General features: G+C 63.3%; 167 protein-coding genes and 7 pseudogenes (2 of these 174 only partly in view). 87 read left to right on the top strand and 87 right to left on the bottom strand.

Annotated features, from left to right (window positions below; translation table 11 throughout):
- From U5A82_RS02180 to U5A82_RS02150, 7 genes and pseudogenes are all read right to left on the bottom strand, one after another.
- Positions 1 to 1,448, bottom strand: a pseudogene (locus tag U5A82_RS02180) (response regulator) (it extends 1,986 nt beyond the left edge of the window).
- A 128-nt stretch (positions 1,449 to 1,576) separates the two neighbouring features.
- A complete protein-coding gene (locus U5A82_RS02175; RefSeq protein WP_326288290.1) occupies positions 1,577 to 3,316 on the bottom strand; it encodes an acyl-CoA dehydrogenase family protein in 1,740 nt (579 codons plus the stop codon).
- A gap of 85 nt (positions 3,317 to 3,401) precedes the next feature.
- Entirely contained in the window at positions 3,402 to 4,007 is a 606-nt protein-coding gene (locus tag U5A82_RS02170) for a TetR/AcrR family transcriptional regulator (protein WP_326288288.1), read from the bottom strand.
- A gap of 56 nt (positions 4,008 to 4,063) precedes the next feature.
- Positions 4,064 to 4,717, bottom strand: a complete 654-nt coding sequence (maiA, locus tag U5A82_RS02165; protein ID WP_326288286.1) for a maleylacetoacetate isomerase — start codon at positions 4,715 to 4,717, stop codon at positions 4,064 to 4,066.
- Positions 4,718 to 4,763: 46 nt separating this feature from the next.
- Positions 4,764 to 6,326, bottom strand: a complete 1,563-nt coding sequence (locus U5A82_RS02160; protein ID WP_326288285.1) for a right-handed parallel beta-helix repeat-containing protein — start codon at positions 6,324 to 6,326, stop codon at positions 4,764 to 4,766.
- 103 nt (positions 6,327 to 6,429) lie between these two features.
- Complete coding sequence (locus tag U5A82_RS02155; RefSeq protein ID WP_442802133.1) at positions 6,430 to 8,718, bottom strand: TonB-dependent receptor; 2,289 nt, start codon at positions 8,716 to 8,718, stop codon at positions 6,430 to 6,432.
- 187 nt (positions 8,719 to 8,905) lie between these two features.
- Entirely contained in the window at positions 8,906 to 11,221 is a 2,316-nt protein-coding gene (locus U5A82_RS02150) for a putative bifunctional diguanylate cyclase/phosphodiesterase (protein ID WP_326288283.1), read from the bottom strand.
- Between the two features lie 305 nt (positions 11,222 to 11,526).
- Between U5A82_RS02150 and U5A82_RS02145 the strand changes: the two genes are divergently transcribed.
- Genes U5A82_RS02145 through U5A82_RS02135 form a run of 3 tightly spaced genes read left to right on the top strand, consistent with a single transcriptional unit; the run spans position 11,527 to position 13,765 of the window.
- Positions 11,527 to 11,943, top strand: coding sequence for a hypothetical protein (locus tag U5A82_RS02145; RefSeq protein WP_326288281.1), 417 nt, complete (start codon positions 11,527 to 11,529; stop codon positions 11,941 to 11,943).
- Positions 11,940 to 13,448 carry a PepSY-associated TM helix domain-containing protein gene (locus tag U5A82_RS02140; protein WP_326288280.1) on the top strand — a complete coding sequence of 503 codons (1,509 nt, stop codon included), beginning with the start codon at positions 11,940 to 11,942 and terminating at the stop codon, positions 13,446 to 13,448. Before U5A82_RS02145 ends, U5A82_RS02140 begins: the two co-directional genes overlap by 4 nt.
- Entirely contained in the window at positions 13,445 to 13,765 is a 321-nt protein-coding gene (locus U5A82_RS02135) for a DUF3325 family protein (RefSeq protein WP_326288278.1), read from the top strand. The genes U5A82_RS02140 and U5A82_RS02135 overlap by 4 nt, the downstream gene beginning before the upstream one ends.
- Here U5A82_RS02135 and U5A82_RS02130 read toward each other — a convergent pair.
- Together U5A82_RS02130 and U5A82_RS02125 are read right to left on the bottom strand one after the other, a co-directional pair.
- A complete protein-coding gene (locus U5A82_RS02130) occupies positions 13,762 to 15,129 on the bottom strand; it encodes an ATP-binding protein (RefSeq protein ID WP_326288277.1) in 1,368 nt (455 codons plus the stop codon). The two genes, U5A82_RS02135 and U5A82_RS02130, sit on opposite strands and share 4 nt — an antisense overlap.
- Positions 15,126 to 15,857, bottom strand: a complete 732-nt coding sequence (locus U5A82_RS02125; RefSeq protein ID WP_326288276.1) for a response regulator transcription factor — start codon at positions 15,855 to 15,857, stop codon at positions 15,126 to 15,128. Before U5A82_RS02125 ends, U5A82_RS02130 begins: the two co-directional genes overlap by 4 nt.
- Positions 15,858 to 16,210: 353 nt before the next feature.
- On the opposite strand from U5A82_RS02125, the gene U5A82_RS02120 reads away from it, so the two are divergent.
- From U5A82_RS02120 to U5A82_RS02110, 3 genes are read left to right on the top strand one after another with little or no spacing between them, the layout of a single operon-like run.
- Positions 16,211 to 17,344 carry an efflux RND transporter periplasmic adaptor subunit gene (locus tag U5A82_RS02120; protein WP_326288275.1) on the top strand — a complete coding sequence of 378 codons (1,134 nt, stop codon included), beginning with the start codon at positions 16,211 to 16,213 and terminating at the stop codon, positions 17,342 to 17,344.
- 10 nt (positions 17,345 to 17,354) lie between these two features.
- Positions 17,355 to 20,513: an efflux RND transporter permease subunit gene (locus U5A82_RS02115; RefSeq protein ID WP_326288274.1), complete on the top strand. Its 3,159-nt coding sequence runs from the start codon at positions 17,355 to 17,357 to the stop codon at positions 20,511 to 20,513.
- Positions 20,510 to 21,877, top strand: coding sequence for an efflux transporter outer membrane subunit (locus tag U5A82_RS02110; RefSeq protein WP_326288272.1), 1,368 nt, complete (start codon positions 20,510 to 20,512; stop codon positions 21,875 to 21,877). The genes U5A82_RS02115 and U5A82_RS02110 overlap by 4 nt, the downstream gene beginning before the upstream one ends.
- Before the next feature lie 250 nt (positions 21,878 to 22,127).
- Here the strand turns inward: U5A82_RS02110 and U5A82_RS02105 are convergent, their stop codons facing one another.
- Positions 22,128 to 22,808 (bottom strand): CDP-alcohol phosphatidyltransferase family protein, encoded by a 681-nt coding sequence (locus U5A82_RS02105; RefSeq protein ID WP_326288271.1) that lies wholly within the window; start codon positions 22,806 to 22,808, stop codon positions 22,128 to 22,130.
- A 129-nt stretch (positions 22,809 to 22,937) separates the two neighbouring features.
- Here U5A82_RS02105 and U5A82_RS02100 point away from each other — a divergent pair, with 129 nt between their 5' ends.
- Positions 22,938 to 23,216, top strand: coding sequence for a hypothetical protein (locus U5A82_RS02100; protein ID WP_326288269.1), 279 nt, complete (start codon positions 22,938 to 22,940; stop codon positions 23,214 to 23,216).
- Positions 23,217 to 23,358: 142 nt separating this feature from the next.
- Positions 23,359 to 24,966 carry an alpha-amylase family glycosyl hydrolase gene (locus tag U5A82_RS02095; protein WP_326288776.1) on the top strand — a complete coding sequence of 536 codons (1,608 nt, stop codon included), beginning with the start codon at positions 23,359 to 23,361 and terminating at the stop codon, positions 24,964 to 24,966.
- Positions 24,967 to 24,984: 18 nt separating this feature from the next.
- On the opposite strand, the gene U5A82_RS02090 is transcribed toward U5A82_RS02095, so the two are convergent.
- From U5A82_RS02090 to U5A82_RS02080, 3 genes are read right to left on the bottom strand one after another with little or no spacing between them, the layout of a single operon-like run.
- Positions 24,985 to 25,746, bottom strand: coding sequence for an SDR family NAD(P)-dependent oxidoreductase (locus U5A82_RS02090; protein ID WP_326288268.1), 762 nt, complete (start codon positions 25,744 to 25,746; stop codon positions 24,985 to 24,987).
- 13 nt (positions 25,747 to 25,759) lie between these two features.
- Positions 25,760 to 26,944 carry an acetyl-CoA C-acyltransferase gene (locus U5A82_RS02085; protein ID WP_326288267.1) on the bottom strand — a complete coding sequence of 395 codons (1,185 nt, stop codon included), beginning with the start codon at positions 26,942 to 26,944 and terminating at the stop codon, positions 25,760 to 25,762.
- A gap of 14 nt (positions 26,945 to 26,958) precedes the next feature.
- Positions 26,959 to 28,083: an acyl-CoA dehydrogenase family protein gene (locus tag U5A82_RS02080; RefSeq protein ID WP_326288265.1), complete on the bottom strand. Its 1,125-nt coding sequence runs from the start codon at positions 28,081 to 28,083 to the stop codon at positions 26,959 to 26,961.
- Positions 28,084 to 28,169: 86 nt separating this feature from the next.
- Here U5A82_RS02080 and U5A82_RS02075 point away from each other — a divergent pair, with 86 nt between their 5' ends.
- Complete coding sequence (locus U5A82_RS02075) at positions 28,170 to 28,823, top strand: TetR/AcrR family transcriptional regulator (protein ID WP_326288264.1); 654 nt, start codon at positions 28,170 to 28,172, stop codon at positions 28,821 to 28,823.
- 4 nt (positions 28,824 to 28,827) lie between these two features.
- Here the strand turns inward: U5A82_RS02075 and ligD are convergent, their stop codons facing one another.
- Together ligD and ku are read right to left on the bottom strand one after the other, a co-directional pair.
- Positions 28,828 to 31,329 carry a DNA ligase D gene (gene ligD / locus U5A82_RS02070; protein ID WP_326288263.1) on the bottom strand — a complete coding sequence of 834 codons (2,502 nt, stop codon included), beginning with the start codon at positions 31,327 to 31,329 and terminating at the stop codon, positions 28,828 to 28,830.
- A gap of 3 nt (positions 31,330 to 31,332) precedes the next feature.
- On the bottom strand, positions 31,333 to 32,193 hold the full coding sequence (gene ku / locus U5A82_RS02065; RefSeq protein WP_326288261.1) for a non-homologous end joining protein Ku: 861 nt from the start codon (positions 32,191 to 32,193) through the stop codon (positions 31,333 to 31,335).
- A gap of 271 nt (positions 32,194 to 32,464) precedes the next feature.
- On the opposite strand from ku, the gene katG reads away from it, so the two are divergent.
- The gene (gene katG / locus U5A82_RS02060; RefSeq protein WP_326288259.1) at positions 32,465 to 34,672 is read left to right on the top strand and encodes a catalase/peroxidase HPI; all 2,208 of its coding nucleotides are present in this window, start codon (positions 32,465 to 32,467) and stop codon (positions 34,670 to 34,672) included.
- 173 nt (positions 34,673 to 34,845) lie between these two features.
- Complete coding sequence (locus tag U5A82_RS02055) at positions 34,846 to 35,544, top strand: pirin family protein (protein WP_326288258.1); 699 nt, start codon at positions 34,846 to 34,848, stop codon at positions 35,542 to 35,544.
- Between the two features lie 82 nt (positions 35,545 to 35,626).
- Here the strand turns inward: U5A82_RS02055 and U5A82_RS02050 are convergent, their stop codons facing one another.
- Both U5A82_RS02050 and U5A82_RS02045 read right to left on the bottom strand, forming a co-directional pair.
- Entirely contained in the window at positions 35,627 to 37,102 is a 1,476-nt protein-coding gene (locus tag U5A82_RS02050; protein ID WP_326288255.1) for a mannitol dehydrogenase family protein, read from the bottom strand.
- Positions 37,103 to 37,120: 18 nt separating this feature from the next.
- Entirely contained in the window at positions 37,121 to 38,659 is a 1,539-nt protein-coding gene (locus U5A82_RS02045) for a UxaA family hydrolase (protein ID WP_326288253.1), read from the bottom strand.
- A gap of 55 nt (positions 38,660 to 38,714) precedes the next feature.
- Between U5A82_RS02045 and uxaC the strand changes: the two genes are divergently transcribed.
- Positions 38,715 to 40,160, top strand: a complete 1,446-nt coding sequence (gene uxaC / locus U5A82_RS02040; protein ID WP_326288251.1) for a glucuronate isomerase — start codon at positions 38,715 to 38,717, stop codon at positions 40,158 to 40,160.
- 75 nt (positions 40,161 to 40,235) lie between these two features.
- Positions 40,236 to 41,267, top strand: coding sequence for a LacI family DNA-binding transcriptional regulator (locus U5A82_RS02035; RefSeq protein WP_326288250.1), 1,032 nt, complete (start codon positions 40,236 to 40,238; stop codon positions 41,265 to 41,267).
- 10 nt (positions 41,268 to 41,277) lie between these two features.
- On the opposite strand, the gene U5A82_RS02030 is transcribed toward U5A82_RS02035, so the two are convergent.
- The 7 genes and pseudogenes from U5A82_RS02030 to U5A82_RS02000 all read right to left on the bottom strand — a co-directional run bounded on the left by U5A82_RS02030 (position 41,278) and on the right by U5A82_RS02000 (position 50,473).
- On the bottom strand, positions 41,278 to 42,885 hold the full coding sequence (locus U5A82_RS02030; protein ID WP_326288248.1) for a DUF5597 domain-containing protein: 1,608 nt from the start codon (positions 42,883 to 42,885) through the stop codon (positions 41,278 to 41,280).
- A gap of 11 nt (positions 42,886 to 42,896) precedes the next feature.
- Positions 42,897 to 43,241 (bottom strand): L-rhamnose mutarotase, encoded by a 345-nt coding sequence (locus U5A82_RS02025; protein ID WP_326288247.1) that lies wholly within the window; start codon positions 43,239 to 43,241, stop codon positions 42,897 to 42,899.
- Positions 43,241 to 43,996 carry an SDR family oxidoreductase gene (locus U5A82_RS02020; protein ID WP_326288246.1) on the bottom strand — a complete coding sequence of 252 codons (756 nt, stop codon included), beginning with the start codon at positions 43,994 to 43,996 and terminating at the stop codon, positions 43,241 to 43,243. The genes U5A82_RS02025 and U5A82_RS02020 overlap by 1 nt, the downstream gene beginning before the upstream one ends.
- Positions 43,969 to 45,171, bottom strand: a complete 1,203-nt coding sequence (locus U5A82_RS02015) for a UxaA family hydrolase (protein ID WP_326288245.1) — start codon at positions 45,169 to 45,171, stop codon at positions 43,969 to 43,971. The genes U5A82_RS02020 and U5A82_RS02015 overlap by 28 nt, the downstream gene beginning before the upstream one ends.
- Positions 45,172 to 45,503: 332 nt before the next feature.
- Positions 45,504 to 46,439: pseudogene (locus U5A82_RS02010) on the bottom strand (aldo/keto reductase); the annotation flags it as partial.
- Positions 46,436 to 47,674, bottom strand: a complete 1,239-nt coding sequence (fucP, locus tag U5A82_RS02005) for an L-fucose:H+ symporter permease (RefSeq protein ID WP_326288241.1) — start codon at positions 47,672 to 47,674, stop codon at positions 46,436 to 46,438. The gene fucP and the pseudogene U5A82_RS02010, both read right to left, overlap by 4 nt.
- A 93-nt stretch (positions 47,675 to 47,767) precedes the next feature.
- A complete protein-coding gene (locus U5A82_RS02000) occupies positions 47,768 to 50,473 on the bottom strand; it encodes a TonB-dependent receptor (RefSeq protein WP_326288239.1) in 2,706 nt (901 codons plus the stop codon).
- A gap of 249 nt (positions 50,474 to 50,722) precedes the next feature.
- Between U5A82_RS02000 and U5A82_RS01995 the strand changes: the two genes are divergently transcribed.
- The 6 genes and pseudogenes from U5A82_RS01995 (at position 50,723) to U5A82_RS01970 (ending at position 58,800) form a co-directional block, all read left to right on the top strand.
- Positions 50,723 to 51,508 carry an IclR family transcriptional regulator gene (locus U5A82_RS01995; protein ID WP_326288237.1) on the top strand — a complete coding sequence of 262 codons (786 nt, stop codon included), beginning with the start codon at positions 50,723 to 50,725 and terminating at the stop codon, positions 51,506 to 51,508.
- Entirely contained in the window at positions 51,505 to 52,473 is a 969-nt protein-coding gene (locus U5A82_RS01990) for an alpha/beta hydrolase (protein WP_326288235.1), read from the top strand. Before U5A82_RS01995 ends, U5A82_RS01990 begins: the two co-directional genes overlap by 4 nt.
- A gap of 49 nt (positions 52,474 to 52,522) precedes the next feature.
- Positions 52,523 to 53,332: an SGNH/GDSL hydrolase family protein gene (locus U5A82_RS01985; RefSeq protein WP_326288233.1), complete on the top strand. Its 810-nt coding sequence runs from the start codon at positions 52,523 to 52,525 to the stop codon at positions 53,330 to 53,332.
- Complete coding sequence (locus U5A82_RS01980; protein WP_326288232.1) at positions 53,329 to 54,954, top strand: alpha-L-fucosidase; 1,626 nt, start codon at positions 53,329 to 53,331, stop codon at positions 54,952 to 54,954. The genes U5A82_RS01985 and U5A82_RS01980 overlap by 4 nt, the downstream gene beginning before the upstream one ends.
- Before the next feature lie 23 nt (positions 54,955 to 54,977).
- On the top strand, positions 54,978 to 57,314 hold the full coding sequence (locus tag U5A82_RS01975) for a glycoside hydrolase family 31 protein (RefSeq protein ID WP_326288231.1): 2,337 nt from the start codon (positions 54,978 to 54,980) through the stop codon (positions 57,312 to 57,314).
- A gap of 14 nt (positions 57,315 to 57,328) precedes the next feature.
- A pseudogene (locus U5A82_RS01970) lies at positions 57,329 to 58,800 on the top strand (GH1 family beta-glucosidase).
- A gap of 123 nt (positions 58,801 to 58,923) precedes the next feature.
- Here U5A82_RS01970 and galB read toward each other — a convergent pair.
- Positions 58,924 to 61,575, bottom strand: a complete 2,652-nt coding sequence (gene galB / locus U5A82_RS01965) for a beta-galactosidase GalB (protein ID WP_326288229.1) — start codon at positions 61,573 to 61,575, stop codon at positions 58,924 to 58,926.
- A 211-nt stretch (positions 61,576 to 61,786) separates the two neighbouring features.
- On the opposite strand from galB, the gene U5A82_RS01960 reads away from it, so the two are divergent.
- Positions 61,787 to 62,887 carry a ThuA domain-containing protein gene (locus U5A82_RS01960; RefSeq protein WP_326288227.1) on the top strand — a complete coding sequence of 367 codons (1,101 nt, stop codon included), beginning with the start codon at positions 61,787 to 61,789 and terminating at the stop codon, positions 62,885 to 62,887.
- Between the two features lie 24 nt (positions 62,888 to 62,911).
- On the opposite strand, the gene fahA is transcribed toward U5A82_RS01960, so the two are convergent.
- The 4 genes from fahA to phhA are packed head-to-tail and all read right to left on the bottom strand — an operon-like array spanning position 62,912 to position 67,428.
- On the bottom strand, positions 62,912 to 64,204 hold the full coding sequence (gene fahA / locus U5A82_RS01955) for a fumarylacetoacetase (protein WP_326288226.1): 1,293 nt from the start codon (positions 64,202 to 64,204) through the stop codon (positions 62,912 to 62,914).
- Positions 64,201 to 65,517 (bottom strand): homogentisate 1,2-dioxygenase, encoded by a 1,317-nt coding sequence (hmgA, locus tag U5A82_RS01950; RefSeq protein WP_326288224.1) that lies wholly within the window; start codon positions 65,515 to 65,517, stop codon positions 64,201 to 64,203. The genes fahA and hmgA overlap by 4 nt, the downstream gene beginning before the upstream one ends.
- Before the next feature lie 7 nt (positions 65,518 to 65,524).
- Positions 65,525 to 66,562: a 4-hydroxyphenylpyruvate dioxygenase gene (gene hppD / locus U5A82_RS01945; RefSeq protein WP_326288223.1), complete on the bottom strand. Its 1,038-nt coding sequence runs from the start codon at positions 66,560 to 66,562 to the stop codon at positions 65,525 to 65,527.
- Entirely contained in the window at positions 66,559 to 67,428 is an 870-nt protein-coding gene (phhA, locus tag U5A82_RS01940) for a phenylalanine 4-monooxygenase (protein ID WP_326288221.1), read from the bottom strand. Before phhA ends, hppD begins: the two co-directional genes overlap by 4 nt.
- A 94-nt stretch (positions 67,429 to 67,522) precedes the next feature.
- On the opposite strand from phhA, the gene U5A82_RS01935 reads away from it, so the two are divergent.
- Positions 67,523 to 67,993 (top strand): Lrp/AsnC family transcriptional regulator, encoded by a 471-nt coding sequence (locus U5A82_RS01935; protein WP_326288219.1) that lies wholly within the window; start codon positions 67,523 to 67,525, stop codon positions 67,991 to 67,993.
- A gap of 155 nt (positions 67,994 to 68,148) precedes the next feature.
- Here the strand turns inward: U5A82_RS01935 and U5A82_RS01930 are convergent, their stop codons facing one another.
- Together U5A82_RS01930 and U5A82_RS01925 are read right to left on the bottom strand one after the other, a co-directional pair.
- The gene (locus U5A82_RS01930) at positions 68,149 to 69,768 is read right to left on the bottom strand and encodes a family 43 glycosylhydrolase (protein ID WP_326288217.1); all 1,620 of its coding nucleotides are present in this window, start codon (positions 69,766 to 69,768) and stop codon (positions 68,149 to 68,151) included.
- 65 nt (positions 69,769 to 69,833) lie between these two features.
- Positions 69,834 to 72,713 carry a TonB-dependent receptor gene (locus U5A82_RS01925; RefSeq protein WP_326288215.1) on the bottom strand — a complete coding sequence of 960 codons (2,880 nt, stop codon included), beginning with the start codon at positions 72,711 to 72,713 and terminating at the stop codon, positions 69,834 to 69,836.
- Positions 72,714 to 73,210: 497 nt separating this feature from the next.
- Between U5A82_RS01925 and U5A82_RS01920 the strand changes: the two genes are divergently transcribed.
- Together U5A82_RS01920 and U5A82_RS01915 are read left to right on the top strand one after the other, a co-directional pair.
- The gene (locus tag U5A82_RS01920) at positions 73,211 to 74,623 is read left to right on the top strand and encodes a pectate lyase family protein (protein ID WP_326288213.1); all 1,413 of its coding nucleotides are present in this window, start codon (positions 73,211 to 73,213) and stop codon (positions 74,621 to 74,623) included.
- Positions 74,620 to 75,024 carry a cupin domain-containing protein gene (locus U5A82_RS01915; protein WP_326288211.1) on the top strand — a complete coding sequence of 135 codons (405 nt, stop codon included), beginning with the start codon at positions 74,620 to 74,622 and terminating at the stop codon, positions 75,022 to 75,024. Before U5A82_RS01920 ends, U5A82_RS01915 begins: the two co-directional genes overlap by 4 nt.
- Positions 75,025 to 75,441: 417 nt before the next feature.
- Here U5A82_RS01915 and U5A82_RS01910 read toward each other — a convergent pair.
- The 4 genes and pseudogenes from U5A82_RS01910 to U5A82_RS01895 all read right to left on the bottom strand — a co-directional run bounded on the left by U5A82_RS01910 (position 75,442) and on the right by U5A82_RS01895 (position 79,804).
- A pseudogene (locus U5A82_RS01910) lies at positions 75,442 to 76,991 on the bottom strand (carboxylesterase/lipase family protein).
- A gap of 87 nt (positions 76,992 to 77,078) precedes the next feature.
- Complete coding sequence (gene kduD, locus U5A82_RS01905; RefSeq protein WP_326288209.1) at positions 77,079 to 77,834, bottom strand: 2-dehydro-3-deoxy-D-gluconate 5-dehydrogenase KduD; 756 nt, start codon at positions 77,832 to 77,834, stop codon at positions 77,079 to 77,081.
- A 20-nt stretch (positions 77,835 to 77,854) separates the two neighbouring features.
- Positions 77,855 to 78,694 (bottom strand): 5-dehydro-4-deoxy-D-glucuronate isomerase, encoded by an 840-nt coding sequence (gene kduI, locus U5A82_RS01900; RefSeq protein ID WP_326288207.1) that lies wholly within the window; start codon positions 78,692 to 78,694, stop codon positions 77,855 to 77,857.
- 57 nt (positions 78,695 to 78,751) lie between these two features.
- Positions 78,752 to 79,804 (bottom strand): LacI family DNA-binding transcriptional regulator, encoded by a 1,053-nt coding sequence (locus U5A82_RS01895; RefSeq protein WP_326288205.1) that lies wholly within the window; start codon positions 79,802 to 79,804, stop codon positions 78,752 to 78,754.
- A gap of 100 nt (positions 79,805 to 79,904) precedes the next feature.
- Here U5A82_RS01895 and U5A82_RS01890 point away from each other — a divergent pair, with 100 nt between their 5' ends.
- Together U5A82_RS01890 and U5A82_RS01885 are read left to right on the top strand one after the other, a co-directional pair.
- Entirely contained in the window at positions 79,905 to 80,705 is an 801-nt protein-coding gene (locus U5A82_RS01890) for a 2-keto-4-pentenoate hydratase (RefSeq protein WP_326288203.1), read from the top strand.
- 39 nt (positions 80,706 to 80,744) lie between these two features.
- Entirely contained in the window at positions 80,745 to 82,022 is a 1,278-nt protein-coding gene (locus U5A82_RS01885) for an MFS transporter (protein WP_326288201.1), read from the top strand.
- Between the two features lie 375 nt (positions 82,023 to 82,397).
- Here the strand turns inward: U5A82_RS01885 and U5A82_RS01880 are convergent, their stop codons facing one another.
- Positions 82,398 to 83,234, bottom strand: coding sequence for an amidohydrolase family protein (locus tag U5A82_RS01880; protein WP_326288199.1), 837 nt, complete (start codon positions 83,232 to 83,234; stop codon positions 82,398 to 82,400).
- 463 nt (positions 83,235 to 83,697) lie between these two features.
- Between U5A82_RS01880 and U5A82_RS01875 the strand changes: the two genes are divergently transcribed.
- From U5A82_RS01875 to U5A82_RS01855, 5 genes are all read left to right on the top strand, one after another.
- Positions 83,698 to 84,567, top strand: coding sequence for a methylenetetrahydrofolate reductase (locus tag U5A82_RS01875; protein ID WP_326288775.1), 870 nt, complete (start codon positions 83,698 to 83,700; stop codon positions 84,565 to 84,567).
- Positions 84,568 to 84,609: 42 nt separating this feature from the next.
- Positions 84,610 to 85,467 (top strand): formyltetrahydrofolate deformylase, encoded by an 858-nt coding sequence (purU, locus tag U5A82_RS01870; RefSeq protein ID WP_326288197.1) that lies wholly within the window; start codon positions 84,610 to 84,612, stop codon positions 85,465 to 85,467.
- A 3-nt stretch (positions 85,468 to 85,470) separates the two neighbouring features.
- Entirely contained in the window at positions 85,471 to 86,328 is an 858-nt protein-coding gene (locus tag U5A82_RS01865; RefSeq protein ID WP_326288195.1) for a bifunctional 5,10-methylenetetrahydrofolate dehydrogenase/5,10-methenyltetrahydrofolate cyclohydrolase, read from the top strand.
- A 1-nt stretch (position 86,329) separates the two neighbouring features.
- Entirely contained in the window at positions 86,330 to 86,683 is a 354-nt protein-coding gene (locus U5A82_RS01860; RefSeq protein WP_326288193.1) for a dihydroneopterin aldolase, read from the top strand.
- Between the two features lie 665 nt (positions 86,684 to 87,348).
- Complete coding sequence (locus U5A82_RS01855) at positions 87,349 to 88,155, top strand: Ros/MucR family transcriptional regulator (RefSeq protein WP_326288191.1); 807 nt, start codon at positions 87,349 to 87,351, stop codon at positions 88,153 to 88,155.
- Between the two features lie 82 nt (positions 88,156 to 88,237).
- On the opposite strand, the gene U5A82_RS01850 is transcribed toward U5A82_RS01855, so the two are convergent.
- Genes U5A82_RS01850 through alr form a run of 4 tightly spaced genes read right to left on the bottom strand, consistent with a single transcriptional unit; the run spans position 88,238 to position 91,912 of the window.
- Positions 88,238 to 89,107: a Rossmann-like and DUF2520 domain-containing protein gene (locus U5A82_RS01850; protein WP_326288189.1), complete on the bottom strand. Its 870-nt coding sequence runs from the start codon at positions 89,105 to 89,107 to the stop codon at positions 88,238 to 88,240.
- Positions 89,108 to 89,167: 60 nt separating this feature from the next.
- The gene (locus U5A82_RS01845; RefSeq protein WP_326288188.1) at positions 89,168 to 89,515 is read right to left on the bottom strand and encodes a RidA family protein; all 348 of its coding nucleotides are present in this window, start codon (positions 89,513 to 89,515) and stop codon (positions 89,168 to 89,170) included.
- 19 nt (positions 89,516 to 89,534) lie between these two features.
- Positions 89,535 to 90,791, bottom strand: coding sequence for a D-amino acid dehydrogenase (locus U5A82_RS01840; protein WP_326288187.1), 1,257 nt, complete (start codon positions 90,789 to 90,791; stop codon positions 89,535 to 89,537).
- A complete protein-coding gene (gene alr / locus U5A82_RS01835; protein WP_326288186.1) occupies positions 90,788 to 91,912 on the bottom strand; it encodes an alanine racemase in 1,125 nt (374 codons plus the stop codon). Before alr ends, U5A82_RS01840 begins: the two co-directional genes overlap by 4 nt.
- A gap of 120 nt (positions 91,913 to 92,032) precedes the next feature.
- On the opposite strand from alr, the gene U5A82_RS21665 reads away from it, so the two are divergent.
- Both U5A82_RS21665 and U5A82_RS01830 read left to right on the top strand, forming a co-directional pair.
- Positions 92,033 to 92,200, top strand: coding sequence for an AsnC family transcriptional regulator (locus U5A82_RS21665; protein ID WP_442802132.1), 168 nt, complete (start codon positions 92,033 to 92,035; stop codon positions 92,198 to 92,200).
- Positions 92,164 to 92,496, top strand: coding sequence for an Lrp/AsnC family transcriptional regulator (locus U5A82_RS01830; protein ID WP_442802131.1), 333 nt, complete (start codon positions 92,164 to 92,166; stop codon positions 92,494 to 92,496). The genes U5A82_RS21665 and U5A82_RS01830 overlap by 37 nt, the downstream gene beginning before the upstream one ends.
- A 460-nt stretch (positions 92,497 to 92,956) precedes the next feature.
- On the opposite strand, the gene U5A82_RS01825 is transcribed toward U5A82_RS01830, so the two are convergent.
- Both U5A82_RS01825 and U5A82_RS01820 read right to left on the bottom strand, forming a co-directional pair.
- Positions 92,957 to 94,084 carry a CaiB/BaiF CoA transferase family protein gene (locus U5A82_RS01825; protein WP_326288185.1) on the bottom strand — a complete coding sequence of 376 codons (1,128 nt, stop codon included), beginning with the start codon at positions 94,082 to 94,084 and terminating at the stop codon, positions 92,957 to 92,959.
- A complete protein-coding gene (locus U5A82_RS01820; protein WP_326288183.1) occupies positions 94,081 to 95,196 on the bottom strand; it encodes an extracellular solute-binding protein in 1,116 nt (371 codons plus the stop codon). Before U5A82_RS01820 ends, U5A82_RS01825 begins: the two co-directional genes overlap by 4 nt.
- 105 nt (positions 95,197 to 95,301) lie before the next feature.
- On the opposite strand from U5A82_RS01820, the gene U5A82_RS01815 reads away from it, so the two are divergent.
- From U5A82_RS01815 to U5A82_RS01775, 9 genes and pseudogenes are all read left to right on the top strand, one after another.
- A complete protein-coding gene (locus U5A82_RS01815; RefSeq protein ID WP_326288181.1) occupies positions 95,302 to 96,477 on the top strand; it encodes a CaiB/BaiF CoA transferase family protein in 1,176 nt (391 codons plus the stop codon).
- Complete coding sequence (locus U5A82_RS01810; RefSeq protein WP_326288180.1) at positions 96,474 to 96,920, top strand: MaoC family dehydratase; 447 nt, start codon at positions 96,474 to 96,476, stop codon at positions 96,918 to 96,920. The genes U5A82_RS01815 and U5A82_RS01810 overlap by 4 nt, the downstream gene beginning before the upstream one ends.
- Positions 96,921 to 96,924: 4 nt before the next feature.
- Positions 96,925 to 97,800, top strand: a pseudogene (locus tag U5A82_RS01805) (sugar ABC transporter substrate-binding protein); the annotation flags it as partial.
- A gap of 139 nt (positions 97,801 to 97,939) precedes the next feature.
- Positions 97,940 to 99,124, top strand: a pseudogene (locus U5A82_RS01800) (sugar ABC transporter ATP-binding protein); the annotation flags it as partial.
- Between the two features lie 298 nt (positions 99,125 to 99,422).
- Entirely contained in the window at positions 99,423 to 100,544 is a 1,122-nt protein-coding gene (locus U5A82_RS01795) for an ABC transporter permease (RefSeq protein ID WP_326288179.1), read from the top strand.
- A complete protein-coding gene (locus U5A82_RS01790; protein ID WP_326288177.1) occupies positions 100,541 to 101,734 on the top strand; it encodes an ABC transporter substrate-binding protein in 1,194 nt (397 codons plus the stop codon). Before U5A82_RS01795 ends, U5A82_RS01790 begins: the two co-directional genes overlap by 4 nt.
- Positions 101,731 to 102,780, top strand: coding sequence for a Gfo/Idh/MocA family protein (locus U5A82_RS01785; RefSeq protein WP_326288176.1), 1,050 nt, complete (start codon positions 101,731 to 101,733; stop codon positions 102,778 to 102,780). Before U5A82_RS01790 ends, U5A82_RS01785 begins: the two co-directional genes overlap by 4 nt.
- Before the next feature lie 24 nt (positions 102,781 to 102,804).
- A complete protein-coding gene (locus U5A82_RS01780) occupies positions 102,805 to 103,533 on the top strand; it encodes an SDR family oxidoreductase (RefSeq protein ID WP_326288175.1) in 729 nt (242 codons plus the stop codon).
- A 61-nt stretch (positions 103,534 to 103,594) separates the two neighbouring features.
- Entirely contained in the window at positions 103,595 to 104,647 is a 1,053-nt protein-coding gene (locus U5A82_RS01775; RefSeq protein WP_326288173.1) for a hypothetical protein, read from the top strand.
- Between the two features lie 246 nt (positions 104,648 to 104,893).
- Here the strand turns inward: U5A82_RS01775 and U5A82_RS01770 are convergent, their stop codons facing one another.
- The gene (locus tag U5A82_RS01770; protein ID WP_326288171.1) at positions 104,894 to 106,963 is read right to left on the bottom strand and encodes a beta-galactosidase; all 2,070 of its coding nucleotides are present in this window, start codon (positions 106,961 to 106,963) and stop codon (positions 104,894 to 104,896) included.
- Between the two features lie 92 nt (positions 106,964 to 107,055).
- Between U5A82_RS01770 and U5A82_RS01765 the strand changes: the two genes are divergently transcribed.
- From U5A82_RS01765 to U5A82_RS01755, 3 genes are all read left to right on the top strand, one after another.
- The gene (locus tag U5A82_RS01765) at positions 107,056 to 108,933 is read left to right on the top strand and encodes a beta-L-arabinofuranosidase domain-containing protein (RefSeq protein WP_326288170.1); all 1,878 of its coding nucleotides are present in this window, start codon (positions 107,056 to 107,058) and stop codon (positions 108,931 to 108,933) included.
- Positions 108,930 to 110,198 carry a ribulose-bisphosphate carboxylase large subunit family protein gene (locus U5A82_RS01760; RefSeq protein ID WP_326288169.1) on the top strand — a complete coding sequence of 423 codons (1,269 nt, stop codon included), beginning with the start codon at positions 108,930 to 108,932 and terminating at the stop codon, positions 110,196 to 110,198. Before U5A82_RS01765 ends, U5A82_RS01760 begins: the two co-directional genes overlap by 4 nt.
- A gap of 116 nt (positions 110,199 to 110,314) precedes the next feature.
- Positions 110,315 to 111,613 carry a four-carbon acid sugar kinase family protein gene (locus tag U5A82_RS01755; RefSeq protein ID WP_326288167.1) on the top strand — a complete coding sequence of 433 codons (1,299 nt, stop codon included), beginning with the start codon at positions 110,315 to 110,317 and terminating at the stop codon, positions 111,611 to 111,613.
- Positions 111,614 to 111,692: 79 nt separating this feature from the next.
- Here U5A82_RS01755 and U5A82_RS01750 read toward each other — a convergent pair whose 3' ends face one another.
- The 4 genes from U5A82_RS01750 to U5A82_RS01735 are packed head-to-tail and all read right to left on the bottom strand — an operon-like array spanning position 111,693 to position 117,373.
- Positions 111,693 to 112,961, bottom strand: a complete 1,269-nt coding sequence (locus tag U5A82_RS01750; protein ID WP_326288165.1) for an MFS transporter — start codon at positions 112,959 to 112,961, stop codon at positions 111,693 to 111,695.
- A 15-nt stretch (positions 112,962 to 112,976) separates the two neighbouring features.
- Positions 112,977 to 113,654, bottom strand: a complete 678-nt coding sequence (locus tag U5A82_RS01745) for an aspartate/glutamate racemase family protein (protein WP_326288163.1) — start codon at positions 113,652 to 113,654, stop codon at positions 112,977 to 112,979.
- Positions 113,655 to 113,669: 15 nt separating this feature from the next.
- The gene (locus U5A82_RS01740; RefSeq protein WP_326288161.1) at positions 113,670 to 115,280 is read right to left on the bottom strand and encodes an alpha-L-fucosidase; all 1,611 of its coding nucleotides are present in this window, start codon (positions 115,278 to 115,280) and stop codon (positions 113,670 to 113,672) included.
- Positions 115,277 to 117,373, bottom strand: coding sequence for a beta-galactosidase (locus tag U5A82_RS01735; RefSeq protein WP_326288159.1), 2,097 nt, complete (start codon positions 117,371 to 117,373; stop codon positions 115,277 to 115,279). The genes U5A82_RS01740 and U5A82_RS01735 overlap by 4 nt, the downstream gene beginning before the upstream one ends.
- Before the next feature lie 172 nt (positions 117,374 to 117,545).
- Here U5A82_RS01735 and U5A82_RS01730 point away from each other — a divergent pair, with 172 nt between their 5' ends.
- Positions 117,546 to 121,592 (top strand): glycosyl hydrolase, encoded by a 4,047-nt coding sequence (locus U5A82_RS01730; protein WP_326288158.1) that lies wholly within the window; start codon positions 117,546 to 117,548, stop codon positions 121,590 to 121,592.
- A gap of 74 nt (positions 121,593 to 121,666) precedes the next feature.
- On the opposite strand, the gene U5A82_RS01725 is transcribed toward U5A82_RS01730, so the two are convergent.
- Both U5A82_RS01725 and U5A82_RS01720 read right to left on the bottom strand, forming a co-directional pair.
- Positions 121,667 to 122,560 carry a GDSL-type esterase/lipase family protein gene (locus U5A82_RS01725; RefSeq protein ID WP_326288157.1) on the bottom strand — a complete coding sequence of 298 codons (894 nt, stop codon included), beginning with the start codon at positions 122,558 to 122,560 and terminating at the stop codon, positions 121,667 to 121,669.
- 82 nt (positions 122,561 to 122,642) lie between these two features.
- The gene (locus tag U5A82_RS01720; RefSeq protein WP_326288155.1) at positions 122,643 to 125,231 is read right to left on the bottom strand and encodes a TonB-dependent receptor; all 2,589 of its coding nucleotides are present in this window, start codon (positions 125,229 to 125,231) and stop codon (positions 122,643 to 122,645) included.
- A 334-nt stretch (positions 125,232 to 125,565) separates the two neighbouring features.
- Here U5A82_RS01720 and dld point away from each other — a divergent pair, with 334 nt between their 5' ends.
- Positions 125,566 to 127,308, top strand: coding sequence for a D-lactate dehydrogenase (dld, locus tag U5A82_RS01715; protein ID WP_442802146.1), 1,743 nt, complete (start codon positions 125,566 to 125,568; stop codon positions 127,306 to 127,308).
- A gap of 78 nt (positions 127,309 to 127,386) precedes the next feature.
- Complete coding sequence (locus tag U5A82_RS01710) at positions 127,387 to 128,136, top strand: FadR/GntR family transcriptional regulator (RefSeq protein ID WP_326288153.1); 750 nt, start codon at positions 127,387 to 127,389, stop codon at positions 128,134 to 128,136.
- A 148-nt stretch (positions 128,137 to 128,284) separates the two neighbouring features.
- On the opposite strand, the gene U5A82_RS01705 is transcribed toward U5A82_RS01710, so the two are convergent.
- On the bottom strand, positions 128,285 to 129,829 hold the full coding sequence (locus U5A82_RS01705; protein WP_326288152.1) for a DUF5060 domain-containing protein: 1,545 nt from the start codon (positions 129,827 to 129,829) through the stop codon (positions 128,285 to 128,287).
- A gap of 180 nt (positions 129,830 to 130,009) precedes the next feature.
- Between U5A82_RS01705 and U5A82_RS01700 the strand changes: the two genes are divergently transcribed.
- A complete protein-coding gene (locus U5A82_RS01700; RefSeq protein ID WP_326288151.1) occupies positions 130,010 to 131,290 on the top strand; it encodes an MFS transporter in 1,281 nt (426 codons plus the stop codon).
- Between the two features lie 197 nt (positions 131,291 to 131,487).
- On the opposite strand, the gene U5A82_RS01695 is transcribed toward U5A82_RS01700, so the two are convergent.
- The 6 genes from U5A82_RS01695 to U5A82_RS01670 form a co-directional block, all read right to left on the bottom strand.
- Positions 131,488 to 132,495 carry an NAD(P)H-dependent flavin oxidoreductase gene (locus U5A82_RS01695; protein WP_326288149.1) on the bottom strand — a complete coding sequence of 336 codons (1,008 nt, stop codon included), beginning with the start codon at positions 132,493 to 132,495 and terminating at the stop codon, positions 131,488 to 131,490.
- A 34-nt stretch (positions 132,496 to 132,529) separates the two neighbouring features.
- Complete coding sequence (locus tag U5A82_RS01690; protein ID WP_326288148.1) at positions 132,530 to 133,297, bottom strand: enoyl-CoA hydratase; 768 nt, start codon at positions 133,295 to 133,297, stop codon at positions 132,530 to 132,532.
- A 20-nt stretch (positions 133,298 to 133,317) separates the two neighbouring features.
- Positions 133,318 to 134,508, bottom strand: a complete 1,191-nt coding sequence (locus tag U5A82_RS01685) for an acetyl-CoA C-acyltransferase (RefSeq protein ID WP_326288147.1) — start codon at positions 134,506 to 134,508, stop codon at positions 133,318 to 133,320.
- 28 nt (positions 134,509 to 134,536) lie between these two features.
- Complete coding sequence (locus U5A82_RS01680) at positions 134,537 to 136,213, bottom strand: long-chain fatty acid--CoA ligase (RefSeq protein WP_326288145.1); 1,677 nt, start codon at positions 136,211 to 136,213, stop codon at positions 134,537 to 134,539.
- 3 nt (positions 136,214 to 136,216) lie between these two features.
- Positions 136,217 to 137,998 (bottom strand): acyl-CoA dehydrogenase C-terminal domain-containing protein, encoded by a 1,782-nt coding sequence (locus U5A82_RS01675; protein ID WP_326288143.1) that lies wholly within the window; start codon positions 137,996 to 137,998, stop codon positions 136,217 to 136,219.
- 140 nt (positions 137,999 to 138,138) lie between these two features.
- Positions 138,139 to 138,678 carry a MarR family winged helix-turn-helix transcriptional regulator gene (locus U5A82_RS01670; protein WP_326288141.1) on the bottom strand — a complete coding sequence of 180 codons (540 nt, stop codon included), beginning with the start codon at positions 138,676 to 138,678 and terminating at the stop codon, positions 138,139 to 138,141.
- A 204-nt stretch (positions 138,679 to 138,882) separates the two neighbouring features.
- Between U5A82_RS01670 and U5A82_RS01665 the strand changes: the two genes are divergently transcribed.
- The 5 genes from U5A82_RS01665 to U5A82_RS01645 all read left to right on the top strand — a co-directional run bounded on the left by U5A82_RS01665 (position 138,883) and on the right by U5A82_RS01645 (position 142,957).
- On the top strand, positions 138,883 to 139,626 hold the full coding sequence (locus U5A82_RS01665) for an SDR family NAD(P)-dependent oxidoreductase (RefSeq protein WP_326288139.1): 744 nt from the start codon (positions 138,883 to 138,885) through the stop codon (positions 139,624 to 139,626).
- Positions 139,627 to 139,631: 5 nt separating this feature from the next.
- Positions 139,632 to 140,258, top strand: a complete 627-nt coding sequence (locus U5A82_RS01660) for a 2-hydroxychromene-2-carboxylate isomerase (RefSeq protein WP_326288773.1) — start codon at positions 139,632 to 139,634, stop codon at positions 140,256 to 140,258.
- Positions 140,258 to 141,442: an acetyl-CoA C-acyltransferase gene (locus U5A82_RS01655; RefSeq protein WP_326288137.1), complete on the top strand. Its 1,185-nt coding sequence runs from the start codon at positions 140,258 to 140,260 to the stop codon at positions 141,440 to 141,442. Before U5A82_RS01660 ends, U5A82_RS01655 begins: the two co-directional genes overlap by 1 nt.
- Positions 141,443 to 141,534: 92 nt before the next feature.
- Positions 141,535 to 141,792 carry a hypothetical protein gene (locus U5A82_RS01650; RefSeq protein WP_326288136.1) on the top strand — a complete coding sequence of 86 codons (258 nt, stop codon included), beginning with the start codon at positions 141,535 to 141,537 and terminating at the stop codon, positions 141,790 to 141,792.
- Positions 141,785 to 142,957: an iron-containing alcohol dehydrogenase gene (locus tag U5A82_RS01645; RefSeq protein ID WP_326288134.1), complete on the top strand. Its 1,173-nt coding sequence runs from the start codon at positions 141,785 to 141,787 to the stop codon at positions 142,955 to 142,957. The genes U5A82_RS01650 and U5A82_RS01645 overlap by 8 nt, the downstream gene beginning before the upstream one ends.
- Positions 142,958 to 143,068: 111 nt before the next feature.
- Here the strand turns inward: U5A82_RS01645 and U5A82_RS01640 are convergent, their stop codons facing one another.
- Positions 143,069 to 144,475: an MATE family efflux transporter gene (locus U5A82_RS01640; protein ID WP_326288132.1), complete on the bottom strand. Its 1,407-nt coding sequence runs from the start codon at positions 144,473 to 144,475 to the stop codon at positions 143,069 to 143,071.
- Between the two features lie 476 nt (positions 144,476 to 144,951).
- Here U5A82_RS01640 and budC point away from each other — a divergent pair, with 476 nt between their 5' ends.
- The 6 genes from budC (at position 144,952) to U5A82_RS01610 (ending at position 153,801) form a co-directional block, all read left to right on the top strand.
- Entirely contained in the window at positions 144,952 to 145,785 is an 834-nt protein-coding gene (budC, locus tag U5A82_RS01635; protein ID WP_326288131.1) for a meso-2,3-butanediol dehydrogenase, read from the top strand.
- A gap of 227 nt (positions 145,786 to 146,012) precedes the next feature.
- Positions 146,013 to 148,349: a TonB-dependent receptor gene (locus tag U5A82_RS01630; RefSeq protein WP_326288129.1), complete on the top strand. Its 2,337-nt coding sequence runs from the start codon at positions 146,013 to 146,015 to the stop codon at positions 148,347 to 148,349.
- A 25-nt stretch (positions 148,350 to 148,374) separates the two neighbouring features.
- Positions 148,375 to 149,808, top strand: a complete 1,434-nt coding sequence (locus U5A82_RS01625) for an aldehyde dehydrogenase family protein (protein WP_326288772.1) — start codon at positions 148,375 to 148,377, stop codon at positions 149,806 to 149,808.
- 68 nt (positions 149,809 to 149,876) lie between these two features.
- Positions 149,877 to 151,469 (top strand): long-chain-fatty-acid--CoA ligase, encoded by a 1,593-nt coding sequence (locus tag U5A82_RS01620; protein WP_326288128.1) that lies wholly within the window; start codon positions 149,877 to 149,879, stop codon positions 151,467 to 151,469.
- A 482-nt stretch (positions 151,470 to 151,951) separates the two neighbouring features.
- Positions 151,952 to 152,749 (top strand): Crp/Fnr family transcriptional regulator, encoded by a 798-nt coding sequence (locus U5A82_RS01615; protein WP_326288126.1) that lies wholly within the window; start codon positions 151,952 to 151,954, stop codon positions 152,747 to 152,749.
- Positions 152,750 to 153,033: 284 nt separating this feature from the next.
- Positions 153,034 to 153,801, top strand: coding sequence for a 3-keto-disaccharide hydrolase (locus U5A82_RS01610; RefSeq protein ID WP_326288124.1), 768 nt, complete (start codon positions 153,034 to 153,036; stop codon positions 153,799 to 153,801).
- A 36-nt stretch (positions 153,802 to 153,837) separates the two neighbouring features.
- Here the strand turns inward: U5A82_RS01610 and U5A82_RS01605 are convergent, their stop codons facing one another.
- From U5A82_RS01605 to U5A82_RS01595, 3 genes are all read right to left on the bottom strand, one after another.
- Complete coding sequence (locus U5A82_RS01605) at positions 153,838 to 154,548, bottom strand: SDR family NAD(P)-dependent oxidoreductase (protein WP_326288122.1); 711 nt, start codon at positions 154,546 to 154,548, stop codon at positions 153,838 to 153,840.
- On the bottom strand, positions 154,545 to 155,297 hold the full coding sequence (yaaA, locus tag U5A82_RS01600) for a peroxide stress protein YaaA (RefSeq protein WP_326288771.1): 753 nt from the start codon (positions 155,295 to 155,297) through the stop codon (positions 154,545 to 154,547). Before yaaA ends, U5A82_RS01605 begins: the two co-directional genes overlap by 4 nt.
- Positions 155,298 to 155,409: 112 nt before the next feature.
- A complete protein-coding gene (locus U5A82_RS01595; protein ID WP_442802145.1) occupies positions 155,410 to 156,534 on the bottom strand; it encodes a glycoside hydrolase family 43 protein in 1,125 nt (374 codons plus the stop codon).
- Between the two features lie 311 nt (positions 156,535 to 156,845).
- On the opposite strand from U5A82_RS01595, the gene U5A82_RS01590 reads away from it, so the two are divergent.
- The 4 genes from U5A82_RS01590 (at position 156,846) to U5A82_RS01575 (ending at position 159,612) form a co-directional block, all read left to right on the top strand.
- Positions 156,846 to 157,949, top strand: a complete 1,104-nt coding sequence (locus U5A82_RS01590) for a PAS domain-containing protein (protein WP_326288118.1) — start codon at positions 156,846 to 156,848, stop codon at positions 157,947 to 157,949.
- Positions 157,946 to 158,410, top strand: coding sequence for a response regulator (locus U5A82_RS01585; RefSeq protein WP_326288116.1), 465 nt, complete (start codon positions 157,946 to 157,948; stop codon positions 158,408 to 158,410). Before U5A82_RS01590 ends, U5A82_RS01585 begins: the two co-directional genes overlap by 4 nt.
- A 69-nt stretch (positions 158,411 to 158,479) precedes the next feature.
- Positions 158,480 to 158,893 carry an MbcA/ParS/Xre antitoxin family protein gene (locus U5A82_RS01580; protein WP_326288115.1) on the top strand — a complete coding sequence of 138 codons (414 nt, stop codon included), beginning with the start codon at positions 158,480 to 158,482 and terminating at the stop codon, positions 158,891 to 158,893.
- 47 nt (positions 158,894 to 158,940) lie between these two features.
- A complete protein-coding gene (locus tag U5A82_RS01575) occupies positions 158,941 to 159,612 on the top strand; it encodes an RES family NAD+ phosphorylase (protein WP_326288114.1) in 672 nt (223 codons plus the stop codon).
- A 53-nt stretch (positions 159,613 to 159,665) separates the two neighbouring features.
- On the opposite strand, the gene U5A82_RS01570 is transcribed toward U5A82_RS01575, so the two are convergent.
- A complete protein-coding gene (locus U5A82_RS01570) occupies positions 159,666 to 161,195 on the bottom strand; it encodes an ABC1 kinase family protein (RefSeq protein WP_326288769.1) in 1,530 nt (509 codons plus the stop codon).
- Between the two features lie 258 nt (positions 161,196 to 161,453).
- Between U5A82_RS01570 and U5A82_RS01565 the strand changes: the two genes are divergently transcribed.
- The 3 genes from U5A82_RS01565 to U5A82_RS01555 all read left to right on the top strand — a co-directional run bounded on the left by U5A82_RS01565 (position 161,454) and on the right by U5A82_RS01555 (position 166,138).
- The gene (locus tag U5A82_RS01565) at positions 161,454 to 162,377 is read left to right on the top strand and encodes an AraC family transcriptional regulator (protein ID WP_326288112.1); all 924 of its coding nucleotides are present in this window, start codon (positions 161,454 to 161,456) and stop codon (positions 162,375 to 162,377) included.
- Positions 162,378 to 162,476: 99 nt separating this feature from the next.
- A complete protein-coding gene (locus U5A82_RS01560) occupies positions 162,477 to 165,059 on the top strand; it encodes a TonB-dependent receptor (RefSeq protein WP_326288111.1) in 2,583 nt (860 codons plus the stop codon).
- 2 nt (positions 165,060 to 165,061) lie between these two features.
- Positions 165,062 to 166,138, top strand: a complete 1,077-nt coding sequence (locus tag U5A82_RS01555; RefSeq protein WP_326288109.1) for an NAD(P)-dependent alcohol dehydrogenase — start codon at positions 165,062 to 165,064, stop codon at positions 166,136 to 166,138.
- 150 nt (positions 166,139 to 166,288) lie between these two features.
- Here U5A82_RS01555 and U5A82_RS01550 read toward each other — a convergent pair whose 3' ends face one another.
- The 4 genes from U5A82_RS01550 to U5A82_RS01535 all read right to left on the bottom strand — a co-directional run bounded on the left by U5A82_RS01550 (position 166,289) and on the right by U5A82_RS01535 (position 172,973).
- On the bottom strand, positions 166,289 to 168,988 hold the full coding sequence (locus tag U5A82_RS01550; protein WP_326288108.1) for a glycoside hydrolase family 2 TIM barrel-domain containing protein: 2,700 nt from the start codon (positions 168,986 to 168,988) through the stop codon (positions 166,289 to 166,291).
- Between the two features lie 78 nt (positions 168,989 to 169,066).
- Positions 169,067 to 171,454, bottom strand: coding sequence for a TonB-dependent receptor (locus U5A82_RS01545; RefSeq protein ID WP_326288106.1), 2,388 nt, complete (start codon positions 171,452 to 171,454; stop codon positions 169,067 to 169,069).
- A gap of 397 nt (positions 171,455 to 171,851) precedes the next feature.
- Positions 171,852 to 172,052: a hypothetical protein gene (locus U5A82_RS01540; RefSeq protein ID WP_326288105.1), complete on the bottom strand. Its 201-nt coding sequence runs from the start codon at positions 172,050 to 172,052 to the stop codon at positions 171,852 to 171,854.
- 294 nt (positions 172,053 to 172,346) lie between these two features.
- Positions 172,347 to 172,973, bottom strand: a complete 627-nt coding sequence (locus tag U5A82_RS01535) for a carbonic anhydrase (RefSeq protein ID WP_326288104.1) — start codon at positions 172,971 to 172,973, stop codon at positions 172,347 to 172,349.
- A gap of 255 nt (positions 172,974 to 173,228) precedes the next feature.
- On the opposite strand from U5A82_RS01535, the gene U5A82_RS01530 reads away from it, so the two are divergent.
- The 10 genes from U5A82_RS01530 to U5A82_RS01485 all read left to right on the top strand — a co-directional run bounded on the left by U5A82_RS01530 (position 173,229) and on the right by U5A82_RS01485 (position 184,649).
- Positions 173,229 to 173,570, top strand: coding sequence for a DUF2934 domain-containing protein (locus tag U5A82_RS01530; RefSeq protein WP_326288102.1), 342 nt, complete (start codon positions 173,229 to 173,231; stop codon positions 173,568 to 173,570).
- Between the two features lie 46 nt (positions 173,571 to 173,616).
- Positions 173,617 to 175,722 carry a glycogen debranching protein GlgX gene (gene glgX, locus U5A82_RS01525; protein WP_326288100.1) on the top strand — a complete coding sequence of 702 codons (2,106 nt, stop codon included), beginning with the start codon at positions 173,617 to 173,619 and terminating at the stop codon, positions 175,720 to 175,722.
- The gene (gene treZ, locus U5A82_RS01520; protein ID WP_326288099.1) at positions 175,719 to 177,425 is read left to right on the top strand and encodes a malto-oligosyltrehalose trehalohydrolase; all 1,707 of its coding nucleotides are present in this window, start codon (positions 175,719 to 175,721) and stop codon (positions 177,423 to 177,425) included. Before glgX ends, treZ begins: the two co-directional genes overlap by 4 nt.
- The gene (gene malQ / locus U5A82_RS01515; RefSeq protein ID WP_326288097.1) at positions 177,422 to 179,152 is read left to right on the top strand and encodes a 4-alpha-glucanotransferase; all 1,731 of its coding nucleotides are present in this window, start codon (positions 177,422 to 177,424) and stop codon (positions 179,150 to 179,152) included. Before treZ ends, malQ begins: the two co-directional genes overlap by 4 nt.
- A complete protein-coding gene (gene treY / locus U5A82_RS01510) occupies positions 179,149 to 181,572 on the top strand; it encodes a malto-oligosyltrehalose synthase (protein ID WP_326288096.1) in 2,424 nt (807 codons plus the stop codon). The genes malQ and treY overlap by 4 nt, the downstream gene beginning before the upstream one ends.
- A gap of 87 nt (positions 181,573 to 181,659) precedes the next feature.
- Positions 181,660 to 181,968 (top strand): hypothetical protein, encoded by a 309-nt coding sequence (locus tag U5A82_RS01505; RefSeq protein ID WP_326288094.1) that lies wholly within the window; start codon positions 181,660 to 181,662, stop codon positions 181,966 to 181,968.
- A 165-nt stretch (positions 181,969 to 182,133) separates the two neighbouring features.
- Positions 182,134 to 182,808: a glutathione S-transferase gene (locus U5A82_RS01500; RefSeq protein WP_326288093.1), complete on the top strand. Its 675-nt coding sequence runs from the start codon at positions 182,134 to 182,136 to the stop codon at positions 182,806 to 182,808.
- A 230-nt stretch (positions 182,809 to 183,038) separates the two neighbouring features.
- Entirely contained in the window at positions 183,039 to 183,386 is a 348-nt protein-coding gene (locus U5A82_RS01495) for a polyhydroxyalkanoic acid system family protein (RefSeq protein WP_326288091.1), read from the top strand.
- A 70-nt stretch (positions 183,387 to 183,456) separates the two neighbouring features.
- On the top strand, positions 183,457 to 184,344 hold the full coding sequence (locus tag U5A82_RS01490; protein ID WP_442802130.1) for an oxygenase MpaB family protein: 888 nt from the start codon (positions 183,457 to 183,459) through the stop codon (positions 184,342 to 184,344).
- On the top strand, positions 184,341 to 184,649 hold the full coding sequence (locus U5A82_RS01485) for a UvrB/UvrC motif-containing protein (protein WP_326288090.1): 309 nt from the start codon (positions 184,341 to 184,343) through the stop codon (positions 184,647 to 184,649). The genes U5A82_RS01490 and U5A82_RS01485 overlap by 4 nt, the downstream gene beginning before the upstream one ends.
- Positions 184,650 to 184,840: 191 nt before the next feature.
- Here the strand turns inward: U5A82_RS01485 and U5A82_RS01480 are convergent, their stop codons facing one another.
- From U5A82_RS01480 to U5A82_RS01460, 5 genes are read right to left on the bottom strand one after another with little or no spacing between them, the layout of a single operon-like run.
- Positions 184,841 to 185,704 carry an NAD(P)-dependent oxidoreductase gene (locus U5A82_RS01480; protein ID WP_326288088.1) on the bottom strand — a complete coding sequence of 288 codons (864 nt, stop codon included), beginning with the start codon at positions 185,702 to 185,704 and terminating at the stop codon, positions 184,841 to 184,843.
- A gap of 5 nt (positions 185,705 to 185,709) precedes the next feature.
- Entirely contained in the window at positions 185,710 to 186,888 is a 1,179-nt protein-coding gene (locus U5A82_RS01475; RefSeq protein ID WP_326288087.1) for an L-rhamnonate dehydratase, read from the bottom strand.
- A complete protein-coding gene (locus U5A82_RS01470) occupies positions 186,885 to 188,159 on the bottom strand; it encodes an MFS transporter (RefSeq protein WP_326288085.1) in 1,275 nt (424 codons plus the stop codon). The genes U5A82_RS01475 and U5A82_RS01470 overlap by 4 nt, the downstream gene beginning before the upstream one ends.
- A 1-nt stretch (position 188,160) precedes the next feature.
- Positions 188,161 to 189,852 carry a GH39 family glycosyl hydrolase gene (locus U5A82_RS01465; RefSeq protein ID WP_326288083.1) on the bottom strand — a complete coding sequence of 564 codons (1,692 nt, stop codon included), beginning with the start codon at positions 189,850 to 189,852 and terminating at the stop codon, positions 188,161 to 188,163.
- A gap of 26 nt (positions 189,853 to 189,878) precedes the next feature.
- Positions 189,879 to 192,566 (bottom strand): TonB-dependent receptor, encoded by a 2,688-nt coding sequence (locus U5A82_RS01460; RefSeq protein ID WP_326288081.1) that lies wholly within the window; start codon positions 192,564 to 192,566, stop codon positions 189,879 to 189,881.
- A gap of 179 nt (positions 192,567 to 192,745) precedes the next feature.
- Here U5A82_RS01460 and U5A82_RS01455 point away from each other — a divergent pair, with 179 nt between their 5' ends.
- Positions 192,746 to 193,474, top strand: coding sequence for a FadR/GntR family transcriptional regulator (locus U5A82_RS01455; RefSeq protein WP_326288079.1), 729 nt, complete (start codon positions 192,746 to 192,748; stop codon positions 193,472 to 193,474).
- 287 nt (positions 193,475 to 193,761) lie between these two features.
- On the opposite strand, the gene cobA is transcribed toward U5A82_RS01455, so the two are convergent.
- From cobA to U5A82_RS01415, 8 genes are all read right to left on the bottom strand, one after another.
- On the bottom strand, positions 193,762 to 194,544 hold the full coding sequence (gene cobA, locus U5A82_RS01450) for a uroporphyrinogen-III C-methyltransferase (RefSeq protein ID WP_326288077.1): 783 nt from the start codon (positions 194,542 to 194,544) through the stop codon (positions 193,762 to 193,764).
- Positions 194,531 to 197,140, bottom strand: coding sequence for a molybdopterin-dependent oxidoreductase (locus U5A82_RS01445; protein ID WP_326288075.1), 2,610 nt, complete (start codon positions 197,138 to 197,140; stop codon positions 194,531 to 194,533). Before U5A82_RS01445 ends, cobA begins: the two co-directional genes overlap by 14 nt.
- Positions 197,140 to 197,475, bottom strand: a complete 336-nt coding sequence (gene nirD, locus U5A82_RS01440; protein WP_326288074.1) for a nitrite reductase small subunit NirD — start codon at positions 197,473 to 197,475, stop codon at positions 197,140 to 197,142. The genes U5A82_RS01445 and nirD overlap by 1 nt, the downstream gene beginning before the upstream one ends.
- 5 nt (positions 197,476 to 197,480) lie before the next feature.
- Positions 197,481 to 199,988 carry a nitrite reductase large subunit NirB gene (gene nirB, locus U5A82_RS01435; protein WP_326288073.1) on the bottom strand — a complete coding sequence of 836 codons (2,508 nt, stop codon included), beginning with the start codon at positions 199,986 to 199,988 and terminating at the stop codon, positions 197,481 to 197,483.
- Positions 199,989 to 200,194: 206 nt separating this feature from the next.
- Positions 200,195 to 201,400, bottom strand: coding sequence for a hypothetical protein (locus U5A82_RS01430; RefSeq protein ID WP_326288071.1), 1,206 nt, complete (start codon positions 201,398 to 201,400; stop codon positions 200,195 to 200,197).
- A gap of 87 nt (positions 201,401 to 201,487) precedes the next feature.
- Positions 201,488 to 202,732 (bottom strand): nitrate/nitrite transporter, encoded by a 1,245-nt coding sequence (locus tag U5A82_RS01425; RefSeq protein ID WP_326288070.1) that lies wholly within the window; start codon positions 202,730 to 202,732, stop codon positions 201,488 to 201,490.
- A gap of 217 nt (positions 202,733 to 202,949) precedes the next feature.
- On the bottom strand, positions 202,950 to 204,164 hold the full coding sequence (locus tag U5A82_RS01420) for a CmpA/NrtA family ABC transporter substrate-binding protein (protein WP_326288069.1): 1,215 nt from the start codon (positions 204,162 to 204,164) through the stop codon (positions 202,950 to 202,952).
- A complete protein-coding gene (locus U5A82_RS01415) occupies positions 204,161 to 204,742 on the bottom strand; it encodes an ANTAR domain-containing response regulator (protein WP_326288068.1) in 582 nt (193 codons plus the stop codon). The genes U5A82_RS01420 and U5A82_RS01415 overlap by 4 nt, the downstream gene beginning before the upstream one ends.
- 276 nt (positions 204,743 to 205,018) lie before the next feature.
- Here U5A82_RS01415 and htpG point away from each other — a divergent pair, with 276 nt between their 5' ends.
- Positions 205,019 to 206,905, top strand: a complete 1,887-nt coding sequence (htpG, locus tag U5A82_RS01410) for a molecular chaperone HtpG (protein ID WP_326288067.1) — start codon at positions 205,019 to 205,021, stop codon at positions 206,903 to 206,905.
- 229 nt (positions 206,906 to 207,134) lie between these two features.
- Positions 207,135 to 209,291, top strand: a complete 2,157-nt coding sequence (locus U5A82_RS01405; RefSeq protein ID WP_326288066.1) for a dipeptidyl-peptidase 5 — start codon at positions 207,135 to 207,137, stop codon at positions 209,289 to 209,291.
- A 236-nt stretch (positions 209,292 to 209,527) separates the two neighbouring features.
- On the opposite strand, the gene U5A82_RS21660 is transcribed toward U5A82_RS01405, so the two are convergent.
- The 5 genes and pseudogenes from U5A82_RS21660 to U5A82_RS01385 all read right to left on the bottom strand — a co-directional run bounded on the left by U5A82_RS21660 (position 209,528) and on the right by U5A82_RS01385 (position 215,836).
- Positions 209,528 to 210,079 (bottom strand): aminotransferase class V-fold PLP-dependent enzyme, encoded by a 552-nt coding sequence (locus tag U5A82_RS21660; RefSeq protein ID WP_442802144.1) that lies wholly within the window; start codon positions 210,077 to 210,079, stop codon positions 209,528 to 209,530.
- Positions 210,024 to 210,830: pseudogene (locus tag U5A82_RS01400) on the bottom strand (aminotransferase class V-fold PLP-dependent enzyme); the annotation flags it as partial. The pseudogene U5A82_RS01400 and the gene U5A82_RS21660, both read right to left, overlap by 56 nt.
- A 29-nt stretch (positions 210,831 to 210,859) precedes the next feature.
- A complete protein-coding gene (locus tag U5A82_RS01395; RefSeq protein WP_326288064.1) occupies positions 210,860 to 212,113 on the bottom strand; it encodes an MFS transporter in 1,254 nt (417 codons plus the stop codon).
- 31 nt (positions 212,114 to 212,144) lie between these two features.
- Positions 212,145 to 213,398: an aminotransferase class V-fold PLP-dependent enzyme gene (locus tag U5A82_RS01390; RefSeq protein ID WP_326288063.1), complete on the bottom strand. Its 1,254-nt coding sequence runs from the start codon at positions 213,396 to 213,398 to the stop codon at positions 212,145 to 212,147.
- 32 nt (positions 213,399 to 213,430) lie between these two features.
- Complete coding sequence (locus U5A82_RS01385; protein ID WP_326288062.1) at positions 213,431 to 215,836, bottom strand: TonB-dependent receptor plug domain-containing protein; 2,406 nt, start codon at positions 215,834 to 215,836, stop codon at positions 213,431 to 213,433.
- Positions 215,837 to 216,027: 191 nt separating this feature from the next.
- On the opposite strand from U5A82_RS01385, the gene U5A82_RS01380 reads away from it, so the two are divergent.
- The gene (locus tag U5A82_RS01380) at positions 216,028 to 216,750 is read left to right on the top strand and encodes a TetR/AcrR family transcriptional regulator (protein WP_326288061.1); all 723 of its coding nucleotides are present in this window, start codon (positions 216,028 to 216,030) and stop codon (positions 216,748 to 216,750) included.
- A 63-nt stretch (positions 216,751 to 216,813) separates the two neighbouring features.
- Here U5A82_RS01380 and U5A82_RS01375 read toward each other — a convergent pair whose 3' ends face one another.
- From U5A82_RS01375 to U5A82_RS01365, 3 genes are all read right to left on the bottom strand, one after another.
- Positions 216,814 to 218,112 (bottom strand): MATE family efflux transporter, encoded by a 1,299-nt coding sequence (locus U5A82_RS01375; protein WP_326288060.1) that lies wholly within the window; start codon positions 218,110 to 218,112, stop codon positions 216,814 to 216,816.
- A 242-nt stretch (positions 218,113 to 218,354) separates the two neighbouring features.
- Positions 218,355 to 219,239, bottom strand: coding sequence for an oxidoreductase (locus U5A82_RS01370; RefSeq protein WP_326288059.1), 885 nt, complete (start codon positions 219,237 to 219,239; stop codon positions 218,355 to 218,357).
- A gap of 45 nt (positions 219,240 to 219,284) precedes the next feature.
- Complete coding sequence (locus U5A82_RS01365; protein ID WP_326288058.1) at positions 219,285 to 220,736, bottom strand: efflux transporter outer membrane subunit; 1,452 nt, start codon at positions 220,734 to 220,736, stop codon at positions 219,285 to 219,287.
- 92 nt (positions 220,737 to 220,828) lie between these two features.
- Here U5A82_RS01365 and U5A82_RS01360 point away from each other — a divergent pair, with 92 nt between their 5' ends.
- The 4 genes from U5A82_RS01360 to U5A82_RS01345 all read left to right on the top strand — a co-directional run bounded on the left by U5A82_RS01360 (position 220,829) and on the right by U5A82_RS01345 (position 225,754).
- Positions 220,829 to 221,446 (top strand): TetR/AcrR family transcriptional regulator, encoded by a 618-nt coding sequence (locus U5A82_RS01360; RefSeq protein WP_326288057.1) that lies wholly within the window; start codon positions 220,829 to 220,831, stop codon positions 221,444 to 221,446.
- 86 nt (positions 221,447 to 221,532) lie between these two features.
- Entirely contained in the window at positions 221,533 to 222,351 is an 819-nt protein-coding gene (locus tag U5A82_RS01355) for an efflux RND transporter periplasmic adaptor subunit (protein WP_326288056.1), read from the top strand.
- Entirely contained in the window at positions 222,348 to 222,623 is a 276-nt protein-coding gene (locus U5A82_RS01350) for a permuted SH3 domain-containing protein (protein ID WP_326288055.1), read from the top strand. Before U5A82_RS01355 ends, U5A82_RS01350 begins: the two co-directional genes overlap by 4 nt.
- Complete coding sequence (locus U5A82_RS01345; RefSeq protein ID WP_326288054.1) at positions 222,620 to 225,754, top strand: efflux RND transporter permease subunit; 3,135 nt, start codon at positions 222,620 to 222,622, stop codon at positions 225,752 to 225,754. The genes U5A82_RS01350 and U5A82_RS01345 overlap by 4 nt, the downstream gene beginning before the upstream one ends.
- Here the strand turns inward: U5A82_RS01345 and U5A82_RS01340 are convergent.
- Entirely contained in the window at positions 225,742 to 225,963 is a 222-nt protein-coding gene (locus tag U5A82_RS01340; RefSeq protein WP_442802129.1) for a hypothetical protein, read from the bottom strand. The genes U5A82_RS01345 and U5A82_RS01340 overlap by 13 nt on opposite strands.
- A gap of 170 nt (positions 225,964 to 226,133) precedes the next feature.
- Between U5A82_RS01340 and U5A82_RS01335 the strand changes: the two genes are divergently transcribed.
- The 3 genes from U5A82_RS01335 to U5A82_RS01325 all read left to right on the top strand — a co-directional run.
- Positions 226,134 to 226,682: an RNA polymerase sigma factor gene (locus U5A82_RS01335; RefSeq protein ID WP_326288053.1), complete on the top strand. Its 549-nt coding sequence runs from the start codon at positions 226,134 to 226,136 to the stop codon at positions 226,680 to 226,682.
- Positions 226,683 to 226,752: 70 nt separating this feature from the next.
- Positions 226,753 to 227,703: a FecR family protein gene (locus tag U5A82_RS01330; protein WP_326288052.1), complete on the top strand. Its 951-nt coding sequence runs from the start codon at positions 226,753 to 226,755 to the stop codon at positions 227,701 to 227,703.
- Positions 227,704 to 227,834: 131 nt separating this feature from the next.
- Positions 227,835 to 230,686, top strand: partial view of a TonB-dependent receptor gene (locus tag U5A82_RS01325; protein WP_326288050.1) — the 5' portion only. 49 nt of this gene lie beyond the right edge of the window; the window shows 2,852 of its 2,901 coding nt (coding positions 1–2,852); the start codon lies at positions 227,835 to 227,837; the stop codon falls past the right edge of the window.

The raw sequence follows: 230,686 nt of genomic DNA, 5'->3' as shown, positions 1-230,686 counted from the left end.
CAATTCATGCGACATGTTGGCGAGGAAATCGGACTTATACTGGCTCGCCTGCTCCAGTTCACGCGCCTTCAATTGCAGCGTGCCGGTGGCGCGTTCCAGCTCGTCGCGCTGGTTTTCCAGCGTCTGGGCCTGTTCTTCCAACTGGCTGTTGGTCTGTTCCAGTTCGACCTGCTGCTGTTCCAGCCGGACCTGCGATTCCTTGAGCGCGCGGCCCTGCTCCTCCAGTTCCTCGTTGGAGACGCGCAGTTCTTCGCTCTGCGCCTGCAATTCGCCGGACTGGCGCTGGGTTTCCTCCAGCGCGTCCTGCAACCGCGCCCGGAAGCGGGCGGAACGCAGGGCGATGCCGATCGCAGGGGCGGCATGGTCCAGCAATTCCAGCGTCGCGGGGTCGACCGGCTGGAAAAAGCCCAGTTCCAGGACGGCGTTGACGATCTCGTCCGCCTTTGCAGGCATAATGACCAGATGGCGGGGGCGATCGCGGCCCAGCGCCGATCCGATCGTCAGATAGCCATCGGGAATGTCGTGCAGGACCAACGGCTCGGCCTGCGCCGCCACCTGTCCCAGCAGGCCTTCCTTGACCATGAAGCCGTCGGGAATGTCCGCGTCCGCCGGTATGCCGATCGTCGCGGCGCGCTGGAAGCGCCCCCCTTCCCCTTGAACAGCGCTGCGCCCTGAAAGCCGAGATAATTGGCAAGGAAAGCGAGGATCGACTCGCCCAGTTCCTCGACCGATTTTTCGCCGCGCATGGCGGCGGCAAGGCCGAGCTGACCGGCCTGGAGCCATTGTTGCCGCACGCGGGCGCGGTTGGCGATGCGCAGGAGCAGGAAGACGGCGATGGTCAGGCCCGCACCGATCAGGCTTGTGACGATGCCGGTGGTGATGGCGGTGCGCGACGCGATGGCCATATCCTCCAGCCGGATGGCGCGCAGGCGCAGTTCTTCCTGCGCCATTATGTTGAGTTGCGCGCGGATGGCGTCCATTTCCATCTTGCCGCGATCGGTCGTCACGACGTCCAGGGCGGCGGCGATGCCCCTGGTGCGGCGTAGTTCGACCGTCTCGCGCAATTCCGCCAGCTTGGCGTCGGCATGCCGTTTGAGGACGCCGACATTGGCCTGTTGGGCAGGATTGTCCTGCGTCAGCTGCGCGACCGCCTGCAGGCGCTGGCCAAAGCCCGCCACCGCGCTGTTATAGGGTTCGAGATAACCCTGGCTGCCGGTGAGCAGATAGCCGCGCTGCCCGGTTTCCGCGTCCTGCGCAGCCGACAGCAGGTCGTCCAACGCGATCAGGACGGCGTGGGTATGGCGGACCGCCTGGTCACTTTCGCGCAGGGTCTGGATATTGCGATAGGCTATCGTGCCGCTGGCCAGGAAGAAGGCCAGGCCAAGGAGCAAACCCAAAGCCGACCAGATGGAAGCACGCGACGCCGAAGCTGTTTTGCCAATTGCCATGCCCACCGCCTAAAGCGATGGCGATCATATCGCTAGCGATTGTTTTGCAAGGAAAGCAGGTTCCTGACGCAAGCTTGTGCGATCCTGATTTGCATCAATAAGTGCGAGCGCTAACCGTCGATTGCCGACTAGAAATCGTCAGCGGCCAGCGCCATGATCGCGCCTTCCCCTGCGGCGATGCTGGCCGACAGCCCCTGCGCCTGGGTCAGGACGCGCTGGGCGAAGAAGTCGGCGACGGACCGCTTGGCCGCATGCAACGGCGATCCATCGCGCGCCGCCGCCGCCGCCATGCGCGCCCACATCCAGCCCATCGCGACCAGCGCGAACAGGCGCAGATAGTCGACGGCCGCCGCGCCCGCCGCATCGCCATCTGCGCCCCGCAATGAGTTGGTCGCCTCCTTCAGCAGGGCAAGAGCATCGCGAGTCCGATCGACGATGATGAGGTCCAGCGTGGCGGCGGCGTCCAGGTCTGCGGCGATCAGGGCGAAAAATTCCTCCACCACCGCACCACCGCCCAGCGTCAGCTTGCGCCCTACCAGATCCATCGCCTGAACGCCGTTGGTGCCTTCGTAGATCTGGGCGATCCGCGCATCGCGGACATATTGTTCCATGCCCCATTCGCGGATGTAGCCATGGCCGCCGAACACTTGTTGCGCCTGTACCGCCCCTTCGAAACCTAGATCGGTGAAGGCCGCCTTGATGACCGGGGTCAGCAACGCCACCCGCGCATCCGACTTGGCCCGCTCGCCTGCATCGGGATGCGCGCGTGCGCGGTCGAACTGGAGCGCGGTCCATCCGGCCAGCGCGCGGCCCGCCTCCACGAAGGCACGGACGTTGAGCAACAGGCGGCGCACATCGGCATGGTCGATGATCGCCACCGGGCTGCGCGCACCATCGGCGCTGCGCCCCTGGAGCCGGTCGCGGGCATAGGCTGCGGCCTGCTGATAGGCGGCGCCTGCTATCCCCAGCCCCTGCACCCCGACCATCAGCCGTTCGGCGTTCATCATCGTGAACATCGCCGCCAGGCCGCGATGCGCTTCGCCCACCAGCCAGCCGGTCGCGCCGTCATAATGCATGACGCAGGTGGGCTGGGCATGAATACCCATCTTCTTTTCCAGCGCGCCGACCGACATGGCGTTGCGGACGGTGAAATCGCCGCCTGCGTCGGGCAGGAATTTGGGAACCAGAAACAGGCTGATGCCCTTCACCCCGGCGGGGGCGTCGGGCAGGCGGGCGAGGACGAGGTGGACGATATTGCCGCCAAAATCATGGTCGCCAGATGAAATGAAGATTTTCGTACCCGTGATGGCATAGCCGTCATCCTGCGGAACGGCCTTGGTCTTGAGCAGGGCGAGATCGGTGCCGGCGCCGCTTTCGGTCAGCGCCATCGCGCCGGTCCAGGCCCCGCTGACCATCGGCGGCAGCCAGATCGCTTTCAGTGCATCGTCGGCATGGGCGGCGATCGCTTCGCACGCCCCGCGGGTCAGGCCCGGGAACAGGCCGAAGGAGAGGTTGGCGGCCGACATCATTTCGTCCAGCCAGAGTTGCAGGATGAACGGCAGGCCCTGACCGCCATGCGCCGGATCGGCGGACAGCGACGCCCAGCCTGCATCGGCGAACGCGCGATAGGCGTCGGCGAAACCGGGCGGCGTACGCACCGCGCCATCGATCAACTGACTGCCATGTTCATCGCCCTCCCGATTGATCGGATAGAGCCGGTCGGCGCACAGGCGGCCCGCTTCTTCCAGCACCGTGGCGGCCAGGTCTGCGTCCACATCCTGACCCAGTTCGGCCATCGCCACGTCGAAGCCCAATACCTCGTTCAGGAGAAAACGATAATCGTCGATCGGGGGGGTGTAGCCTTGCATGAATCCGCTCCTGAAATCCGTTGCCGGGTTACTATACCAAACAGTTGTTACAGTCAAAATATTTCAGGGGCTTTGCCGATCGGCTTCATTCATGCCGAAAGATGGTGGCGATCTGCCGGGCGATGTCGCGCGGGGACAGGCGGCCTGGCCGATACCAGTCCGCTGCGCTATTCAGCTGGGATAGCAGCAGGTTGCGATAAAGGGACCGGTCGATATGCGGCGGTAGCGGAAGCGCGGCGACCAGGTCCCGGAACAGGGTTTCGAACCGGTCCCGCCGCGCGATGAGGTCAGCCCGCACCGCATCGGGCACTTCGCGAAAATCGTTCATCATCGGCAGGGTCAGCGAATGCGGATCGAGCTGGATTTCCAGCAGGGTTTCGCAGGCCTGCTCCAGCCGTGCCCAGGGGTCCTGCAATGGCGCAAGCGCGGCGTCGATCCGGGCGGCAGCGGCATCCAGCGCGGCGTCGTGCAACGCGACGAACAGCGCATCCTTCGACTTGATATGGTGGTAGAGCGATCCGCCCAGCACCCCCGCCGCCTCGCCGATGTCGCGCATGGATGTGCCGCGATACCCCTTGCGCGCGAAAAGCCGGGCGGCGATCGCCCATATCTCGCGGCGGCGATCGCCCGCACCGTCGTCGCGCGATTTGTGGACAATGGCTTGGGGGGCGTTGGTCGATCTGCTGCTCATGCCCGGACGGCTAGCATGATTGCCCGGCGGCTGCATCCGATTGATGGGGCGGACCGTCAGCCTGCGTCCGGCTGCCTGTCGGGATGCGCCGCCGCGACGGCCGGGTCTTCTCGCACACGCAATATGATGTCGGTCAGGCACGGATAGGGCGAAAGATCGACGGCGAATCGTTCGGCCGAATAATATTGCGGCACGATGTGGCAATCCGCCAGGGTGAGCCGGTCGCCGAAACAATAGCGGCCGCCATGGCGGGCCACCAACAGTTCCAGCGCGCCGAAGCCCTGCGCAATCCAGTGTGCGATCCACGCCCTCACCGCCTCCGGGTCCGCCCCCAGTTCGTCACGCAGTCGGTTGAGGACGCGCATATTGTTGAGCGGGTGGACATCGCAGGCGACGAGCATCGCCATGGCGCGCACCACGGCCCGGTCCATCACGCCTGCCGGCAGCAGCGGAGGATCAGGATAGCGTTCCTCCAGCCATTCGATGATCGCGCTGGATTGGGTGAGGACATGGCCGTCGGCCTCCAACGCGGGCACCAGGCCCTGCGGATTGAGCGTCAGATAGTCCGACATGCGCTGCGCCCCGGCACGCAGATCATGGCCCATCTGGTCGTAGGTCAGCCCCTTCGCGTTGAGCGCGATCCGCGTACGGTAGCTGGTGCCGGAGCGCCAATAGCCATGCAGGACCAATGCGGTGTGATCTGTCTCCATCCCGGCAGGATATCGGTCGGGCGGCCCGGCGCCAAGGGCCGATCGCTTATCGGCGCGTATCGAAGATGGATGTCCGTCGCGGCTGCTTGAGTGCTACCTTCGCTTGCAGTTCGCGTTCCAGCATCGTCACCATCCAGACCCGGTGCCGGATGATGAAGTCGGTAAAGCCATCGGGCTTGGCGGGATCGAACAGCGGCACCTGCCAATCGGCGGTTTGTTCGACATAGGGGATGTAGGGCTGGCCGACACCGTCCTGCGGCGGATCGACATGGCGGCCGATATAGCTGTTGCCTTTGAACCGGAGGGATTCGACCGCGTCGAAGCCCGGCTTGATCAGATAATTGGGACCGGACCGGCCCACTTCGCTGCCATAGCGCGCCGTGCCCGCGACCTTGAAGACATTATCGTTGAAGCGGACGTCGCGCGCCCACCCGTCCCATTGGGTGGCGACGATCATCTGCACATCCATCCCCTTGCCGACATGGACGACATTATGTTCGACCTGCGCGTCGGACACATTGCCCGACAGCTGGAAAATGCGCGTGCCGTCGTTGCGGCTGACGTTGAAACGGGCGACCGTGCCACGATTGCCCAGATTGTCCGCGCCGCCATATCTGGGGGAACAGATGAGCAGGAACACGCCCGCATTGTCGTGGCTGTAATTGTAGAGAAGGGTCGTGCGGCGCGAATTGAAATCGGAATCGAAACCCTGCCCGTCATAGCGGGTCTTCGTATAGGCCGCCTCGTTCAGCTGGATCAGGCTGTTGTCGGTGCTCCACTGCCAGATGCCGGCATTATAGCCGGGCGCGCGGCTGCCGGCGTAGCGCACGATATTATGTTCGATCAGCGCGCCGTCCGTGCCGCGCGGGACGATGCCGTCGCCGCCGACATCCTCCAGATAATTGTCGCGAATGACGACGTCGTCGCTGGGGAACCAGTTCAGCGCCGTCACCCGGTCGCTGATGCCCGCAATGCCCGACCGATCGACCCGCCAGACGATATTGCGTTCGATCCGCAGGTCGTGAAAGCGGGTGGCCAGGCGCTTGCCGATGGCTTGGAACACGATGCCGCCATTATCCTTGCGATCGTTGAGGCCGCGCACGTCGTGGATATACATGTCGGTAATACGGATGCCGCGCGTCACGCCCCGGTCCTGCGCCGACACCAAGACGCCGAAACGCTGGGATGGCGCGATGGCGTCGTTGGTCACTTCCAGACCGCTGATGCGCACATATTCGGCGTTCAGCACGCCCACGGCATGTGGCGATACGCCGCCCACGTCGATCCGCGGCCGTGGCCCGACGCCCGTGGCGGCGACGACGATCGGCGCATTCGCTTTCCCCGATCGCGTGATGGTCAGCGGCTCGCGCCATGTCGATCCGGCCGCCAGCAATATCTGGTCGCCGGGCTGGAGCGGCATGTCCCGGATGCGCGACAGCGACTTCCAGGCCTGCGTTTCGGTCGCACCGCTGAAACGATCGTCGCCCGTGATCGCGTTGAAATAATAGGTTGCGGCTTGTGCTGTGGCGGGAAGGGCGACAGCCAGAAAGCATGACAGTGAAAAGGCCGTTCGCGCAAATTTCAGCAAAATTCTGATGTCTCCGGACATGGGCGGGGTTCGCCTGCCTAGTTCCACGCACCTGAATATAAAGTGAAATCCGTAGATTGTCTGGTGATGCGGCGCGGTCCGGATGTAACCGCGCCGCGCCCCTTTACATCTTGCCGGAGACAGACACGCCGATAACTCGCGGTTCGTTGAAGACCGCTGCCATATAATTTTCGATCACGCCCTTCAGGTTCTTTTCGTTGGTGATGTTGCGCGCAAATGCCGCGATTTCATATCGCCCCTCGGGCGCGGTATAGCCGATCTTCAGACCGCCTTCGAAATCGCCCTTCGAATAGAACTCCTTCGTACGATAGAGAACGAAGTTGGTGTAGCCCTGAATATTCCAGTCGGTCGACGCGAACAGCTTGCCGCCGTTGCCCAGCGGCACGTCGTAACGCGCCGCGATATTCGCAGTATATTTGGGGGCGTTGGGCAGGCTGTTGCCATCGATCTGTGCGAAGGTGTTGGCGCCGACCCTGATCGTGGGATCCTGCACCGTGCAGACGACGACGCCATTCAGGATGCAGACCTGCGCATAGACGGCCTTGTCCTTGATCTCGCTGTGGAGCAGGCTGAGGCCCGCCGAGAAGGTGAGATTTTCGAACGGCCGCGCTTCCAGTTCCGCTTCCAGCCCATAGGCATCGGCCTTGTCGGCGTTGAACAATACGCCATTGCCGTTGACGTCGTTGCCGTTCAGCTGAATGTCCTTCACCCGATAGGTGAAGCCAGACAGGTTGAACCGCACCCGGTTGTCGAACAGGCTGGTCTTCACGCCCGCTTCCCAGGACAGGATCGTTTCGGAATCCGCCGTGGTGAAGTCGCTGTTGAAGACGGCCGAACGGCCCTGAATGGTCGGACCGCGGAAGCCGCGCGCGACGCGGGCGTAGAGGCTGACTTCCGGGCTGACTTCATAGAGGGCGCTGACGTCCCAGCTCGGCTCCTTGCCGGTCAGCTTCACATAGCGGCGACCGGCATAGGTAGCGACGCCGGCTGCATTGGCGGTGGTCTTGACCAGCCGGGTTTCCTTCATGTCCTTGGTATAGCGACCGCCGGCCGTGATGGTAAGGCCGGGCACGACTTCGTAGCTGGCCTGGCCGAACAGCCCCCAGCTTTCATTCCTGTTGCGCAGACGGACCCAGTTGTTCGGGTTGTTCGCCGCCCCGGTCAGGAAATAGGCGCGCTGGTAGAAATCGGTCGTGTCGCGGCTGTCGAAATACATGCCGCCGACCTGCCATTTGAACGCGCCGCTGTCGTTACTGGCGAGGCGCACTTCCTGGGTGAGTTGGTCGAGATCGCGAACATTGCCCTGGCTCTGGCCGAAGCCGTTGGGAATGCCGCCGACGGGATAATTGGCGCCCGCGCCACCATCCGTGTCGCCACGACTATAGCCCTTGGTCGTTTCGTAGGCGGTGATCGACGTCAGCGTCACCGGACCGAAATCGAGCGTGATATTTTCCGACGCCCCATATGTCTTGTAGGCCTGCGGGTTGTTATGCGCTTCGTCTAGGGCGATCGACTTGCGCGGTTCGGCAGCGACGCTGTTGGACCCCTTTCTCAGACCGGCGCGGTGGAAGATGGTCGACGTGCCATCATAATCGCGCGCGTGGAAGCTGGTCAGCATCGACAGCGTTTCATTGGGCGTCATCAGCAGCTGGACGCGGACATCCTTTTCGTTGAAGCCGCCCATCGCGTCCTTCTTCGGCGCAACGGTGCCATCGGCGCTGGGGCCGGAATAGACATTGTCGACCCAGTCGTCGCGATGCTGGTAGAGCGCGGATACGCGAACGGCCAGCTTGTCCGCAACGATCGGACCACCGACGCCGCCGTCGAAGGTGACGGTGTTATAGCTGCCATAGCTGGCCGAAGCACGGCCCTGCCAGTCCATGGTCGGGCGGATCGTGTCGAACTTGATGATGCCTGCCGTGGTGTTGCGGCCAAACAACGATCCCTGAGGACCGCGCAACACTTCCACCTGGTTGACGTCGAATACCGGATTGGATTTCAGCACGACATGTTCAAGCACGACGTCGTCCTGGATGATCGATACCGGCTGAGAGGCGCCGAGGTAGAAGTCGATATTGCCGAGCCCGCGGATATAGAAGCGCGGGAAGATGCGGCCGGTCGTGGTTTCGGCATAAAGGCCGGGCACGCGCGCCGCCATTTCCAATATGTCGCCGCCGCCCGACTGGAAGGCGCGCAACTGATCGCCCTGCACGACGCCGACCGAAACCGGCACCTTCTGCAGATTTTCCGAACGTCGCTCGGCCGTGACGACGATCTCGTCCAACTGGTCGGCGCTGGCGGCCTCCTGCGCATGGGCGGCATGGGCCGTCGTCAGGGCGCCGATGGCAGCGGTCAGCATCAGCGCCGACCGGGTGAAGATGGTCTTGGACAAGGTCGTTCCCCGTAATCATGTTGCAAGGCGCATGGCCTTCATGGATGGGGCGGCTAAGGAGCGATCATGTCTTTCTTGTGACAAATATTTCCTGATCGTAGCGACCCATCGCAAAGCGGGACAGTTGTGGCAATCGCGCCACAGGGTATGCCCGCCCCCCAACAAGCATATCCGACAAAGAGAACCCTCAGGTGGCGATCGCGACGGGATAGCTGAGGCCGGTTTCCGCTACACATGCAGGCACGGCTTCGGCCGGCATCGCCCGGGCGTAAAGAAAGCCCTGTCCGACATCGCAATGGATGTCGGACAGATAGGCCGCCTGGGCCGCCGTCTCTATGCCTTCCGCCACGATTTCCAGCCCCAGGCAATGGCCCAGATTGACGACGGTCGAGGTGATGGCTTCGGCGTCGGTGCTGGTCCCGATCCGCTGGATGAAGGACCGGTCGATTTTCAGCAGATCGACCGGGAACTGGGTCAGATGCGACAGCGAGGCATAGCCGGTGCCGAAATCGTCCAGCGCGATCCGGATACCGTGTCCGCTCAGCGCCCGCAATTCGCGTTCGACCTCGCCCGCGCCGTGGCCCAGGAACACGTTTTCGGTCACTTCGATCTGGATGCAGGATGGCGGGAGGCCGCGCGTCGCCAGACTGTGGATGATCTTGGCGGCAAAACCGCCCTGCCTGAAATCCGCGCCCGCGACATTGATGGCGACATGGCCGAATGGCACATCGGTCCGCCGCCAATGCTGGATATCGTCCAGAACCTTTTGCAGCATCCGTTCGCTCAGCAGTGATCCCAGCGCCGGATCGTCGAACGCTGCCTTTACCATGTCGGGCGTTCGCAGTTGGCCGTCATGGTCGCGCCAGCGCAGCAGCGCTTCAAAACCGTTAATCTGCGACGTGCGCAGCGTGATCTTGGGCTGATAATGGGGTACGATCCTGTCGTGGGTCAGCGCCTTGCGCGCCAGGGCGATCATCGTCTGATGCCGTTCGACCTCCACCATCATGCCCGGTTCGAAGATGCGCAATTGCGCCCTGCCGCCGGTTTTTGCGGCATAGAGCGCAATGTCGGCCGCCTTCATGATTTCCGACCTGGACCTGCCGTCGCGCGGGATCAGGCTGGCGCCGATACTGGCGCTGCATTCCAGCAGGCGGCCCCCATGATCGATCGGGGTGCGCAACTGGTCGTAGATGTTGCGGGCGACCTGCTCCACCGCCTCGCTCGACCGGGCGGCGATAACCAGCGCAAACTCGTCGCCCCCAGTCCTGGCGACCAGATCGCCGTCCGCCACCGCCGCACGCAAACGTTCGGCGAAGGCGCACAGCAGCGCGTCCCCGCCATCATGGCCCACGCTGTCGTTGATCGCCTTGAAATTATCGACGTCGATGATGAGCATCGCCGCCTCCATGTCACGCCCGCTATGGGTCAATATCGCATCGAGACGGTCTTGCAGCAGGGCGCGGTTGGGCAGGCCGGTCAGCGCGTCATGCTGCGCCATCCAGACAGCTTTCTCCTCCGATTTTTTCTGGTGCGTGATATCCCGGGCGACAATGATCAGCCTGCCCGACGCGTCGGTCGTCCTGTTGATGGCGATATCGAACCAGCGCTTCTTGCCGACGTCTCCGGTCGCGTCCGCTTCGGAGGCGAGACCCAGGATCAACGTGGCAGGCTGGTTGGCCTTGGCCTGCGCAAGCGCCATCTGCGCTGCGGGACGATCCTCCTCGGCAATTTCGGCCAGCCAGTTCTTTCCGACCAGACCGCCGGTAACAAGGCTGGTTTCCGGCCGGTTGTGAAAGACGATCCTGTAATCGTCGTCCAGGATCAGCATATGGTCGGGGCTGGAGCGCAGGATCGTCTCCGTCAGCAACTCGCTGCGTTCCAGATCGCTGAGCGCGGTCATCCACGACACCAGCATCTTGTGCAGCGCGAAGGACGCGGAAAAAATGGCGCCCATGAAAATGGGAAGCTGGACGCTGATGACCGACAGGACCGGTTCGGCGGTCAGGCTACCGACGACCGCGCACGGCCCCAGCGACAGGATGACCATGGTGGCGGCGAGGCGAGGCGTGCCGAAGTTGCGCAGACAGGTTCCGCAGACCATCGCGGCGGCGGACAGGCAGGCGATCGTCGCCATGATCCAGTCGCCCGACAGGATGCAGAGCGATGTGCCCACCCCGACCGATAGCGCCCACAGGCAGGAGAGCAGGGCGGACAGCGTTCTGGGCGGAGTCTGGCGCGCCGCCAGCAGCCTCTTGCCGTGGATGAGGACGGCCATCCTGACCAGGCTGAGGCCGATTTCGAACAATACCCATCCCAGAAAGGGCGCGGTGGGATGCCGCCAGGCCGCAATCGATGCGACGGCCGTCGCGTTCAGGACACCGCCCAGAAAGATCGGCAGCGACGAAAACAGGCCGTTCTTCAGCTGATCCGCGATGGTAGCCGGCACCTTGGTCTTCGTGTCGAGAAGCCAGTCGGTCAGACGTATGAAGGGTAACGACAGCACATGCACACTCGCTCGGTCGGCCGACCACCCCGCACCGACATGCAGCGTGACGGAAGAATATCATTCCCGACCGGAAGCGTGCGGCGTCCGGTCGATAAGCGTTCGTATAAGATATTGGTTTGCAATAACTTAACTGAGACTCCCCGACGGCTCCTAAAAGCGATGCGCAGGCCATCGGTGACGACGCCCGTTCCGTGCCATGGGCGCGCCCATTTCCGTGACATATCGCTTCGCTGGAAGATCAGACGCGCGGTTTAAACAAGATACACCAACCCGCGTCAGTTCGCTAATGCGATTGACTCGCATTGCGCCGCTCGTTTACCGGGACGTCGTGCCATGAAGGATTTCACGATGATTGCCGCTACACCGCCCGTCCTGCCTGCTGGTCTGGCGCGACCCGTCTGTTGAGCGCGCCGGTCGCCAAGGATCGGCGCGGCGCGCGTACCGGGTGGCGGTATCGCGCCAATGTCGGGCTGCGTGCGCTGGCTGGAACGGTGGGCGCTTATGGCGTTGCGTCGCTCGCAGCCGCAGCGCTGGCGCGCAGCCTGCCGGTGGCGCGGGTGGAAGCCGTGACGATCGCGACGATGATCGCCTATCTGGTCGCGCCCGGCGTCACCATCTGGGCCTTTCTGGCACGGGGACCATGGCGGGCGGTCGCGGGCGTCGTGATCGCAGCATGCGCGCTGGGCGGCCTTGCCTGGATGGCGGGACAGCCTGCATGAGCGCGGGAACGCAGATGGTGCGCGACGGCGCGCGGCAGGCGATGGCGTGGCTGCACGGCTGGACCGGGCTGTTGCTGGGGCACATCCTCTTCATCATCTGCCTGGCCGGGACGCTGAGCGTCTTCAAGCCGGAAATCGGTCGCTGGATGCGCCCGGAAGTCAGCGGGCAGGCCGATCCGGCCCGTGCCATCACTGCGGCGACCGACTGGTTGTCGGACAACACCACGGGATCGGCGGGCTGGTATCTGGCCGCCCCTGATGGGCGATCCAATGTGGTCGAAGCGACCTATGACAACGGCGGCGCCTATCTGCGCCAGGCGCTCGATCCGTTGAGCGGTGCGCCGGTCGCCCGCGACACGCTGGGCGGCGAATTTTTCTATCGTCTGCATTTCGAACTGGAATTGCCTTATCCCTGGGGGCGGCTGCTCGCCTCGCTGGCGGCGATGCTGATGCTGGTGGCGATCGTGACCGGGGTCATCGCGCACAAGCGCTTCTTCAAGGACATCTTCACTTTCCGCCCGGCCAAGGGCCAAAGGTCGTGGCTGGACGGGCATAATGCGCTGGGCGTCCTGTCCCTGCCCTTCCACATCATGATCACCTTCACCGGGCTGCTCACGCTGGCGTCGCTCAACATGCCATGGGGCATCGCGGCCGGTTATGGCAAGGACGTGACGACGCTCTACACCGACCTGACCCCCGGCGCGGTCAGCCGGGTAGCGAGCGGGACCAAGGCGCCCCTGGCGCCGATCGCGCCCATGCTGGCGCAGGCACAGCGCTATTTCGGTGGCGCGCCGATTGCCCGGGCCTATATCTTCAATCCCGGTGACAGCGCCGCCGTCGTGACAGTCTATCCTGTCGAAACGCGCGCGATCGGCTATTTGCCCGCCGAAATCAGCTTCGACGGCGCGACCGGCAAGGTGTTGAAAGCGTGGACCGAACAGCGCGCGGGCGTGCGCGCCTACCAGACCGTCTATGGCCTGCACATGGCCCATTTCGCACCCCTGCTGACACGCTGGCTCTATTTCCTGGGCGGCGCGATGCTGACTTTGGCGATCGCGAGCGGCATGGTGCTGTGGATCGTGAAGCGCCGGGAACGCGCGCCGCTGTCGATCGGAAACCGCCTGCTCGAACGCTTGAACGTCGGCGGTCTGGCGGGAGTCCCGATCGGCATGGTGGCGTTTCTGATCGCCAACCGCTTGCTCCCTATCGATCTTGCGGCGCGTGCGGAAAGCGAAGTCTCGGTCGCGCTATGGAGCGCGGGCGCGGCGTTACTGCTGGGTCTGGTCCTGCCGCCCGCACTGGGCTGGCCGTTGCTGCTGGGCCTGTTGGCAGTCCTGTGCGCCTTGGCGGCGATGCTGGGGCCGATCTGGGCAGGCGATGTCGTGGTGGCGACCGGTGATGCGATGTTGATCGCGACGGCCGTGGCGCTGGGCCTGCTGGTCTGGAAGCAGCTACGCCGCCGCAGCGCACCCGCCCCGGTACGTCGTCGGATGGCGGCGGCATGATGCTGACCACCGGCCTTCTTTATCTGGCGCTGTTCGCGCTGGCCGCGCGGATGCAGCGTCACCGGCCCCTGTTGTTGGACGCGTGGCAGCGTCATCCGTTCGTCGCGCATCTGGCGCTTGCCGGGTGGATGCTGCTGGGCCTCTCGCTCCTTAGCCTGTGGCTGTGGGCGGACGTCGACATGGCGCTGGTCGCGTGGATCGGCCTGATGCCGCTGCTGGGCGGCGCGATCATGCTGGGGATGACCTACCGCCCTGCCCTGCCGCGCATCGGCGTACCGGTCGCGGCGGCGATGATGGTCGCGGGGTTGCTGGCCTAACCCTTCATGTCGATGGTGGCGATCAGGCCGCCATCGTCCGCGTTGCGCAGCCGCACCGATGCTTCGAAACTCATCGCCAGCGACCGGCTGATCGTCAGGCCGATGCCGGTGCCATGCCGCCCGCCCGGCTGGCTGCTCGCGCCCCGGGTAAAGGGTTCGAACATCTGGTCGAGCTGGTCGGCGGGAATGCCGGGTCCGAAATCGCGCACATGGATCAGCATGCGCCCACCGCTGCGCGCGCAGCTGATTTCCGCGCTGCCGCCATATTTGACGGCATTGTCCACCAGATTGGCGATGCAGCGCGTCAGCGCATTCGGCTTGACCCGCACGGTGCCGCCGCAGCCCGTGACGAAGCGCACCGGCGCGCCCAGTTCCTCGGCATCTTCCGCCATGCTGGTGAGCAGGGAATCGATGTCCAGCGACGACCATGGCTCGCGCGCTTCGATGCTGCTGGCGAGGTCTAGCCCCTCGCGCACCAGCGTCTGCATCGCTTGGTGGTCCTGCAATAGCCGCGCGCGCAACTCCGCATTTTCGACCAGTTCGAGCCGCAGCCGCAGCCGGGTGAGCGGAGTCTGGAGATCATGGCTGATCGCCGCGAGCAATTGCGTGCGTTCGGCAAAGCCCGCGCGCGCGCGTCGCTGCATCAGGTTGAAGGTGGAAAGCGCCGCGCGCACTTCCTCCGGTCCGCGCTCGGGGATTTCCTCCGGGTCGAGCGAGAGCGAAAAGGCTTCGGCCGCCTGTTCCAGTCGCCGCAGGGGCGTCGATACGATCCGCGCGACGAAGATGGCAAGTCCCGCCGACGCGGCGATGATGACGATCAGGTAGAGCGGGTTGGATATCGTGCTGCGCGGCTTGGCGATGCGGGGAAAGCTGAGCGCCATGGACCGTCGCTGGCCATGCGCGTCGGTCAGCCGCACGATCCAGCAGTCCGGGCGCGGCGCGCCGATCAGGCCGGCGGCCTTCTGCTCGACATCCGAATGGCTGGGGAAACACAGGCCTATAGGCACCTGCCCGGCCTCCGGGTCGCTGGACGCGCCCAGCCGGTCGGCTAGCATGCCCTCCATGGCCGCATCCTGTTCGGTCAGCGCTATGCCCTCGGGTGCGACATAAGCGCCCATGATGCGCCGCGCCGCCAGCATGGGTTCGATCCGCGCGGGATCGTGCCGCAGCCTGTCCATGATGTCGGTCGCGCTCGCCACCACGCGCTGGCGCCGGGCGCGATCGAAATCATGCTGGCGCGTCTGTTCCGCCACCAGCAATGCGATGATCGCGGCGATCGACATGCCGAGCGTCAGGATCAGGAAAATCTGTCCCGCCATCGATCGAAAGAAGGCGCGGGCGCGCCCAGCCGCCCTGGCGATCATGAATGGTCAACCGTACAGGCTAGGACATAGCCTTCGCCGCGCACCGTCAGGATCAGGTCCTCGCCCCCCGGCAGTGCCGACAGCTTCTGCCGAAGCCGACTGATCTGGAGGTCGATCGAGCGGTCGAACGCGGCCGTCGCGCGCCGTTCGGGCAATAATGTCTCGCGATCCAGAACGATATTGGGTTCGTCTATGAACCGGTTGAGCAGGCGAAATTCGGCGGAGGACAGCATCACCAGCCGGTCGTCCGGGGCAACGAGACGCCGTTGCACCATGTCCACGCGCCAGGGACCGATATGGGCATAGCGCATCGTGGCGGCGGGTCGCGCCGGCGGGCCGCTGCGGGGACGGCGGAGCAGGTTGCGGATACGCACCAGCAGTTCGCGCGGTTCGAACGGCTTGGTCAGATAATCGTCCGCGCCCAGTTCCAGCCCCAGCACCCGGTCGATCGCGCTGCTGCGCGCGGTCACCATGATGATCTGTACGTCCGATCCTTCCGCCCGCAACTCACGGCATAGCATCAGGCCGTCGCCATCGGGCAGGTTGAGGTCGAGGACGATCAGGTCCACCACATCGTCGCGCAACGTCTGGCGCAATTGCGTGAGGCTGGCGGCGGCGAGCAGGCGATAATTTTCCTGCCGCAACTGGCCGACGATCAGGTCGCGAATATCGGCATCGTCATCGACCACCAGCACGGTGGCGGCACGGAAGGATGGGGCATCGGCCATCCCCCGTCCTAACGCGAGAGAGGCGAAAAGTCTGCGCTTCTTCGCGCGCGATACAGGCTGATACAAAGCGATACGCAGATGCGAGATCGCGTGACGCACCGTCGCAATCGGAAAAACAGTCGCTCTATCATGAGACGGGCAAAGCCGCGATGAGGGCGCGGTCGGCTCCCCCTGTCGACGCAACGGAGTCCTTGCGATGCCCTATGCCGCCATCATGGCTGGAAAACCGGCGCAGCGGGCCGAGCCGTTCGCGCGCATTCCCTCCCGCGCGCGCGCCCGGCCCGGTCGTCCCGCTGCATCGACGGGCATCGCAGGGACCAGTTCAGCACGCCGTTTAGGATAAGCGTCGCCCCATGCCCATTTCCATCCCTCTGCATCGCCTTCGGGTCGCACCGATCGCCCTCTGCATCGCACTGGCCGCATGCGCGCAGCAAAAGCCGCCGCAAAAGGGCCCGGTGGAAGTCGGCGTGGTGACGCTGAGCGCCAAGGACACCACCGTGTCGAGCGAACTGCCCGGCCGCACCGTGTCGACCATGATGTCCGAAGTCCGTCCGCAGGTGGCGGGCATCGTCCAGAAACGGCTGTTTACCGAAGGCGCCATGGTGACCGCCGGGCAGCCGCTCTACCAGATCGATCAACGGCTGTACCGCGCGTCGCGCGACGAGGCGCAGGCCAACCTCGCCAGCGCGCAGGCGACGGCCGTGGCGGCCCAGGCACGGGCACAGCGTTACCGCAGCCTGAGCGACACCGAAGCCGTCAGCGCGCAAGACCGGGATGATGTGATCGCCACCGCGCGGCAGGCCAGTGCCGCCGTGCAACAGGCGCGCGCCAGCCTCCAGACCAGCAACGTCAATCTGGAATTCACGCTGGTCCGCGCGCCGATCAGCGGTCGTATCGGACGCACCCTGTTCACGCCGGGCGCGCTCGTGACCGCGAGCCAGGCCGACCCGCTCACCACGATCCAGCAGCTCGACCCCATCTATGTCGACGTAACCCAGTCCAGTTCGCAGATATTGGCGCTGCGTCGGTCGCTGGCGGCGGGCAAGACGCTGGCGGCCAGCGCCACCATCCGCCTGAAGCTGGACGACGGCAGCGATTATCCGCAGGAAGGGCGGATCGAGTTCGCCGAACCGATCGTGGACGTCAACAGCGGCACGGTGACGCTGCGCGCCCGCTTCCCCAATCCCGACGGCCTTTTGATGCCCGGCATGTTCGTGCGCGTCGTGGCGCCGCAATCGGTGGTGCCCGGCGCCATCCTCGCCCCGCAACAGGGCATCAGCCGCGATCCCAAGGGCAACGCCACGGCGCTGGTGGTGAACAAGGCGAACAAGGTCGAGCGACGCACCGTGACGGCGGGGCAGGCGATCGGCGACAAATGGCTGATTACCGCGGGCCTCAAGGCGGGTGATCGCCTGATCGTCGAGGGCACGGACAAGGTCAAGCCCGACGATGTCGTAAAGCCCGTCGCCGTCAAGTCCGCGCAGTAGGAGCCGACCCTTGCTCAGCCGCTATTTCATCGAACGGCCGATTTTCGCCTGGGTCATCGCCATCGGCATCATGCTGGCGGGTCTGGGCGCGATGCTGACGCTGCCGATCGCGCAATATCCCGATATCGCGCCGCCTGGCGTTGGGATCAGCGCGACCTATCCCGGCGCGTCGGCCGAAACCGTGGAATCCAGCGTCACGCAGATATTGGAGCAGCAGCTGACCGGCCTCGACGGGCTGATGTATTTCTCCTCCTCGTCCTCCGCGACGGGGCGCGCGTCGATCACCGTGACCTTCCAGAAAGGCACCGATCCCGACACCGCACAGGTGCAGGTGCAGAACCGGGTGCAGCAGGCGCTCAGTCGCCTGCCCAACCAGGTGCAGCAGCAAGGCCTGTCCGTCACCAAACAGCAGACCGACTTCCTGATGCTGGTCGGCCTGTACGACGAAACCGACACGGCGACGCAGGCGGACATCGCCGACTATCTGGTCAATAACTTCCAGGACCCCATTGCGCGGATCGATGGCATCGGTGCGACCCAGATTTTCGGGTCGCAATATGCCATGCGCATCTGGCTGGACCCCTATAAGCTGGCGGCCGTCAAGCTGATGCCGTCAGACGTCCAGACCGCGATCGCCGCGCAGAATATCGAAATATCGGCGGGGCAGATCGGCGCTGACCCCGCGCCCGCAGGGCAGCAGATCAACGCGACCGTCACGTCGCGCGCGCGCCTGCAAACCCCCGAACAGTTTCGCAACATCATCGTCAAGACCCAGACGGACGGGTCGATCGTGCATCTGTCCGACGTCGCGCGCGTCGAACTGGGCAACGAAAGCTACACCACCGCAGCGCGGCTGAACGGGCATCCGGCGTCGGGCGTCGCGCTGCAACTGGCGCCGGGCGCCGACGCGCTCAAGACCGCGGAACTGGTGAAGGCCAAGGTCGCCGAATTATCGGCCAGCCTGCCGCATGGCTATAAGGTCGTCTATCCCCGCGACACCACCCCCTTCATCAAGCTGTCGGTGGAAGAAGTCGTCAAGACCCTGATCGAAGCGGTCGGCCTTGTCGTCGTCGTGATGTTCGTCTTCCTCCAGAGCTGGCGCGCGACGTTGATCCCCGCCATCGCCGTGCCGGTGGTGTTGCTGGGCACGTTCGGCATCCTTGCCCTGTTCGGCTATTCGATCAACACGCTGACCCTGTTCGGGATGGTGCTGTCCATCGGCCTGCTGGTGGACGATGCGATCGTCGTCGTGGAAAATGTCGAACGCATCATGGAGGAAGAGGGGCTGTCCCCACGCGAGGCGACGATCAAGTCGATGGCGGAGATCGGCAGCGCGCTGGTGGGCATCGCCTTGGTCCTGTCCGCGGTGCTGCTGCCCATGGCGTTCTTCGGCGGGTCTACCGGCGTCATCTACCGGCAATTTTCGATCACCATCGTGTCGTCGATGCTGCTGTCGGTGGTGGTCGCGCTGATCCTGTCCCCGGCGCTGTGCGCGACGCTCCTGAAACCCGTGAGCCATGAGCATCGCGACAAGGGATGGGCGGGCAAGTTCAATCTCTGGTTCGGGCGAATGACCGATGGCTATGTCCGCAAGACAGGGCGGATGCTGGAGCGGCGCAAACTATTCTGGGGCCTTTACGTCGTGGTTCTGGCGATCCTCATTCTGGTGTTCGTGCGGCTGCCCTCCAGCTTCCTGCCGGTCGAGGACCAGGGGCAGGTCATGGTGCAGGTGACGCTACCCGCCGGGGCCAAGTCCAGCCGGACCGGCGCGGTGATCGACCAGGTGCAGAATTATTTCCTGAACGATGAAAAGGACAATGTCGCCTTCGCCTTCATCATGACCGGCTTCAGTTTTCAGGGGCAGGGCGAAAATGTCGGGCAGGGCTTCATCAACTTGGCGCCGTGGGACGATCGCAAGGGCGCGGTGAACACATCGGTGGCCATCGCCGGACGCGCGACCAAAAAGCTCGCCGCCATCCGCGATGCGCGCGTGCTGGGCATGACGCCGCCTGCCATTCGCGGTCTGGGCCAATCGAACGGCTTCACCTTCGAGCTGCTCAACAATGGCGGCCTCAGCCGCGCACGCTTCCTGGAACTGCGCAACCAGTTGATCGACGCCGCATCCAAAGACCCGATGCTGGCGGGCGTGCGCGCCGCGTCCCTGGAAGATACGCCGCAGCTCAAGGTCGATATCGACAATGAAAAGCTGGCCGTACTGGGCCTGACCCAGCGCGATGTCGACAATGTGCTGAGTTCCGCCTGGGGTAGCACCTATATCAACGATTTCCTGGATCGTGGCCGCGTGAAGCGCGTGTTCATGCAGGCCGACGCGCCCTACCGCGCCCTGCCGACCGACATCGACAACTGGATGGTGCGGTCGAGCAGCACCGGGCAGATGGTGCCCTTTTCCGCCTTTGCAACGACGCACTGGACCGTTGGGCCCAGCACCGTGGCGCGCTTCAACGGCCTGTCGTCGTTCGAGCTTCAGGGACAGGCCGGCCCGGGCGCCAGTTCGGGCGACGCGATGGATCGGATGGTGGCATTGCAGAAGCAGCTTCCCGCAGGCACCGGCTATGCCTGGAGCGGCCTGTCCTATCAGGAGCAATTGTCGGGCGGACAGGCGCCTTTGCTTTATGGGCTGTCGGTGGTGGTCGTCTTCCTGTGCCTCGCCGCGCTCTACGAAAGCTGGTCGATCCCGCTGGCGGTGCTGCTGGTGATCCCGCTCGGCCTGATCGGCGCGGTGATCGCGGTGTGGGCGCGCGGGCTGGAGAATAACATCTTCTTCCAGGTCGGACTGCTCACCACCATGGGTCTGGCGGCGAAGAATGCGATCCTGATCGTGGAATTTGCCGAACTGGCGCACAAGCAGGGCAAGGATGCGCTGTCGGCCGCGCTGGAGGCGGCACGGTTGCGCTTCCGCCCGATCCTGATGACCTCGCTCGCCTTCATCGCCGGTGTCATTCCGCTGGCGATCGCGACCGGTGCAGGCGCGCAGAGCCGCGTCGCGATCGGCACGGCGGTGATCGGCGGCATGACGACGGCAACGGTGCTGGCGATATTCTACGTGCCCCTGTTCTTCGTCACCATCGCCAGCCTGTTCGGTAGCGACAGGGCCAAAGCCAAGGCGCCGCCGCCTGCGCAAACCCCCGACGCAGGAGTGCCGGCATGACCCGCATGATCCTGGCCGTCGGTGCGACGCTGGCGCTGGCCGGTTGCAACATGGCGCCGACCTATGTGCGCCCGGCCGCGCCCGTCCCTCTCGCGCTGCCCAGTGGCGAGGCCTATGCGCCGGTGCAGGTCGGGCGGAAGGCAGGGCTTGCCTGGACGCAGTTGGTCGGCGACGCGAAGCTGCGCACGGTCATCGAACGCGCGCTGGCGAACAATCGCGACCTGCGCGCCGCGATCGCGAATATCGAGGCCGCCCGTGCGCAATATCGCGTCCAACGCGCCGTCCAACTGCCGACCGTCACGGTGGACGGCGGGGCGAGTTTCAGCCGTCAGAATGACAATCGCCAGAACAGCTACAGCGCCGATGTCGGGTTCAGCGCGTTCGAGATCGACCTGTTCGGCCGCGTCCGCAATTTGACGCAATCCGCGCTGGAAACCTATCTGGCGACGCAGGAAGGCGCGCGATCGACGCGCATCACGCTCATCGCCGAAACCGCGACGGCCTATGCGACTTTGGCGGCGGACCAGGAATTGCTGGCCCTGTCCCGCCAGACCCAGGCGAACGCGCAGCGTACGCTGGACCTGACGCGATCGCTCAATGGCGCGGGCCTCAGCGGCAAGTTGGACGTGTATCAGGCGCAGACCGCCGTCGAGCAGGCGGCGTCCGACGTCGCCGCCAATGTCACGCAGGTGGCGCAGGACCGCAACGCCATCGACCTGCTGGTCGGCGCGCCGGTCGAACAGGCATTGCTGCCCCTGTCGCTCGACAGCCTGATCGCGGGCGTGGCGAAGGTGCCCGCTGGCCTGTCTTCGGATGTTCTGCTGGAACGACCCGATGTGCTCCAGGCCGAACATCAACTCAAGGCCGCCAATGCCGATATCGGCGCGGCGCGCGCGGCGATGTTCCCGCGGATCAGCCTGACGTCGGCGATCGGGGTTGCCAGTTCGGCGCTGTCGTCGCTGTTCACGGGCGACGGCTTCGCCTGGTCGGCCAGCCCGTCCGCCAGCCTGCCGATCTTCGGCGGTCCCAATCGCGGCAATCTGGATTTCAGCAAGGCGCAGAGCGACCTGTATGTCGCGCAATATGAGAAGGCGGTGCAGACCGCATTCCGCGAAGTCGCCGATGCGCTGGCGCGCGACGGCACGATCGACGCGCAGCAGGCGGCGCAGCGGCGGCTCGTGATCGCCAGCCAGCGCGCCTATGATCTGGCGGATCAGCGTTACCGGTCGGGCATCGACACGTTTCTCAACGCGTTGACCAGCCAGCGCTCGCTCTATGGTGCGCGCCAGTCGGCCATCGGCACCGACCTTGCGCTGGTCACCAACCGGGTTCGCCTCTACCGCGTGATCGGCGCGGATCAGTAGCATTGGCCGGGCAAATCTCCCTCTTCCCGGCCGCCGCGAATCTGATATGATCGGCGGATAATGAGGGAGAGAAACCATGCTGCTACTGGCACGGTGTCTGGATTGGCTTTGCCAACTCTGTGCGTCCGGCGCGCAGGACGAAGTGCGCCTCAACCAGCTGATATCGCGCTGCGGCGCGCGCGATCATCGTCGCCCGACTAGGCCCGCGCATCCTGAAAGCTGATACCACGCGCCGCAGGGTGGCGATGAGTCACCGTCGCTCGGACAATGCCAGCCGCTTGGCCGTCGTCAGCGTCTGCTTGATGAACAGCAGGACCAGGATCGCGCCTGCCACCCCAACGAACACATCGAAGCCTGACACCGCGCCGAACCATCCGGGCGCGTAGCCCAGCAGCATCATCGCGATCGTCAAGCCGATCAGCAGCAACCGCAATTCCGTGGGACCAGCCGCCAGATAGGAGAGTTTGAATTCGCCCAGCACCCGCGCCGACAGATAGGCGTGGATCGACAACAGCAGATAGCCGGCCAGCGCAATAAGCGCCACATCCATGCGGATATAGGGGCTGGCACCCATCCCGGCGAGGATCAGCAGCGTGGCCAGTCCGTCGCAGCTATGGTCGATGAAATAGCCATAGGATGGCCGCTCGATATGGCGATAGCGCGCCAGGCTGCCATCCATGGAATCGCCGAACCACTGGATGGCATAGCCTGCAATGGCGAGCCACAGCCACTCGACGCCCCAGTTGCTGGCGGCATAACCGGCAAAAATGGCGAATGCCCCGACCATCCCGAGTCCCGTCAACAGGTCGGGCGTGACCCAGGGCGGCATATGAGCGCACAGCCAGGTGAGCAGGCGACGTTCCGCTACGGCAAGAAGATTTTGCTGGATACGCGATATGGGTGGGGCCGACTGGCCGGAAGGCAATGACATGACGCTTTATGACGGATGGATGACGATTAGACAATGTTCGTTCCGTCGCAGGCGACAAAGCCATTGCCACATCCGCGACTTAAGGGCCAAAGGCGACGACGAGGACGCAGTGCCGCGCGGAGGATGAGTATGAGCAGCGACAAGCCCAAATATGTGCGCGATATCGTCGTGCGGATGGAGCAGCGGCCGTCCAATCCGGTCCGGCGCGCGCGGTTGATGGTGGAGCAGGAAGTCCCGCCCGCGCGGCGCGGCTCGGGATGGGACCGGCATTGGCGCGAACTGGAAGCCTATCTGGACGAGGGCGTCGAATGGCGCATGCCCAGGGCCTGGACAATTCGCCGCCCGAAGAAGACAAAAAAAGGGCCGATCCGAAGACCAGCCCGTAAAGTTTTAGGAGAGGATGCCTGAAAGGCCCGTTCCTTTTGATCTTTGCTCCGTTTTTCCGCAAGTGCGAACGGCTCTTTCGCGGTTGCAAAATTTGCATGCACGGGCGACACCATCGGCGATGCACATGTCGGCCAAGCCCTGCGCGACCGGAAGGAACATGATGATGGACCTTGCAGCGACTCCAGCCGACCTCCCCTGGTGGAAGGGGGCGGTGATCTATCAAATCTATCCGCGCAGTTTCCAGGACAGCAATGGCGATGGCATCGGTGATCTGAACGGCATCACCGCACGGCTCGACCATGTCGCGCGGCTCGGCGCGGACGCGATCTGGATTTCGCCCTTTTTCACCTCGCCCATGCGCGATTTCGGTTATGACATTGCCGATTATTGCGATGTCGATCCGATCTTCGGCACGCTAGCCGATTTCGACGCGCTGATTGCGCGCGCGCATGCGTTGGGCCTCAAGGTCACGATCGATCAGGTATTCGCGCATACGTCCGACCTGCATGACTGGTTCGCGCAAAGCCGCGCCAGCCGTACCGGGGACAAGGCCGACTGGTTCGTCTGGGTCGATCCGCGCGCCGATGGCACTCCACCCAACAACTGGCAGTCGGTGTTCGGTGGCCCGGCCTGGACCTGGGACGCGCGGCGCGGCCAATATTATATGCATCAGTTTCTGAGCAGCCAGCCGCAGCTCAATGCCCACAATCCCGCCGTGCAGGATGCGTTGCTCGACGCGATGCGTTTCTGGCTCGATCGGGGCGTGGACGGCTTCCGCTTGGACGCGCTCAACCATGCGATGCATGATCCTGCATTGCGCGACAATCCGCCCGCGCCCGACACGGGCAAGCCGCGCACCCGGTCCTTCGATTTTCAGACCAAGACCTACAGCCAGTCGCATGGCGGCGTCGTCGATTTCGTCAAACGCATCCGCGCCCTGTGCGACACCTATGGCGCGATCTTCACCGTGGCGGAAGTGGGCGGCGACCTCGCCGAAAGCGAGATGAAGGCCTATACGGCGGGCGACACCCATCTCAACAGCGCCTATGGCTTCACCTTCCTCTATGCCGACCGGCTGACCCCCGCGCTCGTGGCGGAGACAGTCGCGCGCTGGCCCGATGAACCGGGGCTTGGCTGGCCCAGTTGGGCGTTGGAAAATCACGATGCGCCGCGCGCCCTGTCCCGTTGGTGCGCAGCGCAGGATCGTCCGGCCTTCGCGCGGTTGAAGGCGATGCTGCTCGTCGCGCTGCGCGGCAACGCCATCCTCTATCAGGGGGAAGAGTTGGGCATCACCCAGGTCGATATCCCGTTCGAACGGCTGCAAGACCCCGAAGCGATCGCCAATTGGCCGCTCACCCTGTCGCGCGACGGCGCGCGCACGCCCCTGCCTTGGGCCGCCGATGCGGCGCAGGCGGGCTTTTCCAGCGTCGAACCCTGGCTTCCCGTCGGTGACGATAATATCACCCGCGCGGTGGACGTGCAGGATGCCGATCCCGCGTCGCTGCTCCACCATACGCGCGCGATGCTGGCGCTGCGCAAGGCGCATCCGGCGCTCCGCCATGGCAGCCTGGACATCATCATTGCGGACGATCAGCGTCTGGTCTTCCGCCGCAAGGCCGAGGGTCAATCTCTGCTCTGCCTCTTCAACCTGTCAGGCGAGCCCGCGGTCTGGCCTGAGGCGATCGCGCCGGGCACAAGACTGCTGTCCGGCGTGAACGGCGCCGTTCCCGGAACCCTGTCGCCGTTCGGCGCGCTGATCCTGGAGGAGTAAGCGCGCGCCGTCCGGTGATCAGCGCGGGGCCATGCGGATCGCGCCGTCCAGCCGGATAACCTCGCCGTTCAGCATCGGATTGCGGATGATGCTTTCGACCAGCTGCGCATATTCGGCCGGTTTGCCCAGGCGGCTGGGGTGCGGCACCTGCGCGCCGAGCGCGTCCTGCACCTGCTGCGGGAACGCTTCCAGCATCGGCGTTAGGAAGATGCCAGGCGCGATCGTCATCACGCGGATCTTGTGTTGAGCCAGATCGCGCGCGATCGGCAGGGTCATGCCGACGACGCCGCCCTTGGACGCGCTATAGGCCGCCTGCCCGATCTGCCCGTCATAGGCCGCGACAGAGGCCGTGTTGACGATCACGCCGCGTTCGCCGTCCACCTCGTCCGCTGCGGCGAGCCGGGCGGAAAATTTGGCGATCATGTTGAAGCTGCCGATCAGGTTGACCGTCACCGTCTTGACGAAGCTATCGAGCGGATGGGGCGCATTCTCCTTGCCCACCGTCTTGACCGCCGGGGCGATGCCCGCGCAATTGACCAGGATACGGGCAACGCCATGCGCCGCTTCCGCTGCATCCAGCCCCGTCGTGACGCTGGCTTCGTCGGCGACATTGACAGCGAAATAGACACCTCCCAGCGCTTGCGCGGTTGCTCGTCCGGCCTCCTCGTTCAGGTCGAAGATCGCGACCTTCGCACCCTGCGCCGCCAGCATCGTCGCGGTCGCGTTGCCCAGGCCCGAAGCGCCGCCGGTGACGATCGCCGCCATGTTCTTGATGTCCATTTTGCTGTCTCCTTCAGACCAATTCGATCGCCATCGCCGTCGCTTCACCCCCACCGATGCAGAGGCTGGCGACGCCGCGCTTCAGCCCGCGTGTTTCGAGCGCCGCGATCAGCGTCGCCAGGATGCGCGCGCCCGACGCGCCGATCGGATGGCCGAGCGCGGTCGCACCGCCATTGACGTTGATCCGCTCGTCCGGGATCCCCAGTTCCTTCGCCGCGATCATGGCGACGACGGCGAACGCCTCATTGACCTCGAACAGGTCGACATCCGCGACCGACCAACCCGCCTTGTCCAACGCCTTGCGGATAGCGGGGACGGGCGCAGTGGTGAATTTGGACGGTTCATGCGCATGTGCTGCCGTGGCGACCACCCGTGCCACCGTCTTGAGGCCGAGCTTGGCCGCCACGCTGGCGCGGGTCATGACCAACGCCGCCGCACCGTCGGAGATGGAGGAGGCGTTGGCCGCTGTGATCGTGCCGTCCTTGGCGAAGGCGGGCTTGAGCAAAGGAATCTTGTCCGGCTTGGACTTGCCTGGCTGCTCGTCGGTGTCGACGATCGTGTCGCCGCCGCGCCCCTTGACCGTGACCGGCGTGATCTCACGCACGAACGCCCCGCTGCCGATCGCCGCATTGGCCCGTTCGAGCGAGCGGATGGCATAGGCGTCCTGATCCTCGCGGGTGAACTGATAGTCGCGCACAACGTCTTCGGCGAACACACCCATCGCCTTGCCGGGTTCATAGGCGTCCTCCAGGCCGTCCATCATCATCGTGTCGACGATGCGGTCATGGCCGATGCGCGCGCCGGAGCGATGCTTGGGCAGGGCATAGGGCGCGTTGCTCATACTTTCCATGCCGCCCGCGATCACGATGTCCGCCGCGCCGCAGCTCAGCGCCTCATGCGCCATGATCGCTGCCTGCATGCCGGAACCGCACATCTTGTTCACCGTGGTCGCTTCGGTGTTGAGGCCAAGCCCCGCACCCAGCGCTGCCTGCCGCGCGGGCGCCTGCCCCAGTCCGGCAGGCAGGACGCAGCCCATATAGATGCGATCGACCGCATCGGCGGCCACGCCCGCGCGCTCCACAGCCGCCCTGACCGCCGCCGCGCCGAGATCGGTGGCCTTGACCGAGGACAGCGCGCCCTGAAACCCGCCCATGGGTGTGCGGGCATAGCTGGCGATGATAACGGGATCGTCCTGCATCTTGTGACTCCTGCTTAAAGGCTGCGCGCGATGACCATGCGCTGGATGTCCGACGTGCCTTCGTAAATCTGGCAGACGCGGACATCGCGGTAGATTTTGGCGACGCCATATTCCTCCAGATAGCCATAGCCGCCCAGCGTCTGTAGCGCGCCGGACACGATCGCTTCGGCCGCTTCGGAGGCGAACAATTTGGCCATGGAGGCTTCGGCGAGACAAGGGAGGCCCGTATCCTTGGTCCGTGCCGCGTGCAGGACCAGTTGCCGGGACGCCTCCAGCCGGGTGGCGAGGTCGGCGAGGCGGAAGCCCACCGCCTGATGATCGATGATCGCCTTGCCGAAACTCCTGCGGTCCTTGGCATAGGCGATCGCGATATCGAGCGCGGCCTGCGCCATACCGACGCATTGGGCGGCGATGCCGATGCGGCCCGTCTCCAGATTGGCGAGCGCTATGCGATAGCCCTGGCCGGGCTGGCCGATCAGCAGGTCGTCCTCCACGAACATATCATCGAAGCGCAGCGCACAGGTGTCCGACGCCCCCTGCCCCATCTTGTGCTCGACCTTGTCCACGCCATAGCCGGGCCGGTCGGTCGGCACGATGAAGGCGGACAGGCCCTTCTTGCCCGCGTCCGGATCGGTGACGGCGACGACTATCACCAGCCCGGCGATCTTGCCCGACGTGATGAACTGCTTGGCCCCGGTGATGCGCCAGCCGCCGTCGACTTTGACGGCGTGGGTGCGGACCGCCGAGGCGTCGGACCCTGCATCCGCTTCGGTCAGCGCAAAGGCGCCGATCGTATGTCCGCCGATCAGGTCGGGCAGGAAGCGCGCCTTCTGCGCGTCACTGCCATCCTTGAGCAGGCCGGACACGAGGATCGAGTTCTGGATCGACACGATGGTGGACAGCGCCCCGTCGGCGGCCGCGATCTCCATCAGCGCCAGCGCATAGGACACCGCGTCAGCTTCCGCCCCGCCAAAGGCTTCGGGCGCAGTCATGCCCCAGAGGCCAAGGCCCGCCATCTCGCGGAACAGTTCGGGCGGATAGCCACCTTCGGATTCGAAGCGGGCGCTATGCGGACGAATCTGTGCCTGTGCGAAATCGTGCACGGTGTCGCGGATGGCAGCCTGGGTCTCGGTGAGCATTTAACGCACTCGTATTTTCTATACTGATGGGTATATTGATTATCATCCGGTTTTTTGTCAATGCTGGCCCGAACAAGGAGATCGTATTGCCCCAGTCGGCCGCCGCCCCCGAGCCGCCCAGCGCCGCCGCGCCTTCGCCGTTCCGCAACAAGGCGGAACGGGCGCGCGAACGTGAGGAAAAGCGAGAGGCCGTGCTGCTGGCGGCGGTGCGCATGTTCAATGCGCGCGGCTATCATGCCACCTCGCTTGACGATGTCGCGGCCAGCCTGGGCGTCAGCAAGCCGACCATCTATCATTATCTGGGCCATAAGGAGCAGGTGCTGGTCGAATGCGTCAACCGGGGCCTGTCCATGTTGCGGGAGGCCGCAGACGCGGCAACCGCTGCGCCGGGCAGCGGCCACGACCGGCTGCGCGATTTTCTGATCCGCTATGCCTGCATCAACATGGACGATTTCGGTCGCTGCGTCATCCGCACCAATGACGAGGTACTGTCGATGGACAGCGCCATTCGTTTTCGCGCGCGCAAGCGGGAGATTGATGACGCCGTGCGCGGGTTGATCGCGGAAGGGATCGCCGACGGCTCGATCGCGCCGGTGGACGTGCGTTTCGCGTCTTTCGCCTTGGCGGGGGCGCTGAACTGGCCGGCGCGCTGGCATGATCCCGCCGGGCCGATGACGTCGCGACAGGTGGCGGAGAAGCTGGTCGATATCGCGCTGGGCGGCCTGACGCCGCGCGGTTGAGCGATCAGATATCGGGCAACGTCTGTGCGGCGAAGCCCCAGCCCTTGAGGTCGGCAGCGCGGTCCAGCAGCGTGTCGGCGTCGCGGATCGAAAAGGGATGCGCGTCCTGCATGCCGTCCAGTTCGTCCCAATCGATCGGCACCGCCACGGGCGCGTCGGCGCGGGCGCGGGCGGAATAGGGCAGGACGGCGGTGCTGCCGCGCTGGTTGCGCAGCCAGTCGATGAAGATCTTGTCCTTGCGCCTGGCCTTGCTCATGGTGGCGACGAAGCGGTCGGGTTCGGCGGCACTCAATGCCTGGGCGAAGCGAGACGCGAAATCCTTGTGTGCGTCCCAATCATGCCCCGGCGTCAGCGGCACGACGACATGCACGCCCTTCCCGCCCGAGAGCATGGCGAAGGACATGAGGCCGATATCGGACAGGCGCGCGCGAATGTCCTGCGCGGCGCTTTTCACCCGCGCGAAATCCATGCCCTCATCGGGATCGAGGTCGAAGATCATGCGGTCGGGTTGCTCCACCGCATCGGTGCGACTGGCCCAGCCGTGAAATTCGATCGTTCCCATCTGAACGCAGGCGATCAGGCCTTCGGCATCCTCGACATAAATATAATCCTCGCTGCCGCCGTCCTTTTCGCGGATCGGCACCTGGTGGACCGACTTGCCGAAGGCGCCGCTGTCATGCTTCTGGAAGAAGCATTTCTTCGCCCGTCCCTGCGGGCAGCGGACAAGGCTGATCGGGCGGCGCGCGGCGAAAGGCAGCATAAGCGGCGCGACCATGGCATAATAATCGGCCAGTTCGCCCTTGGTCTGGCCGCTTTCGGGGAAGATGACTCGGTCGCGATTGCTGACCTTGATCGCCGGGGTCGGCTTTGGCGCGGGGGCCGGTTTTTCGGGTGCGACGGCCCGGGCTTTTTTGTCGCTCCGCAGCCCCAGGAAGCTGGCGTGGCGGACGCGGCCGTCGGCGGTAAATTCGGCGAACGCGATCTCGGCGACCAGCTTGGGCGTGAGCCAGGTTGCGCCCCGGGCTTCGGCCTTGGGCACATCGGTGGCAGGCGTGGCGGTTTTGAGCGGCACCATCGCATCGTCCAGCGCCGCCATCATGTCTGCGTCGAAGCCCGTGCCGACCTTCCCCTTATAGACCAGTGCCTTGCCTTCATGCTGGGCCAGCAATAGCGAAGCGAAGGGCCGACCCTTCGCGCTACTCGCGCTGCGGCCGATGATGACGAACTCCTGCCGCCGTGTGCATTTGACCTTCACCCAGTTTTTGGTGCGGGACGATCGATAGGGCGCGTCGATCCGCTTGGAGATGATCCCTTCCTGCCCCGCCGCGCACAGCGAGCGATACAGCGCCTCGCCCGCGCCGATCACATGGTCGGCGACATGGATGGGCGGGGTCGCGTCTTTGAGCAGCGCTTCGAGCCGCTCCTTGCGCTCGATCTGCGGCAGGGCCTTCATGTCCTTGCCCGCCAGCGAGAGCAGGTCGAAGGCGAAGAAGTGGAAGGGCGTGTCTTCGCGTTGGGCACCATGGCCGCGCTTGAGGACGGATTGGAGCGCGGAGAAGCTGGGGTTGCCGTCCGGCCCGAAGGCGACGATTTCTCCATCGATCAGCGCCGGGGGCAGGTCCAGCGCGGCAATCGCCTCGGTCAACGGCTGGAACTTGTCGGTCCAGTCCAGACCGTTGCGGGTGGAAACGCGGACCTTCTCTCCGGCAACGGCGACCAGTGCGCGATAGCCGTCGAACTTGATTTCATGCAGCCAGTCATTGCCCACGGGCACGCTGTCCACCAGCGTCGCCAGTTGCGGCTTCGCGACGGCTGGCAGCTTGCCCGACGTTTTGCGGGGCCTTGCCGCGACCTTTTGATTATGGGCGCGCGCCGCCTGCATCTTCCCGGTAAAGGCCTTGCCCTTCACCCCGGCGAGCGATTGCGCGCCTGCCTTGTCGGCTGTTATCTCCGCCATCGACCGCCCGGTCAGCACGCTGGTGAGCGCACGTTCGACCAGCTGGTCGCCCTCGCCCGCGTCGGTATCCTCGATCTTGCGCAACAGCCAGTTTTCGCGCTTTTCGTTCGGCCGCCCCTTCATCCGCACCAGCAGCCATTCGCCCTTCATCCGTTCGCCATCCAGAATGAAGTGCAAATGGCCTTTTTCCAGATCCTTGGCGCTCTTGCCTTCTATCGGTTGCCAAGTGCCGCGGTCCCACAGCATAACCGTGCCGCCGCCATATTCGCCTTTGGGTATGAGTCCCTCGAAATCGCCATAGCTTAAGGGATGGTCCTCGGTCCGCACCGCCAGCCGCTTGTCGGCCGGGTCGATGCTCGGCCCCTTGGTCACCGCCCAGCTTTTGAGGATGCCATCGATTTCCAGGCGAAAGTCCCAGTGCAGCCGGGTCGCATCATGTTTCTGCACGACGAAGCTGTTGCCGCCGGTCTTGGCCACCTGCCCCTTGGGTTCGTTGGTCCGCGCAAAATCCCGCTTTGCATTATAGAGGGCGAGTGGATCGCGCGCCATGGGTCAGGCGCTCTTGCGCTTGGCCGGGGCGCGGCCCTTGGGTGAAGCGGCCTTCTTAGCAGGCGTCTTCTTGGCTCCGTCGCCGACCGATTTCTTGAGCGCGGCCATCAGGTCGATGACATTGCCACCCTTGCCGCCGGTCGGTTCCTCGACATCCTCGATGATCCGCTTGCCCTTGGCCTTCTTCTTTTTCTCGATCAGCCGCTGAAGCGCGTCGACATAGCGGTCGTGAAACTCCTCCGGCTTGAACGGACCGGTCTTCTTGTCGATGATCGTCGTCGCCAGGTCGAGCAGGTCGGGATCGGCCTTGTTGTCGGGGATATCGCGGAAATAGGTCTGGGCGCGCGTCACTTCGTCGGCATAGCGCAGCACTTCGAGCACTAGTCCACGCCCGCACGGTTTGAGGGACACAAGCTGCTCTCGCCCGCGCACCGACAATTGGCCCAAGCCCACCTTCTTCGTCTGGCGCAACGCGTCGCGCAGGACCGCATAGGCTTCTTCGGCCAAATCATCGGCCGGGACCACGAAATAGGGTTTTTCATAATAGAGGACGTCGATCGCATCGGACTCCACGAACTGCACCAGCTCCAGCGTCTTGCGGCTTTCGATCTTGACCGCCTCGATCTCCTCCTCTTCCAGCAGAACATAATTGCCCTTGGAGATTTCGAAGCCTTTGAGGATTTCCTCCCGATCGACCGGGCCGACGCCCTGCACCACCTTTTCATAATTGATCGGCTTGCCGGTCGGTTCATGGATCTGGCGGAAGGATATCGCCGCGCCGGACCGGGTAGCGGGGTAGATTTCCACCGGGATCGATACCAATGCCAGCCGTATCTGACCCTGCCAATATGCACGTGCTGCCATGTGACCACCTCCGGTCGCATTAGCGCCCGGCATCGGCGTATGTTCCTTGACACATGAGGAACGGGACCGGCTGCTCTGCATTGAACCGGAGGTGATGGCCGAAAAAACGCTCCGCCATGCCCGGTCATGCCGTGTGCGATCCCGGAGGGACGGTCGTCATCCCTTTGCCTTCGACCGATATTATCGATCAGACAGAGCGAGATTCCCGGCTTTGTTCCGGCTCCGACCAATTCTAAACAAAGTCGCAGGGAAGTAATCAGGAGAAATCGACATGGATGCCAAAACCTCTGACCCGCTGGGTTGTCCGATGAAGGACCCGGCCGCCGCGCGCACCTTGCTCGGCCGAACCAATCGCGACTGGTGGCCCAACCAGCTATCGCTGGAAATCCTCCAGCAGAACGGCCTGTCCGGCAACCCGCTGGACCCGGACTTCGATTATGCCGCCGCGTTCCAGTCGATCGACTATGCTGCGCTGAAGGCGGATCTGACCGCGCTGATGACCGACAGCCAGCCCTGGTGGCCAGCGGACTATGGGCATTATGGTCCCTTCTTTATCCGCATGGCCTGGCACAGCGCAGGCACCTACCGCACCGGCGACGGACGCGGCGGCGCGTCGTCCGGGTCGCAGCGCTTCGCGCCGCTCAACAGCTGGCCGGACAATGGCAATCTGGACAAGGCGCGCCGCCTGCTGTGGCCGATCAAACAGAAATATGGGCAGAGCCTGAGCTGGGCGGACCTCATGATCCTGGCGGGCAATGTCGCGATCGAATTGATGGGTGGTCCGGTCTTCGGCTTTGGCGGCGGACGCGAAGACGTTTTCGAGCCGGAGAAGGACATCTACTGGGGCACTGAGGAAAATTGGGTCGGCGACGAGGCCAATGAAACCCGCATCCAGCCGGACAAGGACATGGCGTTGGAAAGCCCGCTAGCCGCGATCCAGATGGGTCTGATCTACGTGAACCCAGAAGGCCCCGGCGGCAATCCCGATGCGCTCCAGTCGGCGCGCGACATTCGCGAGACCTTCGCGCGGATGGGCATGAACGATGAAGAGACGGTCGCACTGACGGCGGGCGGCCATACGTTTGGCAAGGCGCATGGCGCAGGTGATGCGTCGCTGGTCGGCGCGGAACCCGAAGGCGCGGACATCGCGCAGCAGGGGCTGGGCTGGCAGAGCGGCCATGAAAGCGGCATGGGCGACCATACCATCACCAGCGGGATCGAAGGCGCGTGGACGCCGACGCCTATCACATGGGACATGACCTATTTCGACATGCTGCTGGACCATGAGTATGAACTGGTGCGCAGCCCGGCGGGTGCGAAACAATGGCAGCCGGTCGGCAATCCGGAAGAGACGCTGGCGCCCAAGGCACATACGCCCGGCGTCAAGGTGCCCACGATGATGACAACCGCCGACATGGCAATGAAGGTCGACCCGGCCTATCGCGCAGTGATGGAGCGGTTCCGGGCCGATCCGGCCTATTTCGCCGATGCCTTCGCGCGCGCCTGGTTCAAGCTGTGCCATCGCGACATGGGTCCGAAGGTCCGTTACCTCGGTCCCGAAGTCCCGGCCGAAGACCTGATCTGGCAGGACCCCCTCCCCGCCGCCACCGGCCCGAGCCTGAGCGATGCGGATGTCGCGGCGTTCAAGGGCAAGATCGCGGCGTCGGGCCTGTCGGTGGCCGATCTGGTCAAGACCGCCTGGGCGTCGGCCGTCACCTATCGCGGGTCGGACCATCGTGGCGGCGCGAACGGTGCGCGGCTGCGGCTGGCTCCGCAAAAGGACTGGGATGTCAACGAACCGGCGCAGCTGGCGCGGGTGCTGTCCATCTATGAAGGCATCGCTGGTGAGAGCGGCGCGTCGATCGCCGACCTGATCGTGCTGGGCGGCAATGTCGGCATCGAACAGGCGGCCAGGGCGGCGGGTCATGACGTGACCGTGCCCTTCACGCCGGGTCGCACGGACGCGTCGCAGGCGCAGACCGACGCCGACAGCTTCGACGTGCTGGAGCCGAAGGCCGATGGCTTCCGCAACTATCTCCAGACGCGCTACAATGTGCCGACCGAGGAGTTGCTGGTCGACCGGGCGCAGCTGCTGGGCCTGTCCGCGCCGGAAATGACGGTGCTGGTCGGCGGGCTGCGCGTGCTGGGCGCGAACCATGGCGGATCGAAACATGGCGTGTTGACGGATCGCGTGGGGCAGTTGACCAACGACTATTTCGTCAACCTGCTCGACATGGGCACCGCCTGGAAACAGGTGGACGACCAAAGCGACGAGACGTTCGTCGGGACCGATCGGGCCAGCAACCAGCAGAAATGGACGGCGACCCGCACTGACCTGGCTTTCGGCTCCAATTCGCAGCTGCGGGCCTTGTCGGAAGTCTATGCCTCCGCCGATGCCGGGGACAAGTTCGTCCGCGACTTCGTGGCGGCCTGGGCGAAGGTCATGCATGCCGACCGGTTCGACCTGAAGGCGGCGTAAAAGAGACAGCGAGTTGGACAGTTCGCAGCGCTTTCACGGCTCTGCGAACTGTTCGATTTTATGGAACATTTTGATTGAATTTATCCGGATGAACAGGATGGTGCAGCGACGCTAGACAGGTCTTCAACAGGGCGACGCCATCCCGGCGACCTCCGCCCGCTAGGAGACTTAAGATGATCGAACTGCGCCCCTTCGACGCCCTTGGCGGTGACAATCATGGCTGGCTGGACGCCAAGCATCATTTTTCCTTCGCCGGCTATCATGATCCCGCCCGCATGCACTGGGGCAATCTGCGCGTGTGGAACGACGACACGATCGCGCCGCACACCGGCTTTCCGCCGCATCCCCATCGCGACATGGAAATCATCACCTATGTCCGCGAAGGCGCGATCACGCATGAGGACAGTCTGGGCAATAAAGGCCGCACGGAAGCGGGCGACGTCCAGGTGATGAGCGCAGGCACGGGCATCCGCCATTCGGAATATAATCATGAGGACGTGACCACCCGAATCTTCCAGATCTGGATCGTGCCGACCCGTCAGGGCGAAGCGCCCAGCTGGGGCGCCCGCCCCTTCCCCAAGGGCGAACGGTCGGGCCAGTTCATCACGCTGGCGTCGGGATATGAGAATGACAATGACGCGCTGCCAATCCGCACCGATGCGCGGGTGGTCGCCGCGACGTTGAAGGCGGGTGAGAGCGCCGACTATCCGATCGGCAGCGATCGCAAGGCCTATCTAGTGCCCGCCACCGGCGCGATCCGGATCGACGATGTCCAGGTCAACGCCCGTGACGGTGTCGCGATCAGCGATGTCGCCGTCATTCGGGTGACGGCGATCGAAGATAGCGAGATCGTTCTGGTCGACGCCGCCTGACGGGAGACAGGAAATGCCTTGGCCGCCGGTCCGTAAGCGGATCGGCGGCCATTTGCGTTAGCGGGATGCCTGGACGTTAAACTCAGGCCGGAAGACACGCCACTGCCTGAACCGTGGCCATGGCGCCCCTTTCCTCCAGGCTTGCCAGATGCGCGGTCAGCAGGTCGGCGAAGGGTGCGTCGTCACGCAAAATGGTCGGCACGATGGCGTCCTGCGCCAATATGGCGCGGACACGACCGGCGGCGTCGCTCTGCCCCGCCAGCAGCGCGGCCAGACGATCGGCCAGCGGATCGTCCACGACATGGGACGCACCAAAATCGTTCACGCCCGCCTGCCACCGAATCCAGGCGGCGACGCCCAGCGCCAACGAGGTGACATCCTGCCCCGCTGCCCGCCGATCGGCGATGGTCGCCAGCAGGCGCTGGGGCAGTTTCTGCGATCCGTCCATGGCGATCTGGTGGGTGCGGTGCATCAATGCGCCATTGTCGAACCGCGCCATCAGGTCGCGGCGATAGGCGGAGACATCCAGTTCGGCGGGCGGCGACAGGGTCGTTTCCGCTTCGTCCCAGAGTTGCTCTACGAAAGCGCGCATGGGCGCCTGTTCTAGCACTGCGTGCACATGAGCAATGCCCGCCAGGCCGCCCAGATAGGCGATGGCGCTGTGCGCGCCGTTGAGCAGCCGCAGCTTGGCCTCCTCCCATGGCGCGACCGCCGCCGTGATCTGAACGCCCGGACCGAAATCGGGGCGTGGGCCGCAAAATCTATCCTCGATCACCCATTGGGTGAAGGGCTCGGTCTTGACGAGCGCTTCGTCCAGCACACCGCTGTCGCGCGCGAAGGCGGCGATATCGTCCGCCGTCGTCGCAGGCACGATACGATCGACCATGGTTTCGGGGAAGGCCCCCTCCGCCGCGATCCAGTCCGCCAGCGCGGGATCGTGCCGCCGGGCCAGTGCGATCACCGCGCCGCGCAGCCTTTGCCCGTTGCGCGGCAGATTGTCGCAGGAAATAGCGGTGAAAGGCGGCAGTCCGCGCGCGCGGCGCTGCGCCAGCGCGGCGACCAGGAAACCGGGCGCAGTGACGGGGGCGTCGAGGCTGGCGATGTCCGCCGCCAGTTGCGGATCGTCGGCCAGCAGTGCGCCGCTCGCGGGATCGAGTTTGTAGCCCTTCTCCGTCACGGTGAGCGTCACGATATGGGTGGCCGGGTCCGCCAGCATCGCGACCACCGCCGCCGGGTCTTCGGGCGCAACCGTCACGTCCAGCACCGCGCCGATCAGGCGCGTGGCGACATCCGGGCCATCGCGCACCAGCAGATGATAAAGGCCGTCCTGCGGGGCCATCTGGTCGCGGACGCCCGGCGAACGCAGCGATACCGCGCGGATGCCCCAGCGCAGGTCGCCCGCCGCCAATGCATCATCGAACATCACCGCCTGATGCGCGCGGTGGAATGCGCCGATGCCCAGATGGACGACCCCGGCCTGCACCTGCGACCGGTCATAGCCGGGGCGCACGACCGTGGCGGGCAGCGCGGAAATCGTGGCGGACGACAATCGGGGCATGGACATTCCTGAACAGGATTAGAGGGTGACGCCGCGTTTCCAGATGGCGATGTCGCGTTCGTCGTTGATTTCGTTGCGCGCCGGCTCGCCCGAAGCGATGGCGCAGATGCGGGCCATCAGCGCGTCGGTGGCGGCGTCCAGCCCTTCGTCCAGGACCAGCGCCGCATCGAAATCGATCCAGCCGGGCTTGCGCCGGGCGAGGTCGTGGTTGGTGGCGAGTTTCAGTGTCGGGATCGGGCTGCCCAGCGGGGTGCCGCGCCCGGTCGAAAAGAGCGTCATCGTCGCGCCCGCGGCGGCGAGCGCGGTGGTCGACACTGCGTCGTTGCCGGGCGCTTCCAGCAGCGTCAGCCCCGGACGGCGCAATGTTTCGCCATAGGCCAGCACGTCGGTGACGGTCGCATGGCCGCCCTTCTGCACCGCACCGAGCGATTTTTCCTCCAGCGTGGTGATGCCGCCCGCGACATTGCCGGGGCTGGGATTTTCCGAAATCGGTTCGCCATGGTCGATGAAATAGCGTTTGAAGCGATTGACCAATGTGACCAGCGCATCGAACACCGGTTCGTCGGCGGCGCGCTGCATCAGCAACCGTTCCGCACCGAAAATTTCCGGTATCTCGGTCAGGATCGCCTGGCCGCCCGCCGCCGTCACGACATCGGCCGCGCGGCCGATCAGGGGGTTGGCGGTGATCCCGCTCAGCCCGTCCGAACCGCCGCATTTGAGGCCGAGGCGCAGCGCACCGATATCGACCGAGGTGCGCACGTCCTGCGCGGCGATCGCCACCAGTTCGTCGATCGCGGATGCGGCCGCTTCATATTCGTCGGCGCTGATCTGCGCGCCGACACTGCGGATACGATCGCGGCGTTCGGGCGGGATCCGGTCCAGCAGGGCGGCAAGCTGGTTCTCCTCGCAGCCCAGGCCGATGAGCAGCACGCCGCCTGCATTGGGATTGGCGGCCAGCGCGGCCAGCACGCGCGCGGTCCCGTCCAGATCGTCGCCCAGCTGCGAACAGCCCAGCGGATGGGGGAAGGCGAGCACGGCATCGACTCGCCCGGCGTGCCGATCGCCCGCCTGTTTCGCGATCCGCTCCGCCGTGCGGGCGACGCAGCCGACGGTCGGGATGACCCAGATTTCGTTGCGGGTGCCCACGCTGCCATCGGCACGGCGATAGCCTTCGAAGCGCCAGCGCGTGTCGGCCGCCATGGCGTCGGCGGATGCCAAAGGCACGAAGCTGTACGGCTCCTCGGCCTTCAAATTGGTGTGGATATTATGGCTGTGGACATGGGCGCCCGCAGCGATCGCCTGCGTCGCGGAGCCGATCGGCCAGCCGTAGCGGCGGACCGGTTCGCCCGCCGCAATGGCCCGCAGCGCCACCTTATGTCCGCGCCCGACAGGTTCGATCAGGGTGAGCGCCTGCCCGCCAATATCGATCGTTTCCCCCGCTTCCAGCGCGCGCAGCGCCACGGCGACATCGTCCTGCGGCGCGATCCGGACGGCGTCGGGCAATCTATCGACGGGCTGGTCCGCAGCGGACGCGAGGGGGGCTGTGATCGTCTCCATTGCGCCCTGATAGCATTTGTGCCAACGCTGGCACAAGTCCTAAGGAGATGATGTCATGACCCAGCTCTCGCTCGATCCCAACCGGCTTTTCCCGGCAGACCCGGGCACCCGTGCCATCGCGCGCGGCCTGTATGACAGCGTCGCCGCGCTGCCGATCGTCAGCCCGCACGGTCACACCGACCCCGCCTGGTTCGCGACCGACACCGCCTGGGACAATGCGACCGCCCTGCTGCTCGCGCCCGACCATTATCTCTACCGCATGCTCTACAGCCAGGGCATCAGCCTGAAGGATCTGGGGGTGCCTGCCCATGGCGTGCCGGGCGATGCCGATCCGCGCGCGGCCTGGCGCATCTTCGCCAGCAACCAGCATCTGTTTCGCGGAACGCCTTCAAGGATGTGGCTGGACCATGTCTTTGCCGCGCTGTTCGGGTTCGACGTCATCCTGTCCGAAAAGACGGCCGACCATTATTATGACCGGATCGGCGAACTGCTCGCCACCCCCGCCTTCCGCCCGCGCGCGCTGTTCGACCGGTTCAATATCGAACTGATCGCCACGACCGAGGGCGCGCATGAGCGGCTGGACCATCATGCCGCGATCCGCGCGTCGGACTGGTCGGGCCAGGTGGTGACGGCCTATCGCCCGGACGCCGTGATCGATCCGGAGCATGAGGATTTTCATGCCAGCATGGCCGCCTTCGCCGAACTGACGGGCGAGGATGTGATGACGTGGCGCGGCTATCTGCGCGCCCATGCCAGGCGGCGGCAGGATTTCATCGCCATGGGCGCGACGTCAACCGACCATGGGCACCCAAGCGCGCGGACGGCGAACCTGTCCGACGCGGAATCGGCTGCCCTGTTCGACAAGATCATCGGCAAGGACTGGACTGCCGCCGACGCTGAACTGTTCCGCGCGCAGATACTGACCGAAATGGCGCGGCTCAGCCTGGAGGACGGGCTGGTCATGCAGATCCATCCCGGTGCCTGCCGCAACCATAATAGCTGGCTGCATCAGCATTATGGCCGCGACAAGGGCGCGGATATCCCGGGGCGCACCGATTATGTCGGGGGATTGAAGCCGCTGCTCGACCGGTTCGGCAATGAAGCCAGGCTGTCGATCATCCTCTTCACGCTGGATGAAACCACCTATTCGCGCGAACTCGCCCCACTGGCGGGCCATTATCCCTGTTTGAAGCTGGGTCCGGCCTGGTGGTTCCACGACAGCCCCGAAGGCATGATGCGGTTCCGCGAGATGACGACGGAGACGGCGGGCTTCTATAATACGGTAGGGTTCAACGACGACACCCGCGCCTTCCTGTCGATCCCGGCCCGGCATGATGTCGCGCGGCGGGTGGATTGCGCGTTCCTGGCGCGGCTGGTCGCCGAAGGGCGGCTGCGCGATTGGGAAGCGCAGGAACTGGCGGAGGACCTGACCTATAATCTGGTGCGCAAGGCCTATCGCCTGCCCGATGCGCCGGTGCGGTCGCTCGCCAGCGCAGCCTGATCCCACCAAGGCGTTTGTCAGGGCGCACCCGCTGGCATAAAGCAGCCGCGTCCCGCCATCGTCCAGAAAGCCGTCATGCCCCAAACCGGACCCAGCCATGGCGGCAACGAGCCGACGATCGTCGATGTGGCCGCCATGGCGGGCGTGTCGATCCGCACGGTGTCGCGGGTGCTCAACCAGTCGCCCAAGGTGAACAGGGAGACGCGGGCCCGTATCCAGGTCGCGATCGACGCGCTGAATTTCCGGCCCAGCCTGCGCGCCCGCGCCCTGGCGAAGGGCCGCTCCTTCCTGATCGGCCTGGTGCATAATGATCGCAACGCGCTGGTACTGGACAGCGTGCAGCGCGGTGTCGGGCGGGAAGCGACGCGGCGCGGCTATGAGGTGATCTGCCATAGCGTGCCGGTCGGCGATCCCGGCGCGGCGGACGATGTGCTGGGCTTTGCCCGGCGCGCGCGCGTCGACGGGCTGGTGGTGATGCCGCCGGTGTCGGACATGGTCGGCCTGCCCGATGCGTTGAAGGGCGATCATGTTCCGGCGGTCGCGATTTCGGCCGTGCCGATACGGGGCTATGGGGCGGTGCTGCTGTCGCGGGAACGACAGGCGGCGGGCGATGTGGCGCGGCACCTGATCGGGCTGGGGCATAGGCGGATCGCGATGATCACCGGGCCGCAGGACATGATATCGGCGATCGAGCGCCGCGCCGGTTTCGTGGAGGCGCTGGCAGAGGTTGGGGCCGCACCGGCGGCGGAGATGGAGGGCGACTACAGCCTGGCGGCGGGGGTGGCGGCGGCGAACAGCCTGCTCGCGGCGTCCCCCGCGCCCACCGCCATCTTTGCGGCCAACGACATCATGGCGGCGGGCGTCTTGAAGGTTGCGGCAGAGCGCGGGATCGCCGTGCCCGCTGCGCTGTCGGTGGTCGGCTTCGACGGCAGCATTGTGGCGGAAATGCTGACCCCCGCCCTCACCACCGTCGCCCGCCCCTTTGGCGCCATGGCGGAAATGGCGACGCGCCACCTGATCGACCTGATCGAGGGCGCGCCCCTGTCCGAGCTGACCAGCCCGATGCTGTCGATCGTCCCGGCGCAATCGACCGCTGCGCCGGGATGACATTACGGCATCAGCGATAGCGGCCCATCGTCACCTTGATCCAGACGGGCTGGTCGATGATGTTGAGGCCGTAATCGGTCTGATCTCCGTTCCAGATGCGATCCATGACCCACGCGCCCTTGTCGAAATGGCCTTCTTCCACCTTGACGATCATGCCGCCCGGCGCGCTGCCGTCCTTCGCGGCGAAGTTCAGGCGGACATGGTCGCCGGTGAACAGAAACTCGTTGGCCGACAGTTGCGCCACCACCGTGCCGCCGGTCGGCTCGGTCGCCCAGGCGGGCAGGTCCGCCTTGGGGAACCATTCGCGCTGGCCGAACTGCCATTGGCCGAAGCTGGCGGTGATCGTCCAGTCGCCCATGGTGGTGCTGACGGGCGCGCCATCGTCGGGCTTGGCCGCGCCCCAGACGGGATGGTCGAACGCGAGTCTGGCCCAGGGCGCGGATGCGATCACGCGATATTTGGTGGCGAAGGCGTCCAGCGTGGCGTCGTCGAAGCGCTTGGCCCCCAGCGGATAGTTATAATAGCCGGTATCGTCCATGCCGAACGGCGCGAAGCCGATCGCCCCGCGCCCCAGCGTCGCCCAGAAATAGCGCGCATATTCGGCCGCATTGCCGATTTCGGGCACCATCAGCGCATTGTCCGGCCGGGTGTAGAGATCGAGATGCTTGAACACGTTGCGGCTCGCCCGGTCGTAGATGTCGGGCGCGGCGAAATCGATCGAAGGGGCCGCCGCCTTCCAGATGTCGATGACGTCGCCCTGCGGCCCGCCGCTCGACAGCGCCATCGGATCAGGCTTGGCGAAGGGATCGCCCAGCGATGCGTTCACATACATGGGCAGCGGCTTGATCGCCTTGCCCGCCGCCGCCAGCGCATCGATGTAACGGGCGGTATGCCATGTGTTGAAGGCGCGGTCGGCCTGATCGCCGAAGACGGCCGCCCAGTTGCCGCCGGGCTTCTTCAACGCCTTCGTCAGCGCCCCCGGCACCGGCCCGTCGAACAGCTTCTGCGCCGTCGCGCCGTAATCGCGCGGGTTCTTGTAGCTGCCGACCTCATTTTCCGGCTGCACCAGAATGACCGTATTCTGCGCGTCATTGTCGCGGATATAGGTCATGAGCTGGAGGAAGGCGCGCTTGTCGGCGGCCAGCGTCGCCGCGCCGTGAGGCGACAGGACGCCATGATCCTGGCCGTCCTTCGTCTTCATCCGTGGAAAGCGACGATTGTCGAGCTTCACCCAGTCGGGCGTGTAAGCCAGACCGGTATTCTTCCACGCGCCGAACCAGAGCAGGACGATGCGCTTGTCATGCTTGCGCGCTTCATCGAGCAATGTCTGGACGAAGGAGAAGTCATATTGGCCTTCCTTCGGCTCCAGCTGTTCCCAGGCGATCGGCGCTTCCACCGTGTTCGCGCCGATCCGGTCGAGCGTCGCCCACACCTTTTCCAGCGGAGCGGGATAATTGCTGCTGTTGTTGACCTGTCCGCCCAGGACCAGAAACGGCGCGCCGTCCACGATCAGGGCGTGGCGGCCCGCCTTGCTCTGGATATGGGGCACGTCGCCCTGCGCCAGGGCGGGGGTGGCGAGCACAAGCGTCGCGGCGATCAGGGTCCGGGTCAGGATCATGACAAGGCCTTTCAGGGCTGTTCGTCGAGGGAGAAGATGGGGACGGCCTGCGTCCATTTGGCGTCCGGATGGCCCCAAGGGAGCGGGCGCTGGACGGCGTCCATCTGCGTTTCCCATGCCTGCACCGCCGGATCGGCGGCGTCGGCCGCCGCCTTGGCCGCGGCATCGAAACCGGGGCCGGTTTCCATCACCATGACCAGGCGATGGCCGCTGCGGTAGATGTCCATCGCGGTCACGTCCGCCGCGCGGATGCTGGCGCCGATCGCGGGTGGCAATGCGCCCGACGCATGCCACGTCTCATATTGCGCGATGGCCTGTGCATCGTCGACCAGATCGATCAGAAGAACATGGCGCATCAGTTCACCCAGCCGCCGTCGATCACATGCACCGCGCCGGTGGTGAAGGCAGCGTCATCGCTGGCGAGATAGAGGACGAGGCCGGCGATCTCCTCCGCCCGACCCAGGCGGCCCATGGGCTGGCGCGCGATGAAGGCGGCCTGCGCGGCGGCATAGTCGCCGGTGTCGTGGAGCCGCTGTTGCAGCGAGGGCGTATCGATCGTGCCGGGGCAGATGCAGTTGCACCGCACCCCCTGCCCCACGAAATCGGCCGCCACTGCCTTGGTCAGGCCGATGACGCCCGCCTTGCTAGCGCCATAGGCGAAGCGGTTGGGGATGCCCTTCACCGAACTGGCGATGGAGGACATGTTGACGATCGATCCGGCGCCTTTGTCCAACATGCCAGGCAGGAAGGCGCGGATCGTGTGATACATGGCGGTCATGTTGAGCGAGAGGGCGAAGTCCCAATCCTCCTGGCTACATTCCAGGATATTGCCCGCATGGACGACGCCCGCGATGTTGGCGAGGATGTCGATCGGACCGACCTCCGCCGCCAATGCGCGCACCGCCGCGTCGTCGGTCGCGTCGAGCGCGCGCCATTCGCAACCGTCCAGCCCTTCGAGCGCCTGCGCGTCGCGATCGGTCGCGATGACGCGCGCGCCTTCCGCCACGAAGCGCTGCGCCGTAGCGCGGCCGATGCCCGCCGCCGCCGCCGTGATCAGCGCGACCTTGCCGTCCAGACGCCCGCTCATGCGCGTGCCCTCGTCGGCAGACATTCGGGGCCGATGGGATCGAAAGCCTTGTAGGTCAAAATAAACTCCTGATGGCCCAATTGTTCGGAGATGCTTCGTGCCCCCGACGCGACGGCCAGCACCATGTCGTAGATTTCCGTGCCGACCTGCTCCAGCGTCGCTTCGCCTTCCAGGATGCGCCCGGCATTGACGTCCATGTCGGCGGCCAGGCGGCGGCCGGTGTCGGGATTGGCGCAGATCTTGATGACCGGGGAAATGGCCGATCCGACCACCGATCCGCGCCCGGTGGTAAAGAGCGTGAGATGTGCGCCGCAGGCGATCAGTTCCACGATCTCCGCATTGTCGGATATGTTGGGAAAGCCAAAGCGCGGCTCGCCATCGGGCACCACGTCGAGCAGATAGAGGCCGCCCGTCGGCGGCACGTCACCCGGCTTCAATATGCCATCGATGGTGGAGGAACCGGACTTGCTATAGGCCCCCATCGACTTTTCCTCCTGCGTCGTCAGGCCCCCTTCGGCATTGCCCGGCGCGAAGCTGCCGAAGCCCATGATGGTGTAATAGCGTTCGGCCTTCTGCACGCATCGCTCGATCGCGACCGCCAGTTCAGGGGTGCGGGCGCGTGTCGCCATGATCGTTTCGCAGCCGACCAGTTCACCCGTCTCCTCGAAGATGCAGGCCGCCCCGTCCGCCACCAGCCGGTCGAAGGCGCGACCGACCGCCGGGTTGGCGGTGATGCCGCTGGTCCCGTCCGATCCGCCGCAGATGGTGCCGACGATCAGTTCCTCGACGCCCATCGCAACGCGGGGCGTATCAGCGATGGCGGCGCGCACCCGCTCCACCGCGTCCCGCCCCGCCGCGATCGTCGCCGCCGTGCCGCCCGTTTCCTGGATCACCAATAGTTCCGCCGGTCGCCCGCTCGCCCGCGCCATCGCCAGCAGCCGTTCGCGGTTGAAGCTTTCGCAGCCCAACGACACGATCACCAGCCCGCCGACATTGGGGTGCGTGGCGATCGCTTCCATCACCTTGGCCGCATAGGCGTTGGGATAGCAGCCGGGAAAGCCGATCAGCTGGACATCGGGATCGTCCGCCTTGTCCACGATCCGGCGCGCGACATGATGCGCGCATTCCACCAGATAGGCGACGGCGACGACGTTGCGGATGCCCTTGCGCCCATCCTGCCGGAGCCATGCCTGGATCATGGGTGCGGCTCCAGCGCGTCGCGGGTGTGGCTGCTGATATAATCGCTTTTCATATTGTGCATATGGACCCAATCGCCGGTCGCGACGTCGCCGGTCATCGACCCGATCGGCGCACCATATTTGATGACCTTGTCCCCGGCGTGCAGCGCGATGCGGGCGACCTTGTGGCCGATCGCGATACCTTCGCGCGCGGGAATGGTGCCGCCTGACGCGGGCAATATGTCGCCCGCCTCGATCGGGCGGACGCAGATCATGACATTGTCGTCGGGATGCAGCAGGATCAGCCGGGCGTCATCCTGCAACATGGCCGCACCTTTCTGGATATCGGGCAGCGCCGCGTCGAGCGCGGGCCAGAGCGGATCGGGCATCGGCGCGGCCAGCCGGGTGATTGTGTCGGCCACCTGGTCCACGCCGACCAGACCGGGGATCACGGCAACGACAGCGGGGTGGCGCAGCGGAAATTGCAGCGCGGCGGCGGGCAGCGATACACCGAAATCGGTGCAGGTCCGGCGCAGCCGCTGCGCCTTGGCGACGATGTCGTCGCTGGGGGTCGCGTAATCGAAATGCAGCGGGCCATCATCGTCGCGCGCCAATATGCCGCTATTATAGGGGCCGCCGACTATCACGCGCACGCCCAGTGCGGCGCAGCGATCGAGCAGGCGCTGCGCGCGCCGGTCCAGCAGCGTATAGCGCCCGGCAATCAGGATCATGTCCAGTTCGACATGGTCGAGCAGTTCGTCGCAGATCGCGACTTCGTTCACGCCGACGCCGATCGCACCGACAGCGCCAGTGTCGCGCAGGTCGCGCATCGCCCGGTATCCGCCGTCGAGGAAGGCGCGCAGATGGGCGGGATGCGCGTCGCCATGGGTCGCGCGGCCCAGATCATGGGCGAGCAGCAGGTCGATCCGGTCGCGGCCCAGGCGCGCGCGGCTGCCGTCGACAGATCGCATGATGGCGTCATGGCTATAATCGAAGACCGGCTCGAACGGGTCGGCATCGACGAAACCGTGCCGTTCGCCCCGTGCATCGGTCGGCACCAGCAACCGGCCGACCTTGGTCGACAGGATAGCCTGGCCGTCCACATCCCGATCCGCCAGCATCGCGCCCAGCCGCCGCTCGGCCAGGCCGAAGCCATAATGGGGGGCGGTGTCGTAATAGCGGATGCCCGCGTCCCAGGCGGCGTTCAGCGTCGCGCGCGCCTCCCTATCGTCCACCATGCGGTAGAGGTTGCCGATGGGCGCGGTGCCCATGCCAAGCCGGGGGATCATGCCACCGCCTCCCGCTGCGCCGCCGCGCGGGCGTACAGCGCGACGACGATAAAGCAGAACGCAGGCACCAGCATCGCCGCGCGGATCGTGCCGACCAGGTCGGACAGCAATCCCATCGCCATCGTCAGGATCGCCCCGCCGATGATGGCCATGACGATCATCGACGCCCCCGCCTTGGTCAGCGGCCCCAGATCGCGCAGCGACAGCGCGAAGATGGTGGGATACATGATCGACATGAAGAAGCTGGTCGCAACCAGCGCCGCCAGACCGGCGACGCCGCCTGCAACGGCGACCAGCGACAGCGCGATATTGAAGCCCGCGAACAAAGCCATCAGCCGTGCCCCGTCGAACCGCGCCAGCAGCGCCGCACCGGCGAAGCGGCCGATCATGAACAGCGCGAGCGACAGGGTGAGCAGCCACGCCGCATTCTGCGCGCCGATGCCGGGCACCGCATGTTGCGCATAGCGGATCAGATAGCTCCATATGCCGACCTGCGCACCGACATAGAAAAATTGCGCCACGACCCCCGCCACATAACGTGGCCGTCGTAGCAATGCGCCATAGCCAGCCAGCGCGGCGCCCTGGCCCCGTTCGGCTTGCGTCGCCATGGGCGGGAAGCGGGTGAAGGCCAGCGCCGCCGCCCAGGCGAGCACGACGATCGCGATACCCAGATAAGGCAGCAGCACCGCCGCCGCGCCTGCCGCGCCCCGTTCGGGGGCGTCGGACAGGATCAGGGTCGCGCCCAGCGCCACGCCGGTGATCGATCCGAGCGGGTTGAACGCCTGCGCCAGATTGAGCCGCTGCGCCGACCTGTCCGCCGGTCCCATGACCGCGACCATCGGATTGGCCGCCGTCTCCAGAAAGGCGAGACCACTGGCGATCACGAACAGGGCGAAGAGGAAGAAGCCGTAGCTCAGCTGGATCGAGGCAGGCAGGAAGAGCAATGCGCCGCCGCCGAACAGCAACAGGCCCATGATGACCGTCGCCTTGTAACCCAGCCGCTCGGCCGCCAGCGCGGCGGGAATGGCGAAGCAGAAATAGCCGAGGTAGAAGGCCGACTGGACCAGCCCCGACTGGAAATCGGACAGCGAAAAGACGTGCCGGAAATGCGCGATCAGGACGTCGTTCAGATTGTTGGCGACCCCCCACAGGAAGAACAGGCCGATGGTCAGCGTCATCGCCATCGCACTGCCGCGTTCGCCGCCTGTCTGCGGCGCTACACACTGTATCGGCATCAGCCCATCCTCTCTTTTTCGTAAAAGGGCAGACCGGCCCGCAACGGGTCCGGCCTGCTCAGGAGGGGACGCTATAAACGCCCGCATGGCGTATCAATAGGTGATGCGGGCGGTCAGGCTGATGCGGCGGTCGTTGACGACCACGTCGCGCGGACGGGTGTCGATGCCGAAATAGGTGGAACGGCGCGTGTTGGTCAGGTTCACGCCATCGACCGCCAGGGCGAATTGCGGCGTGACATTATAGCTGACCGACGCGTCGAGCTGACCGAAGGGTTTGTTGAAGATCGGCAGATTGCCGGTCCCGTTACCCGCCGTCGTCACGACATATTTGCTGCGCCAGTTATAAGCGACACGCGCCGACAGACCGCCCCGTTCGTAGATGCCGACAAGATTGTAATTATATTTGGATAGCAGTTCCAGCGGAACGTTCGTCACCGGCCCCGTCGTCGCGGGCGAAGGCGCCTCTGAATCCACATAGGTGAAGTTCGCCTGCATGCCGAGGCCACTCAGCGGGCCTGGCAGGAAGTCGAAGAACTGCTGATAGGCGACTTCGAAGCCCTTCACCTTGCCCTTGGCGACATTGTTGAAGGACGTGACCTCATACCTATAGGTGTTGCCATTGTCGAAGGTGACGTCGCGCGGCGTGACGGCCGTCTGGATGTAATTTTTGATATTCTTGTAGAAACCGGCTGCCGTCAGCGATCCGGTGCGCGAGAAATACCATTCCAGCGAAACGTCGAAATTGTCCGACTTCATGGGCTTCAGGAAAGGATTGCCGCCGCTCGTGGTGAGGGTCTGGTTTTGCTGCGCGGTTCCCGGTTCGTTGATAGTGAGGCTTGGGTTCAACTGGCCGAAGCTGGGCCGCGAAATATTCTTGGCGGCTGCAAATCGCAGTTGCAGGTCATCTGCCAGATGAACGCGCAGGTTCAGGCTGGGCAGAACCGACGTGTAGCTCTGTGAGGTAGCGATGGGATTGAACACTGTCGGACCACTGGTTTCGATGCCACCTGGATTTACCACGATCGTGGTTTGCTGGTAGAAGCCCGACACGTCGAGATCGGTACGGACCACGCGCACGCCGATATTGCCGTCCACCGGATCGGCCTTGAAGAAGGCGGTGGCATAGCCGGTATAGGTCTTCTGACGCTGCGCGTTGGTGCCGCTCCGGACATAGGGCGGCGGGCTGGCGATGCCCAGCGTATCGAGCGTCGTGTCATAACTGCGGATGATGCCGCGATTGAAGGCGATGATGTTGCCGAACAGGTCGGCATCGCCACGGAAGAAGTCGCTCAGGTCGACATTTTCCAGCTGGCTGGGGATGCTGGCAAGGCCGGTATAGCGATAGCCGGTGTCGATCGTGCGGTTCTTGCGATCGGCGAAGCGGACACCCGCCTTGATCGAGGACAATATGCCCGCATCGAAGCGATATTCGGCGTCCAGACGCGCCGTCTTGTTCGACGCCTTGGTTTCGTTGAGATTGTCCAGGTAGAAGGCGCTGTTATAGGTCGACACGTTGGTCAGGCCCGTCGCCGAACCGATATTCACGACCGGCACCGATCCCGAAATGTCCTGATACAGCGTGTCGGCCGTACCATTGAGGCCGAAGATCGAGCGCAAATTCTTGGTCGACGCGTCGATATATTGACCATCGGCGGTGACGGTCAGGTTGCCGGTCGGCTTCCATTTCAGGTTCAGCGAATAGTCGGTGGTCTTCGACCGGCGCGTTTCGGCGCTGGTGTTGTTGCCGATCGGCAGGTTGATGAAGGTGCCGCTTTCGAAATCGCCATTGTCGGCATAGGTGAAGGGCGCGCCGGGCTGGGGCTGGATCGCACTGTTCGACGTATAGGCGAAGAAGCTATAGTCGTCGTAGCGGAACTTATAGTCCGAGCGGAAGACTTCGGCGGTCAGCTCCAGCGTGTCGCTGGGCCGCCACTGGACCGACACGTCGGTGCCCAGGCGGCGACGATCGCCATAGACTTCGCCGATGCCGGTGCCGTGCGGCAGCGTGGTCGTGCGGCCGGTGCGGCCGAGCGTCGCCAGCACGGCGGCATCACCGGGGACGCTGGGGTTGAGCGTGTAGAACGGCTCGGTCGAGATGGTGTCCTGACGGAAGGCGGTCTTCTGGAAGGAAACGCTCGCCAGGATGCCGATTTCGCCGATGCCCGTTTCCCAGCGGTTGCTGAGCATGAGCGAGGCGGACGGCTTGTAGCGATCGACCAGATCGAAATGGCTTTGCGTGACCGATGCAGCCGCCTTGAAGCCATCGAAATCGAACGCCTTGCGGGTGCGGAAATTGATCGTGCCCGACAGCTGATCCTCGATCAGGTCGGCCGACGGATTTTTATAGACGTCAATGCCGGCCAGCAGTTCTGACGGAATATCCTCCAGATTGAGCTGGTTGGCGCCGCTGGCGGTGAAGATGTCGCGGCCGTTGAGTTCGGTGCGGACCTGCGTCAGGCCGCGAATGGCGATCGAGCTGCCTTCGCCATAGCGGCGCTGGATCTGGATGCCCGAAATACGCTGCAACGCTTCGGCGATGTTGCGGTCGGGCAGCTTTCCGATGTCTTCGGCGACGATGGAATCGACGATGACGTCGCTGTTGCGCTTGATCGCCTGCGCGCTGGAAAGGCTGGCGCGGACGCCGGTGACGACGATGTCGCCTTCTTCCGACGCGGCGGCCTGCGGCGAGGCACTATCCTGAGTCTGGGCCTGCGCATGGGCGGCGCCGCCGAGCGTGATGCTGGCGATCGAAATGCCTGCGAGCAACGCGGCGCGGCGCGGCGAAATAAAGTTCGTCATGAAACCCTTCCTCTCCCTGGCCCCTGATCGGAGCGCTAATCGATTCGCGCCCCGATTTTCGCGGACGCTCGTTCTCTTCCAATGTCCCGCCACTCTTTGGGAGCGGTAACAAGACGCGCCTCCATTACGCCCAGATTTACAATTATGAAATATAAAAATTGATTTCATATTTGGATATTGTGTAGAAGGGTTGCATCGGCGCAACATGGTCCACCAAATGGTAACGCGACCATATCCGGAGGCGGACACATGACCGGCAAGACGCGCTATCAAGCGCCGGCATTGACTAAAGGCCTGGAAATACTGGAGCTTCTGGCGGCGGCCAGCGACCCTCTCATCATGTCGGACATTTCGGCGGCGCTGGGGCGATCGGTCAGCGAAATCTTCCGCATGCTTCAGGTGCTGGAGGAGCATGGCTATATCGCGCGGGCGGAAGAAGGCTATCGCCTGACCAACCGCCTCTTCGCCTTGGGCATGAGCCAGCCGCCGATCCGCGACCTGGCGTCCACCGCCCTGCCGGTGATGCAGGATCTGGCGCGCAAGGCCGGGCAGAGCTGTCACCTGGCCGTCGCATCGGGCGCGGAAATGGTCGTCATCATCGCGATCGAGGCGCCTGGCCTGTCGGGCTTTGCCGTGCGCGTGGGCTATCGCCGGCCGCTGCATCGGTCCAATTCGGGGCGCATCCTGCTGGCGTTCCAGCCGCCCGAAGCGCGCGCGGCGATGCTGGCGGATATTCGCGCCACCGGCGACACGTGGGACGAAGCCGCCCTCATGAAGGGACTGGACGACGCCGTCGCCGCGGGCGGAGCGTTTTCGCCCAGCCCGATGCTGACCGGCATCACCGACCTGTCCGCGCCCATCCTGGCAGGCGGCGTCGCGCGCGCCGCGCTCACCATGCCCTTCGTCGACGGGGCCGCGAACCGGGCGACGATGGCGGCATGCAGCCAATTGGTCCGCGAAGCGGCGCGGGCGATCGGCAGCGCCATGTCTCCGACCATGGTGACGCCCGTCAACGATCTGGTGGATGAGCGATGAACGGCATCGATCGGCGCGCCGCGCTGCTGGCGGCGGCAGCTATGGCCGCCCTGCCCCCTCTGGCGCAGGCGCAGACCGCGCCGGGCGACGAGATCATCGATCTGTGGCCCGGCACGCCGCCCGGTGGCACCGGCGCGAAGATCGTCCGCAAGATCGCCGACCAATCCAAAGACCCCGCAACACCCGATCGCTGGGTGACGGGCATGGAGCGCCCGATACTGGTCGTGCGCCGGCCCGCCCGGCCCAATGGCGCGGGGATGTTGGTGCTGCCTGGCGGCGGTTATGGATTCCTGTCCTATGACAATGAGGGGACAAGCCAGGCCGCCTGGCTGAACGCGCGCGGCATCACCGCCTTCATCCTGCTCTACCGCCTGCCCGGTGAAGGCTGGGCGCGGCGGGAAGATGTGCCGTTGCAGGATGCGCAGCGGGCGATGCGCCTGATCCGCGCCAAAGCTGTCCAACTCGGTGTCGCACAGAATTGGATCGGCGTCCTGGGCTTCTCGGCCGGGGGCCATCTCGCCGGGTCGCTGGCGACGCGCCATGCGGAGACCGTCTATACCCCGGTCGATGCCGCCGATGCGCAGGATGCCCGGCCCGACATCGCTGCCCTGATCTATCCGGTCGTCAGCCTCGACGCGCCCTTCACCCATGGCGGTTCGCGCGACATGCTGTTGGGGAAGGATGCGCCCGTGGAGGCCCGGCGCGCCCGATCGGTGGAGCGTCGCGTCGACGGCGCGACCCCGCCCCTCCTCCTGGTCCATGCGACCGACGACGGCTTGGTGCCGCCGGCCAACAGCATCGCCCTGTTCAAGGCGATGGAGGCGGCGAAGCGGCCCGTCGCGCTGCATATCTTCGAAAATGGCGGCCATGGCTTCGGCGTACGGCTGCCCCCCACGATGCAGGCGTCGGCCTGGCCCGACCTGCTCACCCGCTTCGCCGCCGGACATGGGCTGATCGTGGCATGAAGACCCGCGCCACCCTGACGATGATGCCCCGGAAGATATGAGGAAGAGGATGCTGCGTCTGAACGCCCCCCTGGCCGCGATAGTCTGCGCCCTGGCGCTCATCGTCCCGGCCCTGGCCGAAACCAAGGTGCCCGGCGATCCCCATGCCGACGATCCGGTCGGCATCGTCGCCGATCCCTGCCCGCCCCATCCCAAGCCCGATGGGCAGGCGGCATGGCAGATGGAAAACCTCCACATGTTGACCCGCGATTTCGGCCAGATCTGCCGCTACGCCGCCGACAACCGGGCGATCGCAGGGCAGAAGGTTCGCGCCGTCTTCATGGGCGATTCCATCACGGACAACTGGATCAACCTCGACCCCGACATGTTCACCGGCGGCCTGGTCGATCGCGGCATCAGCGGCCAGACGACGGCGCAGATGCTGGTGCGGTTCCGCAGCGACGTCATCGCGCTGAAGCCGCAGGTGGTCCACATCATGGCGGGCACCAACGATATTGCGGGCAATACGGGCGCGGCGACGATGGAGACCGTGCTGGGCCACATCCAGACCATGGCGGAGCTGGCCCGCGCCCACGGGATCGCGGTCGTCATCGCCTCCGTGCCGCCCGCCGCCGCCTTCCCCTGGAGTCCCGGCATGAAGCCCGCGTCGCAGGTCGCGGCGATCAACCGGTGGCTGGCCGACTATGCCCGCGTGAACGGCTTCACCTATGTCGATTATCATGGCGCTATGGCGCAGGCGGACGGCGCGATGAAGCCCGGCCTGTCCACCGATGGCGTGCATCCGACTGCGGAGGGCTACGCTATCATGCGCCCGCTGGCGCGGCAGGCGATCGACAAGGCTTTGAGGGCAATCCAATGACCATGCTGGGACGCCGTTCCTTTCTGGCGGGCACCGCTGCTCTAGGCCTGGCCCGCGCCGCCCGTGCCGCCAGCCCCATGGGGGTCGCGAAAGGCCCTGTGCAGGCCAGCTGGTCTTCGCTGGTGTCCCATTACCGCTACCCCGACTGGTTCCGCGACGCAAAGCTCGGCCTCTGGTCGCATTGGGGTCCGCAATCGGTCCCGGCGCAGGGCGATTGGTATGGCCGCTTCCTATATATGCAAGGCCATCCGATGTACGAACATCACCTGAAAACCTACGGTCATCCGTCGGTTGCGGGGATGAAGGACATCCAGAATTTGTGGACCGGCGACCAGTGGGAGCCGGAGGCTCTGATCGCCCGCTACCAGAAGGCGGGGGCCAAATATTTCATGGCGCTGGCCTGCCATCACGACAATCTGGATTGCTACGACAGCCGCTATCATGCCTGGAACAGCCTGCGCGTCGGGCCGAAGAAGGATGTGGTCGGCATCTGGGAAAAGGCGGCGCGCGGCGCGGGCATGAAGTTCGGCGTGTCCAACCATGCCGCCCATGCCTGGCACTGGTATCAGCCGGCCTATGGCTATGATCCGGTGGGCGCGAGGAAGGGCGAGCGCTACGACGCCTATCGCCTGCGCAAGGCGGACGGCAAAGGACAATGGTGGGAGGGCCTGGACCCACAGGAACTATACACCGGCGGCCACGCCGTGCTGCCGGACGGCATCGACACGATCGAAGCGATGGACAAGTGGCATGACGCGAACAACGGCCAGTGGATCGAGACGGGGCCGAAGGACGACCCGGCCTATGTCACCCGCTGGCTGCTGCGCCAGACCGATCTGGTCGCCAAATATAAGCCCGACCTTGTCTATATGGACGATCATGAACTGCCCTTCGGCCCTGTCGGACTGGAGGCGGCGGCGGACTATTATAACCGCTCGATCGACTGGCACGGCCAGATCGACGTGGTGCTGACCGGCAAGAAGCTGCAACCCCATGCCCGGTTCGGCATGGTGGAGGATGTCGAGCGCGGCTTTACCGATCGATTGTGGGACGAGCCGTGGCAGACCGACACCTGCATCGGCGACTGGTTCTACAACGCAGCGCGGCTGCACGACAAAAGCTACAAGAGCGCCGAAGAGGTCATCCAGCGGCTGGCCGATGTCGTGTCGAAGAACGGCAACCTGCTGCTGTCGATCCCGCAGCCCGGCGATGGATCGATCGATAGCGAGACGGAAAAGGTGCTGGACGGCATGGCCGGATGGATGACCCATGGCGGCGAGGCGATCTTCGGATCGCGGCCCTGGCGCATCTATGGCGAAGGGCCGACGAAGCTGGTCGCGGGCATGCAGAATGAGGAGAAGGCCAAGCCCTTCACCGCGCAGGACATCCGTTTCACCACCAACAAGGGCGCGCTCTACGCGCTGTTCCTGGGTCGCGCGGCTGGACCTACGACTATCCGCGCACTGGCGCGGGGCCACCACGATGGCACAATCGAGCGGGTGACTCTGCTGGGCGGCGGTTCGCTTGCCTTCCGCCAGGATGGCGCGGGGCTGCATTTCGACATGCCGCACGGCAGCAATTTCGTCCCCGCCGTCCGCATCGACGGCCGGGGGCTGGTATGAAGCAAGAACAGGGACTGAATGACATGATCGCACGGCGCTTGAAAGCAAGATTTGCAGGAATCGCGGTCGGCGCCTCCTGCCTTGCGATGGCGATGCCCGCGCTGGCCGCACCGATGGCGCTGCTCGATCGCCATGGCAGCCGCGTCGCGATCGAGCCCTATGCGCCCAATATCGTGCGCGTGACGATCGCGCTCGATCCCGATCTGGCGTCGGCCGCGCCGGGCGAAGGGCCGAACGCGAAGGCCGACGCGACCGGCTGGACCCACCGCACCGACGCCAGCGGCGACATCTTCTCCTCCGCCGCGATCACCCTGACGGTCGACGCCAAGCCATGGCCGGGCGCGCCGACGCAGATGCAGCGTTATTTCGCGCCGTCGCTGCCGCCGGTCAGCCTGTCGGTGAGCGATGCGAACGGCACGTTGCTCACGAAGATGACGGGTTGGGAAATGGCCCCCGTCACGGTGAATGGCGAACAGACGTTCAAGGTCGGCGCCAGCTTCGATGCGCCCGCCGACGAACATTATTACGGCCTGGGCCAGAACCAGGAAGGCTATATGGATCTGCGCGGCAAGCAGATCGATTGTTCGCACAACTATGATGCGCCCGCCGGGGAGACGGTCTGCGTCCCCTTCATGGTCACGAACAAGGGCTATGGCATCGTCTGGGACAATCCAGCCCGCACGCTGATCCAGCCCGGCCTGCACAGCAGCACCCATTGGCAGAGCCAGGTGGGCGAGCGCGTGTCCTTCTTCGTCATCATCGGCAAGACCACCGACGAACTCTATGCCGGTTACGCCAAGCTGACCGGCGAAACGCCGCTGCCGCCCAAGGCGGGCTTTGGCCTCATCCAGAGCAAGGCGCGGTACGAGAGCCAGCAGGAACTGCTCGACATCGCCCATGGCTATCGCGAGCGCCATCTGCCGCTCGACGTGATGGTGCTGGACTGGTTCTACTGGACGCGCATGGGGCAACTCGACATCGACCGCAGCTATTTCCCCGATCCCAAGGGCATGAACGATACGCTGAAGTCGTTGGGCATGCGATCGATCATCAGCGTGTGGCCGCGGTTCGAACGGGAATCGCGCTATTTCGATATGCTGGCGACCAAAGGCTGGTTCCTGAAGGACAAGGACGGCAATCCCGTAGACGGCCTGCCCATGCGGTCCGATCGCGCGGGCGCGCTGATCGACAGCACCAATCCGGACGCGCGGACATGGTTCTGGGGCAAGCTGCGCGACAATATCGCGTCCCAGGGCTTCGACTGGTTCTGGCTGGACGAAACCGAGCCTGACCTCGTCCCGGACGGCTATTTCTATGCCAAGGGTTCGGGCGACCGCTATCACAATCTCTTCCCGCTGGTGCATACGACCGGCGTCGCCGAAGGGTCCGAGCGCGACCGTCCCGGCTTCCGCAACATGATCCTGGCGCGCGCCGCCTATTTGGGCGCGCAGCGCAATGGCGGACTGTTCTGGTCGTCGGACATCAAGTCGACCTGGGAAGCGCTCCAGCGCCAGATCCCTGCGGGCCTCAATTTCACCGCGTCGGGCATCGCCTATTGGGGCAGCGACATCGGCGGCTGGCAGTGGCCCAAGGGACCGAAGGCGGAAAACCCGATCCTTGTCGATCCCGCGGGCGCGACCGCGATGGGCGCGGATTATCCCGACTATCCCGAACTGTTCGTGCGCTGGTTCCAATATAGCGTCTTCACCCCCACGCTGCGCATCCATGGCCAGCGGCCCGGCACCTCGCTGTGGGAATATGGCAAGGCGGCCGAACCGATCCTGGCCGACTGGCTGCGCCTGCGGTACACATTGATGCCCTATATCTATGCGCTGGGCCGTCACACCTATGACAGCGGCGCGCCGTTCATGCGCGGTCTGTTCATGGACTTCCAAAACGATCCCAATGTCGCGAATATCGGTGACCAATATATGTTCGGCCCCGCCTTCCTGGTCGCGCCGGTGACGGTGCAGGGCCAGACCAAGCGCCCGGTCTATCTGCCTGCGGGCACCGCCTGGTATGACTATTGGACCAACCAGAAGTTCGAGGGCGGCCAGACGATCGAGGTCGACACCCCGATCAACCGCATCCCCCTGTTCGTGAAGGCCGGGTCGATCGTGCCGATGGGCGTGCAGGTAAAAAGCACGGCGGAGAAACAGGCGCTGGAAAGCATCCGCGTCTATCCCGGCGCGGACGCCCGCTTCACCCTCTACGACGATGACGGCACCACCAATGCCTATCGCAAGGGCGGCATGAAGGCGGAGCTGGTCTGGAACGACGCCGCCAAATCGCTGACGAGCAAGACGAAGCTGCCCACCGGCCAGGCGATCGCCGGGCTGGTGCAGGTCGTCGGTCAATAAGGGAGCATAAGCAAATGACCGGTATCAACCGCCGCGAACTGGGCATGGGATTGGGCGCGGCCGCATGGGGCGCGACGATCGCGGGCAGCAACGCCGCCGTCGCCCAGCCTGCCAGGACTGCGTCTGCCGCAGCCGCCGCGCCGCAGGGCGATCTAGCCTTCCCATCCGACTTCCTGTGGGGCTGCGCCACGGCCGCCTATCAGATCGAAGGCGGCGTCAAGGCGGATGGGCGCGGCCAGACCAATTGGGACGTCTTTTCCCACACGCCGGGCAAGGTCGCTAATGGCGATACCGGCGACGTCGCCTGTGACAGCTACAACCGCTATCAGGACGATATCGCGCTGCTCAAGGCGCTGGGCGTCAAGGCCTATCGCTTCTCGATCGCCTGGTCGCGCATCTTCCCTGATGGCCGGGGCAAGCCCAACCAGAAGGGCGTCGATTATTATAATCGTCTGGTCGACGGTCTGCTGGCGGCGGGCATCACGCCGCATGCGACGCTGTTCCACTGGGATCTGCCCGCTGCGCTGCCGGGCGGCTGGCAGAATCGCGACACCGCCTATGCCTTTGCCGACTATGCCGGTTACATGGCGGGGCGGCTGAGCGACCGCGTGCAGCATTTCATGACGGTCAACGAGCTGCGCTGCTTCACGGACCTGAGCTACATGGCCGGCGGCAAGGCCCCAGGGCTGAAGCTGCCGATGGGGCAGGTCAACCAGATCCGCCACCATGGCGTGCTGGCCCATGGTCTGGGGGTGCAGGCGGTGCGCGCCCATGCCAAGCCGGGCACGCTGGTGGGGCTGGCCGACAATCCCAACATCTATGTCCCCGCGATCGAGACGCCCGACCATATCGAGGCGGTGAAGAAGGCGGTGCGCGAAGAGAACGCCATGTTCCTCACCGCGATTCTGGAAGGCCGCTATATCGACAGCTATCTGACCGCGCAGGGCAAGGACGCGCCCCAGGTCAAGGAGGGCGACTTCAAGGCGATCGGCAGCACGCTCGATTTCCTGTCGGTCAATGTCTATACCGGCAACACGGTCCGCGCGGATGAAAGCGCGCCTTCGGGCTACAAGATCCTGCCCCATCCGGGACAGGCTCCGCGCATGCCTTCCCCTGGCTCTATGTCACGCCGGAGGTCATCTATTGGGGCATGCGGGCGATCAGCGAGAACTGGAACCCCAAGGCGATTTATATCTCCGAAAACGGCTGTTCGGCGGACGACACGGTGGCGGCGGACGGCAAGGTCTATGACACCGACCGCGTCATGTATCTGCGCAATTACCTGACGCATCTGCAACGGGCGACGCGGGAGGGGCTGCCGGTAAAGGGCTATTTCGTCTGGAGCCTGATGGATAATTTCGAGTGGGAGGATGGCTATACCAAGCTGTTCGGCATCCACCATGTCGACTTCAAGAACCAGAAACGCACGCCCAAGCTCTCCGCCCACTGGTATCGCGAACTGGTCCGGACCAACAGGCTGGTGTGACGAACAAGGGGCCGTACTTTTGTTGCCCATAGTTTGTCATTGCCAGCGAAGCTTGATCCGAACCTAGGGCTTCGCGTTCCCCGGCGCAGGCCGGGGAACCTTCTATGATCTATCGAAACAGATTCAGCGTTTCGCGCTGATCACCAGCTGCGTTTCGCCCAGGCCCTGGGCCTTGGCGCGCAGGATGATGCGGCCGGGGCGATCCGCCTTCACGATCGCCAGCGCCAGCCCGTTGAACGCCGCACGGCGCTTCGATGGAAAGGCGGTCAGGTCGGTCGGGTCGCCATTGTCGGTGGCGACGATCTGTCCCGGTCCCTCGATCGTGAAGTCGATTGTCTGCTTGGCGGCGGGGACGACGTTGCCGTCCTTGTCCAGCACCTTCAACGTCACGAAGCTGAGGTCGCGGCCATCGTCCGCGATCGATGCGCGGTCGGCGGTCAGCGACAGCTTGGCCGCTTCGCCCACGGTGCGGATGGTTTCGGTCGCCCAGGGCTGCCCCCGTTTCCAGGTCACGACCTTCACCTCGCCCGGTTCGTAGGTGACATAATCCCAGCGGAAGCGATATTCATAGTCGCGCTTCTTGATCTTGCCCTGCGATTTGCCGTTGACGAACAGTTCCGCTTCGTCCGCTGATGAAAAGACGTGGACCGGCGTTATCTGATCCACCCGGTCCGGCCAGGTCCAGTGCGGCAGGATGTGCGCGAATTTGAGGTCCGGCCGCCAGCGCGCCTGATAGAGCCAGAAGCGATCCTTGGGGAAACCGGCCAGATCGACGATGCCCGAATAGCTGCTGCGCGACGTATAATAGGGGGTGGGTTCACCCAGATAGTCGAAGCCCGTCCACACGAACTCCCCCGCCACATAGGGGTTCTGGTCGTCGGCCGCCCAGACGCGGTCGGGCGACGAGCCGAAATCGGCAGCGTGCAGTTCATAGGCCGACACCTGATGCGTGTCGGGATTGCCGCCCGACCAGGGGCGCACCGGCCCGCTGGTCGCGCCCGCGACCGGGAACATATATTCGCCCCGGCTGGAGAGCGCGGAGGCGCTTTCGGTGGAGAGGATCAGCTTGTCGGGGAATTTCGCGCGGAACGCGGGATATTGGCCGACGATGCCGCGAATCCCCGCCCCCTGATAGTTGAGGCTGATGACGTCCACGGTCGTGGGCAGCAGCATGTCCGCCTTGGCAAAGTTCATCGCGCTGGTCGCCGGGCGGGTGGGGTCTTCCTCATGCGCGATGGCGACCAGTTCGCGGCCGATCTTCGCGCCCGCTTCGCCATCATATTGTTCGCCCACCTCATTGCCGATGCTCCACATGATGATGGAGGGGTGGTTGCGGTCGCGGCGCAGCATGGCGCGGGCGTCCGCCTCATGCCAATCGGGAAAGATCAGGTGGAAGTCGTGCGGGGTCTTCTTCTTTTCCCAACTGTCGAATATTTCGTCCATGACGAGAAAGCCCATCTGGTCGGTCAGTTCGAGCAGTTCGGGCGCGGGGGGATTGTGGCTCATGCGCACGGCGTTGCTGCCCATGTCGCGCATGATTTCAAGCTGTCGCTGGGCCGCGCGACGGTTGAAGGCTGCGCCGATCGCGCCCAGGTCATGATGGTTGTTGACGCCGCGCAGCGGGATATGCTCGCCATTGACGAACACGCCCTTGTCGGGATCGAAGCGGATGTCGCGCACGCCGAAGCGGGTTTCATGGGTGTCGATGACCTTACCGCCCTGTGTCACTGTGGAGACGGCGACATAGCGGTTGGGCTGTTGCGTGGGCGGCGGTCCCCACAGGCGGGGATTGGTGAGGATCGTGCTGCCGTTCAGCACCGCCTTCGCTCCGGGCGCGATGCTGGTGGACTGGCGCGGAAAGCTGGCGACGGGGCGGCCTGTGCGCTTGCCGTTGGCGTCGAGCGCGTAGAGGGCGGTCGCCACCTCGACCTGAGCCGTCCTGTCGCCGTCATTGTCCAGCGTCAGGCTGAGATCGACGGTCGCCTGCGCCTTGCTCACCTGCGGCGTGCGGACGGTCCCGCCCCACTGGCCGACATGCACCTTGTTCGCGGTGGTGAGATAGATGTCGCGATAGAGGCCTCCGCCCGGATACCAGCGCGCCGACGCCGCCGGATTGTCGAGCCGGATCGCCAGCTGGTTCCTGCCCCCCGGCACCGCATAGGGGGTGAGGTCGAGGCGGAAGCTGTTATAGCCATAGGGCCAGCCGCCCACCAGTTTCCCATTGAGCCAGACCGTGGCGTAGGACATGGCCCCTTCGACATCGAGGAAGATCGATTTGCCCTTGTCGCGTGCGGGAATATCCAGCGTCTTACGATACCAGCCTATGCCCCAGCTGGGCAGGCGCCCCATGCCGCCATAGGGACCATCCTTGATGAAGGGCCCGGCGATCGCCCAGTCGTGCGGCAGGTCGACATGGGTCCAGCCGCTGTCGTCGAAGCCCGCCTGCACATAAGGCACGTCACCACCCGGATTGCCCGCCGGACGGACATGATGCTTGGCCGGATCCTTGATGAAGGGATTGGCGCTGGGGAGAATCCAGGGCTTCAAGACATGCGCGCCGCCATCGTCCACCTGCACCGCCGCATCGGGGCGGGCATCGGCCAGCTTGCCGTCGCCGCTATCGTCGATCGGGGGACGGACATCATAGCGCAGGTCGGTGGTGAGGCCCGCCGGATCGCCCTTGATGAAGCGCCAGTCGCGGCTGATCGATACGCTGTCGGCGGCGATCGCGGGCGACCCGATGGTCGCTGCCGCAATCGCGGAAAGACAAGTCATGGCAACAGCCCGTCCGCACTTTAATCGCAAATGCGACACCGAAATGGACAGTTGTACCAATTTTTCTCTCCCGTCTGTCCGCAATTTGGTAGCGTTATCATTACTCTGAGCGATAGCGGCGGATTTGGCAAGGCGTACGGTGGCGTCCAAACCAACTTTGCGACTGCCCCCTGGCAGGCTAGGACAGGCCAAACGATAACGGGAGAGGGACATGAAACATCTGTGGATGACGGGCGCGGGCCTGCTGATGGCGATGCTGCCCGCAAGCGTGATGGCACGGCCCGTGACCGACTGCGCGCTGCGCGACGCGCCCTTTTCGATCGAATCGCCCATGATCGACATCGTCCGCAGCGCCCCGGCAAAAGCCGCGGTGGAAGCAGGCGCGCCCGATGTGTTCACCGCCCTGCCGCCCCGCTTCTTTTCGCCTGACGCGCCGAGCTTCGCTGCGATCCTGACGTTGAAGGCGCTGGGCAAGATGAAGAATCTGCCCGCCGACAAGCTGGCGGCCCTCGACAAGAGGTTGCGCGCATTGCCGGTAACGGCGGCGGATCGCACGGCGCGCTGCGCCCGCTACGACAATGACCGGCCGACCATCGCCCTGCCCAGGGGCAAGCCGCGCCTGCTGATCTTCGAGAAGATCAACGGCTTTCGCGACGGCCCCTCGGTCGATGCCGCCCGCGCCGCGTTCCAGGCGATGGCGCAGCGCAAGGGCTGGGCCGTCGTCGTCAGCGACAAGGGCGGCGTGATGACGCCCGCCAATCTGCGTCGGTTCGATGCGGTGATATGGAATAATATCAGCGGCGACGTGCTGACCCTGTCGCAGCGGGCCGCGTTCAAATCCTACATCGAACAGGGCGGCGGCTATGTCGCGGTGCATGGATCGTCGGGCGACCCGTCGACCTTCTGGCCCTGGTATGTCGACACGCTGGTGGGCACCCAGTTTGCGGGGCATCCGATGAATCCGCAATTTCAGGACGCGCGGATCGTGGTCGAAGGGCGCGATCATCCGGTCGCGGCCGGATTGCCGCACGAATGGACCATGAACGACGAATGGTACAGCTTCACCGCCAATCCGCGCCCGGGCAGCACTGTCCTCGCCACGCTGGACGAGGGGAGTTACAAGCCCAGCGCGCTGGCGATGGGGGATCATCCGATCGCCTGGACCCGCTGCGTGGGAAAAGGTCGGGCCTTTTATTCGGGGATCGGCCATCGTCCGCAGACCTATGCCGATCCCCATTATGTGACCATGCTGGAAAATGCCGTTGTCTGGGCCGCGTCGCGCCGCGCCACATGCCCTGTGGCCAAACAATGATGAGACGCGGCGTGGCGGGCGGATTCAGTGCGCGGGTAGCACGATCGCCCGGCATGCGCCAAAGCCGATCGGGAAGAAGCCCGATGCCGACGCGGTCGCGCGCAGGATGATCTCGTCGCCATCCTCCAGGAAGGTGCGAGTTTCACCGCCGGGCAGCTCGACCGCTTCTTTGCCGCCCGCCGATAACTCCATCAGGCTGCCATAGCCCGAGCGATCGGGCGCGGAGATGGTGCCGGTGCCGAGCAGGTCGCCGGGATTGAGGTTGCAGCCGTTCGACGCATGGTGGGCGACGATCTGTTGCACCGTCCAATACATGTTGCTCGCCGGACCGCGGCTCAGCCGCACGGGCGCATCGCCGCGCGCGCGCATCGCTTCGGTCAGGATCAGCACCTCCAGCTCCAGCCCCAGCGCGCCATGCGCCTGATCGGCGGCGTCCGACAGATAGGGCAAGGGATCGGGATCACCGTCCGGCCGGGGCGGCTGCGCCAGGCGGAAGGGCGCCATCGCCTCCGCCGTCACGACCCAGGGCGATATGGTCGTATGAAAGTTTTTCGACAGGAAGGGGCCGAGCGGCTGATATTCCCAGCCCTGGATATCGCGCGCTGACCAGTCGTTGAGCAGGCAGAAGCCCGCGACATGCTCCGGCGCTCGGTGGATAGGTATGGGGCTGCCCAGATCGTTGCCGGTCCCGATCCAGATGCCCAGTTCCAGTTCATAGTCCAAACGCGTGCACGGCCCGAACAGCGGCGCGTCGGCCTCCGGCGGCTTGCGCTGGCCCATCGGTCGCCGCAGCGGGACACCCGAAGGCCGGATGGACGAGGCGCGGCCGTGGTAGCCGATCGGCACATATTTATAATTGGGCAGTAATGGATTGTCGGGCCGGAACTGTCGCCCGATATTGTTGGCGTGGTGAATGCCGACATAGAAATCGGTATAGTCCCCGATGCGCGCGGGCAGATGCATCGCGCAGTCCGCCGCGTCATGGAGGTGGGGGCGCAGCGCGTCCGCCATGGCAGGATCGCTCAGCATCCTGCTGATCGCGCCGCGCAGGCTACGGCGCTGGGCGGACGGCAGGGCGAACAGCGCATTGAGGCTCTGGTCCTGCAACGCTTCCGCCGTGTCGGGGAAGCGATCCGCCGTGCTAGTCAGGTCCCATATGCTCTCACCGATCGCAACGCCAATTCGCGCCTTTCCACCGGGCGGGGAAAAAACGCCGAAGGGCAGGTTCTGGATCGGGAAATCGGCATGGCCGTTGGCGCTGTCCACCCAACTGGTGAGGGCAGGATCATGCGTCGCGTCGGTCGTCCACCAGTTCATGCGTCATCCCCTTCCGAGGGTAGTTGCGCCTTGCGGAATCCTGTCCAACACGCGTCGTAATCGCCTTGCAACAAAGGCGTTTCCATCGCCCAGCGCGTCGGCGTGAAGGGCAGGCGGCTTTCGAACATGAAGGCCATCGTGTCGGCGATCTTCTGCGGTTGCAGGGTCGCCGCGACCGCCCGGTCATGGCTCGCGACGTCCGGCCCATGGGCGGACATCATTGTGTGCAGGCTTGCGCCGCCGGGCGCGAAGCCGCCCGACTTGGCGTCATAGTCGCCTACGATCAGCCCCATAAATTCGCTCATGACATTGCGATGGAACCAGGGCGGGCGGAACGTATCCTCCGCCACCATCCAGCGCGGCGGGAAGATGACGAAATCGACATTGGCCGTGCCCGCGCTATCGCTGGGCGAGGTCAGCACAGTGAAGATGGACGGGTCGGGATGGTCGTAGCTGACCGTGCCGATCGTGTTGAAGCGCGTCAAATCATAGCGATAGGGCGCGACATTGCCATGCCATGCGACGACGTCGAACGGGCTGTGGGCCAACGTCGTGGTCCATAGCTGTCCCTGATATTTCTGCACCAGTTCGCAGGGCCGCTCGACATCCTCGAACGCGGCGACCGGCGCCTCGAAATCGCGGACATTGGCGAGGCCATTGGACCCGATCGGTCCCAGGTCCGGCAGGCGAAACGGGGCCCCGTGATTTTCGCAGACATAGCCGCGCGCCCCGCCATCGGGCAATTCCACACGAAAGCGGACCCCGCGCGGGATCAGGGCGATCTGGAGCGGTGCGACGAGCAGGACGCCCATCTCCGTCACGATCCGCAGCCGCCCCTGCTGCGGCACGATCAGCCATTCGCCATCGGCGCTAAAGAAGGCGCGATCGACCATGGACAGGTTGGCGGCATAGAGATGGACGCTGCATCCCACCCCGGCCGCTGCGTCACCATTGACCGCATAGGTAACGAGGCCATCGATGAAATCCACCGCGCCGCCCGGTATGGCGATCGGGTTCCAGCGCAGCCGGTTTGGCGTCGCCACGGCGTCGCAGGGCGCGCTGCGGAGCAGGCTCGGTCCGGCATGGGGTGCGAAGAGCGGATGCATCGCGCTCGGCCGCATGCGATAGAGCCAGCTGCGCCGGTTTTCATGCCGGGGCGCCGTGAAGGCGGTCGCAGACAACTGCTCGGCATAGAGGCCGTAGGGGACGCGCTGCGGCGAATTGCGGCCGATCGGCAGCGCGCCCGCCATCGCCTCGCTCACATGATGGTTCCCAAAGCCGGTCAGCATCGGCGGATCGATGGGCTGTTTCATGCCCGCCTCATGCGTCGACACGCACGACGCCGCGCCGGATCTGATCCAGTTCGATGCTTTCGAACAGCGCTTGGAAATTGCCGTTGCCGAACCCTTCATTGCCCTTGCGCTGGATGATCTCGAAGAAGATCGGGCCGAACATATTTTCGGTGAAGATCTGCAACAATATGCCTTCGCTCTCCACGTCACCGTCGATCAGGATGCGGTTCGCCCGCAGGCGTTCCAGATCCTCGCCATGGCCTGGCACGCGCTTGTCGACCAGTTCATAATAGGTCTCGATCGTGTCCTGCAACCGCACGCCACGCCCGCGCAACTTCTCCACCGTCTCGTAAATATTGTCGGTGGTCAGCGCCAGATGCTGGATCCCTTCGCCATGATAGTCGCGGATGAACTCCTCGATCTGGCTCCTGTCGTCCTGGCTTTCGTTGAGCGGGATGCGGATCGCCCGGTCGGGCGCGATCATCGCCTGGCTGGTAAGACCGGTCGCTTTCCCCTTGATATCGAAGAATTTCTGCTCCTCGAACCCGAAGAGTGTGCGATAAAATGCGCTCCATACCCGCATCTGCCCGCGCCGGACATTGTGGGTCAGATGGTCGAGCAGGTCGAGGCCGACGCTGTTCGCGGCCGCCCTCTCCTGCCAGCCCGGATATTCGGCCCAGTCGGCATAGGGATCGCCCGTCGCCGGCATGAAATAGAGATAGGCACCGCCGATCCCCTCGATCACCATGTCGTCTTCCGCCGTGGCTTTCCCGCCATGGGCGAGCGCCCAGTCGAGCGCGGCCTTCGGGTCGGCGACGCGGAAGGCCATCGCGCTGGCGGATGGGCCATGCACGCCGCGAAACTCCGCCACGCGCCCCGCATCGTCGCGGTTCAGCATCAGGTTGATGCGCCCCTGGCGATAGCGGGTGATGTTCTTGCGGGGATGGCGGTGGCTGGCGACGAAACCCAACTGCTCGAACTGTTCCGCCATCGCCTCCGGATCGGGCGAGGTAAATTCGACAAATTCAAAGCCGTTGAGGCCCAGGGGATTATTATCGCTGGTCATAGGGCGTCCTCTTCCTTCTTATGGGCATAGGCCTGGGTGCCGCGATGGAAGACGCGGTCGGTCGGCAGGATGGTGTTGGTATCGAGATCGGGCAGACCGGCGAGTGCGGCATAGAGCGGCGCGAAGTCGGTCTCCGCGGTCATGCGCAACAGCTGTTCGAAACTGTCGATCACGAAATAGCTCTGCTGATAATCATCGATGCGATAGCGGGTGCGCATCAGCCGCTGGAGGTCGAACCCCAGGCGATGGGGCGACGGATCGTCCAGCGCGAAGACGGACTCGCCATGCGACGACACGATCCCCGCGCCATAGAGTTTGAGGTCGTCGCCCTGCCGGATCAAGCCGAACTCCACCGTGTACCAGTAGAGCCGCGCCAGCCGTTCGATCGACCCCAGCGCATCGGCGCGCAGGCCGCCCTGCCCATAGGCCTGCATATAATCGGCGAACACCGGGTTGGCGAGCAGCGGCACATGGCCGAACACGTCGTGAAAGACGTCCGGTTCCTGGAGATAGTCGATCTGGTCGGGCTGACGGATGAAGCGTCCGGCGACGAAGCGGCGGTTCGCCAGATGATCGAAAAACACGCTGTCCGGCACCAGGCCGGGCACCGCGATCACCTGCCACCCCGTGCGCTGCATCAGCCGGTCGGACAATTCGGCGAAGTCGGGAATGCCCGGCTTCGTCATCCGCAATATGTCCAGCCCTTCCAGAAATTCGGGCACGGCGCGGCCGGGCAGCATCTGCGCCTGACGCGCGAACAGTCGGTCCCACATCGCATGGTCCTGCGCGGTATAGGACGCCCAGTCCTGCGCTATGCTCCAGTCGTCGGCCGCGCCTGTCGGAGCGGTGATATCGGTTTGCGCCATGGCTGTATCATGCCATGCCCATGCGGAAATTTCGTTTCATTCTGGGCATGGTTCGGCCTATAATAGTTATGATATCATCACATCATGGCGATTTATGAAACAGGATGGTCAAATCGATGCAGTGGATCGCAAGATCCTCTTCGTGCTTCAGGCCGACGCCGCGATCAGTCATCAGGATCTGGCCGAACGGGTCGGCGCGTCTAGCGCGTCCTGCTGGCGACGGATCAAGGCGCTGGAGGCTGCGGGCGTCCTGACCCGCACCGTCCGGCTGGTGGACCCGGCGCAGGTCGGACGCGGGGTCAATGTGTTGTGCAACATCCGCATGCGCAGCCACGCCCGCGACGCGCGCGCCGCTTTCGAACATTTCGTCGATGGTCGGCCGGAGATCGTGGAATGTTTTTCGATGTCGGGGGAATGGGACTATCTGATCCGCGTCGTCGTCGCGGATGTGGAGGATTATAACCGCTTCCTCATGCAGATATTGCTCGGCCATGCGTCTGTCGCGGGCGCGGCGTCGCATTTCGCCCTGTCCATGACGAAATATACGACGGCGATCCCGTTATGATGGATGCTGAAACAGGTTCAGCAGGACGTGGTACGGGAACAGCCTTGGCTCACTAGAGCATAATCCGATCATAAAGGATCGGATTATGCTCTAGTTGTTCTTTGTTTTCCGCATTTTCCAAGCCAGCAGATGACGTCATCTGCTTCGAAAATGCTCTAGAGCGCCCGGAACCGGAAGTTGCGGAACCGCGCTTCCCCCGGCCCCGCTGCATAGAGGCCCGGTCGCAGCATCAGAAATCCGCCGCGGACATTATGATGATATCCCGAAACTTCCATGCCCCGGTCGAAGCGGCTCCATGTCGCCCCGCCATCGCCGGACAGATGATAGGAGACGATATGATGACGGTTGCTGACCTTCATCGTCAGTCGTCGGCCATGGGGATTGGCCGGTCGCCCCCGCTCCATCCCATATTGATGGGTGACGAAGCGCGTTTCATCAAACCCCAGACCGCAATAGAGCTTGTCGTCGTAAAAGAGGATCAATCCCGCCGTCCCGCCGGGGGCGATTTCTATGTCGCATTGAAATTCATAGGCAGGGTCGCCCGCAATCAGCAGCAGGGGCGATAAATCGACTGGCGCGGTGCCCCGCCCTTGCAGGATCAGCGCGCCCTTCTCTACCCGCGCCCGGCTTGCCTCGTCCGGTGCGGGGCGGAAGAAATTCCATTTCGCGCCGAGCCTGAGATCCCTGAAATCGTCCGACAGCGCCATGCCATGGGGCAGCGCCTGTCCGCCGCGCGGCTTGGGCAAGGGGCGTGACAGGTCGCCGCCGGTCATGCGGAACCAGCCGTCCGCCGTCCATTCCACCGGATCGAGCAATGTCTGCCGCCCCAGCGTCCACAGCCCGTTTTCATAGCCATGATAGAGCGCCCACCAGCTTTTGTCCGGCGCCTCGACCAGGCTGGCATGGCCGCGCGACCACCAGCGTTCGTCCGTGCTTTCGGTGCGGACCAGCGGGTTGCCGGGGTGCTGTTCCCATGGCCCGTGGATCGATTTGGCGCGCGCGGCGATCACCATATGGCCGGTCGGCGGTCCGGCGGTGCCGCCCACGGCGGTCAGCATATAGAACCAGTCGCCGTGCCGGTGGATCTTCGGGCCTTCGGGCGAAAACCCTTCCACATCCCATGTGTCGGGATAGCGCCAGGGGTCGTACACATGTTCGACCGCGCCCACCGTCGCCAGCCCGTCTTCGGACAAGCGGATGCGGTCGCCGCCCGACAGGAACAGCCAGCGGCTGCCATCCTCCCCCACCACATGGCACGGATCGATATGCGCGTGCAGTTTGAGGTCGATCGGATCGCTCCATGGGCCGTCGATATGGTCGGCATGGATGACGAAGATGCTGTTCGGGCTGGCCTTGACCGGGATGTAGAGGAAGTAGCGGCCCTTATATTTTTCCAGGCTGACGGCCCAGACCGACCCAATATTCTTGTTAAGCGCCGCCTTGCGCGGTTGCCAGTTGATGAGGTCGCGGCTGTGCCAGATGGTGATGCCGGGATAGCTGTCGAAGCTGGAAAAGGTCATGTAATAATCCGCGCCGTCCTTCAGAATGGCGGGATCGGGCCGGTCGCCCGACAAGAGCGGATTGAGAAAGCGTCCGTCGCCCAGATCGGCGATGCGTTGATTGTCAGGGCCGCGCTTCCAGTCGGTTGCCAAGGTCGAGGCGGACGGAGTCGAGCCGGGCGGGGGCAGCGCGGCCTGTACCATGTCGGAGCGGGCCAGCGCCACTGCGCTCCCCGCTACCAGCCCGGTCATAGCGTCGCGGCGGCTGATCGTCATGCTGTCTCCCACATAGATAAAGGGTCCGGGCCGCCCGTGCAGAGGCGGCCCGGACCCATGAGCCGTCACATCTTGAACCGCGCACCTATCTGGATGGTGCGGCCGAAATGCAGCTGCTCATAATTGCGATTGGTATCGACGTCGGTGTAGCGATCACGATAATCGTCGGTCAGGTTGATGCCTTCCAGCGACAGTTCCAGACCTTCGAACAATTTGTAGCGGATCGACGCATCGACGTTGATCGTGCTGTTATAGCCTTCGAACACGTTGCCGGTGCCGCTGGTGCCATCAATATAGGGACCACGATAGCTGACGGATGCGCGCGCACTGAATTTCGCATCCTCATAATAGAGCGTACCGTTGATCGCTTTCTTGGACAGGCCGAACAGCGTTTCCGTCCGTGTCACCGGCACGTTTGGCCCCAAGGCGCAGTTTGCACCGGAACATGGGTTCAAAATCGGCCCCGGTGTCGTGTAGGTCGCACTGGATTTGATGAAGGTCGCATTCACGATGCCGCCAAAATGGGACAGGAAACCGGGCAGGAAGGTGAATGGCGCCTGCAAGGCGATTTCCACGCCTTTCAGGCTGGCGCCGGACCCGTTGATGGGCCGGGTAATGTTCCACAAGCGCCCTTCGACATTACCCGCCGCAGGAGAACTTGGCGGGATGATCGACACCGGCAGACCCGTCGATGCATATGTACCGGTGGTCGTATCGCTGATCGGGAAACTCGACACATCCTTCTTGAAGAAGGCGACCGAGAACAGCGATTGCGGCGCGAAATAATATTCGAACGCCAGATCGTAGGACGTCGCGCGGAACGGTTCCAGCTGTGGATTGCCGAAGCTGATATTATAGTTGAAGCCGTCCACCGAGCCGCCCGGCGTCAAGCTGCCCAGGCTCGGCCGCGTGATGACATCGGCTACCGATGCGCGAACGATGAAGTCGCGGTGCGGGAAGATAGCGACGTTCAATGCCGGCAACCAATCTTCGTAGGACCGCCTGATCGTACGATTGACCCCCGCCAATAGCCCCTGTGCGCTTTGGCCGGTCCGTACATAACGCACGCCCGCATTGGCGGCATATTCCAGACCGAATATATCGCCCTTTGCGTCGAACTGGATATAGCCGCCCTTGACCGTTTCCACCACGCCGCGCGTATTGCCCGGGTCTACCGCCAGCGCCCGATCATAGAGCTTGGTGTAGGCGGTGCCGGTCTCCAGATTGGGCACCAGCCACTGGGTCGTCGTGCCAGCGGGCGCGTTCGCGCCCTTGAGCGTGAAGAGTTGCGACAGCGCCGCCGTCACCGGCAAGCCGTAAATGGCTGTCGGGCCGAAGGCGCTGGTGGGCGAACAATTGACCGTCCCCAGCACGCGATCCAAGCCGCCATTGCCGCACACGACCGTGTCGCGGGTGAAGCCTTCGGTGTCGAAGGAGAAACGGCGATAGACCCCGCCCGTCTTCACCGTGAAGCCTTCGGCCACGTCCCATTCGGTGCGCAGCTGCACGGTGCGGAACTTGTTGATGGTGGACGAGGGCCGGTCGCGGATTTCGGCGAGCTGGAAATTGGCCGGATCGGTGACACTGGTGCCGAAGGTCAGCACCGGACGACGCATGTCGCTATAGTCGTACTTATAGCCCTGCGCATCGCGATCGTCGAACACCAGCGTGGTTTCGACCGGGATCGACGCATCCGACTTGGAGAAGCCCCCGAGCAGGGTGAAGCGGAAGCTGTCGCCCAGATCCTGATCCCAGGTCGCGCCCAGCTGATAGAATTTGGTCTGCGACTTGCGCAGATAATGTTCGGTACGGACCCAGGCGTCGTTCAGCGTCGCCGACACCATATTGTTGTTGCTGTCATAGACCGGGTTCAGGACATCGATCGACCGTTCGTTCGACCGCAGCAGCACTTCGCCCCATTTCTCCTCGCGCGTTTCGCGGAAGCGGGAGAAGAGACCGTCGATCGAGACTTTGGTCGCTTCGGAGGGCGCCCACTGGATCGATCCGGTGATGCCCAGACGCTCGCGTTCCTGCGCGATTTCGCCATAGCGCGGAATGCGCGGGTGGAAGGCGAGCGCGGCCTGGTTGCAGGCCGCGCCAGGCAGATAGGTGCCGCCGCTGTTCGGCTGGGTGAAGCAGCGCGTGCCGTTGACGCTGTCCAGCCGCGCCTGCGACCAGCGCACTGTGTTGTTGCCCATCTGCTTGGTGTCGAGCTTGGAATAGGCGGCGGACAGCGCCACGCCCCATTGGCCGTCGTCCGACTTCCAGGACATCAGGCCCGCAAGGCGCGGCCCCCATTTCTTGCTGAGATCGTTGTAGGAGCCGGTCGCCGACCCCACGAAGGTGAAGCCGCCCTTTCCCGCCAGCGGGTTGCCGGTATTGAGGTCCACAACCGCGCCCAGCGATCCTTCGTCCAGTGACGCTTCGGCGGTTTTATGCACCACCAGCGAACTGAACAGTTCGGACGCGAACACGTTGAAATCGAACGCGCGATCGCGGTTGGAACTGGCGCCGTCTGTCGAGGTGGCGACGGTTTCCAGACCATTTACGCGCACGCGGGTGAATTGCGCGCCCAGGCCGCGGACGGTGATCGCACGGCCCTCGCCGCCATCGCGCTGGATCGAGATGCCGGGAATGCGTTGCAGCGATTCCGCCAGATTCTGGTCAGGGAATTTCGCGATATCTTCCGCGACGATCGCGTCGACCGATCCCACCGTCTGGCGTTTGAGGTTGATGGCCGCGCCCAGAGACTGGCGAAAGCCCGTCACGACGATGTCGGCGGCATCGCCATCGGCGGCGACTTGGGGCGCAGCCGCAGCCTGCGCCGGGTCGGCCTGTGCCGTATCCTGGGCCAGTGCGCCGCCCGGCATCGCCAGCAGCAGTGCGGCCAGCGATGCGCCCGCCAGCCAATGCCGGTTGCCACGATTAAAGCCATTCCCTTGCATCAGCTTTCCTCTCCTTCCTGTTGCCAGCACGTCCGATGCCCGAACCTGCTGCATATGCGGGTCCCGACAGGCGACATGCCCGTCCTGCGCCGTCGGCTCTTGCCGATCGAAACGCATGCTTGGAAACCGGTGTCATAGATGCGCCAGACGCTATCGCCTGTCAATATGCTCCGAACATCCAACGGATTTTACCGGCTATATCACTGATTAACGAGCATAATGTCTTTGCACTCACGCAGTGCCAACCAAACTGGCTGCAAGGCAAGCTTCTCATCAATTCCCGCGACCGCCATCGACCCATCGGTCACAGGCCGCTTTGCAGCCATTTCCGTATCCATATGCAGGGTCAGAACGGTGCATATCGCCAAAAGCACGCCCCCAGCTTCGCTTCCACCTCGCCCCATGTGGAACATGCACGATAAGCGGACACCGGTGTCAAATCATCTTGCGAACCCTAGGTGCCAATGGCAGGATGACCCCATAGGAGAGATGAAGCCATGACCCATGTTCCGGTGCTGCCACCCCTTGCCCTGCTGGCCGCGCTTGCTCTGCCCCCGATCGCTATCGCCGCGCCCGCGCCATCGCGATCGACCAGCCAGACCGCCGCCCTCGCCTTCCCCGGCGCCGTCGGCTGGGCCGCCACCACCCCGGGCGGCCGCGGCGGGCGCATCATCCGCGTCACCACCCTGGCGTCGGATGGCCCCGGCAGCTTCAAGGCCGCGCTGGAGGCGAAAGGCCCGCGCATCATCGTGTTCGAAGTCGGCGGCATCATCGACATGCAGCGGCAGGCGTTCAGGATCACCGAACCCTATGTCACGATTGCGGGCCAGACCGCGCCATCGCCCGGCATCACCCTGATAAAGACCGGCATCGACATCGCCACCCATGACGTCGTCATCCGCCACATCCGCGTCCGCACCGGCGTCGACGACCAACCCAAGATGAGCGGATGGGAAGCGGACGCCATGTCCACCGTGGGCGCGCATCATGTCATCGTCGATCATTGCAGCTTCACCTGGGCCATCGACGAGAATATGTCCGCGTCCGGCCCCCGCTTCGAGGGCAAGACGCCCGACGACTGGCGGCGCGGCACCAGCCACGCCATCACCTTCTCCTACAACATCGCGGCGGAGGGGCTGGCCGACGCCAGCCATCCCAAGGGCGAGCATAGCAAGGGCACGTTGATCCACGACAATGCCAGCCAGATCATGATCTGGCGCAATCTCTATGCCCATAACAAGGAACGCAACCCGTTGCTGAAAGGCGGCGCACAGGTCGAGCTGGTCAACAACATCCTCTATGATCCGGGTGAACGGGCGGTTCATTACAATCTGATGGCGCTGGAATGGGGCGACCATCCCTATCAGACCGGCAAGCTGTCCGCCGTCGGGAACGTGCTGCGCGGCGGCGTGTCCACTGCGCCCGGCATGCCCTTCCTCATGCTGGGCGGCGATGGCGACCTCGATTATCATGGCAAGGACAATATCGCCGTCGACCGGTTCGGCGTCGCCCTGCCGATGTTCGGCCGCTATGGCGAGACCCGCGCGAAACTGAACGATCTGCCCGCGCCGCCGGTCTGGTGGCCGGGCACGGCGGTGCTGCCGACCCGCGACGTCGAAACCCATGTCCTGGCGCGCGCGGGCGCACGCCCCTGGGACCGCGACGCCGACGACCTGCGCGTCCTCTTCTTCGTCGCCGAAGGACGCGGCGAAATCATCGATGATGAAAAGCAGGTGGGCGGCTATCCGAAGATGGCCCAGACCCGCGCGCCCTTTGTCGAGGGCGACTGGAATCTCGACACGATGGAGCCGAAATCTGGCCGCTATCCCGGCCAGACCGGCGAGATTGCGGAACATCTGTCCGACCGCGACAAGATGATGCGGCAGGGCGAACCGGGAGAAAAGAAATGAGCCTTCCCCTCCTTTTGCTCGCGGCGGCGGCCGCAGCGACATCCACCGCCGCGCCGCCCATGGCGGTGATCGATGAACGGTCGGTCGCCCGCGAGGAACCCAACCCCCATGGCAAGATCGGCATGAGCACCGCCTATCGCATCAGCGACGCCGTGCCCCAGCCCCGCCGCATGGAGTTTCGCAAGCGCATCCTGCATGTCGGCTCGGCCATCGGCCTGCACCCGATCGCGCATGACGAGGTCTATTATGTCCTGTCAGGCACCGGCGACGTCACATCGGACGGCGAGACGAAGCCCCTGACGCCGGGCATGGCCGCCTATCTCTACGACGGCGCGGTCGTCGGCATAAAGCAGACCGGGAAAGAGCCGCTGGCGCTGATCATCGCCTATCCGGTGAAGTAAGGAAGGTGTAGGCGTTTGGGTGGGCCGGCGGCGCGCCACGATAGGGCATGGCGCCAGGCGGTAGATCTACGGGATATGACCGACCTTATCCTCTGACCGCCTGGGACCCCAGCCTTCGCTGGGGTGACGGAAGGGGGATGCTCACTTCAGGGTGTATTGAACGCGCCTCATTGTCCCCAGATGGTCCTGACCAGCCAACGCACAGTGTCGGCAAGCGAAAATATTGAGATTATGCCAGCGCGTTCAGCGGCTGTCCTATCCTGCTATGCCACATTATCCTCGTGGTGCCCCCCGGACCGACATAAGGGCACGTCCGAAGCAGGACATCGCTAATCCATTCACAATATAATTTCCTACATGCGAAACTCTATTTCGAGATTAGCGGGAAATATGCGAAGTTAAGCTGTCGATCTCCTATCAGCTCCCCGGCTGGATATAAGGGACACGGGCGAAGAGCTGACGTTCCCAGCCGCGTGGATCATCCGCCACCGCGCTGTTCGTATCGAAGAGCATCGTTGCGCGCTGGTCCAGTCGATACTGTGGCCAATCGGCCATGCCTGCGTCATTGGGATCGCCTTTGCGGGCGAAGGCCAGGAAGCGTCCCATCACAGCCGCCGACGCCGCCCGCGCATCCGCGCCGACCCCGGTCAGCGACCCCGGCGCGTCCAGCGTGCCGAAGGCGAGCGCTATGTCCATGGTATGCGGCGCGCCGCGTTCCGGCTGGACCGGCGACTGGAAATCGACCTGATAGACCCATGTCGGCGCCTCGGCGCGCGCCCGCATCTCCGCTTCGATGACCTGTCCCGGCCAGCTCCGCCCCGCCGTCGTTGCCGCGTAGAAGATGCGCTCGGCCGACCAGTCGGGATAGTGCGCCCGATATTGCGCCACGATCCATTGGGGGGCAGGTCCATACGTAACTCCCCCGCCATGCGCTCCGGCAGGTTGGACCAGTCCAGCCCCCGGATCAGCGGCCCGGCAGGATCGATGAAGGCACGGGTTTCGTCGCGGGTGTTGCCCAGCATCATCGGGATCGCATTGCCCTGCGGCGCGGCGTCGGGCCAGAAGGGGTGGCGCTCCAGCCAGCGCATGTCCAGCACCGGCCCCATATAGACGCCGCCGCCCAACAGGGGATCGACAGCGTCCAGCCCGTCGATCAGCCGGGCGACAGGCATGGTCAGCAACGGGCTGAGGTCCGTGGGCGACACACCCAGTTTCGCCAGATAGGCGCGCGTCCGGCGCGCGGCGTTGATCGGCCCGCTGGCCGTCACCTGCTGCCCGCTCATCGTGATCGCGCGGTGGAACAGCCCCTTGGCGGCGGGCATCGCCATCATCGTCGCGATCTTCGCGCCGCCGCCCGACTGGCCGAAGACCAGGATATTGGCCGGGTCGCCGCCAAAGGCCGCGATATTGTCCCGCACCCAGCGTAGCGCGAGGATCAGGTCCAGCTGCCCGGCATTGCCGCTATCGGCAAAACGCAGGTCGAGGTTCGCGAGATACAGATAACCCAGCGCATTCAGCCGATGGTTGACCGTCACCACGACAACGTCGCGCGCGGCCAGATGACGTCCATCGTTCAGCGGATCCACTACGCTGCCGTTCGAATAGGCGCCGCCGTGGATATAGAGGAGAACCGGCCTTTTTGCGGTCGGCTCCAGCCCCGGCGTCCAGATATTGAGGGCCAGGCAATCCTCGCCGGTCGCGTCCTGCTTCGCCCGTTGCGGGCAGGATGGCGCGAACGCCACCGCAGGCTTGATCCCTTGCCAGGGTTCCGGCGCGATCGGCGCGCGAAAGCGGTAACGCGCGCTATCCTGTCCATAGCCTATGCCGCGAAATACGCGCAGCCCACCCTCTCTCGTCCCCCGGATGCGGCCGTGACGGGTCGTGACGACCGGGTCGCCGGTTGCGGCCCAGGCGGGCGACGCGGCCAGCGCCAGTCCCGCGCCGATGAAGCTGCGCCGATCGGTCATCGATCCTCCTCTTCCTGTGGGGTGGGGAGGGTTAGTCCCTCTCTGGATTGTCCGTCCGAACCGGGTCCGCGATCGCTTGGGCGTCGCCTAGCGCGCGAGCCACCCGCCATCGACGGCGAGGGTATGCCCGTGGATATAGCCTGCCGCGCTCGACGCCAGGAACACCGCCGCCCCGCCGATGTCGGACGCCTCGCCCCAGCGGCCCGCCGGAATGCGCTCCTGGATCTGGCGGTTGCGCGTCTCGTCGGCCTGGAGCGCGGCGGTGTTGTTCGTCGCGATATAACCCGGCGCGATCGCGTTGACGTTCACGCCCTTGGCCGCCCACTCGTTCGCCAGCAGCTTGGTCAGCCCCGCGACCCCGCTCTTGGACGCGGTGTAGCTGGGCACGCGAATGCCGCCCTGGAAGGACAGCAGGGACGCGATGTTGACGATCTTGCCCGATCCTTGCGCGATCATGTGCCGCCCCGCCGCCTGGCAGAGGAAGAACAGCACTTTGAGATTGGTGTCGATCACCGCGTCCCAGTCTTCTTCGGTGAAGTCCACGCTGTCGGCGCGGCGGATGATCCCGGCATTGTTGACCAGGATGTCGAGGCCGCCCAGCGCCGCCACCGTCTCGTCCACCACCCGCTGCACGGGTGCGATGCTGGACAGGTCGGCCGACACGATCACCGCCTGGCGGCCCAGCGCGCGGACCTTCTCCACCGTCTCCTGCGCCGGCGTGCGGCCCACCGCCGCGATATCCGCGCCCGCAGCGGCCAGCGACAGCGCGATCGCCTGACCGATGCCAGTATTGGCCCCGGTGACGATCGCCACCTTGCCCGTCAAATCGAAGACATTCATCATATCGTCACCTTCTGCCGCACTTACGCCAGCTGGCAGATATCCAGCACGTTCATGTCGGTATAATCCTGGTTCTCGCCCGCCATCGCCCAGATGAAGGCATAGGCCTTGGTCCCCGACCCCATATGGATCGACCAGGGCGGGGAGATCACCGCTTCCTCATTGGCCATGACGATGTGGCGCATCGCATCGCCCTCGCCCATATAGTGGAAGACGCGGTCGGCCGGGCCGTCCAGCTCGAAATAGAAATAGATCTCGCTGCGGCGCTCGTGGATGTGCGGGGGCATGGTGTTCCACACGCTGCCGGGCTTGAGCACGGTCAGGCCCATGACCAGCTGCGCGCTGTCGCAGATGCCGGGAATGACCAGCTGGAAGATGGTCCGCTCGTTCGATTCCTCCAGGCTTCCGCGCTCCAGCGCATTGGCGTCGGCGATGCCGAGCTTGCGGGTCGTGAACGCCTTGTGCGCCGGGCAGGAGGCAAGATAGTAGCGCGCACCGGCGCCCGCGAAGGTCACGTCCTTGGCACCCATGGTGACGTAGAGGCAATCCTTGTTGCCCAGCGTGAAGACCTCGCCATCGACGGTCACGGTGCCTTCGACGCCGCTCACATTGACGATCGCCAGTTCGCGCCGCTCCAGGAAGGGATGGCCCGCCGCCGACGCGGGTTCGCTCTGCGCGGGCAGCTTCACCGGCGCGTCGACCACCGACACGCCGCCGATCACGAAGCGTTCGGCATGGGTGTAGTTCAGCACGCATTCGCCATCGCGGAACAGCCCGCCGATCAGGTAGCGATCCCGCAATTCCTCGTTCGATACGCACTCCATCATGTCCGGATGCGTCGCGTAATAGGTCTTGTCGAACATAGGCATCTCCTTATCCCTTGCGTCCAATCGGACACCGGTGTCATAAAATAGGCGATATCAGCTTGTGGCGGGTGGCGCAACCGATCCGCGGCGGATCAATGTGGAACTGAACATCGAGGGTTCGTTGACCTCCGCCCCCTCGCCGATCGCGGTGCCGATCAGTTTGAGCGCGGCGGCGCGCCCCATGGCCACGATCGGCCAGCGCACTGTGGTCAGAGGTGGCCAGACGCGCGTGGTGACGGGCGTGTCGTCGAAGCCGATGATCGACAATTCCTCCGGCACGGCGATGCCGCGTAGCCGTGCCGCATAGAGGACGCCAGCCGCCATTTCGTCGTTGCTGGCAAAGATCGCGGTCGGGCGCGGCGACAGGTCGAGCAGGCTTTCGGAGGCCGACAGGCCGGTTTCGAACGTATATTGCCCGTCCGCCACCAGACTGCGCGGCAGGCTGATCCCTGCTTCGCTGAGCGCCAGTTCAAAGCCGTCGCGCCGTTCCTGCGCGGAGCGAAAACCATGCGGGCCGGCCACCAGGCCGATCCGCCGATGCCCCTGCGCGATCAGATAGCGCACTGCGTCGGCAACCGCTTCCCGGTCGTTGGACGCCACCATATGTTCGGCATCGTCCAGCACCGCCGATCCCATGCGGACATAGCGACAACCTTCCTCATCCAGCATCCGCGCCAGCGCATCATTTTCCGACATGGGCGGCAGGATGACCACGCCGAACAGCCGCTGCCGCGTCACGAAGCTGCGGATATCGTCCATCACCAGATTGGAGCCGCGATCGACGGGCCGAATCACCAGTTCGAACTCGGTGCCATGCAGCGCCTCCAATATCCCCTTCTGCATGCTCAGGATCATCTGGACGTTGGGATTGTCGTAGATCAGGCCGATCAGGAAATTGCGGCCCAGCGCCAGCGCGCGTGCCTGCGGATTGGGAACATAGCCGGTTTCCCGGATGATCGCCTCCACCTTGTCGCGCGTCTCCTGATTGAGCAGCGGCGACCGGTTGATGACCCGACTGACGGTCTTTTTCGACACACCAGCCATGCTGGCAATGTCGTTGATCGTCAGTTTGGGCGCCTGTCCCTCATCCTGTTTCTGTTTTGCCATCCCGCCTTATACCCTAGAATCGGGATGACGCCAGACGCACCCGCTTGCCAATGACACCGGTTTCCATTACCAGCCCCTCATCGATAGAAAAGGACGTTCAATGCGCGCTGACAATGGAGCAGGGATGATCGCGGATCGCTTTGTGGCCGCGCGCCGGGCCGCAACCGGCCTGGCCGCCTATCCCGGAACTCCGCCTGAAACATTGGACGACGCCTATGTCATCCAGGCTGCGGCGCTGGAACAGGTGACGGACCCTATCGCGGGATGGAAGGTCGGGCGTATCCTGCCGCCGCTGGACGATCGCTATGGATGCGACCGTCTGGCCGGTCCGATCTTCGCGTCCACCGTCGTACAGGCCAGCGCCGATACGGTCGGCCTCGTCTTCGCAGACGGTTTTGGCGCGGTGGAGGCAGAGTTCCTGTTCCGGATCGGCAAGGCGCCGTCCCCCGACCAGCATCAGTTCACGCTAGAGGAAGCCGCTGCCCATATCGACGCCGTCCATATCGGCATAGAGATTGCCAGTTCGCCGTTCCAAGGGATTAACCGCCTGGGACCGGCGGTGACGGTGTCCGACTTCGGCAACAATAATGGCCTGTTGATCGGGCCGGCGGTCACGGACTGGCGCAGCGGCGCCTATGCCAATCAGACCATCGTCACGCGCATCGACGGGGAAGAGATCGGGTCGGGCATCGCCGCCGCCTTCAACGATGGCGCGATCGGATCGGTACGCTTCCTGTTGGAAAATCTGATTGCGCGCGGCATAACCATCGAACCGGGCTGGTGGATTTCGACCGGGGCCGTTACCGGTGTCCATCCGGTTCGACCGGGGCAGACGGTGGAAACCGACTTCGGATCGCTCGGCACCCTGGGTTGCCGGATCGAAGCGCAGCCACCGCGATAAGCAAGGGACGCCAGAAGCCGTCGAAACAGGAGCAGGATGATGAACGACATGCCCATCGCGGATCGCCCGCCCACCCGCTATCGCTGGGTCGTGGTCGGGTTGTTGTTTGCGGCGACCGCGATCAACTATGTCGATCGCCAGATGATCGGGGTGTTGAAGCCTACCCTGTCGGCGGAAATGGGCTGGTCGGAAACCGACTATGCCAATATCGTCTTCTGGTTCCAGGCCGCCTATGCCGTGGGCTATCTGGGCTTCGGCCGGATCGTCGATCTGGTCGGCGCGCGCTTTGGCTATGCCATCGCCGTCGTCATCTGGACCATCGCCCATATGGCGCATGGCGGGGTGCATAGTGTCACCCAGTTCGCCATGGCGCGCTTTGGCCTGGGGGTGGGCGAATCGGGCAATTTCCCGGCGGGTATCAAGGCCGTGACGGAGTGGTTCCCGCAAAAGGAACGCGCTTTCGCCATCGGCCTGTTCAACGCGGGCGCCAATATCGGCGCGATCGTGACGCCGTTGCTGGTCCCGTGGTTGACGGTCGCCTATGGCTGGCGGGTCGCCTTCTACGCCACGGGCATTTTCGGCGTCCTGTGGCTGATCGCCTGGCTGGTCTTCTACCGCAGGCCCGAAGAGCATAAAAAGATTTCGGCCGAAGAATTAGCCTATATCCGCCAGGACCCGGCCGACCCGGTCGAGCCGATCGGCTGGGGCCGTCTGATCACCGTGCGTGAGACATGGGCCTATGCGATCGGGAAGTTCTGCATCGATCCCATCTGGTGGTTCTTTCTGTTCTGGCTGCCGGGCTATCTGGGCACGCGCTATGGGCTGGACCTGCTGAGCTTCGGGCCGCCGCTGGTCGCCATCTATCTGCTGTCGGACCTGGGCAGCGTGGCGGGCGGATGGATGTCGAGCCGGTTGATGAAGGCGGGCAGGACCGTCAATGCCGCGCGCAAATTGACGATGCTGCTCTGCGCCTGCGCGGTTCTGCCGGTCTTCTTCGCGCAGTCGATCGACAATCTGTGGCTCGCCGTGCTGGTGATCGGCATCGCGACTGCGGCGCACCAGGCCTTTTCCGCCAATCTCTACACGCTGCCGTCCGACCTGTTCCCGCGCGGCGCGGTGGGTTCGGTCGTGGGCATCGGCGGTACGGTGGGCGCGATCGGCGGCATGGTGATGGCGAAATATGCCGGCTATGTGCTGGACGGGATCGGCAGCTACACGCCGCTCTTCGCCGTCGCGGGCAGCGCCTATTTCGTGGCGCTGGCGGCCGTGCATCTGCTCTCGCCCCGCCTGGCGCGGGTGACCGTAACCGCCGGCTGACGGGGCAGCGTACCCGACCTTTCGATCTGCCAGTGACAAAGCCCGCTGCTCCCGTTGCAGCGGGCTTTTTTTGCGCCATGCAATAGGAGACGGTCGGCTTAACTTCGCACATTTCCCGCCGATCGCGACATTTTGATGCGGGAATAGGAATTTAAGTTACAAGTGAAGGCCTGCGCGGACAGGACAGCTTATAGCGGCAATCGGGCCATGTAGGACAGCCGCCTGCCGATAGCACAGCCCGGCGGCCCAGGCCTGGTCGATCACGGTGCGGGCTTCGGCGTTAGGGGATGGCGCGATAGAGATTGCCTATGGCCGCCGCGCCGAGACCCAGACGACCTAATCCAGACGGGCCAAATCCAGGGCCACCTGATCCTGCTAAAGGCCATAGAAGGCGCGTGCCGCTCCTTCGAACAGGCGCGCGCGGGCGTCGTCATCCTGTTCGCCGACGAGGCGCAGCGTATCATCGACCCAGTCGCCATAGCTATCGCCCCCATGCAGCAGCACCGGCCAGTCGCTGCCCCACATCGTGCGCTCCCCGAAGCTGTCGAGAATATGCGCGACATAAGGTTTGAGCGCATCGGCCGCCTGCCCCCGCGCCTGTTCGGTGCGCAGGCCGGACAATTTGCACCAGATATTGGGATGGCGGGCGAGCGCGGCCAAATCGTCGCGCCATGGGTCGAGCAGGCCCTGAGCGGCAGGCGGCTTTGCACCATGATCGATCACGATCGGGAGGTCCGGCCAGCGTTCCGCGAACCGGGCGATGACCGGCAGGTGACGCGGCTGGATCAACGCGTCGAAGCACAGGCCATGGGCCAGCATCGCCCGTATCGCGGGGGCAAGGTCGTCGCGCAAGATCCAGGCGCTGTCCGTGATACCCTGCAACATCGGTCGCACGCCGACACATTTGGGATGGGCGGCCAGTTGTGCGATCCGCGCGGGCGCGTCGGCGCTGTACAGCGCGACCCAACCGACCACGCCCAGGATCAGCGGATCGTCCGCCACCAGCGCCAGCATCCAGTCGGTGTCGCGGTCGTCGGGTTGGGACTGCACCAGCACGGTCCCGATCACATTCAGGCCTTGCGTCGCCGCGCGCAGATCGTCGGGCAGGAAATCATGGTGGATCGTCGGCCAGTCGGCGTCGGGCCACATCTGCCCCGGTCCGCCGATCCGCCAGAAATGCTGATGCGAATCCACAATAGGCGGACGGGTCATGGATGGATGGCCCATAATCATTCCCTCTCTTGCCATGTCGACCCGACGTGCGTCGGCTTGAACCATCCAACATCATAAAATAGCAGGCTGGGCTATCCATGCCGCTTTGCCATTATATCTTGGCAAGGACGTTCGGATGAAAACCCCGATCCGGAACGCCCTGCACTGGTGGAGGACGACGGTGCGCTTTGCAAGCTGTCCGCCCCTATTTCCGGTTTGGATGGGCTGGCGTCTATATCAGGCGCGACACGCGTAGCGACGAGTTCATAATCGGCGCAGGCCATGTGCGGTGATCGAGCGCGCCAACGGCGTCGATGGCGCACACACACGCCCCGGCGTCCCGCTCTGATGAGGCACTCGGCAGCGGCGGCATCTTGGCAATTAAATTCATATCCATGAATATTTCATCTATGCGAATTTGATGAAATGTTCTAGGAGACGGGTGAGAGGCAAGGCTGGAGGAATAATAATGCCGGTCATTCACCCCAATTGGGAGCGGCCACCCGTCAATATGGTCGACGGCTACTCGCTGGAAATGACAGCGAAGGACGTGGATTCGCTGCGCGAAGCGGCGCCGGGCATAGCGCCCGCAACGCCGGTCGCGGTCACATTTCTGCCGGGCGAGGATTTTGGCGCACGCATCGCGGCGACCAAATTGGTGCGCAGCCTGGGATTTGAGCCCATGCCGCATTTTTCGGCACGGCGGATCAGTTCTACGACGGAGTTCGAGGATTATCTGGCCGCCGCCGTGGCGGAAGCCGATGTCCGTCGTTGCTTCGTCATCGCGGGCGATCCGTCCGAACCCGAAGGCCCCTATGCCGACAGCAGCGCGTTGCTAGCCAGCGGCGCCTTCGAACGGAACGGCATCAGCGCGATCGGCATCGGTGGCCATCCCGAAGGACATCCGAACATGACGCCCGACCAATGCTGGTCGGTCCTGCTGAACAAATGCGTGGAAATAGAGGGGCGCGGGATGGCGCCGTTGATCGTGACGCAGTTCGTCTTCGATGCGGACGTGGTTCTGACATGGCTCAGCGAATTGCGGGCCAGGGGCATCACCGCGCCGGTGCGGATCGGCGTGCCGGGACCGGCCGGCATCAAGACGCTGATGCGCTTTGCCGCGCGATGCGGCGTGGGCGCGTCGACGTCGGTGCTGGCAAAATACGGCATTTCCATCACCAAGCTTATCGGGTCGGCCGGTCCCGACAAGCTGGTCGACAGTTTCGAACGGCGGCTGGGTGAAGAACATGGCCGGGTGCGATTGCATTTCTACCCGTTTGGCGGTTTGGGGAAGACCGTCGCATGGATCAACGATTATGCCCGCGCGCATTGACGTAGACGGGCTGCTGGGACGGGTTGCTGGGAGGGTGCTGAAGTGACGACTATCTATACGCTGCGGTTGCAGTGCGACGACAAGCCGGGTCTGGTCGCGAAGGTCGCGGGCTATCTGGCCGCGCATGGCTGCAACATCGTCGATGCGCAGCAGTTCGACGACGCGATGAACAATACGTTCTTCATGCGGGTCGCGTTCAAGCCGGGTGCGGAAGATTCGCTGGACGCGCTGCGCGAGGGCTTCGCGCCGATTGCGCAGGACGCCGGGATGGACTGGTCCATGGCGGATCAGGCCACGCCCAAGAAGGTCGTGCTGATGGTGTCCAAATGGGACCATTGCCTGGGCGACCTGCTCTATCGTCAGCGTATCGGCGAATTGCCGATGGATGTGGTGGCGATCATTTCCAACCATCCGCGTGAAAAGCTGCACACGTCGCTGATCGGCGATAAGCCCTATCATTATTTCCCGGTGACCAAGGACACCAAGGCGGCGCAGGAAGCGCAGATCAAGCAGGTCGTGACCGAGACGGGCGCCGACCTGATCGTGCTGGCGCGTTACATGCAGATTTTGAGCGACGATCTGGCCGCTTTCCTGTCCGGCCGCTGCATCAACATCCATCACAGCTTCCTGCCCGGCTTCAAGGGCGCGAAGCCCTATCACCAGGCCTATGAGCGGGGCGTGAAGATGATCGGCGCGACCGCCCATTATGTGACCGCCGACCTGGATGAGGGGCCGATCATCCATCAGGATGTCGAGATGATCGGCCATGCCGATGTGCCCGACGAACTGGTCCGTCGCGGCCGCGACATCGAACGGCGGGTGCTGGCCGAAGCGGTGCGGCTGCATGTGCAGGACCGGGTTTTCCTGAACCAGTCGCGTACCGTCGTCTTTCGGGGCTGATCCATGCGCGCGATCATCGACGGCCGCGCGATGGCGCGCGCGCTGGGCGTGCAGACGGCGGCGGCAGTCGAACGGCTGAAGGCCGACGGCGTCGATCCGGCGCTGGCCGTGGTGCTGGTGGGACATGATCCCGCCAGCGAAATCTACGTCCGGCGCAAGATCAGCGAATGTCGCAAGGCGGGTATCGGATCGGTCGAAAAGCGCCTGCCCGCCGATTGCGGGGCGCAGGCGCTGCTGGACCTGATCGACCAGCTGAACGCCGATCCGGCCATCCATGGCATATTGGTTCAGTTGCCGCTGCCGCCGGGGATCGACGCCGCGCCGATCCTGGACCGCATCGCCCCGTCCAAGGATGTGGACGGTTTTCACCCCGTCAATGTCGGGCGGCTTTCGACCGGATCGCAGGGGCTGGTGCCCTGTACGCCGCTGGGCATCATGCAGCTGCTCGACAGCGTGATCGATGACTATCGCGGGTTGAACGTGGTGGTCATCGGTAAATCGAACATCGTGGGGAAGCCGGTGGCGATGCTGCTGCTGGAGCGCGAGGCGACGGTGACGGTCACGCATATCGAGACGCGCGACTTGCCCGATATCGCTCGCGCCGCCGACATCATCGTGGCGGCAGCGGGCGTGCCGCACCTGGTGCGCGGCTATTGGGTGAAGCCGGGCGCGGTCGTGATCGATGTCGGCATCAACCGGGTCGTGGACGATGCGGGCGCCAGCCGCATCGTCGGCGATTGCGCGACCCATGAACTGGATCATGCCAAAGCGGTGACACCGGTGCCGGGCGGGGTCGGCCCGATGACCATCGCCTGCCTGCTGAGCAATACGGTCGCCGCCGCGCAAAGGAACATAGACTGACATGCCATCGTCCATCACGACCAAGGTCCGCGTCAAGGAATTGCCGTTGCTGGCCGATATCGGGATCAATCCCGACGAAATCGGCCGTCGACAGCCCCTGGTCATCACGGTCCAACTGCTGCTGGACGGCGGCGCGGTCGAGGGGATCGGCGAGACGGTGGATTATCGCCGGATCGTGCGGGCGGCCGAAGCGCTGTCGGAGCTGCATATTCCGCTGATCGAGACATTTGCCTGTCGGCTGGGCCAGGAATGCATCACATGGCCCGGCGTCGTGGAAGCCTGTGTCAATGTCGACAAGCCTTTCGCCCTGACGCGCGGGCTGGCCGGGGTGGAGGTCGTCGTCCGATCGGCATGACATCGCCCAGCTGGTCGGCTATCTGCCGTTCGTCACGAGCGATACCATAGATGTGGTCATCCATCCGCTTGCGCTGGGCGATCAGGCCAGAGCGCCAGGCGCAATCGCGCTGGCGATGGATGCGCTGGACGAGGCAGGGCTTCGGTGAGACAGCGAGTCAGACAGTTGTGGTGAAAATATCGGCGTTCGATGGATTGATATATTATCTTGTAATTTCAATATTTTGACTCTTATGTTCGACCGATTTTACATGCGGTTACCGTGCGGCGGTGCCTGTGCGATGGCGCGACCTACCAGCCGCCGCAGGTCGCCGCGTCTGCGATCTACAAGGAAATGGATGGCTGGACGCAAGCTACCCCGATAGACGCGACCATAGGCGGGCCGACATCGTGCTGATCAGGGCAATGGGGAGACAGGCAAGCACAGGCGGGTCCGTTCTGGCCGTACGAACAGGTCGATCGACCGATGCTTTTCACGGCGGTAAGATAGCAATATCCGATGGCATCGCAGTCATCGAAACGGGCGTCCTCAATCTTCGCGATGATAATCTGCCAACAGATGGCCGCTGGTTTTGACAATGATGTCGAATGACTGCAAAAGGCAGATCCGGACGGTCCACTGGCGATCATATGTTCGGGGTCTGAATTTTCTGGATAGGATATGACATGGCGGAAACCGAACAGCCCGATTATACCATTTTGACTGTTCAATTGTTGAGCGCCTATGTTGCCAATAATAGTGTCCCCAGCGAAGATCTGGCTGGTCTGATCCAGACGACGCGGGCCGCGCTGGTGGCGGATATTGTTGCGGCTCCTGTCGAAGTGGTCGAGCATGTGCCGGCCGTCAGTGTTCGCAAGAGCATCGCATCGCGCGACCATATTCTCAGCCTGATCGATGGCCGCCCCTATAAGACGCTCAAGCGCCATCTTGCCTCCCATGGTCTGACGCCCGCCGACTATCGGCTGCGTTATGGTCTTCCCGAAACCTATCCGATGGTGGCGCAGGCCTATTCCGACCAGCGGCGCGCGGTCGCGCAAAAGCTGGGCCTGGGGCAGCGCGGCACGCAGGCGCGGGCGGCGACTGCCGCAGCGGCGGCGGCAGTCTCGACGACGCCCGGCGATAGCGCAACCCCTGTGCCCAAGAGGCGTCGCCGCAAGAGCGTACAGCCCGATGCCGCCACCCCGGACAGCACGGGCAAGGCGCCTGGGAAGGGTGCGGCGCGTGCGAGCGATGCGCCCGTATCGAGCGATATTGTGGCGGCCAAGCCCGCCGCAGGTAAAGCGGTCCCCGCCCCCACCAAGGCAGGCCGCAAGCCTAAAGCGCAGGCCGTGGCGCAAGACGCGCCCGTCCTCGACACGCCTGCCGCCCCTGAACCGGTGAAGGCGAAAGGCGCGAGCAAGGCTCCTGCCCGCGCCAAGGCTCCGCGCAAGAAGCTGGGCATCAAGGCAGGCGGCACGGATGCGGCATCCTGACCGACAAGGGCCGCGCCTTCGCTGACGAAGGCGCGGCCCTTGTCGGAAGACGGAGCGATGCGACCGGATGCCGTCAGGACGGTCAGGTCAATATGCGGCGGATCGATAGCGACGCGGGCGCGCCACATTGTTCGAGCGCGTCCAGCGTCGCGGTCGCCATCGCGCGATAGGCGGGCAGCAGGCGCGGGCTGTGGGCGGAAATAGCGGCCAGATGATCGCGGATCGTGTCTGCGTCGCCGCGCAGCAACGGGCCGGACAGGCCTCCGATACCTCGGTCGAGGCTATTGTCCAACGCCGCGCGGACCAGCGGCGCGAGCAGCGCGGCGGGATCGGCGATACCAGCCGTCGCGAGCGCGTCGCATGATCCGGCCATCAGCGTCACGAGATGATTGGCCGCATGGCAGAGCGCGGCATGATAAAGCGCGCGCTGTGCCTCGGCCACATGTTCCACCACGCCGCCGATCAGGGCGACGAGCCTTTCGGCCGCGCCGGTCGCCGGGCGGGTGCTGCCTGTGACGACGAAACGCGCGCCGATCATGCGGGCGACTTCCCGGTCTGGGTCGCCGGTGAAGGTCATGGCCGGATGGACGGCCGCCGTCAGGGCGCCGCGCTGCGCCAGGGGCGTCAGGATCGCCGCGCCGCTTCGCCCGCTCAGGTGAAGGATCAGTGGCGCGCCGGTAGGGCGTTGCTCTGCCAACGCCGCCACGATGGGCGCGATGGCGTCATCCGATACGGCGATCAGGATGAGGTCGCAGGCGGACGCGATCTGCGCCAGGTCCTGCGCCGGGGCGGAATGGCCGATGCGGGCTGTGATCGCGTCGCGGCGGGTCGGGGTGCGGCCCCAGACCAGCATCGGATCGACCGAATGCGCGTGCAGGGCCAATGCCATCGCCTGCGCGACGCGGCCGGTGCCGATGATGCCGATCCGGCGATAGGGTGGAGTGTCGTGCATCCCCGGTGCTTAACCGGCCGATCGTCGTTCCGCCAGAATGATGCCGCCGTCGATGCGCAATCAGGCGCGCGCGGCGGTGATGATGATTTCCACCTTATAGTCCGGGGTCGCCAGTTTGGCTTCGCCGGTGGCGCGGGTCGGCGCGGGTACGCTCGCGATCCAGGCGTCCCAGACCAGGTTCATTTCGGCAAAATCCGCCATGTCCGCCAGCCAGATGGTGGCCCGCAGGATATGCGCCTTGCTGCTGCCCGCCAGGCCCAGCAGGCGGTCGATTTCTTCCAGCGCCGCCTGGGTCTGCACCGTCACGCTTTCGCCGGGTGCGCCGATCTGGCCAGCGAGATAGACGGTGTCGCCGTGGATGACGGCTTCGCTCATGCGCGGGCCGGTTTCGATGCGGGTGATGGTCATGGCTTGTCTCCTTGGAAGATCAGCGCCGATAGCGCGACAGCGCCAGGTCGGCGGTTTCGATGGCGGGCGGGCGGTCGCTGATGATGTCGGCGATGACATGGCCCGAACCGCAGGCCATGGTCCAGCCCAGCGTGCCATGGCCGGTGTTGAGGAACAGATTGTCGATGGCGGTCGCGCCCACGACCGGCGTCGAATCCGGCGTCATCGGCCGCAGTCCGCTCCAGAAGGTCGCGCGGGACAGATCGCCAGCGCCCGGGAACAAGGTGCCTACGCTATGGTCCAGCGTGTCGCGACGCGCCTGCGGCAGGTCGTTGGTGTAGCCCGACAGTTCGGCCATGCCGCCCACCCGGATGCGATCGCCCAGCCGTGTGATCGCGACCTTGTAGCTTTCGTCCAGCAGGGTCGATACGGGCGCGCCTTCCTCCCGCACGATCGGCACGGTGATCGAATAGCCCTTCACCGGATAGACCGGCAGGCGCAGGCCAAGCGGCGCGACGATCAGGGGAGAGAAGCTGCCCATGGCGACGAGATAGGCGTCGCCGCTGACCGGTCCCTGATCCGTGACGACATGGCTGATGCGTCCGGCTTCGCGCGCAAGGCCGGTGATCTGACGCCCCATCAGGAACTGGACGCCGCGCGCCCGGGCCATGTCCGCCAGCGCGTTGGTAAATTTGAAACAGTCGCCCGTTTCGTCCTGGGGCAGGCGCAGGCCGCCCACGATTGTCGCGGCGCTGGCGGCAAGGCCCGGTTCGGCGGCCAGGCAGCCTGCGCGGTCGAGGACTTCGAAAGGGACATGGTCGGCGCGCAGCACCTCAATATCCTTGGCGATGCCGTCGAGCTGCTTTTGTTCGCGGAACAGCTGGAGCGTGCCCTGGCTGCGCTCGTCATAGGCTATGCCCGTCTCGGCGCGCAGCGCGATCAGGCGGTCGCGGCTATGTTCCGCCAGCCGGACCATGCGCCCCTTGTTGATGCGATAGTCGGCCGCGTTGCAATTGCCCAGCATCGCCACCAGCCAGCGCAACATGGCCATGTCGACCTTTGGCCGCAGGATCAACGGCGCATGCTGCATGAACAGCCAGCGCAGCGCCTTGGCCGGGATGCCGGGCGCGGCCCAGGGCGAGGCATAGCCGGGCGAAATCTCGCCCGCATTGGCGAAGCTGGTTTCCTGCGCCACGCGGGTCTGGCGGTCGACCACGACCACCTCGTGCCCCGCCTGCGACAGATACCAGGCGGACGTGACGCCGATCACGCCGCCGCCCAGAATGACGATCTTCATGACCTGCCGCTTTCCTTGTCTGCGACCGGCGCGGCCAGATAGTCCCGCGCGTAGCGGTGGCCGAGGCGGGTCAATATTTCGTAGCTGATGGTGTCCGCCTGCGCGGCGACATCATCGATCGTCTGGTGCGGGCCGATCAGTTCGACCGGCGCGCCGGGCTGGAGCAGGTCGTCGGGCAGATCGGTGACGTCGAGCGCCATGCTGTCCATCGACACTCGGCCGACGACGGGCACGCGGATGCCGCCGATATAGGCGCTGCCGCGATTGCTGAGATGGCGCGGCCAGCCATCGGCGTAACCGACGGAGATGGTGGCGATATGCGATGGGCGCGTGCAGCGATGGGTGAGGCCATAGCCCACCCCTGCCCCCGCAGGCACCCGGCGCGACTGCACGATATAGGCGTCGAGCGCGACGACGGCGCGCATCGGATTGGGATCGCCATGCGGCGCGCCGCCATAGAGCGCGATGCCCGCGCGTACGATGTCGCCATGCTGCACGTCGGGCGCGAGGGCACCGCCCGAATTGTCGATCGATCGCGGAACGCCGGGAAACTGGCGGGCGATGGCATCGAACAGTGCGCGCTGGTCCCGGTTGGCCTCGTCTTCGGGGTGGTCGGCACAGGCGAGATGGCTCATAACCAGTCGGACATCGATTCCGGTCAGCCGATCCGGTCGATCGCGCAGTGCCGACAATTCCTCCATGCTCAGGCCCAGGCGCGACATGCCGGTATCGACCTGGATGACGCCCGGCAGATCGCGCCCCGATGCGCGCGCTATGGCGGACCATGCATCGATCTGCGCCAGCGCGTTCAGGATCGGCACGGCGCCGACCGCCACGCAATCCGCCTCCGCGCCCGGACGCAATCCATTGAGGATGTAGAGGGTCGCGTCAGGCGGCAGGTGAGGTTTCAATGCCGCCGCTTCGCACAAATGCGCCACGAAGAAATGGCGGCAACCGGCATCCAGCAGGGCGCGCGACACGGCGATCGCGCCAAGGCCATAGGCGTCGGCCTTCACTACGCCTGCCACTTTCGCCGGGGACACGTGGCGCGCTATATGCTGGTAATTGGCGACCAGCGCCGCCAGATCGATGCGCAATGTCGCCGCCGTCCCGAAATGCATGCCGATCCCCTTCCGATAGAACCAAGATATCCAACGCTTCTTCGAATAGGCGTGCAAAATTCGGGCGATTTTTGCTACTTATGGCATAGATGTGAAGAATCATCCTAAGGATTGGCAGGAATGACCAATGGACTCGACGATCCCGATCGCGCTATCCTGCGCCTGCTGAAACTCAATGCGCGTCGGTCCAACGCCGACATAGCAGTGGAGGTCGGCCTGTCCCCTCCGCCTGCCACCGGCGCATCAGGCAGTTGGAAGCGCGGGGCTATATTCGCGGCTACACCCTGATCGCAGGCGGGCGCGACGACAGCGCGATGGTCAATGTTCTGGTGCAGGTGACGCTGGATCGCCAGACGGAGGATTATCTCGCGCGTTTCGAGCATGCGGTGCGGCAATGTCCCGAGATACGCGAATGCTTCCTGATGACCGGCGCGGTCGATTATTGGCTGCGCGTGGAGGCGGACAGCGTCGACGCCTATGAGCGGCTGCATAGCGAGATTTTGTCGCGCCTGCCCGGGGTAACGCGGATCAATTCCAATATCGCGATGCGCGATGGGCTGCGTCCGCGGCGCGGCAAGGCTTAGTGGGAGGAGAGGAACGGGCGGTCAGAGACTGACCGCCCGTCCGTTCAGGCCGTCCGTTCAGGCCGGTGCGCCCAGCATTTTTTCCAGCGCGGTGACATGCGCCGGAACCGGCCTGGCCTGGAAGAAATCGCGCAGGTCGATATAGCCGAGATCGCGGATTTTTCCGCCACGGCGTAGCGCAGGTCATCGTTCAATATTGCGGAAAGACGCGATTTAAGCGTCTGCAATCTGGTTTCGATGGTCATGAACTGGCCTCCATGATGATCGTTTGTGGAGCGGCGATAGTCCACCGTATGCGGCGCTTTGCCAAGGGCGCACGGTGCGTTACCGGTCGGGCCGCCCTGTATTTCCGACCGGTCACACCCAAGATCGCTATCGATTTCCGGACGCGTGTCGAGCAACGGTGGAGGGTCTTTTAGCCGACGGCGCGCGCGTGCGCTTTCAGCCTGCGCGCCGGTCGTCAGGCAAATTCCGCCCTGATCGCGCTGCCCTGCTGATCGACGTGCGGCGCGCCGGCGGGGCGGTCTGACCGGCGACCGTCGATCCGGATCGCGCTTCTGGTCGTCACCACCGGCCTGTCGCGCGAGGGAATGGTTTGCAGCAGGTCGAGGCGGCGGAATGCCTCCGACGCCAGGAGGTCGGGCCAGTGCAATATCTCCGCGCACCAGATGTCCTGCGCGCGTAGAAGGACGAGCCAGCTGGCCGTATCCTGCTGCGCGATCCGGTGCGCGATCACGGACTGGAGCCGATCCCGGTCGATGAAGGCGTCGCCATCCAGGGCGACGTCGAGCAAGGGCGCCAGCTTGGGCAGCGGCGTCATGGCTAATGCCAGCCAGCCGTCCGCCGTGCGATAGACGCCATAGGGCGCGGCAAGATAGGCATGAGCGTTGCGGACCTGTGCCCGGCGCGGCAGGCGGCCGCCGTCGTTGAGATGGGTGGTGAGCACTTCGAACTGGAGGTCGACCATCGCTTCGAGCAGGCTGGTTTCGACATGGGCGCCCACCCCCTTGATCCCGCGACGGACCAAGGCGGCCAATATCCCTTCGGTCAGCAAATGGCCCGACAACATGTCGGCGATGGACAGGCCGAAGGGGACCGGGCCGTCTTCGGCGCTGCCGCTGAGCCACATCGCGCCGGAAAGCGCCTGCGCCAGCAGATCCTGTCCCGGCCAACCGGCCCATGGGCCATCGTCGCCATAGCCCGAAATGGTGCCGACGATCAACCGGGGGTTGCGGGCGCGCAACTGGTCCGGGCCGACGCCCAGGCGATCGGCGACGCCGGGGCGGAAATTCTGGATCACCACGTCGGCGCGATCGGCGAGGCGGTAGAGCATGTCTCGATCGGCTTCGTCCCTGTAGTCGAGCGCGATGCTTTCCTTGTTCCGGTTGATGGCGTGGAACAGGGTGGAATCGCCGCCTATGTCGGTGTCCGTCAGATAGAGGCTGCGACAGATATCGCCTGCCCCGGGCCGTTCGACCTTGATCACCCGCGCGCCAAGGTCGCCCAGGCGCAGCGCGGCGGAGGGGCCGGAGAGGAATTGCGCCATGTCCAGCACAAGCAGGCCGCCGAGGGGGCGATCGTCGGTCATCCGAAACTCCGGGCGAACAGCGTGTTGAGGGCGACGATCGCGGACGCCGCATCCTCGCGCGTGCGCAACGCCTGGTTCAGGCGATCGGATGCCTGCTGCTGGAAGGCCATATAGCCGGTATGGCGGGGACGGAGCCACGCGCGATCCAGCGTGGCCCGGGTGGCCCGGTAGAAGTCGGCGGTCAGGCCGTTGATGCCGTCATCTTCCCAGGCCTGGGCATGCCCCGGCTGGCCGCCCGAGGGCGCAAAAAGGTTGGTCTGGACCGGACCGCTGGCGACCCATTGGGCGAAGGCGGCGGCGTCCGCCAGGCAGGCGCTGCTGGCGGAAATGGCGAGGCCGGTGCCGCCCAGCGCCGAACCGGCGGGACCGGCCGCGCCGGTGACGGGCAGATCGTGGAAGGCGATGCGCGTCGGGCGGAACCCATCCTGCGCATAGCTGACATAGCCGTAGATGAAGGGCGATGCGGCAAGGGCAGAATGCGCGCTGCCCATCACCTCCAGCACGGCGATGGGATCTTGATCATAGGCGATCGGGTCGATCAGGTCGGCCAATTGCGCCAGACGGTCATAGGCGGTCGCGGCCTGCGCCGGGAAGAGGTGCGGACCATCGACATTGAGGGGCACAGCGTCCAGGCCGCACAGCGAGAAAAGCGTCATCAGGCTGTGCGGCGCGCGCAGCGGCAGCGCCAGCGCACCGGCACGCGCGAGCGCGACGACATCGTCCCAGTTTCGCAGCGGCGCGGCCAGACGACCGGGCACCCACGCCTGCACCTGCGTCGCGGCGTCGATCGGCAGCGCCCATTGACGCCCTTTCCATCGGTAGCTGGGATAGGAGAGGCCGACGCTGCCCGCCTCGATCTCCGCCAAAGCCGTAGCAGTGCAGAGCGTATCGAGCGGCGCGAGGCATCCCGCGTCGGCCACTTGTCCGACATGGGGATGGTCGATGACGATCAGGTCATATTGGCGCGCCAGTTCCTCGACCGGATAGGTTTCGAAATCCTGGAGCGAGCGGCGGTCCCAGACGATTTCCTGCCCCGTGCGGTTGTACCAGGCGCGCGAGGCGGCCAGCAGCGGATCGACGCCACGCGGATGGTCCCATGTCATGCCTCGCATCGCGCGCCCCCAGTTAGTCGGACAATTAGGTTGACTCATTCTATGCATCTCCATAGCCTGAGAAAATATCATATTAAATGATAATTATCACGGAGAGGGTGTCCGTTGCCGTTTGATGCCAGGGATCGAAAGCCGCTGCTGCCCCTGACCGGGCTGACGGTGCTGGATTTCAGCCAGTTCCTGGCCGGTCCTTCGGCCGCCCTGCGGCTGGGCGACCTGGGCGCGCGGGTCATCAAGGTGGAACGGCCCGATGGTGGTGACGCAAGCCGGAGCCTGTATCTGGCCGACCTGCCGTTCGACCAGGACAGCGCCCTGTTCCACGCGATCAATCGCGGCAAGCAAAGCCTGACTGCCGATTTGAAGCACGCCGACGATCTGGCGCTGGTTAAGCAACTGATCGCGCGGGCGGATGTGCTGATCCACAATTTCCGACCCGGCATCATGGACCGGCTGGGCTTGGGGTGGGATGACGTGCGGGCGATCCATCCGCGCATCGTCTATGCCGGGGTGAGCGGCTATGGGCCGACAGGTCCGTGGCGCGACAAGCCGGGGCAGGATCTGCTGGTGCAATCGCTGTCGGGCATCGCCTGGCTGTCGGGCGATGGCGACGGGCCGCCGGTGCCCGCCGGGCTGTCCATCACCGACATGATGGCCGGTGCGCAACTGGTGCAGGGCATATTGGCGCTGCTGGTGCGGCGGGGCGTGACCGGCGAAGGCGGGCGCGTCGACGTCAGCCTGATCGAAACGGCGATCGATTTGCAGTTCGAGCATCTGGCGGTCTATCTCAATCGACGCGGCACCATGCCGGAGCGGAGCGATATCGCCAACGCCAATCTCTATCTGGCCGCGCCCTATGGCATTTATGGAACGGCGGACGGTTATATCGCGATCGCCATGGCTCCTGTGGATCGCCTGGGCGCGCTGATCGACTGTGCGGCATTGGCAGCTTTCCCGGCGGAACAGTGGTTCAGCCGCCGCGACGCGATCAAGGCCGTGCTGCGCGATCATCTGCGCGCGGACACCACCGCGCATTGGCTGTCGCTGCTGGAACCGGCGGGCATATGGGCCGCGCCGGTGCAGGACTGGCCGACGCTGACCAACGATCCGGGCTTCGGCGCGCTGGACGCGGTGCAGCAGGTGCGATCGCCCGACGGCGAAACGCTGGCTCTGACCCGCTGCCCGATCCGGATCGACGGGCAAATCATCAAGAATGACAGGGCCGCCCCCCGTCTGGGCGCGGACAGATCCGCCATCCAATCCGAACTGACAGGTGCCCCATGATCGTCGAGCAGTATTTTGAGGACTATGTCATCGGGTCGGAACGGCAGAGTTTCGGCCGGACCATCACGGAAACCGACTTCGTGGTCCATGCCGGGCATACCGGCGACTTTTTCCCCCATCATATGGACGCGCACTGGTGCGCGACGCAGGATTTCGGGCAGCGTATCGCCCATGGCACGTTGATATTCAGCATCGGCATCGGCCTGACCGCGACGACCATCAATCCGCACGCCATGTCGTACGGCTATGACCGGCTGCGCTTCATCCGGCCGGTGCATATCGGCGACACGATCCGCACCATCACCCGCATCGCCGACATGCGCGATCATCCCAAACGCGCCGGCCATGGCATCGTCACCGAAGCGGTCGACATCCGCAACCAGCGCGACGAAACCGTGCTGGCGTGCGAGCATCTCTATCTGGTGACGCGGCGGCACGCCTGAACCCATGATCCTGCGCAGCCGCCATATCTTGACCGGATTGTCGATCGTGACCGTGCTGGTTGCGGCGGCTTCCCTGCTGAGTGTGCGGCAGGCGGTCATGGCGGGACGGTCGCCCGCCCCTGCCCTGCCTGTGGGCGGCGATCGCTATGGGTTGTCGACCGTGGGGCTGAGCTATCCCTTCGCGGCGGCCATCGCCAAGGGATTCAGCGACGCGGCGGCGCAAGCGGGCGCCGTCGCGGTGGTGCTGGACGCGAAGGGCGGCGTGCAGAAACAGGCCAATGATATCGACGATCTGGTCGCGCAACAGGTCAAGGGCATCGCGATCATGCCGATCGACAGCATGGTGGCGCAGGGCTGGGTCGACCGGATCGGGCGGCGTGGCATAGCGGTAGCGTCGGTGGCGGCGCTGATCGGCGATCCGCGCACGCGCGACGTGCGCGACGTCTATCCCGGGCTGACCGCGCTGGTATCGCAGGATGAGGTGACGGCGGGCGAAGCGGCCGGGCGACTGGCGGCGACCTTGTTGCCCAAGGCGCGCGCGGCGCGGATCGCCGTGATCGAGGGCGCAGCGGGCTATCCCGAAGTCGAACAGCGCGCGCGGGGCTTTATGCGGGCATTGGACGCGGCGGGCGTGCGCTATCGGATCGTGGCGTCGCAGCCGGGCAACTGGTCGGCCGAAGGAGGTGAGGCGGCGTGCCAGAATATTTTGAGCGCGCAGCCGCAGGTCGACCTGTTCTTCAACGAAGCCGACGACATGGTGGTCGGCTGCGCGCGGGCGGTGCGGGCAGCGGGATCAAAAGCGCGGCTGATCGGCGTGGGCGGATCGCGGCTGGCCATCGCGTCGATCAAGGCGGGGGCGGTGGACGGCACGGTCTGTTTCAAGCCCGAGGCGCTCGGCGCGCTGGCGTTCGCGGCGCTGCATCGCGCGGCGCAAGGGGGAAAGCAGGCGCGCGCTTCCAGACCTATCCCATTCCTGCCGTTACGCGGACCAATGTCGATGCGTGCGTGGGGCAGTGGTGATGCCTGTCCTGGCACTAGAGGGGATTGCGAAGACCTTTCCCAACGGCACCACGGCGCTGAAGGGCGTGGATCTGTCGATCGAGGCCGGGACGGTGCATGGCCTGCTGGGCGCGAACGGCGCAGGCAAATCGACACTGATCAAGATATTGGCAGGCGCGTTGCAGCCCAGTGGCGGGGCGATCGCATGGCGGGGCGAGCCGCGCGCCTGGACCGGTCCGGCCGCGCCGAGAGCGGCGGGAATCGCGACCCTCTATCAGCATGTCCCGCTGGTGCCGACGCTGTCGGCGATGGAGAATATCCTGCTGGATGCTGGCGGACTATGGCGCAACGACCGGGCGGTGCGGGCGAAGGTGCAGGCGATCGTCGCCGATCTGGGCGATCCCTTCCCGCTGGATGCGCTGGTCGAGGATCTGCCCATCGGCAAGCGGCAGATGATCGCCATCGTGGCCGCGCTGACGGCGGACGCGCAACTGATCATCATGGACGAACCGACCGCATCGCTGGCCGGGCATGAGCGGGACACTGTTTATGCGACGATCCGGCGACTGAAGGCGGAGGGGCGGACGGTGCTGTTCATTTCGCATTTCATCGACGAGATCGTGGCGCTGACCGACAGCGTGACTGTGCTGCGCGATGGACGGGCGGTGCTGGACGCGCGCACGGCGGACCTTACCGAAACGGATATCGCCGACGCCATTGCCGGACGATCGGTCGCGGCGCTGCATCGCGATGGGCGGGACCGGCACTTTGGCGAGGCCGTGCTGGAGGTGCGGGGATTGGCGTCTGCCGGATTGGCGCCGACCGACCTGACGGTGCGGACGGGCGAGATCGTCGGGATCGCCGGGCTGCTGGGGTCGGGGCGCAGTGCATTGTTGCATGCGATTTTCGGCGCGGACCGGCAGGCGCGTGGGGTGGTCCTGCTGAATGGACAGCCGGTGGCGCGGCGGACCGACGAGGCGGTGATGGCCGGGTTGGCGCTGGTGCCGGAGGATCGGGCGAAACAGGGCTATGCGCCGTTGTTGTCGATCAGCGACAATATCGCGCTGGGCGACGATCTGGGGCTGTTGCGGGCCCAGGATCGGGAGCGCGCGGAAGCGCAGGCGGCGATCGAACGCCTGTCGATCAAGACGCCGGGCGTCGATGCGCTGCCATCGGAACTGTCGGGCGGCAATGCGCAGAAGGTGGTGATCGCCAAATGGCTGAAAGCCCGGACCCGTGTGCTGATGCTGGACGAGCCGACCGCAGGCATCGACATCGGCGCGCGGACCGACATCCTGCGGCTGGTGCGCGCGCTGGCCGACGACGGATTGCCGGTCCTGCTGGTGTCGTCCGAGTTCGAGGAACTGATCGCCATTTGCGATCGCATCCTGGTGATGCGCGACGGGCGCGTGGTGACGCAGGTCGATCCGGCGCAGATCAGCAAGACCGACCTCATTCTGGCCGCCGGGGAAGCCGGGCGGATGTTTCCCAAGGAGTATCCGCATGAACGCGCAGACTATGCGGCGCATTTTCGGCCTGCGCGAGGCGGGCGTCTATTATGCGCTGGCGCTGCTGGTCGCGGTGCTGGCGGGGATCGCGGCCAGCCGGGGCCTGCCGCCCTATATTTCGGGGCAGAATCTGGGGAACATCGCCTATCAGGCGTCGCTGGTCGGCATCATGGGGGTCGCCATGACGGTGATGCTGATCACCGGCGCGTTCGACCTGTCGGTGGCGTCGGTGGCCGCCCTTGCCGCGGCCGTGCTGATCGCGCTGGCCGGGCAGATCGGCTTTCCGGCGGCGGCGGTTGCGGCGCTATGTACGGCGGGCGCAATCGGGCTGCTCAATGGCGCGATCGTGCAGTTTGTCGGGATCAACGCGTTCATCGTGACGCTGGGGACGCTGACGGCGGTGCGCGGGCTGGTGCTGATCCTGACGGACGGCCGATCGCTGATGGTGGACCGGCCCGATGTGCTGGCGCAGATGCTGGCGTTCGAAAGCGGGCGGATGCCGCTGTTCTGGCCGATGCTGGTCGTGGGGCTGGGCTTGCTGGGACTGGCGGCGACATGGCGGCGGACGCCGTCTGCGATCGGCGGCGTTGCCCTGGTCGTCGGCGCGCTGCTGGCGGGGCGTGAGGTGAGCGTCGCCGCGCCGGTTGTCTATCTGGCGATCTTTGCGGGCGTCATCGGGTTCGTGCTGCGCTTCACCGTGGTCGGGCGGCGGGTCTATGCAGTCGGCGGCAATGCGGAGGCGGCGCGGCTGTCGGGCATCAACGTCAACGCCTATCGGATCGGCGCGTTCGTCCTGTCGAGCGTGGCAGCGGGCTTTGCCGGTATCCTCTTCGCCTGCCGACTGGGCGCGATCAATCCGACCGCCTTGCAGGGGGCGGAACTGACGGTGATCGCCGCAGCGATATTGGGCGGCACATCGCTGTTCGGCGGGGCCGGGAGCGTGGTGAAGACGGTGGTCGGCGCGCTGCTGCTGTTCACGCTGACCAATGGATTCAACATCCTCAATCTGGGCGCCAATTATCAGGGGCTGATCGAGGGCGTGGTCGTGATCGCGGCGGCGGCCATCTATACGGTGGGCGCAGGACGGGCGCGGCGGCCCAAGGGAGGCGCGGCATGAGCAGGCCCACCCTGCGCATTGCGGTACGGCGGTTCGGGCCGTTCGAGAGCGCCATCGTCAAGCAGTTCGCGGATTTCCGCGCGACCGCCGGGATAGAGGCCGATATCGAGCCGGTCGCGATGGACCTCAATCCGCTGCATGACGCGATCATCGCGCGGCGGGGACTGGCGACCGGCGAATGGGACATCGCCTTCATGGCGACCGACTGGCTGGCGCAGGCGCAAGGCGAAGGGCTGCTGGAGGATCTGACGCCACTCATGGCGCGCGCGCCGATCGCCGATTTTCCCAACGCCTGGTCGCCGTCGTTGACGACGATGCAGCACTTTGCCGGGGGCTATTGGGGGATGCCCTACCATGACGGGCCGGAATGCCTGGTCTATCGCAAGGATCTGCTGGCCGAGGCGGGATTGGCCGTGCCGCAGACATGGGCGGATTTTCATACCGCCGCCCGTGTGCTGCATCGGCCGGAAGAGGAACGCTACGGCACGGTGCTGGCGCAGTTTCCCGATGGGCATAACGGATTCTACGATTTCTGCATCCATATCTGGTCGCGCGGCGGCGAGCCGTTCGATGCAGGGGGACGGCCGGATTTCCTGTCAACGCAGGCCCATGCGGCGCTGGACTATCTGCGGGCGCTGGCGGGGGATGCGCGCGCGGTCGCCCCGGGTGCGCGCGAGACGGACAGCGTGGCGTCGGGCATGTTGTTCGCGCAGGGCAAGGTCGCGATGATGGCGAACTGGTTCGGCTTTGCCGCCTATGCCGATACGGCGGAGGACAGCAAGGTTCGCGGCCTGGTCGACGTTGCCCCCCTGCCCGCCGGCCCCGGCGGGACGAGCGTGTCGCTGAACGTCTTCTGGGTGCTGGGGATCGGGTCGGGATCGCGCAACAAGGCGCTGGCCTGGAATTTCCTGCGCCATCTGGCGAGCGCGCCGATGGACAAGCTGACCACGACGGAGGGCGCTATCGGGGTGCGGCGGTCGAGCTGGAACGATCCGGACATCAATGCGACGATCCCCTATTATCACAAGCTCGACTGGCTGCATGCGCATGCCCGCACGATGCCGCCGACGCCGCATCTGGCCGCGATCAGTCATGTGGTGGACGATATGCTGGGCAAGGCGATGACCAGCGACGTGCCGACCGGCGCATTGCTGGCGCAGGCGCAAACTGCGGCGGAGGCGATCCTGTGAGGGCGCTGCGGCAAAGCTGGGCGATGCCGTCCGCTCCCCGGCCCATCGTCATCATCGGCGCGGGCGGGATCGTGAAGGACGCGCATCTGCCCGCCTATCGCAAGGCGGGTTTTGCCGTGGCCGGGCTGTTCGACACCGATGCAGGGCGGGCGAAGGCGTTGGCGGAGGCGTGGGACATTCCGCGCGTGTTCAGGTCGTTGGACGAGGCCGCCGCGCAGGACGCCGTGTTCGATGTCGCCGCGCCGCCGGTCGCGCATCGGGCGATATTGGCGGCCTTGCCCGAAGGAGCAAGCGTGCTGCTGCAAAAGCCGATGGGGCTGAATTTGGAGGAGGCGAGCGCGATCCGGGCGATGTGCCGGGCACGTGGCCTGATCGCGGCGGTCAATTTCCAATTACGTTATGCGCCGATGATGCTGGCGGTGGCGGACGCCGTGGCGCGCGGCGATCTGGGCGAACTGGTGGAAATCGAGGTGCATCTCAATCTGGTGACGCCCTGGCATCTCTTTCCGCATCTCAACGACAATGCGCGGGTGGAGATCGTGTCCCATTCGATCCATTATCTGGACATGATCCGGGCGCTGGTCGGCGATCCCAAGGGGGTGTTCGCGCGCAGTTATGGGCATCCATCCAGTGTCCTGGCGGATACGCGGACCAGCGCGATACTGGATTATGGGTCGACGTTGCGGGTGACGCTGTCGATCAACCATCATCATGATTTCGGACGGCAGTTTCAGGATGCGTCGTTCCGCGTCGAAGGAACGAAGGGCGCGGCGATGGTGAAGCTGGGCCTGCTGCTCGACTATCCGACCGGCGAGCCGGATGCATTGTGGATCGCGAAGAGCGGGGGTCCGTGGGAACAGGTGCCGCTGACCGGTGCGTGGTTCCCCGACGCGTTCATCGGGCCGATGGCGAATGTGCAGCGCTTCGCGGCGGGGGAGGATGCGCAGCTTGCCACCCATGTCGAGGACGCATGGCGCACCATGGCGCTGGTCGAGGCCTGTTACCAGTCCAACATGCAGCCCGGCACGGCGCTGCCAGGGGTTTAAGGCCAAGGGTTTAAGGAGAAACATATGATCGACCTGTCGGGCAAGACCGCCCTCGTGACCGCCGCCGCCCATGGCATCGGGCGCGCGTCCGTGCTGGCGCTGATGGAGGCCGGGGCGCATGTCATCGCGACGGACATCGATGAAGGCGCGCTGGCCGACCTGGCGGGCGAGCGGGTCGAGACGGCGCGGCTGGACGTGTTGAGCAAGGACGCCATAGATGCGGCGGCCGCCCTGACCGGGCGGGCCGATATCCTCTTCAACTGTGCGGGGGTGGTGCATGGCGGCACGGTGCTGGAGGCGTCGGACGAGGATCTGGACTTCGCCTATGCGCTGAACGTCAAGGCGATGACGCGGATGGTCCGCGCCGTTCTGCCCGGCATGATCGCGCGCGGCGACGGGGCGATCATCAACATGGCGTCGGTCGCATCCAGCGTGAAGGGCGTGCCGAACCGCTTCGTCTATGGCGTGACCAAGGCGGCGGTCATCGGCCTGACCAAGGCGGTGGCGGCGGATCATGTGGCGCAGGGCGTGCGGTGCAACGCCATCTGCCCCGGCACGGTGGATACGCCCTCGCTCAACGCCCGGCTGGCGGCGCAGGGAGATTATGCGGCGACGCGGTCCGCCTTCGTCGCGCGGCAGCCGATCGGGCGGCTGGGGCGCGCCGAGGAGATCGCCGACCTGGTCGTCTATCTGGCGGGCGCGACCTACACGACCGGGCAGATCCACAATATCGACGGCGGCTGGACGATCTGACGATGGCGACTTTTCTGAGCGGGCTGGCGCAACGGGCGTCCGGCCAATGAAGGATGGGGCTGTGAATCGACGGCATTTTATCGGCGCGGCGACGGTGGGACTGGGTGGCCTGGCGACCAAGCGCGCGTTGGCGAAGGGTGTGGGGGAAGACCCGATCGCGCCCTATCGCACACCCTATAAATATCCCCGGCTGGTGCTGGCGGGATCGGGCGTCAAAGGGACGTTCGACGAGAAGCTGGTCGATTGCCCGTTCGTCTTTTTCCACGAGGGCCGGTTCTGCATGACCTATGTCGGCTGGGACGGGACCGGCTATCAGACGGGGCTGGCCGAGTCCGACGATCTGGTCCACTGGCGGCGCAAGGGGATCATCCTGGCGCGCGATCCCGACGATCCGATCACCCGCTACAATATCGCGACGGCGTCGATCCTGCGCGAGAATGACCTGATGTCGCCGGGACGGCTGATCAAGGTGGACGGCCATTATGTGTGCGCCTGGCACGCCTATCCCGGCACCGGGTATGAGGCGGGGCCGGCGGTGATCGGGCTGGCCTATAGCAAGGACTTGATGCACTGGGAAAAGACGCCGCCGATCCTGTTTCCCGATGGCGGCGCGCCGTGGGAGGAAGGGGGGCTTTACAAGCCCTATCTGATGAAGGTCGGACGTACCTATTACCTGTTCTACAACGCCAAGACCAAGGGCGAGCCATGGCATGAGCAGACGGGCCTGGCGACATCCAGCGACTTAAAGACATGGACGCGGCATCCGGCCAGCCCGTTGCTGCGCAATGGAGCGAAGGGGGCGTGGGACGATCGCTTCGCCAGCGATCCGGTGGTGCTGCGGCATGGCGGACAATGGGCGATGTTCTATTTCGGCCTGTCGACCGATGGGAAAGCGCGGGATCTGCTGGCGGTCGGGGACAGCCTGACCGATTTCCGCAAGGTGGACGCCATATTGGTCGACGCCGGGCCGCCGGGATCGGTGGACGAGAAATTCGCGCACAAGCCGTCGATCGTCTATGCCAAGGGCGCGCTGTACCATCATTATTGCGCGGTGAGCGGCACATGGCCCCATGATGTGCGCGGGATCAGCGTGGCGCGGTCGATGCCCTGGTAAGAGAAGCCGCGCTTAACTTCGCACATTTCCCGCTGGTTTTGACATGAACTTGCGGGGGTAGGATATTTTCTGTCTTCGAGAATGGGGGTTGCCGGAAAGAGTGGAAGCGATTGTAGCGGCTGGATGAGGGGTAGGACAGATTGAGCCGGACCCCCACGGCTCCAACGTCGACGCCGGGATCGTGGTGGGTCTGGCGCGTTATGGCCCAAGATCCCAGCCTTCGCTGGGATGACGGATTGAGGCTGTTCAGCGAAGTTCAAACAGCGCCACGCCGTGCGGGGGGATCTGGCCGTTCGCCCATTGCCCTTGCGCCAATGTCGCGCCGGTCGGTGGGGTGAGCGGGCGGGCCTCGCTCCCGTGGTTGATGACGATCATCAGGCGCTTGCCCTTCCCTGCCCGCTCGCTGATTTCGAGGTCGGGATGGGCACCGGGCACCAAGGGCGCGACCTTCGCCTCACCCAGCAGGCGGTCGGCCAGTTGCTGCATCGCGGCGGGATCGAGCCATGCGCCGAGATAGGTGATGCGACCCTTCCCGACTTTGCGCGTCACCAGCGCAGGCTTGCCGTCGAGCCAGCCGTTCGGATTGTCGTAGGTGGCCAGCACGTCGACATCGCGCGCGATCGGCTTGATCTCCTCCGCCCAGACGGAGGCGGTGCCGGTGACGGCGCCCTTCACCCCGACCGCTTCGTCCAGCGCATAATATTGGTCGACCTGTGCGCCCAGCAGGTCGGCCAGCGGTCCCGGCTGGCGTTGGGGCCAGAGCGCGTTGGCGTCGTCCTTCATGCCCGATCGCGCGCCGAGCAGAAGCTGGCCGCCGCCGCGGACATAGGCGGCGAGGCGGTCGGCCTGCTTCTGGGTGATGACATTGAGGTTGGGCGCGACGATGAGCGGATAGGCGGACAGGTCATCGTCCGCCGACAGGATATGCACGCCCTGCGACCCGGTGCGCAGCGGACGATAGGTGTCGGTGAACGCCTTGATCGGGTCGAAATTCCTGTTGTGCCGTTGCAGGTCGATAGCCCAGCGGCTGTCGTAGGAAAAGAGCATGCCGACCTTGCCCACCGGCTGGGTGTCGGCCAGCAGCGGTACGGCGGTGGTCAGTTCCCCGGCGGTCCGGGCGATTTCGTCGCGGATCGGGTTGGGTTGGCCGTCCTGCCCGAGCACCGCGCCATGATAGACTTCCTGCCCGTTGGCAGGCGAGCGCCATTGCCAGTAGAGGACCGCGTCCGCGCCGTGCGACACCGCCTGCCACGCCATTTCGCGCGTCTGCCCCGGATCGAGCGAGCGGTTGACCGACGCCCAGTCGACGCGGCCGGGCTGCGTTTCCATCAGCCAGAAATTGCGCCGCTTGTAGCCGCGCACCAGATCGTGGTTCGCGCCGTTGGCGATCCAGTCGGGCCGCCCTTCCTGAATATAATTGTCCCAGGCGGCGATATCGAGATCGCGATGCATCTGGAAATGGTCGAAGCCTGCGTTCCAGAACATGGTGTTGGTGGTGATGAAGGCGCGGCTGTCGATCAGCGGGCGGATCGCCCGCGCCTGATTCTGGACATAGTCGGTCCAGGTGGCGCTGGTGAAATGTTTGAAATCGAGCAGCAGGCCGGGATTTTGCTGCCCGGTGGCGTGCAGGGGAATCTGGGCGAAATCGTTATAATGCTGGCTCCAATATTGGGTGGTCCAGCGTTGGTTGAGCTTGTCGATCGTGCCGTAGCGCGCTTTCAGGAATATGTGCCAGGCGGCGATAGATTCGGGGTCGAAGGACGGCGGGCCGACTTCATTGTCGATCTGCCAGCCGACGACGGCCGGGTCCTTGCCATAGCGTTTCGCCATTTCGACGGCGATGCGGCGGGACAGGTCGCGATAGCGCGCGCTGGCGAAGGAGAAATGGCGGCGGCCGCCATGGCCCGCGCGTGTGCCATTTTCATCGACGCGCAGCGTGTCGGGGTATTTTTGCGTGAGCCAAGCGGGCGGCGCGGCGCTGGGCGTGCCGATGACGATCATGAAGCCATGGCGCTTGGCGGCGGCGATGGCGCGGTCCATCCAGCTAAAGTCGAACTGGCCCTCGGTCGGCTCCATCGCGCTCCAGGCGAATTCGCCGATACGCACGGTGTTGAAGCCGGTCGCCTTCATGAGCGTCAGGTCGGTGTCCCAACGCGCTTCGGGCCATTGTTCGGGATACCAGGAGACGCCAACGGCGACGGCCGGTTTGTCCGCAAATTGGGTGGCGCGGGATTGATAGGTCTGCGTTTTTGCAGGAAGAGCGGGGGTCGCGACGGCCAGACAGATCAGCGACGCCGCCCAAAAACCCTTCACCATCATTCCCTCCTCTTGCAATTAGTCATATGATATTGTTAAATCGATCCATAGCGCAAGACAGCGTAGTTTAGCAAAGCAGAATCGGGGACAGGATGAGCCAGGCGCATCAGGATGGGCACGATCATGGGATCATGGACGCAACCACGGACGGTCCGGGCCTGTCGCGGCGCGGCTTCATGCATTGCGCCACCTGCGCGACCACTGCGGCCGGCGCGTTGGGTGCGCTGGGTGCGTCCGGCATGGCCTTTGCCGCCGCGACGAACGGACGGGGCAAGGAAGTGCTCAAGGAATTTCCCTATGGCGCGGTTCAGCTGACCGGCGGCATCGTCAAACAGCATTATGACCATATTCATGCCCATTATCTGGCGTTGGACAATGATCGGGCGCTCAAGGTCTTTCGCCAGCAGGCGGGCCTGCCCGCGCCCGGCCCGGACATGGGTGGATGGTATGACCGCGACGGCTTCGTCCCCGGCCTGGCGTTCGGCCAATATATGTCGGGCCTGGCGCGCATCGCCGCCACGACCGGCGACAAGGCGATCCATGCCAAGGTCGCCGCATTGGTGCAGGGTTTCGGCGAGTTCATCACCAAGACCAAGAACCCCTATGCCGGTCCCAAGGCGCAGGACCAATGGGCCGCCTATACGATGGACAAATATGTCGTCGGCCTGATCGACGCCTATCGCCTGTCGGGGGTCGAGCAGGCCAAGACGTTGCTGCCGATCACGATCGAGAAATGCCGCCCCTATATCTCGCCCGTGTCGCGTGATCGGGTAGGCAAGGTCGATCCGCCCTATGACGAAACCTATGTGCTGCCCGAAAATCTGTTCCACGTCGCCGAGATCACGGGCGACGAGAAATATCGCAAGATGGCGATCCATTATCTGCTGAACAAGGAATGGTTCGATCCGCTGGCGGCGGGGCAGGACGTGCTGCCGACCAAGCACGCCTATAGCCACACGATCGCGCTGAGTTCGGGCGCGCAGGCCTATCTGCACATGGGCGACGAGAAATATCGCAAGGCATTGGTCAATGCCTGGACCTATATGGAGCCGCAGCGCTTCGCATCGGGCGGCTGGGGACCGGAGGAGCAGTTCGTGGAACTGCACCAGGGCAAGCTCGCCGCGAGCCTGACATCGTCCAAGGCGCATTTCGAAACGCCGTGCGGCAGTTTCGCCGACATGAAGCTCGCCCGCTATCTGGTGCGCTTCACCGGCGAGCCGGTCTATGGCGACGGGCTGGAGCGGACGCTCTACAACACGATGCTGGCGACCCGCCTGCCCGACAGCGACGGCGGATATCCCTATTATTCCAACTATGGTCCCGCAGCCGAGAAACTCTATTATCACCAGAAATGGCCCTGCTGTTCGGGCACGCTGGTGCAGGGCGTGGCGGATTATGTGCTGAACCTCTATTTCCACGACGACGATGCGCTGGTCGTCAACATGTTCGCGCCGTCCACGGTCCTATGGGATCGCCCCGGTGGTGCGGTGCAGGTGGAACAGCAGACCAGCTATCCGGCGGAGGACACCACCCGCCTTGTCGTTACCGCGCCGGGCAATGGGCGCTTCGCGATGAAGCTGCGCATTCCCGCCTGGGCGAAGGGCGCGCAATTACGCGTCAACGGCGCGGCGCAGGGCGTGCAGCCGGGGACGTTGGCCGTGGTCGACCGGACGTGGAAGGCGGGCGACACCGTGGAACTGACCCTGCCGCAAGCCCTGCGGACGCTGAGCATCGACGACAGGAATCCCGACATTGCCGCCGTCATGCGCGGGGCGGTGATGTATGTCGGCCTCAACCCCTGGACCGGACTGGAGCAGCAGCCGATGCCGCTGCCGTCGGCCCTGGCGCCGGTGCCGGGGTCTGGTATCAACTATGCGATGGAGACGGGCGGCCGCAATCTGGTGTTCGTGCCCTATCACAGCGTCGGGCTTGAGCGTTACAACACCTATTTCAAGATCGCCCGCGCATGACGGACCGCGTTTATGCGACCTATGAGATCGAGACGGCCTTTCCGCTGAGCCAGGCGGCGGCGACCATGGCGGGCGAGCAGTCGACCGGCACCTTCGTCCGCGTGCCCGGCGAAACGGACGCATTGCGGGAAGCGCATGCGGCGCGGGTCGAGCAGTTGGTCGAACTGGGCGAGGTCGCGACGCCGTCGCTACCCGGCTCGGGCCTGCCCAAAGGCGGGGGCGATGGGAAGCGACGGCGGGCGCAGGTGACCTTGTCCTGGCCGTTGTCCAATTTCGGGGTTTCGCTGCCCAATCTGTTGGCGACGATCAACGGCAATCTGTCGGAGCTGAAGGCCTTTTCCGGATTGCGGCTGGTGGACGTGACTTTGCCGCCCGCTTTCCTGACCCGGTATCAGGGGCCGCAATTCGGGGTGGCGGGAACGCGCAAGCTGGCGGGCGTCTATCATCGGCCGATGATCGGGACGATCATCAAGCCGAGCGTGGGCCTGTCGCCGGAGGCCACCGCCGATCAGGTGCGTGGGCTGGTGGAGGCGGGCGTCGACTTCATCAAGGACGACGAATTGCAGGCCGATGGGCCGCATTGCCCGTTCGACGCGCGTGTGAGCGCGGTGATGCGGGTCATCAATGATCATGCCGAGCGGACCGGCAAGAAGGTGATGTTCGCCGCCAACCTGACCGGCGACATGGACGAGATGCTGGCGCGGCACGACCATGTGCTGCGCGAAGGCGGCACCTGCATCATGGCGAGCATGAACAGCATCGGCCTGCCTGCGATGAAGATGCTGCGCGCGCATGCGCAACTGCCGATCCATGGGCATCGCAATGGCTGGGGCATGCTGGGCCGGTCGCCCGCGATCGGCATGAGCTATATCGCGTTCCAGAAATTATGGCGGCTCGCGGGCATCGATCACACCCATGTGAACGGCATCGACAATAAATTTTGCGAGAGCGACGAAAGCGTGATCGCGTCGGCGCGCGAATGTTTGACGCCGATGTTTCTTGCGCCCCATCCCGGTTGCGAGATCATGCCGGTCTTTTCGTCCGGCCAGTCGGCGCGGCAGGTGCCCGCGACCTTTGCCGCGCTGGGTTCGACCGACCTGATCTTTGCGGCGGGCGGCGGGATCATGGCGCATCCCGGTGGGCCGGGCGCGGGCGTGCGCGCGCTGCGGCAGGCGTGGGACGCGGCGATGGCGGGCGTCGACCTGGCGGAGGCGGCAAGCCAGGACCCGGAATTGCGCGATGCGCTGGCGGCCTTTGCGGGCTGACGCGCCTTCACTATCCTAGGTCATCTCAGCGCGGGCTGGGTCTTGCGGGGCTTTACGCTGCCGCCTGAGATCCCAGCCTGTGCTGGGATGACGAGATATATTTCGGGATCATGGCCATGACCGATCTGCTCTACGCCTTTTACGGCGACGATTTTACCGGGTCGACCGATGTGCTGGAGCAATTGGCCGAAGGCGGAGTGCCCGCGATCCTGTTCCTGCGGCAGCCCGACGAGGCGCTGCGGGCGCGCTTTCCCGATGTGCGGGCGATCGGGCTGGCGGGCGACGCGCGCAGCCAATCGCCCGCATGGATGGATGCGCATCTGCCGGGCGCTTTTGCGGCGCTGGGCGCGGGCGGCGCGCCGATCATGCATTACAAGACCTGTTCCACGTTCGACAGCAGCCCCACGGTCGGATCGATCGGGCGCGCGCTGGAGATCGGGCGGGCGGCGCTGGGCGGGATCGTGCCGATCCTGATCGGCGCGCCGCATCTGGGGCGCTATCTGATCTTCGGCACTCTGTTCGCGGCGGCGGGGGGCGTGGTGCATCGGATCGACCGGCATCCGACTATGGCGCGGCATCCGGTGACGCCGATGACCGAGGCCGACATGCGGCTGCATCTGGCGCGGCAAACGAAGGCGCGGATCGCGCTGGCGCCCATTGACCGGATCGCGGCGGGGGATGCGGAGGCGCTGTTCCTGCGCGCGGTCGACGAGGGCGACGACGCGATCCTGTTCGACGGGATGGACGAAGCGAGCCTTCAAGCCGTGGGACAGGTCTTGCTGGCGCATCAGGGCGCGCGGTTCCGCTTCGCCGTGGGCAGTTCGGGCGTCACGCGGGCGATGATATGGGCATGGCAGGCGCAGGGGATCGTGCCGCCGCCTGCCGCCCTGCCCCGCGCTGGCGCGGTCGATCGACTGCTGGTGATGAGTGGCAGTTGTTCGCCCGTGACGGCGGCGCAGATCGGCGTGGCGCGCGGGGATGGGTTTGCGACGATCGCGGCGGATGTCGGCGCTTTGGTGGGCGGCAGTCCGGGCGAAGAGGACCGGTTGACGCAGGCGGCCGTGGCAGCGCTGCGCGACAATGGCCGGGTGGTGGTGCATTCGGCCGAGGGGCCGTTGTCGGACGAGGTCCCGGCGGCAGGCGCGGCGATTGGTGCGGCGCTGGGGCGGGTCAGTCGGGACGTGGTGCGGCAGACCGGGATCGGGCGGATCCTGTTCGCGGGCGGGGACACGTCCAGCCATGGTGTTGCGCAGATGGGGCTGGATGCGCTGGCCTGGGCCGCGCCGCTGGAACGGGGTGCGCCGCTGGTGCGCGCCTATTGTGCAGAGCCGGAACTGGACGGGCTGGAGCTGGTGTTGAAGGGCGGGCAGATGGGCGCGCCGGACTTTTTCGAGACGGTGCGGCGCGGGGGATAGGGCTGCCCTGCCCCGCGATCTGGGAAGAAAAGCGAAGGGCGTCGACAGGCTCAGCCCGAACGGGGGTTGGGTTTTCGCTTCAGATCGTCACCACCGGTTCCGCCGCAGGTCCGCTCTTCTGGTCGAAGCCCTTGGTGCAGTCGATCCGGGAGAACAGTATAGCCGCGATCAGCACCATGAGCGCCACGCCCTGCACCGGCAGACTGTAGTTGCCGGTCGTGCCGATCATATAGCCGATCACCACCGTGCAGACGAAGCCGCCCAGATTGCCCGCCGTGTTCATGACGCCGCTCGCGGTGCCGCCGTAACGGCCACCGATCGACATGCACATCGCCCAGGCGGAGGGCAGCATCAGGTCCATGACGCCGAAGGCCGCGCCCGCCAATATCACGATCAGGATCTTGCTGGTGGCGAGGCTCATCAGCACCAGCAGGATGGCCGTGATGGTGAGGCAGGCGCTGGCGATGCGGCTATAGGCCTTGCGGATGCCGATGCGGTCGGCCAGCCGATCGCAGAGCACCCCACCCGCCAGATTGGCGACGATGCCGAGCAGGAAGGGGATGGAGCCGTACAGTCCCATTTCGGCCACGCTGAAATGCGCGCCATTGACCAGCCAGGTGGGGAACCAGTTGAAGAAGAACCAGCTGCCAAAGGCATAGAAGCAATAGGCGAGCGCGATCAGCCACAGTTGCGGCAGGGAGAGGAGCTTGCGCCAGGGGGTGCCGCTATGGCCCACGCGGTCGTCGCTGCCGATTTCGGCCACTTCCTGCGGGGTGATGCCCGGCTGTTGCGACGGGCGGTCGTGATAGAAGGCGCGCCAGGCGAGCGCCCAGCCCAGGCCGATGATGCCCAGTGCCAGGAAAACCGCGCGCCAGCCAAACTGCGCCTGTAGCGGCACCAGCAGCAGCGGGGCAAGCGCGCCGCCGAGGCGACTGGCGGCCCAGATCACGCCCTGCCCCCGCGCCCTTTCGCGCGCGGGAAGCCAGCGGTAGAGGACGCCCGACATATTGGGATAGGCCCCGGCCGCGCCGAGGCCGAAGAGGAAGCGCGCGCCGGCCAACTGCCAGAAATTGCGCGCGAACGCGGTGGCGGCGGTGAAGAAGGACCACCAGAGCGTGATCCGCGTCAGTTCCTTGCGATAGCCATGTTTGTCGCCCAGCGCGCCGGACGGCACTTCGAACACGGCATAGGCGATCACATAGGCGCCCAGCACCCAGCCCCATTGCTGGGGCGTGATGCCCAGTTCCTTTTGCACGGCAGGGCCGGTGACCGCGATCGCCATGCGATCAAGGAAGGTGATGACCGACAGGATGCCGAGCAGCCCGACGACGGCATGACGTTTTTTCACCCCCCTATTCTCCCTTTATGCGAGGCTGGCGAGGATATCGCGGGCGCGCTCGACGCCCAGTTCCGGGCTGGTGAAGACCGGCGCCGCGACGGCGCCCGGTGGCAGCGCGGCGAGCGCGCGGGCCATGGACGCCTGGGCGAAGAGGATGGCGTCCATCTCCGCCATCCGGCCGGTGAGCGCTTCGCCGACGATCCGATCATGGGTCGCGCCGTCACCCGCCATGACGGCGTCGAACGCGCCTTCGCAGACATGTTCGACGATCTCGATCCGGTGGCCGCCTTCCTCCGCGACGCGGCGGACGAGCGCGGCGGTGGGGGCGAGCGTGGTGGAGAGGGTCGCGAGGACGCCGACGCGCTCGCCCCCGGCCACGGCGGCCGCGACCGCCTTTTCCGCCATGGGGCGATCGACGCGCAGGACCGGCTTGTCATGCAGTTGCGCCGCGATATCGACGGCCGGGCCGATCGACGAACAGGTGACGAGCGTGGCGTCGGCCCCGGCGTCGAAGGTCGATCCGACCAGATCGATCAGGCGACGCATGGTGGATTTTTCCAGCTTGCCCGCGGCGATCGTGTTCTTGATCAGGCTTTCGTCCACGAAATGCAAGACGCGCACGCCGGGGACGATCCGCGCGGTCAGTTCGTTGAACAGAGGACTGAGCGTCGGGCTGGTATGAAGCAGGGCCAATGTCTGCATGATGTCTCTCCGGTCTTATTCTTTGAAGCTGATGCGCAGGGCGTAGGGCATCGCATCGGCGCTGCTTTGCGGCAAGCTGATGTTGAGGCCCCGGGCCGTCTGTTGCCATTGGACCGCGCCGGTGCCGAGCAGGTCTATCCGGTCGATTGTGCGATCGAGATAGGGCGTGTTGGCGTAGAGCGTCTTGATGAGGACCGCGCCGTCGGCTGGGCGTTCCAGCCCCAGCGCATAGAGATGGCCGTCCTTCGTCGTGAAGCGGATATCTTCCTTCGTGAAGCTGGCGACGTTCTTTTCGGTGAACTGGCCGACCTGGCGGACATGGCCGGACTTGGTCGGGCCTTCGCCGAAATAGAGGAAGGGGCGTGTGCCGTAGATGGCCTCGCCATTCACCTTGAGCCATGCGCCCATGCCGCGCAGGACGGTCGCGATCTCTTCGGGAATGGTGCCGTCCGCCTTGGGACCGACATTGAGCAGCAGGTTGCCGTTTTTCGACACGATGTCGATCAGGTCGGCGACCAGCGATTTGGGCGTGCGGTAGCTGTCATTCTGGGCATAGCCCCAGCTTTTGATGCTGACCGACGTGTCGGACTGCCATGGCGTGAGTTTGAGCGCGTCGGTCTTGCCGCGTTCCAGGTCGAACATCGCGCTGCCCTCGGCGAACTGCGATCCCTTGTAGGCGATGATGCCGGGCGCTTTCCATTGCGCGGAGCGGTTGTAATAATAGGCGGCGGTGTCGCGCATTAGCGGTTCGAACAGGGGCGAAGACGTCCACCAGTCGAAATAGATGAGTTCGGGTTGATATTTGTCGATCAGTTCCGACGTGCGCGCCATCCAGTCGTTCAGAAATTGCTTGTTGGGCGGACTCCAATTGTGGAGCAGATCGCTGTCGGGCCAGTTGTCGGGCTTGTCGGCGGGCAGGCCGGTGGGCGCGGCGGGACCGTAAAGGCCCGCATTTTTCGGATCGTTGACGTCGGAGTCATAGGTGCGGCCCTTATGATACCACCACCAATGTTCCGCGCGGTGGGAGGACAGGCCGAAATGCAGGCCCTGGGCGCGCGCGGCCTTCGCGATTTCGCCGGTCACGTCGCGTTTCGGCCCCATGTCCGCCGAGTCCCACTTCGTAAAGGCGGACTGGTACATGGCGAAGCCGTCGCAATGTTCGGCGACCGGCACGACATAGCGGGCGCCCGCGTCGGAGAAGAGCCTGACCCAGGCGGCGGGATCGAACTTCTCCGCCTTGAACTGCGGGATGAAATCCTTGTAGCCGAACTTGTTCTGCGGGCCGTAGGTCTTCAGATGATGTTCGTAGGCCGCGTTGCCCGGCACATACATGTTCCGGCTATACCATTCATTGGCATAGGCTGGGACGGAATAGACGCCCCAGTGGATGAAGATGCCGAATTTCGCATCCTGAAACCATGCGGGGGTGCGGAAAGCGCGCAGGGAGTCCCAGTCGGGGCGGAAGGGGCCGGTGTTGACGCCCTGCTTCACCTTGGCGAGTTGCGCCTCGACCGGCGCGGCCTGATAATCCATCGGCCAGGGCGATGGCGGCGCGGACTTCTGGGCAAGCGCCGGAGCGGTCAGGGACGTGAGCGCGCAGAGCGCGGCGATGAGAGGCTTCTTCACTTGGTGGCTCCCCGTTGCAGGACGGCGACGCCTTGCGCCGCCAGCGTGACGGCCTGTTTGCGGCCGCCCTCCAATATGTCGGTCATGGTTTCGGGCAGGGTAACGCTGCGCGCTTCCCGGCCATGGTTGATAAGGATGACGATGGCGCGGCCGTCGCCTTCGCGCGTCATCAGTTCGACGTCGGCGGGGACGGCGAAGTCGCGCGCGACCCCTGCGCCGCTGAGCGCATTATCGATCAGGGTCTTCATCAGATCCTTGTCGAGCAGCGCGCCGACATAGGTGATACGCCCCTTGCCAACCTGTCGCGTCAACGCGGCGGCGTGGCCGTCGAGCCAGCCATTGGCCTTGCCATAGCGCAGCAGCACCTGCGTGTCGGGGGATTGGACGGTCAGGTCTTCGGCCCAGATCGTCGCCTTGCCGGTGCCGACCTCTATGGGTTCGTCCAGCGCATAATATTGTTCGACCTGACCGCCGAGCAGATCGGCGAGCGGGCCGGGCTGGCGGCGGGGTTGCAGCCGGTCATAGGCGTCGCGCATGCCCGACCGCGGGCCGAGGATGAGGTGGCCGCCTGCTTTGACGAAGGCGGTCAGTTTTGCCGTCATGTCGGGCGTCAGGATGGCGAGATTGGGGGCGACCACCAGTTTGTAGCGGTCGAGCGGACCGGCGGCCTCCACGATGTCGACGCTGCCCAGCGCATCCTTCAACGGCGCATAATAGTCGAGCAGGACGCCGATCTGGTCGTAATCCTTATGGTGCGGCTGGAAATCGATGGTCCAGCGGCTGGGATAATCCTGCACGATGGCGACGGGGGACACAGGCGTCGTTCCCGCCAGCAGCGGCGTCGCCTTCGCCATGTCGCGCCCGATCCGGGTCACTTCCGCATAGACCGGGAGCGGCTTACCGTCAGGGCCGAGGATGGAGCCATGCATCGTTTCCTGACCGTTCAGGGCATTGCGCCATTGCCAGTAGAGGATGCCGTCCGCGCCATGGCCGATCGCCTGCCACGCCATGGCGCGCGTTTCGCCAGGATAGAGCATGTTGCTGACCGGCGCCCAGTTGACGAAGCCGGGCTGGATTTCCATCACCCAGAAATTCTTGCGCTTCCACCCGCGGACCAGATCATGGCTCGCGCCGTTGCGATAGGGGAGCAGGTGGCCGGAGCCGACATAATTGTCCCAGGAGGCAAAATCGAGGTCGCGGTTGATGGCGTAGCGGTCGAACCTGTTCGCCCAGCCCAGGCCGCCGAGATTGGTCGTGATGAACTGCGATGGCAACGCATGGGCGCGGATCGCGTCGAGCTGGTTCTTCTGGAAGGCGACCCACTGGCTGGTGATGTAGCGTTTCTGCTCCAGCATCAGGCCGGGATTGCCCTTTTCCGTATTGAACGGCACCTGGCTCCAATCGCTATAGGTTTGCGACCAATAGCGGGTGGTCCAAGCGTCGTTCAATGTGTCGAGCGTGCCGTAGCGGGCCTTGAGCCAGTCGACCCAGCCGGATTTCGCGGCGGGATCGTAGCTTTCGTCGGTATATTCGTTACCGATCTGCCAGCCGATGACATTGGGTTCCTTGCCCAAGGCCTGCGCCATCCGGCCGACGATGTCGCTGGCGAGCTGGCGATAATGGGGATCGGAGATGGAGAATTGACGGCGACCGCCATGGCCGATCTGTTTGCCGTCGCCGTCGATGCGCAAAACTTCCGGATATTTCTGCGTCATCCAGGCGGGCGGGGTGTCGGTGGGCGTGCCGATCACCACCTTGATATCATATTTCGCCGCCAGACGGACCGCGCGGACGAGCCAGCCCATGTCATAGGCGCCCTCGGTCGGCTCCATCGCACTCCAGGCGAATTCGCCGATGCGTGCGACATTGGCGCCATGGGCCTTCATCAGGCGCAGATCTTCCGCCCAGCGCTCTTCGGGCCATTGTTCGGGATACCAGGCGGAACCGAGATAAAGCTTGTCGAACTGCTTCTGGCCATTCCCGGCGGCGGCGCCCGGTGCGGGGGCCGCCTGGACAGGCGCGGCCAGCAACAGCGCAGGTGCGACCAGTGCGGCTTTCCACCAGAAAGATGGCTTGTAGTAACGCCCCTTCATACCCACTCCATCCGTCGCCAGCTCAATTAGTATTATTTTATGATATTTCCTTGTCCTTGGCTATTAGTATGAGTAAAATGAGTCAACCGGTTTCGCCGCATCGCATGCAATTCGCTGCGATTTCAGACAGGTGCAGGCGATCGTGACAGGAAAAGATGGACGGGAGAGTGGGATGACGCGCGCATTTTTGGCCAGGCTGGCGAGCAGCGTGGCGATGGCGGCGGTCGGTGTCCTGCCCGTTGCCGCGCAGCAGGCGGCGCAGCCTGATGCGAACAGTCCGGACGCGGACAGCTTTCGCAATCCCCCTGCCGATGCGCGGCCCCAGACGCTCTATTTCTGGATGAACGGCAATGTGACGCAACGGGGTATCGACGCCGATCTGGATGCGATCGCCAAGGCGGGACTGGGCGGCGTGCTGGTGTTCGACGGCAGCGACGATGTGCCCAAGGGACCGGTGGATTATCTCAGCCCGCAATGGCTGGGGCTGATGACCCATATGATGGGCAAGGCCGATAGCCTCGGCCTGCAAGTGGGTATGCATAATGCGCCGGGCTGGTCGTCGAGCGGCGGGCCGTGGATTGCGCCGGAACAGGCGATGCAGCAGATCGTGTGGACCGAAACCACCGTCGTGGGCGGCAGGCGGGTGCGTGCCACCCTGCCCCAGCCTTATACTAAGCTGGACACCTATAGGGATGCGGCCGTGATCGCCTTCCCGGCGTCCGATGGCGACGAGAGCCATTATCGCGCCGCTATTGCGTCGATGCGCGCGGGCGGCGCGGTGGATGTCGCGCGGCTGACCGATCGCGACCTCCACAGCAGCGTGGAGATCGCGCCCGACGCGCCGCTGGTCGTGACGATGAAGGCGCCCTTTACCGCGCAGGCGCTGACACTCTATGCGCAAAAGGACGCGCCCGGCTTTTCCGCCACGCTGGAACGGTCCGACGACGGTCGAAGCTGGTCGCCGGTGGGGAAGGTCAGCGTGGCGGTGGAGCGTGGGATCGAAGCACCCGGATCGATCAATTTCCCTGCCGTCACCGCCCGCTATTTTCGGATTACGCCATCCGCCAAGGTGAAGCTGGCCGAAGCCCTGCTCTATGCGACCCCGCGCATCGCGGATTGGGACGTGAAGGGCGAACATGGTTTCCGCATGGGCGCGGTGACGAAGGGGCCGGGCGACGCCCCCGCCCCCGACGCGATCGATCCGGCGACGGTCATCGACCTGAGCGCCCAGGTGGACGCGCAGGGGCGGATCGATTGGGTCGCGCCGCCGGGGCGCTGGACGATCCTGCGGCTGGGCCATACGCCGACGGGCAAGGTCAATGTGGCGGCTTCGGATGCGGGACGCGGGCTGGAGGTCGACAAGTTGAGCGTCGCGGCGGTCGATCATCAGTTCGACAGCAGTGTGGGTCGCGTCGTGAAGGCCGCCGGGCCGCTGGCGGGCAAGGCCTTCGCCAATCTGGAAATCGACAGTTATGAGGCGGGGTTGCAGAATTGGACACCGACCCTGATCGCCGATTTCGAGCAGCGCAACGGGTATAGCCTGCTACCCTGGCTGCCGACGCTGACCGGGCGAATCGTCGGCGACGCCAGCCGGTCGGACAAGCTGTTGTTCGATTTCCGCCGCACGCTCGCGGACCTGATGGCCAACAATTATTATGGGCGGATGCAGCGCCACGCCAATGCGGCGGGGCTACGTTTCTATACCGAGGGCTATGGTCCCGGCCCGTTCGACGCGTTGCAGGTCAGCGGCCGGGCGCAGGTGCCGATGACCGAATTCTGGAGCCGCACCCCCTGGACCGACAACCGCACGGTCAAGATGGTGGCGTCCGCCGCCCGTGTCTACGGCAAGAGCGTGGTCGCGGCCGAAGCCTTTACCGGGGAAGCCCAGACCAGCCGCTGGATGGACTATCCCTATTCCATGAAGACGCTGGGCGACCAGATGTTCGCCCAGGGGTTCAACCAGATCTTCTTCCATCGTTATGCGCACCAGCCCAATGTGCTGGCGGAGCCGGGCATGGTGATGGGGCCATGGGGCATCAATCTGGACCGCACCAATACATGGTTCGGCCAGTCGAAGCCCTGGATGGATTATCTGGCGCGCAGCCAATATATGCTGCGGCAGGGGCATAATGTTGCCGATATCCTCGTCTTCGTGGGGGAAGACAGTCCCAACCAGTCGGAAAATATCCGGCCCGATGTGTCGGCCGACGCCAATCCCCGGATCGGGCAATATTTCGATCCGCTGATCCCGGCCGGTCATGCCTATGATCTGGTGAACGCCGAAGTGCTGCTGACCCGCGCCAGCGTGGCCGATGGCAAGGTCGTGCTGCCCGATGGCGCACGCTATGCGGTGCTGGCTTTGCCCGGCGGGATGACGAGCCTGACCGGTGCTTTGGTGGCGCGGCTGCGGGCATTGGTGGAACAGGGCATGGTGCTTCTGGCCCCCCGCCCCACGCGATCGCTGGCGATGGACGATGCGCAGTTCGATGCCGATGCCGCGGCCTTGTGGGGCGCGACGGGCGACGGCGCACCACGGCAGGTCGGCAAGGGCAAGGTCTTTGCCAGCGGCCCGATCGCCGATGTGCTGGCGGCGACGCGGACCGCGCCCGATGTCACGTGCGATACGGCGACGCCGGATGGGCAGATCGCATGGCTGCACCGCAAACTGCCCGACGGCGACGTCTATTTCCTGGCCAACCGGCAGCGGCGGGCGGAGCGCGTAAGCTGCACTTTCCGCGTCGCGGGCAAAGCGCCATCCTTGTGGGACGCAGAAACGGGGGCGGTCCGTCGCCCCGCGCTGTTCGGGGCGTCCGACAAGGGCATGCGCGTCGCGTTCGAGCTGTCGCCCGCCGGATCGACCTTCGTGCGTTTCGGTGAACCGCTGGATGGCGTGAAGCCGGTCGCCTGGGTCGCAAAAGACGGCGAGCGCTTTGCCGATGTGGCTTTGCGCACGCCGATCGTCGCTGCGCCTTCGGACAGCTTCACCCTGTCGCTCTGGGCCAAGCCGGACCTGGACCTGCGCTTGATGCCGCAGGAAAGCGCGACGGGGCGGATCAACGAGACGGGGAAAAACTATCTGGTCAACGCCCGGTCGGGCCGCGACATCCACGGGGAAGGCACGGCGATCGCAGGCCTGGCCGTGGGGCGCAACGGCGCGTTCGTGATCGAACGGGGATCGCCGGACGATGTGCCCGCCGTGCTGGTGGCGCATCAGCCGATCGCGGGATGGAGCCATTTCGCGCTGGTCTATGACAAGGGCGTGCCCAGCCTCTATATCAACGGCACGCTGGCGCGCACCGGCGTGAAAAGCGGACGGACGGTCTTTGCCGGTGGGTCCGATCCGGCCGCGCCCAATGGCATGACCTATTTCTTCGAAGGCAATTTCACGCCGCTCCAGACAGAGGCGCGCGCGCTGACGCCCGACGAGATCGCGAAGGCGGCGGCGGCCGGACCGCCCACCCCCTCGTTCGACGCCGGCCCCGCGGCGATCGCGCGGGGCGCGGATGGGCGGCTGACCATGCAGGTCTGGGAAAGCGGGCGCTATACCAGCAGCGACGGGCGGCGCGTAACGGCCCACGTGCCTGCGCCGCAGACGATCGAGGGGCCATGGACCGTTGCGTTGCAGCCGGGGCGTGGGGCGCCTGCGTCCATCACCTTGCCCGCGCTCCAATCCTTGAGCCAACATGCCGATCCGGCGGTGCGGCATTTTTCCGGCACCGCCACCTATGCACGGAGTATCGACGTGCCTGCGCACGCGCTGAAACAGGGCCTGCGTATATGGCTGGACCTGGGCCGGGTGGAGGTGCTGTCAGGCGTGCGCGTCAACGGCCGGGATCTGGGCGTGGTGTGGAAGGAACCCTATCGCGTCGATATTACCGATGCCGTCCATGCGGGCACCAACCAACTGTCGCTATCCGTCACCAACCTGTGGGCGAACCGGATGATCGGCGACGCCGCTCTGCCCGAAGAAGGCCGGTTCGTCGACAATAGCGACTGGACGATCGGACAAAAGCCGGGTGCGGACGGCAAGATGCAGCCGGTCATGGCGCGCAAGATCGTGGAACTGCCCGACTGGTACAGGAAGGGAGAGGCGAAGCCGGCAGGCGGGCGCGTGACGTTCACGCCGTGGACCTTCTTCCAGGCGGACGAGCCGCTGCTTGATTCGGGACTGCTGGGGCCGGTGCGGCTGCTATTCGCCAAAGACGTGACGCTGAAATGACAGGCAATGGGCGCATGGAGCGCCCGCCTGCAGTCGCTAGAGCATAATCCGATCATACAGGATCGGACCATGCTCTAGTTATTCTTTGTTTTCCGCGCCGTGCGCCTGTCAGGCGCGGCGGCCCGATGTGCGAAGGCGGTGTCGATAGCGGCCTGAGCCAGAGGAGTCATGACGTCGAAACCCAAACGATTGGGATGCAGGCCATCGTTCGACAAGCCATCCCGCATTCCATTGTCCCTGTCCGCCAGGCCGCCATGATATTTAGCGAGAACGAGGCGCTTTTCCCTGGCATAGTTTTCCAGCCAGCGATTGAGCCGGACGATATGGGGCGCAGGCTTTGTTTCAGGCGCGCCCGCGAAAAAGGCGCTGGGCGTGATTTCGCCCAGGATTACCGTGATACCGTTCGCCTGTGCCAGATCGACCATCGACTGGATGTTGGATCGGGTCAGCGCGGTTCCAAGCGGGCTGGCGATGTCATTGATGCCGCCCATGATATGGACCACCGCAGGATGAAGGTCGATCACGTCCTGACGAAAGCGCGCCAGCATTTGCACGGTGGTTTGTCCGGAAACGCCCCGATCAATCACGTCGCGCGTGAAAAGCGAGGGGGTCGCCAGTTTCCATGATTCCGTGATGGAGTCTCCAATGAACACCACGCGCCGGGCGCTGGGCCGCCCTAATGACCGGTTCTCCTCCCGGTATCGGCAGAGGCCGTAGGGATCGATCTTCGTCCAGTTGGCATAATTCATCTGGTCTTCGCGGCTCGCCGGCGCGATCTTGCCGATATGCGGCCTCGGCTCGACGATCAGAGCCATCCGGGATGGACTGACTATAGGCATGGGCGGGCAAGCGATGGCATCGGTCGAACGGGATTCGTCAGGCGCCGCGATAGTCTGGGCGGAGGTTGGCACGACCAGCGTAGCCGACAGGAGCGCGAGGACTTTTGCACATGCTGACACAGCTTTCATGATCCACCTCCAAGGTCGGCAGCGCAAACAACCATAAAAATGTCCCCGCGGGTGCAGCCGCGGGGACAGGGGGAGGAACGGATCAGAAGGTGACGCGAACGCCGCCAAGCACCTGGATATCGTCCTGATCCAGGTTGCCGACCAGCGTTTCGCGGCCATAATAGGTGTGCGCCTTGGTGCGGGTAAGGTTGCTGCCTTCCAGCGACAGGGTGACATTCTTCGTCACGTCCAGATTGATCGACGCGTCGAGCCAGCCATAGGCCTTGCGATAGACCGGCAGGCCGGTAACGACATTGTTGGTGAACAGGCCGGTCAGGAACTTGTCGCGCCAATTATAGGCGAGACGGGCCGAGAGCGGACCCTTTTCATAGATCAGGCTGGCATTGTAGCTATGCTTCGACAGGTCGGTCAGCGGCGTGGTCAGCCCCACGATCGATGTGCCGGTCGAGCTGTCCACGAACGTATAGTTGGCCTGGACGCCGAAACCGCTGAGCAGACCCGGCAGGAAGTCGAAAAAGGTCTGGCCGCCCACTTCGACGCCCTTGATCTTGCCCTGGTTGCTGTTGGTTGGCGCGGAGATGCTATATTCGATGCCGTCGATATTGCGCAGGACCGTGCCGGTGAGGATGAAGTTCTGCACGCTGCGATAGAAACCGGCTAGATAGAGCGAACCGGTGGGCGAGAAATAATATTCCAGGCTCGCGTCCAGCTGATCCGCCTTCAACGGGCGCAGGTCCGGGTTGCCTGAAGAACCGGTATTCTGGGCCGGGACCAAGGTCAGCGTCGGCGCCAGCTGGCCGAAGCCCGGCCGCGTGAGAACCTGAGACGCAGAGAGGCGCAGTTGAATTTCGTCGCTCAGCTTGAACCGGATGTTCGCGCTGGGCAGAACGCTCAGATAATTGCTGTCCTGGTTGATGGGGGTCGGCACGGTCTGACCCGCGTCCAGCCGGTTGCCAGTCACATTGAGACCGGTGCGAATGACACGCAGGCCGATATTGCCGTCGACGGGGATATTGCCCATGTCGAAGCCATATTTTGCCATGGCGTAGCCCGCGAGGGTGGTTTCATCGATGCTGTAAATGCCAGGCTGGCTGACGGTCACAGGGGTCGTGATGCCCAGACGCTGGCGAATGGCGTTGAAATTGTCGATCGAGCGCAGGGGATCGGGGTTGGCGACCAGGAAATTCTGGTTGATGTTCGTCGAGCCATTGAACATGCCGTTGAGCGGATTGGGCATATACAGGTCGGCGAAGGGCACGGCGCTCAGGCGAGCGGTCGCGGTGCCGGGCGTCTGGAAGAAGCGGACGGGCGAGAAGTCCATGCCGCGCTTGGCCCAGCGCAGGCCGAAGTTCAGCGACTTCAGGAACGGGCTTTCGATGTCGAAGGACGAGTCGGCCTTGATCGCCCACATGTCGCCTTTGAAGTGATTTTCGTTCCGGGTCAGCGCGCCCACTGTGTAGCTGGCGATATTGTTGAGATCGATGCCGCTCAACAGCATCGTCGGCACCGACGTGCTGACATTCTGCTGCGCGCGCGGCGCAATGCCGGCGAGATCGAGTTCGGAATAATAGAGCGTGTTGGTGGACGTCGAATAGCTGGCATCGACGTTGAGGCGCATGCCGTCGGTCTGATAGGTCACGCCGCCGGAATATTGGAAATTCTCGTCATAGGTATCGCGCGCCACACCCAGCGTGTTGAAAGCGACATTATTGTAGGTAACCGATTGGATATCCGTGGTGCCCGTGAACAGGGTTGCGCTGCCCGGCACGGCCGCTCGACCATTGGTCGGGATATTCAGCCCATATTGCTCCTGGATCGAATTGAAATCCTGATAGCCGACCTGGCCGTAGATTTCCCATTCCGGCGACGGCTTCCACTGCACGATGGCGTCGATGCCGATCCTGCGACGCACGCCCTTGATGGCAGGCTGGTTGGAACCGTTGGGCGCGTTGACCCGCTGTCCGGCGATGATGTCGGTGCGGCCGTTGGGGGCGCCCACGGTGGCGATGTCGGTCGCGAAGGCGCGTTCCTGATAGGCGGCGCTGACCAATATACCGAATTCGCCAGCGTCCGTGTCCCAGCTATTGCTGACGAGGACCGAGGCCATCGGCTTCACGTCGTCGGCCAGATCGGAGTAGCGGGCGCGGGCGCTGGCGCTGAAAACGAAGCCCTTCTTGTCGAGCGGCTTGCGGGTGCGCAGGTCGATGACACCGCCGATGCCGCCTTCGATGAGGTCGGCCGACGGCGTCTTGTAGACGTCTATGCCGGAGAGCAGTTCCGAAGGCACGTCCTGAAGGTTGAAAGAGCGACCGCCACCGGCCGTGAAGATTTCACGACCGTTCATGGTTGTCAGCACCTGCGACAGGCCGCGAATGGCGACGCCGCCGCCTTCGCCGCGGTCGCGGCTCACCTGAATGCCCGATACGCGCTGCAAGGCTTCGGCCACATTGATGTCGGGCAATTTACCGATGTCTTCGGCGACGATGGAATCGACGATCTTGTCTGAGTTACGCTTGATATTCTGCGCGGACTGAAGGCTGGCGCGGATGCCGGTGACGACGATGTCGGCAGCATCGCCACCCACCGAATCCTGAGCATAGGCCATGTTTGGCACGAAGCCGATGACGCCGCAAACCGTTACGCCTGCAAGAATATGGCGAATCAAACGCATAACCCCTCCTACTGAACCTTATATGTCTATCGTTATATAATACTATAATATGAGTTCAAGCGATTTGTTGGAGTAATGTGTCGAGGACATGGGCAGTGGCTTCACATCATGTCGGATGCCGCCGCAGGACGCTGGATGCTATTTCGGAGTCATTTTCGCGCATGAGTTCCAAGACGGCTAAGCGGCATAGCCTGGCTTGCGCCATCAGGCAGGCGCGCGCCGCCCAGATGATGGCGGAAAAGTGATCCCTTCCCACTGTGCCTCTTTTCTTTTCTATAATTAGTAATATGATATGACCTAGATATATCAGGTGAAGACGCATCGGATGCGTCCGATGGAGGGGCAAAGCGGCGCGATGGCGGGGAAACCGACGGAACTGCTGGTCAGGTTGCGAGGGATCGTGGGTGGTTCGCACGTCCTGACGCGCGATCGGCAAACGCGGCGCTTCCGTCTGGGCTATCGTTTCGGAGCGGGGAAGGTGGCGGCGGTGGTGCGGCCGGGCACGCTGGTCGAACAATGGCACGCGCTGGCAGCCTGCATCGACGCCGGCGCGGCCATCATCATGCAGGCGGCCAATACCGGGCTGACGGGCGGATCGACGCCGCATGGCGACGCCTATGACCGGCCGGTCGTCATCATCAGCACGACGCGGATCAAGGCCATTCACCTGATCGACGGTGGCAGACAGGTCATCTGCCTGCCCGGCGCGACACTGGATGCGCTGGAGCGGCGGTTGCGACCGTTGGGGCGCGAACCGCATAGCGTGATCGGATCATCCTGCCTGGGCGCAAGCGTCATGGGCGGGATATGCAATAATAGCGGCGGATCGCTGGTGCGGCGGGGACCGGCCTATACCGAACTGGCGCTCTATGCCCGGCTGGAAGCGGACGGCCGCCTGTCGCTGGTCAATCATCTGGGCGTGGCGCTGGGCGATGATCCCGAAACGATGTTGAACCGGCTGGATCGCGGCGCCTTTACCGACGCCGATGTCATGCACGAGGACGGTCGCCGGGCGTCCGACCATGATTATGCGACCCATGTGCGCGACATAGATGCCGACACCCCTGCCCGTTTCAATGCCGATCCGCGCAAGCTGCACGAAGCGTCGGGCAGCGCGGGCAAGCTGGCGCTGTTCGCCGTGCGGCTGGACAGTTTTGCAAAGGAGGACGGATCGGGCGTCTTTTACATCGGCACCGATGACGCCGATCTGCTGGCGACGGTGCGCCGCGACATGTTGCGCGACTTTGGCGGCCTGCCGATCGCGGCGGAATATGTGCATCGTACCGCGTTCGACATCGCCGCCGACTATGGCAAGGATCTGTTCCTGGCCGTGCGCATGCTGGGGACCGACCGGCTGCCCGCGCTGTTCGCGGCCAAGGCGCGGGTGGATGGCTGGATCGACGCGCTGGGGCTGGGCGGGCGCGGATTGACCGATCGCTGGCTCAATCGCCTGGCCGGTTTATTTCCGCAGCATCTGCCGGCGCGGATGCGGGCCTATCGCGACCGCTATGCGCATCATCTGATGCTGCGCATGGCGGCGGAGGATCTGGTCGCCATGCGCGCCTATCTGCAGGGCAGTTTCGCCGGGCGGGACGGCGATTATTTCGAATGTTCAACAGAGGAAGCGGACAAGGCGTTCCTGCACCGCTTTGCCGTCGCGGGCGCGGCGGTGCGCTATCGCGAGGTGCATCGCGATAGGGTGGAGGATATCGTCGCGCTGGATATCGCCCTGCCCCGCAATGCCCGGGTGTGGACCGAGACATTGCCGCCCGCCATCGAAGCGGCGGCGATCGCCAAACTCTATTATGGCCATTTCTTCTGCCATGTCTTCCACCAGGACTATGTCGTGCGCAAGGGTACGGACGTCCATGATTTCGAAGCGCAATTATTGCGCGTACTGGACGATCGCGGCGCTGAATATCCGGCCGAACATAATGTCGGGCATCTCTACCCGGCCAAACCGGCGCTGGCGGACTTCTACCGCACGCTTGATCCGTCCAACCGCATGAATCCGGGTATCGGACAGATGCCGATGGGTTCCCATTATGACAGTGGACCCGAAAGTTCATGTCTGTGATCTGGTTTCAGACGCGCGAATAGCCTAACAGCGGGTGGATCGTATCGCGCGACCATGATCGGGGTTGAAGGACATCTTTTGGCAAAGCAGCAGACATCCGGCTTCGAAGCCTATCTGAAACCGACATCGTCGACCCATGATCAGATCGCCAAGGTGTTGGGTGCGGAGATATTGGCGGGGACCTATCCGCCCGGCAGCAAGATGCCCGCCGAACAGGAAATCATAGACCGGTTTGGCATTTCCCGGACGGTGTTGCGCGAAGTGTTCAAGACGCTGACCGCCAAAGGCATGATCGTGTCCAAGACGCGCGTCGGCACCAGCGTGCGGGACCAGCATTACTGGAATTTCTTCGACGCGGACGTGCTGGCCTGGCGCGTCAGCCTGGGCATGGACAGCGATTTCCGCCGGGGCATCGCCGAAGCCCGTGTAGCGGTGGAGTCGCGCGCGGCGGAATTGGCGGCGCATCGCGCCACGCCCGACGATATCGCATTATTGCGTGCGGCCGTTGCCGGCATGCGCGCCGCTGTCGGATCGCGCCAGAAATTTGCCGAGGCGGACCTGGCGTTTCACCAGGCGATCGGGGCGTCGTCGGGCAATTTTCTGCTCAACGCCTTTTCCACGGTCACAGAAGTGGCGCTGGTTGCGTCCTTCCTGATGCTGCCGCTGGAGGAGGACGATATGCACGAGGAAACCGTGCTGCGTCATGAGCGGGTGGTGGACGCAATCGAAGCGGGCGCGGCCGAGGAAGCGGGCCGCTTGATGGCGGAGATCATCGATTTCGGCGCGATCAAGATATCGCGCAGCCTGTCGCGTACGCAGCGGGATTGACGGATAATAACCGACCGGTTGCTGTTCAGCGGCGACGGCTAATGGGCCAGTCGAGATTGGGGGACTGGACCCCGGCCTTTGCCGGGGAACAGGTCGCCCTCATGCCCCGCACCATCTGCGGGACGACGACACCGGGCTTTCTATCCTGTCAGACTTTCACCAGTCGCACCGCGATCCACGGTTTCCCCGGCAAGGTCACGCTGGGCCGGGCGGGATCGTAGAAATCATAGTCGCCGCGCTGCTGCATGCGAAACACGCCGTCGACCGGTGTGACGGTCATGTTCCAGGTGTCGATGATGTCGAGGCGATAGGCGTTCATCGGCTGGCCCTTCTTGCCGGGCAGCACGACCGGCCACTGTGTGGGTTGGTCCGACCCGAAATAATGGAGATAATATTCGAACTCCTTGCCCGCCATCGCATAATTCCACCAGGTCTGGATTGGCTCGATGCCCGGCGTCGGTCCTTCCTCCATCACCTTGCGCAGGAAGGCGAGGCGCGGCGGGCTGGTCCCGGTCAGCTTGCCGCCCTGCCCCAGCCATGAATGGTCGGCATTCTGGTTGGGATCGAATGTTTCGCTATGGCCGACATAGGTGCCGCCGATCAGGCCCCACCAGAAACGTTCGACCATCTGTTCGCCGGTCAGATTGCCCCAGCGCAGCTTCGAATTGCCCTCATAGCAGACCTCATCGAAGATCACGGGTTTCAGGCCGAAGCTGCGATGCAGTTGGGCGCGGACATCGTCCAGCACGGCCGCGCCATTCTGGATGCTGCTATGGGTGATCCATGGCTTGCGATTGTCGTAATAGATGGTGATCTGATGGATGGAGCGCAGCCGGTCATGCGGGTCTTCCGCCTGCACCAGTTGCAGCAGATAGTCCCAGTCGGCCATCGTCTTGGTCTTCACCTCGTCATATTCGTTGGCCATCGACCACCAGACATTGCGATAGGCGCTGAAGCGGGCGACGACATAACGGACATAGCGTTCGTCGTCGGCGCGGCGCATGTCGTTATAGCCACGCTTTTCATCATAGGGGTGATAGAGGATGATGTCCGCCTCTATGCCCAGGTCGCAGAGCTTGCGGATGCGATCTTCGAACCGGCGGAAATAGGCGGGGTCCAGGCGCGTGGCGTCCCAGTCCTTGAGGCCCGGTCCGGTGCGCGCGAAAGGGTTGGTCGCGACCGATTCGACGTTGGGCGTCACCAGCATCCGTATCTTGTTGAAGGGCGCGCGCTCGAGCGTCGCCAGCGTCTGCGCGCATTTCGCCTCGCTTTGCAGCGCCCAGCTATAGGATGTCGTGCCGACCTGGCGGAAGGGCGTGCCGTCCGCATAAGCGAAATGATAACCGCCTGCGACGCGGACGGGACCATGATTGCCCTGGGACGGCGGGGTGCAGGCGAAACTGCCGGTCTTGCCGTTCATCGCCGCCGCGCTGCTCTGGCTGGTCCACTGCCAGCGGCCGATATCGGGCGGGCTGAAGCGGACGCGATAGACGCCATCGCCATCGTAGAAGCCCGGCACCCGGACGGTCTTGCCATCGCACGAGAAAGCGACCGACAAGGTCACATCGTCGAAGGGATTGCCGTCACGTGGGCCGTCGAAGCGCAGTTCGAACACGCCCCACCGTTCTGCCTGCGCCGGACTATCCGCCCGCGCCTGCAACGGCGCAGCCATCGCCGCCGCGCCCAAACCCATCGATCCTGTCAGAATGTTCCGCCGCGATACCGTCAACCCACCTCTCCTCTCCATATTTTCGTGCGCTTAAAAGGCCTTTTGGTCCGATTCAGTGCTGGCCTGCCATTTAATATTATTATATGAGCAATGATGTCATATAAATAGCGGACCGACAAGGTTCGACAGTGGGGGAGGAGAGCCATGTCCGTGACGACCGCCATCGATGCCCATCCGGCCGATATGCAGCCGGATGACGCGTGGAAGAATAGCATATTGGCGGGCCTCGCCAACTATATCGACGCGGGATCGATCGTCGCGGGATCGGCCGCGCTGGCGCTGTGGGTCGAAACCTACAGGCTGAGCAACGATCTGGTCGGGATGATCGGCGCCTTTGGCCCCAATGCCATTTCGGCGGGGGTCGGCGCGTTCATCGGCGGACGGCTGTGCGACATGTTCGGGCGCAAGAAGATCTACCAATATGACATGCTGTTCTACGCGTTCGGTATGTTGTGGCTGATTTTCGCCATGAATGCCTGGATGATCGTGGTAGGCTTCTTCCTGGTGGGTCTGGCGGTGGGTGCGGATATTCCCGCGTCCTGGTCGCTGATCGCGGAAATGGCGCCCAAGGGCGCGCGGGGCAAGCATAGCGGCGTGGCACAGGTGCTCTGGTATCTGGGACCGGTCGTGGTGCTGCTGATGTTCCTGGCGCTGTCGCCGCTGGGCTTGCTGGGCGCGCGGATCGTCTTTGCTCATCTGGCGATATTGGCGGTGGCGCTCACTTTCCTGCGATCCAGGATGCAGGAATCGCAGCGCTGGCTGGATGCGCAGGCGAGCGACAAGGCGTCGGGCCAGCCCAAGGTCGGGCTGCGCGACCTGTTCACCCGCCAACATATCCGGTCCATGGGGTTCCTGGCGGGCATGTATGTGTTCTGGAACCTGTGGGCGGGCACCAACGGTTTCTTCTTTCCCTATATCCTGCGCACCGTGGGCAACCAGACCCAGGCCATGTCGGTCGCGATCCAGGCCGGCAGCTTCCTGATCGGCATGGCGTCGATCTGGCTGATCTTCATGCGCTGGTCCGATCGGGTGAACCAGCGGACGATGTTCCTGGTGTCCGCGATCATTCAGGTCATAGGCATGTCGCTGCTGGCCCTTTTCCCGCTGACACTGCCGGTGGCGATCACGCATGTCGTGCTGATGGCGTTCGGCCAGGGCTTCGGCGCGCAATGCTTTTTCCAGTTGTGGAGTTCGGAGATGTTCCCGACCCTGTTGCGCAGCACGGCGCAGGGGGTGATGTTCGCCGTCGTGCGCATATTGCTGGGCATCTGGAGCTTCTTCGTGCCGATCCTGACGGCGGCCGGCTTCACCAATCTGGCCTGGATATTGACCGGCTTCCTGGTGGTGAGCGGCATCATCGGCTATTGGGGCGCACCGCGCAACGAGGGCAAGTCGCTGGAGGAACTGGAAGCGGGTCTGGGCTGAAGCGCGCGCGTCCGGCCCGCGCCGATAGGCTATCGGCTTTGAGGAAGCGTGATGCGGGTCATTTCGGACGGACGACGACGACGCACGCTGCCGCTTTTTGGGCCGGGCCGGGCTGATGGTCCAGCAGGAGGATCGGCAGTAAGAGAGCTGGTCGAAACGGGCGGCCATTCGCCAACGCCCGTTCCGACTTCCCCGGTCTATGCGGCCTTGCGTGCGGGATCGGCGGGCTGGTTATCCGCTAGGGACATGAGGCGTTGGCGGATCAACGCATCCGCTTCGCCCATGATGCGATCGATAAGCTGCTGGCAGGTCGGGATATCCTTGATGAGGCCTACCACCATACCGCAGCTCCATGCCCCTGCGTCCATGTCGCCGTCGATCATCACCTTGGGATAGACACCGGCGACCTGGTCGTGAATGTCATCGATGGTGATCGCGTCACCCTTTTCACGCTCGATTTCCGCAAGACGAGTGACTCCGGCATTGTTGAGCACCCGTTCGGTATTGCGCAGCGAGCGCATGATCAGGCGGGTATCGAGTTCGGTGGCATCGACGATCGCCTGCTTGACGTTGGCATGGACCGGCGCCTCTGTCGTAGCGATGAACCGGGTGCCCATGTTCACGCCATCGGCACCAAGCGCGAGCGCGGCGACCAGGCTGCGTCCGTCCGCCATTCCGCCCGATGCGATGAATGGCACCATCAGTTCTTCCGCCGCACGGGGCAGCAGGATCATGTTGGGAATGTCATCCTCGCCGGGATGGCCCCCGCATTCGAATCCGTCGACACTCACCGCATCGCAGCCGATCCGCTCCGCCGTCAGGGCATGACGGACAGACGTGCATTTGTGGATCACCTTGATTCCCGCAGCCTTCATCGTCGGCATATATTCAGCCGGACTGCGACCGGCGGTCTCCACGATCCGCACGCCACCCTCTATGATCGCCTGGATATATTCGGGATAGGGCGGCGCACTGAAGGTAGGCAGGAAGGTCAGGTTCACGCCGATCGGCTTGTCCGTCATCTCACGGGCACGGGCGATTTCTTTCGCCAGCAATTCGGGTGTGCGCTGGGTCAGGCCGGTGATGACGCCCAGCCCGCCAGCATTGGACACGGCCGCCGCCAGTTCGGCGAAGCCGACGAAGTGCATGCCGCCTTGAACGATGGGATGCTCGATCCCGAACAGCTCGGTAATTCTGGTACGCATGATAAGCTCCTGAATGAAAGATAAGGTTTTGGGATCAGACCTGTCGGACAAAGCGGGGTGGACGTTTCTCGGCAAAGGCCTGAACGGCCTCGGCGAACTCGGCACCGGTCAGCCCCTCCGCCAAAAGACCAGCTTCACGCACGATCAGCGCCTCGATCTCGTCCGCATTGCCCCGCAGCAGCGCTTTGGATCGTGCAAGCGCAAGCGGTGGCATCCCGATAAGGCGCTGGCAATAATCGCGCGCCTCGGCGATGACCCGATCGTCGGCGACCACGGCGGAGACGATGCCGCAGGCATAGGCGGTTTGCGCGTCGAACGGATCGCCCAGCAGCAGGTGCCGCGCCGCCCGCTGGCGTCCCATCGCTGCTGGCAACAGTTGTGAACTGGCATATTCCGGTACCAGCCCGAGCGCGACGAACGGCACCGCGAAGCGCGCGCCTTCGCCCGCGACCACGAGGTCGCAATGCAACAACAGGGTCGTGCCGATCCCGACCGCCATTCCCGTCACCCCCGCCACGACGACCTTGGTCGATCGCAGCAACGCGCGCATGAAACGGAATACGGGCGATCCCTGGTCGATCGGCGGATTGACCTGGAAGTCGACCAGATCGTTGCCCGCCGTAAAGCTCTTTTCACCGCCGTGGATCAAGATGACGCCGATGCGCTCGTCCTGCTCCGCCGTCTCGAATGTATCGGCAAGCGCGGCATACATCTCGGCGGTCAGTGCATTGCGCTTGTCGGGCCGGTTGATGATGATTTCCAATACGCCGTCTGTGACGCTGGAACCGATGAACTGCGACATTGGAAACATTCCTTTTGATCTCATGAGGCTGGGCGTTCCAATGCGATCGCAGTCGCCTCACCGCCGCCGATGCACAGCGCCGCGATGCCCCGCGTTTCGTTGCGCTGGGCCATCGCCGAGAGCAGGGTCACGATCAGTCGCGCGCCCGTCGCCCCGATCGGATGGCCGAGCGCGCAAGCGCCACCATGAACGTTCAGCCGTTCGCGAGCGAAGCCCAGATCCTTTTGCGCCGCCATCGCCACGACCGCGAAGGCTTCGTTGATTTCGAACAGGCCGACATCGGCCATGGACCAGCCGACCTTGTCCAGCAGCTTGCGGATCGCAGGAATCGGCGCGGTCGTGTACCAGGCCGGATCCTGGCTATGCGTCGCGTGACCGCGAATTTCAGCCAGGATCGGGTGGCGGCCTGCCACCGCTGTCGATCGTCGCATCAGCACCAGCGCCGCAGCACCGTCCGCGTTGGCCGACGCGCTGGCGGCAGTAATCGTACCATCGACACGGAATGCAGGTTTGAGGCGCGGTATTTTTTCCGGTGCCACGCGCAGCGGGTGCTCGTCGGTATCGACGATCGTCGGCCCGCTTTTGCCCATGAGTGTGATCGGCGCAATCTCGGCGCGAAACCGCCCCTGTTCGATGGCGTCGCGCGCGCGCGTCAGCGTCTCTGCGGCATAGGCGTCCTGATCGGCACGGCTGAAATGATAGGCTTCCACCGCGACCTCGCCGAAGTCGCCCATTGCGCGGCCTTTTTCATATGCGTCTTCCAGCCCATCGAGCATCATATGATCGAATGTCGTGGCGTGGCCCGCACGATAGCCGCGGCGCGCCTGATTCAGCAGGTAGGGCGCATTCGACATTGATTCCATGCCGCCCGCGACAATGATGTCGCCGCTGCCCGCTGCGATCAGGTCGTGCGCCAGCATCGCGGCCTTCATGCCCGACCCACAAACCTTGTTGATCGTGGTGGCGCCAACGGCATCAGGCAACCCAGCACCGCGCATCGCCTGACGCGCGGGTGCCTGTCCCTGCCCCGCTGGCAATACGCAGCCCATCAGCACTTCGTCCACATGACCCGGTTCGACACCCGACCGGGCGAGCGCGGCGGAGATCGCATGGCTGCCCAGGGCATGACCTGACAAACTGCTCAACGCCCCATTGATGTCGCCCAAAGGGGTGCGAACGGCAGCGGCGATGACGACGGGATCCGGGTTCATCATAAATTCCCTACAATTTCATGCGCAGTCATGCCGCCGCGCCGACCATACCGAACAGCGGGGCGTAGATCAGGCGCAACCGTTTCTTGTCGACCTTGCCGGTTGCGCCCAGCGGCATTTCCTCAATGAACTCGACTATTTCGGGCAGCCACCATTTTGGAAGCTTGTCGACGAGGAAATCACGAATCTGGTCCGCCGACATGTCGGTTCCGCTGCGTAGCCTGACGATCAGCAAGGGCCGTTCGTCCCAGCGTTCGCTGGGAATGCCGATCACCGCGCAATGCTCGATCGCCGGGTGGAGCGCCACGGCATCCTCAATCGTGAGCGAACTGATCCATTCGCCCCCCGACTTTACGATGTCCTTGGCGCGGTCCGTGATCTGCATGATGGAATCGGGGTGGATCACCCCGATATCGCCTGTGTCGAAATAGCCGTCCTCGTCGCAGATTTTCACGTCGGATCGGAAATATGCCGAAAGGACAGCGGGGCCGCGCACCATCAACCGACCCGACGAGCGGCCGTCATGTGGCAGGGTCTGGCCATCCTCATCCCGTATCGTCATCTCGACACCATAGAGCATCCTTCCCTGGCGCGCGGCGGCCGACAGCGCATCTTCGTCGTCGGCAAGGTGCCGAGGAAGGTATCCGCCGATCGTTCCGCTTGGACTTGTCTCTGTCATGCCCCAGGCAGTCACGATTTCGACGTCCAGGTCATCGCGCAGACGCCGGATGAGCGAGCGCGGGACTGCCGAACCGGCAGTAAATAATCTGCGTAATGTCGGTACGCGCTTGCCCGTCTGCATCAGATGCTGGTGCAGCGCGGACCACATCGTTGGTACGCCGGCGGCGTGGGTGACCCCTTCACTCTCGATCAACGCATGAAGCGAGGCCGGGTCCAGCGCGGGGCCTGGCAGCACCAGCGACGCGCCGATCATCGGTGCGATATGCACCAGACCCCAGCAATTGGCGTGGAACATCGGCACGACCGGCATCATGATGTCGCCGGTTGTCAGGCCATAAGCCATAGCGGCCAGCATGGCATGCAGACTATTCGAGCGATGGGAATAGAGCACCCCCTTCGGATTGCTGGTCGTGCCTGATGTGTAGAACAGGCTGCACGCGCCATCTTCGGGAAAGTCGCCCCATCTTTCGGGGCGTGTGCCATTGGCAAGAAAAGCCTCCAGACTGATCGCGCCGAATGTGTTCGCGGGCATTTCGACCTCACTGGTCAGCAGCACGAACAGTCGAACCGATGAAAGCGACCCCGCGATCGCTTCGACCAGGGGCAGGAAGGCCGGATCAAGAAAGATCGCGCAATCGCCGGCATGATGGATGATCCAGATGATCTGCTCCGGCGTCAGGCGCGGGTTAAGCGGATGTATGACCGCCCCGATGCCGCCCGCCCCGTACCAGAGTTCGATATGCCGGTCGCTATTCCAGGCAATGGTCGCAACAATATCGCCGGCACCAACGCCATGGGCGGCAAATGCGGAGGAGATGCGACGACTTTGCTGTTCGATCTCAGCATAGGTTGTCGTGCGAAGCGCCAGATCATTGCCGCGACTGACGATCTTGGCATGAGGATAGGCCGCTGCGGCATGGGTGATGATCTTGTCGATCGTCAACGGCCAATTCTGCATCAGACCTGGGATCGGCTTCTTCGCGTCATCGAAGGGCGCGCGCGCTGCTATATCGTCCAATGTCATGGCTCAGAACTCTTCCGCAGCAAGGGTCATCAGCGGCGCAGCACCGGCTTTCAGCGTGGCCAGATGCGCGTCGGCAAACGGCAGCATCTTGGCGAAGAAAAAGCGCGCGGTTGCGAGCTTGGACCCAAAGAATTCAGGGTTTTTTGCATAGTCGCGCTTGGCTGCGATCGCCATCATTGCCCAGACATAGGCCTGCGCAAGAAAACCGGTAATCTTGAGATAATCCATGGAACCGGCGCCCAGCGCATCGGCATCGTCCAGCGATTGATCCCGCATCCATTGCGTGGCGAGATCAAGCCGATCGCGACTTTCGCGCAACGGGATGATGAATTCGCCATATTCGGTATCAGTGGTGAATGCGTCCAACAGGCTATCGACAGGTTCGGTCAGATGGCGGATCATACGCCCGCCTTCCATCGGTAATTTTCGCGCGACGAGGTCTAGCGCCTGGATGCCGTTTGCACCTTCGTAAAGTTGCAGAATGCGGATATCACGCACCAGCTGTTCCATGCCCCATTCGCGAATATAGCCGTGACCGCCCAAGACCTGCACGCCGATATTCGCCGCTTCCGAGCCATTGTCCGACAGCCAGACCTTCACGACCGGGGTCATGAGGGCGACAAGCGCATCGGCACGGGCGCGCTCGGCCGGATCGGCGTGGCGAGCGGCGATGTCGACATGCGACATCACCCAGAGCGCCAGAGCACGACCACCTTCGGCATAGGCCTTCATGGTCAGCAACATGCGGCGGACATCGGGATGGACGATGATCGGGTCGGCTGCTTCCAGTGGCGCCTTCGCGCCGCCCGCCGCCCTGCCCTGCAACCGGTCGCGGGCATAGGCGGCGGCGGATTGATAGGCCGTCTCCGCAGCACCCTGCCCTTGGGCGGAAAGCAGCAGCCGCTCGGTGTTCATCATCGTGAACATGGCGCGAAGGCCCTTATGCGGTGCCCCGACAATCCAGCCCAGCGCACCGTCAAAATTCATGACGCAGGCCACGGCGCCCTTCATACCCATTTTGCGTTCGATCGAGCCGCATGCAACGCCATTGCGTTCGCCAGGCTCGCCATCGGCGTCGGGCAGGAACTTGGGCACCAGGAAGAGCGAGATGCCCTGCACGCCTAGCGGAGCATCGGGCAGTTTTGCGAGGACGAGGTGGACGATGTTGCCCGACAGATCATGTTCACCGGCGCTGATGAAAATCTTCGTGCCTGTGATCGCATAGGCTCCGTCCGAAACCGGCACCGCCCGGGTGCGCATCAGGCCCAGATCCGTTCCGGCATGGGCCTCGGTCAGGCACATCGTGCCGGACCATTCGCCTGAAATCATCTTCGGCAGATACAGTTGTTTCAGCGATTCATCCGCATGCGCAGCGATCGCCATCGCCGCACCGTGGGTCAAGCCGGTATATTGGGCAAACGACATGCAGGTCGCCGCCATCATTTCGGTGAGAATATATTCGACGAAAGCGGGCAGATCCTGCCCTCCATAAGCCGTCGGGCCGGTCAGCGCGGGCCAGCCGCCTTCGCAAAAGCGGTCATAGGCTTCCTTGAAACCCGGCGGAGTGATGACCGCACCATCGACGAAACGGGCGCCGATCTCGTCCGACTGGCGGTTCAAAGGAAACAGAATGTCGGTCACGTAGCGACCCGCTTCGACGATGACCTGCTCGATCAGGTCCGGCGTGGCATCGGCAAAGCCAGGCAGATCCGCAATGCGGGCAAGTCCCAGCACATCGTAGACAAATCTGTAGTCCTCGAGCGGAACAGAATAGTGCGTCAACACATCCTCCCTGGACAGGGTCGAACCCGCTGTCTCTTACTTTATGTGTATATGCACATATAGGGGAGTGGATCGGGGCGCAACATCTTTGTGACTAAAGGTGTTTGAATAGAGAATATTGCAACCGGAATTGCAGAGGCAACTCAGCGAGCGCTACGATCGCAGTCCTGCCCTCCAAGGCTGGCAAGTATGCGCGTTTCCGCCAGAATATTGGTCCACATGGCATCGCCCAATACGGTCCTGAGCGCGGCCTGCGCCTCCAGCCATTTGGGCAGCGCCTCCTGAAGCGCCGCAAAGCCAGCATCCGTCATGCGGACAATTCGTGACCGGCGATCCTTTCCTTCGATCACTTCGACGAAGCCGAGGCGCTGCATCAGATCGACATTGCGAGCCATGGTGGTGCGATCGGTCTCCATATGCTTAGCGAGCTGCAGCATTGTGGTCTCCCGCAGATAGTATAAGCGCATCAATATCGACGCCTGCGCAGCGCTGACCTGGCATCCGTCCAGATACTCGCCATAGATCTTGCTCAAAGCCCGGTTAGCCGACCGCACCCCTTCTGCCAGGCAGATATGGGGCTGGTAGCGCACCTCTTCGAGATAGGGGATCAACCGCTTCGTTTCCATATGCGTGTTGATACACCTACTTCCGCCTTTTGTCACCAAAGTTGTGCCGATGCCCATATCAGCCGACGAAAAGCGATTGACGCTTACGGATAAAGTGTAGATACACATTTCTGTTGACGGTCTACAGGGCTGCTTCTTGGGCGAGGATGTGAACGGCAGTTGCGGACGGCTTTATGTCATGCAGCCGTGTCGGCTACCCGGTCCGAAACAGCGCTCCGTTCTCGTCAAATCGTCGCAGACTTACAGTATCGGAACGCCACCATGTCAACTCGCAACGCGTCCGTCGCCATCATCGGCGCAGGCGACTATATCGGCAGCGAGATTGCGAAGAAATTCGCGGCCGAGGGCTTCACAATATATGCAGGGCGGCGCGGCGGCGATAAGCTGGCGCCGCTCATTGCCGAGATCACCGCCGCCGGCGGCCAAGCGAGTGGCCGTTCGCTCGATGCGCGCGAGCCGGACGATGTGACCGCCTTCCTTGCCGAAGCAGAAGCGCTCGCACCGCTGGAACTATGTATTTTCAACGTGGGCGCCAACGTCCAGTTTCCGATCCTTGAAACGACCGACCGGGTTTTCCGCAAAGTCTGGGAGATGGCGTGTTTCGCGGGTTTCGTGACCGGACGCGAAGCCGCTCGCATCATGCTGCCGCGTGGCAAGGGCAAGATCTTCTTCACGGGCGCGACCGCGGGCTTGCGCGGCGGCGCAGGCTTTGCAGCCTTCGCATCCGCCAAATTCGGCATTCGTGCAGTGGCGCAGGCGATGGCGCGCGAATTGTGGCCGCAGAATATTCATGTCACCCATCTGGTCATCGACGCAGGCGTAGACACCGAATGGGTGCGAAAGATCATCGCGACCCGCGAGGGCCAGGAAGTGCTCGATACGATGCCGCAGGATCGTCTGATGCCGCCGTCCGCCATCGCCGAAGCCTATTGGATGCTGTTCCAGCAGTCTCCAGCGGCGTGGACTTTCGAGCAGGAGATCCGTCCTTATGGAGAGAAGTGGTGAATAGCATGCCCAAGGTTGAATTCATTTTCGATTTCGGAAGCCCCAATGCCTATCTGTGCCATCGGGTGATACCCCAGATCGAGGCGCGCACCGGCGTGCATTTCGACTATGTCCCGGTGCTGCTCGGCGGCATATTCAAGGCGACATCCAATGAATCGCCGGTCACCGCCTTCGCCCATATTCGCAACAAGCCTGAATATGACAGGCTGGAGATCGAGCGCTTCATCCGTCGCCATGCCATTGACGGCTTCGCGATCAATCCGGATTTTCCGATCAACACGCTAATGGTGATGCGCGGGGCCATAGCCGCCCAGAAGCTAGGCGTGTTCGAACGTTATGTGGAAGAAGTCTATCGCTACATGTGGCGTGATCATCGCAAGATGGACGATGTCGCCGTACTGATGGACGCATTGCACGATTCCGGGCTGCCAGCCAACGAGATCGCCGCGCTGGTGCAGGATGCCGAAGTCAAGCAGGCACTGGTCGACAATACGAGCGCGGCGGTCGAGCGTGGCGTGTTTGGATCGCCCAGCTTCTTCGTCGATGGCGAAATCTATTTCGGTAAGGACCGGTTGTGGGAGGTCGAAGAAGCGATCGAACGCGCCAACGCACGTCAGGCAAAGGAAGCATAATGCGCGAAGCAGTCATAGTAGCAACGGCGCGTACGCCGATAGGCCGGGCGTTCAAGGGTGGATTGAACAACATAAAGTCGCCTTCGCTCATGGCGCATTCGATCCGGGCGGCAGTCCAGCGCGCGGGTGTCGACCCGGCGGAGATCGACGATGTCGTCGTCGGCACCTGCATGGGTGCAGGCACCGCCGGGCTCAATATCGGGCGTCATGCCGCGTTGGCCGCTGGCCTGCCGGACAGCGTCGCAGGACAGACGATGGATCGTCAGTGCGCTTCCGGCCTGATGGCAATCGCCACCGCCGCCAAGCAGGTGATCGTCGATGGCATGGACGTCGTCGTCGCAGGCGGACAGGAAAATATCTCTGCACTGAACGCCCCCTTTTTCAAATGGGGGTTTGACGAGGCTGATCCTGCGGTCGTCGCGCATGCCGCGCACGCCTATATGCCGATGCTCCAGACCGCAGAACTTGTTTCGCACCGCTATGGCATTTCGCGCGCCGCACAGGATGCCTATTCCCTGGAATCGCAGCGTCGCACGGCCGCAGCCCAGGCCGAAGGCCGTTTTGACGCCGAAATCGTGCCGATTACCGCGACACAGGCCATAGCGGACAAGGCCAGCGGCACGGTGAGCTATCGCGAAATCACGCTGACCAAGGACGAAGGCAACCGGCCCGACACCAGCGCGGAGGGGCTTGCCTCCTTGCCGACAGTCGTCGATGGCGGAGTGATAACCGCGGGGAATGCCAGCCAGTTGTCGGACGGATCGTCGGCATGCGTGGTGATGGATTCCAAGCTTGCCGAGCAGCGGGGGCTGTCACCGCTGGGTATCTACCGGGGCATTGCGGTCGCCGGTGTCGCGCCGGAAGAAATGGGCATCGGCCCGGTACGCGCCATCCCCAAGCTGCTGGCACAGCACGGCCTGACCGTCGCCGACATCGGCCTCTGGGAACTCAACGAGGCATTCGCCTGCCAGGTTCTATATTGCCGCGACACCCTGGGCATCGATCCTGAATTGCTGAACGTCGATGGCGGCGGGATTTCGATCGGTCACCCCTATGGAATGACGGGTGCGCGACTGGTTGGGCATGCGCTGATCGAAGGACGGCGGCGTGGCGCACGCTACGCCGTCGTAACGATGTGCGTCGGCGGAGGCATGGGCGCTGCGGGGTTATTCGAGATGAACTGACGACAACAAAACGGGCGGATTCGACGACAGCCGATAATGGGCGCGCCGAGCCGTACCGGACCATCTTTGGAGGAGGATGAACATGCAAGGCTATGGCGCTCGTGGCGCTCAACCTCGTGGGCTATGGGTGCGGTCCGCTGCTCGTCGGCGTCCTGAACGATGTGCCGACCGGCGCAGGGGGGCTTGGCGAGACCGAAGGGCTGCGCTGGACGCTGATCCTGACGGCGTGCATCGGCGGGCGAGCGCGGCCTTCTGCTACTGGCGCGCATACCTGTCGATGCAAGCCGATCTGTTTCATCCCGTTTCAGCCGAAACCCCTATTCCGCAATATGGAGACCACACATGCGTAGCGAAGGCTTTCACAACTTCCCCGCCAGCGACCGGCTGCTTTACGGGCGCCCCGCCGCCACTGCGTTGCGCGAGGAAGCGGAGCGGCTAGGCGCGAAGCGGGTGTTCATCCTGGCCAGCACCACGTTGAATACCAAGACCGACGAGATCGCGCGGATCGAGGAAGCGCTTGGCGATCGTCACGCGATGACGGTCGATGGCATCGCCCAGCACACGACCCGCCGCGAAACAGCGGACATATCCATGCAGGCAAAGGACGCCGGTGCCGATCTGGTCGTCTGCGTCGGCGGCGGTTCCGCCGTGGACCTTGCCAAGATGGTCATCATGGCGATGGAGCATGACATTCGCGACGAAGCCGGCTTCGACCCCTATGTCATCACGCCTGACGTCAATCTGCGTAATGCCGAAACGCCGTTCCGCGCGCCACGTGTGCGCCAGATCGCGGTGCCATCGACGCTGAACGGCGGCGAGCATAATGCAGCCTCGCTCGTCACCGACGAACGCACGCAAATCAAGCAGATCTTCTTCCATCCGCTGATGATGCCTATCTCGGTCATCCTCGATCCCGCACTCAGCCTGCATACGCCGCAGGATTTGTGGCTTGGTTCAGGCACGCGCGCGATGGATCACGGCATCGAAGCACTATGTTCGCCGTTCGGTACGCCACTGACCGACGCTGCGGTGCTGGCGGGCATTCGCTACCTGCATGATGGCATGCTTCGAACGCTGGCCGACCCCGACGATCTCGAAGCCCGTCGCATTTCGCAGTTCGGATCCTGGATGTCGGCGTTCGGCATACAGGCACGCGTTCCCATGGGGGCCAGCCATGGCGTCGGGCATGTGCTGGGCGGAACGATGAACGTGCCCCATTATTTCTGTACGCCGGTGATGATGCCCAGCGTTTTACGCTACAATAAGGCGTTTACGGAGGAAGCCCAGCTTCGGTTGGCCGAAGCGCTACGTGCGCCAGGCCAGGACGCTGGCGACGCCTTTGCAGCATTCGTCGCGAAGCTGGGATTGCCACGGACCCTGCGCGATGTCGGCATCGATGAAAGCCACTTCGATCGGATCGCATCGGTTGCGATCCAGCACCGCTTCGTCAAGGTCAATCCGCGACCGATCAAGAGCGAAGCCGATGTCGTCGAACTGCTTCGCATGGCGGCGTAACCCAAGAGCGAATTGCCCCGGGGCTTCTCGCCCTGGGGCGAGTATCTGCCCGTCGCACACGCACATTTCGGGCACGACCGGAACCGCTCTGTCAGAAAGATGATCGCGCCATCATCGACGGCCCCGCCAAACAGCGCCGGACCGCATCGCGCCAAAGCAAACCGCAGCATAGCCGATCAGGCCCGTCACCGCCGCGACCCCAAGCGCGGGAAATCCAAATCCCAGCATTTCGATTGCGATCCAGCCGACGGCGACCGTCAGAACCACCCTGGCCGTCACCCCGACCGCGGGCCACAAGGAATGCCCGGCGCCCTGTGCGGCAAAGCTGAGGACGAAGCCCAGCGCCAGCAAGGGATAGAAGGGCGCCGTGATCCGCAGATACATGGCTGCCGCCGCCAGCACTTGCAAGTCGTTGGAGAACATGCCGAGCCAGAGTTGGGGCCAGATGGCGAAGACAATGCCGGGAAGCCCTGTCGCGATCATGCCCAGGCCCGCTCCTGCCCAGGCGATGCGCTGCGCCCTGTCAATTCTGCCTGCACTGGCATTCATACCCGACATGGTAAGCACGGCCGAGGCAAGGCCGAACAGGACAGGCACCATCGTCGAATCCAGCCGTGACGCGATCCCATAGGCGGCGAGCGCGTCCGTTCCAAATCGCGCAGCCATCCCGGTCAGGACGACGGACATCAGGCTGGTCTGTGCCGCGCTCAAAGAACTTGGGACGCCAACCCTGACGATATCGAGCATGATCGACCGGCGGGGCCGGAAATCGTCCAACGCCACCCCATGCGAAGTGAGCCAGCGATGGAGCAATGCGACCATGGCTCCAATCTGGTATAAAACCAGCGCCGCGGCCGCGCCTGCGATCCCCATCGGCGGGATCGGTCCCAAGCCGAAGATCAGCACAGGCGACGCCGGAACCACGATCACCGCACCCACCAGCGCGATCCGCGCGGGCAGTCGGGGGTTGCCGATCCCGCGAAAAGCAGCACCCAGCAGATTGTTGACCCACATGAAGACGATGCCGGCGAAGATGATGTTCGAATATTGGACCGCGGCATCCAGCGCGGCGCCCGATCCAGCCAGGGAGCGATAGATCCATGGACCCAGGATCAGCATCAGCGCGGTGAACGAAAGGCCGACGATCAGCGCCATCATGATGGCATGGGCGAATATCCTTTGGACATCATCCCTGCGGTCTGCGCCCATCGCGCGAGCCGCCGCCGACGACACGCCGCTGCCCAGTCCACCAGCCGACATCGTGGACATCAGCATGTAGAAGGGAAACACCAGCGAAGCTCCCGCAAGCGCCGCCGTGCCCAGGCGTCCGATATAATAGACCTCCGCCACCCCGACGCCGATTTGTGTCAGGATCATCGTGATGGTCGGCAGGGCGAGCATGAGGAGCGGTTTGACGACGGGGCCGTCCAGTAAAGCGGTGTGCGCGGACGTGGCGCGCGCGTTTTCCACCGAACCCGCAAGATCAGCCAAGCCGACCTGTTTTGACGCAAGGGTCATATGCAATATTCCTATCGGCATCTCACTAATGCCGGAATTCGCCTTAGCAGATCATGGCATTTCGACCATACTGCTATTCGCCTTCGGTACAGTAAAAATGACGGGAACGAAGGCCGATATGCCCGGCAGCCAGGAAGCAAACCTGGCCGGGATAGACGCGAAATGCCAAATATGTGTCCTGAAATGACAAGTTAGAATTGGCTTGGTCTGGTACATCCATGAGACGAAGGAAGGGCCATAAGAACCTTTCCTCTTCCGGGGAGGCCGCAGATGCTGGCATTGGTTGCCATGCGCGATCCGTACTGCTTTCGATCGCACAGCCGATTTCCGAAAATAGCGCGCCACGTCGATGCAGGCGCGTGCCGTCCGCGCATCAAACGCCATATTCCATATCGCGATATGGCGAAGGCGTCTGGAGGTTCGGGATCGATTAGGCGGCTTGAGAAAACGAAAAACCATAAAGAGAGAGGCGTGATATGATGCGGTTCGAAGGCAAGACGGCTATCGTAACCGGGGCGGCGACAGGCATCGGTGCCGCAATCACAACCCTGCTGGCCATGGAGGGCGCGGTGGTATTCGCCGCCGATATCGATGGCGACGCGTTGCGGCACAGTGACCGGAATATTCGCAACCATGTGTGCGACGTGACATCATCCAGTCAGGTATCTGCGATGGTCCAGACGGTGGTGGATGCGCATGGCCATATCGACCTGCTGTTCAATAACGCCGGTACGGGAACGATCGGCGATGTGACGCAAACGACTGATGAGGATTGGGATCGCGTTTTCAAAATCAACGTGTCCGCGATTATGTACGCCTGCCGCGCCGCGATCCCGCACATGCGGCGCACCGGCGGCGGGGCGATCGTCAACACGGCGTCCGTATCAGGACTGGCGGCCGATCACGGGTTCGGCGCCTATAACGCATCCAAGGCAGCCGTCATCAACTACACGCGTGTGTTGGCGCTCGATCATGCGCGCGAGAATATCCGGGTCAATTCCTTTTGCCCAGGATTTATAGCCAACACCCGGCTGACCGGTGGCCTTGAGGGGCTACCCGTCCGCAAGCATTTTAACGATCTCATTCCGATGGGCCGCAGCGGCACCGCTGCCGAGATGGCGGAAGTCGCGGCGTTTCTGGCGTCCGAACAGGCATCTTACGTCACGGGGGCGAATATCATCGCCGATGGAGGTCTGGCGGCACATACCGGCCAACCAGATATGTTGGCGGTGATGCGCGAGATTTCTGGTGGAGCCGCGGTAACGCCGGGTGCGGATGTTCAGCAACGGCGTAGCCCCGCCGCGGCCTGAAGTTAAGCGGGTCCGGACATCAGGGACGGCCAAAAATATCAGCAATCAGTTTGCATGTCTGTGACCGCCATCATCTGGAGCCGACTTCAACGCCACGTCATCGTTAGTCCGCTGTAAATATAGTGTTAGGCGACTTCAATTTATGAAAATTACTTTATTGTACATTATAAGAATTAAATAATTATAATTAACGACAAAACAAAATAATATTTGGAGGGGAAGAAATCATGACTGGAAGACATGTGTCATTTGCAGCACTCTCAATCACCGTTTCGACGGTTGCATTTGCAGCATCGGCCCAGACGGCGACCCCGGCCGTGGCGGATGCGCGACCAGTTCAATCCGCAACTGCGGCTGAACCGCAGGGCGGCAGTCCCGTGGGGCTGGCCGACATCATCGTCACGGCCAATCGGCGGAGCGAGAATGTGCAGGATGTTCCGGCATCCATCACGGCGCTGCAAGGCGACACGCTCACCAACGCCGTGGCGTTCCGCACACAGGACCTCGTGAAGTTTGTGCCGACGCTGACAATCGTGTCGGCGCTGAACGAGACGCAGCCCAACTTCACCTTGCGCGGGATAGGTGTCGCCAATCAGTTCGAACCAAATCAGGTTTCCCCTGTCGGCGTCTACACTGACGACATCTACCAGTCGTCACCGACGACCCATGGTCAACAACTCTACGATCTGTCCGGCATCGAAGTGCTGCGCGGTCCACAGGGTACGCTCTATGGCAAGAACACCACCGGCGGGGCGATCAACTTCATCTCCAACAAGCCTGAACTCCAAGGAACCAAGGGCTATCTTAGCGGCGGGTACGGCTCCTTCGACCGGGTTGCCGCCGAAGGCGCCATCGAACTGACGCCCGTGGAGGACCAAGTCGGTATCCGTGTCGCCACAAACTTCGTTAAGTCAGACGGTTACGTCAAAAATGTGGTGGCCGGTGCGGGCGACCTGAGCGCGGTGAATTCGCTTTCGGTACGAGGGACGTTGCGCGTGAAGCCAACACCCGATCTCGATATCCGGCTTAAAGGCTATTACTCGCGCAACCGCAGCGGAGAAGCTGGCGGCACGATCGTGGGCACTGCTCCCGACGGATCCTATTCGTTAGCCGGGCTGACCTATAACCGAAGCCAGTTGGGGTTCCATCAGCAGGAATTGCCGAACGTCGGTTTCGTCCATGGCGACAGTCAAGGGGTGGACCTGCATGTCGCGTGGGAAGCGAGCGAAGGCTTCGAACTCACGTCGATCACCAGCCTATCGTCAGGCACATTCTCATCGAACCAGGATATCGACGGATCGCCGCTCGAAATCATCCGGGCCTTCCATGACGGTCGCTTCTCCCAGCATAGCCAGGAACTTCGGGCACGCATTACCAGCATAACCGACCTCGATGTGGTGGTCGGCGGCTTCTACGGCTATGATCGCATGCGGGATTTCAATCGGGTACAGATAGGGTTCGCCCTTCCCTTCGTAAGCGATCCGGCCAATGGCGTTCCTCCCATCGACGAATTTCTGCGCTATCGGCAAATCCGTAAAAGTTTCGCCGGCTTTGCGCAGGGCATCTATTCGATCACGCCCGAACTCAAACTGACGCTGGGTGCACGCTTCACTCATGACATCACGCAGATAACGGACGTGCAAGGATATCTGGGCCTGCGCCTGGTACCAGGTGGTCCTATCGTTCCCGCTATCAATACAGTGCCCCGATTTGGCCCCTATGATCCAACGCAGTTTTCGCCGGGATTGCGCAATACTGAAAACCGGGTGACGGGCGTTGCTTCACTGGCCTATGCCGTCAGCGACGATGTAAATATCTATGGCAGCTATTCGCGCGGCTATCGCGCTGGCGCCAATACGGCTGGCCCACTTTCTATTTCGCAATTGACGTATCTGCCGCCTGAACAGGTAGATGCTTTCGAGGTTGGCCTGAAAAGCGAACTGCTTGACAGGCGGCTTCGCCTGAATCTTGCCGCTTATTATTATGATTACCAGAATCTCCAGGTGCAGGAAATCGTCGCGGCGCAGACATTCGCGGCGAACGCGGGACCCGCCAAAATATATGGTCTGGACGTCGAATCCACACTGGTCGTGACGGACCGGCTGCGTGTCGGAGCAACAGTCGGACTGTTCAGCGGAAAATATTCGACCAACGGGGCGCTGCTGAGTGGTTCGGTCAAGGGCAACCACTTGCCGTTCGCGCCGAAGTTCACCTTCAGGCCGTCCGCCGACTGGACAGCCTATGAAGGGGATAGCACCAAACTATTGCTTCACGCTGATGCCAATTACCAGAGCAAGGTATTTTTCAGTCCCCTCAACGCCGACGTCAATCCGGTGACTGGCGTCGATAATACCGGACTGTTTCAGAACGGATATTGGCTGGTCGATGCCAGTGCGAGCCTGAAACTGATGAACGAAAAGCTTGAGCTTGGCGTGTGGGCGAAGAATTTGCTCGACAAGGACTATTATTCGCTCGGCGTTTCGCTGCGCGGTGTGGCCGGATTCAGCGTCTTCGCACCCGGTTCGCCACGAACCTATGGCGTTAGCGCTAAAGTGGTTTTCTGACGCTTCGAATTTGATGGAGAAGTATATGAATTTCAATGACGATTATGCGATGATTATTGGCGGCGAGCGTGTGGAGGGGAAGACTACGTTCGACGTCGTCAACCCTGCGACCGAGCAAGTCATCGCGAAAGTTCCCCAAGCGACCCGTGACGATCTGGATCATGCTATCGCCGCTGCGCGCAAGGCGTTTCCCGGCTGGGCGGCGACACCGATCGAAGAACGCAAGACCAAACTCAATGCGCTGGGTGACGCGATCCTTGCGCACGCCGACGACTTCAAGCGGCTGCTTACCAAGGAACAGGGAAAGCCGCACAGCGAATCCGAATATGAAGCGATGGGTTCGGGCATGTGGCTGAAGGGGACTGCCTCGCTGGACCTGCCGGTTACGATCAACGAGGATTCCGACGATCGCTATAGCGAAACGCGCCATGTGCCCATCGGCGTCGTCGGCGCCATCTCGCCATGGAATTTTCCAATGGTCCTGGCGATGTTCAAGGTGGGGCCGGCGCTGATGGCCGGGAACACGATGGTGTTGAAACCATCGCCGTTCACACCGCTGACCACGATCAAGGTCGCCGAACTGGCCGCCGGGATATTGCCGCCAGGCGTGCTCAACGTCGTGACCGGTGGCGATGAACTCGGGCCGTGGATGACCGAGCACCCAGGATTCGACAAGATCAGTTTCACTGGCTCCACGGGAACGGGAAAGCGCGTGATGCAGTCGGCCGCGTCGACGCTCAAGCGCGTCACACTGGAACTGGGTGGCAACGACGCGGCGATCGTCATGCCGGACGTAGATGTAGAACAGGTCGCGCAGGAACTGTTCTGGGCGGCGTTCACGAACAACGGGCAAGTCTGCGTCGCGACCAAGCGCATGTATATCCACAAGGATATATACGAGCCGATGCGCGATGCGCTGGTCGCCTATGCCCGCACCGTCAAGATCGGCGACGGATCTGAACAAGGAACGCAGCTTGGCCCGATCCAGAACAAGCGGCAATATGACCGCGTCATTGAACTGATCCAAGACGCCAGGGACAAGGGATACACGTTCCTGACCGGCGGCGAGCATACAGACGTGCCGGGCTATTTCATCCCGGTGACAATCCTCGACAATCCGCCGGAAGACAGCCGCATCGTTCAGGAAGAACAGTTCGGACCGGTGCTCCCGCTCATCAAAGTCGATGACATGGACGAAGCGGTTCGACGCGCGAACGCGACCGAATTCGGCTTGGGCGGATCGGTGTGGGGCCAGGACGAAGATCGCGCCTTCGCACTCGCACAGCAGATCGCCAGTGGCACCGTGTGGGTTAATGAGGCCCAGCATCTGTCGCCGACGGCAGCGTTCGGTGGAATGAAGCAATCGGGCATCGGCGCCGAGAACGGGCTCGATGGCCTGTTGGAATATACCAGCGTCCAGACGATCGTGCGCAAGAAGAAAGCCGTAGCCCCGGCGTGACGTGATGCTGCTGCGGTCGCGACCCACGGGTCTCGACCGCGGCGGTTCACCTTTATGGATGACTGCCGATGCCGGTGAAATTTGCCGACCAAGCCGAAAATGCCTATCGCTATCCGCTGTTAATCAGCCAATTGTTGAGCAGGGTCGATCAGCATGGCGACCGGCATATCGTCAGCGAAGGGCAGACATTCAGCTACCACGATCTTCAGGCCCGTGTCGGCCGACTGGCGAACGCGCTGTCGGGAATGGGCATCGAACCGGGCATGACCGTCGCAGTCATGAACTGGGACGATCACCGCTATCTCGAATGTTATTTCGCGATACCGATGATGGGCGCGGTGCTACAGACCGTCAACGTCCGACTATCGCCCCAGCAGATCCTCTACACCATGCGGCACAGCGGCGCGGTCGCCCTGATCTATCATCCCGACTTTGCCGACCTGGTCGATATATTGCGTCCGGATCTGCCCGATTTGCGCATTGTCGTGCCGATCGCCGAAAATGGAAGCGCGCCGTCCTATGACGCATTGCTCGCCGCGCAGGACCAGACGTTCGATTTCCAAGATTTCGACGAAAACGCCATTGCAACGACGTTCCATACGACCGGAACGACCGGCGATCCCAAAGCCGTAGCTTTCAGCCATCGCCAGATCGTGCTCCACACCCTCGCCTTCGCGACCGCGCTGGCGAACCAACCGGACGGCCAGGCTTTTCGCGCGGACGATGTCTACATGCCGATGACGCCCATGTTTCATGTGCACGCATGGGGCCTTCCCTATGTTGCGACGCTATTGGGTGCCCAGCAGATCTATCCTTCGCGTTATGATCCGGTCCGGCTGGTCGCGCTGCAAAGGGAGCATGGCGTGACATTCTCGCATTGCGTCCCAACCATATTGCAGATGATCCTCGATCAGTTGCAGGGCACCCCGGTCAAAACGCCATGGACGATGGTGATTGGGGGAAGCAGCCTGCCTGCGACATTGGCGGATCGGGCCGCGCGGCACAATATTCATGCGATTGCAGGCTATGGCATGTCCGAAACGGGGCCGGTCATATCCCTGGCGCGTTCTGGCAATGCAACGGTCGAGGACGGCGCGAGCCGCGCCGGTTTTCCAATCCCACTGGTGCAGGTTCAATTGCGGGGCGACACCACGGCCGAACTGGAAGTGCGCGCACCATGGCTGACCCAAGGCTATGTCGGCAACGACGCGGCGTCGGCGGAATTGTGGCATGGCGGCTGGCTGCACACCCAGGACATAGCGGAGCAGGATGTGGATGGCGCCATCCGCATCGTCGACCGGCTCAAGGATGTTATCAAGACGGGCGGCGAATGGGTGTCTTCTGCCGTGCTGGAGGATTACACGATCCGCCATCCTGCCATTGCCGAGGCAGCCTTTGTCGGCGTCCCCGACGATCAGTGGGGCGAACGACCGTTCGGCGCGATCGTGCTCCGACCGAACCAGCCAGCCGTCAGCCTTGATGACATCCGAACGCATCTGCGCCCGTTCTGCGAAGCGGGTCATCTGAGCCGTTATGCTTTGCCCGACGGCATCCTGATCGTCGCCGCTCTGCCCAAGACCAGCGTCGGCAAGATCGATAAGAAGGCGCTGCGCAAGCAGATTGGCGAAACCCGATCTGCCGCCATCACACCGGCCACGTAGGAAAGCTGTGCGCGGTTGGTCGTAGCACTATGACATCGCAGAGATGTTCGACGAGCGTTCGATCCGGCCTATGCTTTGCTGGCGAAGGCACATAACGCTGGCACGGAAAGAATATTCATCCTGCGCCTGAAGTTGTAGGCGATGGCCGCGAGAAGGACTTTTCGACTGCGCTCAGGAGAGCCTTTGGCGAGGCCCCGCCAACGCAGTCGGCGCAGGCCGTTCCATCGCTTCCATGACCCGGCCGAAGGCGACCAAAGGTCGACATCTTCTCGATCCGACCGCGCACGCGATGGATCGGTTGATTCCATTCAAAACCCATAGAAAGCTAACGACAAGCCGAGGGAAGGATTTAGACGCTAGGAAATGCAGATTGGACGATGCTGTCAGTTGATCCATGTTATCATCATAAACGAATAACACAGAGACACGTAAGTCGTTTCGATGTAAGCTATATCCATCATCGGCCCAATATCCGGCCGCCGATGGCTGAGAGATTTAAAACGCTCCCGTCAACGAACGGAGCGTATGTGAAAATCTCCCTGTCCTTGTCACAAATGCTCAGCAAACTCATGCTCAGAATGCCTCTCGATCCACGCGATCAGGCTGCTGTGCTGGCGCTCCCCCATATTGTGCGTAAAATGCGGGTTCATGAGTTCATCGCGCGGGAGAACGACCAGCCCAGTTCCATTTGTCTCCTGCTGTCCGGTTTTGCTTTCCAGCATAGAATCTCCGGCGACGGGCGGCGTCAGATTTTTTCGCTGCACATGGCAGGCGACCTCATCGATCTGCAAAATGCGATACTCCAGCGGGCGGATCAGAATGTTCAGGCTTTGAGCAGCGTCGAGGTCGCGTTAATACCGATCGATGCCATCCGCGCCATCGCATTGTCGCACCCGGCCGTCGGCCAGGCCATGTGGTATGAAACGCTGGCCAATGCCGCACTCATTCAGGAGTGGGGCCTGAATGCGAGCCGTCGCAATGCGCGCGCCAGCATGGCGCATATATTATGCGATCTGGCGACGCGGATGGAGATTGCAGGACTGGGGCAACGCAATCTGTTCGACCTGCCGATGACGCAGGAACAACTAGGCGATGCGCTGGCGCTGACCACGGTTCATGTAAGCCGAACCTTTCGCGCATTAGCGGAAGACGAGTTGATCACCCGGCATCAACGGACCGTCGAAATCCTCGACTTCGCGCGATTGGCGGCCATAGGCGAGTTCGACGACAGATATCTGCATCTCAACAGCAGCTTCGCGCAGCAGCCGCAGACGGGATGAGCATCATTGCCCGATCGGGACCACGAACCGAACCGTGAAAGGCCGGTTGCAGCGCTCAAAGGCCCTGCCCTGCCGACCGGGTCAAGGCCCGACCAAAGAGGTTGGAGCAGTGCTAGACGCCACATTATCGGACGAGCCACAGGTTCGCGGCAGCCGGGCAAGGATCGTGGCGATCGCCTGACCTGGAACCATATAGGGCGGCGTAACATTGCATGTGCTCTGGACTAAGCGCTTGGGATCAAGCACAGTTTCCGCCGTCTCGAAATCGACTGGATGGCCGACCGATGAAATTATATGCGCTTGCGATCATGGGACTGCTGACAGGCGCTGCACCGGCGCCGGACGCGCGATGGGAGCCGATTTTCGACGGCAAGTCGCTCGATGGGTGGACGCCCAAGATCACCGGACGGGCGGTGGGTGAAGATCCGCTCCACATGTTCGTCGTTCAGGACGGCGCGATCCGCGTATCGCATGCCAATTACAAGAGTTTCAACGGCGAGTTCGGCCATCTCTTCTGGAAAGCGCCGCTCAAGGCCTTTCGCGTCCGGTTCGAATATCGGCTGTTCGGCCAGTCGCTGCCCGGCATCAAAGTGTGGCAGTCGACCAATTCCGGCCTGATGTTCCATGCGCAGGCACCCGAAACCATGCGCCGTGACCAGGACTTTCCCGTCAGCCTGGAGATGCAATTGCTCGCCACGCCACGGCCGACAGAGGAACCGTCGGGCAATGTCTGTACGCCCGGAACGACGGTCGTCTTTCAGGGCAAACGCGACCCCCGGCACTGTATTCTGTCGAGCGCACCGCTGCTGCCCGCCGGACGCTGGACGAAGGCGGAACTCGAAGTCCTCCCATCGGGCCAGGTCACGCACTTCATCGACGGCAAGCCCGTCTTGCAATATTCCGACATCGAACTCGATCCGGACTACGAAGACGCCAAGCCTCTGATCGCAGCCGCGGGCGGCGTGCTATCGCTCAAGCAGGGCTATATCGCCTTGCAGGGGGAAGGCCATCCGATCGAATTTCGCCACATCGCGCTTCAGCGGATCGATTGAGCGGCACAGGACGATGATATCGGTCGCGTCCCGCAGTCAGAACGGTACTTCTTCGCCCTGATAGTCGAACAGCTTGCCGCTGTCGGACGGCTTCAACCCTTCGATCACGTCCAGCAATTGCAACGCGGCGCGCTCCGGATCGAACAGGCGTCCTTTGGGGACGTTGGTCTGAAACGGGCGCGACAGAGGCGTAGCGACCGTGCCGGGGTGGAGGGTCACGACGATCGAGCGGTCGTTGCGACGACGTTCCTCTATCGCAAGGGTGCGGACCAGCATGTTGAGCGCCGCCTTCGACGCGCGATAGCCGTGCCAGCCGCCCAGGCGATTGTCGCTGATCGATCCCACCCGCGCCGACAACGCGGCGAAGACGGCACGGCCCGCCTTGGGCATGATCGGCAGGAAATGTTTCGCGACGAGCGCGGGGCCGATCGCATTGACGGCATAAAGTTGCGCCAGCCAATCAGGGTCGAGATCGCGCAACGCCTTTTCGGGCGATTGGTCGCCGTCATGCAGCAGGCCGGTCGCAACGATCACCAGGGTAGGCATGGGACCGTTTGCGACATGGGCGGCGGCGGCCACGATGCTCGCTTCGTCGCGCAGGTCGAGATGCTGCGGGCCGCTGCGCGAGCGCGCAAAGCCATGGACGACGTCGAACGTGCCCTCATCGATCAGGGCCGATTCCAGTGCCGCACCGATCCCGCCGGACGCGCCGATGATGACGGCCGATGTCTTGCCTGCCCCGCTCATGTGCGGGTGAAACGCCAGCGGTCCGCGTCGCTTTCTGCGGCGTCGAACCGATATCCGTCGCTGTCGAACCCCCGCATCGCGTCCACATCGGTGACATGATGCTCGCACAGCCAGCGCGCCATCATGCCGCGCGCGCGCTTGGCATTGAAACTCACGAAGCGAGGGCCGTTCGGGCCAGGCTCGCGAAAGTCGACGTCGATCACGCGGACGCCCGGCAGCCTGTCCTTGACGGCTGCATAATATTCCTGGCTGGCGAGATTGAGAACAACGCCCGACCCCTCCTCCGCAAGTTGCGCGCGCAGATGTTGCGCGATGCGGTCGCCCCACCAGTCGGTCAGGCTTTTGTGGCGTGGCGCCCAGCGCGTACCCATTTCCAGTCGATAGGGCCGAATGGCGTCCAGCGGCCGCAACAGGCCGTAAAGGCCCGACAACATGCGGATATGGTCCTGCGCGAAAGCCACGCCCGCTTCATCGAGCGTGTCCACTTCGAAGCCGGTATAGACGTCGCCGGCGAAGGCGAAGAGTGCCGGCCGTTCGGGCAGGTCGGCGAAATCGCGGAAGCGATCCGCGTTGAGCTTCGCGAGGCGCGGCGAGATATGCATCAGTTCCGACAGCCGTTTCTGCGTCAGATTGGCGGCGGACCGGGCGAGGCTGCGCGCTTCGTCCGCGAAATGCGGGGTCGACGCATCAAGCGGCGGCAGCGCGCGTTCGAAGTCCAGGGTCTTGGCGGGGGATAGCAGGGCGATCATCGCCGTCGCGGTAACGCTCGATTGCGCAGGCGTCAAACGATGTGCTTGGCGAGGAGAAAACGATCCAGGGACGCGCGATCGCTTGTGGTAATCGCGCGTTCCTGGCTTTGGATCAACGCGTCCCGCCCTTGGCCGGAATTAGCGGATTGATGGTCTGGATGGTGCCATCGGGGTTATAGCGTAGTTCCGTCACCTTGACGTTGCGCAGGCGAGTCTGTCCCGACAACTGCGTATCGGCGTAGAACAACCACCAGCGGCCATTCCATTCGACGATCGAATGATGGGTGGTCCATCCTTCGACCGGCTCCAGGATCCGACCCTTGTAAGTGAAGGGACCATAGGGCGAGTCGCCTATGGCGTAGGCGAGATAATGGGTGTCGCCGGTCGAATAGCTGAAATAATATTTGCCCTTATATTTGTGCATCCAGGACGCTTCGAAGAAGCGGCGATCATGGTCGCCGCCGAGCAAAGCCTTGCCCTTGTCATCAACTATCTGAACGGCGCGCGGCGTTTCGGTGAATTGCAGCATGTCGCCGGTCAGCTTAGCGACGCGCGGCGCGAGTGCGGGCTGGTCGTCTTTGCCCAGGTCGGTCTTGGAGCCTTTGGCGTCATATTTCCCGCCGATATTCCGCTGGAGCTGCCCGCCCCAGATGCCGCCGAAATACATGTAGCTGGCGCCGTCATCGTCGGTGAACACGGCCGGATCGATCGAATAGCTGCCCTTGATCGGTTGCGGCTCGGCCTTGAACGGACCCATCGGATTTTTGGACGTGGCGACGCCGATGCGGAAAGCGCCTTCCTTGTCCTTCGCCGGGAAATAGAGATAATAAGTGCCATTCTTGCGCGCGGCGTCGGGTGCCCACATCTGCTTTTGCGCCCAAGGCACATCCTTGACATCAAGCGCGACCGGGCCGACCGTGACCGGTCCACCGATCTTGTCCATCGACAGCACGTGATAGTCGCGCATTTCGAAGTGCGCGCCCAGATCGTCTTCGGGCGTCGGGCCATCGATGTCGTGGCTGGGATAGACGTAGATCTTGCCGTCCCACACATGGGCGGACGGATCGGCCGTATACATATCCGTGACCAGCGGCTGGGACAGATATTCGGATGCGGCGCGCTTCTCCGCCTTGGCGCTTTTGGTATCCGACGCTTGCGCTTTCTGTGGCGCCTGCTGGCATGCGGCCAAGGCCAGACCTAATGCCAGTGGCCAGCCATGGCGGATGATGGTGCGCATCGTCATGAATTCCTCTCCTTGCTCTATGTCGCTCTAATAACGCTCACTGCTAATAAATGATAGCGCTATCATTCTCAATCTTTAAGACGCCGCTGGATGAACCTGGGGAAGGTAAGGCGTTAAGGCTTGTCGCGCAGCCAAAGGATCATTGAACGAAACGATCGATAGCCAAATATTGCCAAGAGGCGATCAGGCGTCTGCCAACCTCACCCCAGACATGAACAATCTTTGCAGGAACGCGAGGCGTGGTCGGGGGTTCTCTTGCCGATAAGTGGTAGCAGCGGGTCGATCCGCGCCGCAACGGAGCAAGCATGAACGATCGCGACGACTGGCATTTGACGGGCGACATCAAGCATGAGACGGGATCGGGCGACCCCTTCGCCGCTGCGGTCCGCGCGACCCGCATGCCGATGGTCATCACCGACCCGGCAAAGCATGACAATCCGATCATCTTCTGCAACGAGGCTTTTCAGAAGCTCACCGGTTATGACCGCGACGAGATTATCGGACGCAATTGCCGCTTCCTGCAGGGTCCGGACACCGACAAGGCCGCCGTAGCTCGCGTTCGCGAAGCGATCGAAACAGGCCATAATATCGACATCGACCTGCTGAATTACCGCAAGGATGGTTCGACCTTCTGGAATGCGCTCTATCTTAGCCCGGTGCATAATGCGGCGGGCGACATCCAGTTCTTCTTCGCGTCCCAGCTCGATATTACCGACCGCGTGGATGCGCAGGCGATGATCACCGAGCAGAAGGCGATCGTCGAGCGCGAGGTGGAGCGCCGCACAAGGGATTTGGAGATGGCGCTGGAGGCGAAGACGCTTCTGCTCCACGAAGTCGATCATCGGGTGAAGAATAATCTTACCATGATCGGGTCGCTGCTGCGCCTGCAGGCCCGCACGATCGGCGATCCGGCCATCGCGGCCAAGCTGGAAACGATGATGGAACGGATCGACGCGCTCGCCACGGTGCATCGTCGTCTCTATCAGTCCGACGATGTGACCCGCTTCGACCTGGGAGCGTTTACGGAAAATCTCGTATCGGATGTCCTAGGCGCCAGCGGCCGCACCGATATCGACGTTGAGACGGACATCGAACCGGTGGAAATTCCGTCGGGTCAGGCGGCGGCGCTGGGCCTGGTGCTGAACGAAGTGCTGACCAATGCGATGAAACATGCCTTTGTCGACGGGCGGAGCGGGCGTCTGCATGTGGCGGCAAAGCCGCTGGGCGACACCGCGTCGATCATCATAACCGATGATGGTCCGGGCATCGAAAGCGGTACGCCGGGATCGGGCGGACTTGGTGCGGCTCTGATCAAGCGGCTTTCGCGGCAAGTCGGCGCGCAGGTCGTCTGGGACGATGCGGCGCCCGGCACTAGAGTGACGATTTCCTTCCCCGTGGGTGCGGCATGAAGCGCCCCGTCGCCCCGCTCGATATCCTCATCGTGGAGGATGAAGCGTTGCTGGCCATGGATATGGAAGCGATGGTCGAGGATTCGGGGCACCGGGTCGTGGCGGAAGCGGCATCGCTTTACGATGTCGAGGCGCTTGGCGACGACGTGGCGCCCGATCTTGCGTTCGTCGACATCCAGCTTGCGCGTGGCACCAGCGGCCTGGATGTCTGCCGCCTGATCCGCGAACGCTGGGCGCAAACCTTCATCGTGTTCGTCACGGCCAATCCCAAGAAAGTGCCCGACGATTATTGTGGGGCACATGGGATCATCGCCAAGCCTTTTTCCCGGAGCGGACTGATGGCGGCGATGCGTTACATAGAGGAAGGCGTCTGCGATCCGCCCCCTACGCTGCCGCAGCCAGCCAGTTTCATCGCCTCGCCAAGTTTCGCCGATAGCTGGAATTCCGTCGCGAAGTCCTGAACGACGACACGAGACCGATGTTGCCATTTGGCTAATTTTACACTATTTAATGCCATATGGAGATATGGCATGGCCTTGTTGCAACAAATTGATACTATGGAGCTTCCCTTCTACCCTTCCCCTGTTACGCAGGCGGAGGGCGTCGCAATGTTCCGTGCCGCGATCAATCTATTCGGAAAATGGGGCATCACGGATGAGCAGGCTGCCATCCTGACCGATATGCCGGTGCGCACCTATCGCCGTTGGAAAGCGGAGGGTGCAGGCCGGATGTCGCGCGATGGGCTGGCACGGCTTTCCAACCTGATGGGCATACATAAGGCGCTGCGCCTGATCTTTCAGGAACCGCAACGCGCCTATGACTGGGTGAAGGCGGGCAATGCCGCCTTTGGCGGAGCCAGTGCGCTGGGCATCATGCTGGGCGGCGAATTGACCGACCTCATGCGCGTGCGGCGCTATCTCGATGCGGAACGTGGCGGCTGGTGATTCCGATCGACGCAATTCCGGTCCGCACAATCGCATGGGACCGCGCGGTGCGTATCATCCGCAGCATCCATCCGCCCATCGATCTGTTCGAGGACATAGCCGATCCGGCGGACTGGGCGCTGCTCCTGTCAGCCGAGCAGAAGAGCAATCCACGCATCATGGCGTCGGTCGGCAATCTGGACCTTGTCCCTTTGGACCGCCGCGTTGGTGGTCATGGCGCATCCTATCTTATGGCATCCTTCACCCATATCAGCACCGACCGGCCAAGCCGCTTTTCCGATGGCCGCTATGGCGTTCTCTATATCGCCAAGACCTATGAGACCGCTTTGTTCGAGACGATCCATCACCACAGCCGCTTCATGGCGCGAACCGCAGAGAAATCCGGTTGGACATCGCAGTTCCGCGAAATCATCCTGACGGTTCGTGCAGACCTCCACGATCTGCGCGGCCTGGGTGATCGGTTCGACGCCTGTTTCGCTACGGATGATTATAAAGTGGCGCAACAGGTTGGCAGCGCCCTGCGGGCAGATGGTTCGGACGGCATTGTCTATCCCAGCGTGCGGCAGTCCGGGGGAGAATGCGTCGGACTATTCTACCCCGACTGCGCGGCCAACCCGGTGCAGGGACGGCATCTGGACTATCATTGGGATGGAAAGCGCGTCGATCTGGTCCGGGATCTGAGCAGCGGCGGGATATTCCGGGTGATCGACGAACCGTGAAAGCTGTGCGCCGAATATTAAGCTGAGCACCGCGATAGCTGCGGTCTTGTCAACTAATGTGCCAGCCCTGCTATCAATAGCGCCACGGCGTGGAGCATGATGGCACCTGCCACCAGCCAACCGCTATGCCGGATCGCGGATGGCAATTGCGTGTCTTCCTGTCGCGCGCCGCTTTGTTCCAGCCGCGCAGTGGCGGCGCGTATCAGCGCCGGTGCATTGGCGGACAGGCGCGACAATTCCAGTAGAAGCGGCTCGATCCGGTCGGACGCCGCCAGGCTTGCCAGCCGAGACGCTATCAGCCGACCGCGCATCTCACCCAGCGCCTCCGCAAGGTCGAAGTCCGGCGCGATACCCGCCAGCACGCCATCCATCGTCACCATCGCCTTGAAGATGAGGACCAGATCCGGCGGGAGCACCATCCCTTCGCTCCGCAACAACGGGAAGAAGTCCGCCACCATCGCGCTGAGCACGAGCGCACCTGTCCCGTGCCGGGCGACGAGGCGCTCGGCAGCGACCAGCAATCTTTCGCGCGGGACTTCGCCAGCTTGCGACCATGACGCCAGCATATCGGCGACACCGGCTGGATCATTGCCGCGCAGGGAGAGGATGAACGTCAGAAATTCATGCTGGCGGCGGGGACTGACAAAGCCCACCGAACCCAGGTCGAGCAACGCCAGACGGTCCTGCCCTTCCGCTCCTGACGACGGCAGACACAGGAGGTTGCCGGGATGCGGATCGGCATGGAAGCGACCAGTCACGAGCACCATCTCCAGGACCAGCCGCGCACCCAGCCTGGCGATCGCGGAGGGGTCGATCCCGGCAGCCCGCAGCACGGCCGGGTCTCGCGGCGGCACACCCGCGACATAGTCGATCACCAACAGGCTCTCGCTCACATGCTGCCAATGGATGGTCGGCACGATGATCCGATCGATCGACCCGAGGTCGGCGCGCAACAGGTCGGCATTGCGGCCTTCGTTGGTGAAATCCAGTTCGTCCAGGATTTCGCGGCCGAGTTGCCCGATCATGGCCGACGGCATCATCCGCCGGGCAGCCGCGCTGCGTTGTTCCACGATAGCCGCCAGGTGGCGCAATAGCCGCAGGTCCGCTTCCATCGCCTTGCGGATGCCGGGGCGACGGATTTTCACCACGACTTCCGTGCCGTCATGCAGGGTCGCGCGATGGACCTGTGCGATCGACGCGGCGGCAAGCGGTTCAGTGTCGAAACGGGCGAAGGCGGTTTCCGGTGCTTCGCCAAGGGCGGTTTCGACCTGCGCGCGCAGCGTGTCGAACGGCAACTGCGGCGCGTCGCTTTGAAGCTGTTCGAAGGCGGCGATCCATTCGGCGGACAACATGTCGCGCCGCGTGGCAAGGATCTGGCCAAGCTTCACATAGGTCGGTCCGAGCGCTTCGAGCGCGCGGCGAATCCGCGTGGGCAGATCGGACTCGTCGCTGGCGCCCGCGACTTTGCCCCCTGCAAGCCCCATGCGCGTAAGCAGCGATTCCAGACCGAACCGCGCGATCACCGCGCTGACTTCCGTCATGCGCGCGCGGTCGCGGGCAGCTACTGTGATGGTTTCGAGGATCGTTGGCAATGCTGCTCCTTGGGTTGCGGACCTCCAACCGGCCAGTCGCCTATGCGGTTCCTTGCATATGCGGATTGCTCAACGACGAAACGCCGCTTCGACCGCGCGTGCCCACTTGCAGTATTTGTATGCTTGTGACACAATGTCTGTGCCGGTTCGTGGAAACATAATGGGAAAGCGACGGGCAAGGAGGGGGTATATGGGCCAGCCTAATGCCATGACTGCATCCGCATCTTACGCGCCACGGGAGATGGTGCGATGAATGCGGTCGAACATTTTTCCACGCGCCTGATTCCTGCATCGCGCCGCCATATCTTTTGGCGGGAAGTGGTCGCGGACGCTTTTCCGGGCATGACCGCCCATGCACCCGAAGGCATCAGGGCAGAGCTGGTCCGCTTGTCTTTAGGCCCGATCGGCCTGGCAAGGGCATTGAGCGAGCGGGCGCAGGTCAGTCGCGTATCGAACGACAGCGACGACCAGCATCTGTTGTTCCATCTGCTGCATCGTGGTCGCATGACAATGGTCCATGGCGACCAGATCAATAACGTCGCACAAGGCGACATCGCGGTCGTGGACGATCATCAGCCTTATACGCTCGATATATCCCATTATAATGATTGCCTGATCCTGCAAGTGCCCAAAGCCCTGATGGGACCGGACATCATGGTGCAGGATTGGCACGGGCGCCTTCTGTCTGCGCAGAACCCAAACGTCGCCCTCCTCTCGCATCTATTGCAGGGCCTGTGGACCCAGCGCGAGCGGTTCGACGACTTGGACGCCGAAGCGGGTGTGCTGCTGGCCGACGCGGCGCGCATGGTCTGCCGACGCGGCGCGGCGCGCGCTATGCCGACGGCACCGTCGCCTTCTCCTGTCGATTTCGCTCTCGCCAATCTGGACCATCCCGATCTGGGCACTGCACTGATAGGACAGGCGCTCAACCTGTCGTCCCGAACGGTGCAGAAAAGCTTCTTTCGCCATGTCGGCGCGACTCCGACCGCATTCATCACGACCCGCAGGCTGGACAAAGCGGCGCAGCTTCTGTCGCTGGCGGACGGCCGCACGATTACCGACATCGCCTTTGCCGTCGGTTTCAGCGATTCCGCCTTCTTTACGCGGTGCTTCCGCCGGAAATTCGGCTTGTCGCCCAGCCAGTGGCGCAACGGCGGTTCGCATCCGTCCTGATACGCCGTTCGCGCAGGTCCAAGACCTGCCGATGTCACGGCACTATGACCAAGGCTTAGCCCGTCGGGACAGGCGGGATGATTATGGAGGATATGAGAGATGGGCAAACTGACGATAGCGGCGCTGATGGCATCCACCGCCTGGGTGATCCCGGCGATTGCCCAGGACGATAGCGCAGCACAAAGCGGGGGCATTGCGGAGATCGTCGTTACGGCGCAGAAGCGCGCGGAAAATGTGCAGGACGTGCCGATCGCCATTTCGGCCTTTACCGCCGCGGCTTTGCAGGAACGCGCCGTCGGCAGCGTGTCGCAACTGTCCGCCATCGCGCCGAACGTCAATCTGGACGCAGGCACGCCTTTCTCTGGATCGACGGCCGTTCTGGCCGCCTATGTCCGTGGCATCGGATCGGACGATTTCGCATTCAATATCGATCCGGGCGTAGGCATCTATCTGGACGGCGTCTATCTGGCCCGCACCGTCGGCGCGAACCAGGATCTGCTGGATGTCGAGCGGGTGGAAATATTGAAGGGGCCGCAAGGCACGCTGTTCGGCCGCAATACCATCGGCGGCGCGATATCGATCGTGACCACCGATCCGGGCAAGACGTTCAAGGCGGCCGGGGACGTGACCGTGGGCAGCTATGGCTTGCTGCATGCGCGCGGATCGGTGACGGTTCCGATCACGGAAGACCTGAGTTCAGCGCTCACTTTCGGGATCAAGAGCCGCGACGGTTTCCTCAAGCGCATCCCCTATCCCGACCAGCGCGCCAACAATGCGCCGTCCTTCAACGCCTTTTCGGCGGCCGGCTATGACAGCGCCCGACGCGAGGGGGAGAATGACAATTGGAACCTGCGCGGCAAGCTGAAATGGGACGATGGCGGCGCGGCACGCGTGACGCTGTCCGGCGACTACAGCAAGGACAAGGGGACGTCGGCCAACAAGCTTGTGGGAACGGCGGAGCAGGCGACCGGCAATTTCGCAGGCACGACCAATCTGCCCGGCACCGCTTTCGACCCGACCGGCACGACCGGATTTCTGTTCGCGGGCCTCTATAATTTCTGTATCGGCAGCACCGGAGCCCAGATCGCCGCGCGCAATGCACAGGCCCTTTGCGGAGTGTCCGGCACCCAGTTCAATCCGCAGTTCCAGCTGCCGAGCTACGCCAGCGTCAATGTCGACGGCAACCCTTCCAATAACCGGCTGCCCTGGGACGGGCGCTATCTGATCGCCGATCCGGATCGCAGCTATGCCACGGGCAACAGCTATTCCGACCTGGAAAGCTGGGGCCTGAGCGGGGTGGTCGATTTCGACCTGGCGGACAATGTGGCGCTCAAATCGATCACCGCTTATCGGGAACTGCATTGGAACGCCGGGCTGGACGCAGATGGGTCGCCGCTGAATTTCGTGCAGCTTAGCTTCACGATGAACCAATGGCAGTTCAGCCAGGAATTTCAGTTGCTGGGCAACGCCTTCGAAGAAAAGCTGCGTTATGTGCTGGGCGCCTATTATTTCAAGGAACAGGGCGATCTGCATGACTATGTCACCTTCGCCGAAGGTCAGGTCCAGGTCGATGGCCCCAATGAGCTCGCCACGCGCAACTACGCCTTCTTCGGGCAGGTCGATTACCGGCCGATAGACCTGATCGGAATCACGATCGGCGGCCGCTACACCAACGAACGCAAGCGGTTCGAAGGCGGGCAGCAGGAGTTGAACGGTTTCAACTACAAGCTGTTCGGCTGCGCGAATGCGAACGGGACCATCAACCCCGGTGGCCCCTTCCCGTTGGCGCCGATCAATTGCCAGACCGGCCTGAGCTATCCTGACCCGAACAATCCGGTTCGCGTCTATACGCCCGGCGTCAATCGCAAGAAGTTCAGCGATTTCTCGCCCAAGGTAGGCGTGCAGGTCCATCCGTCCGAAGATGTCATGGTCTATGGCAGCTGGTCCAAGGGCTACAAGACGGGGGGCTGGACCACCCGCCTTACCAATCCGCAGGGCAATGTCGCGCCCGATTTCGACGAGGAAAAGGCGACGACTTGGGAAGCAGGGATCAAATCGACCCTGCTCGACCGACGCCTGCAACTCAACGCCGCGGCGTTTACGACACGCTATCGCGACATCCAGCTGAATATTCAGGTCGGCACGTCACCGACCATCTCCAATGCCGGCGATGCCCGCATCAAGGGGTTCGAGCTGGAAATGATCGCGGCGCCGATCGATGGCCTGACGGTGAACGGTGCCATCGGTTATATCGACGCCTATTATACCAGCGTGTCGCCGGCTACGGCCGCCGTGGGCGGGGCGAACAGCTTCCAGGCTGGCACTCTGGTAGGCGAAGCGTTGCCCAAGACGCCCAAATGGAAAGTCAATCTCAGTCCGCGCTACGAGGCTAAGCTGGCCAATGGCGGCTCGTTGGTTCTGCTGGCCGACTGGACCCATAGTACGAGCGCCTGGAACGACACGCAGCGGACGTTGCTGTTGCGGCGCGTTTCCAACGACATCGTGAATGCCAGCGTCAGCTACAGGGAACCGGGTGGACATTGGACGCTGACGGCCGGGGGCACCAACCTGACCGACAAGCGCTATCTGACATCGGGCGGATCGAACATAGCGGCGGGCGCCATCTTCGGCACCTATAACCGGCCGCGCGAATGGTATCTGCGCTTCGGCTTCGAATTCTGACAATGGAGCGGATCGCAATCAAGGCCGCCGTCGTCGAAAGCGTCGGCACAGCCTTTGAAATCCTGGACCTGGAGATGGACCCGCCTGGTCCCGGCCAGGTACGGGTGAAGATGGTCGCATGCGGCATTTGCCATACCGACATGGTGATGCGCGATGGCGACCTGCCCATTCCGTTTCCGGTGATATTGGGGCATGAGGGCGCAGGCATCGTCGAAGCCGTGGGTGCCGGGGTCGACCATGTCGTGTGCGGCGACAGCGTGCTGCTGAGTTTTCACAGTTGCGGCCAATGCCGGTCCTGCCATGCCCACCAGCCCGGTTATTGTGCCGAATTTGTCCCGCGCAACTTCCAGGCCGTCCTGCAACCCGGCGAAGGCGGCGTCTGGCAGGACAAAAGGCCGGTCAATAGCAACATTTTCGGCCAGTCGGCCTTCGCTACTTATGCGCTGGCCCATCGCGACAATGTGATCAAGGTGGAGCCGACGCTGCCCCTGCATCTGCTGGCGCCGCTGGGTTGCAGCATCCAGACGGGTGCAGGCACCGTGCTGGAAACATTGCATGTCGCAGCAGGCGACGCCATCGCGATCCTGGGCGCAGGGGCGGTGGGTCTGTCTGCGGTGATGGCGGCCGTGATCGCGGGGGCAAGCCGGATCACCGTCATCGATCGCCATGCCCATCGCCTGTCACTGGCGCAGGATGTCGGCGCGACTGAAACCGGCATTGCTCTGGATGATGTGACCGGGATGTTCGATCATATCATCGATACGACGGGGTCACCTGCTCTTGTCACCATCGCCATGGATAAATTGGCGCAACGGGGAACGCTGGCGCTGGTCGGCGCCTATCCTGAAGACGCCGCCACTTTCGCCCCTGCTGCCATCATGAGTATGGGGCGCAGGATCATAGGTGTGGTAGAAGGCGGCGTCGATCCACAGAGCTTCATTCCACAGCTTGTCGTCCATTATATGGCCGGCCGCCTTCCCCTGGAGAAGCTGGTCGAAACCTACGCCTTCGCCGACATCGAGCAGGCCGTCGCCGCATCGGCGGGAGGGGCCGTCATCAAGCCGGTCGTCTTGATGTAAAGATAACGGGATGCGATCCCATTGCCGTGATTTTTCAGGACCGCAACGATCGGATGTGACGCTTCTGTTCGATGGGCAGATACCGCCTGAAAAGAAGGTTTGTCGCTAGGTCGTTCCGGGGTATCGACCATCGCATGTCAGCCTGGACCGTCAGCGAATGACCTCTATCGCGGACACGATCGCATCGCCGACAATAGGCTTAAAGTGAAGGTCCAGCATGCCGCCTGCGACCGAAACGGCAACATTCCGTTCCACGGCGGTCCTGGCGGATGATGATGCTTTGCCAAGATCGATGTTGCCGATAGCAATCCGGTCGTTGGCCAAAACGGAAAATCGCCGTGGCTTGCCCGCCGCAGAAGGTTCGACGAAAGTGAGTTTTACGCGATAACGCCCATCTTCGAGGGGGATGCGATAATGGAAATCGCCTTCCCGATATGTGGCGACAACGGCACTTTCCGACGTTCCAGCAATCGACACGGGCTTGGCCGGTTTGCCAAAATCGGCCTGCTCCACGATCGAGCCTGCCCGCCCCCCGTCGAAGAAATTATCCGAGCCATAGATGCCGGCCACGCCTTTGGCGGCGACCAGGGCGCCGCTGTCGATACGAACGGCGCGCGCGACATCGGGAGACAGGCGCCATTCCACGCGATCCGTGACAGCGGTCCCGCTGATGCTGCCCCGGGCCGTCAGGACGTTGGTTCCAGCGGCAAGACGCACATTCTGCCAGACGCAGACATGCCCGTCGCAGTCGGTACGCGCGCCAAGACTTGTCCCGTTGAGCAGCAACTGCGTCGATGGCGCGTTGCTGTAAACGCGCACATCCGTCACGCCATAGGCCCGATCGACGTAGCGGCGGCCGGTAATGTGGACGACAGGTTCCCGGGACCAATTGGCCTTGTAGAAATAATAGGCGTCCTTGCGGAGTTTGTGATCGAAACTCACCAGGCCCTTGGTATTGATGTCCTGCGCATCGCCTTCACTACGAACGGTGCTTGCGAAATCGAATCCGACCCATAGCCATGTCGCCCAAAAGTAAGGCCGGCCCGCCAGTTCCGCCCAATTTTTTTCATGGACGTAGCTTTCATATTCTTCCGGTTGCGCGCGACCACGGGAATCGACCGGTCCGCCCAGCACATTGTCGGTATGGATCGTCGTCGCACCACCCGCGCCATATTCGGTGACGGCCAGAGCCTGGTCGGGCCGCTGTGCGTGCAGCGCATCCAGACTGGGACCGACCTCCTCCGGCTTGCCATAATACCAGCCGAAATAGCGGTTCGCGCCGCCCAGATCAGCTTCCGGCGCCGTGATCGGCACCTCCACGCCCTTGCTGAACAGGCGCCCTTCGCAGCAGGTAGCGAGCGCGGTGGGGCGACTGGGGTCCAGCGTCTTGGCGGTAGCGTCTAGTTCCTTAAGCAGCGCCAGGGGATCGGGTGGCGCGCCCTTGAAGCTGGTCAGGAAGGCGGGCAGCGAGTTACCGAAATCCACCTCGTTGGCGATGCCCCATGACGCGACGGACGCATGGTTTTGATTCTGGCGGATGAGTTCGGTCAGCTGTTGGCGGGCATTTTCGATCAGGCCGGGGGTTGCTTCCTTTGCTTCTCCCAACGTCCATGCCGACACCAGAGGGATTTCGTCCCACAGGACAAGGCCATAGCGGTCGGCGAGGTCATGGATGGTCTGACCATGCTGATAATGGGTGAGACGGATGCTGTTCACACCCATTTCGCGCATCGTCGCGACATCCTGTTCGACATCGGCGGGGGTGATAGCCCAGCCCTTGTCTTCGCGGTCCTGATGATAGCCGACGCCGCGCAGGCGGTAGGGCTTTCCGTTCAGAAGGAACCCCCGGTTCGCATCGAACTGCATCTTCCTGATGCCGAAGGGTTGGTCGACGCTATCGAGCGTCCGACCTTTGGGATCAAGCAGGCGGGTCGACAAATGGTAGAGATAAGGGTCGTCCGTCCCCTGCCACAGGTGCGCGGCCGGTAATTGTAGGCTTGCCGATGATTGGCTGGACCCGGCCTTAAAGGAGAGGGCTTGCACATGACGCGCGGCTACCCGCCCTTCGGCGTCGAGTAGCCGCGTTTCCATACGCAGGCCCCGCGCCTGGCCGATTTCGCTGCGCAGCGATGCTGCGACATCGATGGTGGCGATGCCTGCGTCGATCGACCGCGTAGTGGCCCGAATGCCCGAACCCCCATGATCCATCATGTCGAAATGGACATCTTGGGTGCTGACCAGTCGCACCGGACGATAAAGGCCGCCCGGCACGAAGAAATCGCCCGTCAACGGCAGGACATCGGCGGTGGAAGAACCGGGCGCGGGCTTGCTGTTGTCCACGCGCACGGCAAGGATGTTCGCGGCGCCAGGCTTCAAAGCCTTTGTCGCATCGAGGCGGAAGCGCGAATAGCCGCCTTTATGTTCGCCCAGAAACTGGCCATTCAGCCATATGCTTGCGATGCGACTGGCAGCGTCAAATTCCAGCCATGTCCGCTTACCTGCCAGAGCGGCGTCAGCGTCGAACGAAAGCCGATACCATCCGATCCCCTGCGCCTTGTTCACGGTTTCGGGGCGATTGGCGGTGGCTCTGGCAGGCTTCAGATAATAGCCGACCCGGTTCCAACTGTGCGGAACATCGATCTTGTCCCAGTTGGCGTCATTAAAATCAGGGTGCTCGGCGCCGGAATGCTCGCCAAAGTCGAACCGCCAACCTGTCGACAGGAGCGTGACGGACCGAGGATCATTGTCCGGCGTCGCGGCAGTAGCGGCCTTCGCCCAGACTTGCGCAGATACGGCCGGAGCGGCCATGGCGAGCAAAGCGGCGATGCCTGTAAGCGGGCGCGTGAACAAAGACCTCTCCACCTGATTGATCGGTTATCATGCCCCTGTCCCGTACAGCGGGTGCGGAACAGGGGCATGCTTTGGGTATCAGAATTTGAACCCGAGCGAGAGGCCGATCGTGCGAACCGAATCCAGCCCGAATTGCTGGGTATAAGACAGTTTCGGTGTGGCTTGCCCGCGGGCGTTTCGGGCGTTCGCATCACCGGAGTCGACGCCGATGGCGGTGGGCAGAAGCTTGTTCGTGCAATTCTTGCAGAAGAGCGCGACACGCAAACCGCCGACCTTGGCGCCGATGCTGGCTCCCCATATGTCCACCGGATCGATCGTCGCGCCGGGCGCCCGATTGACCAGATAATTTACCGAGGATCGGTGATACCAGTTGCCCTCGACGAACGGCTGGATCTGCCCGCTCGTCGGGAATTCATAGGTCGCCTGAAGGCTGGAGGTGAATTTGGGCGACACCGGCAAGGTCAGGCCACCGGCATTGAAGGTCGAGACGGTAGCCGAACACCCCATGCTGGTCTGGGTCGGATAACATTGGGCGCCGGGGAAATCGTCGAATTTCGATGAAAGAATGGCGACATTGCCATTGATCGACAGGCCGTCGATCAATGACGCGAACAGGGAGGCTTCGATCCCCTTCGACGTGACCTTCGCGGCATTTTGAACCTGGAACGACACGGTCGAAGGATTGAAGGCCTGGACCTGGAAATTGCTGAACTTGGTGTGGAAGGCGGCCAGGTTCAGCGTTACCCGGCGATTGAAGAAAGCGCTTTTAATGCCGACTTCGGCGGTGTTCGAATGTTCTTCGCGCACCACCACATCGGCGGTTGCCGTCGGGAAGCTGTCATTAAAGCCAGGCCCCTTGTAACCGCGACCATAGAAGCCATAGGCCATGACCGTGGGCGAGAGCTGATATTGCGCGCCCAGTTTCCAGCTGAAGTCCGTGTTGGAATAGTCTTTGCCGAACCGTCCACGCGGACCCGCCAGTGCGGAGAAATAATTGAGCTGGTTCTGCAACAGGTCGATGTCGATCTTGTCGCGGGTTATGCGGCCGCCGGCGATGACCTTCAGGGCATCGGTGAGGTCGTAGGTCAGCTGCCCGAAACCGGCATAGCTTTCGGTATTAAGCGTATAGGATGCGTCGGCGCCGAGCTGCGCGACATTGCTGACCGAGCAGGTGGGCGGGAATGCGCCCGGAACGGCCCTGGCGCCGACGCAGAAGGGATAACCGGATACGACGAAACCCGGCAGGAAGCTGTTGCCGCCCAATTGCCGACTAAGGTCCAGCGTCGATTTGAAATAATAAAGACCGACCTGCCCGCTCAGCCGGTTGCCCGATGGCAGAGCGAGGCGCAATTCATTTGAATATTGGTCGTAATGCGCGTTCGTGCGGTTCGTGTTGAATCCGTTGCCGGTTAGATAATCCGCATCGAGCGACTGGTTCTGGTCGTAGAACCGCCAAGCGAACAGGTTGCTCAGTTCCCAACCCGATCCGAATTCGTAGCTGACCTTCCCCTGCGCGCCGCCGGTCTTGATGTCGCGGAATTGGCTCGCATCGCCGCCGAATGCGAAATTATCCGCGCCCGGTGTGATCCTGTCGCCTGCAAGCGGCGCCAGATTGGTACTGGTGGCGTCCACTTGGCGGAAACTATTGTCGAAAATACCCGCGATGCCGTGGTTTTCATTATAGTCGCCGATCAGGTAGATCGTCAGGTCAGGCGTCGCCTCCAGAAGATATTTCGCCTTGATGGAATAGCTTTTCGCGTTGAAGTCGTGGCGTGTACCGGGATTGGGCGTGCCTACATAGGTCGTGGCGGGTTCCTGATAGGAATATAGGCCCGAGACGCGCAGCGCCGAGTTGGGCGATACCGGAATGTTGACGGTTTCACGGGCAATCAGCGTGGCGGCGCTGCCCTTCGCCGACGGCGTGTCACGCATCCCAACCTCGACATTCGTCGTGCTGGAATATTCGCCAAGAACCGGCTTGGTCGTGACGATATTGAGCAGGCCCGCCGACGCGTTCTTGCCGAACAAGAGGCCCTGCGGCCCATTCAGCACTTCGACCCGCTCCAGATCGTTCAGCAATGGGCTGTTGAGCAAAGGACGGCCCAGATTCACCTCATCGATCGCCAGGGCGACGCTGCTGTCGACCGTGCCAGCAAAGGCAAGCGTGCCGACCCCGCGAACCGCAAAAGAGTTATCGACACCAACCTGCAATGTGGGCGCAGCGCGCGCAACTTGGGTCAGATCGTTGAGATTGCGCGAAGTCAGCGTTTCGCTGCTCAGCGCCGTCACGCTGACCGGAACTTTCTGAAGGCTTTCGGCGCGACGTTGCGCGGTCACGATGATTTCGCCTGCGACCGGCGCATCCGCGCCTTCGCCTTGTGCTGGCGGCACCTGGTCCTGCGCAAAGGCCGTCAGCGAAGTTGCCGCGGCGACAGCCAGAAGCGAAACCGAAAAAGTGCGGCGCATTATAATCCTCCCCGTTATGGTTGGCCTTTGGGCTAGGCCAATTTTGACACGTTAGGAAATCGATTGTTTGGTTAGATGACGATCCATATTCATTATGGATGGTCATCTGAACCGCCGAACATTCGCCGCCAGAATTTCGCTTGCCGAACGCTGACATTTTACGCCTAGCGGCCGCGCATCTGCAACCGAATGCGCCCCGCAAGATTGTGCCCAAAATCGACGATATGGCGGATCGGTTCAACCTCGCGAATGGATGGCGGCGCATGTGTCTGGATGGGCCTGATCGCTACCATGTCGCGACAACGGTAGCTGTCGGCTCTGGCGCTTCCCAGAAGGACGTCCAATCCGGCTGACGGGGCGATTAGGCCTGCCTGATGTCGAGACAGAGTCTCAGGTGTTAAGGGGCCGCGCCATAGGCGTAGCGCCCACCCGGTGCCGGAATAGGCGCGGTACGCGCGACATAGCCTACGATGACAAGCGGATCGCTTGACCTCAAATGCTTCTTGCTGTCGAGCAGTGGCATGATCGTGCCGCCCGATCTCATGCCGCCGACATTGGCAAGCGGATGGGGCACCACTACAATTGTAGCGGCGGCCAATAGAACGGCCCTGATATTCGTCTCATCTCGAAATCACTCGCCTGATCCGGCGCATGTGTAAGAAAAGTCTAAAACACATCCAGCGCATAGATTGTATCATTTGAACTCATCGTTATCCAATCATGGAATGGATGGATCAACTGTCCACCATCTTCACAAGGATGTAACAGGTCCTGAGCCTGGTTCCGATGCATGTCTGACGCTCAATCGCTGATAGATTTCCCAAACAGGTGACATATTCTGCTCAGCCCACCCGGGAAATCTATCCATCGCGCTAGTCAGAGATTTCCATCCTCAAAGCCAGCGAACGCGACCCGTCGCCAGTTGATATACAGCGCCTACGACCTTCAACTCGCCGCGCTCCTGTGGTTCGATAAGCATCGGCTCGGAAAACTTCTGCAAACGCTCGACCATGCGGCGGACATTTTCTTCGACGGCCGTATCGACCAGCTTATCCTCACCGACGCTGCGCTGCGCTGCCAGGACAGCCGGAACAATGGGCTCGATCATTCGAGCGATGCTGCCCGGGAATTGCGTGTCCTTCGTCACCACGTCCGCTGCTGCGGCTACGGCACCGCACTTATCATGTCCCAGAACGACGATCAGTGGCACCTTCAACACGGCAACCGAATATTCGATCGATCCCATACCGGCGGTATCGACATTGTTGCCGGCCGTGCGGACGATGAACAATTCACCCAGGCCAGCGCCGAACAACTGTTCCGGACCCACGCGTGAGTCTGAACAGCCCACCAGGGTTGCGAAAGGCTGCTGGCCCTCGGCCAGCGTCAGTCGGCGCTCACGCGACAGATCAGAGGGCAGGGGCTGGTCAGCTACGAAAGCGTCGTTGCCACTAACCAGCCGTTGAAGCGCTTCGTCCGGCGTCGGCTGCGCGGCAAGTGCGGTGACGGATGTTGCCAATGATATTCTCCTAGTTAGGTACGGCGTTTGCCATGAAGGTGGGGATGTTTGATCAAAATTGCATAGCTCTTTTGTGACATTTAATGTCCGAGCGACAGAAATGGCTAACTCGAAAGCCGGGTCATGGATCCATCGGCAAACTGTCCGGCAAGGCGAGCCAACAAAAGGCTCAAAAGCATCTGCGGAATGGCGGACCATGCAGCGGCGGAAAATAACGGGCTGGCGCCACGGGCCTCAGCCATTGGGATGCCACTCATGCGCGTTGCCCATCTGGCCGAATTGCGGCCGGAATCAAATTTCATCGATCCATGTCAGTGGGCGCATCCAATCCGCATTCTGTGCATTTGTCCGATAGCCGCGTTGCGCGGTCTTCAGGAGGCCATCATGTCAGACGAAACAGACGCGAGGATAAGGGAGCGCGCCCATGCGATCTGGGAGGCCCAAGGGCATCCGGAAGGATTGGCGGACGACCATTGGCGTCAGGCTGCGGCGGAAGTTGCGCAGGCAAGGACCGTGGCGGAACTGCCCCATCCGTTGGCAACGGGCGCTGCCGCTGAGATAATGACCAAAATAGCTGAAGAACAGTCGCAAGGCTGATCGGCCTTTCACCCATTCTCCCCTCCATCATAGGAACAAGCTTCCCTTGAGCCTTTATCCGGATCGTCTTGAGGGCGGATCGCCCTATCCCTTGGGCGCCAGTTTCGATGGACTGGGCGTCAACTTCGCCATCTTCTCCGCCAACGCCGACAGGATCGAGCTTTGTCTGTTCGATCCCAGCGGCCGGAAAGAGGTGGCTCGCCTCACCCTTCCCGAATGCACCGACGAGGTGTGGCACGGCTATCTTCCGGATGTTCGCCCGGGGTTGTTATATGGGTATCGCGTGCATGGCCCCTATGCGCCGGAAAGAGGTCATCGCTTCAACCCCAACAAACTGCTTCTCGATCCCTATGCCCGTCGCCTTTCGGGCAGCGTGCGCTGGAACGATGTACTGCACGGCTATCCGGTGCGAGGCAAACGCGCGGACCTGGGGTTCGATAAAAGAGACAGTGCCGCCGCCATGCCCAAGGCCGTGGTGACGCATGACAGTTTCGACTGGTCGCGCGACGTCAAGCCCAATGTCCCCTGGTCCGAAACGGTCATCTACGAAGCCCATGCCAAGGGATTGACGAAGCTTCTGGAGGTCGTTCCGCCCAAGGAGCGCGGGACATTTGCCGCGCTGGCCCATCCCAAAGTGATCGATCATCTCAAGCGGCTGGGCATCACCACATTGGAACTGATGCCGATCCATGCCTTCGTGCAGGACCGCTTCCTGCAGGAAAAGGGGCTGCGCAATTATTGGGGCTATAACAGCCTTAGTTTCTTCGCCCCTGAACCCAGCTATTTTTCCAGCGATACGCATGACGAACTGCGCGTGGCGGTACGCCGCCTGCATGCGGCCGGGATCGAGGTGATCCTCGACGTCGTCTACAACCATAGCTGCGAAGGCAGCGAGATGGGGCCGACCCTGTCCTGGCGGGGCATCGACAATGCCACCTATTACCGGCTGTTGCCGGACGATCCGCGTTACTGCCTAAACGACACCGGCACGGGCAACACGTTCAAGATGACGCATGCCCGCGTGATCCAGATGGTGGCGGACTCGCTGCGTTATTGGGCCACCAGCTTTGGCATAGACGGATTCCGGTTTGACCTGGGTCTGACACTGGGCCGCACCGACCATGGTTTCGATCCCAATGCGGGACTGTTCGACGTGCTGCGGCAGGATCCCGTCCTGGGTCGGCTCAAGCTGATCGCCGAACCGTGGGACGTGGGCATTGGCGGCTATCAGCTCGGTAATTTCCCACCGGGCTTTGCTGAATGGAACGACAAATATCGCGATACCACGCGCCGTTTCTGGCGCGGTGACCCTGGCCAGCGAGCCGACCTGGCCGCACGCCTTTCCGGCTCGGGCGATCTTTTCGATCGCCGCGCCCGCCGTCCCTGGGCCAGCGTGAATTTTCTGACCAGTCATGACGGCTATACGCTGGCAGATCTCGTCGCCTACGAAGAGCGGCATAATGAGGCGAACGGCGAGGAAAATCGCGACGGCCATGACAATAATCTTTCGCGCAACTGGGGCGCGGAAGGAGAAACGGACGATCCGGCTATCTTGGCGACCCGCGATAAGGTCAGCCGATCCATGCTGATGACGCTGTTCGCCTCGCTCGGCACGCCGATGCTGGTCGCGGGCGACGAGTTCGGCCGCACGCAAGGCGGCAACAACAATGCCTATTGCCAGGATAATGAGATCAGCTGGGTCGACTGGTCGCTGATGGAAGGAGAAGCGGGCAAAGCGCTGTTCGACTTCACGGCCAGGCTGATCGCGTTGCGCAAGCGCCATGCCGTGCTGCGCGCGCCCACCTTTCTTTATGGCGAAAATACACCGGGCTTCGGCGTCAACGATATCGAATGGTGGGACGAGCGCGGCGAGCGGCTGAGCGACGAGGACTGGAACAATCCCGATGGCCGCGCCCTGCTGATGCGTCGCGCGGTTCAGTTGGACGATGGACGGGTCGAAGCATTATCCCTTCTCCTCAATGCCGGGGACGCGCCGATCGACTTCACCTTGCCCGCGCCCTCCGCCGCGCGCGAGGTTTTGATAGACAGCGCGCAACCTGATCGCGACCCGTTCGAGATTGGCGACACTTATGGTGTGCAGCCCCATTCCGCCGTGCTGGTGCGCTGGATCGGCGAGAAGCCGGAGGCATGACGCTTTGGGGGCCGATCGACTTGGGGGATGGCCTTTGGCGCTTTCGCCTTTGGGCGCCCGACCGCCCCAACATGTCGCTCGAAATCGAAGGTGGCGCACTCATATCCATGATCGCGCTGGGGGAAGGCTGGTTCGCGGCGGAAGCGCGGGTTAGTCCTGGAACCCGCTATCGCTTTCGGCTGGACGCCGATGCCGCCGTCCCGGACCCCGCTTCCCGATGTCAATCGGGGGGTGTTCATGGTTGGAGCGTGGTGACGGCCGTGACGCGCCCGACACGGGCGTGGCGTGGTCGTCCGTGGGCGGAGACCGTCATTTACGAGATACACGCGGGATTGGCCGGCGGCTTTGCCGCTATCGTAGCGCAGTTGCCGACGCTGGCGGAGCTGGGCGTTACCGCGATCGAACTGATGCCCATCAACAGTTTCGGCGGTACGCGCAACTGGGGCTATGACGGTGTGCTCCCCTTCGCACCGGCCGAAGCCTATGGCACGCCGGACGACCTGCATGCGCTGATCGATGCCGCGCATGCCCATGGGATGATGATCTTCCTCGACGTGGTATACAATCATTTCGGGCCGGACGGAAACTACCTGGGCGCTTATGCTGCGTCCTTCTTCCATGCGGAACGGGACACACCCTGGGGTGGCGCGGTTGCCATGGACCGAATGCCGGTGGCAGCCTATTTCCGTGAGAATGCGTTGATGTGGCTCAACGACTATGGCTTTGACGGACTGCGCTTCGACGCCGTTCACGCGATCGGCGACAACGGCTTTCTGGACTGGCTGGCGCGCGAAATCCGCGACGCGACCGGGGCGGATCGCCATGTCCATCTGATGCTCGAAAATGAGCATAATGATCCCGACCGGCTCATTCCCGGCCGCTATGACGCGCAATGGAACGATGATTTTCATAACGTCATGCATGTCATGCTGACGGGCGAACAGGACGCCTACTATGCCGACTTTGCCGAGCAGCCTGCGCAAAAACTCGCCCGATGTTTGGAGCAGGGTTTCATCTATCAGGGCGAAGCCTCCGTGCATCAGGCAGGAAAGCGGAGAGGTGCGCCGAGTGCGCATCTTGCGCCGACGGCGTTCATCGCCTTTCTTCAGAACCATGATCAGGTGGGTAATCGGGCCATGGGCGATCGGCTCGTCACTCTTGCCGATCCGCAGCGGCTGAGGGCTGCGACCGCCTTGTTGCTGCTCATGCCGCACATACCGATGTTGTTCATGGGCGAAGAGGCGGGTTCTACCAGTCCTTTCCTGTTCTTCACGGATTTTCATGACGAACTGGCGGACGCGGTCCGCGACGGCCGCCGACGGGAATTTGCCAGTTCCGCCGCATTTGCGAGCGCGGAAGCCCGCGCGCATATCCCCGACCCTAATGCGCCCGAAACGTTCGAACGCTCGCGGTCAGTCGAAGCAGCAGATGCAGAGGCGTGGCGCGCCTTCTATCGCAGCCTGCTCCTACTCCGCAAAACCCATATCGTGCCCGGCTTGGATGGTTGCCAGTCCGTCGGCGCGCAAGCGGTTTCCGCCGGAGCGGTCCGTGCCGAATGGCGGATGGGCGGTGGAGATCGTCTGACCATATTGCTTAATCTGGGGGATATGCCAGTGCCTCCTGTAGATGTCGGAACACCCCTTTTTGCCGTCGGCAATGCAGGCGCTCCGGCCAGTTGCGCCGTCTGGATCACGCCTGCATGAATGCCCTCCACGCACTGGCGGGCAAGGCGGGTCTTGCCCGATCGTGGACCGATGCCAATGGCGAAACGCAGGATGTGAGCGACGAAAGCCTGCGCGCCATCCTTACCGCTCTGGGCTTGCCTGCCACTGACCCCGACATGATTGCGCACAGCATGCAGGCGCTTCGTGACCGGGAAAGCCGCGGCCCGGCAATGGTGACGGCCGATATAGGTCAACCGTTGCCCTTGACCCCCGATCTGATCCACGGTCGCCTTTTCGATGACGCCGATGCGCAAATCGACCTTTCCCTGGACCAGCTACGCCAATCGGGCATCGCTCACCCGGGCTATTACAGGTTGGAAACGGGCAACAGGCAGACCCATATCGCCATCGCCCCGAACCGCTGCCCAGCCATTCCCGGACGCTGCTGGGGATTATCCGTTCAAATTCCTTCTCTGCGCGGAAGAGGAGAGTTCGGCGATTTCGGCACATTGGCGGAAGCGGTTTATGCGATGGCGGCCATAGGCGCGGATGCCGTCGCGATCAGTCCGATCCATAGCCTGGCCGATCCCGAACGCTTTACGCCCTACTCCCCATCGAGCCGCCTGTCTCTCAATAGCCTCTTCGCCGAAGCCGAGGCCCCTCCACCGGACGGCAATGCGGATTTGATCGACTGGACCAAGGCTGGACCCGCCAAGATCGAAGCACTTCGCAGGATTTTTGCGGAGCAGGGTTCGGGCGAAAGTTTCGATGCCTTCGCACAGTCACACGCCCGCCAGGGCCTAGACAAAGTGCAACGCGCCGCACGAGAGAGCGGGATGGCCATTGGCCTTATCACCGACCTGGCCGTGGGTGTCGACCCGAGCGGCGCCGACGTCAGTTGTGATCCGCAGGCCTTTCTCCAGGGCCTTGGCATCGGCGCACCGCCCGACCCGCTTGGCCCTGATGGACAAAATTGGGGCTTAACCAGTTACCATCCCCATGCGTTGATCGATCGCGGGTTCGCGCCCTTTATTGCTTTGTTGCGCGCCAACATCCCGGAACATGGGGGTATCCGCATCGACCATGGCTTCGGCCTCGAACGGCTTTGGGTCATACCAGCGGGGAAACCTGCAAGCGCAGGCGCCTATCTGTCCTTTCCGTTCGACGACATGCTTCGGCTGGTCAAGCTGGAGGCGTGGCGCGCCCATGCCATCGTGATTGCGGAAGATTTGGGCACGCGGCCGCCGGGGTTTGGCGACGCGCTGGAAAAGGCGGGCATTTACGGCATGGCCGTCCTGCCTTTTCAACGGGACGACGCTGGCGCGTTTCTGCCCGCGGCTGACTATTCCGGCACCGCCGTTGCCATGAGTGCGACGCATGACACGCCGACGCTCGCGGGTTGGTGGACGGGGCGTGATCTGGCGTGGGTCCGATTGCTTGATCGCGGCGATGCAGACGAAGCGGAACGCGCCTTGGAAAGAGAAGCGCTTTGGCGCGTCATCGGCGGCACGGACCCCATGCCGCCGCCCGATGACCCGGCCCCCGTGATCGACAGGGCGCTCGCCTTCCTCGCCGGCTCGAACGCACCACTGCTCATCGTACCGATGGAAGATCTGGTGGGGCTGACCGAGCAACCCAATTTGCCTGGCACGATAGACGAGCATCCCAACTGGCGACGGCGACTGCCCGCGCCGATCCGGACGCTGCTCGCCCGTGACGATGTGACGCGGCGCATCGACCAATTGAACAAGGAACGAGGCCGATGATCCCGCGTGCCACCTATCGCCTGCAATTGACCCGCGACTTTCCTTTCGCAGCGGCGCAAGAGATTGTGCCCTATCTTGCGACGCTGGGCGTCAGCCATGTCTACGCCTCGCCCATTACCACGGCCCGCGCTGGATCGACCCACGGCTATGATGTGATCGATCCGACCCGCATCAATCCGGAACTGGGTGGAGAAGAGGATTTCCGCAGACTGGTCACGGCGCTTCGTTCGCATGGCATGGGGATGATCATCGATATCGTGCCCAACCATATGGGCGTGGCGGGCGGAGACAATGCCTATTGGAACGACGTGCTTCGGCATGGACGGGACAGCCCCTTTGCATGCTGGTTCGATATCGACTGGGGCAAAGGGCCGATCATATTGCCGCTACTGGGTGCCGTCCTCGCCCAAGTCATCGACGATGGCGATATCAGCGTTTCGGGCGGGGCGGACGATCCACATCTTCTGCTCTATGGAGACCAGCGCCTGCCGCTGCGCCCCGGCACATCGGCGCAGTATCCCGATGACCTACGGCGCTTGCTCGACGCGCAACATTATCGGCTGGTTCATTGGCGCACGGCCAATGACAGCCTGAATTGGCGACGCTTCTTCTCAATCAACGACCTGGCCGGGTTGCGCATCGAAGATCCCAAAGTCTTCGATGCAACACATAGTCTGTATTTCGATCTGTTTCGCGAGAGACTGATTGATGGCGTGCGTGTCGATCATGTCGATGGCCTCACCGATCCTGCGGCCTATAGTCGTGCTTTGAGAGCGGGGTTCGATGCCATCCGCAGCGGGCGCGAGCGGGCCTATATCGTCGTGGAAAAAATACTGGCGGCTGGCGAAAGCCTGTCCGACGACTGGGGTCTGGATGGCACGAGCGGTTATGATTTCATGCGGGATGTGACCGCCCTCCTCCATGACCCGGCGGGCGAAGCGCCACTGAGGAAATTGTGGCGTAGCGTCGACCCGGACCATGGCGATCCTGGCGAGGTCGTGTTGCAGGCCCGGCGCGATATGCTGGCATGGCAGTTTGACGGCCAGCTTAGCGCCTGCACAGAGGCTTTCACCGCGCTAGCCCGGTCCGCGCAAGCCACCGATGCCGCCTATGAAGCCATCACGCCCGCCATGCTTCGCCGCGCCATCGAACGGCTGCTCTGGGTCTTTCCGGTCTATCGCACCTATGGCGATGGGCGTTCCGCTCCGGCCAGCGATGTCGCGGTCAGGAACAAGGCGTGGGACTTGGTACAGGCGCATTTGCCGCCCGGCGAGGGTCCGGTCACGCGCCATGTCCTTAATTGGCTCGCCGGCGAAGGTGCGGGCGACGCCGACCTGGCGGCGCAAGCCGTACGCTGCTTCCAGCAACTATCGGCCCCGATCGCAGCCAAGGGCGTGGAAGACACGGCTTTCTATCGCTATGCGCCCTTGCTCTCCGCCAACGATGTCGGTTCCGATCCCGAGCAATTCGCTATCAGCCTGGCCGAGTTTCACCGCCGGGTAGATGTGCGAGCGAAGGCCTTCCCCCATGCCATGCTCGCCACTGCCACCCATGACCATAAGCGGGGCGAAGACATGCGCGCCCGACTGGCAGTTCTGAGCGCCGTTCCGGATATCTGGGCGGCCGCTGTGGAGCGGTGGTCGCAGATGGTGGAACGCCACAATGAGCGCGTCCACCCGGCGGACCGCTACCAGATTTTACAGACCCTGTTTGGGACATGGCCAGTGACGACGGAGGATCGTCTGCCTGCAGATTTTCATGACCGCATGACTGGCTGGCTCGAAAAATCCTTGCGTGAAGCCCGCCTGCGATCCAGCTGGGAAGCGCCGGACGAGGCGTATGAGGCCGGGGCGCAAGGCTGGCTTCGCTCGCTCCTGGACAGGCATGCCTTCACTAGCGACATGACCCGCTTCGTCGGATATTTGCAACCAGCGTCCGATGCCAACAGCCTGGCACAGACCGCCCTCAAATTTTGCCTGCCGGGCGTACCGGACATCTATCAGGGCGCCGAGTTGGCCGACCTTAGCCTGGTCGATCCCGATAATCGCCGTCCCGTCGATTATCGATTGCGGCGTAACCTGTTGAACGACGGAGACGCGGTCACGACAAATAGGAAGATTGCGCTCGTTCATCACTTACTGAAACTTCGAGCGGATGTTCCAGAATTATTTGTCGAAGGGGATTATAATCGGCTGGATTGCGTAGGCGAACGCGCAGACCATGTCTTCGCATTCGAGCGAAGCCATGGTCATTTGAATCTGCGCTGTGCCGTCTTGATTCGCTGCGCCAGCACGGTTGTCGAGCATGGCGCTCTGCCCTCCTCATCCTGGTGGGGCAACACGCGGTTGATGGGTCGAACGCCTGTGAAGGCATCAGAGATATTCCGGCATAACCCCTTTTTCATCACGCTCGACAAGTGACAGGTCACCAGAGGAACCTTACGCCTGTTCGGGCGTCTTCGCTCTTGCGGCGGCTTTGACAAGGCCGCAAATTCGAAGGCGAGCGCGATGATCGACTGCGACATTCTTCAATTATTGGCGGCGCAGAACGAAACGATCCAGATGCGACATAATGCCCATCATGACAGCCATACGACCGTTGCTCGCCATCTGCTTCATCGCGAGAGGATAGGCGAGCATGTCTATTTTGCCAGTGAGCAAGCGCGATCCGCGTGTATCGAGACGGGCGACCTATGGGAACTGAGCGTCCGAAACGTCGATGGGGAGGAGACGCATTTGGCGGCACCTTCGCTGGGGCAATGCCTGCTCTTGGCGCAGTCGGTATTTTACGGCGTCAAGAAGACTTTGGCCGCTTAAAGGACATATTATAATCGGTCCGGACAAGGGTCTTTACGCCGATCACTAGCGTCGAGCGCGGCGGATAGGGCTGGCATTATGATCGGCATCATGTTCTGAGCGAAAAGCATATGTCCCATCTTCTGGCCGCTGCTTTCCGCCTAATCACCACCGGCGCGCGATAACATGCCGGACCCGATCCTCTACAGCTTCCGCCGCTGCCCCTATGCGATGCGGGCGAGACTGGCGCTGGCGATCAGCGCTACCTCTGTCGAACTGCGTGAGGTTAGGCTGTCGGCCAAGCCAGCGGCTATGCTCGCTGCGTCGCCGAAAGGCACCGTTCCCGTGTTAGTGTTGCCGAATGGCGCAGTGATCGACCAAAGTATGAATATCATACGCCATGCATTGGCACGGCATGATCCTGAAGGCTGGCTGGATCATGACGATCCGGCGTTGATCGCCGCGAACGACGGGCCGTTCAAACATGATCTGGATCGCTACAAATATCCTGAACGACATGGCGCGGACCCGACGGCGCATCGGCAGTCGGGCCTGGCTTTTCTTCAGGAGATCGAAGACAGACTTGCCCAGGCAACGCATCTATGTGGCCCAAAGCGCGGCATCGCAGACGCGGCGATCGTGCCGTTCGTACGACAATTCGCTGCCGTAGAACCGGACTGGTTCACCTTGCAACCGCTTGCGCGGCTCAAACTATGGCTTTCCGATTATCTGGCCTCGGACCTGTTTGCGGCCATCATGCTTCGTGTGTCACCCTGGTCGGACGGAGATAGCGTCGTCAGGGTGAATTGGGACGATGCGCCGCTATCATGGACAGCCCATCATCCGCCAAGGGACGAATGATTCGGATCGAGCCGTCATTCGCTCGGGACGTTCGCTAAAAAGCACAGAACTGAGCCCAGCTGACATCTGCAAAAGCGGGCGATAGCCTGCCGTTCATCGCAAGAGCTGAACAATCCACGCAGGCGACGCCACGCGCGGGAGTGATTTCGATCGACATGATTCCGGGAAAGACATTGGACCTAGGCGAGGCAATGGGCGGAACATCGGCAGGGTTGAAGCGTCGGCGTAGGATGCAGCCCATCGTCATCAATTTTCCGCACCAGCTTGACCCAGCCGAACTACGCCGACGGATGGTGAAAGGCGTCGACAGGTTGCCGAGCCATATTCCCGGCGGCGCGGCGGAGGTTCGTTCGAACTGGGCCAGCGACGATCGGATGGAGGTCGATGTCAAAGCCATGGGACAGTCCGTCACGACGACGCTGGACATCGCCGTGCATAACGTCCGGGTAACGGTGCTGCTGCCGATGATGTTGCAGTTCCTGGCGGGTCCGATCGCGGCCATCGTGCATCGCAGTGGTGAAAAACTACTTCTCGACGACGGACGGAAAGGGACCGACGCCAGTCGGGAGGCCGATTGAAGGGGCTGGATCATCCCTATGACGGTCTTTTGAGACGCGTGGATGGCGGGCGGGGTCAGGATGACCCGCCATGTCCGCGGACCGACCGCGCCGACTGGACGTTGATCGTGCCATGCTGACCCCTTTCGCCCTTTCCGATGGCATAAAAGAGTCTATCCGCCGTCAGGTGGTGGGTTTGTTCAATGATCGCGATCGGGGTGAAACGTCGGTATCGCGAAGCGACAATGCCATTCTGGGTCCGGGATCTGTCGCATGGCGGGTGCATGGCGATGTGGCATCCATGATGGTCGGCGGGATAAGCAGCCTGTTGATGCAGATGTTGCATCCGTCGGTCCTGGCGGGCGTATGGGACCATTCCAATTTCCGCAAGGACATGCATGGCCGTCTGCGCCGGACGGCGCGCTTCATCGCCATCACGACTTACGCCGATCGCCAGTCGGCTGAAGCGACCATAGCGCGAGTCCGTGCGGTGCATGACCATGTCAGTGGCACCCTGCCCAACGGCGCACCCTATAGCGCCAATGACCCCGCGCTGCTGGCCTGGGTCCATGTCACCGAAACGAGCAGCTTCCTCGATGCCTGGATACGCTATGGAGAACCGACCATGTCCCTCGCCGATCAGGATCGCTATTTTGCGGAAATGGCGGTGATCGGCGAGGCCATGGGCGCCAGCCCGGTCCCACAGTCTCGATCGCAGGTGCGTGCGCTGATCGAAGCGATGCGTCCGCAATTAAAAGTGGATGCGCGAACGTCGACGGTTGCACGGCTGATCATGGACGGCCGCCAAACCAGCCTGGCAGCCGAGATACCAAGGCGGCTGACGGTTCAGGCAGCTGTCGACCTTTTACCGCGATGGGCGCGCGTTATGCACGGGCTGAACCTGTCCCCTCTGGAGCGCCCGATCGTGCGCGCAGGCACGTTCGGCATCGCCCAGACGCTCCGCTGGGCTTTCAAATGACGAAGCCTGACGAAGTCGACCTGGAAGCGCTGCGCCTTTCCATGGAAGACGCTGCCAATCGCGGAGATTTCGAGACAGCAGCCGCCTTGAGAGACCGTATCAGCCTATTGCGTGGCGCGTCGGCGGGCACGCGATCTGCCGATTTCGATCCTAGCGGGCTGGAACGTCAGACACCCGGCGCCATGGGGTTGGGGACGAGCCAGCAACGGGTGTCTCCACCGGCTGGATGGACGCGACCGAAGAAGCCCGATCCCATGACCACTGGGCGATCGCGGCGTGGAGGTCGGCGGAAAGGCGCGACCTGACGCCCCGCTGATGCGGCGGTCGATCGTCGCACCCACCTTGTCGGCATGCAGCGTCGCGCTGGCGGTCAGCGCCGTCGGAACAGGCCGCTTCCCTGCACCGTTGCGAGGGAAAGCGGCATCATGATGGTCGCTGCGAACAACGACATGGACAGTTGCAGGCACTTTTTCACCCGATCCTCGCCCTTGATCTTTCAGGCTTTTCTGAGCGGTTCCACGATCGCGGCGATGTCGCGTTTTCCCTCGCCTGCGACATCGGCCTCGACATAGCGGGCGCGCGCCGCCTGAGCGATGGCGGATATGATGCCGACATCGCTCAGCGCCTGGGCGGCATAGCCCAGATCCTTGGCCATCAGCGGCACCATAAAATGCGGCTGATAGTCGCGGTCGAGCATGCGGCGGCCCACGCCCTTCACCATCGGACTACCCGGCGCGCCGTCGGTCAGGATCGAGAGCGCCTGTTCGATATCTAAGCCCCGCTTTTCCAGCAGCGCGATGGCTTCGGCAAGACTGGCGGCCTGGACGCCGCACAGGAAGTTGTTGGCAAGCTTCATGGTCGCCGCGCTGCCGACCGGGCCGAGATGGACGATAGCACTGCCCATCGCGTCGAACGCCGGGCGGGCATCAGCGAGCGTCGCCGCGTCGCCGCCGACCAGAAAGCGCAAGGCGCCCTGCGCCGCCTGATCGCGACTGCCGGTGACGGGGGCTTCGAGGAAGCGGATGCCCTGCCTTGCGGCGAGATCGGCCAGTTCCGTCGCCCAGGCATCAGTCAACGTACTGGAATCAATCGCAATTGCTTCCCCTTCCATGGCGGCCAGCGCGCCATCCGGACCGGTCCAGATCGTGCGCGACACGCTGTCGTCGGCCAGCATCGCGACGACGATGGCCGCGCCGGTCGCTGCGTCTGCCGGGGTCGCCGCGATCCGCGCGCCTGCGTCGGCCAGCGGCGTCGCCTTGTCCGGGCTTCTGTTCCAGACCGCCACGTCGAACCCGGCCGCCAGCAACTGCCGCGCCATGCCGCCGCCCATCAGGCCAAGCCCCAGAACCGCTACCTTCATATTCGTCATCCGATCACCTTGAAGCGAGAGAGAGCGGCCTCGTCAATTTCGAGGCCCAGACCGGGGAGGTTGTCGTCCAGATCGATATGCCCGTCCACCGCCTGCGGTTCGCCCTTGAAAATATACCAGAAGAGTTCGTTGCCGACCTCCACATCGACCATGGGGAAATATTCGGCGATGGGGCTGTTCAGGCTGGCCATCACGACATGATAATTGTGCATCTGCCCGGCATGCGGAACGACAGGGATGGAATAGGCTTCGGCCAGCGCCTGGATCTTGCGCGCGGCGGTGATGCCGCCGACGCGGTTGGTGTCGAACTGAAAATAGTCGAGCGCCTTGGCCTCTATCATCTGGCGGAAGCCGTAGCTGGTAAATTCATGTTCGCCCGCCGCGATCGGCGTGGTGCCAAAGCGGCGCAGTTCATGATAGCCGTTGATGTCGTCGGGGATGATCGCTTCTTCCAGCCAGCGCAGGTTGAAGGGTTCGATGAGGCGCATCATGCGTTTGGCATAGTCGAGGCTCCAGCCCATATAGGCGTCGGCCATGATGTCGATTTCATCGCCCACGGTTTCGCGCACGGTGCGGATCAATTCGACGTTGCGCGCCATGCCCGCTGCGCCGTCGATCGGCCCCCAGCCGAAACGCAGCTTCATCGCCTTGTAGCCCTGCGCCTTGTAGGCGGCGGCTTCCCGCGCCAGCTCTTCCAGGGGGATGGAATAGAGGCGGCTGGCATAGACCGGGATTTTCGCCTTGGTCCGGCCGCCGAGCAGGCGGAAGACGGGCTGCTTTGCGGCCTTGCCCATCAAGTCCCAGATGGCGATGTCGAGCGCGGAGATGGCGACCAGCGCTACGCCCTTGCGCCCGAAGGCCATGGTCTTGCGGTACATGTGCTGCCACAGGAATTCACTGTCCCACGGGTCCTGGCCGATCAGCAGGGGGGCGAGATATTGATCGATCATCTGCTTGGTGACGAGCGGGGCAAGCGCGGCGTTGCCGATGCCGACAAGTCCCGCGTCGGTGAAGATTTCCACGATCAGCCAGCCATGGAAGGTGAAGGTGCCCATGGTTTCGGGCGAGAGCATGGGGGACACAAGGTCCATCGGGTTCGTGCAGAAATGCGGCGGCAGCGGGACGGTGTCGCCTTCCCACTGGACGACGCGGGTGCGGACTTCGGTGATTTTCAAGGGACGGCCTTTCGAGAGAAGGTGAGTTGGGAAATGCGGGGTATGAAGAGGCAGATCAGCGCGAAGGCGATCAGGTGCAGCGTCGCGGCGAGCGTCAGCACCGGGGTGTAGCCAAGCCCGGCGTCGAGCGCCCAGCCCGCCGCCTGCCCCATGACGATGCCGCCGAAGGCACCGCCGAGGCCGACCAATCCGGCCAGGCGGCCGAGCGCACTGCGCGGCGCAAGGTCGGTCGGCAGGGTCATGACAAGCGTGGACCAGCTTTGCTGGCCGAAGAAGGCGAGGCTGAAGATCGCGATGACCGCCGCAACCGAGGCGGCCGACGGGGCGAGCATGACCCAGGGCATGCAGGCGGCGCTCAAACCCAGAGCAATCTTGCGCGCGGCATCGACCGAGCGGCCGGAGGAGAGGAGACGGCTGGACAGCCAGCCGCCGCACAGGCTGCCCACGCCCGACGCGGCATAGGGAATCCAGCCGATCGTCGCGGCCTGTTTGAGGTCGAAGCCGTGCGCTTCGAACAAATATTTGGGCAGCCAGAAAAGGTAGAAATACCAGGCGCCGTCACTCAGGAACTTGGCGGCGACGAGGCCACGCACTTCGCGGCGGGACAGGAGCATGGCGATGGTCGGGGTCGGCCCCGCATCCACTATGTCCAGCGCATCGTCGGTTGGCGGTGTGCGGTAGGTCAGGAACCACCAGAGCGCCCAGGCAAGACCCAAGCCACCGGTGATGAAGAAGACCCAGCGCCAGCTCGCCAGATCGAACCAGTGACCATAGGCGAGTATGCCTGCAATCAGTGGCGGGGCGATGACCGCGCCCACCGCCGTCCCGGCATTGACCAGACCCATGGCGGCGGCACGCCGTTCGGGCGGAAACCATTCGGCGATGGCGCGGGTGGCGGCGGGAAAACCACCGCCCTCCCCCATGCCGAGCAACAGGCGGCTGACCACCAGTGCGGCTATGCCGCCCGCGAGGCCATGGCTGGCGCAGGCGAGCGACCAGAAGATCATGATCGCCAGGAACCCACGCCGCGTGCCCACCCGGTCGAGCAGCCAGCCGCCACCCAGATACATGAGTCCATAGGTGGCGAGGAAGGCGGAATCGAGGAACGCCTTGGTCTGGTTGCCGATCGGAATGTCGGCCTCGATATATTTGATCGCCCAGGGCAGGGTCTGGCGATCGAGATAGCTGATCGCGATGGCGACGGTTATCATCGCCGCGATCGCCCAGCGCCCCGCGTAAAGCCGCACGCCTGCCCTGCCCGGATCGGTCATCCTATTGCGCGTCCAGAACCAGCAACGCCACGCCCTGGCGCGGCAGCTTCAGATCGACGCTGGCCGCGCCGCGAACGCCGGATACGGTCACATCTTCCGCTTTCATGACCGATGCAGCTTCCAATTGGGCATATTGATCCTGATTGGGGGACTGGGGCGATCCCATTTTCTTCCAGGCGGAAAAGGCGTTGGCATGGTCGCCATCGACCCGCCACAGCTTCGCGCCCGTCGGTGCGGCCTTCAGCCCTTTCAGATCGATCTTCACCTGCGCATCCGGCCCGGGGACGTCATCGTCATGATAATGCCACAGCAGCAGCGCGACCTTGCCATCCGCCGTGCGAGTGGCGATCGACCCGATATCGGCATTGCCCTGAATGCCTTTCGCCATCGCCTGGTCGAGCGGGATCTGGGCTGCGTTGGTCGTCGCCAGCTTCGTCTCGCCCAGTTGGGCGAAGAGGCGGAAGACATTGAGCACCGGCAGGTCGACGCCGTTGGTGGACAGCTGGCGATAGCCCGCGAACCAGGGCTGATCCTCAAATTCGAAGGACCAGGACAGCACGCCTTCCAGATTGACCTTCCGCCGTTCGGCCAATTCCCAGATGCGCGCGAAACTGGCTGCGGTGTAGCTGCTGTACATGGTGCCGTTGCGATAGTCGTTCTGCGGTCCGGGACAGGCGGCGCAGCCTTCCGGATCGCTTTCGCCGATCACCACCGGCTTGGTCGCCAGCGCAGGAATGGACAGTATCTTGGTGAAGCCGCGATCGGCCTCCTGCAAATGGGTGGCGATGCCCATGCGGACATGGCCGCCGACGAAGACCGGCTTGCCCTTGGCATGGAAGGACAGGAAGTCGGTGGGCGTGCCGGTCTGGCCGGTCACATAATTCTTGCCCGACGACACATGTTTCAGGAAGCCGTCCATGAAGGTGCCCCCGGCCCCGGCGACGTCCGGCCCGCCGACCCGCGCGGTCGGCAACGCGCGGCGCACCGCCCCGATCGCATAGTCATGCAGCTTGTAGAATTCCTCCGGAGAAGCGGTCCAGTAGAAGGACGAGTTCGGCTCGTTCCAGACCTCGAAATACCATTTTTCGACTTCGGCCTTGCCGTATTTCTCGATATTGTGGAGCGTCCATTGATAGACGAGTTCCGCCCATTTCTCATAGTCCTTGGGCGGGTAGGTCCAACCCGTCGCGATCAGCTTATAGTCGAAACCGGGCCGCCATTCATGCTGATAGGGCGTACCGGCGGGCGCGGCGGACATGGCTTGCGGCATGAAGCCGATCTGGAGATAGGGCCGCACGCCGCGCGCCAGATAAGTGTCGATGATGCCGTCCACCACTTTCCAGTCATAGACCGGTTTACCGTCCTTGCTTTCGGTATAGGCGTTGGTGCTGCCCCATTTGAACGCGGCGGTGCCATCGCCGCTGCTCAGCAGATTGTGGGCGCGGAAATAGACTTCGCCTTTCTTGAGTTCACCCAGTTCCACCAGCAATTTGCGGCCATCCTTCATGGTCGCATAATTGGGTTCGTCCGCGCCGAAGAAGCGCCACACCGGGGGCAACTTGCCCGCCGATTTCGCGGTGTCCACGCTGATGGCGACCTGCCGCGCTTCCTGCGCCGACGCCGTCTGGGCCTGGGCCAGTTGCGGCAGCGCCATCAGCATCGACAGGGAAGCGATCATTGGGGAAATCGTCATGGAACATCCTCTCGAAATAGGCATCGTCAAAGCTTCGCGCGAAAACCGACGGCGAAGGTGCGCGTGTAGAGAACCGTGTCGCGCGGATAGAGACTGGGGTCGTTGAACGAAGTTTGATAGAGATTTTTCAGCACGTTGGTCGCATCGAACACGACGGTGAACTGCGGATTGATCTCATAGGAGAAGGACAGGTCGAGATTGCTGATCTGGCCGTTGGTGATGAAGTTGGGATTGACCCCGGTAAAGTGCAGCCCGCCATTATATCTGTCGCGCCAGACATAGGAGGCCCGGCCGGAGAAGCCGCCCTTTTCATAGATGAGCGTGCCGGTGGCGGAATATTTGGAGACATTCTGGAACGGTATGTCCAAAAAGCCGGTGACGCCGGGTAGCGGCGACAGGGCCGTATTCTTGCCGTCGATATAGGTGCCGTTGGCGCTGACGCCGATGCCGTCGAGCCATTTGGGCAGTCCCTTGGGGAAAAAGGTGAAGCCACCCTCTATCCCCTGCAACTTGCCCGAGCCGGAATTTTCCGGTCGGGTGATCTGATAGACGCCATTGTCGGGGCCAAGATAGTCGATGTCGAAATTGCTGGTGACCGACTGAATGAAACCCGAGACGTCGCGGCGAAAGATGGTCGCGGTGATCGAACTGGACCGGTCGATATACCATTCGAGCGACAGGTCGTAATTGTCGGAGCGAACCGGCTTGAGATCCGCATTGCCGCTGGTGCCGCGCCCGAAGGGCTGCTGCCCGGGTATGGGCGGCGTCAGGGTAAGCGCGGGGTTGAGCTGCGCGAAGCTGGGGCGGGTGATCGTCTTGCTGGCGGCGAAGCGCAGGAACAGATTGTCCTTGAGCTTGTAGCGTAGCGCCAGGCTGGGCAGCACATCCGTACTTTTGTTGCGGATGGTGACGGGCGAGGTGGCGCCGCGCAGAACCAGAAAAGCGTTGGAGGTGATGTCGGTGCGGATGACCCGCACGCCGACCTGGCCGTCCAGTCGGCCGATCTCCAGATTGGCCTGTCCGTAACCGGCGTAGTTCTTCTCGTTGATGTCGAAATGCTGGGTGTCCTGAAAGGCCGGATCGCCCGGGGCCAGTCCGAACAGCTGACGCAGCGTCCCGATATTGTTCAGCAGATAGCTGGTCGTCGGCGTAGCCCATTGGCGCACGAAATTGCCGGTGCCGGTGTCGAAGTCCCCGGGCGTCACCGTCATCAGGCCCGGCAGGCTGGCGGCGCGGGTGGTGTAGCATTTGACCGCGACCGCCGGACCGCAATTTACCGTCTGGGTGAAGCTGTCCGATTTGGCGTCGCGCTTGCTGAGGCGGATACCCGCGTCGAGGCCCGAGAAGATCAGGAAGGTCGAGCGATAGGACAGATCGCCACGCCATGCCCATTCCTTGCCATCGCCCAACGTGCGCGTGGTCGACAGGCGCGACAGGAAATAGCGCGAGGGATCGGCGATATTGTCGTTGGGCAGGGCGAAATAGGGCGTGCCCGATCCGTCGTTGAAGACGGCGTCGGTGCGCGACGCGATGAAGTCGACGTCCAGATTGTTGCCAATATCGGTCGCCTTCGACCGGGTGTAGGATAATTCCGTCGCCGCCTTCCAGTCGCCCGCTTCCCAGTCCGCGCCCACCGCGCCCTGCCAGCGATCGGCCTTGTTTTTGTAGGCGTTGCCGAAATTGGCGACGCGGCCATTGGCGATGCTGAGCGACTGGACCAGCTTGGTATCGCCAACGAACTTGAGCGGGGCCAGCAAAGTCCCGTTCATCGACGTGAAATTCTGATTGCCGTTGCCGCGCTCGCGATAGCCGTAGAACAGGCCGTCGGCATGGATGGTCAGGCGATCGTCGGGCGCCCATTGCAGCGTGGCGTTGACCGCCGGGCGGGTGCGAGTGCCGATCCGGTCGAAGGCGCCGATCACGTCGGTGCGAAACGCCCTGGGCTCGGTCGGGTTGGTGCCGCGCGGGTCGAGCGGAACGCCAGGCGTGTAAGGCGCGCGGCTGTTGTCGAGATTATAACCGAAATAGCCGCCGCTATAGATGGTTTCGTCGCGATAGCGGGTCTTGTGATAGGAGACGCTGATGAGGGCGCCGATTTCGCCGATGCCGGTCGACCAGCGATTGCTGATGAGGGCGCTGGCATAGGGATCGATCTTGTCGGGTTGCTCGCTATAGACTTCGCGGCCCGCCAGCGCGACCTCCAGCCCCTTGAAGTCGAAGGGACGGCGGGTGCGGACGTTGATGAGGCCGGCAATGCCGCCTTCCAGCTGATCGGCCGAGCGCGACTTGTAGACATCGACGCCTGCAACAAGATCCGCCGGCACATCCGCCAGCGACAGGGATCGGCCGGTGGTGCTGAAGATGTTGCGGCCATTGACGAGCGTCACCACGTCGGGAAGGCCGCGGATGAGGACGGTGGCGGACTCGCCGCGGGCGCGGGGTGAAACCTGGATGCCGGGTACGCGCTGAAGCGCCTCCACCACATTATTGTCGGGCAGCTTGCCGATATCCTCGGCCACGACCGAGTTGACCAGTTGCTGGGCGTTGCGTTTGATATTTTGCGCCGACGACAGGCTGGCCCGCATGCCGGTGACGATGATGTCGCCATCGCTGACGCCCGCGTTCTGGCCCGGGCCGGACTGGGCGATCGCCGATTGCGCCATCGCGAGCGCGAACAGCGAAATAGACAGCTGTGTTCCCTTTTTCATCATCATATCCCCTCCGAGTCATTTTTATTTCTCATACTAGATGACGAATTTTTGGAACCCATTCAAGCGATAAATTGACGGAGTAATGGTTCGGACCATCAAATATTCGATTTTTCTCATACCAATTATGGCCTGCAACGCCGTTCAGGCTTGACGACAGGGGAAGGAGGGGTGACGAAGCCGAGATGATGCAAGCAGACGACCATCCCCTGTCCCGCCCGCCCAGCCCGTCGCAAAGGGCCGTCCATGACCGGATCGCCCATGATGTGGGGGTCGCGATCGTCGGTGGTCGCTACCAGCCGGGCGACATTTTGCCGGGCGAGGAGCGATATAGCGCGGAACAGGGCGTGTCCCGCACCGCCTATCGCGAGGCCGTCCGCGTCCTGTCGGCCAAGGGGCTGGTCCATAGTCGCACAAAAAGTGGCACGCGCATCAACGACAGGCTGCGCTGGAACATGCTGGACCTGGACGTACTCGCCTGGATGTTCGAGGCGGGACCGACGCCCCAGTTTCTGCGCGACATATTCGAACTGCGCATCGTCGTGGAACCGGCGGCGGCAGAGTTTGCGGCCCTGCGTCGCGACGGGCAGGATATTTCCCGCATGGGCCATGCCCTGGAGGAAATGCGCCGCTTCGGCCTGCAAACGGCGGAAGGACGCGCCGCGGATCAGGGCTTCCATCGCCTGATCCTGCTCGCCACCCGCAACGAATCGCTCATCACCCTGGCCACGTCGGTCACGGCGGTAGTCGCCTGGACCACGCGCTTCGCGCGCGACGAACGTAAGGAGTCGCGCGATCCCATGCCCGACCATGATGCCGTATTCGACGCGATCATGCGCGGCGAAGGCGAGGAAGCCCGGCTGAAAATGCTGGCCTTGATCCGGAATGCCTCCGCCGACGCGGGCATGTTATGAGGCCATGCCGATCTATTTCTCATACTAGATGAGTGAATTTCGCCGGTGTTGATGGCCTGCGCCGACAGAGGCGCGGGACAGACATTTCACCCCATATGTTATTAGGATCGAGACCATCATGCTCCAGCAGAATGGTCGACGCATGGCTCGCGCCCGAAATGTTCGACAATCCGACCGCTTGTCCTGGTCGAACCGGAGACATTCGGCAGCGCGACGTCCAGCCCCATCCGGCAGCGATGGCGTAATAGTTCGAGCAAACCGAATGCGCGATCGGCGGGCTGGACAGATCAGACCGGAAGCGCGGCACTCGCCAAGACATCGGCCGGAACATGCGTCCCCGCCACCGCCTCACCGATCAACAACAGGGTGGGGTCATCCTCGCTGATCGTCGCCACCAGAAAGGCCAGCGCCGACAGCCTGCCCCGGATCAACCGTTCATTGGGCAGCGAGACATTGACCGCGATCATCACCGGCGTTGCGGGATCGCGTCCCGCCACGATCAGCGATCGGCTGATTTCCGCCGCCGCCGCCCGACCCATATAGATGCCAAGCGTGCCGCCCGGGCGCGCCAGCGTTTCCCAATCCAGCTTCAGCGGCTCGCCCGCCTTGAGATGCGCCGTCACCAGCGTCAGCCCGCGTGCCACGCCGCGCAAGGTCAGCGACGCATGGCCGCTCGCCGCCGCCGCACTGGCCGTCGTGATGCCGGGGCAAATCTGGAAACGCACGCCATCTGCGGCCAGATGCGCCATTTCCTCCGCCGAGCGGCCAAAGATCGACGGGTCGCCCCCCTTTAGGCGCACGACGCGCTTGCCCGCCTTCGCCGCCGCCAGCAGCAGGTCGTTGATGCTGTCCTGCGCTTTGGAATGCCGGCCCGATCGCTTGCCGACGCTCACCCGTTCAACTTCGGCGGGGATCAGGTCCAGCACGCCCGGCCCGACCAGAGCATCATGGAAAACCACGTCCGCCGCCGCGATCAGCTTTTCGGCCTTGCGGGTCAGCAGGTCCGGGTCGCCCGGCCCTGCACCGACCAGCCAGACTTCGCCAGGGGCAATGCGTTCATTCGGCTGCATGCAGCGTCTCCTGCGAGGTTTGAGCCAGAATTTTAGCGATGGCCGGGCGGCACGACCCGCAATTGGTGCCCGCGCCCAGCGCCTGTCCAACGGCGGGCACGTCGATCAACCGCTGATCACGGATCGCGGCGACGATCTGGTTCAAGCCGATGTCGAAACACACGCAGATGGTCGCCCCCTTGTCGGGCTGGCTGCCCGGTCCACGCGCCGCCAGCACGGTCGCGCCGACGCCCTCGACCGATAGCTGGTCGATCAGCCAGTCGCGCGAAGGGAGCAGGCCGGTGCAGGTCACGAACAGCACGCCTGCCAGCTTGCCGTCACGGATGATGGCCACCCGGCGCGTGCCGCGCGTCTGATCGATCGCCTCGATCCGCTCGCCCTTGGGCAGGCAGGCCTCCAGCCGCGCCGGATCGCCGTTCCCCGCAACCTCGTATAGCGCGCCGCCCGGCACCGTCACACGCGTTGCCCAAAGGCATGGCGGCTTTATCGGATCAGCGCCGCGCAGGATCAGGAAGCCCTTCCATTGGGTCGCGACACGCTCGACGCTGGCTGGCGTGCGTTTGAAACCGGGTTGACCGGAATGCGGATCGACCAGAGGCCGGGGCAGCAGGCCGGTCCGGCCACCGTTTGAAATCTGATCGGTCCAGTGGATCGGCGTGAAAATCTCTCCGGCACGCTGGCCTTCGCTTAGGGCGACACGGAAAATGCTGTCGCCTTGCGCCGTCCGCACGCGCGCCAGATCGCCGTCGGCTAGACCCATCGCCATTGCATCCTGCGGATGGATCTCCACCAGCGGCTCTTCGCGATGGCGCGCGAGTTTGGGCGCAAGACCGGTGCGCGTCATCGTGTGCCACTGGTCGCGATAGCGCCCGGTATTGAGCGTCAGCGGCCAGTCCCGAAGCGGCCCCTGCACGTCCATCTGCTTCGTCAGCACAAGGCGCGCCCTGCGATCCGGGGTCGGAAAGCCGTCTGAAAAAGGTGCGTCGCCGCCCCAGCGGAACGGCTCCAGCGCGTCATAGGCCTGATTGCCGATCGTGGCATGGCTGCGCAGGTTGAGCACACGCTGCCCGTCATTCTGATAGGCGGTCAGACGCGCATGTTCGCGCCAGATATCGGCGGGCCGATCATAGGCGAAAGCGTTGCGCCAGCCCATGCGCCGGGCGACCTCGGTCACGATCCACCAGTCCGGCTTCGCTTCGCCCGGCAGCGCCAGGAAGGGCCGTTGACGGCTGATGGTGCGGTCCGAATTGGTGACGGTCCCGTCTTTCTCGCCCCATCCGGCGGCGGGCAGGCGTATATCGGCATGAAGGCCGGTATCGGTTTCGGCCACGATGTCCGACACGACGAGGAAGGGAATAGCCGCTAGCGCCTCACGCACGCGCCCCGCGTCGGGCAGCGACACGGCAGGGTTGGTCGCCATCACCCAAAGCGCCTTGATCCGGCCCTCATCGATCGCACGAAACAGATCGACGGCCTTCAGGCCCGGCTTGGTCGCCATGTTCGGCGCGGCCCAGAAGCGGCCCACCCGCGCGACATTATCCGGCGCGAAATCCATATGAGCGGCCAGGGTCGAAGCCAATCCCCCCACTTCGCGCCCGCCCATGGCGTTGGGCTGGCCCGTGATCGAGAACGGCGCCGCGCCCGGCTTGCCAAAGCGACCGGTCGCCAGATGAACGTTGATGATGGCATTGACCTGGTCCGTGCCGCGGATCGACTGGTTGATGCCCTGACTGAACAGCGTGACGGTGCGCGGGGTCGCAGCGAACAGGGCGAAGAACTGCTCCAGCAGCGCGGGTGCGATGTCGCAGGTTTTGGCCGTGGTCCACAGATCGTGACCGGTGCGGATATGCTCCCAGAAACCCGCAGGCGCATTGACATGATCCGCGATGAAAGCGGGATCAGTGACCCCTTCCAGATCACACCAGGCGAGCAACCCATTCATCAGCGCGACGTCGGTGCCAGGCTTGACCGGCAGATGCAGGTCGGCGTCCTCACAGGTTTCGGTGCGGCGCGGGTCGATGACGACCAGCTTCGTACCGCGCGCGGCACGGGCCGCCTGAATGCGCTGGTAAACGATCGGATGGCACCAGGCGGTGTTGGAGCCGACAAGGACGATCAGGTCGGCTTCGTCCAGATCGTCATAGCTGGCTGGCACTATATCCTCGCCAAAGGCGCGCATATGCCCGGCCACGGCGCTGGACATGCAAAGGCGCGAATTGGTGTCGATGTTCGCCGATCCGATGAAGCCCTTCATCAGCTTGTTGGCGACATAATAATCTTCGGTCAGCAACTGGCCCGACACGTAGAAGGCGACGCTGTCCGGCCCGTGCCGATCGATAGTCTCGCGAAATGTCTTCGCGACCAGATCCAACGCCTTGTCCCAGCTTGCTCGCTTGTTCCCCACCATGGGATGGAGCAGCCGCCCTTCCAGTCCCACCGTCTCGCCCAGATGGGTGCCTTTGGAACAGAGGCGCCCGCCATTGGCCGGATGCGCCTCATCGCCCTTTATGACGACGGATCGCGGCCCGGTCGGCGTGGCCGATATGCCGCAACCGACGCCGCAATAGGCGCAGGTGGTGCGGATCGGCGCAACCATCAGGCCGCCACCCTCACCGCCACCGGCCGCGCGATCAAAATCCGCCCGCCTTCTTCCTTCACCGCAATCGTCGGCGTGCAGCCGCTATCGGCGCCCTGTGCCTCCCCCGTCTTCAGCGCGATGGTCCAATTATGCAGCGGGCAGGCAACGCTATGGCCGTGGACGATGCCCTGGCTGAGCGGCCCCTTCTTGTGCGGGCATTCGTTGACCAATGCGAAGACCTGATCGTCGCCGGTGCGGAACACGGCGATTTCCTTTTCGTCGCCGATCTGCACCGTGCGTGCACCGCGTTGGGGAATGTCGGCCAACGTACCGATATCGATCCAGTCGGTCATCTGTCTTACTCCGCTGCAATGGCGATGGGGGCGAGAGGCTGGTGCAGCTCGGCATGCTGGCCGGCCGCACGTTCCGCCCAGGGATCGTCCTGCATGAACTGCTGCGAGAAGAGGAAGCGCGCGCGGAGCGCCTCGCGACCGGCGTCGTCTTCCACGATCCGGCTCTTCACATAATCGACGCCCACCCGCTCGATCCAGGGCGCGGTCCGTTCCAGATAGCGGGCTTCCTCGCGGTAGAGCTGGGTGAAGGCGGCGCAGTAGTCGAGCGCCTCCTGCTCCGTCGCCACCTTGCACAGGAAGTCGGTGGCGCGGACATGGATGCCGCCATTGCCGCCGACATGGAGTTCATAGCCCGAGTCCACGCACACGATCCCGAAATCCTTGATCGTCGCTTCCGCGCAATTACGGGGGCAGCCTGACACCGCGATCTTGAACTTGTGCGGCATCCATGATCCCCAGGTCATCCGCTCGGTCTTGACGCCAAGCCCGGTGCTGTCCTGCGTGCCGAAGCGACACCATTCGGACCCGACGCAGGTCTTCACCGTGCGCAGCGACTTGCCATAGGCATGGCCCGACACCATGCCTGCGGCGTTGAGGTCTGCCCAGACGGCGGGCAGATCTTCCTTCCTGATCCCGAATATGTCGAGCCGCTGGCCGCCCGTGACTTTCACCATCGGCGCGTTGAACTTTTCGACCACATCGGCGATCGCGCGGAGTTCGCGCGGATTGGTGAGGCCGCCCCACATGCGCGGGACGACCGAATAGGTGCCGTCCTTCTGGATATTGGCGTGCATCCGTTCGTTGACGAAGCGGCTTTGCTGATCGTCGACATAGTCGCCGGGCAGCGCGCAGAGCAGATAGTAATTGAGCGCGGGGCGGCAGGAAGAGCAGCCGTCCGGGGTCGACCAGTGCAGCCTCTGCATCACTTCGGGGATCGAGCGCATGCCCTGCGCCACGATTTCGCGGCGGACATCGTCATGACCGAAGCTGGTGCATTTGCACATCGTCTTGGGACCGGACTGGACTTCATCGCCCAGCACAACGCTGAGCAGATTTTCCACCAGGCCGGTGCAGCTGCCGCAACTGGCGGACGCTTTGCATCCTGCGCGCACCGCGTCCAGGCTGCATGCGCCCGCCGAAATGCAGGCGAAGACCTGACCCTTGGAAACGCCGTTGCAGCCGCAAATCTCGGCATCGTCCGAGAGCGCCGCAACGGCCGCCTTAGGGTCCAGCGCGCCTCCTCCAGAGGCGAAGGCCTGACCGAAGATCAGCAGGTCGCGGATGTCGGCGACATCCTCGCCCTTTTTGAGCAGGTCGAAATACCAGCCGCCGTCGGCGGTATCCCCATATAGCACCGCGCCGACGACCTTGTCGTCCTTGACCACCACCCGCTTATACACCCCGCGCGACGCATCCCGCAGGACGATATCCTCGCAGCCCTCTCCGCCAGAAAAGTCACCTGCGGAGAAGACGTCCAGCCCTGCGACCTTCAGCTTGGTCGAGGTGACGCTGCCCCTGTAGCCGCTATGCCGGTCGGTCAGGCCGTCGGCCAGGCTGCGGCACATATCCCATAGCGGCGCGACCAGGCCATAGACGTTGCCGTCATGCTCGACGCATTCGCCGACCGCCAGCACGTCCGCATCGCTGGTGACCATATGGTCATCGACCTGGATGCCGCGATTGACCGCCAGTCCAGCGTCCCGCGCCAGCGCTGTCGAGGGACGGATGCCCACCGCCATCACCACCAGGCTGGCAGGAATTTCCGTGCCGTCCTTCAGCCGCACGCCCTCGACCTTCCCGTCGCCATAGATGGATTCGGTATTGGCGCCGGTCAGGATGGTCTGGCCGCGCGCTTCCAGTGCGGATTTGAGCAGCCAGCCCGCAGCCTCGTCGAGTTGCCGTTCCATCAGCGTGTCCATCAGATGGATCACCGTCACCTTCATGCCGCGCAGCGTCAGGCCATGCGCCGCTTCCAGTCCCAGCAGCCCGCCGCCGATCACCACCGCGTCCCCGCCCTTCCCGGCGGCGTCCAGCATGGTGTCGACATCCTTCATGTCGCGGAAGCTGATGACGCCGGGCAGATCCTTCCCCGGCACAGGGATGATGAAGGGATCGGAACCGGTGGCGATCAACAGCTTGTCATAATGGACGGTGCGGCCGCTGCGCGCCGTGACGCTCTTGGCCGCGCGGTCGATCGCCGTCACCGGATCGGCGACGATCAGGTCGATACCGTTATCGTCGTACCAGGCCCGGTCGTTGATGACGATCTGCTCGAACGTCTTTTCCCCCGCCAACACCGGCGAGAGCATGATGCGGTTGTAATTCACATAGGGTTCCGCGCCGAAGATGGTGACGCGATAGCGCGTCCCGTCTCTCGCCAGCAGCTCTTCGACCGCGCGGCACCCGGCCATGCCGTTGCCTATCACGACCAGATGTTCGCGCACATCGTCCGACGGCATGAGGAGGATATCCTCGCCGTCCGCTACCGGCTCCGTTCCGATCTGAAATTCCATCCCCGTCGCTCCAGAAACCAAAAAAGCCGCCATCCTGACCCCCGGTAAGAACCGAAAGTCAGGATGGCGGCTTTGCCATCATAGGGACCTTGCCAGTTCTACCCTGAACCGCCGCGGCTATGTGAGACGAGACATCCTTGTCTCTTGCGGTGCAGCATATGGGGAATCGCCTGGATGCTCAAGCAATTCCTCTCGTGCCTTTTCAATCAGATGGCCCAGTCCGCCTGGAGCCATAATTTGTCGGTATCGGTCGCCATCGTCTTCGCCCTGTAATGGGCGTAGCGGACGGACAAAGCGGTCTTCCCGGCCTTGGCGGACGCCAGCAGATCGATCTCCTTGCCATAATGCTGGTCCAGCCGGTCGCTGTCGAAACGGTGCCAGCTTGCCGCCAGCGTTATGCCGGACAATGGACCCCACTGCTTCCAGCCATAGCCACCACCGACATACAGGTCGCGGATGCCATTGGCGGGGGTGGTCAGGAATTTGTCGGCCCAGCCCTGAAATTTGAAATTGGTGCCGAGCGGTGTCTGGAAACTGGTGAAAGGACGGCCGCTGCTGGCGCCCAACACTTCATAGCCGCCGTTCAGCTTCACGCCCCTAATGTCCAGCGTAGCGTCGGCCAGCCAGTAATCGGCGCTGTAATCATTGGGATTGCGGTGATAATCCGACTGGCGCGCATAGCTCAGCTGATAGGAGAGCTTCGCCACCTTCGACAAAGGCCGCGATCCCGCCAGCCGCAGGCCATAGGTCTGGCTGGACAGTCGAAAAGCCTGCATGGCAGCTTCATCCTGGTCCACCAGATAGGCAAAGCCGGTCAGCGTGCCGACAGGCGTCATATAGGACAGGTTGGCCAGAATAGTGTCGCCACGCACCGCCTGCTGCCGTGCGCCCCTGCCCTGGAAACCCCAGATCGTCCGCACGCTCCAGACATAGGCGACGTCCAGTTTCAGCCCCTTGGTCGGCGTCAGTTCGGCCCGCACCGCGTCGAACGTCTGGCCGTTGTCGCGAAAGGCGACATTGCCGACGAACCGTTCGTCATCCAGCACGATCTTCTGTCGCCCGCCGGTCAACGTCATCGCCTTGGTCTTATACTGGAGTTGCGCGACATAGAGCGCGATATTCTCCGGATCGGCCACGATCGGCCGGGTCGCCGCACCGTTCAGTCCATCATAATAGCGATCGATCACCGCCAACGTCCCCTGCCCCAGGATGTTGGCGGTCAACCCGCCGCTGCTGGCGGTCAGCCCCGCGCGGGCGCGGACGGTGAGCGCGTCGGCCTCGTCGGCTAGCCCATCCTGATCGGCATGTTCATAGCGCACACGCGCTTCGGCCACAGGTTTGAGCATGATGGTCTGGGCACAGGCAGGCCCTGCGACGGCCAGCGCGGCCGCCGATGCGAATATGTATTTCATGGAAAATCGCCCCCCTTGGACGGAACTGACGCGGTCTGAAAATTCGGGGCGGCGGCCTTGCATGGGCCGCCGCCTCCCTCTCCAAAGCTAGATGCGTGCGCCGCTTGTCCAGGTCGCGCGCCATTTGCCCTTGACCAGCATCAGGCCCAGCAGCGCCACCACGGCGAGGCCGGCGAAGATCAGGAAGCCCGACGAAAAACTGCCGGTCAGTTGCTTGGCCAGACCCAAAGAACTGGCGAGGTAGAAGCCGCCGACACCGCCCGCCATGCCGACAAGGCCCGTCATCACGCCGATTTCCGCCTGGAACCGCTGCGGCACCAACTGGAATACCGATCCGTTTCCAGTGCCCAATGCCAGCATGGCCAGGACGAAGAAGCCGAGCGCCCCGACCAGCGTCGTGGCGAAGGCTACGCCGGTCAGCGCCAACGCCGCGACGACCAGCACCATGGTCAGCGTCTTGACCCCGCCGATCCTGTCCGCCAGCGCGCCACCCATCGGCCGTACAAGCGACCCGGCGAAGACACAGCCCGCCGTGCAATAGCCCGCGATGATCGGGGTCAGGCCGAACTGGTCGGTGAAATAGATGGGCAGCGACGCCGCAAGCCCGACGAACCCGCCGAACGTCACCGCGTAAAAGCCCATCAACCACCAGGCGTCGGCCTGTTTCAGCGGCTCGAAATAATCGATCATCTTCTTGGCCGGGGGCGCGTTGGGCGCGTCCTTCGCCATCAGCATATAGACGACGAACACGATGGTCAGCGGAATGCAGGCCAGACCCAGCACGGCGTTCCAGCCGAACAGTTTCGCCAACATGGGGGCGAACAGAGACGCCAGCACCGTGCCCGAATTGCCCATGCCCGCCAGGCCCATCGCCTTGCCCTGATGCTCGGGCGGATACCAGCGGCTCGCCAGTGGCAGCGCGATCGCGAAGCTGGCGCCCGCAAAGCCCAGGATGACGCCCAGCGCCAGCGTGCCGCCAAAGCTGTTGACGCCCAGCGCCCACGCCGTGAACAGGCCCGCGATGACGATGATCTGGCTGATCGCGCCCGATCGTTTCGGTCCGATCCGGTCGACCAGCAGGCCATTGACGACGCGCAGCAGCGCACCGGCCAGCGTCGGTGTCGCGACCATCAGGCCCTTTTCGGCCGGGGTCAGCATCAGCGTCTTGGAAATCATGGGGGCGAGTGGCCCCAGCAGCACCCACACCATGAAGGCGAGGTCGAAATACAAGAAGGCGGCGATCAGCGTCGGTGTGTGACCAGCCTTCCAAAAGCTGGTCGCGGGCTGGACCGGTGCGGTCTCCCCTTCACGATCCCAATAAGCGGTTGCCATGTGACGTCCCCCAATAAACGGAAAATGGACATAAAAAAAGCCGCAGGCCGGACGTTACCTTGCGGGTAAATCCGGTCAGCGGCTTTGCTGCGAAATATGGTGAGGACGGCAATCCCACCCTTGGGACGGCGCATCCTGATAAGCGCGCTTCATCGCGCGATGCCTATATCATCCCGCGAATCGCATCATGTTGCAAGGCACAAAATTCGGCGTCATTTCAACGCGGCGGCGCAGAACCCGCCAGATAATCTTCGATCCTTTCGGGATCGAACACGCGCCCGTCGAAGAATCGGTCCGGCCCCAGCGTCAATTCGCCCCGGCGCGAACCCACCGCCAGCGGCAGGCCGACCGCCCCCTCCAGCTTCATGCTGGCGCCCGGCATGGCGACGTCGCTGTTTGCCAGCGCCCGACGATAGACATCGGGGCGGAACACCGCGCCTGCCTTCGCTGCCGTCGCGGCGTCATGTTCCACCATGTTCCAGCGGACGAACTGCGAATAGATCCACAGCGCCTGGCTGCGCCAGGGGAAGGATGTGGCTTCGCGGCTGAACAGCATGTAATCGGGCCTGGCGATCGCCGCTTCCCCGGCTCGCGCCACGATCTGCCCGGACAACGCCCGCCCTATGAGGTCGACCGGCTGGTCGACATAGCGCGGGCCAGCCAGCAGTTCCGCCAGCGTCGCATGGCTGGCCGGATCATCGCACCAGGCCGCAGCCCGTGCCAGCGCGCGCAAAAGCCGGTCGACCGTATCGGTATTGTCCTCCATCCAGCTTTCGCGAAACGTCAGCACCTTTTCCACGCCGCGCTGCCATATACGTTCGCCGATCGCGACGGTTTCGGCCAACCCCGCTTCCACTGCGGCGCTGCCCCAGGGTTCGCCTGCGATAAAGCCGTCGATTTCGCCCGCCCGCATCGCCTCCACCGTCAGCGATGGCGGCAATACGCGCAGCACGACGTCGCGATCCGGATCGACGCCTGCGCTGGCGAGCCAGTAGCGCAGCATCAGGGCATGGCTGGAAAAGCGATGGACGACGCCGATCACCGGCTTGCGCCGCCAAAGGCCTATCGCGGCAGCGAAATCATGCGCTGTGCCCAGCGGATCGGCCAGGCGCGACCCGACATCGGGTTCCAGCGCCCGGGCGAAATCGATCGCCATCACCAGCATGTTGCCGTTGACGTTCAGCTTGTAGGGCGCAGCCAGCGCGGCCGGTTGCTGGCTGAGACCCAGAGTGACCGCGACGGCCAACGGCGCGAGCATGTGCGCGGCATGCACCTGGCCATAAACCAGCCGGTCGCGCAGCGTCGCCCAGCTGGTCGATCGCACCAGATCCAGCGCCAGACCTTCTTCCTCGGCAAAACCCCGTTCGTGCGCCGCCACCAGCACGGCGGCGTCGGTCAACGGCAGGAAGGCGATTTTCAGATGCGTGGTCATAGGCCTCCTCCCAACAGGTCGCTCGCGGTAATCAGCGCCTGCGCCACCTCCACGATCTTCTTGCCCTGATTCATCGCGGCGGAGCGCAGCAGCGCATAGGCGTCCTGCTCGCTCAGCGACCGCTGGTTCATCAGGATCGATTTGGCCCGGTCGATGATCTTCCGATCGCTCAGCGCCGCGCGGGCCTCTTCAAGCTCACCCTGTATCTTGGCGAAAGCGTTGAAGCGTCGGACAGCCAGTTCCAGCACCGGCTTCACCCGTTCCTTGCGCAGGCCATCCACGACATAGGCCGACACGCCCGCGTCGATCGCCGCGCCGATCATCGCCTCATCCGACTGGTCCACGAACATCGCGATCGGCTTGGCCAGCGCGCGGCTGACGATCAGCATTTCCTCAAGCGTATCGCGACTGGGGCTGCCAAGGTCCATCAGGACGACGTCGGGCGCCATGCGCTCCAGCCGCGCGACGAATGCGCCGCGTGGCGGGACGATATGGATGTCGTCATAGCCCGCTTCACGCAGTCCTTCTTCAAGGACCGTCGCACGCAGCCCGCTATCGTCTATAATGACAATCCGCATTGCCGCCCTTTCACGCTGCGCCATAGCAGCAGTTTGCGGTGTCGAGTCAATCCGAAGCGTCGATGAAGGGTCGGCAAGGATGACCTGGTGACAATTCTTTATGCCCGAAGGAACGGCCAGCCACGGGCCGAGCCTGACCTGTTTTGCCGCTAGATTGTCATCGCGAGGCGCCGCATTGCCCGTCCAGGCAAATAGCCCATCACGATCTCTTGAACGCCAGAGGCTTTCGCGCCATTTGTCGCACGCAAAACCACGAATGCGAGAGCCAGATAGACGATGACGATGGACACCGTTACCGCCCCCGAAACACGGGTCTTCGAGGCAGATGTTTCCAAGCTTCTGCACATGATGGTCCACTCGGTCTATTCCGACCGGGACGTGTTCCTGCGGGAACTTATATCCAATGCTGCCGATGCCTGCGAAAAGTTGCGCTATGAAGCGATCTCCAACCCGGCGCTGCTGGGCGACGATCCCCAACCGCGCATCAGCGTGCGGCTGGACAAGGCAGCCGGCACGCTCGAGATCGAAGATAATGGCATCGGCATGACCGCCGCCGACATGGCCGAAACGCTGGGCACCATTGCGCGGTCGGGCACCAAGGCCTTTATGGACAGGCTTGCCGCGGACAAGAATGGCGAGGGGCAACAGCTCATCGGCCAGTTTGGCGTAGGCTTCTATTCGGCGTTCATGGTCGCCGGGAAGGTCGAGGTTGTTTCGCGTCGTGCGGGCGAGAGCGATGCGGCCACCTGGTCTTCCGATGGCCTTGGCACTTACACGATCGCACCATCCGATCCCGACACGGCGCCCTCGCGCGGCACGCGCGTTACGCTGCACCTTCTCGATGATGCCAAAAGCTATGCCGAGCGCTACACGGTGGAGCGGATCGTCAAGGCGCAGTCCGGTCATGTGCCGGTTCCCATCTTTCTCCAGGAAGCAGGCAGCGAAGACGAGCCGGGGCAGGTGGCCGACGGCGTGGCGCTATGGACCAAGGCGAAGTCCGACATCAGCGAGGAAGATTACGCCGATTTCTACCGCAGCGTGGCGGGGCAGTTCGACAAGCCAGCCCTGACGCTGCATTATCGGGCAGAAGGCCGTCACGAATATTCCGTCCTGACCTTCATCCCCGAAACCAAGCCTTTCGATCTGTTCGACCCGGACCGCAAGGGCCGCATCAAGCTCTATGTGCGCCGGGTATTCATCACGGACGAGGCGGATATCCTGCCGCGCTATCTGCGTTTCGTGCGGGGCCTTGTCGATTCCGCCGACCTGCCGCTCAACATGTCGCGCGAGATGATCCAGGACAGCCCGGTTCTGTCGGCCATTCAAAAGGGTGTGAGCAACCGCATTCTTTCCGAACTGGACAAGCTTTCAACCAGCGAGCCTGAACGATATGCCGCTATCTGGGACAATTTCGGATCGGTGTTGAAGGAAGGCCTGTACGAAGATTTCGAGCGCCGCGACGCTTTGCTGGGCCTGGCCCGGTTCAAGAGCACGACGTCCGATGGTGCGTGGCGTTCGCTCAAGGACTATGTCGGCACCCTGAAAGACAATCAAACGGCGATCTACTATGCGACCGGCCATGATCTGGATCGGATCGCGCAGTCCCCGCAGATCGAAGGCTTCAAGGCGCGTGGCATCGAAGTCCTACTGCTCCCCGATCAGGTCGACAGTTTCTGGACGACGATGGGCGTCGATTATGAGGGCAAGCCTTTCAAGTCCGTCACGCAAGGGGCTGCTGATCTGAGCCTCATTCCCCTGGCCGAAGGTAGCAGCAGTACGGCTGAACCAAGTGAAGAGGCTGATAGCTTCATCGCCTTCGCCAAGGAGGCGTTGGCAGATCAGGTGTCCGATGTGCGGATCTCGGACCGCTTGACCAGCAGCGCGGTCTGCATCGTTGCAGCCGACAACGCCATGGATCTCCAGCTCGAGAAGATGTTGGCCTCGGCCGGTCGTGCGCCTGAGCGAGCCAAGCCGGTTCTGGAGGTGAACGCCGGTCATACTCTCATCGCGAAACTGGGGCAGGCCAGTGGCGATGACGAGGGCCGACGTGACCTCGCCTTTCTGCTGCTCGATGAGGCCCGGATTGCCGAAGGCGAGCCTCCTGCCGATCCGCGCGCTTTCGCCGAGCGGCTGGAGCGTTTGATGACCAAAGCCTTGGGATAATATCTATGGGGGAGCCTGACGGCTCCCCTCTTTTGTGCCGAGTCTCTGTAGCCCCTATCGCGCTTCGGCACAGATTTTGTCGTTCCTGTGTCCAGTCCGTCGACTTCTATCCGTCATTCGCCCAGACCAATGGATTGACATCTCGCTTGCGCGGTTCCTCAAGATAGAAAGTGCGGCCCGATTGCGCGGTTTCCAGCGGGAGGGTCGATAAACGGAACGGGGTTCGATTATGGGAAAGATTGCGCGTCTTCTGATCTCTGCGGCGATGGTCGCGGGCCTTGGCGCCACGCCTGCGCGCGCCCAGGCCAAGCAAGTGCTGACACATGAAATTTTGTGGATGATGAAGCGGGTCGGCGCGCCGCTGACCAGCCCGGACGGCAAATGGGTCGTCTATTCATTGAGCGAGCCGTCCTATATGAAGGATGAATCAGTCAGCGATCTGTGGATCGTGCCGGCCGACGGCAGCGCGGAACCACGCCGGCTGACGTCGAGCAAGGCGGGAGAGAGCGACCCGGCCTGGGCGCCCGACAGCCGCCGCATCGCTTTTTCGGCCAAACGCGAAGGCGATGAGGTCGCGCAACTCTACATCCTCGATCTGGCAGGCGGCGAAGCCCGGCGCGCGACCGACGTGCCGACAGGCGCAGCCCGGCCGCAATGGCGCCCCGACGGGCAGGCGATCCTGTTCGAAAGTCTGGTCTATCCCGGCGCGATCGACGCCGCGTCCAACAAGAAGGCGGCAGAAGAACGCAAGGCGCGCAAATTCTCGATGCGCGTCTATGAGCATTTTCCGATCCGCTATTGGAACGACTGGCTGGACGATCGCCGATCCAGCCTCTGGGTGCAGCCCCTGTCCGAAGGCGCGGTGGCGCGCGATGTCCTGTCCACGACGAGGCTGGCGCAAGCGGAGGGCTTTGGCGGCAGTCCGCAAAATGACGGCGGCATGACCCTGTCCCCCGCATGGAGTCCCGACGGCAAGGAAATCCTGTTCATCGCCACTACGCAAAGATGGGATGCCGCCCATGCGCGCGTCAATTACGGCCTTTACCGGATGTCCGCCGAGGGCGGTGAACCGACTTTGGTCACGCCGGTCCTGGGCGAATATGGCGATCCCAAATTCACGCCCGATGGCAAAAGCCTGATCGTCAAATTCAACAGCCAGGGCGAAGATGTCTACGATTTGGCGCGGCTCCATCGCATCGCCTGGCCCGCAGGCGGCGCCGCGACCCTACTGACAGGCGGGTTCGATCGCGAAGTGGACGGCTATGCCGTGACGCCGGACAGCCGCACCCTCTATCTGACGGTGCCCGACGCGGGCTTGGAGAATCTCTATCGCCTGCCGGTTGGCGGCGGAAAACCCGAACTGGTGGTCGCGCCGAAGGTCGGCGGCTATACCGCGATCGACATTCCGTCCGACGCCAAATCGACCGCGTTGATTGCCAGCTATGGCAGCGCCGTCAATCCGGCTGAGATCGTACGCATCGATCCCAGGAGCGGGCGTCATACCCACCTGACGAACGTCAATACAGCGATCGCCGCGACGATCGATTGGTCCAGTCCCGTGCATTTCTGGTTCACCAGCGACAAGGGGCGAGCAATCCATAATATGATCGTGACGCCGCCCGCATTCGACCCGGCCAAGACATATCCGCTGATGGTGCTGATGCACGGTGGGCCGGCATCGTCCAACACCGACCAGATCGGCCTGCGCTGGAATTATCATCTGCTGGCAAGTGCCGGCTATGTCGTGCTGATGACCGACTATACCGGATCGACCGGCTATGGCGAAGCCTTCTCCCGCGCGATCAAGCTGGACCCGCTGCGCGGCCCGGCCGAAGAAATCAATCGGGCCGTGGACGAAGCGGGCAAGCGTTTCAGCTTCATCGACACCAGCAACGCCTGCATAGGAGGGGCCAGCTATGGTGGCCATCTGGCCAACTGGATGGAGGCCACGACCACGCGCTATAAATGCATCGTCAGCCATGCAGGCGAGGTCGATCTGCTGACTCAATGGGGCACCAGCGACTTCAACTATGGGCGGGAGGTGGCGAGCGGCGGACCGCCCTGGGGTGACAGCAAGGTGTGGCGCGACCAAAGTCCGATCACCTATGCCAAGGACTGGAAGACGCCGATGCTGTTGACGGCAGGCGAGCGCGACTATCGCGTGCCGATGGCGAACACCCTGGAAACCTGGTCGACGTTGCAGCGCATGCAGGTGCCGAGCCGCCTGCTCATCTTCCCCGATGCCTGGCACTGGATCACAAAGCCCGAGGATAGCCGCCAATTCTATCATGAGGTGCAAGGCTGGCTGGCCCATTATCTGAAAGGCGCGCCTGCGGTGAAGGGCGGCCCGCTGGCGGCTCCGGGGAAAGCGCCCTTAGCGAAATGATCCGGTCGCCCTCGGCCTGAGCAGCGCCGACGGGTCAGCCATGGGGTGGCCTCCTGGTCAGGGGTTGGGCTCAGCGACCAGCCTTCTCATCAAGAGGCCATTCCAGCCAGTATCTACGCTTTCCTGCTGCAACGGGTTTGTTCAATCCTGTTGGCAATCAGGCAAGATGTCATTGCGCTTGCGCGACATGACAGCCTCCTATGCTGATTTGTTCAGGCGGTGCCTTATGCCCCGCGTCAGAGCGTTGCGAGCAAATCCACAAGATAGCGGATCTGCGATTCGGTGTTGTAGATGTGTGGCGAGATCCGCAGCGCGTTCAACGAAGCGAAGGCGGAGGAATTGACCTTGATTTGGAAACGCTCCCATAAGAGCGTGGTTACTTCATCTGCGGACCGCGTGTCCCCGACGTGGAATGATGTCAGGGCGGCGGACCGCTGTGGCGAACGCGGCGTCAGCACCTTGCCCCATCGAATTTCCTCCAGGCCTTCGCGTAACAACCGCGACAGATATTCCAGCCGCCCGTGGAAAACATCCTCCCCGATCGTCTCGTAAAATTCGATCGCTTCCAGGAAGCCCATTTCGGACGCGAGATTCTTGGGGCCGTGATTGTCGAACTTGCGTGCCGTGTCCTTCCATGCCGCGGGCGCGCCCGGCACATGCGCGGGTCCGGCGATCGGCCAGACCTGATCGATGATGCGCTTGCTGAAGAAGGCGAAGCCTGCCCGGTCCGCCCAGAATCCATTTATGGCTCGGCGCGGCGAGATGATCGATACCGCTGTCCACCACATCGATGGGCAACGCGCCGAAAGCTTGCGCTGCGTCCACCGAAACGATCAGGCCATGGCGGTGGCCCAGTTCCGCCAGTGCCTTGATCGGCATGCGGAACCCGGCGCGGTAATTGACCCAGTTCAGGAACAGGATGCGCGTGCGCGGCGTGATCGCAGCGGCGTATTTCGCGATGATGTCGGCGTCGGATCTCGGCTCGGCGCTCAGGTCTACGAACACCAGTTTTACGCCGTGTCGGCGGGTCAGGTTGAGGAACGACTGGAACGCGGTAAAGTGATCGTTTCTGTCGAGAATGATCTCGTCACCCTCCTTCCAGTCCAGCCCCTGGGTCAGCAGGTTGATGCCTTCCGTGGTGCTGCGGGTAAGCGCGATTTCGTCAGCGTCGGCGTTCACCAGCGCGGCGGTCCGGGCGCGGACATGTTCCAAAAGGTCGGTGCGGACGCTGTCCTGAGGATGGCTCGCCAGATGACGCTGCCACCGCTTCTGCGTTTCCAGCACGATCCGCGGCGGCGGGCAATAGGTGCCGTTGTTGAAGAAGGTGACGCCGTTGACGATGTCGAATTGCGACCGGATGCGGTTCCAGTAGATGGCATCGGGTCCGCCTTCGGGCGGTGCGAATGCGGACCGATCGGTCGCAAAGCCCCTGTCCAATATGGCATAGGCGCCCACCCGTTCGAGCCGGATGATCGGCGGCAGATCTTTCTCCGGCGGTGTTTCGCGAACGACGATGCGGTCGAGCAGGGTCTGTGTCATGCTGATATCCTCGTGATGAGCGGCATTATTCATTGGGTTGCGAGTGCGAACGTTTCGGTTCGGGGCGCGCGGCGGGCGCCGATCAGAAAATAGCTGGTCGCCGCGATGAAGAAGAAGGCGACGAACGCGACCAGCGCGCCATTATAACTGCCGCTATAATCATAGACCTGCCCCAGCAGCGTCACGCCGAATGCGCTGGCGATGAACATTGCCGTGAACATCACGCCGGAAATGGCGGAATAGCTTTTAAAGCCGAATTCACGCGCGATGAAATAGGGCAGAATGTCGCTTTCACCGCCATTCTGGATACCGATAATGGCGATCGCGAGCGCAGCCACCCAAAAGTCCGGCGCTGGAAGGGCGATCAGGATCATCAGTCCAATCGCGGGTACAAGCGTCACCGCGAAAGCGACATGGTAGGGCGGCAGACGATCGAGCAGCACGCCCGTACCCACGCGCCCGATGACCACCGCCCCGGAGTAGAGCGAAAGGAACAGCGCGGCATCGGCGGTCGTAAAGCCGTTGTCTGTCACCAGCGGCGTCAACTGGCTGAGAAATCCCTGTGCCGGTGCGGTGCAGAAGATGACCGCCGCCAACAGAAGCCAGAAGGCGCGCGTCCGTGCAGCGTCGCGCAGGGTCGGGCCGGTGTCGGCAGTCACGCCGCCGTCCAGATCAGCCTCCCCCGGTGGCTCACGCAGGGTCGCCAGGACGATGGGCAGCCCGACGATCACGACAAGCCCCCCCAACGAGAGATAGCCCGCGCGCCAGCCATAGTCGGAAATCACATAATGCAACGCGAAGGGGGCGACCATCGCTAGCAACGGGATGCCACAGGCCGTCAGCCCCAGCGCCAGTCCGCGGTTCTTGACGAACCAACCGGTCAGCGTCTTGGCAAATACCGGTCCCGAATTTGCCGGTGCGGCGATCAGCATCCCTGCCATCAGGAAGGTCAGGGTGACGAGGCTGCCACTGAGCGAAGCGTAGCCAAGATACAGCGCACCGATCATCAGCGCGCCGATGGTCGACATCACGCGCACGCCGAACCGGTCGATCGCGCGCCCGACGAAGGGCGCGGCCAGAACGCCCACGCAGCCGATGCCTTGGGCAGTGGCGATTTCGCCCCGCGACCAGCCAAACTCCGCCTGCAGGCTGGGGATGAAAAGGCTGGAAATATAGGTGTAGAGCGCAACACCCGTGCCGTTTCCGACCGTTGCGCCCAGCGCTACGCGCCAGTGTTGCCGCCATTCGGACGGCTCTGCATTGAGGGTGACGCTGTTCGTCATGACGGATACCTTATTGTGGCAGGGTCGGCTTTCACGCGGCGGCAATGCGAGCGAGCGCCCATGCCACGCGATCAATGTCATTGAAGCTGTTGTGGATATGCGGTGAGACGCGAAGCCGCGCATCGGCCCCCTCGCCAATCAGGCCGAGGTGAACATTCTCGCGCACATGCAATATGTCTCTGACCTCTTGTGCGCTATGGCCCTCGACCGAAAAGAGGGTGAGTGGGCTGGTGGGCGGCTGTTCGAGATCGCCTAATATGCGAACCGTCGGCAGCACGGCCAAAGCCGCCCGCAGATAGGCCGACAGGTCCAGAATGCGCCGCTCGATCGCGTGCTGACCCACCGCCTTGTGCCATTCGACGGCAGCGTCGAAACCCAAGAGGAAAGGAATGTTTTTCTGACCGGCGTTACGGTCGAGCCGACGGGCGCTCTGGTCGAACGGCGAAGTCGATTTGGGATCATATCCGCCGCCCACAGTAGGCCACACGATCGCCTGAGTTGCATGGCGGAAATAGGCAAAGCCGCCGCCATGGCCCGCCGCCGCCCATTTGTGGCCCGGAGCGGCCACGAAATCGACGCTAAGGTCGCCAACTGACAGATGCAGCGCGCCGAATGACTGGCTCGCATCCAGCGCAACCAGCGCGCCGCTGGCATGGGCTGCGTCGGCGATGCGGCGAACCGGCATGCGCCTGCCGGTCCAGCCGTTCACATGAGACAGCAGGACGAGCCGCGTATGTGCGGTCAGCTTGTTCGTGTAGCGCGCGACGATCGCATCATCGCCGGGCACGTCATCGCCAAGCCCTGCGTCGATCGCCCGCACGCCATAGCGTCGTTGCAATATTTCCAGAATAGCGCGGATGGACGGATGATCGCCGCCGTCAAACAGGATTTCGTCACCAGCATGCCAGTCGAACCCGTAAAGTAGCAGGCTGAACCCCTCCGTCGTGCTTCGTGTGAGAGTGATCTCCTCCTCCGAACCGCCGATCGCGTCTGCAATATTCGCGCGCACCGGCTCCAGCTCTCCCAGCCGCATTGGATTGGCGGGATTGGCCGACAACTGATGCTGCCACCGTTCCTGCGTTTCGAGGATCAGGTTCGGCGGCGGCGAATAGGCCGCGTTATCCAGATAGGCGAGGCCACCGGAGACCGAATATTGTGCGCGCAACGCTTCCCAGAAATGCGCGTCGCGATCCCCATCCTGCCGTGCGATCGCGCCGATGTCGGCGATCGGCGTTGGGACGGCAGAATGTCTGAAGGGCGCGAAAGCAGCGGTGGCTGTGGACATGCAAGTCTCTCCTGAAATATCGGGCTGTGGGATCAAAAACTGACGCCCAGGCGCACATAATAGCGGCCGCCATCGGCCTCATATGGGCGATAGACCGGATATCGCGCGCCCAACGAAGCGAGCGCGATCTCCCGGTCGGGGTAGTTGCCAAGGAAGTTTTCGACGCCTATCGTCGCCTTGATAGCGGGCGTCACGGCATAGCTCAGGCTCGCATCCAGAAACGCTTCGCTGCCGAACCGCTGGTTCATCGCGACATTGTCGAAAAATGGTTGCGTCCACGCGCTCAGCCACGTTCCCCGCAACGTCGCCTGCAACTGGCGGTGCGATGCGTCTATGGTGAAAGACGCCTTGTGATGCGGTAGCCTGTCTTCGAGCGACTGGCGCAGTAATGGAGACAGCACGCCGCGATCGGCACGGATGACGCGCGTCTGATTATAGTTGTAGAGCGCGGTCAGGCCGACCGTGGTTTCTGCGGCCACGGGGAACTGATAGGACAGAACCGCGTCCACGCCCTGCGTGCGGGTGACGAAGCCGTTCACATAGAAATTGAACGTGTCCAGCCCTTGCGCCAGCGTCACGCCCGATGCGACCAGATTGGTTCGCTCCTGCGGCGTCAGCGTGTAATTAGCCGACAGGCCGAGCCGATCCTTGACCCGGATATTATAGTAATCGACGGTCAGGTTCGCCCGCGAGGAGAGCGCGTAAGCGAAACCGGCGCTGATATTGACCGAGCGTTCTGGTTTCAGCGCCCTGCCCCCGCGCAGGACGGCGACCGGATTGATGGATGGAATCGTGCCCCGCGTCAGGATGGACAAGCCATCGTCCGTAGGCCGCTGGCTGGTGTTGGTCAGGTTCGCCTGGCCGGGCGTCGGTGCCCGGAATCCGGTGCTGAACGCACCCCTGATCGCCAGTGCGCGCGTCATTTCGTATCGGGCCGCGATCTTGCCTGTCCAGGCGGAGCCTGCATCCGAATAATGTTCGAAACGGCCCGCAACATCGACTTCGAATGAAGGGGCGATCTGCGCATCGAGATCGGCATAGGCCGCAACGCTATGGCGACCGAATGTTCCGGCCTGTGTCGGGTCGGTCCCGAAAAAGCCGTTCGCGCCGCCGGGGTAGCCGAATGCCGCGCCTGGACCCAGCGCATAGGAGGCAGCTTCGCCCGTTCCAGCGCGATATTCTTCGTGACGATATTCGCCGCCGAAGGCCACGGTCAGCGGCGTCGACAAACCCACATCCGGTTGCCAGGTCAGATCGAGATTGGCCCCATATTCGGTCTGGGTCCGGCTCCCGGCATAAAAGCTGGTCGGCGAATCCGGCCCTAGCGAGGCATTGATCGTGTTGTCGAGATTGTACCGGATCTGGTTGCGACCATAACGGCCGCTCAGATCCCAGGCGAAATCGTCGGTCAGCTTGCCCTTCAGACCCGCGACCATATCCACGTCTTTGCTGCGCGCCTTGAAATTGGGTGCGAAGCCGCCGGGATAGACGGACCGTAACGTCCAATTGCCCCAGAGAGGGAGCGGGTCGAACAGGGCGTTGCTTTCCGGGTTGCGCCAGATGAAGTCGTTCTCACCCTTGCTGTAGCCATAGCTGCCGAACGAATAGAGACTGACGTCGTCGGTGAGGTCCAGCTTGGCATGGACGAAGCTGCGGTAGTTCTGCTGCCTGGGCTGACCGATCCGCTGCGCGGGATTGCGGATCGCATCACGATAGAATGCGGCATTTCCAAAGCGCCCGCCATTATCGATCAAAGCCTGGGCGGCGTCATTCTGATCGTTGCGCGCAGTCCGGTCACCATCATTATATTCCAGACTGATGGTGAGGGAGCCGCGATCGCCGAGCGCCAGTCCCCCGCTGATGCCTGCCTGGTAATTCTCTCCGTCACCCGCATAATATTGGCCCGCCTGCACATAGCCGCGCACGCCGGGCCGATCCTCAAGAATGAAGTTGATGACACCTGCGATGGCGTCCGATCCATATTGGGCCGACGCGCCATCGCGTAGCACCTCGACCTGCTTCAGGGCGATGGCCGGTATCTGCGCGACGTCCACCGCTTGAGCGCCCAGTTGCGTCACGTCGACGAATGCCGAACGATGCCGACGCTTGCCATTGACCAGAACCAGAGTGTGGTCGGGTGACAGATTGCGGAGCGTCGCGGAACGAAAGAAGATATTGCCGTCGGCAACGGTATTGCGCTGCACCTGATAGGACGGGATGAGGCGCGACAGTTTGTCGTTCAGGTCGGCGGACGGCACGGTTTCGAGCGCCTTCGACTGGACGACGTCGATGGGGGCGAGAGATTGCGCAAGAGTCCGGTCGGACTTTCGCGTGCCGGTGACGATTATCGCGTCCTGCTGTGCAGGCCCCGCCTGCTCCATCGGCTCGGCAGCGTGGGCGAAGGACACCGCCAAGGGGAGCCAGCACGCCGCGGACACGCCGAGAAGCGAGCCTAGACGACCGTAGGATTTCAATATTACGGGCATTATCCCCCAGGATCTTGCGGTTGGTTTTGCAAAAGCACAGGCCAGCCGCTCATTTTGCATTACGGTTATAATGCCATGCCCTCGCCAAATGTCTATTTCTTAAGTAGAGAATAAAATCTATCGGCCGGGCAAGCGGCTGTTTTGTGACCGGCAAAGATGAGAGGACGAGCGAAACGCCATGGCGAGCCTATCTGATCGGCCTTGAGGCGGACCGAAATCCTGGTCTAAGGTTGAAAGCCCAGTTGGGATGCCAACGTGCACGATCAGAGGGAAAAGACTTGCGATACAGCCCGGAACATAATGAAACGATCCGCAAGCGTATCGTCGATATCGCATCGCTGCGTTTTCGCAGGGACGGCATCAACGCTGTGGGGCTGGCGCCGTTGATGCAGGAGGCTGGCCTGACGCACGGCACATTCTATACCCATTTCAAATCGAAGGACGATCTGGTCAGCGCCACGATTGCCGAACTCAACCGCGAGCGACTTCACGCAATCAGCGACACCCTTAAGAAGCCCGACGGCTTTGAAGCCTTTCTCCGCGCCTATTTGAGCGAGGGACATCGCGACACTTTTGCGGCGGGTTGCCTGAACGCCAGTATCGTGGGGGAGATCGCGCGGGAGAGCGACAAGGTACGTGCCATCTATACCGAGGGGACGTCCGCGCTTGTCGATGTTCTTGCCGCTTGTTTGGAACGCTTTTCAGCCGCCCAGCGCCGACCTGCCGCTATCGCCCTGCTGGCGATGATATGTGGCGGTATACAGTCGGCACGCGCCGTGTCCGACGCGGCATCATCGAAGGAGATACTCGACAGCACCTTCTCTATGGCCATGATGTTTGCGCTCGGCACGGAGGCCGCACGGTAAGTCCTGTTTTTCAGGTGATCATGTGACGTACTGGCGAAGCCCTCTTGCAGTGCCGCATTTGGGCTATGCTGCGATTTTGGCCGCTTTCACCTTGCGCGCGCGCCAGACAGAGCCCGACCGAACTGCCATCACGCAAATGCCGGCATAGGCTACGATCCCTGTCACCGTTGCGACAGCCAGCGCGGCAAAGCCGAAACCGAACTGATCGACGGCGATCCAGCCGACACCTGCGACAGAAACCAGGCGCGCCGTGACAGCTATGGCCGGCCAGAAAGAATGACCGGCGCCTTGCGCGGCGAAGCTGAGGATGAACGCCAGCGCCATCAGCGGATAGAAAGGGCCAGTGATGCGCAGATAAGCGGTGCCTTCGGCGAGGACCGCCTGTTCGGAGGAAAAGAGACCGAGCCAGATATGGGGCCAGATCGCAAACAGGATGCCCGGTATGCCGGTCAAAACCATGCCGACCCCCGCCCCTGTCCAGGTGATCCGTTTGGCGCGAACAACATTCCCAGCGCCGACATTCATGCCCACCATGGTGAGAACCGCCGACGCAAGCCCGAACAGCACGGGCACCATCATCGAATCGAGGCGAGACGCGATGCCATAAGCCGCGAGCGCCCCCACTCCGAACCGCGCGGCAAGGCCGGTAAGCACGACGGACATCATGCTTTGCTGAAGAGCATTGAGCGAACTGGGCACGCCCACCCTGAAGATGTCGACGAAAATGGACCGCTTGGGTCTGAAGTCGATCCCGCCGGACCCTCTTTCCGATTTTCGCCAAGAGTGAAGCAAGGCAAGAGTGGCACCGGCCTGATAGATCACAACCGCCAACCCGGCGCCTGCAATCCCCATGGCGGGGATGGGGCCAGCTCCGAAGATCAGCGCGGGCGAAGCGGGAATCATGAACGCCGCCCCGATCAGCGAGATGCGCGCCGGCAGCATGGCGTTGCCAATCCCGCGAAATGCGGAACCCAAGAGATTGCTGACCCAGAGACAAGCCACTCCGGCGAAGATGATATTCGAATAGCGCAGCGCTGCGGCCAGCGCTTCACCCCGGCCACCCAGGGCATGATAGATCCATGGGCCTGTCGTCAGCATGATCGCGGTGAAACAAAGCCCCACCGCCAGCGCAGCGATCACGGCGTGCGCAAAGATGCGCGGGACGTCTTGGGTGCGGCCAGACCCCATGGCACGGGCCACCGCCGACGAAACACCGCTGCCCAGCCCTCCCGCGGACATCGTCGTCATGAGCATGTAGAAGGGAAAGACGAGAGAAGCGCCGGCCAGCGCCTGCGTCCCGAGGCGGCTGATATAGAAAACCTCCGCGACGCCGACCCCGATCTGGGCCAATATCACCGTCATCGTGGGCAATGCGAGGGCAAGCAGCGGCCTTAGCACTGGTCCGCTGAGCAGGCCCACCGCCGGTTTGCCGGAACGTGCCGTCGCGCCTGTGCCTATTGGATCAGACTTGGCTGTTTCAGGTGTCGATGGCCGCAGCATATCTCATGTCTCGTAAATGCGTCCACACACCCCAAACCCATGCCTTATTGCATTATATTTATAATGCAATAAGGCATGGTGCGTTCAGTCTGCGACGCTGGCAGTCATGTTTGCGAGACGGTCGGCACGCCCAACTGCTTGCGAAGGCTTTTGTCGAATGCCTTGGCAGGGACGAACCGCCGCAACAGGCCGAGTTTGCGTCCGCTGCCGGCGGGGAAGCGCATCGTCCCTTTCCGGTCCTGCGCGGCGCGTAGGATGGTATCGGCAACGGCATCCGCGCTATCGCCGGTTTCGGCCATGCCACGCATCATGCTCACGACGCCGAACCGTATAGAGGCATAGGCATCGAGTGTTGCCTCGGCCCAAGTCATGTTTGCATCGAACTCGGTCTTGGTATTTGCAGGTTCGACCAAAACCGCACGGATACCGAACCCGCGGATCTCATGATCGAGCGATTCCGTATAGCCTTCCACCGCGTGTTTCGTGGCCGAATACACCGCCATGAACGGCGCGGGCATGAACCCTAACACCGAACTGACATTGATGATCCGCCCGCTCCCTGCCGCGCGCATGACCGGCAGGACGGCCTGCACCATGCGGATCAGGCCGAAGACATTGACCTCGAACAGTTGCCGCGCCTGCGCGATCGACGTTTCCTCCGCAGGTCCAGCCAAGCCGGCACCAGCATTGTTGACCAACAGGTCGATCCGTCCGGCCGCTTCGAGGATCGTTGCGATGGCCCGTGTGACGGAGCCGTCATCGGTAATGTCGCACTGGACCATCTCGATTTGGGAACTGAGGCTCGCGCTTGGTTTTCGGCTCGTCCCGAACACGCGATAGCCTGCCCCGGCCAGCGCCTTTGCTGCGACGAGGCCGATGCCGGAAGAGGCGCCAGTGACGACGGCGATCGGCTTATTTTCAGATATCATCGCTGCATGTGCCTTTTTAATGGTCCTATGTGAAGAAAATCGGCGCTCGAAACCCGGCAAGGTGGATGTCGCCGTTGCCCACGACAGCCCCCTCTTATCATGTGGTCAGTTCGTCACGGACGTTGGTTCCCAGCCACCGCCCAGCGCGCGGAACGAGGCGACCGCGCCACGGCTCGCGGCGGCGCGGGCCTGGATCGCACCATCGCGGGCCTCAAGCAGTCGACGGTCAGCGTCGAGCACTTCGATCAGACTGGCTACCCCGCCCCTATAGGCCGCAAAGGACGAGGTCCGCGCGCGCGTCAATGCTATTTCGCCCTGCGCCAATGCCGCCGCGCGAGCCTCCTGCTGCACCAGCGTCGAGAAGGCATCCTCGACATCCTGCGACGCACGCAGGACGGTCAGGCGGTAGGCAGCCAGCGCCTCGGCATTGCGGCCCTTGGCGACCTTGATCTCGGCATCGACACGACCGAAGTCGAACAGACGCCAGCGCAAGCCCAACACGCCATTGGCTTGCGTCGCGTTGCCCGTGAACAAGCCGCCCGCCGCCGTCGTCGCCGTGCCAAGCAGGCCGCTGAGCGAGATTTTGGGATAATATTCGGAGACAGCAACGCCGATCCGTGCGTTGGAAGCGGCAAGCGTCCGTTCCGCCGCGATGATATCGGGCCGACGCCGCAAAAGCGCTGCCGGACCGCCCGCCGTCGATACCGCAGGGGGCAGCGGTATCGGGGCGAGAGGCGCCAGTTCGGATCGGGTCGTGCCGGGCTGAACGCCGATCAGCACATCGAGGGCATTCATCGCCATGTCGAGTTCGTTCTGCAAAGCCGGGATCGACGCGCGCACCTGCGCCAGCGCGCCTTCGGCCTGGCGGACCTGTAGCTCTGCCGCGACCCCTTTGCGATATTGAAGGGCGATCAGATCAACGAGTTTCTGCTGGGTGTCGCTTTGCGCCCGCGCCACGTCGAGACGCGCCTGCAAGGTCCGAATGGCGATATAGGTATCGGCAGTCTGCGCAGCCACGGCGAGGCGCGCGGCGACCGCTGCCGCAGCCGAAGCCTGCCAATCCGCCCGTGCCGCGTCGCGAGCGGCATCGCGACCACCGAACAGGTCGACTTCCCAACTGGCGCCAAGATTGAGTTCGTAGGTTTCGGTCGAACGTTCGAACTGTGGGAATGCGCTGCCAATCCGCCCGATCGGGGTTTCCAGCGACTGGTAGGTTTCGCCGGCCTGTCCGCTCAGCTGGCCGGATGGCAGAAGCGCGGCGTTGGCATTCTTCAGCGCGGCGCGCGCCTGAACGACGCGGGCGCTTGCCTGCTGCAAATCCAGATTCTGGGCGAGCGCGCGTTCCACAAGGCTTGTCAGCTGCGGGTCGTGGAACGCCCGCCACCAATCGACCAGGTCCGCCACCTGCGTTGCCGCAGCTCGCGAGTCGACGGCGGGACTGCCGATAAAAGCAGGCGGCGCCGAGGAAACCGGCGCGACGTAGCGAGGCCCGACAGCACAGCCGCCCAGGAGCGTGGCCGTAGCTGACAACAGGAATGCGGATCGAAGGTATCGCATATTCAAGCCTTGCAAGATGGCATCTGGAATGTGACTAATGGTCGTATAGGTCACTGTTTGTCAATCCCGGCGGGAATGATTATGGAGCAACCATGAACAAAGCATCCACTCAACCGGCCGTGACCCGCGGGCCAGCCGAACACAGCGTACGTGACCAGATCGTCGAGGCCGCAAATGAGTGCTTCGCGCGCTATGGCTATGGCAAGACGACCGTGTCGGATCTTGCGCGCGAGATCGGCTTCTCCAAGGCCTATATCTATCGCTTCTTCGAATCGAAGCAGGCGATCGGCGAGGCCATTTGTGGCGCTCGCCTCGAGCAAATCCTGGGCGAAGCGCGCGCCGCGATAGACGAAGGCGGCAGTTCCACCGATCGGCTTCGACGCATGTTCAAGAGTGTTACGGCATCGAGCGTTGCGCTGTTTTTCGACGATCGAAAGATTTTCGAGATTGCCGCATTGGCGGCGGCGGAGCGCTGGGCGTCGACATGGACCTATTCTGACGCACTCAAGACGATGCTGGAGGAAATCGTTCGAGAGGGCCGCGAGAATGGCGAGTTCGAACGCAAAACGCCCATCGATGAAATCTGTCGGTCGATCTTCTACGCGATGACCCCGTTCATCGATCCGCTGCATTTGGAGCGTAATCTCGATCTGCTTCCAGAAGCCCAGAGCGAAGTGACGAGCCTCATTCTTCGCAGCCTGGCGCCATAGACCGCAAACGGCCCTATCTAATATGACCTATTGACAATATGGTCACAAGACACCTATCGATCCTCGGTACTTCGGAGGAATTGTGCGTGTCCCATCGTTATCGTCATCTCGCTCTCGGCCTTCCCGCCCTGCTTTCGATTTCGCTGGCGGGGTGCGACCGCGCCGAGTCCGATCCACGGACACAGCCGCCACTTGTCAGGGTAGCCACCTCCAGCCTGGCTAGTGCCGCGACGCGCGAGTTCACCGGTATCGTCGCGGCCCGCGTGCAGAGCGATCTGGGCTTTCGGGTTGGCGGAAAGGTTATCGAGCGTCTGGTTGACGCCGGGCAGGTCGTCCGCCGCGGGCAGCCACTGATGCGGATCGACCTGACCGATCTGGCGCTGGCGACCCGCGCGTCGCAGGGCACCGTCGAAGCCGCGCGCGCGCGCGCATTGCAGACCGCTGCCGACGAAAAGCGTTACCGCGATCTCGTGGGCGCGGGCGCCGTATCCGCCTCCGCTTACGACCAGGCCAAGGCAGCGGCGGATTTAGCGCGCGCTCAGCTCACGGCCGCACAGGCGCAGGCCAATGTGACGCGCAACGAGACGAACTACGGTGTCCTGCTCGCCGATGCCGACGGCACGGTGGTCGAGACGCTCGCGGAACCCGGACAGGTGGTGGCGGCCGGACAGACCGTTGTACGGGTAGCCCGGTCGGGACCGCGCGAAGCCCTGGTGCAGTTGCCCGAGACGGTGCGCCCCCCTTGGGCTCCGCCGCCCAGGCACGTACCTATGACGGCGCAACCGGCACCGCCACGCTGCGCCAGCTCGCCGACTCGGCGAACCCCGCTTCGCGCACGTTCGAGGCCCGCTATGTCCTTGCTGGCGCGGTCGCTCGATCGCCGCTTGGATCCACCGTCACGGTGACGCTTGCCACGCCAGGCGAAGCGGTTGCGACCCAAGTGCCGCTTGGCGCGCTGCACGACGCCGGGCGGGGTCCGGGCGTCTGGATCGTGAGCGGGCGTGCGAAACCAACGGTCGCGTGGCGGCCGGTTCGCGTCTCTGCTCTGGGTGAAGAGACGGCCACCGTGACATCGGGACTCAAGTCGGGCGACCGCTTCGTCGCGATGGGCGCACATATGTTGCACCAGGGTCAGCAGGTGCGAATTGCCGCGCTGGCCGCAGGTGCGGCCCGATGAGCGGCCAGCACGATCTGCCCGGGGACGAGCCTGGCAAGCCGGGCCGCTTCAATCTTTCCGCGCTCGCCGTCCGCGAACGATCGGTGACTTTGTTCTTCCTCATCGCCATCATCCTGGCGGGCACCGTCGCGTTCCTGAAGTTGGGACGCGCCGAGGACCCCGGTTTCACGATCAAGGTCATGACCGTCGTCACCGCCTGGCCCGGCGCCACCGCGCAGGAGATGCAGGATCAGGTTGCCGAGCCACTCGAGAAGCGTTTGCAGGAGTTGCGCTGGTACGACCGCAGCGAAACCTTCACGCGGCCCGGTCTGGCCTTCACCACATTGACGTTGCGGGATACGACGCCGCCCAAGGACGTGCCGGACCAATTCTACCAGGCCCGCAAGAAAATGTCGGACGAAGCGCCCAATCTGCCGCGCGGCGCGGTCGGGCCGTTCGTCAACGACGAATATGGCGACGTCACCTTCGCGCTCTATGCCCTCAAGGCGAAAGGGGAGCCACAACGCTCCCTGGCTCGCGAGGCGGAGAGCTTAAGGCAGCGCCTGCTCCATGTCCCCGGCGTCAACAAGATCAACATCGTGGGCGAACGCCCCGAACGCATCTATGTCGAATTCGCGCAGGAGCGTCTGGCGACGCTTGGCGTGTCGCCACGCGACATCTTCGCTGCGCTGGCGGCGCAGAACATGATGACGCCGGCGGGGTCGATCGAGACCAAGGGACAGCAGGTCGTCGTGCGTCTCGATGGCGCGTTCGATGACCTGTCGAAGATCCGCGACCTGCCCATCGTTGCAAACGGCACCACGCTGCGCCTGTCCGACATCGCCAAGGTCGAACGCGGATACGAAGACCCCGCCGCCTTCCTGATCCGAAGCCAGGGCGAACCTGCATTGCTGCTGGGCGTCGTCATGCGCGAGGGGTGGAACGGCCTTGATCTGGGCAAGTCGCTGAAGGCGGAAATCGCCAAGATCACCGAAGACCTGCCGCTCGGCATGAGCCTGACCCCGGTTACCGATCAGTCAGTCAACATCTCCGAGGCGGTCAACCAGTTCATGCACACCTTCCTGGAGGCGCTGGCGATCGTGATGATCGTCAGTCTCATCAGCCTGGGCTGGCGGGTCGGTATCGTCGTGGCGGCGGCAGTGCCGCTGACGCTCGCGATCGTGCTCGTCATCATGTGGGCCACCGGCCGCGTTCTCGACCGGATAACGCTGGGCGCGCTCATTCTGGCGCTCGGCCTGCTTGTCGACGACGCCATTATCGCCATCGAGATGATGGTGGTGAAGATGGAGGAAGGCTACGATCGTATCCGCGCGTCCGCCTATGCATGGAGCCACACGGCCGCACCGATGCTGGCGGGCACGCTGGTGACCGTGATCGGGCTGATGCCGGTCGGGTTCGCGCAATCGACCGCGGGTGAATATGCGGGCAACATCTTCTGGGTCGTTGGCTTCGCCCTGATCGCCTCCTGGTTCGTCGCGGTGATCTTTACGCCGTATATGGGCGTGAAGATGCTGCCGCACATCAAGCCGGTGGAAGGTGGGCATGCCGCAATCTACCAAACGCCGCGCTATGAAAAAGTGCGCAGCGTTATCGCCTGGGCCGTACGGCGCAAGAAACTCGTCGCGCTCGCGACGCTGGGCGCGTTCCTGATTGCGGGCGTCGGCATGCCGTTCGTCAACAAGCAATTCTTCCCCGCGTCCGACCGTCCCGAAGTGCTGGTCGAGGTGCAGATGCCCAAGGGCACATCCATCGCCCGCACCAGCGAGGCCGCAAAGCAAGTCGAGGCCTGGCTGCGCAAGCAACCCGAAGCCAGGATGGTGACCGCCTATGTCGGCCAGGGCGCGCCGCGTTTCTTCATGTCGCTGTCGCCCGAGCTGCCCGACCCCTCCTTTGCAAAGATCATCGTCCTGACCGCGGACGAGGAAGCGCGCGATGCCCTGAAAGTTCGGCTACGCCAAGCCGCCGCCGATGGCCTCGCGCCCCAGGCACGCGTGCGCGCGACACAGCTCGTTTTCGGTCCCTACTCGCCCTTCCCGGTCGCTTTCCGGGTCAGCGGCCCCGATCTCGAGATTGTCCGCACCCTCGCGGCCAAAGCGCAGAAGATCATGCAGGACGATCCGATGATGCGGACCGTGAACGCCGACTGGGGCGACCGTGCGCCCGCCCTCCACTTCGTGCTCGATCAGGATCGGCTACGGGCACTCGGCCTGACGTCCAGTGACGTTGCGCAGCAGCTTCAGTTCCTGCTGACCGGCGCTACCGTCAGCCAGGCCCGCGAGGATATCCGCACCGTCGATGTCGTGGCGCGCTCTGCCGGCAGCGACCGGCTCGATCCCGCGCGGATCGGCGACTATATGCTGACCGGCGCCAATGGCCAGCGCGTGCCGGTCAGCCAGATCGGCAAACTGGAAGTACGGATGGAGAACCCGATCCTCCAGCGGCGAGACAGGCTGCCGACGATTACGGTTCGTGGCGACATCGCCGATGGTCTCCAGCCGCCCGACGTCTCGACAGCGATATTCAAAAAGCTGCAACCGATCATCAAGGACCTTCCGTCCGGCTACCATATCGCCATGGCCGGTTCGATCGAGGAGGCCGAGAAAGCCAATTCCGCCCTCGCGCCGATCTTTCCGATCATGATCGTGCTGATGATGATCGTCATCATCCTCCAGGTCCGCAGCCTTTCGGCGATGGCGATCGTGCTGCTGACCGCGCCGCTGGGACTCATCGGCGTCGTTCCCACGCTGTTGATCAGCGGCCAGCCCTTCGGCTTCAACGCAATCCTCGGCCTGATCGCCCTTGCTGGCATCCTGATGCGCAACACATTGATCCTGATCGGCCAGATCCATGATCATGAGAAGGAAGGCATGGCGCCTTACCACGCAGTGGTCGAGGCGACCGTTCAGCGATCGCGCCCGGTTATCCTGACTGCGCTGGCGGCGGTGCTCGCGTTCGTGCCGCTTATCAGTTCGGTGTTTTGGGGATCGATGGCAGTCACGCTGATCGGCGGCACGTTGGGTGGCACAATCCTGACCCTGGTGTTCTTGCCCGCGCTCTATGCGCTTTGGTTCAAGATCAAGCCGCCCGCAGAACAGGAAGAGCCATCACTCGCGCCGCACTATACGGCATAAGCCTGTCGCAACTTGCAAACCTCGCGTTCGAGCGCCGTCATCTTGACGGCGACCTCGGCCGGGGCACCAGCACGCTTGCCGCAGTCGATCTTCTCCGCGAACGGCACCACCGCCGCCCAGCGGGAGGGGTAATCGCACTCGTGATCGATCACCATCCGTACCGCTGATTCGTGGACCTCGGGGGCAAATTTGTTCGTCGTCTTGCTCATACAGGCTCCACCTTCTCAGGAGTTGGAGCCTCCGGCAAACGTGGCGCAGTTCACTATTCAGGCGCGAACACAGTCCCACGTTCCGGCAGAATAAAGAGGTTACAACTTGCTCAAACAGCTGCAACGCTGCTAGCAGAAGCTGGTCAGCCTCCGATTAGAAGGGCGAAGCTTTGGAGAACCAGGCGCTGGAGCAAAAGCACTCGGACAGAGCGCGCTACAGCTTGCTCAATCGGCTTGCTCGCCTCTATGCGCGTCCGTTGACCCGCTATTTCGAACGCCGCGTTACCAATCAACACGATGTGCCAGATCTTGTGCAGGACGTTTTTCTGCGGCTAAGCGCGCTGCCGGACCCGCTTTCGATCGAAAAGCCCGAACATTATCTGTTCGTGACGGCGGCGAGCAGCCTGCGCGACAAGGCAAGGCGCGACTCAGCCCGGCAGATTACGCAGCATCTGAGCCTGGACGAAAATATAGTGCCGGGTTCGGATATGACGCCGCTGCGCGTCTTGGAAGGTAGGGAAGCGATATCGCGGTTGCGGGAAGCCTTGCTGGCACTCCCAGAAAGATCGCGCGATATCTTCGTCCTGCGGGTTTTTGAGGAGTGCCGCATGAACGATATCGCTGCGGCTATTGGCATTTCCCGCCGTGCGGTGGAGAAACATTATGCGCGCGCGCTGGCTCATGTGATTCACGCGCTGGAGGATTGGCGTCATCGCTGAACATCTGAACGATTTGGATGCGGAGGCGGTGCATTGGCATGCACGCATGAATGATGCAGAATCCGCACATGTGTCGGCCGAATTCGATCGCTGGCGCGCCAATCCCGCTCATGACGCCGCCTATGCACGTGTCAAAGCTGGCCAGGACGCCGTCCGCGGCATGGCCGATGCGCCTGAAATCCTTTCGTTGCGCCAGCAGACTCTTGCACGGCTCGCATTGCGTGGCAAAGCGTCGGATCGCTCCGCAGGCGTAACGACCGTCGCTTTGCTGCTCGCGCTGGCGGTGGTCGTGATACCGATCTACACGCTTTATCGCTCGGCCAGTTCCGAACGGCCCGAATCTGTAAAATCGGCGCAAGTCGCTTTTCCCGATGCGCAGCAGTTTCAGACGGCAGTCGGCCAGAAACTGACGCTGGCCCTGGGCGATGGATCTCGTGTCACGCTAAACACGGCCAGTCGGATCAGGGTCGCTTATACAGCGTCGGAGCGCCGTGTGATGCTGGACGCTGGACAGGCCTGGTTCGAAGTTGCCAAGCAAAAGGACAGGCCTTTCCTTGTTTTTGCTGGCGGACAACGGGTGGAAGCCCATGGTACAGCCTTCGACGTGCGTATAAAGCAGGATGAAACGGAAATCATGCTGGCAGAGGGCAAGGTTTCTGTTCGACCAGCGCGGTCCACATCTGAGGCTGTCGATATCGCGATGGTTCCCCGGCAATTATTGATCGTGGGTCCGGCGGGCGCGACATTGCGCCCAGTAAAGAACCCGGCAGACTGGGCGGGTTGGCGCGAAGGCATTATCCGGTTTGATAATCTTCCCTTGTCTCAAGCCGTAGCGGAAATGAACCGCTATAGCGAAATGCAGCTAGTCTTGGCTGACGATAAGACTGCCCAGATCAAAGTTAGCGGCGCGTTCCATACCGGATCTTTTCAGGCCTTCACCGAAGCGCTCGCCATCGGCTTCCATGTCGAGAGCCGACCTGGCCAGCATGGCCGTATCATGCTGCGCCATGTTTCGCGCTGAGGTGGTGCTGGTTCGGTCGAACAGGTTTTTTCACAAATTTCTCATAGTCCGGTTCGCATACCGGCCTTCCCTGCGTCTTGGAGAATAAGGTCCCCAACAAAATGGGGCCGCACAAGTTTTGGGAGGGGTTGATGATCCGTTTTTCTGTGTCGTCCTTATTAGCTATCTCTGTCGCTACTGGCGCGACAATCGCCTCCGCGCAGGCCGAAGTCCGCTCACAGCAAGTTGCGGTGCGCATTGCAGCCTCCTCACTCGATCAGGGGCTGAACCAGTTCATCGTGCAGACCCGCCAGCAAATCCTTTACTCGCCCGGTCTGGTGCGCGGAAAGCGTGCCCGCCCGGTTTCAGGGCGCTATTCGCCTGACCAAGCCTTGTCCATCTTGCTGCAGGGATCGGGATTGCGCGGGCTGCGCACGCCGGGCGGCGCCTTCGTACTGGAAGCCGAGCAAGGCCGCGGGCAGGAGAATGCGGCGGGCGTCGGCACGGTGTCGGAGCGGGTATCGCAGGAAGCTCCCGCGCCTGCTGACATCGTCGTCACCGGAACGCTGAGTGCGCGGGCTCCTGTGTCCGTCGCGGTGTCGACACTTGATGCAGCGACGTTACAACAGTCCGTACCGGCAAGCGCTGCCGATCTATTGCGCAACGTACCGGGCGTCTTTGTGAACTCAGCCCTGGGTGAAGTACGCAACATTGTTTATTCGCGCGGCATCTCCGCCAACTCCACTGAAGCTGCAACCGGCTATTATTATGTCTCCATGCAGGAAGACGGTCTGCCGGTTACCAACGTCACGTTCAACAATTACACACCGGATTTTTTCTACCGTCAGGATTTGAGCCTGGAGCGGCTGGAAGCCCTGCGCGGCGGTACTGCGGTTGTGACTGGGCCTAATGCGCCAGGCGGAATCTTCAACTATATCTCGAAGACCGGGCGCGACAGCCCTGGCCTGGAAATGCGCACCCGCCTGGGGCTGGAAGGCGATGGCCGCAATCCCTATTATCGGTTTGACGCTCGTGCCGGCGGCCAGATCGGCGAGAATGCCCTCTATTATAGCGTCAGCGGCTTCTATCGATATAATAAGGGCGCCCGCGACAACGCCTATCCGATGAACCGGGGTGGCCAGGTCAAAGCCAATTTATTGTGGGATTATGGCGATGGATCAATCCTGCTTTATGGCAAATATCAGGACGATCATAACGCTTTCTATGAGTTCCAGCCTGGAAGAGACTTTAGCAATCCGCGCCTCGCGCAGGGTATATCCCGCTACGATTCCTTCCTGATCCCCGCTTCGCCGCACAACTATGTCGAGACCGTGAACGGGCCGACGAAGCAGTGGAACGGGCGCAATGTCGTCCACGCGACCGCGAAAGTTCTGGGCCTGAAGTTCGATCACAACTTCGACAGTGGATGGACGGTCCGCAACAACTTCAAGGTGAACTGGAACAAGGCGGATTATGACAGTTCCGCCTTGGCCTTCGCTCTGCCAATTACCGATGGCTTCACCAATACATTGTTGAACACCTCCGCGAATGGCGTATATTCATACCGCGACGTCGTGACTGGCCAATTGCTGGCGCAGGTCCGAAATGCGAACGGTGCACGCACGGTGCTGCTGAACAACCTGCCCAATCAGCAGGTCTTGCAGAACGCGATCATTACACAGACCGCCTTCAACTATAATCCGCGGGTCCGGGAGATCATGGACCAGTTCAGCATTTCCAAGAAGCTTGATCGCGGCAGCATCACGCTGGGCGCCTTCTTCTCCGACGCCAATGTCAACCAATATGGCGGCGGGGCCGGCTTCGGCGTGTCGACACTCCAAAATCAACCGCATATGCTCAACATCACGCTGACGACGCCAAACGGGGCCGTGCAGCAGGTGACGACGGCTGATGGCTTCGCCGGGATCGGACAACGTTTCGCGGGAACGCCGTTCCGCGGCAAGCAGCGGCAATTCTCTGTCTTCGGCGGTGCGGACTATGAGGTCGTGGATGGGCTGACGCTGGAGGGGGCGTTGCGATATGAATATATCCGCAACAAGGGTTCCAACGACGTAGCGATCGCCAATCCCCAATCGGGCAGCAGCAGCTATGGCGGCCTTGATGGCAATGTGGACACGCTCTACGACAATTTTGCCGTTACCTATCAGGCACCGTACGAATATCGCTTTAATCTCGATTTTCTCTCCTTCTCGACTGCGGCGACTTATAAGTTCGACGAAAGCAATTCTGTTTATGTCCGCTACTCGCAGGGTAAGAAAGCGCCCGACCTTGGCTTTTTCACCACTTATGACACACTGGCCGAACTACAGAATGTAACGCCCATTCCCCAGAAAATCCAACAGATCGAGGCCGGCTATCGCTTCCGCCGCGACTGGGTTCGCGCGACCCTCACCCCCTTCTACAGCAAGCTCAGCAATGTCGGGACCACGGCTTTTGGCAGCAATCCAGATGGCACTTCCTACGTTCCCGCACCATTGTTGTCGCAGACTATGACCTATGGTGTCGAGGTCGAAGCGGATGCCGATCTGGTCGATCGCCTCAACCTTCGCGTCGCGCTGACGCTGCAAAAGTCGAAGTCCAAGGATTTCGCCACTTATAATTTCGGTGCGCCCGGTCCCGCCGACGATACGATCATCCGGGTTCCGAACGGCAAGGCGGACAATGCCGCTGAAATCATGTCGACGTCTACCTTGCGCTATTCGCCGACGGACACCTTCTCCACCTTCCTGACCTGGCGCTATTTGGGAAAGCGGCCGGCCAACCGTTATAATGCCTTCAATCTGCCCGCCTATCATGAGGTGGACTTTGGCCTGAACTGGAACCTCAGCGAGAATTTGAGCGTCGGTGCGAACGTGAATAACCTGTTCAATTCCAAGGGCGTATTGTCTTGGGCACCTTCAGGCGCCCTGCTCACCGCGCTCAATCGGCAGACGCTCACGCCTGCGGCGGTTGCGGCCAATCCAGCCGCCCCCTTCAACATCCT

It is taken from the genome of Sphingobium sp. CR2-8, from assembly GCF_035818615.1.
Classification (GTDB): domain Bacteria; phylum Pseudomonadota; class Alphaproteobacteria; order Sphingomonadales; family Sphingomonadaceae; genus Sphingobium.
The sequence above is the reverse complement of the archived record's forward strand: the minus strand, read 5'-3'. Positions and strand labels throughout refer to the sequence as shown.

What these genes read in the sequence shown, in the direction of transcription:
- U5A82_RS01420 (WP_326288069.1), bottom strand. Translation starts at nt 204,164, where the DNA reads ATGACCACGCATCTGAAAATCGCCTTCCTGCCGTTGACCGACGCCGCC.
- U5A82_RS01615 (WP_326288126.1), top strand. Translation starts at nt 151,952, where the DNA reads ATGGCTGAGAGATTTAAAACGCTCCCGTCAACGAACGGAGCGTATGTG.
- U5A82_RS01345 (WP_326288054.1), top strand. Translation starts at nt 222,620, where the DNA reads ATGAGCGGCCAGCACGATCTGCCCGGGGACGAGCCTGGCAAGCCGGGC.
- U5A82_RS01685 (WP_326288147.1), bottom strand. Translation starts at nt 134,508, where the DNA reads ATGAACCCGGATCCCGTCGTCATCGCCGCTGCCGTTCGCACCCCTTTG.
- U5A82_RS01640 (WP_326288132.1), bottom strand. Translation starts at nt 144,475, where the DNA reads ATGACCCTTGCGTCAAAACAGGTCGGCTTGGCTGATCTTGCGGGTTCG.
- U5A82_RS01470 (WP_326288085.1), bottom strand. Translation starts at nt 188,159, where the DNA reads ATGACCGATCCGGGCAGGGCAGGCGTGCGGCTTTACGCGGGGCGCTGG.
- alr (WP_326288186.1), bottom strand. Translation starts at nt 91,912, where the DNA reads ATGCATTTCGGGACGGCGGCGACATTGCGCATCGATCTGGCGGCGCTG.
- U5A82_RS01480 (WP_326288088.1), bottom strand. Translation starts at nt 185,704, where the DNA reads ATGAAGGTAGCGGTTCTGGGGCTTGGCCTGATGGGCGGCGGCATGGCG.
- U5A82_RS01455 (WP_326288079.1), top strand. Translation starts at nt 192,746, where the DNA reads ATGATGCAAGCAGACGACCATCCCCTGTCCCGCCCGCCCAGCCCGTCG.
- U5A82_RS02120 (WP_326288275.1), top strand. Translation starts at nt 16,211, where the DNA reads ATGCCCATTTCCATCCCTCTGCATCGCCTTCGGGTCGCACCGATCGCC.
- U5A82_RS01445 (WP_326288075.1), bottom strand. Translation starts at nt 197,140, where the DNA reads ATGGTTGCGCCGATCCGCACCACCTGCGCCTATTGCGGCGTCGGTTGC.
- U5A82_RS02030 (WP_326288248.1), bottom strand. Translation starts at nt 42,885, where the DNA reads ATGATCCTGACCCGGACCCTGATCGCCGCGACGCTTGTGCTCGCCACC.
- U5A82_RS21660 (WP_442802144.1), bottom strand. Translation starts at nt 210,079, where the DNA reads ATGTGGTGGACAGCGGTATCGATCATCTCGCCGCGCCGAGCCATAAAT.
- katG (WP_326288259.1), top strand. Translation starts at nt 32,465, where the DNA reads ATGGATGCCAAAACCTCTGACCCGCTGGGTTGTCCGATGAAGGACCCG.
- phhA (WP_326288221.1), bottom strand. Translation starts at nt 67,428, where the DNA reads ATGGCGCAAACCGATATCACCGCTCCGACAGGCGCGGCCGACGACTGG.
- U5A82_RS01735 (WP_326288159.1), bottom strand. Translation starts at nt 117,373, where the DNA reads ATGAAGGGGCGTTACTACAAGCCATCTTTCTGGTGGAAAGCCGCACTG.
- U5A82_RS01975 (WP_326288231.1), top strand. Translation starts at nt 54,978, where the DNA reads ATGATCGCACGGCGCTTGAAAGCAAGATTTGCAGGAATCGCGGTCGGC.
- U5A82_RS01560 (WP_326288111.1), top strand. Translation starts at nt 162,477, where the DNA reads ATGGGCAAACTGACGATAGCGGCGCTGATGGCATCCACCGCCTGGGTG.
- galB (WP_326288229.1), bottom strand. Translation starts at nt 61,575, where the DNA reads ATGACTTGTCTTTCCGCGATTGCGGCAGCGACCATCGGGTCGCCCGCG.
- U5A82_RS01885 (WP_326288201.1), top strand. Translation starts at nt 80,745, where the DNA reads ATGAACGACATGCCCATCGCGGATCGCCCGCCCACCCGCTATCGCTGG.
- nirB (WP_326288073.1), bottom strand. Translation starts at nt 199,988, where the DNA reads ATGGAATTTCAGATCGGAACGGAGCCGGTAGCGGACGGCGAGGATATC.
- uxaC (WP_326288251.1), top strand. Translation starts at nt 38,715, where the DNA reads ATGACCCAGCTCTCGCTCGATCCCAACCGGCTTTTCCCGGCAGACCCG.
- U5A82_RS02080 (WP_326288265.1), bottom strand. Translation starts at nt 28,083, where the DNA reads ATGCTCACCGAGACCCAGGCTGCCATCCGCGACACCGTGCACGATTTC.
- U5A82_RS01985 (WP_326288233.1), top strand. Translation starts at nt 52,523, where the DNA reads ATGCTGCGTCTGAACGCCCCCCTGGCCGCGATAGTCTGCGCCCTGGCG.
- U5A82_RS01865 (WP_326288195.1), top strand. Translation starts at nt 85,471, where the DNA reads ATGCGCGCGATCATCGACGGCCGCGCGATGGCGCGCGCGCTGGGCGTG.
- U5A82_RS01920 (WP_326288213.1), top strand. Translation starts at nt 73,211, where the DNA reads ATGACCCATGTTCCGGTGCTGCCACCCCTTGCCCTGCTGGCCGCGCTT.
- U5A82_RS01855 (WP_326288191.1), top strand. Translation starts at nt 87,349, where the DNA reads ATGGCGGAAACCGAACAGCCCGATTATACCATTTTGACTGTTCAATTG.
- U5A82_RS01605 (WP_326288122.1), bottom strand. Translation starts at nt 154,548, where the DNA reads ATGAGCGGGGCAGGCAAGACATCGGCCGTCATCATCGGCGCGTCCGGC.
- hmgA (WP_326288224.1), bottom strand. Translation starts at nt 65,517, where the DNA reads ATGAAACAGCCCATCGATCCGCCGATGCTGACCGGCTTTGGGAACCAT.
- kduI (WP_326288207.1), bottom strand. Translation starts at nt 78,694, where the DNA reads ATGTTCGACAAGACCTATTACGCGACGCATCCGGACATGATGGAGTGC.
- U5A82_RS01585 (WP_326288116.1), top strand. Translation starts at nt 157,946, where the DNA reads ATGAAGCGCCCCGTCGCCCCGCTCGATATCCTCATCGTGGAGGATGAA.
- U5A82_RS01555 (WP_326288109.1), top strand. Translation starts at nt 165,062, where the DNA reads ATGGAGCGGATCGCAATCAAGGCCGCCGTCGTCGAAAGCGTCGGCACA.
- U5A82_RS01630 (WP_326288129.1), top strand. Translation starts at nt 146,013, where the DNA reads ATGACTGGAAGACATGTGTCATTTGCAGCACTCTCAATCACCGTTTCG.
- U5A82_RS01610 (WP_326288124.1), top strand. Translation starts at nt 153,034, where the DNA reads ATGAAATTATATGCGCTTGCGATCATGGGACTGCTGACAGGCGCTGCA.
- U5A82_RS02095 (WP_326288776.1), top strand. Translation starts at nt 23,359, where the DNA reads ATGGACCTTGCAGCGACTCCAGCCGACCTCCCCTGGTGGAAGGGGGCG.
- U5A82_RS01695 (WP_326288149.1), bottom strand. Translation starts at nt 132,495, where the DNA reads ATGCGTACCAGAATTACCGAGCTGTTCGGGATCGAGCATCCCATCGTT.
- nirD (WP_326288074.1), bottom strand. Translation starts at nt 197,475, where the DNA reads ATGACCGACTGGATCGATATCGGTACGTTGGCCGACATTCCCCAACGC.
- U5A82_RS01890 (WP_326288203.1), top strand. Translation starts at nt 79,905, where the DNA reads ATGCGCGCTGACAATGGAGCAGGGATGATCGCGGATCGCTTTGTGGCC.
- U5A82_RS01500 (WP_326288093.1), top strand. Translation starts at nt 182,134, where the DNA reads ATGCCGGACCCGATCCTCTACAGCTTCCGCCGCTGCCCCTATGCGATG.
- U5A82_RS01655 (WP_326288137.1), top strand. Translation starts at nt 140,258, where the DNA reads ATGCGCGAAGCAGTCATAGTAGCAACGGCGCGTACGCCGATAGGCCGG.
- U5A82_RS01925 (WP_326288215.1), bottom strand. Translation starts at nt 72,713, where the DNA reads ATGCAAGGGAATGGCTTTAATCGTGGCAACCGGCATTGGCTGGCGGGC.
- U5A82_RS01770 (WP_326288171.1), bottom strand. Translation starts at nt 106,963, where the DNA reads ATGGTGAAGGGTTTTTGGGCGGCGTCGCTGATCTGTCTGGCCGTCGCG.
- U5A82_RS02020 (WP_326288246.1), bottom strand. Translation starts at nt 43,996, where the DNA reads ATGTCTGCCGACGAGGGCACGCGCATGAGCGGGCGTCTGGACGGCAAG.
- U5A82_RS01485 (WP_326288090.1), top strand. Translation starts at nt 184,341, where the DNA reads ATGACGAAGCCTGACGAAGTCGACCTGGAAGCGCTGCGCCTTTCCATG.
- U5A82_RS01530 (WP_326288102.1), top strand. Translation starts at nt 173,229, where the DNA reads ATGCGCGTTGCCCATCTGGCCGAATTGCGGCCGGAATCAAATTTCATC.
- dld (WP_442802146.1), top strand. Translation starts at nt 125,566, where the DNA reads ATGGAGGGGCAAAGCGGCGCGATGGCGGGGAAACCGACGGAACTGCTG.
- U5A82_RS02170 (WP_326288288.1), bottom strand. Translation starts at nt 4,007, where the DNA reads ATGAGCAGCAGATCGACCAACGCCCCCCAAGCCATTGTCCACAAATCG.
- U5A82_RS01760 (WP_326288169.1), top strand. Translation starts at nt 108,930, where the DNA reads ATGACGGACCGCGTTTATGCGACCTATGAGATCGAGACGGCCTTTCCG.
- U5A82_RS01580 (WP_326288115.1), top strand. Translation starts at nt 158,480, where the DNA reads ATGGCCTTGTTGCAACAAATTGATACTATGGAGCTTCCCTTCTACCCT.
- U5A82_RS01790 (WP_326288177.1), top strand. Translation starts at nt 100,541, where the DNA reads ATGAGCAGGCCCACCCTGCGCATTGCGGTACGGCGGTTCGGGCCGTTC.
- U5A82_RS01590 (WP_326288118.1), top strand. Translation starts at nt 156,846, where the DNA reads ATGAACGATCGCGACGACTGGCATTTGACGGGCGACATCAAGCATGAG.
- U5A82_RS01960 (WP_326288227.1), top strand. Translation starts at nt 61,787, where the DNA reads ATGAAACATCTGTGGATGACGGGCGCGGGCCTGCTGATGGCGATGCTG.
- U5A82_RS01745 (WP_326288163.1), bottom strand. Translation starts at nt 113,654, where the DNA reads ATGCAGACATTGGCCCTGCTTCATACCAGCCCGACGCTCAGTCCTCTG.
- U5A82_RS01780 (WP_326288175.1), top strand. Translation starts at nt 102,805, where the DNA reads ATGATCGACCTGTCGGGCAAGACCGCCCTCGTGACCGCCGCCGCCCAT.
- U5A82_RS01680 (WP_326288145.1), bottom strand. Translation starts at nt 136,213, where the DNA reads ATGACATTGGACGATATAGCAGCGCGCGCGCCCTTCGATGACGCGAAG.
- U5A82_RS02090 (WP_326288268.1), bottom strand. Translation starts at nt 25,746, where the DNA reads ATGGACATCAAGAACATGGCGGCGATCGTCACCGGCGGCGCTTCGGGC.
- U5A82_RS01620 (WP_326288128.1), top strand. Translation starts at nt 149,877, where the DNA reads ATGCCGGTGAAATTTGCCGACCAAGCCGAAAATGCCTATCGCTATCCG.
- U5A82_RS01825 (WP_326288185.1), bottom strand. Translation starts at nt 94,084, where the DNA reads ATGACCGACGATCGCCCCCTCGGCGGCCTGCTTGTGCTGGACATGGCG.
- U5A82_RS01935 (WP_326288219.1), top strand. Translation starts at nt 67,523, where the DNA reads ATGAAACAGGATGGTCAAATCGATGCAGTGGATCGCAAGATCCTCTTC.
- U5A82_RS01390 (WP_326288063.1), bottom strand. Translation starts at nt 213,398, where the DNA reads ATGTCCACAGCCACCGCTGCTTTCGCGCCCTTCAGACATTCTGCCGTC.
- U5A82_RS01720 (WP_326288155.1), bottom strand. Translation starts at nt 125,231, where the DNA reads ATGCGTTTGATTCGCCATATTCTTGCAGGCGTAACGGTTTGCGGCGTC.
- U5A82_RS01565 (WP_326288112.1), top strand. Translation starts at nt 161,454, where the DNA reads ATGAATGCGGTCGAACATTTTTCCACGCGCCTGATTCCTGCATCGCGC.
- U5A82_RS01650 (WP_326288136.1), top strand. Translation starts at nt 141,535, where the DNA reads ATGGCGCTCGTGGCGCTCAACCTCGTGGGCTATGGGTGCGGTCCGCTG.
- U5A82_RS01645 (WP_326288134.1), top strand. Translation starts at nt 141,785, where the DNA reads ATGCGTAGCGAAGGCTTTCACAACTTCCCCGCCAGCGACCGGCTGCTT.
- U5A82_RS01430 (WP_326288071.1), bottom strand. Translation starts at nt 201,400, where the DNA reads ATGAAATACATATTCGCATCGGCGGCCGCGCTGGCCGTCGCAGGGCCT.
- U5A82_RS01845 (WP_326288188.1), bottom strand. Translation starts at nt 89,515, where the DNA reads ATGACCATCACCCGCATCGAAACCGGCCCGCGCATGAGCGAAGCCGTC.
- U5A82_RS01360 (WP_326288057.1), top strand. Translation starts at nt 220,829, where the DNA reads ATGAACAAAGCATCCACTCAACCGGCCGTGACCCGCGGGCCAGCCGAA.
- U5A82_RS01660 (WP_326288773.1), top strand. Translation starts at nt 139,632, where the DNA reads ATGCCCAAGGTTGAATTCATTTTCGATTTCGGAAGCCCCAATGCCTAT.
- cobA (WP_326288077.1), bottom strand. Translation starts at nt 194,544, where the DNA reads ATGCAGCCGAATGAACGCATTGCCCCTGGCGAAGTCTGGCTGGTCGGT.
- U5A82_RS02175 (WP_326288290.1), bottom strand. Translation starts at nt 3,316, where the DNA reads ATGCAAGGCTACACCCCCCCGATCGACGATTATCGTTTTCTCCTGAAC.
- U5A82_RS01670 (WP_326288141.1), bottom strand. Translation starts at nt 138,678, where the DNA reads ATGGGCATCGGCACAACTTTGGTGACAAAAGGCGGAAGTAGGTGTATC.
- maiA (WP_326288286.1), bottom strand. Translation starts at nt 4,717, where the DNA reads ATGGAGACAGATCACACCGCATTGGTCCTGCATGGCTATTGGCGCTCC.
- budC (WP_326288131.1), top strand. Translation starts at nt 144,952, where the DNA reads ATGATGCGGTTCGAAGGCAAGACGGCTATCGTAACCGGGGCGGCGACA.
- U5A82_RS02160 (WP_326288285.1), bottom strand. Translation starts at nt 6,326, where the DNA reads ATGTCCGGAGACATCAGAATTTTGCTGAAATTTGCGCGAACGGCCTTT.
- U5A82_RS02100 (WP_326288269.1), top strand. Translation starts at nt 22,938, where the DNA reads ATGAGCAGCGACAAGCCCAAATATGTGCGCGATATCGTCGTGCGGATG.
- malQ (WP_326288097.1), top strand. Translation starts at nt 177,422, where the DNA reads ATGAATGCCCTCCACGCACTGGCGGGCAAGGCGGGTCTTGCCCGATCG.
- U5A82_RS01665 (WP_326288139.1), top strand. Translation starts at nt 138,883, where the DNA reads ATGTCAACTCGCAACGCGTCCGTCGCCATCATCGGCGCAGGCGACTAT.
- kduD (WP_326288209.1), bottom strand. Translation starts at nt 77,834, where the DNA reads ATGATGAATGTCTTCGATTTGACGGGCAAGGTGGCGATCGTCACCGGG.
- ligD (WP_326288263.1), bottom strand. Translation starts at nt 31,329, where the DNA reads ATGGCGCGCGATCCACTCGCCCTCTATAATGCAAAGCGGGATTTTGCG.
- fahA (WP_326288226.1), bottom strand. Translation starts at nt 64,204, where the DNA reads ATGAACTGGTGGACGACCGACGCGACGCATGATCCTGCCCTCACCAGT.
- U5A82_RS01595 (WP_442802145.1), bottom strand. Translation starts at nt 156,534, where the DNA reads ATGCGCACCATCATCCGCCATGGCTGGCCACTGGCATTAGGTCTGGCC.
- U5A82_RS01795 (WP_326288179.1), top strand. Translation starts at nt 99,423, where the DNA reads ATGAACGCGCAGACTATGCGGCGCATTTTCGGCCTGCGCGAGGCGGGC.
- U5A82_RS01730 (WP_326288158.1), top strand. Translation starts at nt 117,546, where the DNA reads ATGACGCGCGCATTTTTGGCCAGGCTGGCGAGCAGCGTGGCGATGGCG.
- U5A82_RS02135 (WP_326288278.1), top strand. Translation starts at nt 13,445, where the DNA reads ATGATGCTGACCACCGGCCTTCTTTATCTGGCGCTGTTCGCGCTGGCC.
- U5A82_RS01725 (WP_326288157.1), bottom strand. Translation starts at nt 122,560, where the DNA reads ATGAAAGCTGTGTCAGCATGTGCAAAAGTCCTCGCGCTCCTGTCGGCT.
- U5A82_RS01880 (WP_326288199.1), bottom strand. Translation starts at nt 83,234, where the DNA reads ATGACCCGTCCGCCTATTGTGGATTCGCATCAGCATTTCTGGCGGATC.
- U5A82_RS01460 (WP_326288081.1), bottom strand. Translation starts at nt 192,566, where the DNA reads ATGATGATGAAAAAGGGAACACAGCTGTCTATTTCGCTGTTCGCGCTC.
- U5A82_RS01505 (WP_326288094.1), top strand. Translation starts at nt 181,660, where the DNA reads ATGATCGACTGCGACATTCTTCAATTATTGGCGGCGCAGAACGAAACG.
- U5A82_RS02050 (WP_326288255.1), bottom strand. Translation starts at nt 37,102, where the DNA reads ATGCCCCGATTGTCGTCCGCCACGATTTCCGCGCTGCCCGCCACGGTC.
- U5A82_RS01840 (WP_326288187.1), bottom strand. Translation starts at nt 90,791, where the DNA reads ATGAAGATCGTCATTCTGGGCGGCGGCGTGATCGGCGTCACGTCCGCC.
- U5A82_RS02055 (WP_326288258.1), top strand. Translation starts at nt 34,846, where the DNA reads ATGATCGAACTGCGCCCCTTCGACGCCCTTGGCGGTGACAATCATGGC.
- U5A82_RS01700 (WP_326288151.1), top strand. Translation starts at nt 130,010, where the DNA reads ATGTCCGTGACGACCGCCATCGATGCCCATCCGGCCGATATGCAGCCG.
- U5A82_RS01690 (WP_326288148.1), bottom strand. Translation starts at nt 133,297, where the DNA reads ATGTCGCAGTTCATCGGTTCCAGCGTCACAGACGGCGTATTGGAAATC.
- treY (WP_326288096.1), top strand. Translation starts at nt 179,149, where the DNA reads ATGATCCCGCGTGCCACCTATCGCCTGCAATTGACCCGCGACTTTCCT.
- U5A82_RS01705 (WP_326288152.1), bottom strand. Translation starts at nt 129,829, where the DNA reads ATGGGTTTGGGCGCGGCGGCGATGGCTGCGCCGTTGCAGGCGCGGGCG.
- U5A82_RS01850 (WP_326288189.1), bottom strand. Translation starts at nt 89,107, where the DNA reads ATGCACGACACTCCACCCTATCGCCGGATCGGCATCATCGGCACCGGC.
- U5A82_RS01755 (WP_326288167.1), top strand. Translation starts at nt 110,315, where the DNA reads ATGACCGATCTGCTCTACGCCTTTTACGGCGACGATTTTACCGGGTCG.
- U5A82_RS01405 (WP_326288066.1), top strand. Translation starts at nt 207,135, where the DNA reads ATGGGAAAGATTGCGCGTCTTCTGATCTCTGCGGCGATGGTCGCGGGC.
- U5A82_RS01490 (WP_442802130.1), top strand. Translation starts at nt 183,457, where the DNA reads ATGTCCGCGGACCGACCGCGCCGACTGGACGTTGATCGTGCCATGCTG.
- U5A82_RS01395 (WP_326288064.1), bottom strand. Translation starts at nt 212,113, where the DNA reads ATGACGAACAGCGTCACCCTCAATGCAGAGCCGTCCGAATGGCGGCAA.
- U5A82_RS02035 (WP_326288250.1), top strand. Translation starts at nt 40,236, where the DNA reads ATGCCCCAAACCGGACCCAGCCATGGCGGCAACGAGCCGACGATCGTC.
- U5A82_RS02025 (WP_326288247.1), bottom strand. Translation starts at nt 43,241, where the DNA reads ATGCGCCATGTTCTTCTGATCGATCTGGTCGACGATGCACAGGCCATC.
- htpG (WP_326288067.1), top strand. Translation starts at nt 205,019, where the DNA reads ATGACGATGGACACCGTTACCGCCCCCGAAACACGGGTCTTCGAGGCA.
- U5A82_RS02130 (WP_326288277.1), bottom strand. Translation starts at nt 15,129, where the DNA reads ATGATCGCCAGGGCGGCTGGGCGCGCCCGCGCCTTCTTTCGATCGATG.
- yaaA (WP_326288771.1), bottom strand. Translation starts at nt 155,297, where the DNA reads ATGATCGCCCTGCTATCCCCCGCCAAGACCCTGGACTTCGAACGCGCG.
- U5A82_RS01915 (WP_326288211.1), top strand. Translation starts at nt 74,620, where the DNA reads ATGAGCCTTCCCCTCCTTTTGCTCGCGGCGGCGGCCGCAGCGACATCC.
- hppD (WP_326288223.1), bottom strand. Translation starts at nt 66,562, where the DNA reads ATGACCAGCGATAATAATCCCCTGGGCCTCAACGGCTTTGAATTTGTC.
- U5A82_RS01425 (WP_326288070.1), bottom strand. Translation starts at nt 202,732, where the DNA reads ATGGCAACCGCTTATTGGGATCGTGAAGGGGAGACCGCACCGGTCCAG.
- U5A82_RS02000 (WP_326288239.1), bottom strand. Translation starts at nt 50,473, where the DNA reads ATGACGAACTTTATTTCGCCGCGCCGCGCCGCGTTGCTCGCAGGCATT.
- U5A82_RS01820 (WP_326288183.1), bottom strand. Translation starts at nt 95,196, where the DNA reads ATGCGAGGCATGACATGGGACCATCCGCGTGGCGTCGATCCGCTGCTG.
- U5A82_RS21665 (WP_442802132.1), top strand. Translation starts at nt 92,033, where the DNA reads ATGACCAATGGACTCGACGATCCCGATCGCGCTATCCTGCGCCTGCTG.
- U5A82_RS02140 (WP_326288280.1), top strand. Translation starts at nt 11,940, where the DNA reads ATGAGCGCGGGAACGCAGATGGTGCGCGACGGCGCGCGGCAGGCGATG.
- U5A82_RS02045 (WP_326288253.1), bottom strand. Translation starts at nt 38,659, where the DNA reads ATGGAGACGATCACAGCCCCCCTCGCGTCCGCTGCGGACCAGCCCGTC.
- U5A82_RS01415 (WP_326288068.1), bottom strand. Translation starts at nt 204,742, where the DNA reads ATGCGGATTGTCATTATAGACGATAGCGGGCTGCGTGCGACGGTCCTT.
- U5A82_RS01895 (WP_326288205.1), bottom strand. Translation starts at nt 79,804, where the DNA reads ATGGCAAAACAGAAACAGGATGAGGGACAGGCGCCCAAACTGACGATC.
- U5A82_RS01625 (WP_326288772.1), top strand. Translation starts at nt 148,375, where the DNA reads ATGAATTTCAATGACGATTATGCGATGATTATTGGCGGCGAGCGTGTG.
- U5A82_RS01980 (WP_326288232.1), top strand. Translation starts at nt 53,329, where the DNA reads ATGACCATGCTGGGACGCCGTTCCTTTCTGGCGGGCACCGCTGCTCTA.
- U5A82_RS02125 (WP_326288276.1), bottom strand. Translation starts at nt 15,857, where the DNA reads ATGGCCGATGCCCCATCCTTCCGTGCCGCCACCGTGCTGGTGGTCGAT.
- U5A82_RS01995 (WP_326288237.1), top strand. Translation starts at nt 50,723, where the DNA reads ATGACCGGCAAGACGCGCTATCAAGCGCCGGCATTGACTAAAGGCCTG.
- U5A82_RS01930 (WP_326288217.1), bottom strand. Translation starts at nt 69,768, where the DNA reads ATGACGATCAGCCGCCGCGACGCTATGACCGGGCTGGTAGCGGGGAGC.
- U5A82_RS01375 (WP_326288060.1), bottom strand. Translation starts at nt 218,112, where the DNA reads ATGACGGTGATATTGGCCCAGATCGGGGTCGGCGTCGCGGAGGTTTTC.
- U5A82_RS02110 (WP_326288272.1), top strand. Translation starts at nt 20,510, where the DNA reads ATGACCCGCATGATCCTGGCCGTCGGTGCGACGCTGGCGCTGGCCGGT.
- U5A82_RS02015 (WP_326288245.1), bottom strand. Translation starts at nt 45,171, where the DNA reads ATGATCCAGGCATGGCTCCGGCAGGATGGGCGCAAGGGCATCCGCAAC.
- U5A82_RS01990 (WP_326288235.1), top strand. Translation starts at nt 51,505, where the DNA reads ATGAACGGCATCGATCGGCGCGCCGCGCTGCTGGCGGCGGCAGCTATG.
- U5A82_RS01810 (WP_326288180.1), top strand. Translation starts at nt 96,474, where the DNA reads ATGATCGTCGAGCAGTATTTTGAGGACTATGTCATCGGGTCGGAACGG.
- fucP (WP_326288241.1), bottom strand. Translation starts at nt 47,674, where the DNA reads ATGCCGATACAGTGTGTAGCGCCGCAGACAGGCGGCGAACGCGGCAGT.
- treZ (WP_326288099.1), top strand. Translation starts at nt 175,719, where the DNA reads ATGACGCTTTGGGGGCCGATCGACTTGGGGGATGGCCTTTGGCGCTTT.
- U5A82_RS01495 (WP_326288091.1), top strand. Translation starts at nt 183,039, where the DNA reads ATGCAGCCCATCGTCATCAATTTTCCGCACCAGCTTGACCCAGCCGAA.
- U5A82_RS01860 (WP_326288193.1), top strand. Translation starts at nt 86,330, where the DNA reads ATGCCATCGTCCATCACGACCAAGGTCCGCGTCAAGGAATTGCCGTTG.
- ku (WP_326288261.1), bottom strand. Translation starts at nt 32,193, where the DNA reads ATGGCAGCACGTGCATATTGGCAGGGTCAGATACGGCTGGCATTGGTA.
- U5A82_RS01465 (WP_326288083.1), bottom strand. Translation starts at nt 189,852, where the DNA reads ATGACGATTTCCCCAATGATCGCTTCCCTGTCGATGCTGATGGCGCTG.
- U5A82_RS01340 (WP_442802129.1), bottom strand. Translation starts at nt 225,963, where the DNA reads ATGAGCAAGACGACGAACAAATTTGCCCCCGAGGTCCACGAATCAGCG.
- U5A82_RS01545 (WP_326288106.1), bottom strand. Translation starts at nt 171,454, where the DNA reads ATGCGCCGCACTTTTTCGGTTTCGCTTCTGGCTGTCGCCGCGGCAACT.
- U5A82_RS01765 (WP_326288170.1), top strand. Translation starts at nt 107,056, where the DNA reads ATGAGCCAGGCGCATCAGGATGGGCACGATCATGGGATCATGGACGCA.
- U5A82_RS02085 (WP_326288267.1), bottom strand. Translation starts at nt 26,944, where the DNA reads ATGCAGGACGATCCCGTTATCATCGCCAGCTATGCCCGCACACCCATG.
- U5A82_RS01365 (WP_326288058.1), bottom strand. Translation starts at nt 220,736, where the DNA reads ATGCGATACCTTCGATCCGCATTCCTGTTGTCAGCTACGGCCACGCTC.
- U5A82_RS02105 (WP_326288271.1), bottom strand. Translation starts at nt 22,808, where the DNA reads ATGTCATTGCCTTCCGGCCAGTCGGCCCCACCCATATCGCGTATCCAG.